General features: G+C 70.5%; 219 protein-coding genes and 1 tRNA gene (1 of these 220 cut by a window edge). 96 read left to right on the top strand and 124 right to left on the bottom strand.

What is annotated here, in order from left to right; genetic code table 11:
- On the top strand, window positions 1-527 hold the 3' portion of the coding sequence (locus AC2SGK_RS01100; protein WP_488321756.1) for a hypothetical protein. 124 nt of this gene lie to the left of the window's left edge; the window shows 527 of its 651 coding nt (coding positions 125-651); its start codon lies off the left edge, out of view; it ends in the stop codon at window positions 525-527.
- A gap of 38 nt (window positions 528-565) precedes the next feature.
- Window positions 566-1,807: a threonine ammonia-lyase IlvA gene (ilvA, locus tag AC2SGK_RS01095; RefSeq protein ID WP_488321755.1), complete on the top strand. Its 1,242-nt coding sequence runs from the start codon at window positions 566-568 to the stop codon at window positions 1,805-1,807.
- Here ilvA and AC2SGK_RS01090 read toward each other — a convergent pair whose 3' ends face one another.
- Window positions 1,808-2,200, bottom strand: coding sequence for a hypothetical protein (locus tag AC2SGK_RS01090; RefSeq protein WP_488321754.1), 393 nt, complete (start codon window positions 2,198-2,200; stop codon window positions 1,808-1,810). It lies immediately after the preceding gene.
- 111 nt (window positions 2,201-2,311) lie between these two features.
- On the opposite strand from AC2SGK_RS01090, the gene AC2SGK_RS01085 reads away from it, so the two are divergent.
- Entirely contained in the window at window positions 2,312-3,598 is a 1,287-nt protein-coding gene (locus AC2SGK_RS01085) for a PP2C family protein-serine/threonine phosphatase (RefSeq protein ID WP_488321753.1), read from the top strand.
- Here the strand turns inward: AC2SGK_RS01085 and AC2SGK_RS01080 are convergent.
- A complete protein-coding gene (locus tag AC2SGK_RS01080) occupies window positions 3,573-4,043 on the bottom strand; it encodes an NUDIX domain-containing protein (protein ID WP_488321752.1) in 471 nt (156 codons plus the stop codon). The genes AC2SGK_RS01085 and AC2SGK_RS01080 overlap by 26 nt on opposite strands.
- A 155-nt stretch (window positions 4,044-4,198) precedes the next feature.
- On the opposite strand from AC2SGK_RS01080, the gene hslO reads away from it, so the two are divergent.
- The 6 genes from hslO to AC2SGK_RS01050 all read left to right on the top strand — a co-directional run bounded on the left by hslO (window position 4,199) and on the right by AC2SGK_RS01050 (window position 10,602).
- Window positions 4,199-5,233 (top strand): Hsp33 family molecular chaperone HslO, encoded by a 1,035-nt coding sequence (gene hslO / locus AC2SGK_RS01075; protein WP_488321751.1) that lies wholly within the window; start codon window positions 4,199-4,201, stop codon window positions 5,231-5,233.
- Window positions 5,230-5,814, top strand: a complete 585-nt coding sequence (locus AC2SGK_RS01070) for an NUDIX hydrolase (protein ID WP_488321750.1) — start codon at window positions 5,230-5,232, stop codon at window positions 5,812-5,814. The genes hslO and AC2SGK_RS01070 overlap by 4 nt, the downstream gene beginning before the upstream one ends.
- Entirely contained in the window at window positions 5,811-6,956 is a 1,146-nt protein-coding gene (locus AC2SGK_RS01065; protein WP_488321749.1) for a CCA tRNA nucleotidyltransferase, read from the top strand. The genes AC2SGK_RS01070 and AC2SGK_RS01065 overlap by 4 nt, the downstream gene beginning before the upstream one ends.
- Window positions 6,953-8,797 (top strand): ABC transporter ATP-binding protein, encoded by a 1,845-nt coding sequence (locus AC2SGK_RS01060; protein ID WP_488321748.1) that lies wholly within the window; start codon window positions 6,953-6,955, stop codon window positions 8,795-8,797. The genes AC2SGK_RS01065 and AC2SGK_RS01060 overlap by 4 nt, the downstream gene beginning before the upstream one ends.
- Window positions 8,794-10,017, top strand: coding sequence for a class I SAM-dependent RNA methyltransferase (locus AC2SGK_RS01055; protein ID WP_488321747.1), 1,224 nt, complete (start codon window positions 8,794-8,796; stop codon window positions 10,015-10,017). Before AC2SGK_RS01060 ends, AC2SGK_RS01055 begins: the two co-directional genes overlap by 4 nt.
- 63 nt (window positions 10,018-10,080) lie before the next feature.
- A complete protein-coding gene (locus tag AC2SGK_RS01050) occupies window positions 10,081-10,602 on the top strand; it encodes a L,D-transpeptidase family protein (protein ID WP_488321746.1) in 522 nt (173 codons plus the stop codon).
- Between the two features lie 62 nt (window positions 10,603-10,664).
- Here the strand turns inward: AC2SGK_RS01050 and dalA are convergent, their stop codons facing one another.
- Window positions 10,665-11,180 (bottom strand): divisome-associated lipoprotein DalA, encoded by a 516-nt coding sequence (dalA, locus tag AC2SGK_RS01045; protein ID WP_488321745.1) that lies wholly within the window; start codon window positions 11,178-11,180, stop codon window positions 10,665-10,667.
- Window positions 11,181-11,409: 229 nt separating this feature from the next.
- On the opposite strand from dalA, the gene AC2SGK_RS01040 reads away from it, so the two are divergent.
- On the top strand, window positions 11,410-12,027 hold the full coding sequence (locus AC2SGK_RS01040) for a L,D-transpeptidase (RefSeq protein WP_488321744.1): 618 nt from the start codon (window positions 11,410-11,412) through the stop codon (window positions 12,025-12,027).
- A 54-nt stretch (window positions 12,028-12,081) separates the two neighbouring features.
- Here the strand turns inward: AC2SGK_RS01040 and hemH are convergent, their stop codons facing one another.
- The gene (hemH, locus tag AC2SGK_RS01035; protein ID WP_488321743.1) at window positions 12,082-13,122 is read right to left on the bottom strand and encodes a ferrochelatase; all 1,041 of its coding nucleotides are present in this window, start codon (window positions 13,120-13,122) and stop codon (window positions 12,082-12,084) included.
- Window positions 13,119-13,973, bottom strand: a complete 855-nt coding sequence (locus tag AC2SGK_RS01030; protein WP_488321742.1) for a class I SAM-dependent methyltransferase — start codon at window positions 13,971-13,973, stop codon at window positions 13,119-13,121. The genes hemH and AC2SGK_RS01030 overlap by 4 nt, the downstream gene beginning before the upstream one ends.
- A gap of 31 nt (window positions 13,974-14,004) precedes the next feature.
- Between AC2SGK_RS01030 and AC2SGK_RS01025 the strand changes: the two genes are divergently transcribed.
- From AC2SGK_RS01025 to AC2SGK_RS01010, 4 genes are read left to right on the top strand one after another with little or no spacing between them, the layout of a single operon-like run.
- Entirely contained in the window at window positions 14,005-14,739 is a 735-nt protein-coding gene (locus AC2SGK_RS01025) for a ComF family protein (protein WP_488321741.1), read from the top strand.
- A gap of 27 nt (window positions 14,740-14,766) precedes the next feature.
- Window positions 14,767-15,030 carry a glutaredoxin 3 gene (grxC, locus tag AC2SGK_RS01020; protein WP_488321890.1) on the top strand — a complete coding sequence of 88 codons (264 nt, stop codon included), beginning with the start codon at window positions 14,767-14,769 and terminating at the stop codon, window positions 15,028-15,030.
- Between the two features lie 8 nt (window positions 15,031-15,038).
- Entirely contained in the window at window positions 15,039-15,908 is an 870-nt protein-coding gene (locus AC2SGK_RS01015) for a carbon-nitrogen hydrolase family protein (RefSeq protein ID WP_488321889.1), read from the top strand.
- Window positions 15,883-16,374 (top strand): MarR family winged helix-turn-helix transcriptional regulator, encoded by a 492-nt coding sequence (locus tag AC2SGK_RS01010; RefSeq protein ID WP_488321740.1) that lies wholly within the window; start codon window positions 15,883-15,885, stop codon window positions 16,372-16,374. Before AC2SGK_RS01015 ends, AC2SGK_RS01010 begins: the two co-directional genes overlap by 26 nt.
- A gap of 3 nt (window positions 16,375-16,377) precedes the next feature.
- Here the strand turns inward: AC2SGK_RS01010 and ubiG are convergent, their stop codons facing one another.
- On the bottom strand, window positions 16,378-17,118 hold the full coding sequence (ubiG, locus tag AC2SGK_RS01005; protein ID WP_488321739.1) for a bifunctional 2-polyprenyl-6-hydroxyphenol methylase/3-demethylubiquinol 3-O-methyltransferase UbiG: 741 nt from the start codon (window positions 17,116-17,118) through the stop codon (window positions 16,378-16,380).
- Between the two features lie 49 nt (window positions 17,119-17,167).
- On the opposite strand from ubiG, the gene pip reads away from it, so the two are divergent.
- From pip to infB, 6 genes are all read left to right on the top strand, one after another.
- Window positions 17,168-18,160: a prolyl aminopeptidase gene (pip, locus tag AC2SGK_RS01000; protein WP_488321888.1), complete on the top strand. Its 993-nt coding sequence runs from the start codon at window positions 17,168-17,170 to the stop codon at window positions 18,158-18,160.
- Window positions 18,157-18,612 carry a tryptophan-rich sensory protein TspO gene (gene tspO, locus AC2SGK_RS00995; RefSeq protein ID WP_488321738.1) on the top strand — a complete coding sequence of 152 codons (456 nt, stop codon included), beginning with the start codon at window positions 18,157-18,159 and terminating at the stop codon, window positions 18,610-18,612. Before pip ends, tspO begins: the two co-directional genes overlap by 4 nt.
- A 146-nt stretch (window positions 18,613-18,758) precedes the next feature.
- Window positions 18,759-19,436 (top strand): ribosome maturation factor RimP, encoded by a 678-nt coding sequence (gene rimP, locus AC2SGK_RS00990; protein ID WP_488321737.1) that lies wholly within the window; start codon window positions 18,759-18,761, stop codon window positions 19,434-19,436.
- A 3-nt stretch (window positions 19,437-19,439) separates the two neighbouring features.
- Window positions 19,440-21,125, top strand: a complete 1,686-nt coding sequence (nusA, locus tag AC2SGK_RS00985; protein ID WP_488321736.1) for a transcription termination factor NusA — start codon at window positions 19,440-19,442, stop codon at window positions 21,123-21,125.
- Window positions 21,126-21,148: 23 nt separating this feature from the next.
- The gene (locus tag AC2SGK_RS00980; protein ID WP_488321735.1) at window positions 21,149-21,772 is read left to right on the top strand and encodes an RNA-binding protein; all 624 of its coding nucleotides are present in this window, start codon (window positions 21,149-21,151) and stop codon (window positions 21,770-21,772) included.
- An 8-nt stretch (window positions 21,773-21,780) separates the two neighbouring features.
- Window positions 21,781-24,339 carry a translation initiation factor IF-2 gene (gene infB / locus AC2SGK_RS00975; RefSeq protein ID WP_488321734.1) on the top strand — a complete coding sequence of 853 codons (2,559 nt, stop codon included), beginning with the start codon at window positions 21,781-21,783 and terminating at the stop codon, window positions 24,337-24,339.
- Between the two features lie 177 nt (window positions 24,340-24,516).
- On the opposite strand, the gene AC2SGK_RS00970 is transcribed toward infB, so the two are convergent.
- The 4 genes from AC2SGK_RS00970 to AC2SGK_RS00955 all read right to left on the bottom strand — a co-directional run bounded on the left by AC2SGK_RS00970 (window position 24,517) and on the right by AC2SGK_RS00955 (window position 27,242).
- Complete coding sequence (locus tag AC2SGK_RS00970; RefSeq protein ID WP_411838421.1) at window positions 24,517-24,645, bottom strand: hypothetical protein; 129 nt, start codon at window positions 24,643-24,645, stop codon at window positions 24,517-24,519.
- 121 nt (window positions 24,646-24,766) lie between these two features.
- On the bottom strand, window positions 24,767-25,165 hold the full coding sequence (gene mutT, locus AC2SGK_RS00965) for an 8-oxo-dGTP diphosphatase MutT (RefSeq protein ID WP_488321733.1): 399 nt from the start codon (window positions 25,163-25,165) through the stop codon (window positions 24,767-24,769).
- On the bottom strand, window positions 25,162-26,406 hold the full coding sequence (argJ, locus tag AC2SGK_RS00960; protein WP_488321732.1) for a bifunctional glutamate N-acetyltransferase/amino-acid acetyltransferase ArgJ: 1,245 nt from the start codon (window positions 26,404-26,406) through the stop codon (window positions 25,162-25,164). Before argJ ends, mutT begins: the two co-directional genes overlap by 4 nt.
- The gene (locus AC2SGK_RS00955; protein ID WP_488321731.1) at window positions 26,406-27,242 is read right to left on the bottom strand and encodes a peptidylprolyl isomerase; all 837 of its coding nucleotides are present in this window, start codon (window positions 27,240-27,242) and stop codon (window positions 26,406-26,408) included. The genes argJ and AC2SGK_RS00955 overlap by 1 nt, the downstream gene beginning before the upstream one ends.
- Window positions 27,243-27,447: 205 nt before the next feature.
- On the opposite strand from AC2SGK_RS00955, the gene secA reads away from it, so the two are divergent.
- Window positions 27,448-30,150: a preprotein translocase subunit SecA gene (gene secA / locus AC2SGK_RS00950; RefSeq protein ID WP_488321730.1), complete on the top strand. Its 2,703-nt coding sequence runs from the start codon at window positions 27,448-27,450 to the stop codon at window positions 30,148-30,150.
- 50 nt (window positions 30,151-30,200) lie between these two features.
- Here the strand turns inward: secA and fmt are convergent, their stop codons facing one another.
- From fmt to AC2SGK_RS00910, 8 genes are all read right to left on the bottom strand, one after another.
- Complete coding sequence (gene fmt / locus AC2SGK_RS00945) at window positions 30,201-31,094, bottom strand: methionyl-tRNA formyltransferase (RefSeq protein WP_488321729.1); 894 nt, start codon at window positions 31,092-31,094, stop codon at window positions 30,201-30,203.
- A 53-nt stretch (window positions 31,095-31,147) separates the two neighbouring features.
- Entirely contained in the window at window positions 31,148-32,548 is a 1,401-nt protein-coding gene (locus AC2SGK_RS00940) for a flagellar biosynthesis protein FlgA (RefSeq protein ID WP_488321728.1), read from the bottom strand.
- A complete protein-coding gene (locus tag AC2SGK_RS00935) occupies window positions 32,545-34,053 on the bottom strand; it encodes a tripartite tricarboxylate transporter permease (protein WP_488321727.1) in 1,509 nt (502 codons plus the stop codon). Before AC2SGK_RS00935 ends, AC2SGK_RS00940 begins: the two co-directional genes overlap by 4 nt.
- A 13-nt stretch (window positions 34,054-34,066) precedes the next feature.
- The gene (locus AC2SGK_RS00930; protein WP_488321726.1) at window positions 34,067-34,576 is read right to left on the bottom strand and encodes a tripartite tricarboxylate transporter TctB family protein; all 510 of its coding nucleotides are present in this window, start codon (window positions 34,574-34,576) and stop codon (window positions 34,067-34,069) included.
- A gap of 64 nt (window positions 34,577-34,640) precedes the next feature.
- Window positions 34,641-35,642 carry a tripartite tricarboxylate transporter substrate binding protein gene (locus tag AC2SGK_RS00925; RefSeq protein ID WP_488321725.1) on the bottom strand — a complete coding sequence of 334 codons (1,002 nt, stop codon included), beginning with the start codon at window positions 35,640-35,642 and terminating at the stop codon, window positions 34,641-34,643.
- Window positions 35,643-35,701: 59 nt separating this feature from the next.
- Complete coding sequence (locus tag AC2SGK_RS00920; protein WP_488321724.1) at window positions 35,702-36,760, bottom strand: 4-hydroxythreonine-4-phosphate dehydrogenase PdxA; 1,059 nt, start codon at window positions 36,758-36,760, stop codon at window positions 35,702-35,704.
- Complete coding sequence (locus tag AC2SGK_RS00915; RefSeq protein WP_488321723.1) at window positions 36,760-38,499, bottom strand: dihydroxyacetone kinase family protein; 1,740 nt, start codon at window positions 38,497-38,499, stop codon at window positions 36,760-36,762. Before AC2SGK_RS00915 ends, AC2SGK_RS00920 begins: the two co-directional genes overlap by 1 nt.
- Window positions 38,496-39,455, bottom strand: coding sequence for a sugar phosphate isomerase/epimerase family protein (locus tag AC2SGK_RS00910; RefSeq protein WP_488321722.1), 960 nt, complete (start codon window positions 39,453-39,455; stop codon window positions 38,496-38,498). The genes AC2SGK_RS00915 and AC2SGK_RS00910 overlap by 4 nt, the downstream gene beginning before the upstream one ends.
- Before the next feature lie 141 nt (window positions 39,456-39,596).
- Between AC2SGK_RS00910 and AC2SGK_RS00905 the strand changes: the two genes are divergently transcribed.
- On the top strand, window positions 39,597-40,271 hold the full coding sequence (locus AC2SGK_RS00905) for a GntR family transcriptional regulator (RefSeq protein ID WP_488321721.1): 675 nt from the start codon (window positions 39,597-39,599) through the stop codon (window positions 40,269-40,271).
- Window positions 40,272-40,286: 15 nt separating this feature from the next.
- On the opposite strand, the gene AC2SGK_RS00900 is transcribed toward AC2SGK_RS00905, so the two are convergent.
- The 4 genes from AC2SGK_RS00900 to def (AC2SGK_RS00885) all read right to left on the bottom strand — a co-directional run bounded on the left by AC2SGK_RS00900 (window position 40,287) and on the right by def (AC2SGK_RS00885) (window position 42,729).
- Entirely contained in the window at window positions 40,287-41,024 is a 738-nt protein-coding gene (locus tag AC2SGK_RS00900) for a calcium-binding protein (protein ID WP_488321720.1), read from the bottom strand.
- A gap of 173 nt (window positions 41,025-41,197) precedes the next feature.
- Window positions 41,198-41,698, bottom strand: a complete 501-nt coding sequence (gene def / locus AC2SGK_RS00895; protein ID WP_488321719.1) for a peptide deformylase — start codon at window positions 41,696-41,698, stop codon at window positions 41,198-41,200.
- Between the two features lies 1 nt (window position 41,699).
- A complete protein-coding gene (gene def / locus AC2SGK_RS00890) occupies window positions 41,700-42,215 on the bottom strand; it encodes a peptide deformylase (protein WP_488321718.1) in 516 nt (171 codons plus the stop codon).
- Window positions 42,208-42,729 (bottom strand): peptide deformylase, encoded by a 522-nt coding sequence (def, locus tag AC2SGK_RS00885; protein ID WP_488321717.1) that lies wholly within the window; start codon window positions 42,727-42,729, stop codon window positions 42,208-42,210. Before def (AC2SGK_RS00885) ends, def (AC2SGK_RS00890) begins: the two co-directional genes overlap by 8 nt.
- 78 nt (window positions 42,730-42,807) lie before the next feature.
- Here def (AC2SGK_RS00885) and AC2SGK_RS00880 point away from each other — a divergent pair, with 78 nt between their 5' ends.
- The 3 genes from AC2SGK_RS00880 to AC2SGK_RS00870 all read left to right on the top strand — a co-directional run bounded on the left by AC2SGK_RS00880 (window position 42,808) and on the right by AC2SGK_RS00870 (window position 45,616).
- Window positions 42,808-43,992: a MalY/PatB family protein gene (locus AC2SGK_RS00880; protein WP_488321887.1), complete on the top strand. Its 1,185-nt coding sequence runs from the start codon at window positions 42,808-42,810 to the stop codon at window positions 43,990-43,992.
- Between the two features lie 74 nt (window positions 43,993-44,066).
- Window positions 44,067-45,029: an acetyl-CoA carboxylase carboxyltransferase subunit alpha gene (locus tag AC2SGK_RS00875; protein ID WP_488321716.1), complete on the top strand. Its 963-nt coding sequence runs from the start codon at window positions 44,067-44,069 to the stop codon at window positions 45,027-45,029.
- A 356-nt stretch (window positions 45,030-45,385) separates the two neighbouring features.
- Window positions 45,386-45,616 carry a hypothetical protein gene (locus AC2SGK_RS00870; RefSeq protein WP_488321715.1) on the top strand — a complete coding sequence of 77 codons (231 nt, stop codon included), beginning with the start codon at window positions 45,386-45,388 and terminating at the stop codon, window positions 45,614-45,616.
- Here AC2SGK_RS00870 and AC2SGK_RS00865 read toward each other — a convergent pair.
- From AC2SGK_RS00865 to AC2SGK_RS00855, 3 genes are read right to left on the bottom strand one after another with little or no spacing between them, the layout of a single operon-like run.
- Window positions 45,601-46,410: a lysophospholipid acyltransferase family protein gene (locus AC2SGK_RS00865; protein WP_488321714.1), complete on the bottom strand. Its 810-nt coding sequence runs from the start codon at window positions 46,408-46,410 to the stop codon at window positions 45,601-45,603. The two genes, AC2SGK_RS00870 and AC2SGK_RS00865, sit on opposite strands and share 16 nt — an antisense overlap.
- Window positions 46,407-47,309, bottom strand: coding sequence for a cell division protein FtsX (locus tag AC2SGK_RS00860; RefSeq protein ID WP_488321713.1), 903 nt, complete (start codon window positions 47,307-47,309; stop codon window positions 46,407-46,409). The genes AC2SGK_RS00865 and AC2SGK_RS00860 overlap by 4 nt, the downstream gene beginning before the upstream one ends.
- A 26-nt stretch (window positions 47,310-47,335) precedes the next feature.
- Entirely contained in the window at window positions 47,336-48,010 is a 675-nt protein-coding gene (locus AC2SGK_RS00855; RefSeq protein WP_411838399.1) for a cell division ATP-binding protein FtsE, read from the bottom strand.
- Window positions 48,011-48,122: 112 nt separating this feature from the next.
- Between AC2SGK_RS00855 and AC2SGK_RS00850 the strand changes: the two genes are divergently transcribed.
- The gene (locus tag AC2SGK_RS00850; RefSeq protein WP_488321712.1) at window positions 48,123-48,875 is read left to right on the top strand and encodes a zinc-ribbon domain-containing protein; all 753 of its coding nucleotides are present in this window, start codon (window positions 48,123-48,125) and stop codon (window positions 48,873-48,875) included.
- On the opposite strand, the gene AC2SGK_RS00845 is transcribed toward AC2SGK_RS00850, so the two are convergent.
- The 4 genes from AC2SGK_RS00845 to argH are packed head-to-tail and all read right to left on the bottom strand — an operon-like array spanning window position 48,872 to window position 54,275.
- Window positions 48,872-51,454, bottom strand: coding sequence for a DUF4175 domain-containing protein (locus AC2SGK_RS00845; RefSeq protein WP_488321711.1), 2,583 nt, complete (start codon window positions 51,452-51,454; stop codon window positions 48,872-48,874). The genes AC2SGK_RS00850 and AC2SGK_RS00845 overlap by 4 nt on opposite strands.
- Window positions 51,445-52,710, bottom strand: coding sequence for a diaminopimelate decarboxylase (gene lysA, locus AC2SGK_RS00840; protein WP_488321710.1), 1,266 nt, complete (start codon window positions 52,708-52,710; stop codon window positions 51,445-51,447). The genes AC2SGK_RS00845 and lysA overlap by 10 nt, the downstream gene beginning before the upstream one ends.
- On the bottom strand, window positions 52,711-52,878 hold the full coding sequence (locus AC2SGK_RS00835; protein ID WP_488321709.1) for a hypothetical protein: 168 nt from the start codon (window positions 52,876-52,878) through the stop codon (window positions 52,711-52,713).
- Complete coding sequence (gene argH, locus AC2SGK_RS00830) at window positions 52,875-54,275, bottom strand: argininosuccinate lyase (protein ID WP_488321708.1); 1,401 nt, start codon at window positions 54,273-54,275, stop codon at window positions 52,875-52,877. The genes AC2SGK_RS00835 and argH overlap by 4 nt, the downstream gene beginning before the upstream one ends.
- A gap of 21 nt (window positions 54,276-54,296) precedes the next feature.
- Between argH and AC2SGK_RS00825 the strand changes: the two genes are divergently transcribed.
- Window positions 54,297-54,845: a TlpA disulfide reductase family protein gene (locus AC2SGK_RS00825; RefSeq protein ID WP_488321707.1), complete on the top strand. Its 549-nt coding sequence runs from the start codon at window positions 54,297-54,299 to the stop codon at window positions 54,843-54,845.
- Here AC2SGK_RS00825 and AC2SGK_RS00820 read toward each other — a convergent pair.
- Window positions 54,823-55,398, bottom strand: coding sequence for a DNA-3-methyladenine glycosylase I (locus AC2SGK_RS00820; protein ID WP_488321706.1), 576 nt, complete (start codon window positions 55,396-55,398; stop codon window positions 54,823-54,825). The genes AC2SGK_RS00825 and AC2SGK_RS00820 overlap by 23 nt on opposite strands.
- Before the next feature lie 112 nt (window positions 55,399-55,510).
- On the opposite strand from AC2SGK_RS00820, the gene AC2SGK_RS00815 reads away from it, so the two are divergent.
- From AC2SGK_RS00815 to phbB, 3 genes are all read left to right on the top strand, one after another.
- Window positions 55,511-56,311: an EAL domain-containing protein gene (locus AC2SGK_RS00815; protein WP_488321886.1), complete on the top strand. Its 801-nt coding sequence runs from the start codon at window positions 55,511-55,513 to the stop codon at window positions 56,309-56,311.
- A 104-nt stretch (window positions 56,312-56,415) separates the two neighbouring features.
- On the top strand, window positions 56,416-57,588 hold the full coding sequence (locus tag AC2SGK_RS00810) for an acetyl-CoA C-acetyltransferase (RefSeq protein ID WP_488321705.1): 1,173 nt from the start codon (window positions 56,416-56,418) through the stop codon (window positions 57,586-57,588).
- Between the two features lie 82 nt (window positions 57,589-57,670).
- On the top strand, window positions 57,671-58,396 hold the full coding sequence (phbB, locus tag AC2SGK_RS00805; protein WP_488321704.1) for an acetoacetyl-CoA reductase: 726 nt from the start codon (window positions 57,671-57,673) through the stop codon (window positions 58,394-58,396).
- A 72-nt stretch (window positions 58,397-58,468) separates the two neighbouring features.
- On the opposite strand, the gene AC2SGK_RS00800 is transcribed toward phbB, so the two are convergent.
- From AC2SGK_RS00800 to AC2SGK_RS00790, 3 genes are read right to left on the bottom strand one after another with little or no spacing between them, the layout of a single operon-like run.
- Window positions 58,469-58,633, bottom strand: a complete 165-nt coding sequence (locus tag AC2SGK_RS00800) for a YdcH family protein (RefSeq protein WP_488321703.1) — start codon at window positions 58,631-58,633, stop codon at window positions 58,469-58,471.
- 58 nt (window positions 58,634-58,691) lie between these two features.
- Complete coding sequence (locus AC2SGK_RS00795; RefSeq protein ID WP_488321702.1) at window positions 58,692-59,441, bottom strand: tRNA1(Val) (adenine(37)-N6)-methyltransferase; 750 nt, start codon at window positions 59,439-59,441, stop codon at window positions 58,692-58,694.
- Window positions 59,434-59,607, bottom strand: coding sequence for a putative signal transducing protein (locus AC2SGK_RS00790; RefSeq protein WP_488321701.1), 174 nt, complete (start codon window positions 59,605-59,607; stop codon window positions 59,434-59,436). The genes AC2SGK_RS00795 and AC2SGK_RS00790 overlap by 8 nt, the downstream gene beginning before the upstream one ends.
- Window positions 59,608-59,718: 111 nt before the next feature.
- Between AC2SGK_RS00790 and AC2SGK_RS00785 the strand changes: the two genes are divergently transcribed.
- From AC2SGK_RS00785 to AC2SGK_RS00775, 3 genes are all read left to right on the top strand, one after another.
- Window positions 59,719-60,720: a polyprenyl synthetase family protein gene (locus tag AC2SGK_RS00785; protein ID WP_488321700.1), complete on the top strand. Its 1,002-nt coding sequence runs from the start codon at window positions 59,719-59,721 to the stop codon at window positions 60,718-60,720.
- A gap of 264 nt (window positions 60,721-60,984) precedes the next feature.
- Complete coding sequence (locus AC2SGK_RS00780; protein WP_488321699.1) at window positions 60,985-62,391, top strand: ammonium transporter; 1,407 nt, start codon at window positions 60,985-60,987, stop codon at window positions 62,389-62,391.
- 190 nt (window positions 62,392-62,581) lie between these two features.
- Window positions 62,582-64,864, top strand: coding sequence for a transglycosylase domain-containing protein (locus AC2SGK_RS00775; RefSeq protein WP_488321698.1), 2,283 nt, complete (start codon window positions 62,582-62,584; stop codon window positions 64,862-64,864).
- 77 nt (window positions 64,865-64,941) lie between these two features.
- Here AC2SGK_RS00775 and AC2SGK_RS00770 read toward each other — a convergent pair whose 3' ends face one another.
- Window positions 64,942-65,544, bottom strand: a complete 603-nt coding sequence (locus tag AC2SGK_RS00770) for an MlaC/ttg2D family ABC transporter substrate-binding protein (protein ID WP_488321697.1) — start codon at window positions 65,542-65,544, stop codon at window positions 64,942-64,944.
- Entirely contained in the window at window positions 65,534-66,319 is a 786-nt protein-coding gene (locus AC2SGK_RS00765; protein ID WP_488321696.1) for an MlaA family lipoprotein, read from the bottom strand. The genes AC2SGK_RS00770 and AC2SGK_RS00765 overlap by 11 nt, the downstream gene beginning before the upstream one ends.
- A gap of 122 nt (window positions 66,320-66,441) precedes the next feature.
- On the opposite strand from AC2SGK_RS00765, the gene AC2SGK_RS00760 reads away from it, so the two are divergent.
- Together AC2SGK_RS00760 and AC2SGK_RS00755 are read left to right on the top strand one after the other, a co-directional pair.
- Window positions 66,442-68,193: a type I secretion system permease/ATPase gene (locus AC2SGK_RS00760; RefSeq protein WP_488321695.1), complete on the top strand. Its 1,752-nt coding sequence runs from the start codon at window positions 66,442-66,444 to the stop codon at window positions 68,191-68,193.
- Complete coding sequence (locus AC2SGK_RS00755; protein ID WP_488321694.1) at window positions 68,190-69,506, top strand: HlyD family type I secretion periplasmic adaptor subunit; 1,317 nt, start codon at window positions 68,190-68,192, stop codon at window positions 69,504-69,506. Before AC2SGK_RS00760 ends, AC2SGK_RS00755 begins: the two co-directional genes overlap by 4 nt.
- 89 nt (window positions 69,507-69,595) lie before the next feature.
- On the opposite strand, the gene rnr is transcribed toward AC2SGK_RS00755, so the two are convergent.
- Genes rnr through AC2SGK_RS00735 form a run of 4 tightly spaced genes read right to left on the bottom strand, consistent with a single transcriptional unit; the run spans window position 69,596 to window position 74,155 of the window.
- Window positions 69,596-71,836, bottom strand: a complete 2,241-nt coding sequence (gene rnr / locus AC2SGK_RS00750) for a ribonuclease R (protein ID WP_488321693.1) — start codon at window positions 71,834-71,836, stop codon at window positions 69,596-69,598.
- Window positions 71,833-72,252 carry a GNAT family N-acetyltransferase gene (locus AC2SGK_RS00745; RefSeq protein WP_488321692.1) on the bottom strand — a complete coding sequence of 140 codons (420 nt, stop codon included), beginning with the start codon at window positions 72,250-72,252 and terminating at the stop codon, window positions 71,833-71,835. The genes rnr and AC2SGK_RS00745 overlap by 4 nt, the downstream gene beginning before the upstream one ends.
- Window positions 72,249-73,388: a succinyl-diaminopimelate desuccinylase gene (gene dapE / locus AC2SGK_RS00740; RefSeq protein WP_488321691.1), complete on the bottom strand. Its 1,140-nt coding sequence runs from the start codon at window positions 73,386-73,388 to the stop codon at window positions 72,249-72,251. Before dapE ends, AC2SGK_RS00745 begins: the two co-directional genes overlap by 4 nt.
- A complete protein-coding gene (locus tag AC2SGK_RS00735; protein WP_488321690.1) occupies window positions 73,388-74,155 on the bottom strand; it encodes a sulfite exporter TauE/SafE family protein in 768 nt (255 codons plus the stop codon). Before AC2SGK_RS00735 ends, dapE begins: the two co-directional genes overlap by 1 nt.
- A gap of 160 nt (window positions 74,156-74,315) precedes the next feature.
- Between AC2SGK_RS00735 and AC2SGK_RS00730 the strand changes: the two genes are divergently transcribed.
- Together AC2SGK_RS00730 and AC2SGK_RS00725 are read left to right on the top strand one after the other, a co-directional pair.
- Window positions 74,316-75,923, top strand: coding sequence for an acyl-CoA dehydrogenase family protein (locus tag AC2SGK_RS00730; protein WP_488321689.1), 1,608 nt, complete (start codon window positions 74,316-74,318; stop codon window positions 75,921-75,923).
- A gap of 83 nt (window positions 75,924-76,006) precedes the next feature.
- Window positions 76,007-76,462 (top strand): META domain-containing protein, encoded by a 456-nt coding sequence (locus AC2SGK_RS00725; RefSeq protein WP_488321688.1) that lies wholly within the window; start codon window positions 76,007-76,009, stop codon window positions 76,460-76,462.
- 4 nt (window positions 76,463-76,466) lie between these two features.
- Here the strand turns inward: AC2SGK_RS00725 and recO are convergent, their stop codons facing one another.
- From recO to AC2SGK_RS00665, 12 genes are all read right to left on the bottom strand, one after another.
- Window positions 76,467-77,183: a DNA repair protein RecO gene (recO, locus tag AC2SGK_RS00720; RefSeq protein WP_488321885.1), complete on the bottom strand. Its 717-nt coding sequence runs from the start codon at window positions 77,181-77,183 to the stop codon at window positions 76,467-76,469.
- Window positions 77,183-77,617, bottom strand: coding sequence for a VOC family protein (locus AC2SGK_RS00715; RefSeq protein WP_488321884.1), 435 nt, complete (start codon window positions 77,615-77,617; stop codon window positions 77,183-77,185). Before AC2SGK_RS00715 ends, recO begins: the two co-directional genes overlap by 1 nt.
- 76 nt (window positions 77,618-77,693) lie before the next feature.
- Window positions 77,694-78,623 (bottom strand): EamA family transporter RarD, encoded by a 930-nt coding sequence (gene rarD, locus AC2SGK_RS00710; RefSeq protein WP_488321687.1) that lies wholly within the window; start codon window positions 78,621-78,623, stop codon window positions 77,694-77,696.
- A 40-nt stretch (window positions 78,624-78,663) separates the two neighbouring features.
- Entirely contained in the window at window positions 78,664-78,999 is a 336-nt protein-coding gene (locus AC2SGK_RS00705) for a DUF1491 family protein (RefSeq protein ID WP_488321686.1), read from the bottom strand.
- A complete protein-coding gene (era, locus tag AC2SGK_RS00700) occupies window positions 78,992-79,939 on the bottom strand; it encodes a GTPase Era (RefSeq protein WP_488321685.1) in 948 nt (315 codons plus the stop codon). Before era ends, AC2SGK_RS00705 begins: the two co-directional genes overlap by 8 nt.
- Entirely contained in the window at window positions 79,936-80,625 is a 690-nt protein-coding gene (gene rnc, locus AC2SGK_RS00695) for a ribonuclease III (RefSeq protein WP_488321684.1), read from the bottom strand. The genes era and rnc overlap by 4 nt, the downstream gene beginning before the upstream one ends.
- The gene (lepB, locus tag AC2SGK_RS00690; protein WP_488321683.1) at window positions 80,622-81,413 is read right to left on the bottom strand and encodes a signal peptidase I; all 792 of its coding nucleotides are present in this window, start codon (window positions 81,411-81,413) and stop codon (window positions 80,622-80,624) included. The genes rnc and lepB overlap by 4 nt, the downstream gene beginning before the upstream one ends.
- Before the next feature lie 73 nt (window positions 81,414-81,486).
- Complete coding sequence (gene acpS, locus AC2SGK_RS00685; protein WP_488321682.1) at window positions 81,487-81,897, bottom strand: holo-ACP synthase; 411 nt, start codon at window positions 81,895-81,897, stop codon at window positions 81,487-81,489.
- Window positions 81,894-82,628, bottom strand: coding sequence for a pyridoxine 5'-phosphate synthase (locus AC2SGK_RS00680; RefSeq protein WP_488321681.1), 735 nt, complete (start codon window positions 82,626-82,628; stop codon window positions 81,894-81,896). Before AC2SGK_RS00680 ends, acpS begins: the two co-directional genes overlap by 4 nt.
- Window positions 82,629-82,658: 30 nt before the next feature.
- Entirely contained in the window at window positions 82,659-83,480 is an 822-nt protein-coding gene (locus tag AC2SGK_RS00675; RefSeq protein WP_488321680.1) for a 4-(cytidine 5'-diphospho)-2-C-methyl-D-erythritol kinase, read from the bottom strand.
- A complete protein-coding gene (locus AC2SGK_RS00670; protein ID WP_488321679.1) occupies window positions 83,477-85,261 on the bottom strand; it encodes a tetratricopeptide repeat protein in 1,785 nt (594 codons plus the stop codon). Before AC2SGK_RS00670 ends, AC2SGK_RS00675 begins: the two co-directional genes overlap by 4 nt.
- Before the next feature lie 87 nt (window positions 85,262-85,348).
- Window positions 85,349-87,004 (bottom strand): electron transfer flavoprotein-ubiquinone oxidoreductase, encoded by a 1,656-nt coding sequence (locus tag AC2SGK_RS00665; RefSeq protein WP_488321678.1) that lies wholly within the window; start codon window positions 87,002-87,004, stop codon window positions 85,349-85,351.
- A 282-nt stretch (window positions 87,005-87,286) separates the two neighbouring features.
- On the opposite strand from AC2SGK_RS00665, the gene greA reads away from it, so the two are divergent.
- On the top strand, window positions 87,287-87,757 hold the full coding sequence (gene greA / locus AC2SGK_RS00660; protein ID WP_488321677.1) for a transcription elongation factor GreA: 471 nt from the start codon (window positions 87,287-87,289) through the stop codon (window positions 87,755-87,757).
- A gap of 4 nt (window positions 87,758-87,761) precedes the next feature.
- The gene (locus AC2SGK_RS00655; protein ID WP_488321676.1) at window positions 87,762-88,658 is read left to right on the top strand and encodes a hypothetical protein; all 897 of its coding nucleotides are present in this window, start codon (window positions 87,762-87,764) and stop codon (window positions 88,656-88,658) included.
- On the opposite strand, the gene AC2SGK_RS00650 is transcribed toward AC2SGK_RS00655, so the two are convergent.
- Window positions 88,655-89,131: a GNAT family N-acetyltransferase gene (locus tag AC2SGK_RS00650; RefSeq protein WP_488321675.1), complete on the bottom strand. Its 477-nt coding sequence runs from the start codon at window positions 89,129-89,131 to the stop codon at window positions 88,655-88,657. The two genes, AC2SGK_RS00655 and AC2SGK_RS00650, sit on opposite strands and share 4 nt — an antisense overlap.
- Before the next feature lie 175 nt (window positions 89,132-89,306).
- Between AC2SGK_RS00650 and AC2SGK_RS00645 the strand changes: the two genes are divergently transcribed.
- Together AC2SGK_RS00645 and AC2SGK_RS00640 are read left to right on the top strand one after the other, a co-directional pair.
- Window positions 89,307-89,999: an AzlC family ABC transporter permease gene (locus tag AC2SGK_RS00645; protein ID WP_488321883.1), complete on the top strand. Its 693-nt coding sequence runs from the start codon at window positions 89,307-89,309 to the stop codon at window positions 89,997-89,999.
- Window positions 89,980-90,306 carry an AzlD domain-containing protein gene (locus AC2SGK_RS00640; RefSeq protein ID WP_411838358.1) on the top strand — a complete coding sequence of 109 codons (327 nt, stop codon included), beginning with the start codon at window positions 89,980-89,982 and terminating at the stop codon, window positions 90,304-90,306. Before AC2SGK_RS00645 ends, AC2SGK_RS00640 begins: the two co-directional genes overlap by 20 nt.
- On the opposite strand, the gene AC2SGK_RS00635 is transcribed toward AC2SGK_RS00640, so the two are convergent.
- Genes AC2SGK_RS00635 through AC2SGK_RS00620 form a run of 4 tightly spaced genes read right to left on the bottom strand, consistent with a single transcriptional unit; the run spans window position 90,294 to window position 93,854 of the window.
- A complete protein-coding gene (locus tag AC2SGK_RS00635) occupies window positions 90,294-90,938 on the bottom strand; it encodes a hypothetical protein (RefSeq protein WP_488321674.1) in 645 nt (214 codons plus the stop codon). The genes AC2SGK_RS00640 and AC2SGK_RS00635 overlap by 13 nt on opposite strands.
- Complete coding sequence (locus tag AC2SGK_RS00630; protein WP_488321673.1) at window positions 90,935-91,087, bottom strand: aa3-type cytochrome c oxidase subunit IV; 153 nt, start codon at window positions 91,085-91,087, stop codon at window positions 90,935-90,937. Before AC2SGK_RS00630 ends, AC2SGK_RS00635 begins: the two co-directional genes overlap by 4 nt.
- A 53-nt stretch (window positions 91,088-91,140) precedes the next feature.
- Complete coding sequence (locus AC2SGK_RS00625) at window positions 91,141-92,160, bottom strand: MBL fold metallo-hydrolase (protein ID WP_488321672.1); 1,020 nt, start codon at window positions 92,158-92,160, stop codon at window positions 91,141-91,143.
- Window positions 92,157-93,854, bottom strand: a complete 1,698-nt coding sequence (locus AC2SGK_RS00620) for an acyl-CoA dehydrogenase family protein (protein ID WP_488321671.1) — start codon at window positions 93,852-93,854, stop codon at window positions 92,157-92,159. Before AC2SGK_RS00620 ends, AC2SGK_RS00625 begins: the two co-directional genes overlap by 4 nt.
- Before the next feature lie 111 nt (window positions 93,855-93,965).
- Between AC2SGK_RS00620 and AC2SGK_RS00615 the strand changes: the two genes are divergently transcribed.
- Entirely contained in the window at window positions 93,966-94,913 is a 948-nt protein-coding gene (locus AC2SGK_RS00615) for an L-threonylcarbamoyladenylate synthase (RefSeq protein ID WP_488321670.1), read from the top strand.
- Between the two features lie 60 nt (window positions 94,914-94,973).
- Here the strand turns inward: AC2SGK_RS00615 and AC2SGK_RS00610 are convergent, their stop codons facing one another.
- On the bottom strand, window positions 94,974-96,401 hold the full coding sequence (locus tag AC2SGK_RS00610; protein WP_411838352.1) for a Glu/Leu/Phe/Val family dehydrogenase: 1,428 nt from the start codon (window positions 96,399-96,401) through the stop codon (window positions 94,974-94,976).
- Window positions 96,402-96,626: 225 nt separating this feature from the next.
- On the opposite strand from AC2SGK_RS00610, the gene AC2SGK_RS00605 reads away from it, so the two are divergent.
- The 4 genes from AC2SGK_RS00605 (at window position 96,627) to AC2SGK_RS00590 (ending at window position 98,604) form a co-directional block, all read left to right on the top strand.
- Complete coding sequence (locus AC2SGK_RS00605) at window positions 96,627-97,268, top strand: TetR/AcrR family transcriptional regulator (RefSeq protein ID WP_488321669.1); 642 nt, start codon at window positions 96,627-96,629, stop codon at window positions 97,266-97,268.
- Between the two features lie 169 nt (window positions 97,269-97,437).
- On the top strand, window positions 97,438-97,932 hold the full coding sequence (locus AC2SGK_RS00600; RefSeq protein ID WP_488321668.1) for a hypothetical protein: 495 nt from the start codon (window positions 97,438-97,440) through the stop codon (window positions 97,930-97,932).
- A gap of 5 nt (window positions 97,933-97,937) precedes the next feature.
- Window positions 97,938-98,222, top strand: coding sequence for an I78 family peptidase inhibitor (locus AC2SGK_RS00595; protein WP_411838349.1), 285 nt, complete (start codon window positions 97,938-97,940; stop codon window positions 98,220-98,222).
- Between the two features lie 49 nt (window positions 98,223-98,271).
- Window positions 98,272-98,604 (top strand): DUF2794 domain-containing protein, encoded by a 333-nt coding sequence (locus AC2SGK_RS00590; RefSeq protein ID WP_411839445.1) that lies wholly within the window; start codon window positions 98,272-98,274, stop codon window positions 98,602-98,604.
- On the opposite strand, the gene hrpB is transcribed toward AC2SGK_RS00590, so the two are convergent.
- Window positions 98,601-101,048, bottom strand: coding sequence for an ATP-dependent helicase HrpB (gene hrpB / locus AC2SGK_RS00585; RefSeq protein WP_488321667.1), 2,448 nt, complete (start codon window positions 101,046-101,048; stop codon window positions 98,601-98,603). The genes AC2SGK_RS00590 and hrpB overlap by 4 nt on opposite strands.
- Window positions 101,049-101,168: 120 nt before the next feature.
- Here hrpB and AC2SGK_RS00580 point away from each other — a divergent pair, with 120 nt between their 5' ends.
- Window positions 101,169-102,536, top strand: a complete 1,368-nt coding sequence (locus AC2SGK_RS00580; RefSeq protein ID WP_488321666.1) for a YcjX family GTP-binding protein — start codon at window positions 101,169-101,171, stop codon at window positions 102,534-102,536.
- A complete protein-coding gene (locus AC2SGK_RS00575; RefSeq protein ID WP_488321665.1) occupies window positions 102,533-103,600 on the top strand; it encodes a YcjF family protein in 1,068 nt (355 codons plus the stop codon). The genes AC2SGK_RS00580 and AC2SGK_RS00575 overlap by 4 nt, the downstream gene beginning before the upstream one ends.
- A 6-nt stretch (window positions 103,601-103,606) precedes the next feature.
- Here AC2SGK_RS00575 and AC2SGK_RS00570 read toward each other — a convergent pair whose 3' ends face one another.
- On the bottom strand, window positions 103,607-105,043 hold the full coding sequence (locus AC2SGK_RS00570) for an MORN repeat-containing protein (protein WP_488321664.1): 1,437 nt from the start codon (window positions 105,041-105,043) through the stop codon (window positions 103,607-103,609).
- A gap of 122 nt (window positions 105,044-105,165) precedes the next feature.
- On the opposite strand from AC2SGK_RS00570, the gene AC2SGK_RS00565 reads away from it, so the two are divergent.
- Window positions 105,166-106,824 carry an NAD+ synthase gene (locus AC2SGK_RS00565; protein ID WP_488321663.1) on the top strand — a complete coding sequence of 553 codons (1,659 nt, stop codon included), beginning with the start codon at window positions 105,166-105,168 and terminating at the stop codon, window positions 106,822-106,824.
- Window positions 106,825-106,829: 5 nt separating this feature from the next.
- On the opposite strand, the gene AC2SGK_RS00560 is transcribed toward AC2SGK_RS00565, so the two are convergent.
- The 5 genes from AC2SGK_RS00560 to AC2SGK_RS00540 all read right to left on the bottom strand — a co-directional run bounded on the left by AC2SGK_RS00560 (window position 106,830) and on the right by AC2SGK_RS00540 (window position 111,243).
- Window positions 106,830-107,228: a hypothetical protein gene (locus tag AC2SGK_RS00560; protein WP_488321662.1), complete on the bottom strand. Its 399-nt coding sequence runs from the start codon at window positions 107,226-107,228 to the stop codon at window positions 106,830-106,832.
- Window positions 107,229-107,457: 229 nt separating this feature from the next.
- Entirely contained in the window at window positions 107,458-108,033 is a 576-nt protein-coding gene (locus AC2SGK_RS00555) for a YceI family protein (protein WP_488321882.1), read from the bottom strand.
- 107 nt (window positions 108,034-108,140) lie between these two features.
- Entirely contained in the window at window positions 108,141-109,295 is a 1,155-nt protein-coding gene (locus AC2SGK_RS00550; RefSeq protein WP_488321661.1) for a cytochrome b/b6 domain-containing protein, read from the bottom strand.
- 91 nt (window positions 109,296-109,386) lie between these two features.
- Window positions 109,387-110,493, bottom strand: a complete 1,107-nt coding sequence (locus AC2SGK_RS00545; protein WP_488321660.1) for a Gfo/Idh/MocA family protein — start codon at window positions 110,491-110,493, stop codon at window positions 109,387-109,389.
- A gap of 9 nt (window positions 110,494-110,502) precedes the next feature.
- Complete coding sequence (locus tag AC2SGK_RS00540; protein ID WP_488321881.1) at window positions 110,503-111,243, bottom strand: GntR family transcriptional regulator; 741 nt, start codon at window positions 111,241-111,243, stop codon at window positions 110,503-110,505.
- 88 nt (window positions 111,244-111,331) lie between these two features.
- Between AC2SGK_RS00540 and AC2SGK_RS00535 the strand changes: the two genes are divergently transcribed.
- The 5 genes from AC2SGK_RS00535 to AC2SGK_RS00515 are packed head-to-tail and all read left to right on the top strand — an operon-like array spanning window position 111,332 to window position 115,471.
- Window positions 111,332-112,486 (top strand): LLM class flavin-dependent oxidoreductase, encoded by a 1,155-nt coding sequence (locus AC2SGK_RS00535; RefSeq protein WP_488321659.1) that lies wholly within the window; start codon window positions 111,332-111,334, stop codon window positions 112,484-112,486.
- Between the two features lie 5 nt (window positions 112,487-112,491).
- Entirely contained in the window at window positions 112,492-113,382 is an 891-nt protein-coding gene (locus tag AC2SGK_RS00530) for an aldo/keto reductase (protein WP_488321880.1), read from the top strand.
- A complete protein-coding gene (locus AC2SGK_RS00525) occupies window positions 113,379-113,885 on the top strand; it encodes a flavin reductase family protein (RefSeq protein ID WP_488321658.1) in 507 nt (168 codons plus the stop codon). The genes AC2SGK_RS00530 and AC2SGK_RS00525 overlap by 4 nt, the downstream gene beginning before the upstream one ends.
- 36 nt (window positions 113,886-113,921) lie before the next feature.
- Window positions 113,922-114,932 (top strand): YeiH family protein, encoded by a 1,011-nt coding sequence (locus AC2SGK_RS00520; protein ID WP_488321657.1) that lies wholly within the window; start codon window positions 113,922-113,924, stop codon window positions 114,930-114,932.
- 53 nt (window positions 114,933-114,985) lie between these two features.
- Window positions 114,986-115,471 carry a MarR family winged helix-turn-helix transcriptional regulator gene (locus AC2SGK_RS00515; protein WP_488321656.1) on the top strand — a complete coding sequence of 162 codons (486 nt, stop codon included), beginning with the start codon at window positions 114,986-114,988 and terminating at the stop codon, window positions 115,469-115,471.
- A 10-nt stretch (window positions 115,472-115,481) separates the two neighbouring features.
- Here the strand turns inward: AC2SGK_RS00515 and AC2SGK_RS00510 are convergent, their stop codons facing one another.
- A complete protein-coding gene (locus AC2SGK_RS00510; RefSeq protein WP_488321655.1) occupies window positions 115,482-116,099 on the bottom strand; it encodes a hypothetical protein in 618 nt (205 codons plus the stop codon).
- Window positions 116,100-116,443: 344 nt separating this feature from the next.
- Between AC2SGK_RS00510 and AC2SGK_RS00505 the strand changes: the two genes are divergently transcribed.
- Entirely contained in the window at window positions 116,444-116,875 is a 432-nt protein-coding gene (locus AC2SGK_RS00505; RefSeq protein WP_488321654.1) for a pore-forming ESAT-6 family protein, read from the top strand.
- A gap of 6 nt (window positions 116,876-116,881) precedes the next feature.
- Here AC2SGK_RS00505 and AC2SGK_RS00500 read toward each other — a convergent pair whose 3' ends face one another.
- From AC2SGK_RS00500 to cls, 7 genes are all read right to left on the bottom strand, one after another.
- The gene (locus tag AC2SGK_RS00500) at window positions 116,882-118,069 is read right to left on the bottom strand and encodes an AI-2E family transporter (protein WP_488321653.1); all 1,188 of its coding nucleotides are present in this window, start codon (window positions 118,067-118,069) and stop codon (window positions 116,882-116,884) included.
- A gap of 245 nt (window positions 118,070-118,314) precedes the next feature.
- Window positions 118,315-119,541 (bottom strand): saccharopine dehydrogenase family protein, encoded by a 1,227-nt coding sequence (locus AC2SGK_RS00495; protein ID WP_488321652.1) that lies wholly within the window; start codon window positions 119,539-119,541, stop codon window positions 118,315-118,317.
- Window positions 119,542-119,576: 35 nt separating this feature from the next.
- Window positions 119,577-120,671, bottom strand: a complete 1,095-nt coding sequence (locus AC2SGK_RS00490) for a carboxynorspermidine decarboxylase (RefSeq protein ID WP_488321879.1) — start codon at window positions 120,669-120,671, stop codon at window positions 119,577-119,579.
- A gap of 122 nt (window positions 120,672-120,793) precedes the next feature.
- Window positions 120,794-121,189 carry a hypothetical protein gene (locus tag AC2SGK_RS00485; protein ID WP_488321651.1) on the bottom strand — a complete coding sequence of 132 codons (396 nt, stop codon included), beginning with the start codon at window positions 121,187-121,189 and terminating at the stop codon, window positions 120,794-120,796.
- 10 nt (window positions 121,190-121,199) lie between these two features.
- Window positions 121,200-121,985: a DUF6478 family protein gene (locus AC2SGK_RS00480; protein WP_488321650.1), complete on the bottom strand. Its 786-nt coding sequence runs from the start codon at window positions 121,983-121,985 to the stop codon at window positions 121,200-121,202.
- A 132-nt stretch (window positions 121,986-122,117) separates the two neighbouring features.
- Complete coding sequence (locus tag AC2SGK_RS00475; protein ID WP_488321649.1) at window positions 122,118-122,396, bottom strand: 4a-hydroxytetrahydrobiopterin dehydratase; 279 nt, start codon at window positions 122,394-122,396, stop codon at window positions 122,118-122,120.
- Window positions 122,397-122,424: 28 nt separating this feature from the next.
- Entirely contained in the window at window positions 122,425-123,852 is a 1,428-nt protein-coding gene (gene cls / locus AC2SGK_RS00470) for a cardiolipin synthase (protein ID WP_488321648.1), read from the bottom strand.
- Between the two features lie 88 nt (window positions 123,853-123,940).
- Here cls and accD point away from each other — a divergent pair, with 88 nt between their 5' ends.
- Together accD and AC2SGK_RS00460 are read left to right on the top strand one after the other, a co-directional pair.
- Complete coding sequence (accD, locus tag AC2SGK_RS00465) at window positions 123,941-124,912, top strand: acetyl-CoA carboxylase, carboxyltransferase subunit beta (RefSeq protein WP_488321647.1); 972 nt, start codon at window positions 123,941-123,943, stop codon at window positions 124,910-124,912.
- A gap of 58 nt (window positions 124,913-124,970) precedes the next feature.
- The gene (locus AC2SGK_RS00460; RefSeq protein ID WP_488321646.1) at window positions 124,971-126,239 is read left to right on the top strand and encodes a bifunctional folylpolyglutamate synthase/dihydrofolate synthase; all 1,269 of its coding nucleotides are present in this window, start codon (window positions 124,971-124,973) and stop codon (window positions 126,237-126,239) included.
- Window positions 126,240-126,251: 12 nt separating this feature from the next.
- Here the strand turns inward: AC2SGK_RS00460 and AC2SGK_RS00455 are convergent, their stop codons facing one another.
- Window positions 126,252-128,135: an acyl-CoA synthetase gene (locus AC2SGK_RS00455; RefSeq protein WP_488321645.1), complete on the bottom strand. Its 1,884-nt coding sequence runs from the start codon at window positions 128,133-128,135 to the stop codon at window positions 126,252-126,254.
- A gap of 156 nt (window positions 128,136-128,291) precedes the next feature.
- The gene (gene lysM / locus AC2SGK_RS00450; RefSeq protein WP_488321644.1) at window positions 128,292-128,783 is read right to left on the bottom strand and encodes a peptidoglycan-binding protein LysM; all 492 of its coding nucleotides are present in this window, start codon (window positions 128,781-128,783) and stop codon (window positions 128,292-128,294) included.
- Window positions 128,784-128,960: 177 nt separating this feature from the next.
- On the opposite strand from lysM, the gene AC2SGK_RS00445 reads away from it, so the two are divergent.
- Window positions 128,961-129,473: a CAP domain-containing protein gene (locus tag AC2SGK_RS00445; protein WP_488321643.1), complete on the top strand. Its 513-nt coding sequence runs from the start codon at window positions 128,961-128,963 to the stop codon at window positions 129,471-129,473.
- 82 nt (window positions 129,474-129,555) lie between these two features.
- Window positions 129,556-130,032 (top strand): CAP domain-containing protein, encoded by a 477-nt coding sequence (locus tag AC2SGK_RS00440; protein ID WP_488321642.1) that lies wholly within the window; start codon window positions 129,556-129,558, stop codon window positions 130,030-130,032.
- Window positions 130,033-130,035: 3 nt separating this feature from the next.
- On the opposite strand, the gene AC2SGK_RS00435 is transcribed toward AC2SGK_RS00440, so the two are convergent.
- Both AC2SGK_RS00435 and AC2SGK_RS00430 read right to left on the bottom strand, forming a co-directional pair.
- Window positions 130,036-131,835, bottom strand: coding sequence for an ABC transporter transmembrane domain-containing protein (locus tag AC2SGK_RS00435; RefSeq protein ID WP_488321641.1), 1,800 nt, complete (start codon window positions 131,833-131,835; stop codon window positions 130,036-130,038).
- 70 nt (window positions 131,836-131,905) lie between these two features.
- Window positions 131,906-132,526: a 5'-methylthioadenosine/S-adenosylhomocysteine nucleosidase gene (locus AC2SGK_RS00430; RefSeq protein ID WP_488321640.1), complete on the bottom strand. Its 621-nt coding sequence runs from the start codon at window positions 132,524-132,526 to the stop codon at window positions 131,906-131,908.
- A 105-nt stretch (window positions 132,527-132,631) separates the two neighbouring features.
- Here AC2SGK_RS00430 and zapE point away from each other — a divergent pair, with 105 nt between their 5' ends.
- A complete protein-coding gene (zapE, locus tag AC2SGK_RS00425) occupies window positions 132,632-133,759 on the top strand; it encodes a cell division protein ZapE (RefSeq protein ID WP_488321639.1) in 1,128 nt (375 codons plus the stop codon).
- A 12-nt stretch (window positions 133,760-133,771) separates the two neighbouring features.
- Here zapE and AC2SGK_RS00420 read toward each other — a convergent pair whose 3' ends face one another.
- Window positions 133,772-134,398: a DsbA family protein gene (locus AC2SGK_RS00420; RefSeq protein ID WP_488321638.1), complete on the bottom strand. Its 627-nt coding sequence runs from the start codon at window positions 134,396-134,398 to the stop codon at window positions 133,772-133,774.
- A 59-nt stretch (window positions 134,399-134,457) separates the two neighbouring features.
- On the opposite strand from AC2SGK_RS00420, the gene AC2SGK_RS00415 reads away from it, so the two are divergent.
- The 3 genes from AC2SGK_RS00415 to AC2SGK_RS00405 all read left to right on the top strand — a co-directional run bounded on the left by AC2SGK_RS00415 (window position 134,458) and on the right by AC2SGK_RS00405 (window position 135,864).
- Entirely contained in the window at window positions 134,458-134,772 is a 315-nt protein-coding gene (locus AC2SGK_RS00415) for an HNH endonuclease family protein (RefSeq protein ID WP_488321637.1), read from the top strand.
- A gap of 70 nt (window positions 134,773-134,842) precedes the next feature.
- Window positions 134,843-135,013, top strand: a complete 171-nt coding sequence (locus AC2SGK_RS00410) for a hypothetical protein (RefSeq protein ID WP_488321636.1) — start codon at window positions 134,843-134,845, stop codon at window positions 135,011-135,013.
- Window positions 135,014-135,282: 269 nt separating this feature from the next.
- Window positions 135,283-135,864 carry an outer membrane protein gene (locus tag AC2SGK_RS00405; protein ID WP_488321635.1) on the top strand — a complete coding sequence of 194 codons (582 nt, stop codon included), beginning with the start codon at window positions 135,283-135,285 and terminating at the stop codon, window positions 135,862-135,864.
- A 156-nt stretch (window positions 135,865-136,020) separates the two neighbouring features.
- On the opposite strand, the gene AC2SGK_RS00400 is transcribed toward AC2SGK_RS00405, so the two are convergent.
- The 4 genes from AC2SGK_RS00400 to rimO all read right to left on the bottom strand — a co-directional run bounded on the left by AC2SGK_RS00400 (window position 136,021) and on the right by rimO (window position 140,865).
- A complete protein-coding gene (locus AC2SGK_RS00400; RefSeq protein ID WP_488321634.1) occupies window positions 136,021-136,875 on the bottom strand; it encodes a GIY-YIG nuclease family protein in 855 nt (284 codons plus the stop codon).
- Window positions 136,875-138,530, bottom strand: a complete 1,656-nt coding sequence (gene ettA / locus AC2SGK_RS00395; RefSeq protein ID WP_488321633.1) for an energy-dependent translational throttle protein EttA — start codon at window positions 138,528-138,530, stop codon at window positions 136,875-136,877. The genes AC2SGK_RS00400 and ettA overlap by 1 nt, the downstream gene beginning before the upstream one ends.
- Window positions 138,531-138,602: 72 nt before the next feature.
- Complete coding sequence (locus AC2SGK_RS00390) at window positions 138,603-139,523, bottom strand: sulfotransferase family protein (protein WP_488321632.1); 921 nt, start codon at window positions 139,521-139,523, stop codon at window positions 138,603-138,605.
- Entirely contained in the window at window positions 139,495-140,865 is a 1,371-nt protein-coding gene (rimO, locus tag AC2SGK_RS00385; protein ID WP_488321631.1) for a 30S ribosomal protein S12 methylthiotransferase RimO, read from the bottom strand. Before rimO ends, AC2SGK_RS00390 begins: the two co-directional genes overlap by 29 nt.
- A 154-nt stretch (window positions 140,866-141,019) precedes the next feature.
- On the opposite strand from rimO, the gene AC2SGK_RS00380 reads away from it, so the two are divergent.
- Window positions 141,020-141,490, top strand: a complete 471-nt coding sequence (locus tag AC2SGK_RS00380; RefSeq protein ID WP_488321630.1) for a hypothetical protein — start codon at window positions 141,020-141,022, stop codon at window positions 141,488-141,490.
- On the opposite strand, the gene AC2SGK_RS00375 is transcribed toward AC2SGK_RS00380, so the two are convergent.
- The 3 genes from AC2SGK_RS00375 to mnmC2 form a co-directional block, all read right to left on the bottom strand.
- Window positions 141,487-142,248 carry an ABC transporter permease gene (locus tag AC2SGK_RS00375; protein ID WP_411839441.1) on the bottom strand — a complete coding sequence of 254 codons (762 nt, stop codon included), beginning with the start codon at window positions 142,246-142,248 and terminating at the stop codon, window positions 141,487-141,489. The genes AC2SGK_RS00380 and AC2SGK_RS00375 overlap by 4 nt on opposite strands.
- A gap of 2 nt (window positions 142,249-142,250) precedes the next feature.
- Complete coding sequence (locus AC2SGK_RS00370; protein ID WP_488321629.1) at window positions 142,251-143,180, bottom strand: ABC transporter ATP-binding protein; 930 nt, start codon at window positions 143,178-143,180, stop codon at window positions 142,251-142,253.
- Between the two features lie 175 nt (window positions 143,181-143,355).
- Complete coding sequence (gene mnmC2 / locus AC2SGK_RS00365; RefSeq protein ID WP_488321628.1) at window positions 143,356-144,030, bottom strand: tRNA (5-methylaminomethyl-2-thiouridine)(34)-methyltransferase MnmC2; 675 nt, start codon at window positions 144,028-144,030, stop codon at window positions 143,356-143,358.
- A 29-nt stretch (window positions 144,031-144,059) separates the two neighbouring features.
- Here mnmC2 and AC2SGK_RS00360 point away from each other — a divergent pair, with 29 nt between their 5' ends.
- From AC2SGK_RS00360 to AC2SGK_RS00310, 11 genes are all read left to right on the top strand, one after another.
- On the top strand, window positions 144,060-145,082 hold the full coding sequence (locus AC2SGK_RS00360; protein ID WP_488321627.1) for an NAD(P)/FAD-dependent oxidoreductase: 1,023 nt from the start codon (window positions 144,060-144,062) through the stop codon (window positions 145,080-145,082).
- Between the two features lie 121 nt (window positions 145,083-145,203).
- Window positions 145,204-146,472 (top strand): DUF4202 family protein, encoded by a 1,269-nt coding sequence (locus tag AC2SGK_RS00355; protein WP_488321626.1) that lies wholly within the window; start codon window positions 145,204-145,206, stop codon window positions 146,470-146,472.
- Window positions 146,473-146,514: 42 nt separating this feature from the next.
- A complete protein-coding gene (locus AC2SGK_RS00350) occupies window positions 146,515-148,794 on the top strand; it encodes a bifunctional salicylyl-CoA 5-hydroxylase/oxidoreductase (protein ID WP_488321625.1) in 2,280 nt (759 codons plus the stop codon).
- Window positions 148,791-149,516, top strand: coding sequence for an SDR family NAD(P)-dependent oxidoreductase (locus tag AC2SGK_RS00345; protein ID WP_488321624.1), 726 nt, complete (start codon window positions 148,791-148,793; stop codon window positions 149,514-149,516). Before AC2SGK_RS00350 ends, AC2SGK_RS00345 begins: the two co-directional genes overlap by 4 nt.
- Window positions 149,513-149,947 carry a MarR family winged helix-turn-helix transcriptional regulator gene (locus AC2SGK_RS00340; RefSeq protein WP_488321623.1) on the top strand — a complete coding sequence of 145 codons (435 nt, stop codon included), beginning with the start codon at window positions 149,513-149,515 and terminating at the stop codon, window positions 149,945-149,947. Before AC2SGK_RS00345 ends, AC2SGK_RS00340 begins: the two co-directional genes overlap by 4 nt.
- Window positions 149,944-150,756, top strand: coding sequence for an enoyl-CoA hydratase family protein (locus AC2SGK_RS00335; RefSeq protein WP_488321622.1), 813 nt, complete (start codon window positions 149,944-149,946; stop codon window positions 150,754-150,756). Before AC2SGK_RS00340 ends, AC2SGK_RS00335 begins: the two co-directional genes overlap by 4 nt.
- A 50-nt stretch (window positions 150,757-150,806) precedes the next feature.
- On the top strand, window positions 150,807-151,937 hold the full coding sequence (locus AC2SGK_RS00330) for an acyl-CoA dehydrogenase family protein (protein WP_488321878.1): 1,131 nt from the start codon (window positions 150,807-150,809) through the stop codon (window positions 151,935-151,937).
- Window positions 151,934-152,323 (top strand): acyl-CoA thioesterase, encoded by a 390-nt coding sequence (locus AC2SGK_RS00325; RefSeq protein WP_488321621.1) that lies wholly within the window; start codon window positions 151,934-151,936, stop codon window positions 152,321-152,323. Before AC2SGK_RS00330 ends, AC2SGK_RS00325 begins: the two co-directional genes overlap by 4 nt.
- Window positions 152,316-152,711, top strand: a complete 396-nt coding sequence (locus AC2SGK_RS00320) for a RidA family protein (RefSeq protein ID WP_488321620.1) — start codon at window positions 152,316-152,318, stop codon at window positions 152,709-152,711. Before AC2SGK_RS00325 ends, AC2SGK_RS00320 begins: the two co-directional genes overlap by 8 nt.
- Window positions 152,712-152,721: 10 nt before the next feature.
- On the top strand, window positions 152,722-154,335 hold the full coding sequence (locus AC2SGK_RS00315; RefSeq protein WP_488321619.1) for an AMP-binding protein: 1,614 nt from the start codon (window positions 152,722-152,724) through the stop codon (window positions 154,333-154,335).
- Window positions 154,332-155,153 (top strand): tryptophan 2,3-dioxygenase, encoded by an 822-nt coding sequence (locus AC2SGK_RS00310; RefSeq protein ID WP_488321618.1) that lies wholly within the window; start codon window positions 154,332-154,334, stop codon window positions 155,151-155,153. The genes AC2SGK_RS00315 and AC2SGK_RS00310 overlap by 4 nt, the downstream gene beginning before the upstream one ends.
- 100 nt (window positions 155,154-155,253) lie before the next feature.
- On the opposite strand, the gene AC2SGK_RS00305 is transcribed toward AC2SGK_RS00310, so the two are convergent.
- Window positions 155,254-155,973: a GNAT family N-acetyltransferase gene (locus tag AC2SGK_RS00305; RefSeq protein ID WP_488321617.1), complete on the bottom strand. Its 720-nt coding sequence runs from the start codon at window positions 155,971-155,973 to the stop codon at window positions 155,254-155,256.
- Window positions 155,970-156,710, bottom strand: a complete 741-nt coding sequence (locus tag AC2SGK_RS00300) for a competence/damage-inducible protein A (RefSeq protein WP_488321616.1) — start codon at window positions 156,708-156,710, stop codon at window positions 155,970-155,972. Before AC2SGK_RS00300 ends, AC2SGK_RS00305 begins: the two co-directional genes overlap by 4 nt.
- Window positions 156,711-156,812: 102 nt before the next feature.
- Between AC2SGK_RS00300 and map the strand changes: the two genes are divergently transcribed.
- Complete coding sequence (gene map, locus AC2SGK_RS00295; RefSeq protein ID WP_488321615.1) at window positions 156,813-157,610, top strand: type I methionyl aminopeptidase; 798 nt, start codon at window positions 156,813-156,815, stop codon at window positions 157,608-157,610.
- An 82-nt stretch (window positions 157,611-157,692) separates the two neighbouring features.
- Here map and AC2SGK_RS00290 read toward each other — a convergent pair whose 3' ends face one another.
- Window positions 157,693-158,307 (bottom strand): YqgE/AlgH family protein, encoded by a 615-nt coding sequence (locus tag AC2SGK_RS00290; RefSeq protein WP_488321614.1) that lies wholly within the window; start codon window positions 158,305-158,307, stop codon window positions 157,693-157,695.
- 102 nt (window positions 158,308-158,409) lie between these two features.
- Here AC2SGK_RS00290 and AC2SGK_RS00285 point away from each other — a divergent pair, with 102 nt between their 5' ends.
- Window positions 158,410-159,240, top strand: coding sequence for a protein-disulfide reductase DsbD domain-containing protein (locus tag AC2SGK_RS00285; protein ID WP_488321613.1), 831 nt, complete (start codon window positions 158,410-158,412; stop codon window positions 159,238-159,240).
- Between the two features lie 4 nt (window positions 159,241-159,244).
- On the opposite strand, the gene AC2SGK_RS00280 is transcribed toward AC2SGK_RS00285, so the two are convergent.
- Genes AC2SGK_RS00280 through AC2SGK_RS00270 form a run of 3 tightly spaced genes read right to left on the bottom strand, consistent with a single transcriptional unit; the run spans window position 159,245 to window position 161,314 of the window.
- Window positions 159,245-160,054, bottom strand: coding sequence for a uracil-DNA glycosylase (locus AC2SGK_RS00280; protein WP_488321612.1), 810 nt, complete (start codon window positions 160,052-160,054; stop codon window positions 159,245-159,247).
- A 29-nt stretch (window positions 160,055-160,083) separates the two neighbouring features.
- Window positions 160,084-160,788: a response regulator gene (locus tag AC2SGK_RS00275; protein ID WP_488321611.1), complete on the bottom strand. Its 705-nt coding sequence runs from the start codon at window positions 160,786-160,788 to the stop codon at window positions 160,084-160,086.
- Window positions 160,789-160,795: 7 nt separating this feature from the next.
- Window positions 160,796-161,314, bottom strand: coding sequence for a MarR family winged helix-turn-helix transcriptional regulator (locus tag AC2SGK_RS00270; protein WP_488321877.1), 519 nt, complete (start codon window positions 161,312-161,314; stop codon window positions 160,796-160,798).
- Between the two features lie 155 nt (window positions 161,315-161,469).
- Between AC2SGK_RS00270 and AC2SGK_RS00265 the strand changes: the two genes are divergently transcribed.
- Window positions 161,470-162,336, top strand: a complete 867-nt coding sequence (locus tag AC2SGK_RS00265; protein WP_369799449.1) for a branched-chain amino acid aminotransferase — start codon at window positions 161,470-161,472, stop codon at window positions 162,334-162,336.
- 99 nt (window positions 162,337-162,435) lie between these two features.
- On the opposite strand, the gene AC2SGK_RS00260 is transcribed toward AC2SGK_RS00265, so the two are convergent.
- The 8 genes from AC2SGK_RS00260 to AC2SGK_RS00225 form a co-directional block, all read right to left on the bottom strand.
- A complete protein-coding gene (locus AC2SGK_RS00260) occupies window positions 162,436-162,900 on the bottom strand; it encodes a PTS sugar transporter subunit IIA (protein WP_411838288.1) in 465 nt (154 codons plus the stop codon).
- Between the two features lie 94 nt (window positions 162,901-162,994).
- Window positions 162,995-163,570 (bottom strand): ribosome hibernation-promoting factor, HPF/YfiA family, encoded by a 576-nt coding sequence (gene hpf / locus AC2SGK_RS00255; protein ID WP_411839436.1) that lies wholly within the window; start codon window positions 163,568-163,570, stop codon window positions 162,995-162,997.
- Window positions 163,571-163,736: 166 nt separating this feature from the next.
- The gene (gene lptB / locus AC2SGK_RS00250; RefSeq protein WP_411838287.1) at window positions 163,737-164,471 is read right to left on the bottom strand and encodes an LPS export ABC transporter ATP-binding protein; all 735 of its coding nucleotides are present in this window, start codon (window positions 164,469-164,471) and stop codon (window positions 163,737-163,739) included.
- A complete protein-coding gene (lptA, locus tag AC2SGK_RS00245) occupies window positions 164,471-164,956 on the bottom strand; it encodes a lipopolysaccharide transport periplasmic protein LptA (RefSeq protein WP_488321610.1) in 486 nt (161 codons plus the stop codon). Before lptA ends, lptB begins: the two co-directional genes overlap by 1 nt.
- Window positions 164,957-164,973: 17 nt before the next feature.
- Window positions 164,974-165,564, bottom strand: a complete 591-nt coding sequence (locus AC2SGK_RS00240; RefSeq protein WP_488321609.1) for a hypothetical protein — start codon at window positions 165,562-165,564, stop codon at window positions 164,974-164,976.
- 3 nt (window positions 165,565-165,567) lie between these two features.
- Window positions 165,568-166,512, bottom strand: coding sequence for a KpsF/GutQ family sugar-phosphate isomerase (locus AC2SGK_RS00235; RefSeq protein ID WP_488321608.1), 945 nt, complete (start codon window positions 166,510-166,512; stop codon window positions 165,568-165,570).
- Between the two features lie 29 nt (window positions 166,513-166,541).
- The gene (locus tag AC2SGK_RS00230) at window positions 166,542-167,156 is read right to left on the bottom strand and encodes a ribonuclease D (RefSeq protein WP_488321607.1); all 615 of its coding nucleotides are present in this window, start codon (window positions 167,154-167,156) and stop codon (window positions 166,542-166,544) included.
- A gap of 109 nt (window positions 167,157-167,265) precedes the next feature.
- On the bottom strand, window positions 167,266-167,553 hold the full coding sequence (locus AC2SGK_RS00225) for a DUF2218 domain-containing protein (RefSeq protein ID WP_488321606.1): 288 nt from the start codon (window positions 167,551-167,553) through the stop codon (window positions 167,266-167,268).
- A gap of 182 nt (window positions 167,554-167,735) precedes the next feature.
- Here AC2SGK_RS00225 and AC2SGK_RS00220 point away from each other — a divergent pair, with 182 nt between their 5' ends.
- Genes AC2SGK_RS00220 through AC2SGK_RS00205 form a run of 4 tightly spaced genes read left to right on the top strand, consistent with a single transcriptional unit; the run spans window position 167,736 to window position 171,307 of the window.
- Window positions 167,736-168,635, top strand: a complete 900-nt coding sequence (locus tag AC2SGK_RS00220; RefSeq protein ID WP_488321605.1) for a siderophore ABC transporter substrate-binding protein — start codon at window positions 167,736-167,738, stop codon at window positions 168,633-168,635.
- Complete coding sequence (locus AC2SGK_RS00215) at window positions 168,635-169,603, top strand: ABC transporter permease (RefSeq protein ID WP_488321604.1); 969 nt, start codon at window positions 168,635-168,637, stop codon at window positions 169,601-169,603. Before AC2SGK_RS00220 ends, AC2SGK_RS00215 begins: the two co-directional genes overlap by 1 nt.
- Window positions 169,596-170,552, top strand: a complete 957-nt coding sequence (locus tag AC2SGK_RS00210; RefSeq protein WP_488321603.1) for an iron chelate uptake ABC transporter family permease subunit — start codon at window positions 169,596-169,598, stop codon at window positions 170,550-170,552. Before AC2SGK_RS00215 ends, AC2SGK_RS00210 begins: the two co-directional genes overlap by 8 nt.
- The gene (locus tag AC2SGK_RS00205) at window positions 170,549-171,307 is read left to right on the top strand and encodes an iron ABC transporter ATP-binding protein (protein WP_488321602.1); all 759 of its coding nucleotides are present in this window, start codon (window positions 170,549-170,551) and stop codon (window positions 171,305-171,307) included. Before AC2SGK_RS00210 ends, AC2SGK_RS00205 begins: the two co-directional genes overlap by 4 nt.
- Window positions 171,308-171,478: 171 nt before the next feature.
- Here AC2SGK_RS00205 and AC2SGK_RS00200 read toward each other — a convergent pair whose 3' ends face one another.
- The 3 genes from AC2SGK_RS00200 to exbB are packed head-to-tail and all read right to left on the bottom strand — an operon-like array spanning window position 171,479 to window position 173,757.
- Window positions 171,479-172,351, bottom strand: coding sequence for an energy transducer TonB family protein (locus AC2SGK_RS00200; protein WP_488321601.1), 873 nt, complete (start codon window positions 172,349-172,351; stop codon window positions 171,479-171,481).
- On the bottom strand, window positions 172,348-172,797 hold the full coding sequence (exbD, locus tag AC2SGK_RS00195; RefSeq protein WP_488321600.1) for a TonB system transport protein ExbD: 450 nt from the start codon (window positions 172,795-172,797) through the stop codon (window positions 172,348-172,350). Before exbD ends, AC2SGK_RS00200 begins: the two co-directional genes overlap by 4 nt.
- A 3-nt stretch (window positions 172,798-172,800) precedes the next feature.
- The gene (exbB, locus tag AC2SGK_RS00190; RefSeq protein ID WP_488321599.1) at window positions 172,801-173,757 is read right to left on the bottom strand and encodes a tonB-system energizer ExbB; all 957 of its coding nucleotides are present in this window, start codon (window positions 173,755-173,757) and stop codon (window positions 172,801-172,803) included.
- A 159-nt stretch (window positions 173,758-173,916) separates the two neighbouring features.
- On the opposite strand from exbB, the gene mobA reads away from it, so the two are divergent.
- Window positions 173,917-174,552, top strand: coding sequence for a molybdenum cofactor guanylyltransferase MobA (gene mobA / locus AC2SGK_RS00185; protein WP_488321598.1), 636 nt, complete (start codon window positions 173,917-173,919; stop codon window positions 174,550-174,552).
- Window positions 174,539-175,384, top strand: a complete 846-nt coding sequence (locus AC2SGK_RS00180) for a hypothetical protein (protein ID WP_488321597.1) — start codon at window positions 174,539-174,541, stop codon at window positions 175,382-175,384. The genes mobA and AC2SGK_RS00180 overlap by 14 nt, the downstream gene beginning before the upstream one ends.
- Here AC2SGK_RS00180 and AC2SGK_RS00175 read toward each other — a convergent pair.
- A complete protein-coding gene (locus AC2SGK_RS00175; protein WP_488321596.1) occupies window positions 175,381-176,415 on the bottom strand; it encodes a LacI family DNA-binding transcriptional regulator in 1,035 nt (344 codons plus the stop codon). The genes AC2SGK_RS00180 and AC2SGK_RS00175 overlap by 4 nt on opposite strands.
- A 168-nt stretch (window positions 176,416-176,583) precedes the next feature.
- On the opposite strand from AC2SGK_RS00175, the gene AC2SGK_RS00170 reads away from it, so the two are divergent.
- Together AC2SGK_RS00170 and AC2SGK_RS00165 are read left to right on the top strand one after the other, a co-directional pair.
- Window positions 176,584-177,294, top strand: coding sequence for a tryptophan-rich sensory protein (locus AC2SGK_RS00170; protein WP_488321595.1), 711 nt, complete (start codon window positions 176,584-176,586; stop codon window positions 177,292-177,294).
- 27 nt (window positions 177,295-177,321) lie between these two features.
- Window positions 177,322-177,858 carry a glutathione peroxidase gene (locus AC2SGK_RS00165; RefSeq protein WP_488321594.1) on the top strand — a complete coding sequence of 179 codons (537 nt, stop codon included), beginning with the start codon at window positions 177,322-177,324 and terminating at the stop codon, window positions 177,856-177,858.
- Here the strand turns inward: AC2SGK_RS00165 and AC2SGK_RS00160 are convergent, their stop codons facing one another.
- Both AC2SGK_RS00160 and AC2SGK_RS00155 read right to left on the bottom strand, forming a co-directional pair.
- Window positions 177,859-178,527, bottom strand: a complete 669-nt coding sequence (locus AC2SGK_RS00160; protein ID WP_488321593.1) for an SDR family NAD(P)-dependent oxidoreductase — start codon at window positions 178,525-178,527, stop codon at window positions 177,859-177,861. It abuts the gene before it with no gap.
- Complete coding sequence (locus tag AC2SGK_RS00155) at window positions 178,527-179,900, bottom strand: cryptochrome/photolyase family protein (protein WP_488321592.1); 1,374 nt, start codon at window positions 179,898-179,900, stop codon at window positions 178,527-178,529. Before AC2SGK_RS00155 ends, AC2SGK_RS00160 begins: the two co-directional genes overlap by 1 nt.
- A 157-nt stretch (window positions 179,901-180,057) precedes the next feature.
- Here AC2SGK_RS00155 and cobA point away from each other — a divergent pair, with 157 nt between their 5' ends.
- Entirely contained in the window at window positions 180,058-180,804 is a 747-nt protein-coding gene (gene cobA / locus AC2SGK_RS00150) for a uroporphyrinogen-III C-methyltransferase (RefSeq protein WP_488321591.1), read from the top strand.
- A gap of 163 nt (window positions 180,805-180,967) precedes the next feature.
- A complete protein-coding gene (locus tag AC2SGK_RS00145; RefSeq protein ID WP_488321590.1) occupies window positions 180,968-184,489 on the top strand; it encodes a calcium-binding protein in 3,522 nt (1,173 codons plus the stop codon).
- Here AC2SGK_RS00145 and queG read toward each other — a convergent pair.
- The 3 genes from queG to mtgA all read right to left on the bottom strand — a co-directional run bounded on the left by queG (window position 184,486) and on the right by mtgA (window position 187,009).
- A complete protein-coding gene (gene queG, locus AC2SGK_RS00140; protein WP_488321589.1) occupies window positions 184,486-185,517 on the bottom strand; it encodes a tRNA epoxyqueuosine(34) reductase QueG in 1,032 nt (343 codons plus the stop codon). The genes AC2SGK_RS00145 and queG overlap by 4 nt on opposite strands.
- Window positions 185,518-185,572: 55 nt before the next feature.
- A complete protein-coding gene (gene fzlA / locus AC2SGK_RS00135) occupies window positions 185,573-186,259 on the bottom strand; it encodes an FtsZ-binding protein FzlA (protein WP_488321588.1) in 687 nt (228 codons plus the stop codon).
- A gap of 69 nt (window positions 186,260-186,328) precedes the next feature.
- Window positions 186,329-187,009 carry a monofunctional biosynthetic peptidoglycan transglycosylase gene (gene mtgA / locus AC2SGK_RS00130; protein ID WP_488321587.1) on the bottom strand — a complete coding sequence of 227 codons (681 nt, stop codon included), beginning with the start codon at window positions 187,007-187,009 and terminating at the stop codon, window positions 186,329-186,331.
- Between the two features lie 142 nt (window positions 187,010-187,151).
- On the opposite strand from mtgA, the gene AC2SGK_RS00125 reads away from it, so the two are divergent.
- Complete coding sequence (locus AC2SGK_RS00125) at window positions 187,152-187,487, top strand: MliC family protein (protein WP_488321586.1); 336 nt, start codon at window positions 187,152-187,154, stop codon at window positions 187,485-187,487.
- Here AC2SGK_RS00125 and AC2SGK_RS00120 read toward each other — a convergent pair.
- The 6 genes from AC2SGK_RS00120 to AC2SGK_RS00095 all read right to left on the bottom strand — a co-directional run bounded on the left by AC2SGK_RS00120 (window position 187,478) and on the right by AC2SGK_RS00095 (window position 196,755).
- Complete coding sequence (locus AC2SGK_RS00120) at window positions 187,478-187,969, bottom strand: hypothetical protein (RefSeq protein ID WP_488321585.1); 492 nt, start codon at window positions 187,967-187,969, stop codon at window positions 187,478-187,480. The two genes, AC2SGK_RS00125 and AC2SGK_RS00120, sit on opposite strands and share 10 nt — an antisense overlap.
- A gap of 49 nt (window positions 187,970-188,018) precedes the next feature.
- Window positions 188,019-192,551 carry a glutamate synthase large subunit gene (gene gltB / locus AC2SGK_RS00115; protein ID WP_488321876.1) on the bottom strand — a complete coding sequence of 1,511 codons (4,533 nt, stop codon included), beginning with the start codon at window positions 192,549-192,551 and terminating at the stop codon, window positions 188,019-188,021.
- Between the two features lie 2 nt (window positions 192,552-192,553).
- Complete coding sequence (locus AC2SGK_RS00110; RefSeq protein WP_488321584.1) at window positions 192,554-193,324, bottom strand: hypothetical protein; 771 nt, start codon at window positions 193,322-193,324, stop codon at window positions 192,554-192,556.
- A gap of 11 nt (window positions 193,325-193,335) precedes the next feature.
- The gene (locus AC2SGK_RS00105; protein WP_488321583.1) at window positions 193,336-194,820 is read right to left on the bottom strand and encodes an NAD(P)-dependent oxidoreductase; all 1,485 of its coding nucleotides are present in this window, start codon (window positions 194,818-194,820) and stop codon (window positions 193,336-193,338) included.
- Window positions 194,821-194,968: 148 nt separating this feature from the next.
- Entirely contained in the window at window positions 194,969-195,772 is an 804-nt protein-coding gene (locus tag AC2SGK_RS00100; RefSeq protein WP_488321582.1) for an undecaprenyl-diphosphate phosphatase, read from the bottom strand.
- Complete coding sequence (locus tag AC2SGK_RS00095) at window positions 195,772-196,755, bottom strand: complex I NDUFA9 subunit family protein (protein WP_488321581.1); 984 nt, start codon at window positions 196,753-196,755, stop codon at window positions 195,772-195,774. Before AC2SGK_RS00095 ends, AC2SGK_RS00100 begins: the two co-directional genes overlap by 1 nt.
- A gap of 239 nt (window positions 196,756-196,994) precedes the next feature.
- On the opposite strand from AC2SGK_RS00095, the gene AC2SGK_RS00090 reads away from it, so the two are divergent.
- From AC2SGK_RS00090 to AC2SGK_RS00070, 5 genes are all read left to right on the top strand, one after another.
- Window positions 196,995-197,079, top strand: a tRNA-Leu gene (locus tag AC2SGK_RS00090).
- Window positions 197,080-197,194: 115 nt separating this feature from the next.
- A complete protein-coding gene (locus tag AC2SGK_RS00085; RefSeq protein WP_488321580.1) occupies window positions 197,195-198,028 on the top strand; it encodes a glucosamine kinase nucleotide-binding domain-containing protein in 834 nt (277 codons plus the stop codon).
- Window positions 198,025-199,143 (top strand): N-acetylglucosamine-6-phosphate deacetylase, encoded by a 1,119-nt coding sequence (gene nagA / locus AC2SGK_RS00080; RefSeq protein WP_488321579.1) that lies wholly within the window; start codon window positions 198,025-198,027, stop codon window positions 199,141-199,143. Before AC2SGK_RS00085 ends, nagA begins: the two co-directional genes overlap by 4 nt.
- 95 nt (window positions 199,144-199,238) lie before the next feature.
- Window positions 199,239-201,173 (top strand): TonB-dependent receptor domain-containing protein, encoded by a 1,935-nt coding sequence (locus tag AC2SGK_RS00075; protein ID WP_488321578.1) that lies wholly within the window; start codon window positions 199,239-199,241, stop codon window positions 201,171-201,173.
- A gap of 142 nt (window positions 201,174-201,315) precedes the next feature.
- A complete protein-coding gene (locus tag AC2SGK_RS00070; protein WP_488321577.1) occupies window positions 201,316-205,935 on the top strand; it encodes a DUF3320 domain-containing protein in 4,620 nt (1,539 codons plus the stop codon).
- A 15-nt stretch (window positions 205,936-205,950) separates the two neighbouring features.
- Here the strand turns inward: AC2SGK_RS00070 and AC2SGK_RS00065 are convergent, their stop codons facing one another.
- The 7 genes from AC2SGK_RS00065 to AC2SGK_RS00035 form a co-directional block, all read right to left on the bottom strand.
- Complete coding sequence (locus AC2SGK_RS00065; RefSeq protein WP_488321576.1) at window positions 205,951-206,679, bottom strand: transcriptional regulator NanR; 729 nt, start codon at window positions 206,677-206,679, stop codon at window positions 205,951-205,953.
- Window positions 206,676-208,406 carry a D-apionate lactonase family protein gene (locus tag AC2SGK_RS00060; protein ID WP_488321575.1) on the bottom strand — a complete coding sequence of 577 codons (1,731 nt, stop codon included), beginning with the start codon at window positions 208,404-208,406 and terminating at the stop codon, window positions 206,676-206,678. Before AC2SGK_RS00060 ends, AC2SGK_RS00065 begins: the two co-directional genes overlap by 4 nt.
- Window positions 208,403-209,413: a Gfo/Idh/MocA family protein gene (locus tag AC2SGK_RS00055; RefSeq protein WP_488321574.1), complete on the bottom strand. Its 1,011-nt coding sequence runs from the start codon at window positions 209,411-209,413 to the stop codon at window positions 208,403-208,405. The genes AC2SGK_RS00060 and AC2SGK_RS00055 overlap by 4 nt, the downstream gene beginning before the upstream one ends.
- Window positions 209,410-210,687 carry a TRAP transporter large permease gene (locus AC2SGK_RS00050; protein WP_488321573.1) on the bottom strand — a complete coding sequence of 426 codons (1,278 nt, stop codon included), beginning with the start codon at window positions 210,685-210,687 and terminating at the stop codon, window positions 209,410-209,412. The genes AC2SGK_RS00055 and AC2SGK_RS00050 overlap by 4 nt, the downstream gene beginning before the upstream one ends.
- Entirely contained in the window at window positions 210,684-211,160 is a 477-nt protein-coding gene (locus AC2SGK_RS00045) for a TRAP transporter small permease (protein ID WP_488321572.1), read from the bottom strand. Before AC2SGK_RS00045 ends, AC2SGK_RS00050 begins: the two co-directional genes overlap by 4 nt.
- Before the next feature lie 51 nt (window positions 211,161-211,211).
- A complete protein-coding gene (locus tag AC2SGK_RS00040; RefSeq protein ID WP_488321571.1) occupies window positions 211,212-212,189 on the bottom strand; it encodes a TRAP transporter substrate-binding protein in 978 nt (325 codons plus the stop codon).
- 61 nt (window positions 212,190-212,250) lie between these two features.
- Window positions 212,251-213,081, bottom strand: coding sequence for a phosphogluconate dehydrogenase C-terminal domain-containing protein (locus AC2SGK_RS00035; RefSeq protein ID WP_488321570.1), 831 nt, complete (start codon window positions 213,079-213,081; stop codon window positions 212,251-212,253).
- An 86-nt stretch (window positions 213,082-213,167) separates the two neighbouring features.
- Between AC2SGK_RS00035 and AC2SGK_RS00030 the strand changes: the two genes are divergently transcribed.
- Both AC2SGK_RS00030 and oiaX read left to right on the top strand, forming a co-directional pair.
- Complete coding sequence (locus AC2SGK_RS00030; RefSeq protein WP_488321569.1) at window positions 213,168-214,535, top strand: four-carbon acid sugar kinase family protein; 1,368 nt, start codon at window positions 213,168-213,170, stop codon at window positions 214,533-214,535.
- Window positions 214,532-215,767 carry a 3-oxo-isoapionate-4-phosphate decarboxylase OiaX gene (oiaX, locus tag AC2SGK_RS00025; protein ID WP_488321568.1) on the top strand — a complete coding sequence of 412 codons (1,236 nt, stop codon included), beginning with the start codon at window positions 214,532-214,534 and terminating at the stop codon, window positions 215,765-215,767. The genes AC2SGK_RS00030 and oiaX overlap by 4 nt, the downstream gene beginning before the upstream one ends.
- 15 nt (window positions 215,768-215,782) lie before the next feature.
- Here the strand turns inward: oiaX and minE are convergent, their stop codons facing one another.
- From minE to AC2SGK_RS00005, 4 genes are all read right to left on the bottom strand, one after another.
- Window positions 215,783-216,058, bottom strand: a complete 276-nt coding sequence (minE, locus tag AC2SGK_RS00020; protein WP_411838244.1) for a cell division topological specificity factor MinE — start codon at window positions 216,056-216,058, stop codon at window positions 215,783-215,785.
- Window positions 216,055-216,903: a septum site-determining protein MinD gene (gene minD, locus AC2SGK_RS00015; protein WP_488321567.1), complete on the bottom strand. Its 849-nt coding sequence runs from the start codon at window positions 216,901-216,903 to the stop codon at window positions 216,055-216,057. Before minD ends, minE begins: the two co-directional genes overlap by 4 nt.
- Window positions 216,900-217,595: a septum site-determining protein MinC gene (gene minC, locus AC2SGK_RS00010; RefSeq protein WP_488321566.1), complete on the bottom strand. Its 696-nt coding sequence runs from the start codon at window positions 217,593-217,595 to the stop codon at window positions 216,900-216,902. Before minC ends, minD begins: the two co-directional genes overlap by 4 nt.
- Before the next feature lie 241 nt (window positions 217,596-217,836).
- Window positions 217,837-218,868 carry a peptidoglycan-binding domain-containing protein gene (locus AC2SGK_RS00005; protein WP_488321565.1) on the bottom strand — a complete coding sequence of 344 codons (1,032 nt, stop codon included), beginning with the start codon at window positions 218,866-218,868 and terminating at the stop codon, window positions 217,837-217,839.
- Window positions 218,869-219,202: the final 334 nt, after the last annotated feature.

Raw genomic sequence — 219,202 nt, 5'->3', positions numbered from 1 at the left:
CGCTGGCCTTCGTCACCCTGGCCGCACCCTGGCATCGGTTCGTCCTCCTGAACGAGCGTCCCCGCGTTTTGCGCCCGATAGGAAGGCCGGAGCTGCGTTACGTCGGGGCCTCCATCCGGATCTTCCTGATCATGCTTCTGGTGGGCATCCCGGTCGTGCTGCTCAGCTCGGCGCTCATCATCGCCTTGGATGGGAACCTCGGGGCCATGCTGGTCATCAATCTGCTGATCGGTTTTGCCCTGGCCGTTCTGGGCCTGCGCCTGGGAACCGGCTTGGCCGGTGCGGCCACCGGGGCTGCGCGACCGTTGACGACCGGTTGGCGGGCGACGGCCGATGCCTTTGGAACGCTGGCGGTGCTGTCGCTGCTCACCCAGGTGCTGGGACTGGTGCTGAACCTGGTCGCGGGCCTGCCGGGGGCCGCGGGAATCGTCGCGGCGCTTCTGGTCACATGGTTCAGTGCCCTGCTGTCGCTGTCGATCATCACCACGCTCTGGGGTCACTTCGTCGAGGGGCGCGCGCTGCGCTGACCCTTGCCAACAGGCCCGTTTCGCGGCATGGGCGGGGCATGGAAAACTTTGTCGCCGCCGTCCGTCTGGCCGAGGCCGCGCTTCGCGACCTGTTCGAGCCCACGCCCCTGCAACGCAACGACCATCTCTCGGCGAAACACGGCGCCGAGATCTGGCTCAAGCGCGAGGATCTGACGCCCGTGCGCAGCTACAAGCTGCGCGGCGCCTTCAACGCCATGCGCAAGCTGGCCCGGCCCGGCGGCGGCGGCCATTTCGTCTGCGCCAGCGCCGGCAACCATGCCCAGGGCGTGGCCTATGCCTGCCGCCATTTCGGCGCGCGCGGCACGATCTTCATGCCGGTCACCACGCCCAAGCAGAAGATCGACAAGACCCAGATCTTCGGCGGCGACGCGGTCGAGATCGTGCTGACCGGCGACTATTTCGACCAGACCCTGGCCGCGGCCCAGGCCTTCTGCGCCGAGCAGGGCGCGCAGTTCCTGTCGCCCTTCGACGCGCCCGACATCATCGAGGGCCAGGCGACCGTGGGCCTCGAGATGCTCGCCCAGCTGGGCCGCGCGCCCGATCTGGTGGTGCTGCCGGTGGGCGGGGGCGGCCTGTCGGCGGGGGTCACGAAATATCTGACCACCGAGGCGCCCGACACCCGCTTCGCCTTTGCCGAACCGCTTGGCGGGGCCAGCCTGCAGGCGGCGCTGCGCGCAGGCGCGCCCGTCGCGCTGCCCGCTGTGGACAGCTTCGTCGACGGTGCGGCGGTCGCGCGCATCGGCGCCCTGCCCTTCGAGGCGCTGGCGCGGTTCAGCGAGCATGACGTGCATCTGGCCCCCGAGGACCGCATCTGCCGCACCATGCTGGAGATGCTGAACACCGAGGGCGTGGTGCTGGAGCCTGCGGGCGCGCTGGCCTTGGACGTGCTGGGCGATCTGGGCGACCTGACGGGCAAGACCGTGGTCGCGGTCTGTTCGGGCGGCAATTTCGACTTCGAGCGCCTGCCCGAGGTCAAAGAGCGGGCGCAGCGCTTTGCCGGGCTGAAGAAGTATTTCGTGCTGCGCATGCCGCAGCGCCCCGGCGCGCTGCGCGATTTCCTTGAGCTTCTGGGTCCTCAGGACGACATCGCCCGGTTCGAGTACCTGAAGAAATCGGCCCGCAACTTCGGTTCGGTGCTGATCGGGATCGAGACCAGCGACCCGGCCAACCTGACCGCGCTGATGGGCCGGCTGGACCGGTCGGGCTTCGCCTATCGCGACATCACCAACGACGGCATCCTGGCCGAGCTGCTGGTCTGATCACGACGCCCGCGCGCGGTCCCCGGCCGCGTCGTCCGGCCCGGGCGGCAGGCCCGGCTCGGGCGGAGGGCCGTCGATGACATGCGGCAGGTCGCGCAGCAGCATCTGCTTGCTGTGACCGAAGCTGGCCCGCAGGGTCGCGATGGACAGGGCCGACCGCTCTCCCTGCGCCAGCTGCTGGACGGCTCGGTCGCAGCGGGCGGCAAAGTCCCGAAACCCGATCTGCACGGCCAGCGTCCCCAGCAGGGGCAGATCCTGCGTCAGGGTCGGGCCGTCCTCGGGCAGGGCGGACAGATGCGCCTCGATCTCGGTCAGGATCATGCCGATCATCGGCGCGGCGGTCTGCCCACCCGCCCGGTCGCGCAGCGCGATCACCCTCGACCAGTCGATCATCGCATCCCTCATCGAATCGCCTGTACGGTCCCGGTCTAGCCCATCCGCCTTGCCACCACGTTAACGGTCCGGTTTACCCGACGTTTACGGCTGCAGCGTATGCAAGATGGCATGACAGCCGCGAATCGCCCCCCCCTGCCGATCGACCAGGCCCCGCCCAGACCGGGCCGGCTGATCCTGCTGGTCGATGCCAGCGCGGCGCAGCGGCGGGTCGTGGCGCGGATGCTGCGCCGGGGCGGCTATGAGGTGATCGAGGCCGAGGGCGCCCGACAGGCGCTGCAGCTGTGCGAGAGCCGCCCGCCGGACCTGGTGCTGGCGGACTGGAGCATGCCCGACATGACCGGCCCCGAGTTCTGCGCCGCGTTCCGGCGGCTGCCGCGCTCGAACTACGGCTATGTGGTGCTGCTGACCTCGGGGGCGGATGCGCGCACCATCACCGAGGGGATCGAGGCGGGCGCGGACGACTTCCTGACCAAGCCCGTCGCCCCGCAGGAGCTGCTGGCGCGCATGGCCGCGGGCGAGCGCATCCTGCGCATCGAGGAGGAGCTGCGCGCCAGCAACACCCAGCTGCGCCAGGCTCTGGCCCAGCTGTCGGAGACGCAGGCCGCGATGGAACGCGACCTGCGCGAGGCACGCAAGCTGCAGCAGGGCCTGGTCCGCGCCCGGTCCGGCCGGTTCGGCGGCCTGGAGATCAGCCTGCTGCTGCGTCCCGCGGGCCATATCGGCGGCGATCTGGTGGGCTTCTTCCCGGTCGGAGAGGACCGGGTGGGCCTCTATGCGCTGGATGTGTCGGGCCACGGGGTGACGGCCGCGCTGCTGACCGCGCAGCTGTCGGTGCATCTGTCCGGCTCCTCGGACCAGAACATCGCCCTGCGCGGCGCCCTGGGCCCCGAGGATGCCGGTCCCGCCGCGCTGGCCTGCTTCTTCAACACGATGATGCTGGAGGAGATGAACACCGACACCTATTTCACGATGATCTATGCCGAGCTGAACCATGCGACGGGCCATGTGCGGATGGTGCAGGCGGGCCATCCCCACCCGGCGCTGCAGCGCGCCGACGGGACCGTGACCCATCTGGGCCAGGGCGGCATGCCCATCGGCGTCTTCGAGCGGCCGATCTTTGACGAGATCGACGTGACCCTCGCGCCCGGCGACCGGCTGCTGATCGCCTCCGACGGCATCACCGAGGCCACCACCCCCAACGGCCGGCAGCTGGGCAATGACGGGCTGGAGGCGGTGATGCGCACCAACGCCTTCCTGACCGGCCACTCCTTCCTGGAATCGATGGCCTGGTCCGTGTCGGAATACTGCCGCGGAGAGCGTCAGGACGACATGTCGGCCGTGCTGGTCGAATATCGGGGCACCGGGCAGGTCATCCGCCTGGACGACGACCGCTAGCGCCGCCGAGGCGCATCCAGCGCGTCAGGGCGGCCCGCGATCCGGGATCGACCAGATGCGCCATCGCCTCGGCCGGGGTCATCCAATAGGCGCCGTGCCCCGGCTCGGTCGGGTCGGAGAGGCGCAGGATCGGGCGCGCCACCCAGATCTGGCAGCGCTTCTCGGCATGCATGTCGTAATCGGGCATGAAGCAGAACCGCCGATAGGCCCACAGGAAGCGCGCGTCGCCGATGGTCCAGCCGGTCTCCTCCGCGACCTCGCGATGCAGCGCGGCCAGGGGATGCTCTCCGGGGTCGATGCCCCCGCCCGGCAGCTGGAACTCGGGCACCGGCGCCTGCTGATGGGTCAGCAGCAGCCGCCCGTCGCGCCACAGGATCGCATAGGCCCCCGGACGGCGGCGATAGGGGCGCGCGGGATGGGGCGGTTCTCCGAAACGCGGGGTCATCGGTCCTCTCGGCGGATGGGTCATGCGGTCATAGCGCAGGGCGGCGCGGTCGGAAAGCGTCGCGGCGGCCCCCCTTGGGATCGGCGGGAAATGCCTTATATTGGGCGCAACCCGGCGCGCATCCGTCGCAGCCATCGCCACTTCAAGGATCACAGATGAGCAAGATCAACCAGATAGCCTGGGATGACACCGTCCTGCCCTTTCAGCTGGACCGCAGTTCCATCCGCGGCCGCGTCGTGCGGCTGGACGGGGTTCTGGACCACATCCTGTCGCGCCACGACTATCCGCCCGCCGTCAGCGCGATGGTGGCCGAGATCGCGCTACTGACCGCGCTGATCGGCCCGACCGTCAAGCTGCGCTGGAAGCTGAGCCTGCAGGTGCGCGGCACCGGCGCGATCCGCACGCTGGCGGCCGACTATTACGCGCCCGAAGGCGAGGGCAAGCCCGCCCGCATCCGGGCCTGGGCCAGCTTCGATGCCGAGCGCCTGGACGCACGCCCGCCCTTCGAGCAGATCGGCGAGGGCTATTTCGCCGTGCTGATCGACCAAGGGCCGGGCAGCACCCCCTATCAGGGCATCACGCCCTTGGCCGGCGGGTCGCTGTCGGCCTGCGCGCAGACCTATTTCGCGCAGTCCGAACAGCTGCCGACGCGGTTCCAGCTGGCCTCCGGCCAGTCGCGCCTGTCGGGCCAGGCCGCCCAGTGGCGGGCGGGCGGCATGATGCTGCAGACCCTGCCCGGCAACCCGGCGCAGCCGACCGAGGGCGGCAGCGGCGAGGGCGGGCTGATCGAGGCCGCCGACATCCTGCAGGGCAGCGAATCCGAGGACTGGAACCGCGCCAACATCCTGCTGGACACGGTCGAGACGCTGGAGCTGATCGGCCCTTCCGTCGGGCCGACGGACCTGCTGCTGCGCCTGTTCCATGAGGAGACGCCCCGCGTCTTCGACGCCCACAAGGTCGAGTTCGGCTGTTCGTGCAGCGCGGACCGGGTGCGCGGCACGCTGTCGATCTATTCGGCCAAGGACATCGCCCACATGACCACGCCCCAGGGGATCGTGACGGCCGACTGCCAGTTCTGCGGCGCGCATTACGAGTTCGACCCGGCCAGCCTGGGCTTCGAGGCGACCGTCGATGCCGAGGGCAACCCGCTGCCCGAAGGCGGGTCGGCCAGCGACAAGGCGGCCGAGTGACGGCTTGGTCCGAGGCGCGCCTGCACGCGGCCCTGACGCGTGCGGCAGAGCCCAGTTCGGATTACGACCTGAACCCCGAGGCCACCCCGTCCGGCACGCCCCTGCGTCCGGCCGGGGTGCTGGCGGCGTTCCACGCCGATGACGGACGGCTGGTCCTGACCAAGCGCGCCTCGGGGCTGCGCCATCATCCGGGCCAGATCGCCCTGCCCGGCGGCAAGGTCGATCCCGGCGATGCCGACGCCACCGCCACCGCGCTGCGCGAGGCGCATGAGGAGATCGGCCTGCGCGCCGACGGCCTGCGCGTCCTGGGCAGCCTGCCGCCGCACCGCACCGTCACCGGCTTTTCGGTGACCCCGGTTCTGGCCGTCATCGACGGCGCCTTCGACCCGGTCGCCGAGGCCGGGGAGGTCGACGAGGTCTTCACCCTGCCCTTCGCCCATGTCGCCGACCCCACCCGCTACCGGATCGAGCGGCGGCGCTGGCGCGGCGGCTGGCGCAGCTATCACGCGGCGCCCTTCGGACCCTATTACCTGTGGGGGGCGACGGCGCGCATCCTGCTGGGGCTGGCGCAGCGGCTGTGACGCGGCTGCCCGGCCATATCCTGTCCGATCCGGCGCTGATCCGGGTTCTGGACGCGCTGGAGGCTGAGGGCGACCGCGCCTTCCTGGTCGGCGGCGCGGTGCGCAACGCTCTGCTGGGACAGCCGGTCGACGATATCGACATCGCCACGGATGCCACCCCCGACCGGGTCACGGCGCTGGCCGAGGCGGCCGGGCTGCGCGCGGTGCCCACGGGGATCGACCACGGCACCGTCACCGTGGTGGCCGACGGGACGGGCTTCGAGGTGACCACGTTCCGGCGGGATGTGGAGACCGACGGGCGCCATGCCACCGTGGCCTTCACCACCGATCTGGCCCAGGACGCGGCGCGGCGCGACTTCACGATCAACGCGCTTTACGCCGGGCGCGACGGGGGGGTGATCGACCCCGTGGGCGGCCTGCCCGACCTGGCGGCCCGCCGCCTGCGCTTCGTGGGCGACCCGGACGCGCGCATCACCGAGGATTACCTGCGCATCCTGCGCTTCTTCCGCTTCCTCGCCCGCCATGGTCGTGAGGCCGACCCGGAGGCCGTCGCCGCCTGCGCGCGCCACCGCGACGGGCTGGCGCGCATCGCCCGCGAACGCATCGGCGCCGAGATGAGGAAGCTGCTGGACGCCCCCGACCCCGGCCCGGCGATGGCGCTGATGGCGCGGACCGGCGTGCTGGAGCGGCTGCTGCCCGGCGCCGATCCGCTGCGGCTTCAGGCGCTGCTGGAGCGCGAACCCGCGCCGGGAGGCTGGCTGCGGCGGCTGGCGGCGCTTGGGCCCGCCGATCCCGACCTGCGCCTGTCGCGCGGCGAGGCGCGGGCGCTGGCGCAGCTGCACCGCGCGCGCGGCTGGTCGCTGGACCGCGCGGCCTGGCACCTGGGGGCCGGGGCCGCGACGGATCATGCGGCGCTGATGGCCGCGGACGGCCAGCCCCTGCCCCCCGACTGGCAGGACCGGATCGCCCGCGCCACCGACGCGCCCCTGCCGGTGTCGGCGGCCGATCTGGCGCCGCTGCAGGGCGCGGCACTGGGGCGCGGCCTGAAGGCGGCCGAGGAGGCGTGGATCGCATCCGGCTTCACCCTGCCCCCGCCCGCCCTTATCGACGCGGCCCATCTGGCCGGGAAGGACGACGCATGACGCTCCACACCCTGTTCGGCCGCATGGTCGATGCCTTCCGCCCGGCCGAGGGCGCGCCGCCGCGCACACTGATGGCGTTCTTCCGCTGGTGCCTGTCGGGGGCCTGGCCGGGCCTGGGCTTCGCCGCGGTGGCCTCCGCCCTGGGCGGAGTGGCGGACGTGGTCTCGGCGCTGCTCCTGGGCATGGTGGTCGATGCGGTGGCGACCGGCCAGGCCGGCACGTTCTGGGCGCAGAACGGCGGGCTGGTGGCGCTGTTTGCCGGGTTCTTCCTGGTGATCCGGCCGGCGATCTACGACCTCTCCACGGCCAGTTCGAACGTCATCATCGGGCCGAACATCCTGCCCCTGGTGCTGTCGCGCCTGCACCGCTGGACCATGGGCCATGCGGTCACCTTCTTCGACAACGACTTTGCCGGGCGGCTGGCGCAGAAGCAGATGCAGACCGCGCGCGCCGTCACCGACGTCGCATCGGAGATGGTGAACGTGGTGGCCTTCGCGCTGGCCTCGGTCATCGGATCGGCGGCCTTCCTGCTGGCGGTGGATGGCTGGGGGGCGGTGGCGCTGCTGGTCTGGCTGGCGGCCTATTTCGCGCTGATCCGCTTCTTCCTGCCGCGCATCCGGGCCAAGTCGGGCGCACGCGCCTCGGCCCGCGCCAATGTCACCGGGCAGGTCGTCGACACGATCACCAACATCAAGACGGTCAAGCTCTTCGCCCATGCCGAGCATGAGGATCAGGCCGCCCTGGGTGCGATGGCGGGGTTCCGCGAACGGGCGCTGGATTTCGGGGTGGTCTCGACCTGGTTCCGCCTGTCGCTGATGATCGTCGCGGGCATCCTTCCGGTGATCCTGGTGGGCGGGGCGAACCTGCTCTGGCGCGACGGCGCGGCCACGGTGGGCGATGTCGCGGCCTCGGGCGCCATCGCCATGCCGCTGTCGCAGATGACGGGCTGGGTCAGCATGGCGCTGATGGGCATGTGGGGCAGCATCGGCGAGGTCGAGGACGGCATGAGGACCCTGTCGCCCCCCCATGCCCTGACCGATGCGCCGGGCGCCGTGACGCTGGACTGCGTCGCCGGCAGGATCGATTTCGAGGACGTCGATTTCGCCTATGGCCGCGACGAGGGCGGCATCCGCGGCCTGACTCTGTCCATCGCGCCGGGAGAGAAGATCGGCATCGTCGGCGCCTCGGGCGCGGGCAAGTCCACGCTGGTGGCGCTGCTCCTGCGCCTTTACGACGTGGAGCGCGGCGTGATCCGCATCGACGGCCACGATCTGCGCGACGGCACGCAGGAGAGCCTGCGCCGCCAGATCGCCATGGTCACGCAGGAGACGGCGATGTTCAACCGCTCGGCCCGCGACAACATCCTGTATGGCCGCCCGGACGCGACACAGGATGATGTCGTGGCGGCCGCGAAGGCGGCGGAGGCGCGTGAGTTCATCCTGGGGCTGGAGGATTTCGCGGGCCGCACCGGATACGACGCGCATCTGGGCGAGCGGGGCGTCAAGCTGTCGGGCGGCCAGCGCCAGCGGATCGCCCTGGCCCGCGCCTTCCTCAAGGATGCGCCGATCCTGGTCCTGGACGAGGCGACCAGCGCGCTGGACAGCGAGGTCGAGGCCCAGGTGCAGGAGGCGTTGTCGCGGGCCATGCGCGGCAAGACCGTGCTGGCCATCGCGCACCGCCTGTCCACCATCGCCGAGCTGGACCGCATCCTGGTCTTCGAGGACGGGCGCATCGTCGAACAGGGCGGGCATGACGAACTGCTGGCGCGCGGCGGCCGCTATGCCCGCTACTGGAACCGCCAGTCGGGCGGCTTCCTGGGAACCGAGGAGGCGGCCCAGTGACGCAATGGACGATCGAGCGGCTTGGCCGCAGGGGCGACGGCGTCGCCCTGTCGGAGGACGGGCGCGCGCTGGCCCCCCTGACCCTGCCCGGCGAGGTGATCGAGGGCGAGGCCCAGGACGGCCGCATCGCCGCGCCGCGCATCCTGACGCCCTCGCCGGACCGGGTCCGGCCGATCTGCGGCCATTACCGCGCCTGCGGCGGCTGTTCGCTGATGCATGCGACCGACGCCTTCACCACCGCCTGGAAGGTGCAGGTGGTGCGGACCGCGCTGGCCGCGCAGGGCGTCGACGCGCCCGAACCGCAGGTCCATGTCTCGCCGCCGAACAGCCGCAGGCGGGCGGTCCTGTCGGGCCGGCGCACCAAGAAGGGCGCACTGCTGGGCTTTCACGCCCGCGCGTCGGACGTCATCGTCGATCTGGCCGAATGCCATGTGCTGCGCCCGCGGATCGTGGCGGCGCTGCCGCCGCTGCGGCGGATCGTGGTGGCGGGCGCTTCGCGCGCGGCCGAGCTGTCGCTGACGGTGATCGACGGGCCCGCGGGGCTGGATGTCGCGGTCCGCGGCGGCAAGCCGATGGAGCCGGACCTGTTCCGGGCCTTGGCCGCCTTGGCGGACGAGGGCGATCTGGCGCGGCTGGACTGGGACGGGCAGGCGATCACCCGCCGCCCGCCCGTGCTGCCCATGGGCCGGGCGCGGGTCGTGCCGCCGCCGGGCGCCTTCCTGCAGGCCACCGCCGAGGGGCAGGCCGCGCTGCTGGCCGCGGTCCGTGCCACGGTGGGCGGGGCCGCGCGCATCGCGGACCTGTTCGCGGGCTGCGGGACCTTCACCCTGCCCCTGGCCGAAGGCGCCGCGATCCACGCGGTCGAGGGGCTGTCCGCACCCCTGGAGGCGCTTGATTCGGCCTGGCGCGCCGCATCGGGGCTGAACCGGGTCACGACCGAGGTCCGCGACCTGGCGCGCAGGCCGCTGCTGCCGGATGAATTGCGTGCACATGACGCGATCGTGATCGACCCGCCGCGCGCGGGGGCCGAGGCCCAGATGCGGCAGATCGCCGCGTCCGGCGTGCCGGTCGTTGCGGCCGTCGCCTGCGACCCGGTCGGATTTTCCCGCGATGCGCGGATTTTGGCCGATGCGGGCTATCGTCTGGAGCGACTCTGGGTGGTCGATCAGTTCCGCTTTTCACCGCATGTCGAAATGGTCGCGGCGTTAACGCTCCGCTAGGCAGCGCCGGCTATTCCGTGGTATTGCCGGACCATAAAAATCAAAAATGCTTCAGAGGCAGTGATGCGCTTGACAACCCGTCGGACCTTCTCGATTTCGATGCTGGCCTTGCTGGCTGCCTGTGGACGACCGCAGCAGACGACCAAGTTCCAGCGCTATTCCGGCCCCCCGATCACCCAGGTCCAGATCAACAAGGGTCAGCGCCGGATGCATCTGTTCAGCGGATCGACGGTCATCCGATCCTATGACATCAGCCTGGGCAACCAGCCGATCGGGCACAAGCAGTTCTCGGGCGACGGCAAGACGCCGGAGGGGGTCTATCACATCGATCGCTTCAACCCGCGCAGCGCCTATCATCTGTCGGTGGGCATCAGCTATCCCAACGAACGCGACCGCGCATTCGCCGAGTCGTACGGCATGGACCCGGGCGGGGACATCTTCATCCACGGCCGCGGACCGCAGGGCAATAACCTCTTTCCCCAGCAGCGCGACTGGACCGCGGGCTGCATCGCCGTCACCGACGAGGAGATCGAGGAGATCTATGCGATGCTGCAGCCTGGCGCGCCGGTGGTGATCTATCCCTGATCCGGCATCGCTGACTGCACGCCCGGCCCCGCCCTTCGGACGGGGCCTTTTTCGTTCCGGGCTCAGCGTCCGGTCAGCAGCGTCCACCAGACCTTGCCCGACGGCTCCTTGAACCAGGCAAAGCCAAGCTGCGTCGCGGTCGGGTCCATGATGACGTCGCGCGTGTCGCGGGTCGACATCCAGGCGGACAGGGTCTGGATCTCGGTCTCGTAGGACTCGGAGATGTTCTCGCCGACAATGGTCCCGGCATAGCCCTGCCGCCGCGCCCGATCCAGCGGCGAGGAGCCGTCTGACCCCCAGTGCCACGCCCGATTCTGCGCCGACATGTCGCGCGAATGGGCCAGCGCCGCCGCCTCCAGCTGCGGGCTGGGCGTCAGGGCCGCGGCCCCGATGTTTCCGCGCAGGGTGTTGATCTGCTGCAACACGCGCCCGGCAATCGCCGCGCTGTCATCGACCGGCGGTGCCACCGCCAGCGTCGGATCCATGGGCGGCGCCATGCCTGCGGGGGCCAGGTTGCGCGGCCCGCAGGCCCCCAGGACCACCATCGCCAGAATCGCAAATGCGTTGATTTTCTTCATCTTCCGGTCGCTCCCTGGCGCAGATGGTCCAGTCCTATCGAATGACCCGCACGGGATCAAACGCAACTTGGCGTGATCGCCGCAGCCGCCCTGCGGGGCCGCCCTGCGACGGGCGAACGAATTGCCGGCAGGCGGTCGCGGCGCTATATTTTCCCCACGCCGCGACAGGCGGCCCCCGACATCACCCCGCCCGACAGAAGCGGGGATCGCAGCCCGAGGACCCGAGCCGATGAGCCCTTCGCCTTTCGTCAACCGCCGCGCCTTTCTGGGGTCGGCCGCAGCCCTCGGGGCGGCGGCGATCGCCCTGCCCGCCCTGGGCCAGCAATACGACCCGGCGACCGGAATGCCCGTTCCCGCCGCTCCGGCACCCGCCAATACCGGACCGCAGCACAACATCTCCAGCTTCCGCGGTCAGGACTGGCGGCCGCATTTCCAGAACCTGACCAATGGCGCGGTGCTGTGCGACCTGACCTCGCGCGCCGTGCATTTCTGGTCCGAGGACGGCAACACCTATCGCGTCTATCCCAGCTCGATCCCGGTCAGCTCGGAGCTGACGCGCACCGGCCGGACCGAGATCATCAAGAAGGTCGAGGGTCCCACCTGGACCCCGACCCCCGAGATGAAGCAGCGCAACCCCGACTGGCCCGACTTCATGCCCGCCGGCCCCGACAACCCGATGGGCACGCATGCGCTGTGGCTGACCTGGCAGTACTATCGCATCCACGGCACGCATGACACGCGCAAGATCGGGCGCCGGTCGTCGAACGGCTGCATCGGGCTTTACAATGAGCACATCGCCGAACTCTTCAGCCTGACCAAGGTCGGCACGCAGGTGCTGGTCCTCTGACTCGGCACGGGCAAAGGGCCCCCGGCGAGGCCCTTTGCCTTGATGCGGCGGGCGTCAGGCGCGGGGTTCGACCCAGCCCTGGATGTTGTCGCGCACGATCTCCAGCATGACGCGGATATGGGCGGGATCGTCGTTCAGGCAGGGGATGTACTGGAAGTGATGGCCGCCGGCCTCCTCGAAGGCCTCGCGGATCTCTCCGTTGATCTCCTCCAGCGTCTCGATGCAGTCCGAGGAGAAGGCCGGAGAGATCACCGCGATGTCGGTATGGCCCTGACGCGCCAGCTCGGCCACATGCTCGACCGTGTAGGGGCGCAGCCATTCCTCGCGGCCGAAGACCGACTGGAAGGTCGTGTCGATGATCCCCTCGGGCCAGCCCAGCTCCTCGCGCAGCAGCCGCGAGGTCTTCTGGCACTGGCAGTGATAGGGGTCGCCCTGCATCAGATAGCGCTTCGGCATGCCGTGATAGCTGGCGACCAGCTTGCCCGGCACCTTGCCGTCCAGCGCCCGGCGCACGCTGTCGGCCAGCGCCTTGATGTAGTCGGGGCGGTTCACATAGGGGTCCACGGTCCGCACCGAGGGCTGCCAGGTCTGCTTCATCAGCGCCCGGAACAGCTGGTCGTTGGCCGTGGCCGAGGTCGGCCCCGCATATTGCGGATAGAGCGGCAGGAACACGATGCGCCGGCAGCCCGCCTGCACCATCCGCTCCAGCACGTCCTGCGTCGAGGGATTGCCGTAGCGCATGCAGAAGTCGACCATCACCTGATCGCCCCATTCGGCATGGGCCAGTTCGGCCAGCGCGCGGGTCTGCGACTTGGTGATGGTCATCAGCGGGCTCTCATTCGCCTCGTGATTCCAGATCGACTTGTAGTTCGCGCCCGAGGTGAAGGGCCGCTTGGTCAGGATCACCCCCTGCAGCAGCGGCTGCCAGATCAGGCGGTTGATGTCGATGACCCGGCGGTCCGACAGGAACTCGTTCAGATAGCGCCGCATGGACCAGTAGTCATAGCCGTCCGGCGTGCCCAGATTCGCGATCAGGATGCCGGTCTTGGCCGGCTTGACCGCGGGGTGGTCGGCGGGGGCGTGGGTGGGTCTCATGGGGTCTGCTTCCTCGGGGTGTCTTTGCTGAGTTCGGCCAGGGCATCGGCCAGCGACTTCTGGGCCGATCCGGGGCGCAGCGGGCGGGGCTGGCTGTCGGACGGCGCCCAGCCCGTCAGAAAAACCAGATCGAAGCTGACGGCGACACGGGACGGATCGTCGCGGTCGGGGCTGTCCTGGGCCAGGATCGCCGCGGCGCGCGCCAGGACGGCGCGGCGGGTCGGATGGCGCAGCCGGGCGGCCAGGGCATTGCCCTCGCCCATCGCGCGCAGGTCGCGGCCCAGATGGATCAGGTCGCGATAGCTGGCCCGCTGCGGCAGCAGGTCCGCGACCGGCAGGGCCAGCCCCGCGCGCGACAGAAGCCCGCCCAGATCGCGGATCTCGGCCATGGGCAGGATGCGCGGCGACAGGCCGCCGGTGATCTGGGCCTCGGCGCGGGCCAAGGCGGCGCGCGGTTCGGCCAGGGTCTGGCCGCCGAACATCACGCCGATGAACAGCCCGTCGGGGCGCAGCGCGCGGGCCGACTGGACCAGCTGCCCCACCGGATCGTCCGCCCAGTGCAGCGACAGCGCATGGATCACCAGATCATGCGCGCCCGGCGCGAGGTCCAGCACCGGCTCGTCCGCCACCACCCGCGCGCCCGGAAACCGCGGCCCCCAGAGATCAGGAAAACCGGTGACGACGGCCGGGTCCGTAAAGGTTCTGTTAACCTCGGCCAGCCTATCCTGGATCTCGTCGGCGGCGATCTGGTGGAACAGGTCGGCCAGGCCCGCGCGCCGGGCGCGGTCGCGCTGGCGGATCAGGGCGGTGCGGTCCGTCAGGGCCGGACGGGGGGATGCGGGATCGGTCATGATCGGGGAACATAGGATGCTTTCGGGGGCGATGAAAGCCGCGCTGCGGCTGTTCTATCCGCCCCAATGCCTGTCCTGCGGGGCGGGGGTCGCGGATGGCGGCGCGGGGGCGGTGCATCTCTGCGCCGACTGCTGGCCCGAGGCCGCGTTCATCGAAGGCGCCTGCTGCGACTGCTGCGGGGCGCCGCTGCCCGATGACGGCACTGGCGCGGCGCAGGTGCTGGTCTGCGACGACTGCCTGGCGGCGGTGCGGCCGTGGTCGCGGGGGCGGGCGGCGATGGTCTATGCCGGCACCGCGCGGCGGCTGATCCTGGCGCTGAAGCATGGCGACCGGCTGGACCTGGCGCCGCCGATGGCCGACTGGCTGGCGCAGGCGGCGCGGCCGCTGGTCGTGCCCGGCATGATCGTGGCGCCGATCCCGCTGCATTTGCGGCGGCTGGCGCGGCGCAAGTACAACCAGTCGGCGCAGATCTCGGGCCGCATGGCGCGCGGGCTGGGGCTGGAGCATCGCGCCGACCTGCTGCTCCGCCGCCGCCACACGCCCATGCAGGAGCATCGCGGCATGGCCGAGCGCTACGCCAATCAGCAGGACGCGCTGGCCGTGCATCCGCGCCATGTGGCGGCGGTGGCGGGGCGGCCGGTCCTGCTGGTCGATGACGTGATGGCCTCGGGGGCGACGATCCACGCGGCGGCGCTGGCGCTTCTGGCGGCGGGGTCGGGGCCGGTCTCGGTCGCGGTTCTGGCACGCGCGGTCAAGGATGACTAGATAGGGGCCGGACGACCTGAAAGGACGATCATGAGCATCGAGATCTACACCACCCGCACCTGCCCCTTCTGCATCCGCGCCAAGCAGCTCCTGGACAGCAAGGGCGTCGCCTACAAGGATATCGACGTGGGCGCCGAGCCGTCGCTGCGCGACGCGATGACCCGCCGCGCGAACGGCAAGCGCACCGTGCCGCAGATCTTCGTGGGCAGCACCCATGTCGGCGGCTGCGACGACCTCTACGCGCTGGAGCGTGCGGGCAAGCTGGACCCGCTGCTGAAGGGCGCGGCATGACGGCCACGCTGACCGTCGGGCTGGTGCAGCTGACGGTCGGCGACGATCCGGCGGCCCATCTGGGCCGGACGCTGGACCTGATCCGGCAGGCCGCCGCCCAGGGCGCGCGGTGGGTGCTGACGCCCGAGGCCACGAACCTGCTGTCGCCCGACCGCGCGCGGCAGGCCCTGATCCTGCGGCCCGAGGATCAGGACAGCACCCTGGCCGCGCTGCGGGCCGAGGCGCGGGCCCTGGGCATCTGGGTCCTGGCGGGGTCGCTGGCCCTGGCCACGGAGGATGCCGACGGCCGCTTTGCCAATCGCAGCCTGCTGATCGCGCCCGACGGCGGCATCGCCGCGCGCTATGACAAGCTGCACATGTTCGACGTCGATCTGGGCGGTGGCCAGTCCTTCCGCGAAAGCGCCGCCTATCGCCCCGGCGACCGGACGGTGCTGGCGCAGGTGGACGGGGTGCCGGTCGGGATGACGGTCTGCTATGACCTGCGCTTTCCGCAGCTCTACCGGGCGCTGGCGCAGGCGGGGGCGCGGGTGCTGACGGTGCCGTCGGCCTTCCATCCGGTGACCGGCGCCGCCCATTGGGAGGTGCTGCTGCGCGCCCGCGCGATCGAGACCGGCTGCTTTGTCCTGGCGCCCGCGCAATGCGGGACCCATCCCGCACCCCACGCCCCCGACCGGCCGCCGCGGGTCAGTTACGGCCGGTCGCTGGTGGTGGACCCCTGGGGGCGGGTGCTGGCCGATGGCGGCGTGACGCCGGGTCTCAGCATTGCTTCCCTTGACCTTTCGGCGGTGGATGAGGCACGGTCCCGCATCCCCTCGCTCACCCATGACCGGCCCTTCGCGGCCCCGGAAGGCCATGACACGACCCGCGACCGACCCTGACAAGACCGCCCCCGACCCCCGGTCGACGGACCGGCTGGCCGCAAGCCTGTTCGCCGAGGTGCTGATCGCCGAACAGCTGTCGCGCAACCTGATCGGACGCGCGCTGCCGCGCGGCATGCAGATCTCGCATTTCTCGGTCCTGAACCTCTTGGCCCATGTGAACGAGGAACGCACCCCCGCCCAGCTGGCCGCGGCCTTCCACGTCACGCGGGGGGCGATGACGAACACGCTGGCGCGGCTGGAATGGGCGGGCCATGTCCATATCCGCCCCGATTGGGACGATGCGCGGCGCAAGTTCGTGTCGATCAGCACCGCCGGGCGCGCGGCGCGCGATCAGGCCATCGCGGCCTTCATGCCGCTGATCGCGGGCGTCGTGCGCGACATCGGGGACAAACGCGTGCGCGGCGCCCTGCCCGTCCTGCGTGAGCTGCGCCGCCGCCTCGAGGTCGATCCGCCGCGCAGCTGAGCGTCACGCCCGCCGCGTCACCATCGCATAGTTCACGGCCAGGTCGCGATCCGACAGCGACCAGCCGCCGGTCAGCGGGTTGAAGACCATGCCGCGGCGGTCGGCCTCGGTCAGCCCGGCGGCGCGGGCGTGGGCGGCCAGCTCCTCCGGGGTGATGAAGCGGCGCCAGTCATGCGTGCCGCGCGGCAGCCAGCGCAGCACCCATTCCGCGCCGACGATGGCGGCGGCGAAGCTGCGCCCCGTGCGGTTCAGCGTGGTCAGGATCAGCAGGCCTCCCGGCTTCAGCAGCTCGCGGCAGGTCGCCACGAAGGAGGCTGGGTCGGCCACATGCTCCACGATCTCCAGTGCCAGAACCACGTCGAAGCGCGCATCGGTGGCCAGCAGCGCCTCGGCCGTGGTCGCGCGATAGTCGATCTCCAGCCCCTGCTGCGCGGCATGGGCGCGGGCCACGGCGATGTTGACCTCGGTCGCGTCCGCCCCGGTGACAGTCGCGCCAAGACGCGCCATCGGCTCGCTGGCCAGCCCGCCGCCGCAGCCGATGTCCAGCACCTCCAGCCCCGCGAAGGGGCGCAGCGACCGCCGGTCGCGCCCGAACTCGGCCGCGATCTGGTCGGCGATGTAGTCCAGCCGCAGCGGGTTCATCCGGTGCAGGGGCCGGAACTTGCCGTTCGGGTCCCACCATTCGGCGGCCATCGCCTCGAACTTGGCGATCTCGGCCTGGTCGATGCTGCTGGGGGTGATCATGGGGGCGGTCCTTCTGGCGGGCGGCGTCGTCTGTGCTTATAGTGACAGGATGGACCGATTGGCAGGACAAATCTCCGCGTCACATGGCCGCCTGCACCCGGCGGTCGAACCCCATGCGCGCCACATGCTGGAGGTCGGCGCGGGCCATGTCCTCTATGTCGAGGAATGCGGCAACCCGCAGGGCCGCCCGGTCCTGGTGCTGCATGGCGGCCCCGGCGGCGGGTGCAGCCCCTACATGCGGCGCTTCTTCGATCCCGACCATTACCGCATCGTGCTGTTCGACCAGCGCGGCTGCGGACGCTCGCGCCCGACCGCCTCGGTCGAGGCGAACACCACCGCCGACCTGATCGCCGACATCGCCCTGATCCGCGCGCATCTGGGCATCGACCGCTGGCTGCTGTTCGGGGGCAGCTGGGGCGCGACGCTGGCTTTGGCCTATGCCGAGGCGCATCCCGACCATGTCACCGGGCTGGTCCTGCGCGGGGTCTTCCTGGGCATGCGCGAGGAGCTGGACTGGTTCTACGGCGGCGGCGCGGCGCGGTTCTTCCCCGACCTCTGGGCGCGCTTTCAGGAGCCGATCCCGCCATCCGAACGCCACGACATGATCGCCGCCTATCACGCGCGGCTGTTCGATGCCGACATCGACCGCCAGACCCGCTATGCGCAGCCCTGGCTGATGTGGGAGAACGCGCTGGCCGGGCTGCAGTCTGGCCCCGGCGGGCACGCCCCGGCCGATTACGCCCGCGCCTTCGCCCGGCTTGAGAATCACTATTTCCGCCACGGCTGCTTCCTCGAGGAGGGTCAGCTGCTGCGCGAACGCGCGCGGATCGAGCATCTGCCCGCGATCATCGTGCAGGGCCGCTATGACATGGTCTGCCCGCCCGACAGCGCCTGGCGGCTGGCGCAGGGCTGGGAGAAGGCCGATCTGCGGCTGGTCCCGGCCTCGGGGCATGCCCTGTCGGAACCGCGCATCACCGCCGAACTGGCCGCCGTCATGGATTCGATCCGCGACGAGGACCGCAGCCGAAAGACCGACCGATGACCCTGGGCCTGTTCCCGATCTTCCTGCTGGCCAGCGTCGCGGCGGCGGCGACCGGCATGATCTTTCGCCCCGGCGCCTGGTATGCGGGACTGCGCAAGCCCGGCTTCACGCCGCCGAACTGGGCCTTTCCGGTGGCCTGGACGGTGATCTACCTGCTGTCGGCGCTGGCCGCCGCGCGCGTCGCGGTCCTGCCCGGCGCGGGGATGGCGCTGGCGCTGTGGTCGGCGCAGATCGCGCTGAACACGCTGTGGACGCCGGTCTTCTTCGGGGCGCGGCGCATGGGCCTGGCCATGGTCGTGATGGCCGCGCTGCTGGTCACGGTGGCGGCGATGGCCTGGGCCTTCGCGTCGCTGGACGGATGGGCGGGGCTGATGCTGCTGCCCTATCTGGCCTGGCTGGGGGTGGCCTCCGCGCTGAACTGGCGGATCTGGCGCGACAACCGGGCGGGCTGAGGGCGGGCGCGGCGCGAAAGGCTTGCATTCGCGGCCGCCCCGCTCTATATCGCCACTCAACAGCGGTGCAGGCGTCCAAACCCTGCCCACCGGAACTTCCGCATGGGGCCCGCTGACGGCCCCTTTTTCATGTCCGAGAGGATCTCATGTCCAGCGACCTGCCCGACGACCGGCCCGCCGACCGGGACCACGACCGCGCCCTGCCGGCCTCGAACGACCTGATCGCCAAGACCGCGATCGACCGCCGCCTGGCCGAGATCATCGCCCCGGTGATCGAGGATCTGGGCTTCGAACTGGTCCGCATCCGCCTGCAGGGCGGCAAGACCGCGACGCTGCAGATCATGGCCGACCGCCCCGAGGGCGGCATCAACGTGGACGACTGCGCCGACATCTCGACTGCGGTCAGTGCCACGCTGGATGTCGAGGACCCGATCGAGGACAACTATCACCTGGAGGTCTCCAGCCCCGGCATCGACCGCCCCCTGACCCGGCTGAAGGACTTCGCGACCTTCGAGGGCTACGAGGCGCGCCTGGACCTGAACCAGCCCATCGACGGGCGCAAGCGGTTCAAGGGCACCCTGGCCGGGGTCGAGGGGGCCGAGGTCCTGATCAACATCGAGGATCAGGGCCAGACCCACACGATCGGCCTGGAGTTCGACCTTCTGGCCGATGCCAAGCTGGTCCTGACCGACGAGCTGATCCGCGAGATGCTGCGCCAGAAGAAGGATGCCGGGGTCGAGATCGACAACCTGGACGAATCCGCCTTCGACGCGATCGAAACCGACGACACCACGGCCGCCGACGGCGCCGAACCCAAGGAGTGAGTGATGGCGATCACCTCTGCCAACCAGCTGGAACTGCTGCAGACGGCCGAAGCCGTCGCCCGCGAGAAGATGATCGAGCCCGAGTTGGTCATCGAGGCGATGGAGGACAGCCTGGCCCGCGCCGCCAAGTCGCGCTACGGCGCCGAGATGGACATCCGGGTCCGGATCGACCGCAAGACCGGCAACGCCACCTTCACCCGCGTCCGCACCGTCGTCGCCGATGACGCGGTCGAGAACTATCAGGCCGAGTTCACCGCCGAACAGGCCCGCCCCTATTTCGAGCGCCAGAAGGACCCGGCCAACGCCTGGATCCGCGACGGCCAGCGCATCGAGGACTTTGCCGCCCGCCCGCAGGTCGGCGACACGTTCCACGAACAGGTGCCGCCGGTCGAGCTGGGCCGGATCGCCGCGCAATCGGCCAAGCAGGTCATCCTGCAGCGCGTCCGCGAGGCCGAGCGCGACCGCCAGTACGAGGAGTTCAAGGACCGCGCCGGCACCATCATCAACGGCGTCGTCAAGCGCGAGGAATACGGCAACATCATCGTGGACGTGGGCCGCGGCGAGGCCATCCTGCGCCGCAACGAGAAGATCGGCCGCGAGAGCTATCGCCCCAACGACCGCATCCGCGCCTATGTCAAGGACGTGCGCCGCGAGACGCGCGGGCCCCAGATCTTCCTGTCGCGCACCGACCCGCAGTTCATGGCCGAGCTGTTCAAGATGGAGGTCCCCGAGATCTATGACGGCGTGATCGAGATCAAGGCCGTGGCCCGCGACCCCGGTTCGCGCGCCAAGATCGCGGTCATCAGCAACGACGGCAGCATCGACCCGGTCGGCGCCTGCGTCGGCATGCGCGGCAGCCGCGTCCAGGCCGTCGTGGGCGAGCTGCAGGGCGAGAAGATCGACATCATCCCGTGGAACGAGGACCAGGCCACCTTCCTGGTCAACGCGCTGCAGCCCGCCGAGGTCAGCAAGGTCGTCTTCGACGAGGAGGCCAACAAGATCGAGGTCGTCGTCCCCGACGAGCAGCTGTCGCTGGCCATCGGCCGTCGCGGCCAGAACGTGCGCCTGGCCAGCCAGCTGACGGGCCTCGACATCGACATCCTGACCGACGAGGAGGAATCCAAGCGTCGTCAGGCCGAGTTCAACACCCGCACCGCGCTGTTCATGGAGGCGCTGGACCTGGACGAGTTCTTCGCCCAGCTGCTGGTGGCCGAAGGGTTCACCAACCTGGAGGAGGTCGCCTATGTCGACCAGGACGAGCTGCTGAGCATCGACGGCGTGGACGAGGGCACCGCGGCCGAGCTGCAGGCCCGCGCCCGCGACGTGCTGGAGGCCAAGAACCGCGAGGCCCTGGAGGCCGCGCGTGCGCTTGGCGCCGAGGACAGCCTCATTGAATTCGAGGGTCTCACTCCCCAGATGGTGGAGGCGCTGGCCAAGGATGGCGTGAAGACGCTGGAAGATTTCGCGACCTGCGCGGATTGGGAACTGGCCGGTGGCTGGACCAGCGTGAACGGACAGCGCGTCAAGGACGAGGGCCTGCTGGAGCCGCATGGCGTCAGCCTCGAGGACGCGCAGACCATGGTCATGACCGCGCGCGTGCTGCTGGGCTGGGTCGATCCGACCGAGCTGGACGGCGCGGATGCGGAAGACGGTCTGGACGAGGACGACAACGAGGAGGCCGGGGCCTGATCGCCCCGGATGGGTACAACAGCTTGAGCCGCGGTGGACGTGACAAGGACCGGGACGACGACCCGGAACGCCGGTGCATCGCCACCGGCGAGGTGCAACCAAAGCGCGGGCTGATCCGCTTCGTGATCGGCCCCGACGGTCAGGTCGTCCCCGACCTGGCCGAGAAGCTGCCGGGCCGCGGCATCTGGGTGGCGGCCGACCGGGCCGCGCTGCAGAAGGCGGTGGCCCGCAACCTGTTCAGCCGCGCGGCCCGACAGCCCGTCCAGGTCGACCCTGATCTGGCCGCGTTGGTCGAGGCGGGCGTGGCGCGCCGGCTGGTGGACCTGATCTCGCTGACGCGGAAGTCGGGTGGCGCGGTGGCCGGCTTCGAGAAGGTCAAGGGCTGGCTGGCCGAGGGCCGCGCCAAGGTGCTGCTGCAGGCCTCGGACGGCTCGGAACGCGGCAAGGGCAAGCTGTGGACGCCCACGGGCGGACGCTGGTTCGGCTGCCTGACCGCATCAGAATTGGGTTTGTCCTTTGGGCGCGATCATGTCATACACGGCGCGCTTGCGAAGGGTGGCCTGACGGACAAGGTGATCTTGGAAGCCGGCAGACTGACGGGTCTGCGCGGGCATGACGACGGCAATACGGCTGTCGGGAAGGAATGAAGACGCACATGAGCGACAAAGACGGAAAAACCCCCCTGGGTCTTGGCGGCGCTGGCCGTTCAGGCCAGGTCAAGCAAAGCTTCAGCCACGGCCGCACCAAAAGCGTCGTCGTCGAAACCAAACGCAAGCGCGTCGTGGTGCCCAAGCCGGGCGCCACGCAGATGACCGATGCACAGAAAGAGAAGAACCCGCTGACCGCACGCATGGCTGGCGATCCGTCCAAGCGCCCGGCCGGCATCTCGGATGCCGAGATGGAGCGCCGCCTGAAGGCGCTGGCCGCCGCCAAGGCGCGCGAGGCCGACGACATCGCCCGCCGCGCCGCCGAGGAGAAGGCCCGCGAGGAGGAGCGTGAGCGCCGCCGTGCCGAGATCGAGGCCAAGGCCCGCGAGGAGCGCGAGCGCGAGGAGGCCCTGAAGGCCAAGGCGATTGCCGAGGCGAACGCCATCCAGGACGCCGCCGACGAGGCCCGCCGCAAGGCCGAGCCGCGCCAGGAGCGTCCGAAGCCTTCGGCCGGCGCCGCCAAGCCCGCCGCACCCGATCAGGCCGCGATCGAGGCCGCCGCCGCGCGCGCCGAGACCAAGGGCGTGTCGACCGGGGTCGCGCGCAAGCCCGACCGCGCCGCCGACCGTCCCGACCGCGACAAGGCGGCCAAGGCCAAGACCGACGACAACCGCCGCGGCGGCAAGCTGTCGCTGAACCAGGCGCTGAACGGCGAAGGCGGCCGCCAGCGCAGCATGGCCGCGATGAAGCGCAAGCAGGAGCGGACCCGCCAGAAGGCCATGGGCCAGTCGGTCCGCGCCGAGAAGCAGGTCCGCGAGGTTCGCCTGCCCGAGACCATCGTCGTCCAAGAGCTGGCCAACCGCATGGCCGAGCGCGCCGCCGACGTGGTCAAGACGCTGATGAAGATGGGCATGATGGTCACCGCCAACCAGCCCATCGACGCCGACACCGCCGAGCTGGTGATCGAGGAATTCGGCCACAAGGTCCTGCGCGTCAGCGACAGCGACGTCGAGCAGGTGATCGACTCCGTCGATGACCGCGACGAGGACATGCAGTCGCGCCCGCCGATCATCACGATCATGGGCCATGTGGACCACGGCAAGACCTCGCTTCTGGACGCGATCCGCAACGCCAATGTGGTGTCGGGCGAGGCCGGGGGCATCACCCAGCACATCGGCGCCTATCAGGTGACGACCGAAAGCGGCGCAGTCCTGTCCTTCCTGGACACGCCGGGGCACGCGGCCTTCACCTCGATGCGCGCCCGCGGCGCCCAGGTCACCGACATCGTCGTGCTGGTCGTGGCCGCCGATGACGCCGTGATGCCGCAGACCGTCGAGGCGATCAACCACGCCAAGGCCGCCAACGTCCCGATGATCGTGGCGATCAACAAGATCGACAAGCCCGCCGCCGACGTGAACAAGGTCCGCACCTCGCTGCTGCAGCACGAGGTCGTGGTCGAGGCCATGTCCGGCGACGTGCAGGATGTCGAGGTCTCGGCCAAGACCGGCCAGGGCTTGGACAACCTGCTTGAGGCCATCGCCCTGCAGGCCGAGATTCTGGAGCTGAAGGCGAACCCGAACCGGGCCGCCCAAGGCGCCGTGATCGAGGCGCAGCTGGATGTCGGACGCGGCCCCGTGGCCACCGTCCTGGTCCAGCACGGCACCCTGCGCCGCGGCGACATCTTCGTCGTGGGCGAGCAGTGGGGCAAGGTCCGTGCGCTGATCAACGACAAGGGCGAGCGCGTCGAGGAGGCCGGTCCCTCGGTCCCCGTCGAGGTGCTGGGCCTGAACGGCACGCCCGAGGCCGGTGACGTGCTGAACGTGGTCGAGACCGAGGCCCAGGCCCGCGAGATCGCCGAGTTCCGCATCGCCCAGGCCAAGGACAAGCGCGCCGCAGCCGGTGCCGCGACGACGCTGGAGCAGCTGATGGCCAAGGCCAAGGCCGACGTGAACGTGGCCGAGCTGCCCGTGGTCGTGAAGGCCGACGTGCAGGGTTCGGCCGAGGCGATCGTGCAGGCGCTGGAGAAGGTCGGCAACGACGAGGTCCGCGTGCGCGTGCTGCACTATGGCGTCGGCGCGATCACCGAATCCGACATCGGCCTGGCCGAGGCGTCGAACGCGCCGGTCATCGGCTTCAACGTCCGCGCCAACGCCCCGGCCCGCAATGCCGCCAACCAGAAGGGGGTCGAGATCCGCTACTACTCGATCATCTACGACCTGGTGGACGACATCAAGGCGGCGGCCTCGGGCCTGCTCTCGGCAGAGGTGCGCGAGAACTTCATCGGCTATGCCACGATCAAGGAGGTCTTCAAGGTCACCGGGATCGGCAAGGTCGCCGGCTGTCTGGTCACCGAGGGCGTCGCCCGCCGGTCCGCCGGCGTCCGCCTGCTGCGCGACAACGTGGTGATCCACGAGGGCACGCTGAAGACGCTCAAGCGCTTCAAGGACGAGGTCAAGGAAGTCCAGTCCGGCCAAGAGTGCGGCATGGCCTTCGAGAACTACGACGATGTTCGCCCCGGCGACGTCATCGAGATCTTCGAGCGCGAGGAGGTCGAGCGCACGCTCTGACCCCCTCTCGACCGGAACGACCGGCCGGGCGGTGCCACGCGCATCGTCCGGCCTTTTCATGCCCGGGGGCGCAGGGTGTAGAGTGATACGAAAAAGGGGTGGCCCCGAGGCCACCCCTTTTCCCGAAACGATCATGACGGTCCGACGCGGCGTGGATGTGCGCCGCGTCTTCTCCGCTCAGCGGCCGACCGGCTTGCCCTCGAAGGTGCGGTTGCCCACGCGGACAAGGATGTTGCCATCCGTGGTCGCGCCTTCGAACAGTCCCTGGATTGAGATGTAGCTTCCGATGGAAATCGTGCGAATCATGTCAAGCCCTCCTCTGTGCCCGATACAAAGTAAGTCATGAAATGGTTAAAAAATCGTTCGCAACATAATCTACATGGAACTTTTTGCGCAGTTTTGCAACGACGCATCGCCCGTCGCGACATCAAAGCCACATCTGCAGGGCCGGAATCAGCGGAATATCGGCGGCCGGCATGGGGTAATCGCGCAAATCGCGCGCCCGGACCCAGGCCAAGGCCTGCCCCTCGCGCGGCTGGACGATTCCCTCCCACCGCCGACAGGCAAAGACCGGCATCAGCAGGTGGAATGTGTCATAGCTGTGACTGGCGAAGGTCAGGGGCGCAAGGCAGCTGTTCCAGGTGCGGATGCCAAGTTCCTCCTCAAGCTCGCGGATCAGCGCAGCCTCGGGGGTCTCGCCGGGTTCGACCTTGCCGCCGGGAAACTCCCACAGCCCGGCCATCGACTTGCCCTCCGGGCGCTGTGCCAGAAGCACGCGCCCGTCGGGATCGATCAGCGCCACGGCCGAGACGAGGATCGTCTTCACGACCGGTAATCCGCGTTGATGTCGATGTAGCCATGCGTCAGATCGCAGGTCCACACCGTCCGCGCGCCCTGCCCCAGCCCCAGATCGACGCCGATCCGCAGCTCCTGGTTCTTCATGTAGGCGCTGGCGGCGGCTTCGTCGTAATCCGGGTCGCGCCAGCCGTCGCGCGCCAGGACCATGTCGCCGAAGGCGATGCGCAGCCGGTCGCGGTCGGCCTGGGCGCCCGACTTGCCCACGGCCGCGACGATGCGGCCCCAATTGGCGTCCTCTCCGGCGATGGCGGTCTTGACCAGCGGCGAATTGGCGATGGCCATGGCCACGCGATGCGCGTCGACCTCATCGGCGGCACCGGTCACGGCGATCTCGACGAACTTGGTCGCGCCCTCGCCGTCGCGGACGACCTGATGGGCCAGGTCGCGCATCACGCCATGCAGCGCGGTCACGAAGGCGCGGCCCGCATCGCCCTCCAGATCCGTGATCGGCGCGCCCGCGCCCTGCCCGGTCGCGGCCAGGATCAGCGCGTCCGAGGTCGAGGTGTCGCTGTCCACCGTGATCGCGTTGAAGGTCGCGTCCAGCCCCGAGGACAGGGCCTGCTGCAGCACGCCCGCCGGGACGGCCGCGTCGGTGAACAGATAGACCAGCATCGTCGCCATGTCGGGCGCGATCATCCCCGACCCCTTGGCGATGCCCGCGATGCGGGTGCCGTCGGGCAGGGTCGCGAAGGCGCCCTTGGGGAAGGTGTCGGTGGTCATGATCGCGCGGGCCGCGTCGGCGATGCCGCCCGCGTCCAGGCCGCGGGCCAGGTCGTCCACGATGGCCACGATCCGCTCATGCGGCAGCGGCTCTCCGATGACGCCGGTCGAGGAGGTGAAGACCCGCCCCTGCGGCAGGTCCAGCGCGCCGGCCACGGCGGCGCAGACGGCATCGACCGACTGCTGGCCCCGCGCGCCGGTGAAGGCGTTGGCATTGCCGGAATTGATCAGGATCGCCGCGCCCTGGGGCGCGTCGCCCCCCTGCGCCAGCTTGGCCTGGTTGTCCAGCACGCAGGCCGCGCGGGTCGAGGAGCGGGTGAAGGCCCCGGCCACGGTGCTGCGCGGCGCGATGCGGATCAGCGTGACGTCGGTGCGGCCCTGATACTTGATCCCGGCGGCGGCGCTGGCGAAATCGACGCCCGCGATTACGGGCAGGTCGGGAAAGCGCGCGGGCGCCAGGGGCGAGACGGGAAGCCCGGCCTTGCCCATCACTCGGCCTCCAGCAGGGCGGCGTCGTTCAGCCGTGCGGGGTCCAGCCCTTCGGTCTTCTGCACGTCGGCTTCCTCGACCAGGCGGGCGATCTCGGCCTCGACCTTCTCGCGCAGGACCATCTGGCTGATCTGGTCGCGGACCTCGGCCAGCGGGGGCGCCTCGCGCAGGCGGGTCTCGTTCAGCTTGATGACGTGCCAGCCGAACTCGGTCTCGACCGGGTCGCTGATCTGGCCCGGCTCCAGCTCGGCCACGGCCTCGGCGAAGGGCGGCACCATCTGGTCGGCGGCGAACCAGCCCAGATCGCCGCGGTTCGGACCCGAGGGACCGGTCGAGTTCGCCTCGGCCACGTCGCCGAAATCGGCGCCGCCCTCGACCTCGGCCTTCAGCTCGGCGGCCTTCTCTTGGCTGTCGACCAGGATATGGGCGGCGTTGTACTCGGTGACGCTGCCCGCGTCCTGGAACAGCCGGTCATAGGTCGCCTGCAGCTCGGCATCGGTCGGGTCGGTCGCGGCGATCTGCGAGACGGCGGCGCTGGCCAGCGTGTTGCGGCGCTGCAGTTCCAGCTGGGCGCGCACGCCGGCATCCTCGGTCGCCGAGGCCGCGACGGCGGTCTGGCGGATCAGCTGGTCCAGCATCAGGTCCCACAGCGCCTGGTCGGGCATCTCGGCCATGGCCGGGTCCTGGATCGACTGCTTCATGACGATCATCTGGCCTAGGGTGATCTCCTGCCCGTCCACGGTGGCGACGACCTGGTCGGCGTCCTGGGCAAGGGCGGGCGCGGCGGCCATCGGCGCCCCGATCAGGGCGGCGGCCAGCAGGATCGATCGGGTCATGGAGGGTCCTTTGCATGGGGCGGCGCGCCCGCTGCCGGGCCGGGCCAACATTGACAGTCAGGCGGGCGGGGCCTACATCCAAGCCAACTCCGTGGAAGGCGCCGCCGCCGCGTTCGTTCAGGCCCCTGATACGGCAATGCGGCCGGTGCGGGCAAGTGGGCCGCAGCGAACGTGCCTTTCCCAACAACGTGATGGCGAAGGTAACATGATCGGTAATCTGGCAAAGATGGTCTTTGGGACGCCCAATGACCGCAAGGTCAAGGGGACCCGCCCCCTGGTCGCACGCATCAACGCCCTGGAGGAGCAGTTCCGGGCGCTGTCCGACGAGGGGCTGATCGAGAAGACCCGCGAGTTCCAGACCCGCGTGGCGGGCGGCGAGGCGCTGGACGACATCCTTCCCGAGGCCTTCGCCAACTGCCGCGAGGGCGCGCGCCGCGCCTTGGGCCTCAGGGCCTTCGACACGCAACTGATGGGCGGGATCTTCCTGCATCAGGGCAACATCGCCGAGATGAAGACCGGCGAGGGCAAGACCTTGGTCGCGACCTTCCCGGCCTATCTGAACGCGCTGTCGGGCAAGGGCGTGCATGTCGTCACCGTGAACGACTATCTGGCCAAGCGCGACGCGGAATGGATGTCCAAGGTCTATGCCGCCCTGGGCATGAGCTGCGGCGTCGTGGTGCCCTTCCAGCCCGAGGGCGAGAAGCGCGAGGCCTATGCCTGCGACGTCACCTATGCGACCAACAACGAGCTGGGCTTCGACTATCTGCGCGACAACATGAAGGGCAGCGTGGCCGAGATGGTCCAGCGCGGCCACAACTATGCGATCGTCGACGAGGTCGATTCGATCCTGATCGACGAGGCGCGCACGCCGCTGATCATCTCGGGGCCCAGCCAGGACCGCAGCGAGCTGTACAAGGTGCTGAACGCCTATGTGCCGCTCTTGACCGACGAGCATTACAAGCTGGACGAGAAGGCCCGCAACGCGACCTTCACCGAGGAAGGCAACGAGTTCCTGGAGCGCCGCCTGCAGGCCGATGGCGTGCTGCCCGAGGATCAGACGCTGTACGATCCGGAATCGACCACCATCGTCCATCACGCGAGCCAAGCCCTGCGCGCCCACAAGCTGTTCCTGAAGGACCAGCACTATATGGTGCGCGACGGCGAGGTGATGCTGATCGACGAGTTCACCGGCCGCATGATGAAGGGCCGCCGCCTGTCGGACGGCCTGCATCAGGCGATCGAGGCCAAGGAGGGCGTGGACATCCAGCCCGAGAACGTCACCCTGGCCAGCGTCACCTTCCAGAACTACTTCCGTCTCTACGAGAAGCTGTCGGGCATGACCGGCACCGCGTCCACCGAGGCCGAGGAATTCGCCGAGATCTACAAGCTGGGCGTGGTCGAGGTGCCGACGAACCGCGGCATCGCCCGCATCGACGAGCATGACCGCGTCTATCGCACCGCCGCCGAGAAATACGCGGCCGTGGTCGAGGCCATCAAGGAGGCCCATGCCAAGGGCCAGCCCACCCTGGTCGGCACCACCAGCATCGAAAAGTCCGAGATGCTGTCCGAGATGCTCAAGCGCGAGGGCGTGCCGCACAACGTCCTGAACGCCCGCCAGCACGAGGCCGAGGCGCAAATCGTCGCCGATGCCGGCAAGCTGGGCGCGGTGACCATCGCCACCAACATGGCCGGCCGCGGCACCGACATCCAGCTGGGCGGCAATGTCGAGATGAAGGTGATGGAGGCGCTGAAGGCCGACCCCGAGGCCGATCCCGACGCGCTGCGCGGCCGCATCGAGGCAGAGCATGCCGACGAGAAGGCCCGCGTCCTGGAGGCGGGCGGCCTGTTCGTCCTGGGCACCGAGCGCCACGAGAGCCGCCGCATCGACAACCAGCTGCGCGGCCGGTCGGGCCGTCAGGGCGACCCCGGCCGCTCGCTGTTCTTCCTGTCTCTGGACGACGACCTGATGCGGATCTTCGGGTCCGAGCGTCTGGACAAGGTGCTGTCCACCCTGGGCATGAAGGAAGGCGAGGCGATCGTACACCCTTGGGTGAACAAGTCGCTGGAGCGCGCCCAGGCCAAGGTCGAGGGGCGCAACTTCGACACGCGCAAGCAATTGCTGAAGTTCGACGACGTGATGAACGACCAGCGCAAGGCGATCTTCGGCCAGCGCCGCGAGATCATGGACAGCGACGAGGTCGGAGAGATCACCGCCGACATGCGCCACCAGGTCATCGACGACCTGATCGACAGCTATCTGCCGCCGCGCAGCTATGCCGAGCAGTGGGATGTCGAGGGGCTGAAGACCGCGATCCGCGAGCGTCTGAACCTGAACCTGCCGGTGGCGGACTGGGCGGCCGAGGACGGCGTGGACCATGACGTGATGCGCGAGCGGATCACCGAGGCCAGCGATGCCTACATGGCCGACAAGGCTACCGCCTTTGGTCCCGAGACCATGGTCCAGATCGAGAAGCAGGTCCTGCTGCAGCAGATCGACCAGAAGTGGCGCGAGCACCTGCTGACGCTGGACCATCTGCGATCGGTCGTGGGCTTTCGCGGCTATGCGCAGCGCGATCCGCTGGCGGAGTACAAGACCGAGGGGTTCCAGCTGTTCGAGACGCTGCTGGACGGCCTGCGCTTTGACGTGACGCAGCGGCTGGCGCAGATCCGCCCGCTGACCCAGGCCGAGCGCGACGAGATGACCGCCCAGATCGCCCGTCAGCAGCAGCAGGCCCGCGCCGAGATGGAGGCTGCCGACGCGGCGCAGCCTGCCGTGGAGGAGGCCCCCGCGGCACCGCGTCCCGGCTTTGACGAGGCCGACCCCGCGACTTGGGGCAACCCGGCGCGCAACGACCTGTGCCCCTGCGGTTCGGGCCGGAAGTTCAAGCACTGCCACGGGGCGATCTGACCGCCGGCCGGGGTGCGGATTGCGTCCCGCGACGGGGCGCTGACGCGCCCCTAGCCCAACCGCGAGGGCAGCGACCAGCCGCGCAGCATCTCGTCCGGGGTCATCGGCCGCTTGCCCGCGCGTTGCGCCAGCGTGATGCGCACCGCGCCGCTGCCGCAGGCGATGGTGAAGTCCGGCAGGACCGTTCCCGGTGCCGCCTGACCTTCGGCCACACTGCTGGCCAGGAGCTTCACGCGTTCGTCGCCAATCATGCACCACGCCCCCGGGAACGGGGACAGACCGCGGATCTGGCGGTCCACCTGATCGGCTGGCAGGGTCCAGTCGATACGCGCTTCTGCCTTGTCGATCTTGGCGGCATAGGTCACGCCCTCCTCTGGCTGCGGCACGGCGGGCAGCGGCAGGCGGTCCAGTACGTCGCAGATCAGGTCCGCCCCCATCGCCGACAGGCGGTCGTGCAGGCTGGCGGTGGTGTCATCCGCGGCGATGGGCGTGCGCGTCAGGGCCAGCACCGGGCCGGTATCCAGCCCCGCCTCCATCTGCATGATCGCGACGCCGGTTTCCGCATCGCCCGCCAGGATCGCGCGGTGGATGGGCGCCGCCCCGCGCCAGCGCGGCAGGATCGAGGCGTGGATATTCAGGCAGCCGAGGCCCGGCGCGTCCAGAACCGGCTGCGGCAGGATCAGGCCATAGGCCACGACCACCGCCACATCCGCGTTCAGCGCCGCAAAGTCGGCCTGGTCCTGCGGGTCGCGCAGGCGGGCGGGGGTGCGGACCGGGATGCCAAGCTCCTGCGCCGCCAGCGCCACCGGAGAGGGGCGCGGCTTCTGCCCGCGTCCGCCGGCGCGGGGCGGTTGGGAATAGACCGCCACGACCTCATGGCGCGCGGCGATGGCCCGCAGGGCGGGGACCGAGAAGTCGGGCGTTCCCATGAAGATCACGCGCATCGGGCAGGCCTCCGGTTGGTGCCTGCCCTCAATGCCCGCGCGGCGGGCGGGCTTCAAGCCCCGCTGCCCGCGCCCCAATCGGTGACGGCGTCCTGCATCCGGCGCAGGCGCAGGAGCGCCGAGCCTTCGTCCAGCGCCACGTCGGCACAGAGGATCGGTCGCCCCGCCGCCACGTCGCGGCAGAGCACCCGCCCGGCGGCCAGGTAATAGGGCACCGGCGCATCCTCCGCGACCGCCCGTGCGGGCGTCATGCGGCCCGAGACATGCGCGATGCTGTGGTGATGCCCCTCGGCCCGCAGGACGGTGCCGGCGGGCAGGTCGGCATCGGCGAAGGCGGTCAGGTCCACGACCGGACGCGGCGCGCGCGCGCCCGAGGAGACGCCGTGCAGCGCCGCCTCGAACACCGTCGTCGCGGCCTCGAGGCCCAGCAGGTGGCGCGGCAGGCCGATCATCGCCGTGCGCCCGTCGCGGGAGACCACATGACCCTTGTCGCGCAGCATGTCCCAGGTTTCCGCATCGTCGCAGGCGACGGTGACGAAGACCCCGCCCGCGAAGCTGACCTCTCCGGCCAGGCGCAGGCAGTGGAACACGTCCAGCCGCCCCTGCCCCGACAGAAGCCCGCCGTGGTCGGTCATCAGGTCCGCGACCTCGGGGATGCGGGCGACGGGACAGTGCAGGTCGGCACGGTCGGGCACCAGCCCCAGGGCATTGGCGACCAGCGTCATCTCGCACAGATCCGGCACGGCGCGCTGCGGCAGCGCGTCAAGCGCCTGCGCCCGACCCGCCGCCACCTCGGCCCAGGGACGGCCCGCCGGGTCCAGCCACTGCGCCAGGTCCGGCGCGGCGACCGCCCGGCCATTGCTGACCACCTGCCCCGTGGCGGGATCGAAGACGAAGTCGTATTCGCTGGACTTGCCCGCCGCGATGATCCGCAGGCCCAGCACCTGCGCCCAGCTGGCCAGCCCGATCAGCAGGCTGGGCTGATCGCCGTCCACCGGCGTCACCACCACGCCCCGCTCGCGCGCCAGGCGTGACAGGATGGGGCCCACGACGCTGTCGGTCTCCTTCGTGACCATCACGACGTGATGGCCTGAGTCGATGGCGATGCGCGCGTGGCGGGCGCCGGCCTCGGGGTCGCCGGTGGCCTCCAGCACCACGTCCAGCGGCAGCTCCGCCACCACGGCCAGATCGCCCGCGGCGATCCAGTGACCCGCATCCCAGGCCGCCCGCGCGGCCGCCGCATCAGCGCAGGGCGCGATCCGCGCCGGGTCCACCCCGACCGAGGCCAGCGCCGCCGCAGCCGTCGCGGCATCGCGGTCCACCGCCACCCGGCAGGCCAGCCCGCCGACCCGGCGCACCTGCGCCAGATAGCTGCGCCCGAAGCCGCCCGTGCCGATGATGGCGGTCTGGACGGCGCGCCCCTCGCGCCCGGCGAAATGCCCGATCAGGTTCATGCCGCCACCTTGCGGTTGCGCCGCATCCCCAGGACAAGGCCGAGCGTCTTGGGCAGGATCAGCAGGGCCAGCGCGACCAGCATGATCCCGGTGACCAGCGGATTGGCGAAGAAGATCCCCAACGATCCGTCCGACAGGACCATCGACTGATGGAAGGCGTTCTCGGCCTTGTGGCCCAGCACCATCGCCAGGATCATCGGCGCCAGCGGATAGTCCAGCTTGGTGAACATGAAGCCCACCATGCCGAAGACCAGCACCAGCCACAGGTCGAAGGTCGCGCTGCCGACCGTGTAGGCGCCGACGAAGCAGATCGCCACGATCATCGGCCCGATGATGGTGAAGGGGATGCGCAGCAGCGCCGCGAACATCGGCACGGTGGCCAGCACCAGGATCACGCCCAGCAGGTTCGAGACGTACATGCTGGCGATCAGGCCCCAGACGAAGTCGGGCTGGGTCGCGAACAGCATCGGCCCCGGCGTCAGGCCCCAGATCATCAGCCCGCCCATCATCACCGCCGCGGTGGCCGATGAGGGCACGCCGAGGGCCAGCATGGGCAGCATCGCGCAGGTGCCGGCGCTGTGGTCGGCGGTCTCGGGGGCGACGATGCCCTCGGGGCGGCCGGTGCCGAAGGCCGCGCCCTTGCGCGAGGCCTGGCGGGCGACGCCATAGGACATGAAGCTGGCCGCGGTCGGGCCGCCCGGCGTGATGCCCATCCAGATGCCGATCAGCCCCGAGCGGAGCGTGGTCGCCCAGTAGCGGGGCAGTTCGGCGATGGTGCGCAGCACGTCGCGCAGGTCGATCCTGGAGGAGACCCCGCGGAAGCGCAGCCCCTCCTGCACGGTCGAGAGCAGTTCCCCGATGCCGAAGAGGCCGATCACCACCACGAGGAAGCTGACCCCGCCCAGCAGGTCGGAGAAGCCGTAGGTCAGCCGCACCGTCCCGGTCACGCTGTCCGTGCCGACCGAGGCCAGCACCAGACCCGCCGTCAGCGAGACCAGCGTCTTGCCCGGCGCGGCGCTGCCCATGCCGATGAAGGCGGCGAAGGCCAGGAAATAGACCGCGAAGTATTCGGGTGCCCCGAACTTCAGCGCGAATTGCGACGCCCATCCGGCCAGCAGCGTGATGACCAGGATGCCCATCATGGCGCCCACGCCCGAGGACACGAAGGCCAGCGTCAGCGCGCGGGTCGACTGTCCGTTGCGCGCCATCGGATAGCCGTCGAAGGTCGTGGCGACCGATGAGGGCTCTCCGGGGATGTTGAACAGGATCGAGGTCGTCGATCCCCCGAACAGCGCGCCCCAGTACATCGATGACAGCAGGATGATGGCCGAGGTGGGGTCCAGCGCGAAGGTCAGCGGGATCAGCAGCGACACCCCGTTCGGCGCGCCCAGTCCCGGCAGAACGCCCACGACCAGACCCATCAGCACGCCCGCCACCATCAGCATCAGGTGCATCGGCGTGACGGCGACGGAGAAGCCGTGCAGCAGCAGATCGAAATTGCCCATGGTCCCCGCCCCCTCAGTAGATGCCCAGAAGCGGCTCGATCGGCCCCTTCAGCAGCGGAATCTGGAAGATCACCTCGAAGATGAGATAGAGCGACAGCGCGAAACCCGCCCCCACCGCCAGCCCGAAGGCCAGCCGGAAGCCGCCCTGCTTCCACGCGTTCCACGCGACATAGAGCACCGTCGCGACGTAGAAGCCCAGCAGCAGCATGCCCACGACGAAGGCCGCCATCGCGCCCAGAAAGACCGCGATGCGGCGCAAGTGGTCGCGCGGCAGGAACGGGTCCTGCGGATCGTCCAGCGGATCGGGCGCGCGCTCGGCCCGCGCCGCGATCACCGCGCGGCCCAGGTTCCACAGGCTGGCGCCGATCAGCACCACCGAGACCCAGAACGGGAAATAGCCCGCCTCGGGGCCGTGATCGGTCCAGCCATGGCCCAGCTGCACGGCGCCGACGATGGCCGCGACCCCCAAGGCGCCGGTGACTAGGGCCGTTCCGATCTCGGCCTGGTATCGTTTGACAATCATCTCCCATTCCCCCCGTTGATGTCGCCTGTCGGATCGGGGGCGGCGCGGGCCGCCCCCGCCGCGCTTACTGCGCCGCGGCCTGGACCCAGCCCTCGGCCTCGAAGACCGACACGGTCGCGGCCTCGTTCTCGGCGATGAAGCTGGTCAGCTCCTCTCCGGTCAGCACCGCTGCGGTCTGCGAGGTCTTGGCGAGATAGTCCTGCCATTCCGGGGTCTCGGCCACGCGGGTCAGCACGTCCTGGTAATAGGCCACGACCTCGGGATCGGTGCCCGCCGGCAGCCAGACCGTGCGCGGCATCTGATAGCGCTCGATCGCCAAGCCCTGCTCGGCGCAGGTCGGGATGTCGTGCCAGCCCATGTCGCCGCTGACCGGCTCGGATTCGGCCATCCGCGCGGGCGAGAAAACGCAGAGCGGACGGATCGCCCCGGCCTGCCACTGGCCGATTTTCTCGTTGGGGTTGTTCACGTTGGCCGCCACATGCCCGCCCGCCAGCTGGACCGAGGCCTCGCCGCCGCCGTTGAAGGGGACGTACTTGAAGTCGGCGCCGGTGGTCTGCTCGATCAGCGCGACCAGCGTCTCGTCGGTGTCCTTGGACTGGCTGCCGCCGAAGACGATGGTTCCCGGCTCGGCCTTGGCGGCCTCGACCAGTTCCATCGCGGTCTGCCAGGGCGCATCGGCCTTGACCCAGATCAGGAACTCGTCCAGCGCCAGCGCCGCGACGGGCTGCATGTCGGCGGGCGTATAGGCCAGCTGCGCCACATGCGGCAGCAGATAGACGTTGTTGGTGCCGAAGATCAGCTTGTGCGGGTCGCCCGCGTTCTGCTTGGCATAGAGGAACGCCTCGGCCCCCGAACCGCCGCCCTTGTTCAGAACGATCATGTTGCGGTCGACCAGGTCGTTGCGGCTCAGCGCGGCCTGGATGGTGCGGGCAAAGTTGTCCGTGCCGCCACCCGCGCCCGAGGCCACGACGAATTCGACCGGGCGCGTCGGCGCCCATTCGGCCAGGGCGGGCATGGCGGCGGCCAGCATGGCGGTGCCGGCGATCAGGACGGTCTTGATGGACATTTCGGTTCTCCTCCCGTTTGACGATGGTTCCCGGCGGACCGGGGGTGAAGCCCGGCCGCCTATTCGGCGACCAGAAGGGTCTCGGCGACCTCTCCGCGTGCCCAATCGGCGGGCAGCGGGCGCGGCGCGCGGTCGGGGTTCAGCGCCGCCAGGTCGCGCCCGAGGCGCGCGGCCATCAGCGTGGCGCCCAGATCGGCGCGGCCCTGCCCCGCGATGTCGAAGGCGGTGCCATGGGCGGGCGTCACGATGGGAAAGCCGTATCCCGCGATCAGCGTCACGCCGCGGTCGAAGCCCATCAGCTTCATCGCGATCTGGCCCTGGTCGTGATACATGGTCAGCACCGCGTCGAACTCGCCCCGCACCGCGCGCACGAAGACGGTGTCCGACGGGATCGGGCCGGTCGCGTCGATCCCCTCGGCGCGGGCGGCGGCGACGGCGGGGGCCAGAATCTCGTCGTCCTCATGGCCGAAATTGCCGCCATCGCCCGCATGGGGGTTCAGCGCCGCGACGCCGATCCGCGCACCGGGCTTGCCCGCGCCCGCCATCACCTCGGCCGTCAGGCGCAGGCTGGACAGGATGCGGTCGGTGCTCAGCGCGTCGGCCACGGCCCGCAGCGGGATGTGGCTGGTGACACGGGCGTTCCAGACCTCCTCTAGCACGTTGAACTCGCGTCCGCTGCGCGCGGCGCCGATGGCCGCGTCGATGAAGCCGATCTCGTCGACATAGCTGGGGCGCGCCAGGCGCATCGAATGCTTGTTGAAGGGCGTGAACATCGCCGCATCCGCCAGACCCGCATGGGCCAGGTGCAGCACCGCGGCAAAGTTCTGCAGGCAGGCCGCGCCCGCATCGTCGCCCGACCGGCCCAGGGGCCGCCCCTCGACCGGGCAGTTCGCCAGATCGACCAGCACATGCCCCGCCGGCATCCCGGCGCCGACCTGGTCGGGGCGGATCACCGGCAGGTCCAGCGTGACCCCGGCATGGGCCGCGCCCATGGCCAGGACGCGCGCGTCGCCCACCACGGTGACGTCCAGCGCCCGGATCTCCTCATGGGCCAGCAGCTTGGCGGCCAGTTCGGGGCCGACGCCCCCGGCATCCCCCAGGGCCAAAGCGATACGCATCAGCGATTCTCCATCTGAAATTGGTCTTGAAAGGTCGGGGACATGGCCTCGCCCGCCACCCGCGCGCAGATCGCCAGCGATATGGCCCCGGCATCGGGATGGCCCATGCTGCGCTCGGCCAGGGGCCGGGCGCGGCCCAGCCTCGGCACCAGCGACGCGGTGCCCTGCGCCGCGCGCTCGGCCTCGGCCGCGGCATGCGCCCAGGCCCGGTCCAGCCGCGCGCCGGAGGCGACCTCGGCCGCCAGCGCCTGCACGAAGGGGACCAGCGCATCGACCAGCGTCTTGTCACCGGGCCGCGCGCCGCCCAAGCGCGTCACCGCGTCCAGCGCCGCCTCGGCCCCCCGCGCCGCGGCCTGCGCATCGACAGCCGCCGCGTCGCCCAGGGTCTGACCCCAGCCCCGCAGCAGCACGCCCCAGATCGCGCCCGAGGTGCCACCCGCCCGATCGGCCCAAGCATCGCCGGCCCGCGCCAGCACCGTGCCGGCCCCCGCGCCCGCGGCGGCGGCGGCCTCGGCGGCGCGGGCGGCGGCGGCCGATCCGCGCGCCATGCCCTGCCCGTGATCGCCGTCGCCCGCCACCGCGTCGATGCGGCCCAGCTCGGCCTCGGCCTCGGCCATGGCGGCGGCGATGCGGGCGATCAGGCCCGCGACGCAGCCCGCCTGCGCGCGGCTTTCGGGCGCGCCCTGCGCGATCGCGGCCTCGGCGCGGGCGGCGCGGGCCTCGCGGCGCGGACCGGTCGCGGCGATCTGGCCGCGGCGGAAGGCGGGCGCATCGGCGGGCGCGCTCCACAGCGGGGCCAGCTGGTCGTCCAGCCACAGGATCGACAGCGAACAGCCCGCCATGTCCAGGCTGGTGACGAATTCGCCCACCTCCGGCCCGACCGGCGTCAGCCCCGCATCCTGCATCAGGCCCGAGAGATGGTGCCAGAGGACGAACAGCTCCTCGTACTTCGTGCGGCCCAGCCCGTTCAGAACCACGGCCACGCGGCCGTCATGACCCTCGGGACGCTCGGCCAGCAGCGGCTCGAGAAGCATCCGCGCCAGATCGGCGGCAGGCGCCAGGGCCTCGCTGCGGATGCCCGGCTCTCCGTGGATGCCCAGGCCCAGGGCCACCTGACCCTCGGGCACGGTGAACAGCGGCGCGTCCTGCCCCGGCAGGGTGCAGCCGTCAAAGGCCAGCCCGAAGGACACCGCGCGGCGGTTCGCCCGTTCGGCCAGCGCCATGACCGCGTCCAGGTCCATCCCGGCCTCGGCCGCGGCGCCCGCAATCTTGAAGACCAAGAGGTCGCCCGCCACGCCGCGCCGCCGGGCCGCGTCGCCCTGGGGCGCGCTGGCCACGTCGTCGGTGACGGCCAGGATGCGCGCGTCGATCCCCTCGGCGCGCAGACGCTCGGCCGCGGCGCCGAAGTTCAGCACGTCGCCCGCATAGTTGCCAAAGCCCAGGATCACCCCGCCGCCCTGATCGGCGGCCCGCGCCACCCCGGCCACCGCGCTGGTCGAGGGCGAGGCGAAGACGTCGCCCGCCACCGCCGCATCGGCCAGCCCCGCGCCGACATAGCCCAGGAAGGCCGGATAGTGCCCGGACCCGCCGCCCACGACCAGCGCCACCTTGCCCACGGCACCGGCCTGCGCGCGCAGCGCGCCATGGGGCAGCGGGACGACCCGGTCGGCATGGGCGGCACAGAACCCGGCCAGCGCGGTGCGGGCGAAATCCTCGGGGCGGTCCAGGACCTTGGTCATGCGGAAATCCTCCGGTCGGTCGGTTGGGTGCGGGGGTTCAGGACTGGGCTCTGCGCCAGGATCGCGCGCAGATAGTCGCGGTTCATGGCGCAGACGCCCAGTCCGTCGCCGCCGTAATGCTCCACCAGGAACGGGCTGGCGAAGCCGTGGGACAGCGCGGTGTTGACCGCCGCGCGCCAGTCGATCGTCCCGCCCAGCAGCGGCGCGGGATGGGTCATGGTGACGCCGGACGGGTCCTCCATCCGGACATAGTTCTTGACGTGCCAGTAGCCCGCATGCGGCGCGCAGAGGCGGATCATCTCCGCCCAGGGGCGGACGGGGCGGTGCAGGCGGATCAGGTTGCCGATGTCCACGTTCAGCCGCACGGCGGGGCAGTCGACATCGTTCAGGAAGGCGACCGCATCGGCGGCGCTGCCCAGATAGGTGTCCTCGTACATCTCCAGCGCGACCTGGATGCCCAGATCCTGCGCATGGCGGCCCAGTGCGCGGATGCGGGACAGGGCCAGGTCGCGGATCTCGGGGTCGGCGGGGTTGGTGACGCCGGGCGCGGTCCAGAACCACAGCGCGGCGCGCTGCGCCTCGGTCAGCGGGCCGAACAGACCGAAGCTGACATGGCCGACCCCCATCCGCGCCGCGCAGTCGATGACCCGGAGGCCATAGTCCAGATGCGCCGCGCCGTGCACCGGGTCGATGACGCTGCGCCGCGAGGTCGAGATGGCCGGCACCGCCAGCCCCAGATCGCGGCAGATCGCGGAGAACTCGGCCAAGGCCGCGGGCGGCAGGTCGGCCACGCGCAGCCAGCTGTCGGTCGGATCGACCGCGTCGAAGCCCGCGCCGGCCACCTGCGCCAGATCGCGCGCCCAAGCGGCGGGATCGTCCTGCGCGACGGTGCCGAACGGGATCATCGCGCAGGCGATGGGCCAGGTCGCGGCCGTCCATGGCGGTGAATTGGTCATCGGCCCTCCCCTTCCGAATCATCCCTGATCCGGTCGTAGCACGGGCCTAATGGCGTATCAATAATTCTGTATACAGCACACAGAAGGCAGCATTGACTTGCGCCCTGCCCCCGTCTAGCGATGATCCTCAAGGAGATCGCCATGACCGACCTGCCCGACACCGATGCCCGGATCGAGCGCCAGCCCCTGCTGGACGCGATCCTGACCCGGCTGCGCGACATGATCATCGAGGGCGCCCTGCCGCCCGGCACCCGCCTGAACGAGGGCCAGATCGGCCAGCAGTTGGGCGTGTCCCGCACGCCGCTGCGCGAGGCGATCAAGTACCTGGCCTCCGAGGGGCTGGTCGAGCTGGTCCCGGCGCGCGGCGCGGTGGTCAAGCAGTTCGGCGCCCGCGAGGTGCGCGACATGCTGGAGGTCATCCGCATGCTGGAGCAGCAGGCCGGCATGATCGCCTGCGCCCAGGCCAGCGACGCCGGGATCGCGCAGGTGCGGGCGCTGCATGACCGGATGCTGGACTGCTATCAGCGCCGCGACCGGCTGGCCTATTACAAGCTGAACCAGGCCATCCACAGCGCCATCGTGGCCCTGGCCGACAACGGCGCCCTGTCCGAGGTCCATTCCCGCCTGCAGACGCGCCTGAAGCGCATCCGCTTCATCGGCCACGAGGGACCCGAGCGGTGGGCCCATGCCGTGGCCGAACACGAAGCCATCATCGCGGCCCTGGAGGCGCGCGACGCCGACGGGCTGTCGGCCATCCTGGGGCGCCACCTGACGCAGGCCTGGGAACGGGTCCGCCACGACCTGCCCCAGACCTGACCGCCGGGCGGGCCGTCACCACAGGAAGTCGTCGCCGTCCATCTGGTTCAGGCGGAAGTCCTCGATCACCAGACGGTCGGCGCCGAAGGTCAGCATCACGTCGGCGCCGTTCTGGCTGGCCGCGCCGCGCAGCTCGGCAAAGCTGTCCAGCCCCGCGACGCCGCGCAGGTCGATCCGGTCGTCGCCGTTCTCGAAATCGGTAATGCGGTCCAGACCCTTGGCAAAGACGAAGCGGTCCGCGCCCTCGCCGCCGGTCATGGTGTCGTTGCCCAGGCCGCCGTCCAGCACGTCGTTGCCCTCGCCGCCGGTCAGGCGGTCGGCCCCTGCGGCGGCGGCCATCACGTCGTCGCCCTCGCCGCCCGCCAGGATGTCGTTGCCCCCGCCCGAGGCGATGCGGTCGTTGCCGTCATCGCCGCTGATCGTGTCGCGGCCGCCGCCGGAGGTGATGACGTCGTCGCCCTCGCCGCCCGTCACGCGGTTGTTGCCCGCCCCGGCCGAGACCGTGTCGTTGCCCTCGCCGGCCAGGATCACGTCGCTGCCCGCGCCCGCCCAGATGCGGTCGTTGCCCTCGCCGCCGAAGACGCGGTTGGCGCCCTCTCCGGCCCAGATGCTGTCATTGCCCTCGCCACCGTCGATCGTGTCGTTGCCGCCCAGCCCGTACAGGCGGTCGTCCCCGGACCGGCCATAGATCAGGTCGGCCACACCGGTGCCGGTCAGGCGGTTGTCGTCGTCATTGCCAAACAGTCGTGCCATGGAAGGATTCCCTTGATCGGGCGTGTCCGGGCGCGGATCGGAGGGACGCCCCGCCCCCCGTCGCGGACCGCCCACCCCTGCGGCCGGTCGCCGTCATAACGGCGCCGGGTGACATTCATTCCATCGCGGACGATCTTTTTTCACGCCTGCGGCATCCGCGCGCAGGCCGGGCCTCAGCGGCGCGCCAGCTTGGCCGAACGGGCGACCAGCATCTTGCGGCGCAGCGGCGTCAGGTGGTCGACATAGACGCGCCCCGCCAAATGGTCGATCTGGTGCTGCACGCTGGTGGCCCAGAGGCCCACGAAGTCGCGCTCCTCGATCGCGCCCTGGTCGTTCAGGAAGCGCACCGTCACCGCGCGGGGCCGCGTGACGGGGGCCGAGACGCCGGGCAGGTTGGGGCTGGCTTCCTCATGGACGCGCATCTGGCCGCTCGCGTGCAGGACCTGGGGGTTGGCCATGCGCACCGCCTGGCCGCGCGCGGTCGAGGCGTCCACCACCGCCAGCGCCATCATGATGCCGATCTGGGGCGCGGCCAGGCCGACGCCCGGCATGGCCTCCATCGTGTCGATCATGTCGTCCCAGATCATGCGGACGGCGTCGGTCACGGCCTCGACCGGGGCTGCGGGGCGGTGCAGGCGCGGGTCGGCATAGGGCAGGAAGGGTCGGGTGGGCATGTCAGTCCTTCACGATCAGCATGCCGTCCAGATGGTCGGCCTCGTGCTGCGCGATGCGCGCGGCCACGCCCTCCATGTCGCGCAGATGATAGCGCCCGTCCAGACCGTACCAGCCGATGCCGATGCGCAGGGCCCGCGTGACCGCGACCGGGCGGCCGGGGATCGACAGGCACTGCTCCTCCGCGGTAGCGGTCTCGGGGGAGCGCACCAGGATCTCGGGGTCGCAGAGGACCAGCGGCTCGGGCGCGCCGTCCTTCCAGCCCGCATCCATCACGAAGATGCGCCGCGCGACCCCGATCTGCGGCGCGGCCAGACCGCGCCCGCCCGCCTGGTACATCGTCGCCAGCATGTCGGCCGCCAGCGCGTGCAGCGCCCGGCCGTTCAGGAACCCCGCCGGTTCGCAGCGCACCCGCAGGCGCGGGTCGGGCCATGTCAGGATCGCGCGCGCGGTGCCGCCGGCCAGATCGCCCGTCAGTTCGGGACGCGTCCAACCGCCGGCACCCGCGCGCTCAGGCACGGGCCATGTCCCGTTTCAACTTGACCATCTTGCGCGTGATCATCTGGCGGCGGATGGCCGAGAGGTGGTCGATGAACAGAACCCCGTCCAGATGGTCCAGCTCGTGCTGCGCGCAGGTCGCCCAGAGCGCGTCGAACTCGCGTTCATGGGTGGCGCCGTCCAGCCCCAGCCAGCGCATGCGGATCTCCGCCGGGCGGGTGACCTCGCCATACTGCTCGGGGATCGACAGGCAGCCTTCCTCATAGGTGTTCAGCGCCTCGGATTCCCAGACCACCTCGGGGTTCACCAGGACCAGGGGCGCGCGTTCGGCCTCGGGGTCGCGGGTGGCGTCCATGACGAAGACGCGCAGGCCCACGCCGATCTGCGGCGCGGCCAGGCCGATGCCGGGCGCGTCATACATCGTGGCCAGCATGTCGGCGGCCAGGGTCTCGATCTCGGGCGTGATGCGGGCGACGGGCTGGGCCACCTTCTTCAGGCGCGGGTCGGGATGGATCAGGATGGGTCTCAGGCTCATGTCCCGGATTTAGGGCAAGCCTTCACCATAAGCAACAACCCCGCTATGCAGGGCATGTCGCACCCGCAGGAGGCCGCCATGACCCATCCCGACTTCGACCGCATCATCGACCGGCGCGGCACGCATTGCAGCAAATGGGACGACATGCAGGCGGCCTATGGCGTGGCCCCCGATGACGGGCTGGCCATGTGGGTGGCCGACATGGATTTCGCGCCCCCTGCCTGCGTGCAGGCCGTGGTGGACCGCGCCGCCGCGCATGGGGTCTATGGCTATCCCGGCGCGAACGCGCCCTATCTGGCCGCGATCGGCTGGTGGATGGAGCACCGCCACGGCTGGCCGATCCGGCCCGAATGGGTGCTGACCTGCGCGGGACTGGTCAATGCGGTCGCGATGGCGCTGCAGGCCTACACGCAGCCCGGCGACGGGGTGGTGGTGATGGCGCCGGTCTATCACGCCTTCGGCCGGGTGATCCGCGCCGGCGGGCGCGACCTGGTCGAACTGCCCTTGGCCGAACGGGACGGCCAATACGCGATGGACTGGGACGCATGGGAGGGGATGCTGACCGGGCGCGAGCGCCTGCTGATCCTGTGTTCGCCGCACAATCCCGGCGGCCGCGTCTGGTCCGAACAGGAGCTGCGCGAGGTCGCCGATTTCTGCGACCGCCACGACCTGATCCTGATCTCGGACGACATCCATGCCGATCTGGTCCTGCCGGGCAGCCCGCGCCACCGGATGATCGCGACCGCGGCGCCCGACATCCTGCCGCGGCTGGTGACGCTGACGGCCGCGACCAAGACCTTCAACATCGCGGGCGCCCATATCGGCAACGCGATCATCCCCGACCCCGACCTGCGCGCACGGTTCCAGGGCGCGCTGGCCGCGGCCGGGGTGTCGCCCGCGATGCTGGGCCAGGACATGGTCGCCGCCGCCTATTCGCCCGAAGGCGCGGCCTGGGTCGACGCGCTGGTCGCGTATCTGGACGGCAACCGCCGCATCTTCGACGAGGCGGTGAACGCCATTCCGGGGCTGCGCTCCATGCCCCTGCAGGCGACCTACCTGTCCTGGGTCGATTTCCGCGGCACCGGCATGACCGAGGCCGAGATCACCCGCCGCATCCAGGACGACGCCCGCATCGCCGCCAATCACGGCGCGACCTTCGGGCGGGGCGGCGCGGGGTTCATGCGCTTCAACATCGCCACGCCGCGGGCGCGGGTGATCGAGGCGGCCGACCGCCTGCGCGCGGCCTTCGCCGACCTGCAGTGAGCCGGCCGCCCGCGTTGCAACCCGGGGCGGCCCGACCTATATAGCGCCAAACCCGAACCCCAAAGGCATGCCGCATGGTCTATCTGGATTTCGAAAAACCGCTCGCCGACATCGAGGGCAAGGCCGAGGAACTTCGCGCCATGGCCCGCAAGGGCGACGGCACCCTCGATGTCGAGAAGGAGGCCGCGGCGCTGGACCGCAAGTCCGCAGACCTGCTGCGCGATCTCTACAAGACGCTGGACCCGTGGCGGAAGACCCAGGTGGCCCGCCATCCCGACCGCCCGCATTGCAGCGACTACATCAAGGCGCTGTTCACGGAATACACGCCGCTGGCGGGCGACCGCGCCTTCGGCGACGACCATGCGGTGATGGGGGGCCTTGCGCGCTTCAAAGACGCGCCCTGCGTGGTGATCGGCCATGAGAAGGGCAACGACACCAAGTCGCGCATCCACCACAATTTCGGCATGGCCCGCCCCGAAGGGTACCGCAAGGCGATCCGCCTGATGGACATGGCGCACCGCTTCGGCCTGCCGGTCATCACGCTGGTGGACACGCCCGGCGCCTATCCCGGCAAGGGCGCCGAGGAGCGTGGGCAAAGTGAGGCCATCGCCCGCTGCACCATGAAATGCCTGGAGATCGGCGTGCCGCTGGTCAGCGTCATCATCGGCGAGGGCGGATCGGGCGGGGCCGTGGCCTTCGCCACCGCGAACCGCATCGCCATGCTGGAGCATTCGATCTATTCGGTGATCTCTCCGGAAGGCTGCGCGTCGATCCTGTGGAAGGACGCCGAGAAGATGCGCGACGCGGCCGAGGCGCTGCGCCTGACCGCGCAGGACCTGAAGAAGCTGGCCGTGATCGACCGCATCATCGCCGAACCCCTGGGCGGGGCGCAGCGCGCGCCCGATGAGGCCATCGCCGCCGTGGGCGGCGAGATCACCGCCATCCTGGCCGACCTGTCGGAGATGAAGCCGGCCCAGCTGATCCAGGACCGCCGCGCCAAGTTCCTGGCAATGGGCTCCAAGGGACTGGCGGCCTGAGGCACAGGCCCCTGTGTCCGACCTGCAACAGCCGTCCCGATTTGGGACGGCTTTCGCGTTTTGCCATCTTGCGCGACATGCAAGGCTGGGCCAGCCTGCACTCCTGCCCGCAACCCATGCGCGAAAGGAGGGGCTGATGACATCATTTGCAAACGCCCCAACCCTGAACCGCTTCGGTTCGGTCCGCCGCCCGTCGCTGCGACAGGCCGCCTGACCGCCTCAGGGCAGACCCCGCCGACATCATGACCTGACCGGCGCCGCGTTCCGCGGCCCCGTCCGCATGGCGTCCCTTCATCCCTGAACCAGACCGACCGCGCAGGCATCGCCCTGTCCGGTCACGACCATGGAGACCAAGAATGATCGCCGATCTTCACCCGCACAGCGCCCGCCTGCGTCCCGCCATGCACCGCCTGATCGCCCGTCACGGCGCGACGGCGGTCCTCTGGGCCGCGATCCGCGCCAGCCTGCTGCCCAGACGCAGGCGGCCCAGGCCGCCCGACCCGTATCTCATGTCCGCCCATCTGCGGCGCGACATCGGCCTGCCCCCGCCGGGGCCGCATGTGCCGCGTTACTACGAGCTGAGGTGAGAGCGGTTCCGGGCGGCGTCATCGGCGTCGCCCGGAGCCGGCAGGGCCAGTCCGGCCTCGGCCATCAGCCGGTCCGAGGCGGTCTCGATCTCGGCCTCCAGCCGGGGCAGGAACCCCTCCTGCGGGACCGAGGGACCCATGGCGGGCAGGAACTCGACCACGGCGCGGCCGGGGCGGATGCCCCACCCGCTGCGCGGCCAGAACATGCCGGTATTAACCGCGACCGGCACCACCGGCAGCCCGGTCGCGGCGCGGATCGTGGCCACGCCCTGCTTGTAGGACCTGCGCTGGCCCGGCAGGGTGCGCGTGCCCTCGGGATAGATGATCAGCTGGCCCAGCCCCTCGCCCGACAGGCGCTGGTTGATGGTGCTGCTGATCGCGGCCATGGCGTCGCGCCCGCGCGACCGGTCGATGGGGATGCAGCCGGTCTTCCAGGCATACCAGCCCATGACGGGCACGCGCATCACCTCGCGCTTCATGATGAAGGCGCGGCGGGGGACGGCATGGGCGATGACCATGATGTCCCAGAAGGACTGATGCTTGGCCGCGACGATGCAGTCGTGGGTCGGCGGCGTGCCGCGGATCTCGCAGGTCAGCCGCAGATGCACGCGCGCGGCCCAGATCATGTAGGCGATCCAGCGCGTGGCGACCCGGTTCGCCCCGGCCCGCCCGTGGCGCAGCGCGGGCAGGCCCAGCAGGCCGATCACCAGCGTGCCGACCGCGACGTTCAGATAGAACAGGACGTTCTGCACATACTGCCACGGCGTCAGCGCGCCCGGACGCGGATCGGTCATCGCACGGCCTCCAGCATCTTCAGCGCGGCCCAGCGGGTGGCCACGAAGCCCACAACCGACGCGACGACGGGGATGGTCAGCGGCAGCAGCCAGCCCCAGCCCTGAAAGCCCAGCCCGGTCAGGAAGCCGCCGGCGGCATTGGTCTGCGGCAGCATGGCGACGCAGGCCATCCCGGCCAGCGTGCCCGCCGCCGATCCGATCGCCGCGCGGCGGGTGAAACGGCGCACGAAGGCGGTGGCGATGGTCAGGTCGCGCGCCCCGATCAGCCGCAGCACGCGGATCACCTGACCGTTGGCGGCCAGCGCGGCCTTGGCCGCCAGCGTGATCATGGCCGCCGACGCGGCCCCGATCAGCAGGAGCGACACCACGCCCAGCAGGCGCAGCCGTTCGGCGGCCGAGACCAGCGGCCGGCGCCATTCGGTATGGTCGTCCAGCACCGCGTCGGGCACCTCGGCCTCCAGCCTGAGGCGCAGCCCATCGGCGTCGAAATCGCCGTCGACCGGCAGGTCGATCAGCGCGGGCACCGGCAGCGCGTCGACCGGCATGTCGGGGCCGAACCACGGCTCCAGCAGCTGCGCCAGCTCCTCCTGCGGCAGCAGGCGCGGCGTGCCGGTCGCGGGCGTCGCCTGCAGGATGCTCAGCGTCTGCTGGATGCGGGCCTCCTGATCGGCGGCCGGGGCGCTGACGCGGATGGTGACGCTGCCCGCGAGCTCGGCCGACCAGCGGTCGGCCAGCCGCCCCGTCGCCAGCGCCAGCGCCAGCGCGAAGACCGCCAGGAACGCCATCGCCCCGGCCGAGAACAGCGTCAGCTGCGCCGTGATGCCGGTCGGCGGCACGATCCGGTCGCCGGGCCCGTCCCGGTCGCCCACCAGCCCCTGCCACAGCGATCCGATGTTCATGCCCCGCCCTTTCAAAGATCGGCCTTTCACAGATCGGCCCCCGCCAGATGCAGCTGCCCGCCGGTGATGCGCAGCACGCGCGCCGTCACCTGCGCCTTGGTCGCGCGGATCAGGTTCAGGTCATGGGTCGCCACCAGCACGGTCTTGCCCGACTTGTTCAATTCGATCAGCAGCTGCATCAGCCGCATGGACATGTCCCAGTCCAGGTTGCCCGTCGGCTCGTCCGCCAGCACCAGATCGGGCGACAGGATCACCGCGCGGGCCAGGGCGGCGCGCTGACGCTCTCCGCCCGACAGCGAGGGCGGCAGGGCGCGGGCGTGCTGCGACAGCTGGACCCAGCCCAGCAGGTCGCGCAGCGCGTCCATGTCGACCTCCTCGCCGGCCACGGTCAGCGGCAGGGCGATGTTCTCGGCCAGGGGCAGGTGGTCCAGGAACTGCGGGTCCTGATGGACGACGCCCACCCGGCGGCGCAGGTCGGCGATGCCGTCGCGGTCCAGCGCGCGCATGTCCTGGCCGAAGGCGGTCATCTGCCCCGCATTCGGCAGCAGGTCGGCAAAGCACAGCCGCAGCAGCGTCGTCTTGCCCGAGCCGGACGGGCCGGTGAGGAAATGGAACATCCCCTGCTGCAGCGTCAGCGTCATGCCCGACAGCAGCTGGTCCTGGCCGTGATAGCCGAAACCCGCATCCCGCATCTCGATCAAGCGCCACCTCATTTCCCTGCGGCCCGTCTGGTGCGGACCCTGCGCGCCCGGCGCGACTTGGAAGCCGGACCTGCGCTTGATAGAACAGCCGACAGATGAATACGAGGGTGGCATGGCTGAATTCAAGTTGATCTGTCCCGGATGCGGCGCGGAATACGCCCTGCCGCCCGGCGCCATCCCCCCCACTGGCCGCGAGGTCGAGTGCAGCGACTGCGGCCATGTCTGGCAGGCCCGACCGGCCGCGCCGGAAGGCCGGCTGGATCTGGGCGGTTTCGCCCGCAGCGATGCGGGCGGCACGGGCGAGGACGCCCCCCGTCCGCTGCCTCCCGCGGCCCGGCGTCTGCCCGCAGACGTGCTGGACATCCTGCGCGACGAGGTCGAGCATGAGCGCCGCCTGCGCGCGGCCGAGCAGCAGGCCGTCGTCCGCCCCCCCGAGACCCGGCCCGACGGGACCGAGATCGACTGGCCCGCCACCACCCTCACCCGCGAGGCCGAGCCGGAACCTCGCCCCGCCGCCCCGACCGTCATCCGCCACGCCCGCAACGTCTCCGACGCGCCGCCCGCGCAGGCCGCCCGGTCCGAAACCCCACCGCCTGCCGCGGCACCGACGCGTCGGCAGGACCCTACGCCCGTCGCCCCGGAACCCGCCCAGCCCGCGCCCCCGGCCCCGGCGGTGCGGGCGTCCCGGCGGGGGCGGCTCGGGTTCCTTCTGGGGCTGGGCGTGGCGGGTGCGGTGCTGGCCGTCTATCTGGCCGCGCCGCTGGTCCAGTCGCAGGGCGGGCCGCTGGCCGACCTTCTGGGCGAATGGCGGGCCGATCTGGACGCGCTGCGGCTGTGGCTCGCAGAGCGCATCGGTGCCGCCTAGAACCGGTCCAGCAATCGGCCCAGATAATCCCGCTCATCCTCGGGGCGGCCCTGCTCGCTGCTGCGGCGGCGGATCTCGTCCAGCAGGTCGCGGGCGCGCCGGGCCGGGTCTGCGCCCTCGGACAACGGATCGCCGTTGGTGATGACATTGCCGCCGCCCTGGCTCTCGCGGCCCAGGGGGTCCAGCCGGGGCTGGCCCTGATAGGGTTGGCCGGGGGCGCCCTGGGCCGACTGGCCCGGCTGCTGGCCGGGCTGCTCTCCGTCGCCGCCCTGCTGGCCTTCCTGGCCCTCCTGCCCCTGCTGGGCCAGCATGTCGCCCAAAGCGCGCATCCCTTCGCGCATGGACTGGATCGCGTCGGCCTGACGCTCCATCGCGCCCGCCATGTCGCCGTCGCGCAGCGCGCGCTCGGCCTCCTCCATCGCGCGGCCGGCCTGATCCAGCTGGCGTCGCGCCGCATCTCCCTCGGGCGAGCCCTGCCCCGGCATCAGCCCCCGCTGCTGCTCCAGCTCCTCGCGCAGGGCGCGCTGACGGTCCGCCAGGCTCTGCCCATCCTGGCCCTCGGCCCCGCCCTGGCCCTGGCCCGGCTGACCCTGGCCCGGTTGGCGCTGCATGTCGCGGAAGGCCTCGTCCGACAGCTCCTGCTGCTGGCGCAGCGTGTCGGCCAGGCGGTTCATCGGTTGGCTGCCCGGACCGCCCTCGCCCTGTCCCTGCCCCTCGCCCTGCTGAACCTGAAGGTTCTCCATCATGCGGTTGAACTGCTCCAGCAGCGCCTCGGCCTCGGCCATGCGGCCCTCGTTCATCAGGCGCTGGATCTCGTCCATCATCTCCTGGATCTGGTCGCCGGTGATGGTCTGGCGCTGATCCTCGCCGCGATCCGGGCTGTCGGTGCGGTCCTGAGACTCGGCCTGCTCGGCCAGCATCTGCGTATAGGCATCGGTCGCCTCGCGCAGCTCGTCCATCAGGCGCTGGACCTCGTCGGGGCTGGCGCCGTTGCGGATCGCCTCGGACATGCGCTCCTGCGCGGCGCGCATCCGCTCCAGCGCGTCCGACAGGCCGCCATCCTCCAGAAGCACCGCCGCCTCCCAGAGGGCCTCAGCCAGCCGGTCGCGATCGGCCGGGGCCAGCGCGCCGCCCTCCAAGAGACCCACCGCGCTGCGCAGTTCCGTGTACAGGTCGTCCTCGACAAAGCCCTCCGGCTGCCAGGTCACCGCCCGGATGATCTCGGCGCTGCGCCGCGCATTCTCGCGCGACCACAGCAGATCGCGCCGCAGCTCGATCAGCGTCGCCGCCAGCGGATCGAAGAAGCGCCGCCCCGGCAGGGGCAGGGATGCAGGCTCTGACCGGCCGACCTGCTCGATCCCGTCCACGGCGCGCAGGGTGACGGTCACCGGCAGGTTCGCCCAGGGGTGGCGGGACAGGTCCTCGGCCAGCTGGCCCGCGATCTCGCGGCGGTCGCCGCGCGGCAGGGCCAGGTCCAGCGCCACCGGGTCGCGCGGCTCGGGATCGACCAGCAGACCGAAGCGGCGGTCCACCGCCGCCAGGTCCAGCGCGATCACCGCCTGGCCCGAGACGACGCCGTGATCGTCCCCGGCCTGGAACTCCTGGATCATCCGCCCGTCGGCGCGGCGCGTGGGCGCGGCCCCGGCGCGGATGACCGGCGGCGCGTCTGGCTGCACGGTCACCGCAAAGCGGCGGTTGCCGATGCTGATGCTGCCCGACCGTTCGGCGCGAAAGACCGGCGCCGCCGGGTCGTCGCCGATCTGCGGGCCGATGTCCTGATCCGGCACGACGCCCTCGGCATAGAAACGGAAGGCGATCTGGCTGCCCTTGGGCAGGTCCAGGCCCTGACCCTCGGCCAGGGCGTTCAGATAAACGGTGGGGCGGCGCGTGTAGGCGGGGGGCTCGGCCCAGCCCTCCCAGACGGGGCCCTGCGGCAGGGCGGGACCGGTGGCGGGCGGGGTCACGGTGGCCGCGATGGCGGCGATTCCCTGCCCCATCTGCCCCGCGCCGCCGAAGATCACCGCCATGACCAGCGCGACCAGCCCGGCCAGCCGCAGCGCGAAGGGGTCGCGCCGCGCCAGGTCCGCATCGGGGGGCACCGGGCGCGCCGCCTCGGCCGCCTGCCGCATCTGCGCCTGATGCGCGCGCCACAGCGCGCCCTCTCCGCCGATCGCGGCCCGGTCGCCCAGGGCGCTCAGCGGGCGTCCGGGCAGGGTCCGGTCCAGCCGCTCCACCGCCTCGGCCAAGGGCACGCGCCGGAAGCGCCAGCCGCCCCAGCCCGCCGCCACGACCACCGCGGCCAACCAGGCCCCGCCGACCCATGGCAGCACCGGGTCAGGCATCGCCGCCACCGCGCCCAGGGCCAGCGCCGCCAGCCCGAAGAACAGAAGTGTCGCCAGCAGCCAGAACGATCGCGCGGCCCGTTCCCAGGCCATGCCCGCCCGCGTCAGCCGCAGGGCGCGGCCGATGCGGCCGTCCGGCATGGCAAGGGGTTCGGGGGCGGTGCCGGAACGCGGCGCATGGCGGGGGCGGTCGGCCCCCGGCCTGTCATTGTTGCGGTGGCGCCGGATCAAAGCCATGCGGGGATGCTATCCCGCGCCAGCATTTCCTCAAACGTCGGGCGTGCCCGGATGACGGCGAAGTGATCGCCCTGCACCAGGACCTCGGGCACCAGGGGACGGGAATTGTATTCCGACGCCATCACCGCGCCATAGGCCCCGGCCGACCGGAACGCGACCAGCCCCCCTGCCGCCATCTCGGGCAGATCAGCACCCTTCTGGAACGTGTCGCCCGATTCGCAGACCGGTCCCACCACGTCGTAGGGCCGGACCGGCGCGCCGACGCCCGGCTCGTTCAGCGGGACGATGTCGTGATGCGCACCGTACATGGCCGGGCGCAGCAGGTCGTTCATCGCCGCGTCCACGATCAGGAAGTCGCGATCCTCGCCGTTCTTGACATAGATCACGCGGCTCAGCAGGACGCCCGCATTGCCCACGATGTTGCGGCCCGGCTCGATCTCGATCTCGCAGCCCAGATCGCCCACGGTGTCGCGGATCACCTGCCCGTATTCGATGGGCAAGGGCGGTGCGCTGTTGTCGCGGCGATAGGGGATGCCCAGGCCGCCGCCCAGGTCCAGCCGCGTGATGTCGTGGCCTTCGGCGCGCAGCGCGCGGGTCAGCTCAGCCACCTTGCGATAGGCGTCGCGGAAGGGCGCCAGATCGGTCAGCTGACTGCCGATATGGACGTCCACGCCCACCACGCGCAGCCCCGGCAGGGACGCGGCCTCGGCATAGACCTCCATCGCGCGGCTGATCGGGATGCCGAACTTGTTCTCGGACTTGCCGGTGGCGATCTTCTCATGCGTCTTGGCGTCCACGTCGGGGTTCACGCGGATCGCGACCGGCACCGTGGCGCCCATGCTGACGCAGAGCGCCGACAGGGCGCGCATCTCGGGCTCGCTCTCGATGTTGAACTGGCGGATGCCGCCCTCGATCGCCATGCGCATCTCGGGGATGGTCTTGCCCACGCCCGAAAAGACGATCCGCTCGCCCGGCACGCCGGCGGCCTTGGCGCGCGCGTATTCGCCGCCCGAGACCACGTCCATGCCCGCGCCCAGATCGCCCATCAGCTTCAGCACGGCCAGGTTGCTGTTCGACTTGACCGCAAAGCAGACCAGGTGGTCGGTCCAGTCCAGCGCCTGCCGGAACAGGCCGAAATGACGCGTCAGCGTGGCCGCCGAATAGACATAGACCGGCGTGCCGACCTGGCTTGCGATGCAGGACAGGGGCACGTCCTCGGCGTGGAGTTCGCCGTTCTTGTACAGGAAGTGGTCCATTCAGAGATTGGCCGACACACCGATCCGCGCATCGCCGCTGACGGTCACGCCCATCTGCTGCTGCACGGGCTTCTCGACCGGGCGCTGCGGGGCGCCGTCCACGCCGCAGCCGGCCAGCACCGCGACCATGACGACCAGCACGACGACGATGATGGTGATGTTTCTCATGCCAGTTTCTCCTTCCAGCGGGCGATCTGCGCGCGCACCTGCGCGGGCGCGGTCCCGCCATAGCTCTGCCGCGATGCGACGGAATTGTGCACGCCCAGCACATTGAACACATCGGCGGTGATCTGACCATTCACCGATTGCATCTGCGCCAGCGTCAGGTCGGGCAGATCGACGCCGCCCTGCTCGGCCATGGCCACCAGCGACCCGGTGACGTGATGAGCGTCACGGAACGGCAGGCCCAGTTCGCGCACCAGCCAGTCGGCCAGATCCGTCGCGGTCGAGAACCCGGCCCCCGCCGCGGCCTCCAGCCGGTCGCGGTTGGCGGTTAGGTCCGACAGCATGCCGGTCATCGCGGCCAGGGCCAGCATCAGCGTGTCGGCCGCGTCAAAGACCTGTTCCTTGTCCTCCTGCATGTCCTTGGAATAGGCCAGCGGCAGGCCCTTCATCACCGTGAACAGCGCGACCGTCGCGCCCAGGATGCGGCCGATCTTGGCGCGGATCAGCTCGGCCGCATCGGGGTTGCGCTTCTGCGGCATGATCGAGGACCCGGTCGACCACTTGTCCGACATGGACACAAAGCGGAACTGGGCCGAGGACCAGATCACCATCTCCTCGGCCAGGCGCGACATGTGGACGGCGCAGATGCTGCTGGCCGACAGAAATTCCAGCGCGAAGTCCCGGTCGCTGACCGCATCGAGGCTGTTGGCCATGGGCCGGTCGAAATCCAGCGCGGCCGCGGTCATGTCGCGGTCGATCGGATAGCCGGTGCCCGCCAGTGCCGCCGCGCCCAAGGGCGATTCGTTCATGCGCCGACGCGCATCCTGAAACCGCGACAGATCGCGCCCGAACATCTCGACATAGGCCATCATGTGATGACCCCAGGTCACCGGCTGCGCGGTCTGCAGATGGGTGAATCCTGGCATGACCCAATCGGCGCCCCGTTCGGCCTGGCCCAGGGCCGCGCGGATCAGCGCGGTCAGCCCGTCGATGGCCGCGTCGCACTGATCGCGCACCCACAGGCGGAAATCGGTCGCCACCTGGTCGTTCCGGGACCGGCCCGTATGCAGGCGTCCCGCGGGTTCGCCGATGATCTCCTTCAGGCGGGCCTCCACGTTCATGTGGATGTCCTCCAGGTCGGTCCGGAAGGGAAAGTCGCCCGCCTCGATCTCTGACAAGACGGTGAGCAGGCCTTCCCCGATGGCCTCGGCATCGCTACCCTTGATGATGCCCGTGGCCGCCAGCATGGCGGCATGGGCGCGGCTGCCCCGGATGTCCTGTGCATAGAGGCGCCGGTCGAACCCGATCGAGGCGTTGATCGCCTCCATGATCGCGTCCGGCCCGGCGGCGAAACGCCCGCCCCACATGCTGTTGGCGGAGGTCCGGGGCCGGTCGGTCATGGCAATTCCTTCGGAGGTCACATGCTGCGTTCCGCCCTGCTTTATACGGCCCTTGTTTTCGGTGCAAACACCGCCTTCGCGGCAGAGCCCGACTGGCAGGCCGCGCGCGACGGGGGGCTGGACAAGCTGGTCGTGGCGGAAAGCCCCGTCCCGGTCGCCCGGACCGAATTCACCGACCGCGACGGGGCCGCGCAAACGCTGGCCGACCGGCAGGGCAAGGTCGTCCTGGTGAACTTCTGGGCCACCTGGTGCGCGCCCTGCCGCGAGGAGATGCCCGCCCTGGACCGCCTGCAGGCCGAACTGGGCGGCGACGACTTCGAGGTTGTGACCATCGCCACGGGCCGCAATTCGGTGGAGCGCATCGACGCCTTCTTCGAGGAGGTCGGCGTCGAGAACCTGCCGGTTCTGCTGGACCCGCGCCAGCAGGTCGCGCGCGAGATGGGCGTGGTCGGCCTGCCCGTCACGGTGCTGATCGACCGCGAGGGCCGCGAGGTGGCGCGCTATCTGGGCGATGCCGAATGGGGTTCGGAGGCCGCCAAGACCCTGATCACCCAGCTGACGGCGCCCTGAGCGCCGCGTGCCGGTGGCAGGTCACGACATGGTCGTTCACCATGCCCGTGGCCTGCATGAAGGCATAGGTGATCACCGGCCCGCAGAACCCGAAACCGCGCGCCTTCAGCGCCTTGGACATGGCCTGCGATTCGGGCGTGTCGGTCGGCACGTCGCGCGAATCGCGCCGCTCGGGCTGCATCGGGTCGCCGCCGGTGAAGGACCACAACCATGGCGCGAACCCCTCCTGCGCCTCGACCGCCAGGAAGGCACGGGCGCCGCGCACGGTGGCCTCGATCTTGCCGCGATGACGGATGATGCCGGGGTTGGACAGGGCGCGGTCGATGCGCGCCGCGTCCCAGGCCGCCACGCGTTCGGGGTCGAAGCCGTCGAACTCGGCCCGAAAGGCGTCGCGCTTGCGCAGGATGGTGATCCAGGACAGGCCCGCTTGGAACCCGTCCAGGACCAGCTTCTCCCACAAGGCGCGGGGGTCGCGTTCCGGCACGCCCCATTCTGTGTCGTGATAGGCCACATAGACCGGGTCGCTGCCGCACCACGCGCATCGGTTCAGCATCTGTTAACCCAAAGTTGAATTAGCGGTCACGATTCACCGCAGGTTAAGCCAATATGGGCAGACTGCAAGCAGACCCCGAGTCGTATGAGGCCACCCCGTGAGCGACAGAACCATGGACAACAGCTCGCCCCTGGAAGACGCGATCCGGCATCAGGATCGCATCACCCTCGCCGCCGTCGCGGCCGCGGTCGAGAAGGGCAGCGGCGTGCTGGCCTTCCAGCCCATCGTGCAGGCGCAGCGGACGAAGACGCCCGCCTTCTACGAAGGGCTGATCCGCATCATCGACGACAGCGGCCGCCTGGTGCCGCTGCGCGATTTCATGCCCCAGGCCGAGACGACCGAGCTTGGCCGCAAGATCGACTGCCTGTCGCTATCCCTGGGCCTGCAGACCCTGGCAGAGGATCCGGGCCTGCGCCTGTCGATCAACATGTCCGCGCGCTCGATCCTCTATCCCGACTGGATCGGCACGCTGCGCCGCGGGATCGCGGACCAGCCGACCCTGGGGGAACGGCTGATCCTGGAGATCACCGAGAGCAGCGCCATGGGCATGCCCGAGGAGGTGCAGACCTTCATGGCCGAGGTGCAGGGATACGGCATCAGCCTGGCCCTGGACGATTTCGGCGCGGGCTACACCTCGTTCCGCTATCTACGGGACTTCTGCTTCGACATGATCAAGATCGACGGCCAGTTCATCCGCGAGATCGCAGCCAAGCCCGACAATCAGGTGCTGACCCGCGCGCTGCAATCCATCGCGCATCATTTCGACATGTTCACCGTCGCGGAATCGGTCGAGACCGCCGAGGAGGCGGCCTTCCTGATCGATATCGGCATCGACTGCCTGCAGGGCTACTATTTCGGCGCGCCCACCATCGCCCCGCCCTGGAAGAAGCCGCCGTCGCTGGCCACGCGCTGAGCGGCGGGCGCGGCGCGGCGCAGCCTTCGGCTTGACGTTGCGTCGCCAAACGGCATCCTGACCGCAGGCCGGCTTGTCCGGCACAGCTGGGAAGGAGTCCTCACGTGACCAAAGCCGTTATCGTATCCGCCGCACGCACCCCGGTCGGAAGTTTCCTGGGCGCATTCGCCAACGTGCCCGCGCACGATCTGGGCGCGGCCGTGCTGGCCGAGGTCGTCCTCCGCGCGGGCATCGACGCGGCCGAGGTCGACGAGACGATCCTGGGCCAGGTCCTGACCGCCGCCCAGGGACAGAATCCCGCCCGCCAGGCGCATATCAAGGCGGGCCTGCCGCGCGAATCCTCGGCCTGGGGCATCAACCAGGTCTGCGGTTCGGGCCTGCGCGCCGTGGCGCTGGCCGCGCAACAGGTGATCCTGGGCGATGCCCGCGTGGTGCTGGCCGGCGGGCAGGAGAGCATGTCGCTGTCCGCGCATGCCGCCTATCTGCGCGCGGGCCAGAAGATGGGCGACATGCAGTTCATCGACACGATGATCCGCGACGGGCTGTGGGACGCGTTCAACAACTATCACATGGGCCAGACGGCCGAGAACGTCGCCAACCAGTGGCAGATCAGCCGCGACCAGCAGGACGAGTTCGCGCTGGCCTCGCAGCACAAGGCCGAGGCCGCCCAGAAGGACGGCCGCTTCGACGACGAGATCGTGGGCTTCACCGTCAAGACCCGCAAGGGCGACACGGTCGTCGACAAGGACGAATACATCCGCCACGGCGCGACCATCGAGGCCATGCAGAAGCTGCGCCCCGCCTTCACCAAGGACGGGTCCGTCACCGCGGCCAACGCCTCGGGCCTGAACGACGGCGCGGCCGCGGTCATGGTGATGTCCGAGGACGAGGCCGCCCGCCGCGGCCTGACGCCCCTGGCGCGGATCGCCAGCTATGCCACCGCCGGCCTGGACCCCGCGATCATGGGCACCGGCCCGATCCCGGCCAGCCGCCGCGCGCTGGAGAAGGCCGGCTGGTCCGTGGGCGATCTGGACCTGGTCGAGGCGAACGAGGCCTTTGCCGCCCAGGCCTGCGCGGTGAACAAGGACATGGGCTGGGACCCCTCCATCGTGAACGTGAACGGCGGCGCCATCGCTATCGGCCATCCGATCGGCGCCTCGGGCGCGCGCATCCTGAACACGCTGCTGTTCGAGATGCGCCGCCGTGACGCGAAGAAGGGCCTGGCCACGCTGTGCATCGGCGGCGGCATGGGCGTCGCCATGTGCCTGGAGCGCTGACACCACCGGGCGCGCAACGATCTTGCGCGCCTAGATTTCTTTGATTAGCAATATTTCAAGAACCTAGAACAGGAGGGGGACCATGTCGAAAGTCGCACTTGTTACCGGAGGATCGCGGGGCATCGGCGCCGCCATCTCCAAGGCGCTGAAGGAGGCGGGCTATACCGTCGCAGCCAATTATGCGGGCAATGACGACGCCGCGCGCGCCTTCACCGAGGAGACGGGCATCAAGACCTACAAATGGTCGGTCGCCGATTACGACGCCTGTGCCGAGGGCATCAGGCAGGTCGAGGCCGATCTGGGCCCCATCGCCGTGCTGGTCAACAACGCCGGCATCACCCGCGACGCCATGTTCCACAAGATGACGCCCCAACAGTGGAAGGAGGTCATCGACACCAACCTGACCGGGGTCTTCAACATGACCCATGGCGTCTGGAACGGCATGCGCAACGCCAAGTTCGGCCGCGTCATCACCATCAGCTCGATCAACGGGCAGAAGGGCCAGGCTGGTCAGGCGAACTATTCCGCGGCCAAGGCGGGCGATCTGGGCTTCACCAAGGCGCTGGCCCAGGAGGGCGCGCGGGCGGGCATCACGGTCAACGCGATCTGCCCCGGCTACATCGGCACCGAGATGGTGCGCGCCATCGACGAGAAGGTCCTGAACGAGCGCATCATCCCGCAGATCCCCGTCGGCCGCCTTGGCGAGCCCGAGGAGATCGCGCGCGCCGTGGTGTTCCTGGCCGCGGACGATGCGGGCTTCATCACCGGCTCGACCCTCAGCGCGAATGGCGGTCAGTTCTTCGTCTGAAGCACGACCCGCGACCGCAACAAGAAAGGCCCGCGCATCCCGCGCGGGCCTTTCCCGTAAGGCGGTGTCCGTTCAGTGACCCAATCGGGTGATCTGCTCCTTCAGGCGCAGCTTCTCGCGCTTCATGGCGGCGATTTCGTGGTCGCTGGTACTGGGGCTCCTTTGGGCCCGCTCCACTGCGACCGAAAGGTTCTGATGCTTCTTGCGAAGCTCCTCGACATGGGAAGCAACCGTCATCGCGTACTCCTCTTTGTTGTCTCGAACACCCTCAGTGCAGCACAGCATCGCGATTCTGTCACGCGACTTTCGCAATTCCCATGTCGATCGGCAGCCCGTCGCGCAGGATGCGGGCAGTGGCCGGGCTCAGCCCTCCGTCCTCACCCGCCGCGTCATGCGTCAGCAGCGGCGCCAGCAGCCGCAGCGGCGTCCGCGCCCCCTTGCGCGCGCAGACCAGCACCCGCCCGGCCTCCGCCCCCTGCCGCGCCGCGACGGGCCGGATCGCGATGCCGCCGGCCTGTCCCGCCAGCGCCGCGATCAGCCCGTCCAGCCGGTCGGCGCGCTGGATCGCCGTCAGCCAGCCACCGGGGCGCAGCCGCCGCAGCCCCGCCTCGACCCACAGCGCCAGCGGCGTCTCCTCGGACCGGGCCTGCGCGCGGCCCGCATCCGGCGCGGGCGTGCCGCCCAGGAAATAGGGCGGGTTCATGATCACCTGATCGAAGGCCATCGCCCGAAGCGCCCCGGGCATGGACAACAGATCGCCCGTCAGCACCCTGAGCGCGATGCCGTTCGCCGCCGCGTTGACGCGGGCCAGCGCCGCATAGTCCTCCTGCCGTTCCAGCCCGGTGATGGTCAGGTCCGCCACCCGCCAGCCCAGGCAGAGGCTGGCTACCCCCGCCCCGCAGCCCAGTTCCAGCACCGCCTGCCCCGGCCGCGCCGGACAGGCCGCGGCCAGCATCACCGCATCCGCCCCCGCGCGATAGCCGCGCGCGGGTTGGGCGATGCGCAGCCGCCCGTCCAGAAATCCGTCGATGCGGGTGTCAGTCATCCAGGCCGTTGTCGCGCAGGATGGCGCGGGCCATGAACTCGTCGCGGTCCGCGACCATCAGCCGCGCGGGCAGGATGCCGATGGAGCCTTCCAGCACGCTCATGTGCTGATCCATCGGAAAGGTGGCGATCCCCTCGGATTCCAGCAGGCTGGTCGCGGCGGACATGCGGACGGGATCGTTGCTGCGGAAAAGCTCTTTCATGGGCGCGACGTTAAGCGGCGGTTGCGCATTTGTCGATGCCGTGGCAATGCGTTGGGTGCAGACACGGGGTACGCTATGACTGTGCAGGAGAACGTCCGCAAACCGCTGGACCGGCTGAGCGAGGCCCTGACCGCCGAGATGGAGGCGGTCAACGCGCTGATCCGCGACCGCATGGCCAGCCGCCATGCCCCCCGCATCCCCGAAGTGACGGCCCATCTGATCGAGGCCGGCGGCAAGCGCCTGCGCCCGATGCTGACCCTGGCTACGGCCAAGCTGCTGGGCTATCCCGGGCCGTGGCACATCCATCTGGCCGCCACGGTCGAGTTCATCCACACCGCCACGCTGCTGCATGACGATGTCGTGGACGAAAGCCGCCAGCGGCGCGGGCGCCCGACGGCGAACCTTTTGTGGGATAACAAATCCAGCGTGCTGGTCGGCGACTATCTGTTCGCCCGCAGCTTTCAGCTGATGGTCGAACCCGGCAACCTGCGCACGCTGGAGATCCTGTCGAATGCCAGCGCCACCATCGCCGAGGGCGAGGTGCTGCAGCTGACCGCGGCGCAGGACCTGGCCACCGACGAATCCGTCTATCTTCAGGTGGTGCGCGGCAAGACGGCGGCGCTGTTCTCGGCCGCGACCGAGGTGGGCGGCGTCATCGCCGGCGCCCCCGACCGCCAGGTGCAGGCGCTGTTCGACTATGGCGACGCCCTGGGCGTCAGCTTCCAGATCGTGGACGACCTGCTGGATTACGGCGGCGCGACCGAGACCATCGGCAAGAACGTCGGCGACGATTTCCGCGAACGCAAGCTGACGCTGCCGGTCATCAAGGCCGTCGCCCGCGCCACCCCCGAGGAGCGCGCCTTCTGGTCGCGCACCATCGAGGCGGGCGACCAGCGCGAGGGCGACTTGGATCACGCCCTGTCGCTTCTGGCGCGGCACGGCGCGATGGAGGCCGCGCGCGCCGACGCGCTGGCCCATGCCGCCCGTGCGCGCCGCGCGCTGGAGCAGCTGCCCGACCATCCGATCCGCGACATGCTGGCCGATCTGGCCGATTTCGTCGTCAGCCGGGTCGCCTGACCCCCCAGCTCCGCCCCCACCGTCCCGTCGCCCGCGCCTGACCGCGGGCGGGCGCCCCACGGGCCGCGACGGCCCGGCCCCGCCCGGTCGGCATGCGCCGCAAATGCAGGCAGATCGCGCAAATCCGGCCCATAATTGCGGCAGTTCCCGTCTGACCATCCCGAATCCCTGCCCGCGCCCTGTGCAAGAGGCCGGATTGTGCCGATCCAAGGGGCGATGTTCGCCGCATTGCGGCCCGTGGGGTAAGTTGAGGATGAGAGAAGTATGAGAACGCTTTCCGCATATGGTCTTCTGGCGGCGACGCTGTCCGTCGTCCCGGCCTTCGCACAGGATGCTGCCGCCCCGGTGGTCGAGGCCGCGGCCCCGATCGCGGACAAGGGCGATGCGGCCTGGCTGATGATGTCGGCCATCCTGGTCATCATGATGACGCTGCCGGGGCTGGCGCTGTTCTATGGCGGCCTGGTGCGCGCCAAGAACATGCTGTCGGTGCTGATGCAGGTCCTGACCATCTTCAGCATCATCGCCATCCTGTGGATCGCCTTCGGCTATTCGCTGGCCTTCACCGGCGCCGGCAGCGCCGAGGATGCGGGCTTCCTGACGCCCTATATCGGCGGGCTGTCCAAGGCGTTCCTGTCGGGCGTGACCACGGCGTCGCTGGCCGAGACCTTCTCGACCGGCGTCTATGTGCCGGAACTGGCCTTCGTGATCTTCCAGATGGCCTTCGCCTGCATCGCCTCGGCGCTGATCGTGGGCGCCACGGCGGAGCGGCTGAAATTCTCGGCCATCCTGCTCTTCGTGGTGATCTGGTTCGTGTTCTCCTACATCCCCATGGCCCACATGGTCTGGTGGTGGGGCGGCCCGTCGGCCTATGACGCGCCCTCGGGGCTGCTGTTCGGGCATGGCGCGCTGGACTTTGCCGGCGGCACGGTCATCCACATCAACGCGGGCGTGGCGGGCCTGGTCGCGGCCATGGTCGCAGGCCCCCGCATCGGCTATCGCAAGGAGCTGCTGGCCCCGCACAACCTGACCTTCACGCTGGTCGGCGGCTGCATCCTGTGGGTCGGCTGGTTCGGCTTCAACGCGGGCTCGAACCTTGAGGCGAACGGGCTGACGGCGCTGGCGATGATCAACACGGCGGTGGCGACGGCGGCGGGCGTGCTGGCCTGGTCCTTCGGCGAATGGATCATGCGCGGCCATCCCAGCCTGCTGGGCGGCATCTCGGGCGCCATCGCGGGCCTGGTCGGCGTGACGCCCGCCGCGGGCTTCGTCGGACCGATGGGCGCCATCGCGATCGGCCTGGTCGCCGGCCTGGCCTGCATGTGGTTCGTGATCTCGTTCAAGGCGCGCATGGGCATCGACGACAGCCTGGACGTGTTCGGCATCCATGGCATCGGCGGCATCGTGGGCGCGGTGCTGACGGGCGTCTTCGCGGCCCCCTCGCTTGGCGGATCGGGCGTCTTCGACTACTCGACCGGAGCGGTCGGCGAATACGCGATGGGCGCGCAGGTCTGGAACCAGACCCTGGGCGTGATCATCGCGGTGATCTGGTCGGCGGTCGTGTCCTTCGTGGCCATCCACATCGTCAAGGCGCTGATCGGACTGCGCGTCAGCGACAGCGACGAGCGTCAGGGCCTGGACGTCACCACCCATGGCGAGAACGCCTACAACTGATCGCGCGACGGCGATCACGGTGGAAGGCCCGGCCCGCGACGGCCGGGCCTTTCGCATGCCGCGCGCCCGCGGCATCGGCGGGAAAAATCACGCTTCGGTCAGGCCAATTCCCCCCGTGGCAATCTTGCTGTAAGCTGCGTGTCAATCCGTCCGGGCCAACCGGCACCGCAGTCACGCAGGCATCCGATCCATGAAAAGACCCACCGGCACCCCGCCCCGCTCGGGCAAGAGCCCCGTTGCAGACAAGCGCAGCCAGCCCGCCCCCGAGGCCGCGCGCCCGTCGCGTCGGGTCAAGCGGCACCGCAAGCCGCGCCGCGGCGGCCTGTTCGGCTGGATCGCCGGGCTGGTCACGCTGGTCTGGCGCATCCTGTGGGGGTCGGTCTGGCGGCTGGCCATGACGGTGGCGCTGATCATCGGCGCGGCCAGCGCCTATTTCTACGTCAGCCTGCCCGAGGCCTCGGCCCTGTTCGACGGGCGCGCCCGCGGCAGCGTCACCATGCTGGACCGCGACGGGCGCGTCTTCGCCTGGCGCGGCGAGACCTATGGCGCGGTGACCAGCGACCAGATCCCCGAGGTCCTGCAGGAGGCGGTGATCTCCTCGGAGGACCGCCGCTTCTTCCGGCATTTCGGCGTCAGCCCGCGCGGCATCGCCAGCGCCATCCGCATCAACCTGGCCGAGGGCCGCGGCCCGCTGGAGGGCAACGGCGGTTCGACCATCACCCAGCAGGTCGCCAAGCTGCTGTGCCTGGGCGAGACCTTCGATCCAACCCGATTCGCCAACGAGGCCGAGTTCGAGGCCGAGTGCCGGTCGGGCGGCATCTGGCGCAAGATCAAGGAGATCCCCTATGCCTTCGCCATGGAGGCGAAGTACAGCAAGGAGGAGATCCTCTCGATCTACATGAACCGCTCCTATCTGGGCGGCGGCGCGCGGGGCTTCGAGGCGGCAAGCCAGGTCTATTTCAACAAGCGCGCGGCCGAGCTGAACGTCTCCGAGGCTGCGATGCTGGCGGGCCTCTTGCCGGCGCCCAGCCGCTATGCCCCGACCGCCAGCCTTGAGCGCGCCCAGGCCCGCGCCAGCGTCGTGCTGGGCCTGATGAACGAAGAGGGCTATCTGGACGACGAGCAGCTGGCCCAGGCCCGCGCCAACCCCGCCACCCTGTCCCAGGCCGCCACCGCGCGGGCGGGCGGCTATTTCGCAGACTGGCTGATGGAATCGGGTCCCGGCTTCCTGACCAGCGAGACGACCGAGGACGTGACAATCACCACGACCTTCGACCAGCGCATCCAGCGCGCCGCAGAACGCGCCCTGCAGCGGATCTTCGACGAGAAGGTCAAGGACGGCTCGACCGCCGAGGCGGCCGTGGTCGTGATGTCGGCCGACGGCGCGGTGCGCGCCATGATCGGCGGGCGCGACACGCGGGTGACCGGCGTCTTCAACCGCGCGACCCAGGCCAAGCGGCAGACCGGTTCCAGCTTCAAGCCCTTCGTCTATGCCGCCGCGCTGGAGGCGGGCTATTCGCCCTCCGACCGGATCGAGGACGGGCCGCTGACCATCCGCATTCCCGGCGGGCGCAACTGGTCGCCCCAGAACTATACCCGCAACTATCGCGGCATGGTCACGCTGACGCAATCGCTGGCGCAGTCGCTGAACACCTCGACCATCCGCCTGCAGGAGGTCGTGGGCCGCGACCAGGTGATCCGCGTGGCACGCGACTTCGGCATCGTCAGCAACCTGACCACCAGCCCCTCCCTGGGCCTGGGCGCGTCCGAGGCCACGCTGATGGAGCTGACCGGCGCCTATGCGGGCATCCGCAACGGCGGCACCTCGGTGGCGCCCTATGGCGTGGTCGAGGTCGCGATGCAGGGCGACGACCGCCCGCTGATGGGCCAGACCGGCGGCTTTGGCGAGCGTGTCATCAGCCAGCGCGCGGCGGGGCAGCTGATCTACATGATGCAGCAGGTGATCTCGAACGGCACCGGCGGGCGGGCGCAGCTGGGCTCGCGCCCGGTGGCGGGCAAGACCGGCACCACCAGCAGCTATCGCGACGCCTGGTTCGTGGGCTTCACCGAGCAGTACGTCACCGGCGTCTGGATGGGCAATGACGACAATACCCCCCTGACCGGGGTCACCGGCGGCGGCCTGCCGGCCGAGATCTGGCAGGCGGTGATGTCCGAGATCCATGACGGCCTGCCGGAGCTGCCCCTGTCCACCGTGTCCCCCGACGGCAGCGGCATCATCATGTCCAGCGGCGGCTCGACCCCGCAGGTGGTGACCAGCGGTTCAGCCGACGACCCGCTGGCCGCGGCCTTGGCCGGGGTGATGAACAGCGTCGAGGCGCAGAACAGCGGCCGCGTGCTTACCGCCCCCGGCGAGGTCCAGGGCGGCCCGCCCGCCACGCCGGGCAGCAGCGTGGGCGCGGAATCCGACGATGCCCTGTCCCGCGCGCTGAACGGCATCCTGGGCGGGAACTGACGGCCCTACGCACCCCGCATCAAGACGCCGCCCAATCGCAGGATCGGGCGGCGTTCTTCATTCCGGGGTGGCGCGGGTCAGCCCGCCTGGCGCAGATCGGCGGCCAGACCGGCCACGTCGCCCTGACGGCGGGCCAGCATCGCGGCGATCTCGGCGCGTTCGCTGGCCAGCATGTTCACGCCCTCGATGATGATGTTGAAATAGAGGTCCTGCCCCGACCGGTCTGAGACGTGCCACTCCACCTCCATCGGCGCCCGCCCGTTCAGATAGGCGACCGAGGTCACGGCAAAGAAGCTCTTCAGCGGCCGTGCGCCCGTCACCTCGATCCGCGAGCCAATGAACTCGCGGAACCGCGCACCATACTTGCGCCCGATATAGCCCTGGAAGGCCTGCCGGTAGTCCGCAAAGACGGCCGGGTCGGTCTGGCGCGCGGCGGGGCCCAAGGCCGAACGCGCGATCACGTCCACATCCGCATAGCGGGCAAAGATCGCCTCGAACTGCTGATACATCTGCGGGGCGGGCTGGCCCGAATTGATGACCTGATAGACCTCTCCCAAGGAGCGGTCGATCAGGGCGCGCGCGCCGTTCGCGTCCAGCGCGAAGGCCGCGCGTCCCGGCAGCACCACCGCGGTTCCGGCCATGGCCAGCATGCCCAGGAAACCGCGCCGGTCACTCCGCATAGGGGTCGATGATCGCATCATCGTCATAGGGGTCATAATCGTCACCGGTCTCTCCCAGATCAAAGCGGCGGTTCATCAGCCAGATCAGCCGTGTCTGGGCATAGCTATCCGCACTGCCCTGCAGGATGCCATCCACCGTATCCCCGAACTGCGCCCGATCACCGGCTTTTGAGGCGACGCGCAGCGCAAAGACCGTCGCCGCGTCGCGCCCGTCGAAGACGTGATAGAGCGGGTCGATCAGCAGGTCGACGACCATCCCCACCGCATCGCGCTGCGTGGAGGGGCCCAGCACGGGCAGTTCCAGATAGGCGCCCTCGGGCACGCCCCAGACCGCCAGCGTCTCGCCGAAATCGGTGTCGCGCTCGGTCACGCCGAAGCTGTCGGCGGCCGGGTCGAACAGCCCGCCCAGGCCCACCGTGGTGTTGACCGCGAACCGCGTCAGGTTGGTGCCCGCATCGGCGGGGCGGCCCTGCAGCAGGCCGTTCACGACCTTGACCGGCAGGGTGAGGTTGCGCCCGGCATTGCGCACCATCTGGACCGGCCCGATCGGCGCGTCGGGATCGCGCGGCGCCGCATCGTCATCGCCGCGCAGCCGATTGGCGACCGGGGCGATCACGCGCGCGTCCAGCGCCTTGTTGAAGGCATGGACGCGGCGGTTCTGCGCCTCGAACGGGTCGCTGACGGGGATGCCGTCGGTCTGGACGGGCGCGGTGGCGGCGCAGCCTGCACCCAGCAGCGATACCAGCAGCAGCGGAAGGACTCGGAACGGGGGCAAGGGAATCCTAACCTTTCTGTGGAAAGCAGGGCATCAGACTGGCAATGGCCATGCCCGGTGATATGGTCGCTGCAAGAACGTGGCAAGCCCCGGCGGGGCTGTGGACAGGCGGGACGGGACGGATGGCCAAGGGCGCGAACCTGCAGAACGGCGAACGCGAACTGCGGGCGGCCCGCGCGACGGGCTGGCGGCTGTTCCTGGCGGTGGGGATCTTCTCGGCGGTGGTCAACCTGCTGATGCTGACCGGGCCGCTGTTCATGCTGCAGGTCTATGACCGCGTCCTGGCCTCGCGCAGCGTCGAGACGCTGACCGCGCTGTTCGTCCTGGTCGTGTTCCTGTTCCTGCTGATGGGGGTGATCGACAGCATCCGCGGCAGGGTCATGGGCCGCATCGCCGCCCGGTTCCAGGACCGGATGGAGGGACGGGTCTTCAACGCCGCCCTACGCGAGGGCGCGCTGCGCGGAGACGAGGCCGCGGCGACCGCCGGCGGCATGCGCGACCTGGATTCGGTGCAGCGCCTGATTGCCTCGCCGGTGGCGCTGGCCTTCTTCGACCTGCCCTGGGCGCCGCTGTTCCTGGCGGCCGTCTACATCTTCCACCCCATCCTCGGGATCGTCGCGACGATCGGCGGCGCGATCCTGGTCGGGACCACGATCCTGAACCGGGTGCTGACCAAGGCGCCGCTGCAGGGATCGGCCCATGCCGGGGCGCAGGCGCAGCGCATGGCCGACCTCTATCGCGACGAGGGCGAGGTGATCGGCGCCCTGGGCATGCGCGGCGCGACCTTCGCGCGCTGGCGGATCGCCCGTGCCGAATCGCAGGACAATGCCGTGCGTGCGGGCGACCTTTCCTCCGGGTTCAGCGTCTTCTCGCGGACCTTCCGGCTGTTCCTGCAAAGCGCGATGCTGGCCGCGGGGGCCTGGCTGGTGCTGCGACAGGAGCTGACTCCCGGCGCGATGATCGCCAGCTCCATCGTGATGGGCCGCGCCCTGGCGCCGGTGGACCAGCTGGTCGGCGGCTGGCCCTCGGTCCAGGCCGCGCAGGATGGCTGGGCGCGCCTGGCCGGGCTGCTGTCGCGCCAGCCCGCCGACGTGCCGCGCACCCCCCTGCCCCGACCCGAAGGCCGCCTGGAGGTGCGCAACCTCTCGGTCGCCCCGCCGGGCGAGAGCCAGGCGACCCTGCGGGGCGTCAGCTTCGGCGTCGCGCCCGGAACCGCCCTGGGGGTCATCGGGCCGTCGGGGGCGGGAAAGTCGACGCTGGCCCGCGCCGTGATCGGCGCCTGGCCCGTGGGCGCGGGCAGCATCCGCCTTGGCGGGGCGACGCTGGATCAGTACGATCCCGACGTGCTGGGCGCGCTGATCGGCTACCTGCCCCAGCAGGTGACCCTGTTCGACGGCACCATCGCCGACAACATCGCCCGCCTCAGCGACCGGCCCGACCCCGACCGGGTCGTGCGCGCCGCGCAGGCCGCCGCCGCGCATCAGATGATCCTGGACCTGCCGCAGGGCTATGACACCCGCATCAGCCAAACGGCCGGGCGACTGTCGGGCGGGCAGATCCAGCGGATCGGCCTGGCCCGCGCGCTCTATCCCGATCCGGTGCTGCTGGTGCTGGACGAGCCGAACTCGAATCTGGACAACCAGGGCTCCGAGGCGCTGAACCAGGCCATCCGGCGGATCAAGGCGCAGGGCGGGGCGGTCATCATCATGGCCCACCGCCCGGCCGCCATCAACGAATGCGAAAATCTCCTGGTGCTGGAGAGCGGCGTCCGCCGCGCCTTCGGGCCGCGCGACAAGGTGCTGGAACAGATGGTGCAGAACTCGGCACAGATCCGGCAGGCGCAAAGCGCCGGCCAGGGCGGAGGTGTGGCATGACCCGGCAGAAGGGCGCGGAGCGCCGCAAATGGCCCGTCCGCGGGCCGATCATCGCCGGCTGCCTGGGCGTGGCGATCCTGATCGGCGGCTTCGTGGCCTGGGCCGTCTCGACCCAGATCTCGGGCGCGGTGGTCGCGACGGGCCAGGTCGAAGTCGAGCAGCAGCGTCAGATCGTCCAGCATCCCGACGGCGGCGTCGTGCAGGAGATCGCGGTCTCGGAAGGCGCATCGGTGGCGGCGGGCGACGTGCTGCTGTCGCTGGACGGCACGCTGCTGCGGACCGAGCACACCATCGTCGAAGGCCAGTATTTCGAGATATTGGCCCGCCGCGGCCGCCTGGAGGCGGAGCGCGCCGATGCCGCGGAGGTCACCTTCCCCGAGGAGCTGATGACCGCGGCCGAGACCGCGCCCGCGCTGCGCGATCTGGTCGAGGGGCAGTCCAGCCTGTTCGTCACCCGCCTGGACACGCTGCGCCAGTCGCTGGACCAGCTGTCCAAGCAGTCCGACCAGATCGATTCCGAGGTCGACGGCATTGACGCCCAGATCGCCGCCTTGGGCACGCAGCGCGAGCTGATCGGCCGCGAACTGCGCGACCAGCAGAGCCTTCTGGACCGGGGCCTGGCCCAGGCCAGCCGGGTCTTGGCGCTGGAGCGCGAGGCGGCGCGCATGGACGGCGAGCTGGGCTCGCTGCAGGCCAGCCGCGCGGCCGCCGCGATCCGCCAGACCGAGCTGGAGATCCAGCGCCTGCGCCTGGCCGCCGAACGCCGCGAACAGGCCGAGACCGAGCTGCGCGATCTGGGCTATCGCGAGCTGGAGCTGGCCGAGCGCCGCCGCAGCCTGACCGAACAGCTGGACCGCCTGGAGATTCGCACCCCGGTGTCGGGCGTGGTCTACAACATGCAGGTGACGACGCCGCGATCGGTGATCCGTCCGGCCGATCCGCTGCTCTACATCATCCCGCAGGACCGTCCGCTGGTGATCGGGGCGCGGGTCGCCACGATCAATGTGGACGAGATCCAGGTCGGCCAGCCGGTCGTGCTGCGTTTCTCGGCCTTCTCCTCGCGCACCACGCCCGAGATCGACGGCCGCCTGGACCGGATCTCGGCCGATGCGCTGATCGACGAGGCGACCCGCAGCCCCTACTACCGGGCCGAGGTCTCGATCCCGCCCGAGCAGCTGGACAAGCTGGGCGATCTGGCGCTGGTGCCGGGCATGCCGGTCGAGGTCTATATCCAGACCGGCGACCGCAGCCCGATGGCCTATCTGATGAAGCCGCTGACGGATTACTTCAACCGGGCGTTCCGAGAGAGCTGATCAGCGCGATCCTGTCAGGTGGTGCGGGCCGAGAGCGGCGGGGGGCCAGCCCCCCGCGCCCCCCGGGATATTTACATGAAGAAGAAGGGTCAGCGCTTGCGCCGCCGCTTGGTGGCGCGCTTGATCTCGGCCAGCCGTGCCTTGACGGCCATCCGCCCCGGACCGCCGCGCCGCCCCTTGACCGGGCCGCGCGGCAGCGTCGCGCCGTCCAACTCCAGAAGGTCCAGCGTCAGCCCGCCCGTCAGCGGCAGCGCCTCGGCCAGCCGCACCGTGACGCGCTGACCGATCCCGATCTCCAGCCCCGTGTCGCTGCCGATCAGCATCTGGCGGTCGGGGTCGAAGTGGAAATATTCCTGCCCGATGGCGCGGATCGGCAGCAGCCCGTCGGCGCCGGTCTCGTCCAGCTTGACGAAGGCGCCGAACTTCTGGATGCCGCTGATCCGGCCGGTCATCTCGGACCCCACCCGCTCGGCCAAAAAGGCTGCCAGATAGCGGTCGGTCGTGTCGCGTTCGGCGGCCATGCTGCGCCGCTCAGTCTCGCTGATATGGGTCGCGGTCTCGGGCAGGCGCTCGATCTGATCCTCGGTCAGCCCGTCCTTGCCCCAGCCATGCGCGCTGATCAGCGCCCGATGCACCACCAGGTCGGCATAGCGCCGGATGGGCGAGGTGAAATGCGCATAGCTTTTCAGCGACAGGCCGAAATGGCCGTAATTCTCGGGGTGGTAATAGGCCTGGGTCATGGATCGCAGCGTGCTGATGTTGATCAGCTCATCGAAGTCGCTGCCATCGGCCTGGGCCAGCAGGCGGTTGAGGTGGCTGGTATGCAGCACCTGCCCCTTGGCCAGCGTGAAGCCCGAGGCCTGGGCCACCTCGCGCAGCGCCTCCATCTTGTCCAGGCTGGGTTCCTCGTGGACGCGGAACAGCAGCGGACGCTGGCGGCGGATCAGCTCCTCGGCGGCGGCCACGTTGGCCAGGACCATGAACTCCTCGATCAGGCGATGCGCGTCCAGACGCTCGCGGAAGGCCACGGCCTTGACGCGCCCCTCGGGGCTCAGTTCGATCCGGCGTTCGGGCAGGTCCAGCTCCAGCGGCTGGCGGCGCTCGCGCGCGGCCTTGAGCAGGCCATAGGCATGCCACAGCGGACGGATCACGTCGTCCATCAGCGGCTCGGTCTGCGCATCGGGCGCGCCGTCCGCGCCCGCCTGCGCCTGTTCATAGGCCAGGCTTGCGCGGCTGTTTATCATGCCGCGGTGAAAGCGGTGGGCGGTCTTGTTGCCCTGCGCGTCCAGACGCATCTCGACCGCGATGACGGGGCGGTCCACGCCCTCGTGCAGCGAACAGAGGTCGGCCGACAGCGCCTCGGGCAGCATCGGCACCACGCGGTCGGGGAAGTAGGTCGAATTGCCCCGCGTCCAGGCCTCGCGGTCCAGCGCGGAGCCGGGGCGGACGTAATGGGCCACATCGGCGATGGCGACCCAGATGGTCGCGCCGCCATCCTCCTCGACGAAGGCCGCGACCGCATCGTCATGGTCGCGCGCATCCGAGGGGTCGATGGTGACCAGCGGCAGGCGGCGCAGATCGTCGCGGCCCTTGAGGGGCGCAGGCGTGGCGGCCTCGGCCTCGTCGATGGCCTTCTGGGGGAATTCGTCGGGAATGCCGTGCTGATGGATGGCGATCAGGCTGACGGCGCGCGGCGCAGACGGGTCGCCCAAGCGTTCGATGATGCGCGCCTGCGGCAGGCCCATGCGGGCCTTGGGGCCGATCTGCTCGGCCTGGACCAGTTCGCCGTTGGCCGCGTCCAGCGTGGCGTCGGCGCGCACGCGCCATTCCTTGTCCTGGCCCTTGTCGATGGGCAGGATGCGGCCGCCTTCGCTGTCCTTGCGGAAGATGCCGGTGATACGGTTCGCCTGCGCGGTGATGCGGCGGATCAGGCGGGCCTGATACTGATGGTCCTCGCCCACCACCGGGATCAGCCGGCCCAGGAAGCGGTCGCCGCGCCCCAGAGCCGGGTCGGATTTCAGCGCCGCATAGAGGATGCGCGGCATCGGCCCGGTCCCCGACCATTCCAGCGGCCGCGCGAACAGGTCGCCCGACCCATCGGGGGGCAGCAGCTCCAGCACGGTGACCGGCGGCAGGGTCTCGGCGTCCAGGTAGTGGCGGCGGCGGCGTTCCAGCTGGCCCTCGGCCTCCAGCTCCTTCAGCAGGCGCTTCAGCTCGATCCGCGCGGCGCCCTTGATGCCGAAGGCCTTGGCGATGTCGCGCTTGGAATTGGCCGAAGGATGTTCGGCCAGCCATTCCAGGATCTGCGCCTTGCCGGGGATCTGGGTCATGCGATCACCCGCACCATGTCGCGATGCGGGATGCCCGCATCGTCATAGACCGGGCCCTCGGCGACGAAGCCCAGCTTTTCATAAAAGCCCATCGCATGGACCTGCGATCCCAGATGCGCCTCGCGCACACCGCGCGCGATCAGCGCGTCGATGGCAGCCTGCATCAGCCGGGCGCCCATGCCCGTGCCGCGCTGATCGGCCAGCACGCAGACGCGGCCGATCTTGCCGATCTCGCCCTTGATCAGCAGGCGCGCGGTGGCGACGGGGCGGCCCGCATCGTCGCGGGCCAGCAGGTGGATGGCGCCCGCGTCCAGGTCGTCCATCTCGTCGGCCTCGGGGACGGACTGCTCCTCGATGAAGACGGTGCGGCGCAGAGCGTGGCAGGCGGCCAGATCGGTCGTTTCCTCGATCGTCATGCAAAGAACCTTTCCAAGACGCGCTGATAGATCACCTTTAGCTGGCGGACCTGCTGGGCGGGGACGCGTTCGTCCACCTGATGCATGTGGGCCCCGACCAGGCCGAATTCCACCACCGGGCAGTGATCCTTGACGAAACGCGCGTCCGACGTGCCGCCCGAGGTCGACAGGACCGGCTGGCGGTTGGTCTCCTGCGTGACCACGCCGCGCACCAGATCGACGAAGGGGCCGGGCGCGGTCAGGAAGGCCTCGCCCGAGATATAGGCCGCGACATCCAGCGCCACGCCCGTCTCGGCCGTGATGCGCGCGGCATGGTCGGACAGGCAGCGGTGCAGTCCGTCTCCCGTATGCAGATCGTTGAAGCGGATGTTGACCACCGCCACCGCCTTTTCCGGGATCACGTTCGACGCGGGGTTGCCGCAGTCGATCGTGGTGATCTGCAGGCCCGAGGGGTCGAAATGATCCGTCCCCTGATCCAGCGGCTCGGCGGTCAGTTCGGCCAGATAGCGGGTCAGGGCGTGCAGCGGGTTCAGCGCCTTGTGCGGATAGGCGGCATGGCCCTGCTTGCCCCGCGCGGTGATGGTATAGGTCGCTGATCCGCGGCGGCCGATCTTCATCATCTCGCCCATGACCTCGGGGTTCGACGGCTCGCCCACGATGCAGGCCTCCATCCGCTCGCCGGTCTCGGCCATCCAGTCCAGCAGCGCGATGGTCCCGTCGCGGGAGGTGCCCTCCTCGTCGCCGGTGATGGTCAGGATCACCGCGCCATCGGGCGGGGTCTCGCGCACGAAGTCGATGGCCGCGCAGGCAAAGGCCGCCACGCCCGACTTCATGTCGGTCGCGCCGCGCCCCCAGATCACGTCATCGGCGTCCCAATGCCCCGAGAACGGCGGATGCGTCCAAGAGGCCAGGTCGCCCGGCGGCACCACGTCGGTATGGCCGTTGAAGCCGATGGCCCGCGCCCCCTTGGCGCCCCATCGCGCAAACAGGTTCGGCGTGCCCGCCCGGTCGACGCGGTGGCATTCGAAGCCCGCCTCCTCCAGCACCTCCTGCAGCAGGACCAGCGCGCCGCCCTCCTCGGGGGTGACCGAGGGGCAGCGGATCAGGCGGGCGGTCAGGTCGGCGGCGTCAGGCATCACAGGCTCCAGAGTTCGATTGCACGGCGGACCAGGTTCAGCCCGGTCAGGATCAGAAGGATCAGCGTCCAGCGGCGGAACTGCGCGACATCCAGGCGGTCCTGCAGCGCGAACCCCGCCATCATGCCCGCAAAGGCCGGCACGCAGAGCAGCGCCGACAAGGGCAGCGTCTGCGCATTCAGAAGCCCCGAGGCCAGATGCGCGACGAACAGCACCACCGCCCCGATCAGGAAGACCACGCCCTGGACGCGGACCTGCTCCTTTTTCTCGGTACCGATGGACAGCAGATAGACGATCAGCGGCGGCCCCCAGATGCCCGAGATGCCGCCGTAAAGCCCGCCGATGACGCCCGACCAGCCTTCGGCCCGCCGCCTGTGGCGCAGGTTCAGGACCAGCGGGCGGCCCGACAGCTGCCACAGGGCGAAGAGCGTGATCGGCACGCCCAGCAGGCCATACATGATCCATTGCGGCATGATCGCGGCAAAGCCCGCCGAGACGCAGATGAAGAGGCAGACCATCGTGATGTGCAGGCGGAACTTCCGCGCCGATTCCAGCGCGGGGCCGCGCCCGTCGCGCACCGCCTGCTGCACGTTGGTGAACAGTGTCGGCAGGATCATCGCGGGCAGCGCCACGGCGGCGGGCATGATCGAGCCGAAGGCCGACATCATGATCATGGGCATGGCAAAGCCCAGGGCCCCCTTCACGAATCCTGCAAAGGCGGTGATCCCGAAGGCCGCCAGGAATTGCCAGGGCTCCAGTCCGAACATGGCCGCACGCTAACCGCGCCCGCGGGAAAGGAAAAGGCCGGTTTCACGCGCGGATCGGGTGCGACAGATTAGGTCGAATATGATCCGCGCAGCGCAAAATTGTTGCGCTGCGAATGCGAAGGCGCTAGTCATGCTGCAACGCCGCGAAAGGATGACCTGGATGAAAGACCTTCAGCATTGCTCGGATGCCGTCCTGTCGGAACTGGACGCCCTGCAGGACCGCGCCACCACCGCGCTGCGCGACCGCGTCACGCAAGGCGGGCGCGTCGATCCGGCGCTTCTGGACCGGCATCAGCACGCGGCCCATGCGCTGTCCTGGCTGGCCACCTATGTGCTGTCGCTGCGGCAGCTGCAGGCCTGGGCGGCGCGGGTCGAGGGTCCGATGGAGGCGCTGATCGCGCAGATCGGCATGGCGGAATACCTGACCCAGATCCTGGGCGGCATCCCGATGAGCCAGACCGAATTCGCGCGCCTGTCCGATCTGGGCGTCACCTGGGAGCCGTCGGAGGAGGCGCGCACCCTGATGGCCGGTAACAGCCCAGAGGCGCGGGCCGAACTGGCCGCTCTGATCGCGCAAAACGCGGGTGCCGCGACCTTCGGCGCGTCGGGCCTGGACGAGGATCTGGAGATGATCCGCGACCAGTTCCGCCGTTGGACAGATGACAAAGTCGTGCCCCATGCCCATGGCTGGCACATGAGGGACGAGCTGATCCCGATGGAGATCATCGAGGAGCTGGCGGGTCTGGGTGTCTTCGGCCTGACCATCCCCGAGGAGTTCGGCGGTCTGGGCATGCCCAAGGCGGCGATGGTCGTCGTGTCCGAGGAGCTGTCGCGCGGCTATATCGGCGTGGGCAGCCTTGGCACGCGCAGCGAGATCGCAGCCGAGCTGATCCTCTGCGGCGGCACCGACGACCAGAAGGCGCAGTGGTTGCCGCGCCTGGCCAGCGGAGAGACCCTGCCCACCGCCGTCTTCACCGAACCCAATACCGGCAGCGATCTGGGGTCGCTGCGGACGCGGGCGGTGCGCGACGGCGACGATTGGATCGTGACCGGCAACAAGACCTGGATCACCCATGCCGCGCGCACCCATGTGATGACCCTGCTGGCGCGCACCGACCCCGAGACGACCGACTATCGCGGCCTGTCGATGTTCCTGGCCGAAAAGACGCCCGGGACGGATGCCGACCCCTTCCCCACCCCCGGCATGACCGGCGGCGAGATCGAGGTCCTGGGTTATCGCGGCATGAAGGAATACGAGCTGGGCTTCGACGGCTTCCGCGTGGCGGGTGCGAACCTGTTGGGCGGAGAGACGGGCCAGGGCTTCAAGCAGCTGATGCAGACCTTCGAATCGGCCCGCATCCAGACCGCCGCTCGCGCCATCGGGGTTGCGCAGAATGCGCTGGAGCTGGGGTTGCGCTATGCGCTGGACCGGCGACAGTTCGGCAAGCCCCTGGCGGAATTCCCGCGCGTGGCCGACAAACTGGTGATGATGGCTGTCGAAATCATGATCGCGCGGCAGCTGACTTATTTCAGCGCGTGGGAAAAAGATCACGGTCGGCGCTGCGATCTGGAGGCCGGGATGGCCAAGCTGCTGGGCGCGCGCGTCGCCTGGTCGGCGGCGGACAATGCGCTGCAGATCCACGGTGGCAACGGTTTTGCGCTGGAATACCCGATCAGCCGGGTGCTGTGCGACGCCCGAATCCTGAACATCTTCGAGGGCGCGGCCGAGATTCAGGCCCAGGTGATCGCGCGGCGACTTTTGGGTTGACGCACGCATGCACTGGATCGATCGGCGGAATGACGCTAGACCACGTCAGTTCCGCTTGACCGTGCCTTTAGGAGCCGCGCCCCATGTCCCTGTCGACCCGCCCCGTTCTTGCCCTTGCCGCCCTGGCCACGCTGGCCCTGTCCGCCTGTTCGGAACCCGCCGGCGATCCGATGGGGGGCATCCCGGCCAATGACTACGTGCTGGTCGGCATCGGCAACGGCACCGTGCCGCTGCGCAACATCACCCTGACCACCCGCCCCGAGGGCGTGTCGGGCCGCGGCCCCTGCAACGGCTATGCCGCCAAGAACACCGTGCCCCTGCCCGCCGTGGCCTTCGAGCCGCTGCAGACCACCGGCGTCACGGGCTGCGCCGACGAGGCGGTGGAACAGCGCTTCTTCCAGGCGCTGCAGCAGGCGACCTCGATGGAGTATTACGGCGGCGTCCTGCGCATCAAGGGCCCGACCTGGCTGATCTTCGAAAGCGGCCGCCCGGCCGAGCAGGCCACCGACGCGCTGTCGGCCGCGCGCGGCAACCAGTAAGGCCTTAGGCCCGCAGCAGGCGGCGCATCAGCCGCCCGCGCGCCGCCGGCAGGGGCCGCCCGACCAGATCGGGCGCCAGCCGGTGTTCCAGGAAATGCCCTGTGATGGCCAGCCCCAGGGCCAGGCCGTCACCCTGGGCCGTGCCCCCCATCAGCGCCGGCAGCGGCAGCAGCCGGTCCGCCCATTCCCCCGCCCCCGCCCGGCTGACCGCGCGCCCGCTGCGCGGGCTGACGAAGGCCAGATCGACGGTATCGCCGGTGACCGCGCAGGCGCCCAGGTCCAGGCCGTAACCCATCTCCTCCAGCAGCAGCATCTCCCAGGCCAGATAGGCGGCGGACCAGTCGCCCCCGGCCTCGATCCGGTCCAGCAGGTCCTCGGTCCGCAGGGTCAGCTGCGGGTGCGGGTCGCGTTCGGGCAGCGCGAAGACCAGCAGCGCGCAGACCGCGTTCAGCGCCGCCAGCCCCGCCGCGTCGGCCATCAGTCCGCTGCGCAGCCGCAAGGGTTCGGCGGTGAAGCTGCCCAGCTGGTCGGCCTGCCGCGCCCGCCAGCGCAGGTCCAGATGCGCGCCGGGTTGCAGCATCGCCGCGCGACGCGACGAGGCGCCGCCGGGCACCACGCCGGAATGGCGGCCATGCTCGACGGTCAGCACGTCGATGATCAGCGCGGTCTCTCCGTGCGGGCGCCGTGCGAGGACGGTGCCCGGTGCCTGCCATTCCACGATCAGACCCCGTCGGGCAGGACCAGCGCGCCGTCGCCGGACAGGGGCCAGAACGGGTTGCAGGCGATCTCCCAGACATGCCCGTCCGGGTCGGCCAGATAGCCGGAATAGCCACCCCAGAAGACCGCCTCGGGGCGCTTCAGCGCGCGGGCACCCGCCGCCAGGGCCGCGTCAAAGACCGCATCGACCTCATCGCGGTCGGTGCAGTTCTGCGCCAGGGTGACGGCGCCGCTGCCGGGGGGCAGCGTCTCGCGGCCCTGGTCATGGGCCAGATCGGCCAGCGGAAACAGCGCCAGCGCTGAGCCGTTCATCTGATAGAACAGGATGCCCGGCTGCGACTGCGGATGCGGCAGCCAGCCCCAGGCCGCATAGAAGCGCTGCGCCCGCGCCAGGTCGGCGACGCCGAGCGTGATCAGCGTCACGCGCTGTCGGGGCAGGGTCCGGGGCGGTGTCGGGGCCATGGGCGATCCTTTCCGGTCAGGCTGACATGGCGGCGGCGGTCGGGCAAGCCCGCTATTGCGCGCGCCCGGCCGCCAGGTCGCGCCGGTCGCGCCGCCGCCGTCCGGCCTGGCGCAGCAGGGTCGCGGTATAGATCGCCAGCGCCGCCCAGATCATCGGGAAGGCCACCAGCCGCGCCCCGTCGAAGGGCTCTCCGAAGATCAGCACGGCGCAAAGGAAGATCATCGTCGGCGCGATGTATTGCAGGATGCCGATGGTCGACAGGCGGATCAGCTTGGCCCCGTTGGCATAGAACAGCAGCGGGATCGCGGTGATCGGTCCGCAGCCCAGCAGCAGCAGCGCCTGTCCCCAGCCCGCCGACAGGAAATGCGCCTGCCCCGCCGCGGCCTGCCAGATCAGGAAGGCCGCCGCGAAGGGCGTCAGCAGCAGCACCTCCAGCGTGAAGCCCTGGTTGGGACCAAGCGGCAGGCTCTTCTTGCAATAGGCATAGATACCCCAGGACAGCGTCAGCCCGATGGCCACCACGGGCAGCCGCCCGGCCTGCACCGTCAGCAGCACGACCGCCGCCGCCGCCAGCGCGATGGCCGCCCATTGCCCGCGCGTCAGCCGCTCCTTCAGCAGGGTCGCGCCCAGGAACACGCTGAACAGCGGGTTGATGTAATAGCCCAACGCCGCCTCCAGCGCCTGATCGTTGGCGATGGCCCAGACATAGATCAGCCAGTTGACCGAGATCAGCACCGCCGTCAGCGCCGCCATGGCCAAGAGCCGCGGCTGGCGCAGCGCCTGTCCCACGTCGCCCGCGCGCCCCTGCCACAGCAGCACCGCCGCCGCGATGGGCAGCGACCACAGGATGCGATGCGCGATGATCTCGGCCGCGGGCAGATGGGCCAGCGCCTTCATGTAGATGGGCAGGAACCCCCACAGCAGATAGGCTGTGACGGCATAGGCCAGGCCCTTGGGCGAATCGGTCTGCGGGATGCTCATGCCCGGATGCATATGCTGCAACGCGCGACCCCGCCAGAGGTCAGACAAGCCCGTCCTGATCCAGAAGCGTGCGCCCGTCGCGGGATTCGATCTCCAGCACCCAGAGGTCCGGGTCGCGGGCGCGCTGGCGGGCGATGGCGGCGTCGATCTCGGCTTCGGGGCCGGTCTGGACCGCGACCCAGGGGCGGGTGTCGCTGTCCATGTCCCATTCGCGCATCCACAGCGCGGCGCTGCCGTCCAGATGCGCGCATTTCACCGCGATGGCGCCCGCCGTGTCGTCGCCCCGCGCCGTCACATAGGCGGGGATGGCGGCCTGGGCCAGCCGCGCCCGATAGGCTGCGACCCAGAGGGACGCGGCCAGCCGCGCCTCAGCCATCGCCGTCGCGGAAGTTCAGGCCGATCTCGTCATAGCGTTCGGCCTCGTTCTCCCAGTTCTCGCGGACGCGGACCTGCAGGAACAGGTGGACGCGGCGGCCCATGAAGCCCTCCAGCTCGACCCGCGCGGCCTGGCCCACGGCCTTGATCGTCTCGCCGCCGCGGCCCAGCACGATGCCCTTGTGGCCGGGCCGGGCGACATAGACGACCTGCTCGACCCGCGCGCTGCCGTCGTCCTTCTCCTCCCAGGCCTCGGTCTCAACCGTCAGCTTATAGGGGATCTCCTCATGCAGGCGCAGGGTCAGCTTCTCTCGGGTGATCTCGGCCGCGATCATGCGCATGGGCAGGTCGGCGATCTGATCCTCAGGGTACAGCCACGGCCCCTTGGGCAGGCTGCGGGCGAGCCAGTCGCGCAGCTGCTGGCAGCCGTGCCCGCGCATGGCCGAGATCATGAAGGTCTCGCGGAAGGGATAGGCCTCGTTCAACCGCTTGGAGAGCGCCAGCAGGGCCTCGGCCTTGACGCGGTCGATCTTGTTGATGACCAGGGCCACGGGCGTCCCCTGCCCCAGGTTCGCCAGCTGCTCCAGGATGGCCTGCGCGCCGTCGGTCAGCCCGCGATGCGCCTCGATCAGGACCAGCACAACATCCGCATCCGACGCCCCGCCCCAGGCCGCCGCGACCATGCTGCGGTCCAGGCGGCGGCGCGGGCGGAAGATGCCCGGCGTGTCGACGAAGACGATCTGCGCGGGGCCGTGCATGGCGATGCCGCGGATGCGGGCGCGGGTCGTCTGGACCTTGTGGGTCACGATGCTGACCTTGGCGCCGACCATCTGGTTCAGCAGCGTGGACTTGCCCGCGTTCGGCTCTCCGATCAGGGCGACGAAGCCCGCGCGGGTGGGCTGATCGGGGGTGGCGTGGTCGGGGGTGGTTTCGTCGGTCATGTCGGGTTCTCCAACCGGTCCAGCAGCGCTGCGGCGGCGGCCTGTTCGATGCTGCGCTTGGTGCCCGTGCCGCGGGCCTGCGCGTGGCGGCCATCCTCCAGCCGGACGGTGATCAGGAAGACCGGCGCATGGTCGGGGCCGCTGCGGTCGGTCTGTTCATAGACGGGGGGCGGCATGCCCTGGGCCTGGGCCCATTCCTGCAGCGCGGTCTTGGCGTCGCGGCTGTCCTCGGCCACGCGCTCCAGGCGCGGGCCCCAGTGGCGCAGCACGATCCGGCGCGCGGCGTCGAACCCCGCATCCAGATAGACGGCGGCCAGCACGGCCTCCATCGCATCGGCCAGAAGCGCCTCCTTGCGGCGCCCGCCCGACAGCATCTCGGACCGGCCCAGCTTCAGCACCTCGCCCAAAGACAGCTCGCGCGCGACGGCGGCGCAGGTCTCTCCGCGCACCAGCGCGTTGTAGCGGGGCGCCAGCTGGCCCTCGCTGGCGGCGGTGTCGGCGGAAAACAGCGCCTCGGCCATGACCAGCCCCAGGACGCGGTCGCCCAGGAACTCCAGCCGCTGGTTGTCGGGCCGCGTCGCGCTGGCGATCGAGCCATGCGTCAGCGCGCGGATCAGCAGTTCGGGCCGCGCGAACTCATGCCCCAGACGGGCCATGAAGGCCCGGATGTCGGCCGAGGGCGTCACTCCACCGCCTTGAAGAAGCGGTCGGACCGCCAGGTCCAGAAGTAGAGCAGCGACCGCCCCGCGGAGGAGAACATGATCCGGTCGGCGCGCCCGATCAGGTATTCGGCCGGCACGAAGCCCAGGCCGCCGATCTCGGCGGAGAAGCGGCTGTCCTCGGAATTGTCGCGGTTGTCGCCCATGAAGAAGTACTGGCCCTCGGGGACGGTAAAGGTCGGCGTGTCGTCGGCCACCCAGCCATCGACGATGTTCAGGATGGAATGGCTGCGCCCGCCGGGCAGGGTCTCGGTCAGCCGCTCGCTGATGCAGTCGCCGCCGGGGGCGACCGGGTCGTTCACGCAGCGCGGGATCAGGCCCTGCGGGCCCTGCTGCTCCTTGACCTCGATGAACTCTCCGGCGGGGGCGACCTGCACCGGCTCTCCGTTGATCCACAGGCGGCCGCCGCGCATCTGCACCGTGTCGCCCGGCAGGCCGATCACCCGCTTGATGAAATCGACGTTGCGGGTGGGGTGGCGGAACACGGCCACGTCGCCGCGTTCGGGCGCACGCTCCAGGATGCGGCCGCTGATCGGGCACATCGAGAAGGGGCAGCTATGCGCGGAATAGCCGTAGGCCATCTTGTTCACGAACAGGAAGTCGCCGATCAGCAGCGTGTCCTTCATGCTGCCCGAGGGGATCCAGAAGGGCTGGAAGAACAGCGTGCGGAAGATGCCCGCGATCACCAGCGCCCAGAAGATCGTCTTGACGGTCTCCCAGATGCCGTCCTTTTTCTCGGGCGCTGCCGTTGCCATTCCGCGTGGTCCTTTTTGTCCGGGGGCCGCGCCCCTGCATCCGGGCGTTCATGGGCCGGGGATCGGGCAAAAGTCAAGCAGGCGCAGGGCCGGGACGGGCCTCGATCACCACGAAGGCCTGCGCCCAGGGGTGGTCGTCGGTCAGCGTGACATGCACGATGGCGTGATGGCCCGCAGGCGTCATCGCGGCCAGCCGGTCGGCGGCCCATCCGGTCAGCGCCATGACCGGCTGACCGGACGCGAGGTTCGTCAACGCCATGTCGCGCCAGCTGATCCCCATGGCCAAGCCGGTGCCAAGCGCCTTGGAGCAGGCCTCCTTGGCGGCCCACCGCTTGGCCAGCGTGCCCGCCTCGTCGGCGCGGCGCGCGGCGCGGGCCAGTTCCGTGTCGGTGAAGACGCGGGTGCGGAACCGGTCGCCGAAGCGGTCCAGCGTGCCTTGGATGCGGTCGATATTGGCCAGGTCCGTGCCGATGCCCAGGATCATGGGCGCGCGGCATCCATGCGGGCGCGCATCTCTCGGATCGCGCCGTCCAGACCGAGGAACACCGATTCCGAGATCAGGAAATGCCCGATGTTCAGCTCGGCGATCTGGGGGATGGCGGCGATGGGGCCGACCGTGTCGAAGGTCAGCCCGTGGCCCGCATGGACCTCCAGCCCCAGGTCGGCGGCCAGCGCCGCCCCCTCGCGCAAAGCGGCCAGTTCGGCGTCGCGCTCGGCGTGGCGGCCCTCGGTGTCCAGGTCGCAATAGGCGCCGGTATGCAGCTCGACCACCGCCGCGCCGATGCGGGCGGCGGCGCGAATCTGGGCCGCTTCATGGCCGATGAACAGCGACACCCGGCAGCCCGCCTCGCGCAGCGGCGCGATATAGGCGGCCAGCATCGCCTCGTTGCCCGCCACGTCCAGCCCGCCCTCGGTCGTGCGCTCCTCGCGCTTTTCGGGGACGATGCAGACCGCATGGGGGCGGTGGCGCAGGGCGATGGTCTGCATCTCCGCCGTGGCGGCCATCTCGAAGTTCAGCGGCCGGGTCAGGCGGGCCATCAGCGCGTCGATGTCGGCGTCGCCGATATGGCGGCGATCCTCGCGCAGATGCGCGGTGATGCCGTCCGCGCCCGCGGCCTCGGCCATCAGGGCGGCGCGCAGCGGGTCGGGCCAGGGCGTGCCGCGGGCGTTGCGGATGGTCGCGACGTGGTCGATGTTGACGCCAAGGCGCAGCATGGGGTCCTCCGGACTGGGTTGGGGCGCAGTCTAGACCCGTGCCGGGGCGGATGCCAGTTCGGTCGCGACCGCCCACCACCCGTTGCGCGCAAGGGCCGCAGCCGAGGCATGGGCGGATGCCGCGTCACCATGGATGCCGAAGCAGGTCGCCCCCGACCCCGACATCCGCGCCAGCCGCGCCCCCGTGGCCGACAACGCCGCCAGCACCTCGGCGATGACCGGAGCGGTGGCGATGGCGGGCGCCTCGAGGTCGTTGCGGACCGTCCGCAGCCAGCCGATCAGCGCCTCCGCGTCGCGAAAGGCCGGGATCGCCGGCAAGCCCGGATTGTCGCGCCGCGACAGCGCGGCAAAGATCGCGGGGGTCGGCACCGCGACGCGCGGATTGGCCAGCACCAGATGCAGCGCGGGCAGGTCCGGCAGCGGGGTCACGATCTCTCCAATGCCCTGCATCCGCGCGGGGCGGCTGGCCAGGCAGACCGGCACGTCGGCGCCAAGCCGCTCAGACCGGTCGGGCAGCGGATGGCCCATCCGCGCCAGCCCGCGCAGCACCGCCGCCGCATCCGCCGAGCCGCCGCCGATGCCCGAGGCGACCGGCAGCGCCTTGGTCAGCCGGATCGCCGCCTGCCCGCCCGCCAGCCGCGCCGCGCGCAGGCAGAGATTGTCGTCCCCGACCTCCAGCCCCGCGGCGAAGGGGCCGTCGATGCGCAGCGACAGGGGGCCGGGCGACAGCGTGACCGTATCGCCGACCGAGGCGAAGCAGACCAGCGAATCCAGCAGGTGATAGCCGTCGGCGCGGCGCCCGGTGACATGCAGCGCCAGGTTCAGCTTGGCCGGAGCCGCCTCGATGATCATTCGGCCGCGTCGGCCTCGGTCTGCGGGGATTGGGTGGGGTGGCTGGCCACGGGGCCGTCCTCCTCGGCCATCACCGCGTTCAGCCCGCGCTCCAGCTTGTCGCGGATGCGGTCGGCATCGACCTCGCCGCTGTCGCCGGGTTCCAGCGACAGGGCGCGCTGCCACTGGATCTGCGCCTCGCGGTGGCGGCCGACCATCCAGTAGATGTCGCCCAGATGGTCGTTGACCAGCGGGTCCGACGCCATCGTGGCGATCGACTGCTCCATCGGCGCCACGGCCTCCTGATAGCGGCCGAGCCGGAAATAGGCCCAGGCCAGGCTGTCCAGGATATAGCCGTCGCCGGGCGACAGCTTGACCGCCTTCTGGATCATCTCCAGCGCACGGTCCAGGTTCTCGCCCCGGTCGATCCAGGAATAACCCAGATAGTTCAGCAGGCTGGCCTGATCGGGCCGGATCTCCAGCGCGGCCAGCAGGTCGGCCTCGGCCCGGTCGAACTGGCCCGCGCGCTCCAGCGCGATGCCGCGGGCGTAGAGCGGGAACCAGCGCAGGTCCGCGGGCGCGTCGGCCAGCAGCTCCAGCGCCTTGTCATAGCTGGGCACGGACTGGGCGAACTTCTCCTGCTGGCGCAGCACGTCGCCCAGGGCGATCCAGGATTGCGGCAGGTTCGGATAGGCCGCGGTCAGCGCCAGCGCGGCCTTTTCGGCCTCGTCGGGTCGGCCCGCACGCGACAGGGCGTCGATGCGCGACAGCTCGGCCTGGGGGCGCATCTCGCCCATGCCGCGCACGGCGTCGAACTCGGCCTCGGCCAGGTCGAACTGCTGGCGCTCCTGCAGAAGCTGCGCCGCCATCAGCCGCGCCTCGGCGTTCTGCGGAGAGATCCAGGCGGCCAGGCGCGCATGGATCAGCGCCAGGGGCTCGGGGTCGGGGCTGCTGGCCAGGGCCGAGGCGAAGGACAACAGCAGATGCGCGATCCCGTCGCCCGGCCCGGCGATCACGTCGAAGGGCAGCACCTGCCCGTCGCGCAGCGCGTCGCGCATGGCCAGCAGCTGCGGCTCGGCCTCCAGTCCCTCGATCTGGTCCAGGATCGCCAGCGCCTCGTCGCCGCGGCCCAGCTGCGACAGGATCTGCACGCGCGCGGTCAGGCCCAGCACATGGCCGCCCGCCTCGGACTGGCCGATCAGGGTCTCGGCGGATTCGTAATCGCCCGCCAGCGCGCGGGCCAGCGCCAGGTGATAGTTCACGATGGGCGCCAGGCTTTCCGTCGCGGCCAGCGCCTCGAAGGCGGCCATGGCCTCGGTCGCGCGGCCCGCGCCCAGAAGCGCCCAGGCCCGGATCGTGCCGTCCATCAGGTCCTGCTCGGTCGGGATATCGCCTTCGGGGCGCGCGTCGATCAGGTCGATCACCCCCTGCCAATCGCCGGCCCGCACCAGCTGCGCCCGGCGCAGCAGGCCCGCCAGCTCGGTCGGGCGGTCCTCCTGGAACAGCCGCTCCGCCAGAAGCGCCGCGCGCTCGACCTCCCCGGCCGAGGCCAGCGCCACCAGCGCGCTGTCCACCAGATAGACGTCCTGCGGATCGCGGGACGAGGCCTCGCTGAAATAGCGGGCGGCGGCGCGGAAGTCGTTCTCGACCGTCGCCATGCGCGCGGCCAGATAGGGTCCGGCCAGGCCGCGGATCGGCGCGGGCTGGGGGGCGTCCTGCGCCAGCGCCGGCAGACCGGCGGCCGACAGGGCGGCCAGCAGCGCCAGCGTCAGCAGGGCGGGGCGGGGTCGGGTCTGGGTCACGGGCGGCACTTCCGGGTTCACATTCGCGTTGCCCGCAAGCCTAGCGGCCCGATGCCGGGCAGGCAACGCCCCCGCCCGGCGGATACATCACATGTTCGGGTAATTCGGCCCGTCGCCGCCCTGGGGCGTGGTCCAGACGATGTTCTGGCTGGGGTCCTTGATGTCGCAGGTCTTGCAGTGGACGCAGTTCTGGAAGTTGATGACGAAGCGCGGACCCGCCGCATCCTCGACCACCTCATAGACGCCGGCCGGGCAGTAGCGCTGCGCGGGTTCGGCATATTCCGGCAGGTTGACCGCGATGGGCACCGACGGGTCGCGCAGCTTAAGGTGGCAGGGCTGGCTCTCCTCGTGGTTGGTGAAGGAGAACGCGACATTGGTCAGCCGGTCGAAGGACAGCTTGCCGTCCGGGCGCGGATAGTCGATCGGCTTGTGGTCGCGCGCCTTGCCGGTGGCGGCGGCGTCGGACTTGCCGTGCTTCCAGGTGCCAAGCGGGTTCCAGCCGGTCAGGTTGGCGGTCCACATGTCCACCGCGCCCAGCATCAGGCTGGCCGAGAGACCCATGCGCGACCAGATCGGCTTGACGTTGCGGACCTTCTTCAGGTCCTGGCCGATGGTGCCGCCGCGCACCGCCGTGTCGTAGTCGCTCAGCCGGTCGCCCGCGCGGCCTGCCGCGATGGCGGCAGCGGCAGCATTCGCGGCCTCGATGCCCGAATGCATGGCGTTGTGGTTGCCCTTGATGCGCGGCACGTTGACCATGCCCGCCGAACAGCCCAGCAGCACGCCGCCGTCGAAGGACAACTGCGGCAGCGACTGCCAGCCGCCCTCGCTGATGGCGCGGGCGCCATAGGCCACGCGCTTGCCCCCCTCCAGCAGCTCGGCCACCATCGGATGGTGCTTGAAGCGCTGGAACTCCATGTAGGGATACAGATGCGGGTTCTCGTAGTTCAGGTGGACGACGAAGCCGACCAGGACCTGGTTGTTCTCAAGGTGATAGATGAAGCTACCGCCGCCCGCGTTCCTGCCCAGGGGCCAGCCCATCGTGTGCACGACGCGGCCCTTGTGGAACTTCTCGGGGGCGACCTCCCAGATCTCCTTCATGCCCAGGCCGAACTTCTGCGGGTCGTGGCCCTTGGACAGGTCCAGCCGGGCCATGATCTCCTTGGCCAGCGATCCGCGCACGCCCTCGGCGATGAAGACGTACTTGCCCAGTAGCTCCATGCCCGGCTCATAGCCGTCGCCGATGCTGCCGTCGGGGTTGCGGCCGAACTCGCCCGCGACGACCCCCGCGACGCGGCTGCCGTCCCACACGACCTGGCTGGCGGCCATGCCGGGAAAGATCTCGACGCCCAGGGCCTCGGCCTGTTCGGCCATCCAGCGGCAGACATTGCCCATGCTGACGATGTAGTTGCCGTGGTTCGACATCAGCGGCGGCATGGGCCAGTTCGGCACGCGCACCTGCCCCGCCTCGCCCAGCACATAGAAGTTGTCGTCGGTGACGGGCGTGTTCAGCGGCGCGCCCTTCTCGGCCCAATCGGGGATCAGGCGGGTCAGGCCCGACGGGTCCAGGACCGCGCCCGACAGGATATGCGCGCCGACCTCGGACCCCTTCTCCAGCACGACGACCGACAGGTCGGGATCGATCTGCTTCAGACGGATCGCCGCGGACAGGCCCGCAGGCCCCGCGCCCACGATGACCACATCGTATTCCATCGATTCGCGGGCGATCTGGGTCTCATCGGTCATGTGCTGCGGCCCCCTCCGTGGCAAACTGGCTGTCCGACAGATAGCGGCCCCGCCCCGCCGGGGCAATCGTGACGCGGCGAAGAAACGCAGCGCCCGCCTGCGGCGCCGGGCGCGCGCGCAATCCCGCCCGGCCGCGCGCGATCGTGCCATCCCGTCTTGCATTGCCGGCCGTTTTGGTGACCATGGGTCCCGATCAGCCCCGCGCCCCTGCCATTCCGCAATGGCAGGGGCGTTGGTTTGGCTGCTGACGCACGAACCCACCCCGGAAGGACCAGGGCAGCGATGGAAAAGATACCGATGACCCCCACCGGCGCGCAGGCGCTGGAACGCGAACTGGGCGAGCTGAAGTCCAAGGAGCGGCCCGCCATCATCCGCGCCATCGCCGAGGCGCGCGAGCATGGCGACCTGTCCGAGAACGCCGAGTATCACGCCGCGCGCGAGAAGCAGGGCTTCATCGAGGGCCGCATCAAGGAGCTGGAGAGCCTTCTGTCGCGCGCCGAGGTCATCGACCCGTCCAAGCTGTCGGGCAGCGTCAAGTTCGGCGCCCGCGTCACGCTGATCGACGAGGACACCGAGGAGAAGCGCGTCTATCAGATCGTGGGCGAGGCCGAGGCCGATATCGAGCGCGGGCTGCTGAACATCCGCTCTCCTCTAGCGCGCGCGCTGATCGGCAAGGACGAGGGCGACAGCGTCGAGGTCACCACCCCCGGCGGCCAGCGCAGCTACGAGATCGTCGAGATCCGGTACGGATGATCCCATGTCGCTGATCGCACGCATCGCCAGCCTCTCGAACCGCGACCGCATCACCACGATCGGCATGACGCTGACCGGGATCTGGCTGTTCCTGGTCGCCCTGTTCTGGGTGCTGGGCCCGTCGGACGCCGCATCCGGGGCGGGCGGGGTGTCGCGGCTGGTCTCGATCATGGGGACGGTGCTGCCGGTGGCGCTGGTCTGGCTGGGCGTGTCGCTGGCGCGCCAGCTGGCCCAGCTGCGCGCCGAGGCGGAGGAGCTGCGCGCGCATCTGGCGAATCTGCGCGGCGATGCCCCCGAACCGCGCCCCGCGCCCGCCGAACGGCCCCGGACCGAGGCGCGCGCCGCCATGCCCGCGCCCCCGCCCGCGCGCCCGCAGCCCGCGGCGCAGCCGGTCGAGATCCGCGACGCCGCCCTGCCCGACGCCGGCCCCGGCGTCGATGCCGGCACGCTGATCCGGGCGCTGAACTTTCCCGACGGTCCCGACGATGTCGAAGCGATCGACGCGCTGCGCCACGCGCTGCAGGACCCGGCCAACAGCCGCGTGCTGCGCGCCGCGCAGGATGTCGTGACGCTGATGGCCGGGCGCGACGTCTATATGGACGACCTGCCGCCCGACCCGGCGCGACCCGATGTCTGGCGCCGCTTCGCGGATGGCGCGCGGGGCAGCGCGGTGGGCGCCTTGGGCTGCATCCACAGCCCCGAGGCCCTGGAGGTCGCGGCACGGATGCTGCAGGAGGACGAGATCTTCCGCGACACGGCGCAGCATTTCCTGCGCCATTTCGACGGGCTGGCGGCGCGGTTGGTGCCGCAGCTGGACGACCTGCAGATCGCCGTGCTGGCCGACAGCCGTTCGGCGCGGGCCTTCATGCTGCTGGGCCGCGTGTCGGGGGTCTTCGGCTAGGCCGCCCGATGCAGCAGATGGACCTGCCCCCACCAGGGCAGGCCATAGCGCCCCCGCCCCTCATGGGCAAAGCCCACCGCCTCGTAGAAGGCCAGCGCGTCGCGGTTCCGGGCGCGGACCTCGGCCCTCAGGCCGGGGCGGCCCGCGGCCTCCGCGATCGACCCGCCCGCCGCGACCAGCGCCCGGCCCGTGCCGCCGCGCCGTCGCGCCACGGCCAGACCGTCGATCACCAGATCCGCCGTCGCGGGCGCCGCGCGGAACAGCCAGCCGGGCCAGCGCCCCGCCCCCTGGGCAAAGCCGCCGGTCGCGTCGCGCAGCCCCATGACCCCCTGCACCGTGCCCCGGCCGTCCACCGCGACGACCCCATGCGCCGCCGAGACCCGGCCCGGCCAGCCGCCATGCCCGAAATGCGCCCGCCACAGCGCCGCCGCGGCCGGCAGATGCGCCGGGGGAATGGGGTGCAGGATCTGCATCGGGCGGCCTTGTCTTGACTTGCGCGGCGTGCAAGCAAGGTGCCGCGAAACGCAGGAAGACGAAAGCGCCATGTCCCCCGCCCCCGAACCCCGCCCCTCGGCCCGGCGGATCGCCGCCGACGAGGCCGCCGCGCGCGCCCTGGCGCGCAGCCCGCGTGCCGCCTTTCGCCATGGCATGGTGCAGTCGCTGCCCTTCCTGGTGGTGATCGTGCCCTTCGCGGTGCTGTTCGGGGTGGTCGCGACCGAGGCGGGGCTGAACCTGGCGCAGGTCATGGGCTTCTCGGTCCTGGTGCTGGCGGGCGCGTCGCAGTTCACGGCCGTGCAGCTTCTGTCGGACCACGCCCCGGCGATCATCGTGATCCTGTCGGGCCTGGCGGTGAACCTGCGCATGGCAATGTATTCGGCCTCGCTGCTGCCCTGGCTGCGCGACGCCGCGCCGCGCCACAAGGCCTGGGTCGCCTATACGCTGATCGATCAGAGCTATGCCCTGTCGATCCAGCATTACGAACAGCATCCGCGCCTGTCGGTGGCGCAGCGGCTGGCCTATTTCGGCGGCACGGCGGTGGTGCTGTGCCTGCCCTGGATGGTGGCGACCTGGGCGGGGGCCACGGTCGGGCAGGCCATCCCGGAGGAGATCGCGCTGGACTTCGCCATGCCGATCACCTTCCTGGCCATGATCGCGCCCATGCTGCGCACGCCCGCGCATCTGGCCGCCTGCTTCGTGGCCATCGCGGCGGCGCTGCTGCTGGCCGGGCTGCCCTCGGGGCTGGGCCTGCTGATCGCGGCGCCGCTCGGCATGGCGACCGGCGCCCTAGTCGAATGGCGCAGCGAGACACGGGAGGCGCGCGATGCCCGCATCGGCCACTGAGATCTGGACCGTCATCCTGGTGCTGGGAATCGGCACCTACCTGATCCGCTGGTCCTTCCTGGGTGCCCTGGGCAGCCGGGACCTGCCGGGATGGGTCATGCGGATGCTGCGCTATACGCCCGTCGCGGTGCTGCCTGCGCTGGTCGCGCCGCTGGTCGTCTGGCCCGAGGCCACCGGCGGCAGCGCCGATCCGGCGCGGATGGCCGCCGCCGCCGCGACCGTCGCGGTGGGGGTGCTGACGCGCAACGTCATGCTGGCCATCCTGGCGGGCGGCGGCACGCTGGCCGCCTTGCTCTATCTTCTGTAGCCGCCGATCGTGCCGTCCTTCTGGCGCAGCAGCACGTCGTGGTTGTTGGCCGGATCGCCGTCATAGTGACGCTTGGAGATCACGCCGGGCTGGCGCAGGAACCATGCCCGCAGCTTCAGCGGAGAGAAGCCCCGCGGCACCGACTGGAACCCCGGCACGCCGGACAGGACGTTGCCCGATTCGATGGCGCAGAAGCTCTTGTTGGCGGGGCCGTTCGCCTCGGCGCGGCGGATCGCCAGATCGGCCACCTCGCGCGGCACCAGGATCGTGTCCTCGGCCACCCAGTAGGTCTCGCGCGCGTGATAGTCGATGTAGAAGTTCTTGAAGTTGTCAGTGATCCCGTAGAGCACGTCGCGCCGCTCGGGGATGTTGGGGTGGTTCCAGCTGCCGGCGGGGTCGTAGATGACGCGCTGGCTGCCGTTGAACATCAGGGCGGAATGGCCGCCCTCGCCGCGCGGGATGCCGATCACCGTGAACAGCGTGATCGACGGGGGCTCCGAGGAGACGAAGCGCGCGGCGCGCACCCGCTCGTCGCTGGCCCAGATGTTGTCGGCCCCGCAGGCCGCCAGGACGACCGGCAGGCCGGCCGCCAGAAAGACGCGTCGCTTCATCGCCCCTGCCCGTCCGCTCATGCGTTCGTCAGGGCCATGAACACCAGCACCGCCAGCGACAGGCCGATGACCCAGGTGGAGGCGCGGATGAAGCCGGCAAAGGTCTTCTTGTGCTCGGACACGTCCATCGTGCCCTGGGTGGCTTCGGGTTTGTTGTCGTAATCGGCCATGGCGTCCCCCTTCAATGCTGTCGGTCCTGCGATAGCGGATTGCGCGGGACCTGTCACGCCCCCCACAGCACCGCCCCTTCGGTTTCGCCCACGGGCCGCACCAGGCCCGCGCGGTGCAGATGGTTTACATGGGCCACCGCCTCGACCAGGGCCAGGCCGAACTCGCCCTCGCCGATGCGGCGGCGATAGAGGATGTCGAAACAGCCCACCGCCGTGCGCGGCGCGGCGCGCAGCGCCTCGGCCAGACGCTCCAGCCCGGCGCGGTGGTTCTGGATCAGCTGCTCCAGCCGGAAGGGCAGCCCGGTGAAGGGCAGCTTGTGGCCCGGCAGGACCAGCTGTTCCGCGCGCGCCAGCCCCGCCAGCCGGGTGCAGCTCTCCAGCCACTCGCCCACCGGATCGGCCTCGGGCTCGGTCGGATAGACCCCCAGGTTCGGAGAGATCGACGGCAGCAGCTGGTCGCCGCCGATGACCAGATCGCAGTCCTGCGACCACAGGGTGAGGTGGCAGGGCGCGTGGCCATGCCCCATCGCGACCCGCCAGCGCCGCCCGCCAAAGGCCACGGCATCGCCCTCGGCCAGCCGGGTGAAGCCCTGGGGCAGCGGATGGACCACGTCGGCAAAGTTGAACGGCCGCTCCTCCGCCCGGCGCGCCAGCAGGTCCGCGGGCATGCCCGCCCGCCGCCAGAAGGCCAGCGCCTGCGGCGTGGCCTGCGCCTGTTCGTCCAGGACCAGCATCCGCGCCGTCAGCCAGGCGGTCCGGCTGATCCACAGATCGGCGCCGCCCTGCATGAACCAGCCCGCCAGCCCGACATGGTCGGGATGGTGATGCGTGACGATGACCCGCACCACCGGCCGCCCCTGCAGCGGCCCGGCCAGCAGCCGCTCCCACAGGGCGCGGCCGCGGCCAGTGTCAAAGCCGGTATCGACGATGGTCCAGCCTTCCGGGTCGTCGAAGGCATAGACGTTCACATGGTCCAGCTTCATCGGCAGCGGCAGGCGCATCCACAGCACGCCGGGCGCGACGGTGACGGCCGCGCCCTCGGCCGGCGGGGTGTCGAACGGGGTGCGGATCACGCCGCGTAATCGCCCGCCAGGACCCCGTCCCCGATCGCCGTCAGATCGGCCTGCCCGGCCTGCACCTCGGCCAGATCGGCGGCGTAGCGGGGCAGGACGCGGGCCATGAACACAGCCGCCAGCGCGCGGTGCGCCTCCGTGCCCTTCAGGGCCGCGCGCAGGTGGTAATGCCCGCCCAGGACCCGTGCGAAGGCGGTCAGATAAGGCACCGCGCCCGCGAAACGGTCGGCCATGTCGCGCTCCAGCAGGCCTTGGGTCGCCTCGCGCAGCGTTTCGGCCGCCTGCCACAGCTGATGGGCCAGATCGGGATGGGCTGCCTGCGCGGCCTTGGCCCCGTCCAGCACCTCGTCCAAGAGGCGCATCGCGGCCTCGCCCCCGTCCGACAGCTTGCGCCCGACCAGGTCCATCGCCTGGATGCCGTTCGTGCCCTCATAGATCGAGGTGATGCGCACGTCGCGCAGATATTGCGCCGCGCCCGTCTCCTCCACATAGCCCATGCCGCCATGCACCTGCACGCCCATGTCGGCCACGCGGATGCCGACATCGGTGCCATAGGCCTTGGCGATGGGCGTCAGGAAGGCCGCGCGGGCGGCATGATCGGCGTCGCCCGTGGCGCGCTCCATGTCGATGGCGGTGGCGCAGGCCAGGCCGATGGCGCGGGCGGCGAAGACCTCGGCCCGCGCGGTGGCCAGCATGCGGCGCACGTCGGGATGCCGGATGATCGGCCCCATCTGGTTGCGGTCATGGGCATAGGCCACGGCCTTCTGCAGCGCGGCCTCGGCCACGCCCACGCCCTGCATGCCGACGCCAAGGCGGGCGCAGTTCATCATGGTGAACATGGCGGCCATGCCCTTGTTCTCCTCGCCCACCAACCAGCCGGTGGCGCCCTCATAGGACATCACGCAGGTCGGGCTGCCGTGGATGCCCAGCTTCTCCTCCAGGCTAACGACCTTCAGACTGTTGGCCAGGCCCGGATTGCCCTGATCGTCGGGGATCAGCTTCGGGACCATGAACAGGCTGATGCCGCGCGTGCCCTTGGGCGCGCCCGGCAGGCGGGCCAGCACCAGATGGCAGACGTTCGAAGTCACGTCGCTGTCGCCCCAGGTGATGTAGATCTTCTGCCCGCTGATCCGATAGGTGCCGTCGCCCGCACCCTCGGCCCGGGTGGTCAGCGCGCCCACGTCGCTGCCCGCGCCGGGTTCGGTCAGGTTCATCGTGCCCGACCATTCGCCGCTGATCAGCTTGGGCAGATAGCGCGCCTTGAGATCGTCCGACGCGTGATGCTCCAGCGCCTCGATCTGGCCCTGCGTCAGCAGCGGGTTCAGTTGCAGCGACAGGCAGGCCCCCGACATCATCTCGGCCACGGCCATGTTCAGCGCCTGCGGCAGGCCCATGCCGCCGTATTCCGGATCGGCCGACACGCCGACCCAGCCCCCCTCAGCGATGGCCCGGAACCCTTCGGCAAAGCCGGGCGAGGACCGCACCACCCCGTTCTCCAGCCGCGCCGGCGTCCGGTCGCTGCCCCAGTTCAGCGGCGCCAGCACGTTCTGGGCCAGCTTGCCGGCCTCGTCCAGGATGGCGCTGGCGGTCTCGGCCGTGGCCTCGGCAAAGCGGGAGGTTCCCGCCAGATCGCCAAAGGGCACGACATGGGTCAGGATGAAGTCGATTTGCGCTGTCGGGGCCTTGAAGCTCATCGGGGTCTCCTCCTGGCGCCTTGGCTTCGCGGGCCGGCGCGTCTATCTGTGGGCTTTGGCGGCATCTTGGGCCGCGTTCCGCTCCGGCTCAACCGAAACCCCGCGTCACGAATGCAGACCCTGCGACTGTTCCCCGACGGCCCCGGACTGGCCCAGGCAGCACACCTGCTGGCGCAGGGCGCCTGCGTGGCCATCCCGACCGAGACCGTCTACGGCCTCGCGGCCGACGCGCGCGACGGCGCGGCGGTCGCGCGCATCTACCAGGCCAAGGGGCGGCCCAGCTTCAACCCGCTGATCGTGCATGTCGCCGACCTGGCCGCGGCGCAGGCCATCGCCGATCTGCCCCCGCAGGCGCTGACACTGGCGCGGACCTTCTGGCCCGGCGCGCTGACGCTCGTCGTGCCGCTGCGCGCGGATGCGGGCATCGCGGGACTGGTGACGGCGGGGCTGGACACGATCGGCCTGCGCGTGCCCGCCCATCCGGTCGCGCAGGCGCTGCTGCGCAGCTCCGGGGCGCCCTTGGCCGCGCCCTCGGCCAATGCCTCGGGCCGGATCAGCCCGACCAGCGCCGATCACGTGCTGGACCCGGACGGGGGGCTGGACGGCCGAATCGCGGCGGTGCTGGACGGCGGTGCCTGCCCGGTGGGCGTCGAGTCGACCATCGTGGGCTGGCCCGGCGGGCGCGCGACCCTGCTGCGCCCCGGCGGCATCCCGGCCGAGGTGATCGCCACAGCCTTGGGCACGGACCTGGCCCTGCATCAGGGCGATCCGTCCGCCCCAAGCGCGCCCGGCCAGCTCTCCAGCCACTACGCCCCGCGCGCGGCCCTGCGCCTGAACGCCGATCCCGTGCCCGGAGAGACGCATCTGTCCTTCGGCGCGCCCGGCCCGTTCAGCCTTTCGGACACGGGCGACCTGACCCAGGCCGCCGCGCGCCTCTTCGACCTTCTCCGACGCGCCGACGCCCTGGGCCGCCCGATCTCGGTCGCGCCGATCCCGGACCACGGGCTTGGCCAGGCGATCAACGACCGCCTGCGTCGCGCCGCCGCCCCCCGCCCCTGACCCTTCTTCTTCAGAAAAATATCCCGGGGGGAGGCCGCAGGCCGGGGGGCAGCGCCCCCCTTACAGCCCCAGCGAATTGTAGACGTTGGAGATCCGCCGGATCGCCACGACATAGGCGGCGGTGCGCATGTCCTCGACCTTGGGGTTGTTCACCCAGACCTCCTTCATCTTCTTGAAGCTCTCGCGCATCGTGTCGTCCAGACCCGATCGCACCAGCTCCAGCTCGTCCGCGCCGGTCAGGAAGCTTTCCTTGAACCCTTTGGACAGGGTCCAGTTCAGCCCGGTATCGGCCGACAGCCGCTCCAACTCCTCGACCAGCATGCGCGCGCGGGCCTCCTCATGGCGTCGCTCCAGCCGGCCCAGGCTGATCTGCGACAGGTTCTTGACCCATTCGAAATAGGACACGGTCACGCCGCCCGCGTTGGCATACATGTCGGGGATGATGACAATGCCCCGGCGGCGCAGGATCGCGTCGGCATCGGCGGTCACCGGACCGTTCGCGGCCTCGATGATCAGCTTGCAGCGGATGCGCTCGGCGTTCTCGGCATGGATGACGCTCTCGACCGCGGCCGGGATCAGGATGTCGCACTCCTGCTCCAGCATCGCCAGGCCGTTCTCGTGGTACTCGCCGCCCGCGAATCCGCGCACGCCGCCGGTCGCGCGGATATGGCCGCGCAGGGCGTCGATGTTGATGCCCTGCGGGTTGCTGACCGCGCCGTCACGCTCGATCACGCAGGTGACCAGGCACTTGTCCTCCAGGGACAGGAACTGCGCTGCATGATAGCCCACGTTGCCCAGGCCCTGCACGATCACCCGCTTGCCGCCCAAGCCCCCCTCCAGGCCCGCCTTCTTCATCACGTCGTCATGGCGGAAGAACTCGCGCAGCGCGTATTGCACGCCCCGGCCCGTCGCCTCGACGCGCCCGTCGATGCCGCCCGCGGTGCGCGGCTTGCCGGTGACGCAGGCCTTGGCGTTGATGTCGTCCGGGTGCAGCCGCTTGTAGGCGTCGGCCATCCAGGCCATCTCGCGCTCTCCGGTGCCCATGTCGGGGGCGGGCACGTTCTGCGACGGAGAGATCAGGTTCCTGCGCGACAGCTCGTAGGTGAAGCGGCGGGTGATGCGCTCCAGCTCGTCCTCGTTCCAGGCGCGCGGGTCGATGCACAGGCCCCCCTTCGATCCGCCGAAGGGCACCTCGACCAGCGCGCATTTGTAGGTCATCAGGGCGGCCAGCGCCTCGACCTCGTCCTGGTTCACGTCCAGCGAATAGCGGATGCCGCCCTTCACGGGCTCCATATGCTCGGAATGGACCGACCGATAGCCCGTGAAGGTGTGGATCTGCCCCCGCAGCCGCACGCCGAAGCGCACCGTATAGGTCGAGTTGCAGACCCGGATCTTCTCCTCGAGGCCCGGAGCCAGATCCATCAGCCCGGCCGCATGGGTGAACATGCGGTCGACGGAATCCCGGAACGAGGTGGTGTTGACGGACATTGCTGCTTTCCTCCTGGTATCGGCGCAAGGTCGGGTGCCGCGGAGGCTAGGCGAAATTCCCCCGTCCCGCCAGCCGGAATTGGCGCGAAAACAGGCAGCTACGACAACCCGTCGGCATGCTGCAAACATGCATATTTTGTACGACTTTATTTCCTGCGCGATATTTTATACGACGATTGAACCTTGCGCGCCCACATGGGTTCTAAGGAAAATGAGGACGAGACGATGATGAAACCGACCGACACCCGGACGCCGGGTGCCATCACGCGTGGCCGCAAGTTCGATCAGGTGCGCGACGGCGCCAGCGCGATCTTTCTTCGCGACGGCTATGCCGCAGCCAGCGTGGATGACATCGCGCGGTCAGCGCGCGTGTCCAAGGCCACGCTCTACAGCTATTTCCCCGACAAGTCGCTGATGTTCCGCGAGGTGCTGCGCGCCACCTTGGCCAGCGCCTTCCGCGACGCCCCGTTCGAGACCGTGCCGGCGGGCGAGGACATGCAGCGGGACCTGTCCGTCATGCTGCGCGACATGGCGGTCTGGAGCCTGGCCGAGCCGCGCCTGTCAATGCTGCGCGTCATCACCGCCGAGGCCACGCGCTTTCCCGACCAGGCGCGGGCCTATGACCAGGCGATGGAGGATGCGGTAGTCCAGCCGCTTGCGGACAGCATCGACGGCTGGATCGCGGTGCGGATGCTTCAGCCTCATGACAGCCTGCGCAGCGCCCGCCAGATGGTCGCCCTGATCAACGGTCAGGTGCAGCACCCGGCCCTGCTGAACCGCATCGCCCTCGACGAGGCGCAGATCGACGCGATCGCGCGCGACGCGGCGGCCATGTTCGTGGCCTCGCACGGAGTGCGCGCCGCCTGAGGCGGCTGTCCGAGACCGGCCACCTGAAAGCGGTTCGCCCCTAGACCGGGCGCTGTGACATTCCTGCGCTGATCGAAACGTGATTGCCGGGCCGCCTTCTCAAGCCGCCCCGCCCCGCCTATGCTGTCCGCAACAAGGCCCGAGAACAGGGCCGGCAGGGGTGACAGGCATGATCCGCAGGCAATGGGTGTTTCGGGCGGCGCTGGCCGCGCTGGCGATGGGTGCGGTGCAGGGCTGCGCCTCGGGCCTGACCCGCATGCCCCCCGCGACCTATGCGCCGATGGCCCCCGCCGCACCGATGGTGCCGACGGTCGCGCCCGCGCCTTACGCCCCCGCTCCCTATGCGCCCGCCCCCTATCAGCCCGCCGCGCCCTATCCGGCCACCGCGGGCTATCCAAGCCCCGTTCCCACGCCCGCCGTGGCCGACCTGCCGCCGCCCGCGACCGGCATCACCGGCCTGACCGAACGCGAGCCCGACCTGTGCAAGGGCAGCAGCTATGCCTCCAGCATCGGCCAGCCCAGCAGCGTGATCCCTAACTTGGGCATCACCAAGGTCTATCGCGTGGTCGAGTATCGCGGGATCGAACCGCAGGACTACGACCCGAACCGGATCGTCTTCCGCCTGGACGCGGCAGGCACCATCACCAACATCGATTGCGGATGACCCCCATGACCAAGACCGCCCTCGCCCTGATCCTCGCCGTGACCGCCCTGGCCGCCTGCGAGCCCGCCTATGTCGAACCCGTGACCCCGCCCGCCCCCGCCGACGAATGCGGCGCGGCCGGCTATCAGGGGCTGATCGGCCAGCCGCGCACGGCCCTTTCCGCGATGAACTTCCCCCTGGGCACCCGCGTCATCGGCCCCGAGGACATGGTCACCGCCGATTTCCGCCCCGACCGGCTGAACATCGAATACGGCGCCAACGGCCGCATCACCAAGGTCAGCTGCTTCTGATCCGTTTCGCGTTGCGCAGGCGGCGGCGCGGTGTCACCATTCCGACATGATGAACGCCGCGCCGCCGTTCCCGCCCGACCCCGACCGCGTGGTCTTCGACCGCAAGGAGCTGTCGCTGATCCTGTCGACCTATGGCCGCTTCGTGGCGGCGGGCGAATGGCGCGACTACGGCATGTCCTTTCTGAAGGACGCGGCGGTCTTCAGCGTCTTCCGCCGCGCCGCCGAACACCCCCTCTACCGGATCGAGAAACGCCCCCGACTGCGCGCGGCCCAGGGCGCCTATGCGGTCATCGCGATGGACGGGCGCATCCTGAAACGCGGCCATGACCTGGCGCAGGTGCTGCGCGTGCTGGACGCCAAGCTGATCCGCCCCGTCGACTAGGTGCCGCGCGGCTTGGCGCGGGTGGTGGGATCGGCGGCGGTCGGATCCTCGGGCCAGGGGTGGCGCGGATAGCGGCCGCGCATGTCCTTCCTGACATCGGCATAGGAGCTGGCCCAGAAGCCCGGCAGATCCATCGTCACCTGCACGGGCCTGCCCCCCGGCGACAGCAGCGTGATCCGCAGCGGCCGCCCGCCCACGACCGGGTGGCGGGTGACGCCGAACAGCTCCTGCAGGCGCAGCTCGATCGACGGCTCCGCGCCGCCATAGTCGATGGGCACCCGGCGGCCCAGGGGGGTGGTGAACTGCCCCGGCACCTCCTGGTCTAGCCGCTGCTGCCCGGCCCAGCCCAACCGCGCCTTCAGCGCCTCGGTCAGGTCCAGCCCGCGCAGGTCGGCCAGCGTCCGCGCCCGGCCCAGCCAAGGCAGCAGCCAGTCGCCCTCCTGCAGCAGGGCCGCATCGGTGACCGGCCCCAGATCGGGCAGCAGCGCGATCCGCGCCCGCAGACGGGCGGCGCCGGGAGTCCAAGGCAGCCCGTCCTGGCGCAACCCCTCCAGCGCGGCGGCGGCCAGCGCCTCGGGCGGGGCGTCGGGCCAGGGCTGGTCCGACAGGACCAGCGCGCCCAACCGCTCCTGCCGCCGGGCGACCACCCGCCCCTCGCGGCGCGACCAGTCGCAGACGGCCTCCTGGCGGATGCGCTCGCCATGCAGCGCGCGCAGCTCGCCCTCGTCCAGCCGCGCGGCCAGGCGGATGCGCGCCTCGCGCTGATCCCCGTCCAGGTCCAGCGCCACGATCAGCCGCTCATTGGCCAGCGCCTCCTCGCGGGGCAAAACCGCACCCTTCCCTCCCGACAGCACGAAGCGCGGCTCGTCGCCCTTGCGCCGCAGCCCGATCCGGTCCGGATAGGCCAGCGAGGCCATGCCCCCCGCCGACAGGGGCGCCAGGGGGGGTGCGGGGGGGACATCGTCCCCCCCGCCGTCGCGGGACGCAACCAGCCGCCGCAGCCGCTTGGCCTCCGCCCTGATCCGCTCGATGCCCTGCCGGTTCGCCTCGAACGCCGCCCGCGCGCCCTGACCCTGGATCGCCCGCAGCCGATGCTCCAGATCCGCCCCCGCCCCCCGCAGCGGATCGCGATCCGACAGCAGCGCCGCCAGATCCGCCGCCGCAGGCCCCGCCACGGCCAGCATATGCGCCAGACGCGGATGCAGCGGCAGCCGCGCCAGGCGCCGCCCATGCGCGGTGATGCGCCCCGCCTTATCCAGCGCGCCCAAATCGGCCAGCAGCGCCCGCGCCTCGGCCAGCGCGCCCTCGGGCGGCGGGGTCAGAAAGGCCAGATCGCCCGCCTCCGCCCCCCAGGCCGCCAAGTCCAGCGCCAGCCCGGCCAGATCGGCCACCGCGATCTCGGGCGGGGCAAAGGCGGGAATCGCCCCCTCCTCGGCCCGCGCCCACATCCGGTAGCAGAGGCCCGGCGCCACCCGCCCCGCGCGGCCGCGCCGCTGCTCGGCCTCGGCGCGGCTGACGCGCTCGGTCACCAGGCGCGACATGCCGCTGCCCGGGTCGAACCGCGCCCGGCGCGCGCGCCCCGCATCCACCACCACCCGCACGCCCGGGATCGTCAGCGAGGTCTCGGCGATCGCGGTGGCCAGCACGATCCGCCGCACCGCCCCCGGCGGGGCCAGCGCCGCCCGCTGCGCCGCGGCCGGCAGCGCGCCATAGAGGGGCAGCACCTCGCAGCCCGTCCCCGCCAGCGCCGCCATCACGCGGCGAATCTCTCCCTCGCCGGGCAGGAAGGCCAGGATGGTGCCCCCCGTCTCGCGCGTCTCGGCCTCGGCCCGCGCGATCAGCCGCGCCGCGTCATCGGCCAGCCGCCCGCCCGCAGGCAGGGGCCGCTCCAGCCAGCGCGTCTCGACCGGAAAGGCCCGCCCTTCGGACGTCACGACCGGCGCGCCGTCCAGCATCGCGGCCACAGGCTCCGCATCCAGCGTGGCCGACATGACCAGCACCGCCAGATCCTCGCGCAGCGCGCCCCGCGCCTCCCAGACCAGCGCGAGGCCCAGATCGGCGTTCAGGCTGCGCTCGTGGAACTCGTCGAAGATCACGCAGCCCACGCCCTCCAGCGCCGGGTCCGACTGGATCATCCGCGTCAGGATGCCCTCGGTCACCACCTCGATGCGGCTGCCCGCCACCGCGTCGCCGCGCATCCGGTATCCGACGCGCCCGCCCACCCCCTCGCCCAGGGACTGCGCCAGACGCTCGGCCGCGGCGCGCGCGGCCAGGCGGCGCGGCTCCAGCATCAGGATGCGCCCCGCGACCCGGTCCATCAGCGCCAGCGGCACCCGCGTGGTCTTGCCCGCGCCGGGCGGCGCCACCAGCACCGCGCGGCCATGGCGCTCCATCGCCTCCAGCAGGGCGGGCAGGGCATCGTCGATGGGCAGCGCGTCATTCATGCCCCGGGTCATAGCCCTAACCACAGCCGGGGCACAATCATCGCGCGGCTACACATCCGCGGGCCGCGAACCTATCTTCGGCCCAATGCGTTCAACCAGACAACGGACCAAAGGGCGACAATGGGCATCGGCAGCGACGTGATGGAGGGGCTGGGCCTGGGCGACCCGGTCGTGCGCATCGGGGTGACGGGCCTCAGCCGGGCGGGCAAGACGGTGTTCATCACCGCTCTGGTGGCGAACCTGCTGGAGCGTGGGCGCATGCAGGCCCTGCGCGCGGCAGCCGATGGGAGGCTGAAGGCCGTGTGGCTGCAACCCCAGCCCGACGACACGATCCCGCGTTTTGACTTCGAGCGCCATCTGGCGGCGCTGACCGGGCCTTCGCCGCATTGGCCCGACGGCACCCGCCATGTCAGCCAGCTGCGCCTGTCGCTGCGGCTGGAGGGCGGCGGGTTCCTGGGGCTGCGCGGCAGCCGGAACCTGCATCTGGACATCGTGGACTATCCCGGCGAATGGCTGCTGGACCTGCGCCTGATGGAGCGCGACTTTGCCCAATGGTCGGCCGAGGTGCTGGAACGCATCGCCGACCGTCCCGGCGCGGACCGCTTCCTGGCAGCGCTGGCGGGCCTGCCGCGAAACGACGCCTTCACCGAACCCATGGCCCAGGATCTGGCCGACATCTATACCGTTCATCTGAACGAGGCACGCGATGCGGGCTGGTCGGACTGCACCCCCGGCCGCTTCCTGATCCCCGGAGAGCTGGCCGGATCGCCCGCGCTGACCTTTGCCCCCCTGCCCCCCGACCTGCAGGCCACCCGTCTGGGGCGCGAGTTCCGCCGCCGCTTCGACGCCTACAAATCGCGCGTGGTGCGGCCCTTCTTCCGCGACCATTTCGCCCGGATCGACCGGCAGGTGGTGCTGGTCGACGTGCTGGGCGCGATCCATCAGGGCCCCCGCGCGGTCGAGGACATGCGCCGCGCCATGGCCGACATCCTGTCGGCCTTCCGCCCCGGTCGCGCGGGCTGGCTGGGCCAGCTCTTGGGCACGCGGCGGGTCGAGCGCATCCTGTTTGCCGCGACCAAGGCCGACCACCTGCACCACATCCAGCACAACCGCCTGACCGCGATCCTGTCCGCGATGCTGCGCGAGGCGCGCGACCGCGCCGATTTCCAGGGCGCCCGGACCGAGGCCATGGCCATCGCCGCCCTGCGCGCTACGACCGAGGACGTCATCGCCCAGCCCGACGGCGACCTGCCCGCCGTGCGCGGCCGGCTGATCGACGGGCGTCAGGCGGCCTTCTATCCCGGAGAGCTTCCGGCCGACCCCTCGGCGCTGCTGAATCCGGCGCGGCAGGGGGCGCATGCCTGGCTGGATGCGGATTACGCGATCATGAACTTTGCCCCCGCCCCCCTGACGACCCGGCCCGGCGACGGGCCGCCCCATATCCGGCTGGACCGCGCCGCCGAATTCCTGATCGGAGACCGCCTGTGACCGATGCCCCGAAGCGCCCGCGCGGCCCGATCCTGATGACGCTGGAGGACGGCCCCGCCGCTGCCCGCACCCGCCCGGCCCAGCACGAAGCGCGCCCCGACGCGGCCCCCAGCCCCGCCGACGCACCGGTGATCGACGCCGGCGAAGCCCCCCTGCCGCAGCCGCGCACCATGCAGATGGTCACGCGGCTGGTCGGGCGCCCGCCCTCGCGGCTGACGCGGCTTTTCGTCAATGCGGGGGCGGCTTTGTTCACCTTCCTCCTGGGCGTGGCGGCGCTGGATTTCATCAACGGGCTGCTGACGCGCTATCCGCTGCTGGGCTGGGTGGCGGTGGGGCTGTTCACGCTGTTCACGCTGGCGGCCTTGGGCATGGCGCTGCGCGAATGGCGGGCGTGGCGGCGCATGGCGCGCATCGACGCGCTGCAGCGGCAGGCCGGCGCCGCGCTGGCCGAGGAGGGGCTGGACCAGGCCCGCGCGGTCACCGACGGGCTGGTCGCGCTCTATGCGAAACGCCCCGAGATGGAATGGCAGCGCCAGCGCCTGGCCGACCGCCGGGCCGAGACCTTCGATCCCCGCGCCCTGCTGACCCTGGCCGAGGCCGAGCTGCTGGCCGGCCTGGACCAGCAGGCGCGGCGCGAGATCGAGGCCGCGGTGCGCACCGTCGCCGCGACCACCGCGCTGGTGCCGCTGGCCCTGGCCGATGTGGCGGCGGCGCTGGCCGCGAACCTGCGCATGATCCGCCGCATGGCGGAGATCTATGGCGGGCGCGCGGGCGCGGTCGGCGGCTGGCGGCTGGCGCGCACGGTGATGACGCATCTGATCGCCACGGGGGCGGTGGCGGCGGGCGACGATCTGGTCCAGACGATGGCCGGCGGCGGCATCCTGTCGAAACTGTCGCGCCGCTTTGGCGAGGGGCTGGTGAACGGCGCGCTGACCGCGCGGGTGGGCATCGCCGCGATGGAGGTCTGTCGCCCGCTGCCCTTCCTGGCGCAGCCGCGCCCCAAGGTCGGCAACCTGGTCAGCCGCGCGGTGACCGGCCTTTTCGGCAGCGACGACCGGCCCTGACGGGCCTCAGGGCGCCTCGGCGGGCAGGTCCGGGGTTTCCGTGGGGGTGTCCGGGGCGGCGGCATCGGCCTCGATCAGGCGGTTGTCCTGCCATTCGCCCGACGCGACCTGGCCCGTGGCATAGCGCATGACGCCCTGCCCCTGACGCTTGCCCGCCGCGAAGGTGCCCTCATAGCGGTCGCCATTGGCATAGGTCGCGACGCCCGTGCCGTCGATCTCTCCGGCCTTCCAGCCGCCCTCGTAGAGGAACCCGTCCGGCGTGGTCAGGCGGCCCTGCCCCTCGCGCAGCCCGTTGACGAAGCTGCCGGTATAGACCGTGCCGTCGGGATAGGTGGCCTGCCCGTCGCCATGGCGCTGCCCGTCCTTCCAGGCCCCGGAATAGACATAGCCGTCGGGATAGGACATCCGCCCCTGCCCGTGATTGCGGGCGTTGCGGAAGCCCCCCTCATAGACCATGCCATTGGCATAGGTGGCGCGGCCGTCGCCTTGGATGACGCCCTCGGACCACTGCCCCTCATAGGTCGATCCGTCGGCATAGGTGATCTTGCCGGTGCCGTCGGGGCGGTCGGCGCGCATCTGGCCCAGATAGACCGACCCGTCGGGATAGGTGATCTGGCCCCGGCCCTCCATGCGCCCCTGCGCCCATTCGCCGACATAGACATAGCCGTCCGCGCCGGTGAAGGTGCCCTGCCCGTGGCGGCGGTCATCGGCGAAGTCGCCGTCATAGACGTCGCCGTTGGCATAGGTCGCGACGCCCCTGCCCTGACGGCGCCCGGCCTCCAGCTGACCCTCGTAGCGGTCGCCCGTGGGCTGGACCAGGACGCCCGTGCCCGACATCTGGCCCGCCGCCCAGACCCCCTCGTAGGTCAGCCCGTCGGCCATCACCAGCTTGCCCTGACCGGCCCGCTGCCCGGCCAGCATCGCCCCCTCGTAGGTGGCGCCGTCGGGATAGGTGATCTTGCCCTGCCCCTCCTTGACGCCCGCGTTCCAGTCGCCCTCGTAGCGGTATCCGTTGGCCTGGGTCAGCACACCCCGCCCCTGGTGCAGGCCGCGCGCGAACTGCCCCTCATAGACCGATCCGTTGGCATAGCGGGCGACGCCCTCTCCGGTGATCTCGCCCTCGACCCAGGCCCCCTCGTAGGTGCCGCCATCGGCATAGGTGATCTTGCCCTGACCATGCGGCTTGCCGCGCGCGAACTGGCCCTCGTAGACCGAGCCGTTGGGAAACTCGGCCCGGCCCTGGCCCATGATCTGGCCTTCGACCCAGTCCCCCTCATAGCGATAGCCGTTGGGCAGGACATAGCTGCCCTGGCCGTGCTGCAGCCCGTTGCGGAAGGTGCCCTCGTAGACGCCGCCATCGTCGTACTGCTTGGTGACGACCTGCGCCGCCAGCGGGCCCGCCAGGATCGCCCATGCCAGAACCGTACCGATTGCCGCTTTCATCGCCTGTCGCCCCTTACGGTGTTTTGCCGCAGGTTTACCCCGGAAGGCCGCCCGGCGCAAAGCCCGACTTTTCCTCTCGGCCCCGATCCGCTATCCCGGTCGCACGCCACAGGAGAGCCAGCATGACCGACCGTTTCCGCCTGACCATCGGCCAGCTGAACGCCACCGTGGGCGATCTGGAGGGCAACGCCGCCCGCGCCCGCGATGCCTGGAACCAGGCCCGCGACGCCGGCGCCGACATGCTGGCTTTGCCCGAGATGTTCATCACCGGCTATCAGACACAGGACCTGGTCCTGAAGCCCGCCTTCACCGCCCAGGCCGAGGACGCGATCATGGCGCTTGGCACGTCGCTGACGGGCGGCCCGGCCATCGGCATCGGCGGGCCGTGGCGCGACGGCGGGCGGCTCTACAACGCGTGGTGGGTGTTCCGGGACGGGGCGCTGGTCGCGCGCGTGCTGAAGCACCACCTGCCCTACAAGCAGCTGTTCGACGAGTTGCGTCTTTTCGACAGCGGCCCGATCAGCGGCCCCTATCCGGTGGGCACGGCCCGCATCGGCAGCCCGATCTGCGAGGACAGCTGGTACCCGGACGTGGCCGAGACCCTGGCCGAGACCGGGGCCGAGATCTTGGTCGTGCCGAACGGCAGCCCCTATCACCGCGACAAGCTGGACCTGCGCATGGGCCACATGGTCGGCCGCGTGGTCGAGACGGGCCTGCCCCTGGTCTATGTGAACATGGTCGGCGGACAAGACGACCAGATCTATGACGGGGCCAGCTTCGTGCTGAACCCCGGCGGCCACAAGGTCGTGCAGCTGCCCGCCTTTCAGGAGGCGGTGGTGCATGTCGATTTCACCCGTGGCCCCGACGGCTGGCGCGCCGAACCGGGCCTGATGGCGCCGCAGCCCGACGCGTGGGAGCAGGATTACCACGCGATGATGCTGGGCCTGCGCGACTATCTGAGGAAGTCGGGCTTCCGCAAGGTTCTGCTGGGCATGTCGGGCGGCATCGACAGCGCGCTGGTCGCGACCATCGCCTGCGACGCGATCGGGGCGGAGAACGTGCGCTGCGTGATGCTGCCGTCGGAATATACCTCGCAGGCCAGCCTGGAGGACGCGGCCGATTGTGCGACGCGGCTTGGCGCGCGGCTGGACACCGTGCGCATCGACGGGGCGCGCGACGCGGTGGGGGATGCGCTGGCGCATCTGATGGAGGGCACCAGCCCCGACATCACCGAGGAGAACATCCAGTCCCGCCTGCGCGGCGTGATGCTGATGGCGCTGTCCAACAAGTTCAACGAGATGCTGCTGACCACCGGCAACAAGTCCGAGGTCGCGGTGGGCTACGCCACGATCTATGGCGACATGGCGGGCGGCTATAACCCGATCAAGGACCTCTACAAGACGCGGGTGTTCGAGACCTGCCGCTGGCGGAACGCCAACCATCGCGACTGGATGATGGGCGCGCCCGGAGAGGTGATCCCGCAGCGGATCATCACCAAGCCGCCCTCGGCCGAACTGCGCCCCGACCAGCGCGACGACGACCGCCTGCCGCCCTATGAGGTGCTGGACGCGATCCTGGACGGGCTGGTGGAACAGGACCTGTCGCTGGCCGATCTGGTCGCGCGGGGGTTCGACGCGGATACGGTGCGGCAGGTCGAACGGCTGCTCTATGTCAGCGAATGGAAGCGGTATCAGGCAGCGCCCGGGCCGCGCATCTCGACCCGCGCCTTCTGGCTGGACCGGCGCTATCCGCTGGTGAACCGCTGGCGCGACCGGCTGTAGGGGCCTCAGATCAGGCGGCAGGGCGGCGCGGGGCGGCTGGCCTGCAGCACGTCCAGCATTTCGGGGAAGCCCTCGGCCACCTCGGTCATGCCCGCCACCGCATAGGCGGTCTGGCCCAGCCCCGCGTAATGCACGATCGTGCCGCCATGCCGGGTCAGCCGGGCCTCGAAGAAGGCGCAGGAAATCAGGCAGTCGTCGCCGATGCGCCGCGATTCGGAGCGGGGTGCCCGCCCCCGCGCGGCGTCCATCAGGCGCAGCGTCAGCTGATCGGGACGCAGGGGCCGGTGCATGTAGCGCGCCAGCGTCGCGGCCAGGTGAAACTCAAGGTCTGGGGACAGCGCGATCCGGCTTTCGCGCATGCCCTCGACCACCAGGTCGCGTGCGGCAGAGAGATAGCTGTCCATCGTGAACGTTCCGACAACTCGGACCGAACCGCCGGTCCGATGGATCAAGTCTGCCTCAGTCCCGCCACGGGTCAAGTCCCCGCATCGGGCCGATCCCCCTGAAAGCGGGGGATTTCCCCTCAAGTTTTTCCGATCGGCAGGTCCGGCCTGCCTCTGCCCGAAACCGGGCAGAACATGAAAAAGGCCCGCGACGGATCGCGGACCTGACGGGTCGCCGTGCGGCGCGGCCTTATTCGGCGGGCATCGCCTCGACCGAGATGCGGACCTCGACCTCGTCCGACACGGCGGGGGCGAACATGCCGGCGTTGAAGTCGCTGCGCAGCAGGGTCGTGGTCGCGTCGAAGCCCAGCCAGGGCTTGTTCTCCATCGGGTGGGTGCCCTGCTGGTTCAGCGTGGTGTCCAGCACGACCTCCTTGGTGACGCCGTTCAGGGTCAGATCGCCCGTGATCAGCGCGGTGGTGTCGCCGGTGACCTCGATGCCGGTGGACTTGAAGGTCACCTCGGGGGCGGCACCCTCGGCGCCGAAGAAGTCGGGCGACAGGAAATGCTCGTCACGGCCCGCAAAGCCGGTCATCAGCGACGCGACGGGGAAGCTCGCCTCGACCGAGGATGCGGCCGGGTCCTCGGCGTCGAACATGATCGTGCCGGTGATGTCGCCGAACATGCCAGTCGTGGTCGAGAAGCCCAGGTGGCTGTAGTCGAACACGATCTGGCTGTGCGAGGTGTCCAGGCTGTAGGCCTGCGGCTCGGCAAGGGCGGCTCCGGCGACCAGGGCGAAGGCGGCGGTCAGGGCGGTGGTCTTCAGCATCGGGAAACTCCGTTGGGTATGGCCGCACCATCCTTGGAAGCGGTCCCTGAGGCAACTGGCGATGGGCGAACAGGACCTGTCATCCTGTGCACATCTGCGTGGGATCAGCGTGTGGCGGTCAGCGCCACGGTCAGGTCCACCTGAAAGCCGACCGTGCTTTCGTCGGCATAATCGGCCCCGACCTGCCAGTCGCGGCGATCCATCACCGCCTGGCCCTGCATCTGCGCCACGCCGTCGGCGATGGTCAGCTGGAACGGCAGGGTCACGGGCATCGTCTGGTCGCGCAGGCGCAGCGGGCCTTCGGCGACATAGCCCTCGCCCTCGGGGCGGATCGTCCCCTCGAAGACGGCGGTCGGGTGGGCCGCCACGTCGAAGAAGGCCGCGCCCTTGGCCTGGTCGGTGACGGTGCCGATGGTGACGCTGTCCATGTTGATGGTGACCGTGACCGCGCCCGCGCCGGTCTCGGGGTCGAAATCGATGGCCGCGGTCCAGTCCGAGAAGCCGCCCTCCACGGTCGATCCCATCTGGCGCACCGCAAAGCCCAGATCGCCCTCGGTCACCCGCCATTCGGAGGCCGCCTGCTCCAGCACCGCCGCGGGCGCCGTCTCGCGCGGGGCGGTGGCCAGCGCATAGGCCGCGCCCGCCCCGAAGACCGCCACCGCCACCAGCGCCGGCAGCGCGTGGCGCGCGACGATGCCGCGCCCGGCGGGCAGGCCCCGCGTCATGCGCCCCAGAACGCCGTCGCGGTCGATCACCGCATGCTTGATGGCGCCCGCGACATGCAGGACCACCGACCCGATCAGCAGGAAGGCGAAGACGTGATGCACCTCGGCCATGACCATGGCCAGGACGGGCGATTTCGGGACCAGCGGCAGCCCCTGGCCCAGGGGCCACAGGATCGGCGCGAAACCGTCGGTCGCGGCATGTTCGATCCAGCCCGTCACCGGGACCAGCACCATCGACCCGTAGAGCGTCCAGTGCACGGCCTCGGCCAGCAGGGTCTCCAGCCGGCGTTCGGGATGGACGGGCGCGGGGCGGGTCTGGCTCAGCGCCCATGCGATGCGCGCCAGCGCCACGACCAGCGCCGCGACGCCAAGCGTCTTGTGCAGCGAGAAGACCTGCACCTTGAGCGCCATCTGCTCCAGCGGGATGCGCTCGGCCCAGAGGCCCAGGGCGATGTTGGACAGGATGATCAGGGCGGTCAGCCAGTGCAGGCCGCGCGCGACGCTGCCATAGCTGGTGGTGGTGTTGGTTCGCATGGGACGGGCCTTCGCTGCGGTTTCCCGTCCCTGATAGCGCGGATTGCGGCGGCGCGGCACTGGTCTGGCCGCACAACGCCTGTGCGGGCGGTCACAATTCGACGACGCGGCCCTCGGTCATGGCCTGCTGCGCGGCCAGGCCCATGCGCACGGCCCAGATGCCGTCCTGGACGCTGACCTCGGGGCTGGTGCTGCCCGCGCGGACCATCTCCAGGAACCGGCGGTGCTGATAGAAGGTCGAGCCGTTGTGGTCGCCCGCCTCCAGCAGGGTCGGATCGACGGGGATCTCCTCCACGCGCGGCCCCTTGGGATCGCGCGGCGAGACGACGACCTGCGCCACCGGCGGCGCGCCCAGATGATCGGGCCAGAAGCGGGTCGGGCCGGGCACGAAGGCCTCGATCTTGCCCTGCGGCCCCATGGCGGCGATCTCCTCCTGCCAGCGGGCGCCCTCGGCGAACATGCACAGCTCCAGCATGGCGCGCACGCCGTTCGCGAACTCGACCGCGACATAGCCGTGATCGAAGATGTCGGGCACGCGGCCCTCGTGGCGCTCGTCCAGGTGGTTCACGGCCTGGCCGCCCGTGGCCATGACGCGCACCGGATCGGCCCCGACGGCCAGCCGCATCAGGTCGAAGAAATGGCAGCATTTCTCGACGAAGGTGCCGCCGGTCTGGTCGTTGAAGCGGTTCCAGTGACCGACTTTGGACAGGAACGGATAGCGGTGCTCGCGGATGCTCAGCATGCGGATGCCGCCGGTCGCGGCCTGGACGTGGCGCAGCCAATGCGCCACCGGCGGCATGTAGCGGTATTCCATCGCCACCCAGATCGGCGCCCCGTGGCGCGCGGCCAGATCGGCCACCGCGGCCGCGTCGCGCGGATCGGTGAACAGCGGCTTCTCGACCAGCACCGGCAGCGGGCGGGACGCCGACACGGCCTGAAGCTGGTCCACATGGCGGTGATTCGGGCTGGCGATCAGCAGGCAGTCCAGGTCGGTCCGCGCCAGAAGCGCCGCGACGCTGTCGACCATCTGCGCGCCGGGCGCCAGTTCTGCCGCGCGCGCGCGCATCCGCGCGTCGGGTTCGAAGATGGCGCCGATGGCGGTGCCGGGCAGCAGCGCGATGTTGCGCAGATGCTCCTGCCCCATCATCCCGCACCCGATCACGCCATAGGTGATCGTCCGGTTGTCCTGAATGGTCATGATCTCTCCTCAGACAAGGCGCTGCACATAGAGCGCGCGGTCGCTGTCGTACCAGGTGCGCGAGAACTCGACAGCGCCCGGGGCCTGCGCCCAGGACAGCCGCCGGATGAAGGAGGTGACGCTGCCCGGAGGCGGCGCGAATTCGGGCGGCGCCCAATCGGGGACGCGGCCCAGGCCCACGCGGTCCTCGGCCCGGGTGATCCACAGCTTCAGCGCGCGCTTGTAGGTCAGATAGAGCGAATCCTGCACCATCTGCGGCGGGATCTCTCCGGCGCCGCCGTCCAGCCAGATCTCCTCGACCGCGATGGGGGTGTCGTCCAGATAGCGCAGGCGGCGGAACCGCGTCGCCCGGCGCGAGGTGCCGTAGGCGGGCTGGTCGGCATCCTTGTCCAGCGTCTCGACCGACAGCAGCTGCGCCCGCGGCAGCCCGCCGCCGCCCTGCGCATGCTCCAGCCGGAACATCGAATAGACCGCCCGCGTCGGCGCGCCCGCGCGGATGTAGTTGCCCGAGCCCTGCCGACGCTCCAGCAGGCCCTGGGCCTCCAGCTCGGCCAGGGCCTTGCGCAGGGTGCGCACGGTGGTGCCATGATCGGCGGCCATCCGGCGTTCGGGCGGCAGGCGCTGGCCGTCGGCCAGACGCCCCGCGCCGATCTCGCGGATCATCATCTCGCTGATCTGCAGATGGACGGGCAGCGCGTCGCTGCGCTGTCCGGCTTGCGCGTCCGCGCGGTCATCCCCTGCCCCGACCATGGTGACACCCCAGAATTGATGCACCATTGATCTACAACATGGGCTGCGTTATGCAAGGTCAAATCCGCCGTCGTCCTGGGAGGGAAGCATGACCGTCGTCCCCGTCACATCCGCCGATCTGGACGCCGTGGAGGTCGCGTGGTTCGCGGCGCTCTGTTCGGACGACTATCGCCATCTGGGCGTGCCGGACGGCGCGCTGCGATCGTCCTGGGCGCATTGCAGCGACATCGTGCGCACCGCCGAACGTCAGGGATTCGGCAACATCCTGTGCCCGTCCAGCTACCAGGTCGGGCAGGACACGCTGTCCTTCGTGGCGGGCTGCGCGCCCATCACCGAGCGCATCAACATGCTGGCCGCGATCCGCTGCGGAGAGATGCAGCCCATCATGCTGGCGCGCACCGTGGCGACGCTGGACCACATGCTGGAGGGCCGGCTGACGCTGAACGTGATCAGCAGCGACTTTCCCGGCCAGCAGGAGCCGAGCCCCTACCGCTATCAGCGGTCCCGCGAGGTGGTCGAGATCCTGAAGCAGGCCTGGACCCGGGACGAGATCAACTATCAGGGTCAGGTCTACGATTTCAGCGGACTGACCACCGACCCGGCGCGCCCCTATCAGCAGGGCGGGCCGATGCTCTACTTCGGCGGCTACAGCCCCGACGCGCTGGACCTCTGCGGGCAGCATTGCGACGTCTATCTGATGTGGCCCGAAAAGACCGAGGACATCGCCGAGCGGATGCGCGCCGCCCATGCCGCGGCCGAACGGCACGGGCGCACGCTGGATTACGGCTTCCGCGCCCATGTGATCGTGCGCGACACCGAGGCCGAGGCCCGCGAATATGCCCGCGAGCTGGTCAGCCGGCTGGACGACGAACAGGGCCGCGCGATCCGCGAGCGGGCGCTGGACGCGGGTTCGCTCGGCGTCAGCCACCAGGCCCGCAACCGCGAGCTGGCCGACCTGGAGGGCTATATCGAGCCGGACCTGTGGACCGGCATCGGCCGGGCGCGGTCGGGATGCGGCGCGGCCATCGTCGGATCGACCGACCAGGTCCTCAGCAAGCTGGAGACATTGCGCCGCATGGGCATCCGGGCCTTCATCCTGTCGGGATATCCGCATATCGAGGAGGCCGACCACTTCGGCAGCCGCGTGCTGCCCCAGATGAACACCTGCCAGCTGAACCGGGTCTGGGGCCGCGTGCCCGACCAGCCCCCGGCGACCCCGCTGGCCGCAGGCGAAAGGCGCTGAGGATGATGGAACGCGTGACACTGGCGGGGGATGTGACCCTGTCGCGGCTGGTCTATGGCATGTGGCGGATCGGCGACGACGCCGACACCACCCCCGCCCATGTGCAGGCCAAGATCGAGGCCTGCCTGGAGCAGGGCATCACCACGATGGACCAGGCCGACATCTATGGCGCCTATACCGCCGAGGCCATCCTGGGGGACGCGCTGCGCGCCGCCCCCGGCCTACGCGACCGCATCGAGATCGTCACCAAATGCGACATCGTGGCGCCCATCGGCAAATACGCGGACGCGCCCTGCAAGCATTACGACACCTCGCCCGAACATATCCGCGCCTCGGTCGACAACTCGCTGCGCGATCTGGGCACCGACCGGATCGACCTGCTGCTGATCCACCGCCCCGACCCGCTGATGGACCCGGATGCGACGGGTGCGGCGCTGGACGCGCTGGTCGCCTCGGGCAAGGTGCGCGCGGTGGGCGTGTCGAACTTCCGTCCCTGGGACATGGAGCTGCTGCAGGACCGCATGACCACGCGCCTGGCCACCAACCAGATCGAGATCTCGCTGGCGGCGCTGTCCTCCTTCACCGACGGCGACCTGGCCTTCCACCTGCGCCGACGCGACCCGGTCATGGCCTGGTCGCCCCTGGGCGGCGGCAGCCTGATGACCGGCGACGGGCCGGTGGCGGCGGTGCTGGACCGGCTGGCCGAGCAGCACGACACCGACCGCGCGGCGGTGGCGGTGGCCTTCCTGCTGCGCCATCCCGCGACGATCCTGCCGGTGCTGGGCACCAACGCGCTGTCGCGCATCGCCCGCATCGGCGATGCCTGCCGCGTGGAGCTGAGCCGGGTCGAGTGGTTCCAGCTCTACGAGGCGGCGCTCGGGCGCGAGGTCGCATGACCCCGGCCGGGCCGCAGGGCTTCGTCCCCGACGCGCAGAACGGGCGGCTGCTGCGCGACGCGTTCGGCCGCTTCGCGACCGGGGTGACGCTGGTCACCGCGGCCGGGCCCGAGGGCTGCACCGCCATCACCGCCAACAGCTTCTCCTCCATCTCGATGGAGCCGCCGCTGATCATGTGGGCGCCCGCGCGCGCCAGCGCCCGTTTCGCCACCTTCGCGGCGGCGGCGCATTTCGCGGTCCATGTGCTGGCCCGCGACCAGGCCGACCTGGCCTGGGCGGTGGCGCGCAACCGCGACGCGCTGGACCATCACCCGCTGCAGCGCAACGATCAGGGCGTGCCGGTGCTGGACCGCTGCCTGGCAAGGTTCGACTGCGCCACCCATGCCCTGCACGAGGCGGGCGACCACATGATCGTGCTGGGCCGCGTGCTGCGCGCCCAGCTCTCGGACGGCGACCCGCTGGCCTTCTTCGGCGGCCAGATCGCCGGCATCACCCGCGGCTGAGCGCCGCGCCGCAGACCCGTCAAGGAGGGGCCGCCCGTGGCCGTGCCGACTTTCCCGCCCCTGGCCCCGCGCGTCCGCGCGCTGGCGCCCGGCCTGATGCTGGCGGTGACCGTCGCCATGGCCGCGCAGTTCCTGTCGGGCCATTACGGCGCCCCGGTCATGCTGATGGCGATCCTGCTGGGCATGCCGCTGCATTTCCTGACCGAGGACGACCGCGCCGCCCCCGGCATCGACTTTGCCGCGCGCGGCCTGCTGCGCACCGGGGTGGCTCTCTTGGGGCTGCGGGTGTCGCTGGACATGGTCGCCGCGATCGGCTGGCCCTTCGTGGCGCTGGTCGCGGGATCGGTGGCGACGGTGATCCTGGGCTCGGTCGCGCTGGCGCGCAGGCTGGGCCAGGACCGCGCCTTCGCCCTGCTGACCGGGGGGTCGGTGGCGATCTGCGGCGCCTCGGCCGCCATGGCCATCGCCTCGGTCCTGCCCGCCCGCGCGCAGGCCGAGCGCGACCTGTCCTTCACCGTCATAACCGTCACGGTGATGTCCACCGTGGCGATGATCGCCTATCCGATGCTGGCCGCGGGGCTGGGCCTCGATGCGCATCAGACGGGGCTGTTCCTGGGCGCGACCATCCATGACGTGGCCCAGGTCGTGGGCGCGGGCTATTCCGTCTCCGAGGATACCGGCGACGTGGCCACGGTGGTCAAGCTGATCCGCGTGACGCTCCTGGCGCCCGTGGTGCTGATCGCGGCGCTGGCCCTGCGCCGCGCCAGCCCCGCCGGAGAGGCCCGCCCGCCCCTGCTGCCGGGCTTCGTGGTGGCCTTCCTGGTGCTGGCGGCGCTGAATTCGGCGCATCTGGTGCCGCAGGCGGTGGGCGAGGCGGCGTCCGTGCTGTCGCGGGCGCTGCTGGTCGCGGCGGTGGCGGCGGTCGGCATGAAGACCGCGCTGGCCCGCATGGCGCAGGTCGGCGCCGCGGCCATCGGCATGCTTCTGGTGCAGACGGCCACGCTGGCGGTGCTGATCGCGGTGCCGCTGCTGTGGGGCCTGGTCTAGGGGCGTTGTCCCCGGCCCCGCTTTCGGGCCATCTGGTCCGGCAAGGAGGGACGATGGCCTTTCATCTGGACGAATTCCTGCCCTATCGACTGACGGTCGCGGCCCAGCAGGTCAGCCGCAGGCTGGCGCGGCTCTATGCCGACGAAGGGCTCAGCGTGCCGGAATGGCGCGTTCTGGCGCATCTGAACCATTCGGGCGCGGTCAGCGTGCGCGACATCCACGACCGCGTCAGCCTGGACAAGTCGGTCGTCAGCCGCGCCGCCACCCGGCTGGACCGGGCGGGCCTGCTGCGCAAGTCGGTCGATGCGGGCGACCGCCGCCTGGTCGCGCTGGAACTGACGCCCGAGGGGCGCGCGCTGATGGACCGCCTGACGGTGCTGGCCGAGGCGTTCCAGGCGCGGCTGATGGCCGAACTGGGCCCCGATGCCGCCACGACCCTGGCCGCGCTGGACCGGCTGTCGCGCGATCCCGAGGCGGCCGATCAGGGGGCAGGCAACGAAACGGGGCCGGACACATGGCCCAGCCCCGCTGATCGGTGATCCCTGAGGATCAGCCCTCGCCGTCGGTCTCGGCGCCGCCATCGGCGCTCTGGCCGGCCTCGCCGCCCTCGGGCGCGGGGATCGCGGCCTCGGCGGGGATGGTCTCGTTCACCGGGTCGACGTCATCGCCCTCGACCGATGCGGTCGGCGTGTCCAGCGGAGCCTGGTCCTGACCGCTGAAGTCGCTGGAGGCGGGCGTCTCGCTCGGCGGCTCGTCGCCGTCGGTCGCGGGAACCGCGTCGGTGGTGGCAGCGGTGTCGGTGGTCGCGGCATCCGCCGTGCCCATGCCGGTCGTGGCCGGGGCGGCCGGCTCCACGCCATCGACCAGCACCAGCGTGCCGTCGGCGGCGTTGAAGACCATCTCGGTCGGCAGGCCGCCACGCTCGCCGGTGACGACCAGCGTGTCGTCGGCGCGGGTCACGACGACGTTCTCATAGCCCTGCTCCGTCAGGGCGGTGATCACCTGCTCGTCGGTGTCGGTTCCCTGCAGCGTCGGGAACTGGACCTCGTCCATGGTGGTCAGTTCGGCGGGCGGGGTCGCGGTCTGGGCGTAGGCCGTGCCCGCCATCAGGGCGGCCAGCACGGCGGCCTTGCCACCCATCTTCAGCGCATTGATCGGGTTGGTCATCGGAAGCTCCTGTTCGGTTACGTCGTCTGTCCTCGGTCATCGTGCGGTTCTGCCCGCCATCTGGGGGATCAACCGGGCCGGGATCGGACGGTTCAATCACGACGCCGTCATGACCGCCGCCCCGCCGGTCAAGCGAACGTGCGCGCCGAACCTGGGCGCGGGCGACGCCGGGGCGGAACCCGCGCCTTCGCGCCGATCACGGCACGCCGTTCCGGCAACAGCTTGCCGGAAAGCCGCGTGACCGCGCGCAAGGTCGGGCCATCCGGGCCGCGCCACCCTAATGTCATCGGCGACGCGTCCCGGTCATCGGGCCGGGCTGCGCGACAGACGTGAAAGGAAAAGACATGATCCGCACCCTGACCATGGCCGCCGGCCTGGGCCTTCTGCCCCTCGCGACGCTCGCCCAGGACGCGCCCGCCCCGGCTGCGGCACCCGCCGCCCCCGAGGCTCCGGCCGCGACCGCCCCTGCCGATCCGGCCGCGACCTACGAGGCCGCCCGCAATCAGCTGGGCATCCTGCAATACTGTCAGGAGCAGGGCTTCAGCGGCCCCGAGGCGGTCGAGGCGCAAGGCCGGCTGGTCGCGCTGCTGCCCGAGGGCGACGCCGCAACCGGCGACGCGGCCGAGGCGAAGGGCGCCGAAGGGACCGTGTCGATCGGCGGCACCGAGGTGACCCTGTCCGAGGCCGTCGAGACCCGCGGCAGCACCGTCGAGGCCACCTGCCAGCAGATCGAGGCCGCCGTGAACGAGATCGCCCCGACCCTGCCCGTAGGCTGATCCGCGCTAGGGCCGCTCCTGCGGCCCCGGCTCATCCGCGACCAGCGGCGCGGTCACCAGCCGCGCCGTTTCGTTGTCTTCGGCCTGCGCGCCGGTCTCGACCAGTTCGCGGGCCTCGTCCTCGTCCTCATCTGTCAGGGCGGGGGGCGTGTCGCCCGCCAGGAAGTTGCCGAACTTTTCCCATCCCGGAACGTGGTCGCACAGCACCCGCACCACGACCAGGACCGGCACCGCGATGATCATTCCGATCACCGACCAGAGCCACGCCCACAATGCCACGCCCAGAAACACCACCACGGTGTTCATCTGCAACCGGCGCGACACGAAATAGGGCGTGATGATCTGCCCCTCCAGCGAGGTCAACGCCAGATAGGACCCCGACACCATCGCGGGCCAGAAAACGCCGGGCATCACCACCAGCGCCACGATGGCCGACATGGTCACGCCCAGGATCGCGCCCAGATAGGGGATGAAGTTCAGCAGGAACGCCCCGATCCCGAACAGAAGCGGCCCCGGCATGCCCCAGGCCCACATGGTCAGCCCGACCGCCAGGCCCAGCCCCGCATTGATGATGGTGATGGCGCCCAGATAGTTGCCAAGCGAATCCTCGATCTGGCGCAGCGCCAGATAGGCGCCGCGCTTGTCGCGCATGCGGTCAAAGCTCTGCACGATCTTCAGGTACAGAAGGTCCCCCGACGCGATCAGGAAGAACAGCAGGATCAGCGTGAACAGCACCTGCCCGATCAGCAGGGGCGCCATCTGCACCACCATGCCGAGGGTGGTCTGGCCCTGCGGCTCGACGCGGATCGCGGGACGTGCGCCCTCCTCGGGCTCGGCACTCTGGACCTCATCGATCTGGCGGGCCGCGTCGCGCAGGTCACTGAGACTGTCGCGAACATTGTCGAACTTCTGCTCTAGCTGCGCGCTGATGATGGGCATGTTGCCCATCGCCCGGCTCAGCGGACCGCTGGCGGCGTAGCCGATTACCGCCACGACCAGCAGGATCGACAGCGTGATCCCCGCCGCGGTGGCCGCATCCGGAACGCCGCGCCGTTCCGCCAGCCGCCGCAACGGCGTGAAGACGAAGAACAGCAGCATCGCCATGGTTACGGGCATCAGGAAGTTGCGACCCGCCGCGATGGCCGAAAAGGACACGATCAAGAAAATCCCGATCACCGCCCAGTTCGCCAGCACCGGAACCTTGCTGTTCTCCTTCTAGGCAAAGCGTGGAAACATATGCCCCTGCGAACCCGGCATGCCCCATATCCCCCGACTGATCCGTCCTGATCGACGCTGCTCCCCGGCATGCGCCCGGCCATGGCGCGTCCTGCGACGCGACGATGCCCATTCGGCGTGCAAACGCGAACGGCGGCCCGGATGTTCCGGGCCGCCGTCGCGGGAACGCCCGAAATCGGACGTATCGGTTCAGCGCGGACGGGTCATATCGGGTTGTCGCCGCGCGCGTCGATGACGCGGGTGGGCAGGCCCATCTCTCCCAGCAGCTCCAGGAAGGGGCGCGCGGGCAGGTCCTCGACGTTGGCCATGGCCTTCACGTCCCACGGACCGCGCGCGATCAGGATCGCCGCCGCGACCGGGGGCACGCCCGCGGTATAGCTGATGCCCTGGCTGCCGACCTCCTCGAAGGCCTCCTTGTGGTCGGCGACGTTGTAGATGAAGACCTCGGCCGGCCTGCCGTCGCAGGTGCCGCGGACCAGATCGCCGATGCAGGTCTTGCCCTCATAGTCGGGGGCGAGGCTGGCCGGGTCGGGCAGCACGGCCTTGACCACCTTCAGCGGCACGACGTCGGTGCCGTCGGCCAGCGTCACCGGCTGCTCCGACAGCAGGCCCAGCTTCTGCAGGACGGTGAAGACGTTGATGTAATGCTCTCCGAACCCCATCCAGAACCGCACGTCCGCATCGGGATAGCGGGCCGACAGGCTGTGGACCTCGTCATGGCCCGAAAGATAGGCGGTGCGCTTGCCCACGACGGGCAGGTCCCATTCGCGGCCGACCTCGAACATGCGGTTCTCCTGCCAGGCGCCCTGCTGCCAGGAATAGACCGTGCCGGTGAACTCGCGGAAATTGATCTCGGGGTCGAAATTCGTGGCGAACCAGCGGCCGTGCGATCCTGCGTTGATGTCCACGATGTCGATGCTGTCGATCTTGTCGAAATACTCGTCCTCGGCCAGGCGCGCATAGGCGTTGACCACGCCCGGATCGAAGCCCGCGCCCAGGACGGCGGTGATGCCGGCCTTCGCCACGTCCTCGCGGCGCTTCCATTCGTAGTTGCCGTACCAGGGCGGCGTCTCGCAGATCTTGGCCGGGTCCTCGTGGATGGCCGTGTCGATATAGGCCGCGCCCGCGCGGATGCAGCCCTCAAGGACGGTCATGTTGATGAAGGCCGTGCCCACATTGATGACGATGCCCGCATCCACCTGCCGGATCAGCGCCTCGACCGCGTCCGCGTCCATCGCGTCCAGCGCGTGGCTGGTCCAGGCCATGTCATGGCCCTTCTCGCGCAGGCTCTCGATGATCGCGTCGGCCTTGGCCTGGGTGCGGTTCGCGATGTGCAGGTCGCCGAACTCGGCCGCCCATTGCGCGACCTTGTGGGCCGTGACCTGGGCCACGCCGCCCGCACCGATGATGAGCACGTTCTTCTTCGCCAATTCTGTCTCCTTCAGGTGGCAGAGGATGGGTGGCCTCAGGACAGGCTGCCTTTGTATTCGTCGTAACCGAAGCTGCGGACGGTGCGGATCGTTCCGTCCTCCTCGCGGCGCGCGATGGCGGGCATGGCGACGCCGTTGAACCAGTTCTTCTTGACCATCGTGTATCCGGCCGCATCCTGGATGCTGACCCGATCGCCGATCCGCAGGGGCCTCTCGAAGCCCGCCTCTCCGAAGATGTCGCCCGCCAGACAGGTCTTGCCCGCGATCTGGTAGCGGTGATCGCCCTCCTGCGGCAGGCGGGCGTCCTGGCGATAGATCAGCAGGTCCAGCATATGCGCCTCGGTCGAGCTGTCCACGATCGCCACGGGCTTGCCGGTGTCGATGATGTCCAGGACGCTGACCTCCAGCGTGGTGGTGTTCGTGATGCTGGCCTCTCCGGGCTCCAGATAGGCCTGCACGCCGAAGCGGTCCTGGAAGGCCTTCAGCCGGTCGGCCAGCCGGTCCAGCGGATAGCCCTCGCCGGTGAAGTGGATGCCGCCGCCCAGGGACACCCAATCCAGGCGCTTCAGGATGGCGCCGAACTCGGTCTCGATGCGGGTCAGCTGGCGGTCGAACAGGTCGAAATCGCCGTTCTCGCAGTTGTAGTGGATCATCACGCCGCTGATGCGGTCCAGCGCGGATTCCAGCCGCTCCACGTCGCCTTCGCCCAGGCGGGAAAACGGCCGCGCCGGGTCGGCCAGATCGAAGCCGCTGGTCGAAAAGCGCGGGTTCAGCCGCAGGCCGGTCGCGATGCCCGCGGCCTTGGCCCCGAAACGGTCCAGCTGCGACAGGCTGTTGAAGATGATCTTGTCGGCGTAACCCACCGCCTCGTCGATCTCGTGATCGGCCCAGGCCACGGAATAGGCGTGGGTTTCCTTGCCGAAGGTCTCATGCCCCAGGCGCAGCTCATAGAGCGACGATGACGTGGTCCCGTCCATATAGTCACGCATCAGGTCGAAGACCGACCAAGTGGCAAAGCATTTCAGCGCCAGCAGCGCCTTGGCCCCCGATGCCTCGCGCAGCCGGGCCACCTTATCCATGTTGGCGCGCAGGCGGGCCATGTCGATCAGGTAATGCGGCGTCTGCGGCAGGGTCATGGTCAACCTTACGTCAAGGAACACGGGAGGGGCGGGCGGTCGCGAAGCCGCGATATAGCCACGCCCCCCGGTTTTCGCAAGGAAACATGACGCGCCGGTGACGGCAGCCGGAACCGTCAGGCGCCGCGCAGATCGGCCGCCAGGCGGCGCAGCTCGCGCTTGACCAGCTCCAGCTCAGCGCGCAGGGCCGCGACCTCGGCGGCCATGTCCTCGTCCAGGGGACGGCCCGCCATCAGGGACAGCCGCGCCAGCGTAAGGCCCGCATCGGTCGCGTCGCCTTCGACCGCCTCGGGGACCGCCTTCAGCAGCAGCGTCTGCACCCCGTCGGACAGGACCGATCCGGGCAGCGCGACCTCGACCCGCCAGGCACGCTCGCCGTCGGGGGTCAGCCGGGCTTCGGCCAGGACCTCGCCATGTTGGATCAGCAGGACGCGGGCGGGTGGCTGGTCCGGGCCGGTCAGCCGGCCGCGCCAGACGCCCCCCTTCAGACCGTGGCTGTCGAATGTCGGCATCGCGGATTCCTCAGATCTGGGCGCGGGGATGGCGCGACAGGATCACGTCGCGCAGCACGACCGCGTTCATGTAGGGCGCCTCGAACATCAGGTCCAGCCAGGCCTTGTCCACCGTCCGCTGCGACAGCTCGGCATAGCCCAGGTCGAATTCCACCACCCGGTCGCAGTTCCGCCCGGCAATCGGGTCGCCCATCTGGCGCAGGATGGTCTCGGTGTTCGGGCCCTGCTGGATGTTCAGCCGGGCATAGACGACGATCGGGCGTTCCGCCTGCAGGGTCGATGCCAGCCGGACGATGTAATGCGTCCCCAGCTCCTCCAGCATCTCGGGGGGCAGGGTCAGCGAAAAGGACAGGAAGCTGCCCGAGAACCCCATCATCTCCAGCGCCAGGCCGTAATCGGTCAGGTCCGTCGCGCGGCGGTTGCGCGACTGGCGCAGGATCACGGCGCGTTCGGGGCAGTCGTGGAACAGCGCGACCTCGTCGGACAGCCAGCGGCCGTTGTCGGGGGCGACCAGGGCGGCGGAGGCGATCGGCACCGTCATGACCTGCGGCCGCCAGCGCCGGTCCGTGCCCCCGGGCAGGTCCAAGCGCTGCAGCGAATCGCGCGGGCCCAGGGACCGCGCATCCGCCAGGCGGATCACCTGCGACAGGTCGCGATGCAGGGCGTCGGCCTCGTCCCTCAGGGACTGAGGCAGCGGCCCGGGCTGCTGGCGCGTGCGGCGCAGGATCCGCGCCCATTGCCGGGCGGCACTGGCGCGGATGCGGCGCGCCAGCCAGCCGCGATCAGGCCGCGCCATGATGCCCGGCCTGGATGGATGCGCGCCGCGGCACGGTCTTCTTCGGGACAAGGCGACGATTCGTGATTCGGTTCAGCCCGTTGGGTTCGTTTCATGGATAGACCGCAGGTCCGCGTCGGACAAGCCTGCCGATCAGGCCGTCAGCGCGTCCAGCCGCGCGGCGCAGCGGAAATCGGCCTCCGTCAGCCCGGCCGCGTCATGGGTACTGAAGCTCACCGCGCAATAGCCCCAGCCGAAGGCGATGTCGGGATGGTGCCCCTCGCGGTTGCCCAGCCAGGCGGCCAGGTTGGCCATCTCGACCGCGCCGGCAAAGCCCTTGAAGGCAAAGCGGCGGGTGATGGCGCGCCCATCCTCCGACAGGGTCCAGCCGGTCAGGGCGTCCAGATGGCGGGCGATCTCGTCCTCGGTCATGGGGGTGGCTCCTTTCATGGATGTCACGTCACAGCAGGGGAGAGGCCAGCGCGCAGGCGTTGTTGCGGATGCGCCGCAGCGCCGACCAGGCGCGCACCTCCTCCAGGCTCAGCGCACGCGCCCGCTCGACATAGCTGGCCTGCCGCGCGTCCAGCGCCGCCACGAATTCGGGGTCGAAGACGGCCATGTTGACCTCGTAGTTCAGCTCGAAGCTGCGCCGGTCCAGGTTCGCGCTGCCGATCATGGCCATGCGCCCGTCCACGGTCAGTATCTTGGAATGCAGCAGCCCCCCCTGGAACAGCACCAGCCGCACCCCCGCGGCCAGGAGGCCATAGTAGAACCCCTCGCTGGTCGCGCCGACGATCAGGCTGTCGTTGCGCGCGGGCAGGATCATCGTCACCTGCACCCCGCGCCGCGCCGCCGCCCGGATCGCCGCGTCCAGCGCATCGTCGGGCACATAGTAAGGCGTGGTGATGACCACCCGGTCGCGCGCGGCATGCAGCATCGCCGACAGGCAGTCGCTGACGCTGCCCGCGCGCAGGTCGGGGCCGGTCGCCACCACCTGCGCCACGATCCCCGGATCGGCCTGGGGCGCGACCGGCTGCAGCATCGGGCCCAGGTCGCGGCCGGTATAGCTCATCCAGTCGGCGAGGAAGACCGCCTGCAGCTGGCGCACCGCCGGGCCGCGCACCGAGACGAGGATGTCCACCCAGGGCGCGAAGCGCGCCTTGATGCGGAACGCCATGTCGGCGCAGTTGCGGCTGCCGGTGAAGGCCAGCCGGTTGTCGATCACCAGGATCTTGCGGTGGTTGCGCAGGTCCAGCCGCTGGAACAGCACGCTGATGAAGGGCAGGCCCCAGGGAAAGGCCGTCACGCATTCCACCCCCGCCTGCGCCATGCGGTCCCACAGCGCCGAGCGCACCAGGAGCCGCGAGCCGAGCGCGTCGACGATCACCCGGCACTGCACGCCGCGATCCTCGGCGCGCATCAGCGCCTCGGCGATCTTGGTGCCGCTGGCATCGGGCAGCCAGATGTAGAACAGCACGTGGACGTGACCCTGCGCCCCGTCGATGGCCGCGACCAGATCGTCGATGGCCCCGTCGCTCTCCTCCAGCAGGCTCAGCACGTTGCCCGCCCGGGCCTCCATGCCGCCGACCGAGGCGTTGGCCGCGATCACCGGCCCGGCCGGATCGTCGCGGTCGGGCCGCACCATCGGCAGGCCCGGGTCGCGCCCGGTTAGGCGGTCGCGTACGTCGGCCATGCGCTGCACCTCGGCTTGGCTCATGCGGACCTCGCCGAACAGCAGATAGGCCAGGATCCCCAGCAGCGGCACCGCCTCGACCACCATGATCCAGGCCAGCCGGACCGAGGGTTCGATGCGCGGACGCATCAGCACGCGGGCGATGATCACCAGCGACAGCGTCGTATGCGTCAGGAAGAACAGCGTGGCCCACATGGCCCGCATCATCCGCGCGCCCCCCGGCAATTGCAATTCCCCCCGTCGCGGCCTATCTGGGGGCCTGAAACAGCCAAGGCCATTCGCGATGAACTGGATCACGAACTATGTCCGCCCGCGCATCAATTCGCTCTTCTCGCGGCGCGAGGTCCCCGAGAACCTGTGGACCAAATGCCCGGAATGCGGGACGATGCTGTTCCATCGCGAACTGTCGGACAACCTGAACGTCTGCACGACCTGCGACCACCACATGGCGATCACGCCGCGCGACCGCTTTGCCGCGCTGTTCGACGGCGGCGCCTTCGTCGAGGTGAAGGTTCCCGATCCCATCGCCGACCCGCTGCAGTTCCGCGACCAGAAGAAGTATCCCGACCGGATGAAGGCCGCGCAGAAATCCACCGGCGAGAAGGAGGCCATGCTGGTCGCCGAGGGCGAGATCGGCCGCACCCCCATCGTCGCCGCCGCCCAGGACTTCAGCTTCATGGGCGGGTCGATGGGCATGTATGTGGGCAACGCCATCGTAGCGGCCGCCGAACGCGCGGTCCAGTCGGGCAAGCCGCTGGTCCTGTTCTCCGCCGCGGGGGGGGCACGCATGCAGGAGGGCATCCTGTCGCTGATGCAGATGCCCCGCACCACCGTCGCGGTGGAGATGCTGCGCGAGGCGCGCCTGCCCTACATCGTCGTGCTGACCCATCCGACCACCGGCGGCGTCACGGCCAGCTATGCTATGCTGGGCGACATCCAGATCGCCGAGCCGAACGCGCTGATCTGCTTTGCCGGTCCCCGCGTGATCGAGCAGACCATCCGCGAGAAGCTGCCCGAGGGCTTCCAGCGGGCCGAATACCTGCTGGAGCACGGCATGCTGGACCGGGTGACCCACCGCAAGGCGCTGCGCGACGAGCTGATCGGCGTGCTGCGCATGCTGGGCGGCCTGCCGACCGCGACGCGCGCGGACCTGCCCGCGCCCGCGGCCCCCGCCCCGGCGCCCGCGGCCCCCGCCCCGGCGGCCGCGACCCCGCTGGCGGCGCCCAAGGCCGCCACGCCGACCCCGGCGGAATAAGCCCCTCCTGACCCGCGTCGGCGCTCCGGGGGTCCGGGGGCCGGCCCCCTGGTGCGCCATGACGACCTCCGACACGATCCTGTCACGCCTGATGGCGCTGCACCCCAAGGTCATCGACCTGTCGCTGGACCGGATGCACCGGCTGCTGGCGGCGCTCGGCCATCCGGAGCGCGCCGTCCCGCCGGTCATCCACGTCGCCGGCACGAACGGCAAGGGCAGCACCCAGGCCATGATCCGCGCGGGGCTGGAGGCCGGGGGCGCGCGGGTCCATGCCTATACCTCGCCGCATCTGGCCGAGTTCCGCGAGCGCATCCGCCTGGCCGGCACGCTGATCGAGGACGCGGCCCTGGCCGATCTTCTGGCCGAGGTCGAGGCCGCCAATGACGGCCAGCCCATCACCTTCTTCGAGATCACCACCGCCGCGGCCTTCCTGGCCTTCGCGCGCACGCCCGCGGACTTCACCCTGCTGGAGGTGGGCCTGGGCGGACGGCTGGACGCGACCAACGTGATCGCAGCGCCGCGGCTGACGGTGATCACCCCGGTCTCGATCGACCATCAGCAGTATCTGGGCGACACGCTGCCGCTGATCGCCGCCGAAAAGGCCGGGATCATCAAGCCGCGCGTGCCGGTCGTGATCGCCGCGCAGGAGGGTGACGCGATGCGCGTGATCGAGGCCCGCGCCATGGGCCTCTCGGCCCCGATCCTGGCGCATGGGCAGCACTGGACGGTCGCGGCCGAACCGGGCGGGATGGTGTTTCAGGACGATCACGGGCTGTGGGACCTGCCCCGCCCGGTGCTGATGGGCGCGCATCAGGTCCAGAACGCGGGCACCGCGCTGGCCGCGCTGCGCGCCCTGGGCGCGACCGAGGCGCAGGCCCGCGCCGCCGTCACCCGCGCCGAATGGCCCGCCCGCATGCAGCGCCTGCGCCGCGGCCCGCTGGTCGATCTGGCCGGGGGGGCGGAGCTGTGGCTGGACGGCGGCCACAACCCGGCGGGGGGCGAGGCGCTGGCCGCGACGCTGGTCGCCATGCCCGCGCGGCCCACGCATCTGATCTGCGGGATGCTGAACACCAAGGACATCGCGGGCTATCTGCGCCCGCTGGCGCGCGAGGCCGCCAGCCTGACCGCCATCGACATCCCCGGAGAGCCGAACACCCTGCCCGCCCGCGCCACCGCCGAGGCCGCGCGCAGCGTGGGCCTGCCCGCCACCGAGGCCGAGGATGCCGCCCGGGCCGTCGCCGCCATCACCGCGCGCGATCCGGGCGCGCGCATCCTGATCTGCGGCTCGCTGTACCTGGCCGGGCGCGTCCTGCGCGAGAACGGCTGACGCCGTTCTCCCTCAGGCCCAGTCCCAAGGGGTCGTGAACTGACCCAGACGCGCCTGGACCTGCGCCTCGTCCACCCCGCCCTCGCGCGACAGCCGGGCGACCAGGCCGCGCTTCTTGTCCTCGCGCACGTCCAGCACGCGGGTGCCCGTCCCCTCCAGCGCGGCGTCATAGACGCGGGTGATGGCCAGCTTGCGCAGGTCGGGCTTGAAGATCTTGCCGACGGCGGTCTTGGGCAGCTCGGGCAGGATCTCGATATGCTTGGGGATGGCCGCGCGTTCGTGGATGTGGTCGCGCGCATGCGAGACCAGTTCGTCCACGGTGACGCTCGCCCCGCCGACCAGCTCGACATAGACGCAGGGCAGCTCTCCGGCAAAGCTGTCGGGCTGGCCGATGGCGCCGGCAAAGGCCACGGCCGGATGGGACAGCATCCCCTCCTCGATCTCGGCGGGGTCGATGTTGTGGCCGCCGCGGATGATCAGGTCCTTGGCGCGGCCGGTGATCCACAGATAGCCGTCCGCGTCGATGCGCCCCAGATCGCCCGTGCGCAGATAGATGTCGTCGGCGAACAGCTTATGGTTCTTGTCCACCTCGGTATAGGTCGAGCCGGGGAAGACGCCCGGATTGGCCACGCAGATCTCTCCGACGACGTCGGTCGGGCATTCATGCACGCGGCCCGCATCGTCGTGGTTCAGGATGCGCACATGCGTGTAGGGCAGCGGGATGCCGACCGAGCCCACCTTCTTCAGCCCGTCCACCGGGTTGCAGCTGACCAGGCAGGTCGCCTCGGTCAGGCCGTAGCCTTCGGCGATCTCGACCCCGGTCGCGGCCTTGAAGCGGTTGTAGAGTTCGATCGGCAGCGGCGCGGACCCGGAAATCGCGGTCTTCAGGCTGCTGACATCGGCATTGACCGGGCGCTGCATGAGGGCCGCGATGGCGGTCGGCACGGTGATCAGGAAGGTCGCCTGCCAGCGTTCGATCAGCTTCCAGAAATTGTCGAAGACCCCGTCGCCCCGGTATCCGGCGGGCGTAGGCATGACCACATGCGCGCCCGACGCGATGCAGGACATCAGCACCGGATAGGCCGCGAAGACGTGGAACATCGGCAGCGGGCACATCAGCACGTCGGTCTCGTCGAAGAGCAGCGTGCCCCCCAGCCAGCCGTTGTAGATCATGCCGCTGTACTTGTGCTGTGCGACCTTGGGCGTGCCGGTGGTGCCGCCGGTGTGGAAATAGGCTGCGACCCGGTCCTGCCGCGGGTCGTCAAACTCCAGCGCGGTGTGCTTCCTTGCGCTGGTCGCGGCCTCGAAATCCAGGACCTTGGCCTTGTGCGCGACCTTCACCTTGGGCCGGATCAGCGGCACGATGAAGCGCTTCAGCCCGCGCAGGTGGCGGTTCAGGTCGATCTCGATCACATGGGTGACGCCGGGGGCTTGGGCGACGGCCTCCGCCGCCTTCTGCGCCACGTCGGTCTTGGGGAAGGCCTTCAGCGTCACCAGCACCTTGGCCCGCGTCTCGCGCAGGATGCCGGCGATCTGGGTCGCGTCCAGCAGCGGGTTGATGGGGTTCACGATGCCTGCGGTCGCACCCGCCAGCAGGACGACCGGGGTCTCGATCGTGTTGGGCAGCAGATAGGCCACCGTGTCGGTCGGCCCCACGCCCAGGCTGCGGAACAGGTTGGCGGTCTCGGTCACCCGCTCCAGCAGCTCCTGCCAGGTCAGGGTGACGGAGGGGTCCTTGGGGCCGGACAGCAACTGGAACGACAGCGCCGGGCGCTGCGGGAACCGGGCGGCGGTGCGCGACAGGAATTCGTGGATGGTCACCGGCAGGTCGCGCGCGTCATAGGCGCTTTCGTCCTCGACGCTGTTGCGGTCGTCATAGCTGCTGAACTTGCCCATCGGTTCCCCCATGCATTCCGGCACCGCACGGATGCGGCCCCTCCCTGCGGGCAGGATGGGACGATATGGCCGAACGGGGCAAGTGCCTGGCGGCGCGGGCCGCGCGAAAACGCCGCGTCAACCGAGGGTCGGACGCGGCGTCACATGGCGACGGCCTTACGCGGCGGGAATGCGCAGCACCTGCCCGGGATAGATCTTGTCCGGGTCACTCAGCATCGGGCGGTTCGCCTCGAAGATCGCGTTGTAGCGGTTCGCATCGCCCAGATGCGCCTTGGCGATGGCCGACAGGGTCTCGCCCTTCTTGACGGTGTGTAAGACGGGCTGGGGACTGTCCGCGGGCAGGTCGGCCTCGACCTTGGCGATCCCCTCGATGTTGCCGACGGCCAGGATCAGCTTCTCCAGCGTCTCGCGATCGGCGCCCTTGGATTCGACGACCACCGTGTCGCCGCGAAGGCGCAGATGCACGTCGTCGCTGTCCAGGTTCAGCGCGCGCAGCTCGGCCTTCAGGGCTGCGACCTTGCGCTGCGTGTCGGCGTCATGGGCCGGGGCTGCGGCGGATGCGGGTGCGGGCGCTGCGGCGGGCGTGGCGGCCTCGGCCTTGCCGAAGACCGATTTCCCAGCGTCCTTGACGAAATCCCAGATGGGCATGGCGGCTGTCCTCCTGCTGCTGTGCATCCGAACGATGCAGGGATCGGCAGGGTTCCGCCCGCCCTGCGACCGATGAGCGCCGGAGGCGTCAACCTCTTGTTCACACTTGTCTGTTAGACCATTCCCACCGGACTGACGACGACCAGGAATGCCCCGATGCCTCACCGACCCGGCCCCTTGGCCGCCCTTCTGCTGGCCTGCGCCGCCTGCGCCCCCGCCACCCAACGCCCGACGGGCACCGACCCCTATGCGGTCCAGGTGGCCCAGCCGGGCGAGGCGACCTGCCTCGCCACCGCCGCGGCCCATAACGCCCAGGCCGCCGCCGCCACCAACCACGCCCGCGCCCGCGCGGGCCTGCCGCCGGTCCAGCCCGACCCGCACCTGGCTCGCGTCGCGGCGCGCCACTCCTGCGACATGGCACTTCGCGGACGCATGACCCATCTGGGCAGCACAACGACCGGGCCGTCGATGCGGCTGCGACAGGCGGGCTATGCCCCCACCATCTCGGCCGAGAACATCGCGGCCGGTCCCTATTCCCTGCCCCGCGTCCTGAACGAATGGGCGACCTCTCCGGGCCATCTGGACAACATCCTGCTGCCGCAGGTGCGCGACTTCGGCGTGGGCCGGGCCGTGGCCGCGGATGGGCGGACCGTGTACTGGACCGCGGTCTATGCCGCGCCCCGTCCCTGAACCCGACCGAACTGAACCATTGCGTTCACCTCGGGAACCGGCCTAGGCTGTGCCCTCCACAGCAATCTCGGGAGGGGCCGCCATGCGTCCTGCACTGTCCTGCGCCGCACTTCTGGCCGTGATCCTGTCCGGCGGGGGCGCGCTGGCCGCGCCCGCCTGCGAGCCGCCCTCCATGCCCGACAGCCAGGCCATGGCCGATGCGGTGAACCGGCTGCGCGCGCAGGCGGGCGCGCCTGCCCTGCAGGCGCACCCGGCGCTGGCCCGCGCCGCCGCCGACCAGGCCTGCGCCATGGCGCAGAACGGCCGGCTCAGCCATGCCGGCGGGGGCGGCGTCAAGGCGCGGACCCGCGCGGCCGGATATGGCGCGGCGGGCATCGCGGCCGAGAACATCGCCGCCGGTCAGCCCGATGCGGGGGCCGCGCTGTCCAGCTGGGCGGCATCGGGCGGGCACCGGGCGAACCTGCTGAACCCGCGGCTCAGGCATCTGGGCATCGGGCGTGCGGTGGCCGCGGACGGGCGGACGCCCTTCTGGTCGCTGGTCCTGGCCGCCCCGCGCTGACGCTCAGACCGCCTCGGCGGGAAGGCGCGGCCCGTCGGTGAACTGCATCCGCGCCAGGCGCGCATAGAGCCCGTCCTGCGCGACCAGCTGATCATGGCTGCCCTGGGCCGCGATGCGGCCCTGATCCAGCACCACGATGCGGTCGGCCTGCTTCACCGTCGCCAGGCGGTGGGCCACGACGATGGTGGTGCGCCCCTGGGCCAGCCGTCCGACGGCGGCCTGCACCAGCGCCTCGGATTCGGCGTCCAGCGCGCTGGTCGCCTCGTCCAGCAGCAGGATCGGCGCGTCGCGCAGCATGGCGCGCGCGATGGCGATGCGCTGACGCTGGCCCCCCGACAGCATGACGCCCCGTTCGCCCAGGGCGGTGTCATAGCCCTGCGGCAGGGCCGCGATGAAGTCATGCGCGTGGGCGGCGCGGGCGGCGGCCTGGACCTCGGCGTCGCTGGCCTCGGGACGGCCGAGGCGGATGTTCTCGGCGGCGGATGCGGCAAAGATCACCGGGTCCTGCGGCACCAGCGCGATGCGGCTGCGCAGGTCCACCCGCGCCAGATCGCGCAGATCGACACCGTCCAGCGTCACCCGCCCCGCCTGCGGGTCCCAGAACCGCTGGATCAGCTGGATCACGGTGGTCTTGCCCGCGCCCGACGGGCCGACCAGGGCCACCGTCTCGCCGGGGCGGATGGTCAGGTCGATTCCGTCCAGCGCCGCGATGTCGGGGCGCGAGGGGAAGTTGAAGCGCAGCCCGCTCAGCGCGATCTCGCCGCGCAGCGGGCTGGGCAGGGGCACGGGGCGCGCCGGATCGGTCAGCGTGTCCTCGGCCGACAGCAGCTCGGCCAGACGCTCGGTCGCGCCGGCGGCGCGCTGCAGCTCTCCCCAGATCTCGGACAGGGCGCCCGCGCCGCCCGCGACCAGGATCGCGTAGATCACGAACTGCACCAGCTGGCCCGCGGTCATCACGCCGGCCTGCACGTCGCGCGCGCCGACCCACAGCACGCCGATGACGCCCGCGAAGATCAGGAAGATCACGATGGCGGTCATCACCGCCCGCGTGCCGATGCGCGTGCGCGCCACCTGATAGGACTGTTCGGTGACCGCGTCGAAGCGGTCGATGCTGCGCGCCTCGGCGGTGTAGGCCTGCACGGTCTGCGCGGCCAGCAGCGTCTCGGACGCGGTGCCGGACGATGCCGCGATCCAGTCCTGGTTCTGGCGCGACAGCGCGCGCAGGCGGCGGCCCAGCACGATGATCGGCACCAGGATCGCCGGCACGATCAGCAGGACCAGCCCCATCAGCTTCAGCGAGGTCAGCGCCAGCATGGCCAGCCCGCCCGTCAACACCAGCAGGTTGCGCAGCGCGATGGACAGCGACGATCCGACGACCGATTGGATCAGCGTGGTGTCGGTGGTGATGCGCGACAGGATCTCTCCGGTCATCACCCGCTCGAAGAAGGCGGGCGACAAGGTGATGACGCGGGCATAGACCGCCTTGCGGATGTCGGCCACGACCCGCTCGCCCAGGCGCGTGACGAAGAAGTAGCGCGCCGCCGTCCCCAAGGCCAGCAGCGCCACGATCATGAGCGCCGCGCCGAAATACTTGTCCAGAAGGCCCGCGCCGTCGTCGAAATTGTCGACGACCCGGCGGGCGGCCAAAGGCAGGATCAGGCTGATCGCGGAGGTCACCACCAGCGCCACCAGCGCCAGCACCATCTGCCCGCGATAGGGCCGCATGAAGGGCCACAGCGCGCCCAGCGCCCCGACCCGGCGGCTGGTCGGCCGGTCTTCCACAAGTCTTGCGCCGCGTGCCATGCCCGTCCGCCTGTCCCAGTTGCCGCCCCGGTCTAAGGGGCCGGGGGCGCAAGGACAAGCGCGCGGCCTGTCACAGCACGATCCGTCCCTGCCGCAGCGCGTCCTCCAGCAGGTCGACGGCCTGCGCCAGCCGCCCGTCGATCAGCTCCAGATAGCGCGTCCAGTCGTCAATGCCGCCCAGATCGGCCGCCCCGTCGGAGATCCCGCGCAGCCCGATCAGCGGCAGGCCGAAATGCTGCGCCGCGCGCAGATGGGCAAAGGTCTCCATGTCGACCATGTCCTCGGCGACGGCGCCATAGGCCGCGCCGCTGACGATGTCGCCGCCGGTGGACAGGCTGGCCACGGGCAGGCCCGGGATGCGGTGCGGCAGGTCGATCACCCGCGGCAGGTCCAGAAGCGGCGTGCGCCCGCGCTCGAACCCCAGGGCGCTGGCATCCATGTCGCGCCAGGCGACGGCGCCCACCTGATAGACCTGCGTCTGCGCCAGCCGCGCCGACCCGGCCGACCCTAGGGACACGATCAGCCGCGGGCGGGCGGTCATCTGGGCCAGGGCGGCGGTCAGCTGGACCGCGGCCTCGATCGGGCCGATCCCGGTCATCAGGGGGGTGATGCGCGCGCGCAGGGCGGGGCCGTATTCGGGCTGGGCCGCCATCACGAACAGGACGGGCAGGCCGGCGATCAGGTCGGTCATGGGCACCTCGGGGCGGGGGAAACGGTCCTGCCGGGGTCGCATGCGCGCCGGGCCGCGGTCAAGCGGGGGCCTTGCGGGTCCGGTCCGGGTCGTGGCAGGGGTGCGATGACGGACAACACAGGCGGGACGGGCATGGGCCGGGTCAGCGATCTCTATCGGCAGCGCATCGCGGCGGGCGTGCTGCGCCCGGACCCCGCTCAGGCGGCGATCCTGCCGCTCATGGACCGCGTGCTGGAGGAGATGGAGGCCGCCCCGGCCGCAGCGCCGCGCCGGTCGGCCTGGCGGGCGTTCCTGGGCGTGGGCAGCCCCGAGGTGGCCGTGCCGGTGCGCGGCCTTTATCTGTGGGGCGGGGTCGGGCGCGGCAAGTCGATGCTGATGGACCTGATGGCCGAGGCCGCAGGCCCCATCCCCTGCCGCCGCGTGCATTTCCACGAATTCATGCAGGAGATCCAGGCCGGGCTGAACGCCGCCCGCAGCCGCGGCGAACAGGACACCGTCCGCCCCGTGGCCGAGGCCGTCGCCCGCGAGACCCGCCTGCTGTGCTTCGACGAGATGCAGATCACCGACATCGCCGATGCGATGATCGTGGGGCGGCTGTTCCAGGTGCTGTTCGACCAGGGCGTGACGGTGGTCACCACCTCGAACCGGGTGCCCGAGGACCTCTACAAGCACGGGCTGAACCGGCAGCTGTTCCTGCCCTTCATCGCGCTGATCCGCGAGCGGATGGAGGTCGTCTGCCTGGACAGCCAGACCGACTACCGCCAGAACCGCCATGGCGGGCCGGTCTGGTTCGCGCCCGCCGACGCGGCGGCGCGGGCGGCGCTGGACGCGGCGTGGCGGGACCTGACGGGCGGCGCGGAGCCCACGCCCTTGGTCCTGCCGGTGCAGGGTCGCGCGGTGACGCTGCCCGCCCATGTCGGGCGCGCGGCGCGCTCCAGCTTCTGGGACCTGTGCGGCAAGCCCCTGGGGCCCGCCGATTACCTGGCGGTCGCCAAGGCGGTGGACGTGCTGCTGATCGACGGGGTGCCGCGGCTCTCGGCCTCGAACTACAACGAGGCCAAGCGCTTCGTGACGCTGATCGACGCCCTCTATGAGGCGCGGGTGCGGCTGATCGCCAGCGCCGCGGACGAACCCGAACAGCTCTACAACGAGGGCGAGGGCAGCTTCGAGTTCGAACGCACCGCCTCGCGCCTGCGCGAGATGCAGGATGCCGATTGGGGGCGGCGCGACTAGGCCCGCGTCCGGTCAGACCCCCATGGTGCGGCGGCCCCGCGCCACCAGGTCGCGCAGCTCCTGCGCTGTGACGGCGCCGAACACGGCCTCGTCGCCGCAGATGAAGGTCGGCGTGCCCATCAGCCCCATGTGATCGGCCAGCAGGAAGCTGGTCGAGATGTGCCGCTCGACCGGGTCGCTGGCCATGCCCTCGCGCAGCGCGGCCTCGTCCAGGCCCAGTTCGCGCACGGTGCGCATCACGGTCGCCTCCTCGGCGCGGCCGCGCATCGATAGAAGCGCCGCGTGCAGCCGCCAGTAGTTGCCGCCGGGCAGCGCCGCCAGCGACACCCGCGCGGCAAAGTCCGACCCCGCACCGAAGACCGGCCATTCGCGATAGACCACCCGCAGCGCCGGATCGGACCGAACCAGGTCCGAGATCAGCGGCAGCATCGTGCGGCAATGCGGACAGTTGTAGTCGAAGAACTCGGTCAGGGTGATGTCGCCCTGCGGATTGCCCAGCACCGGCGCGGTCGGGTCGCGCTCCAGCGCGGCACGCAGCTCTTCGGGCATGGGATTAGCGCGGTCCTGCGCCAGCACGGGCAGCGCTGGAAGCAGCGACAGGGCGGCGGCCTGGGCCAGAAGGTCGCGGCGGTTGGGCATGACTTGTCCTTTCGGCGGCGGCAGGGTCTGATGATCCGGCGTAACCCGAAGGCCCAGTGATGCGTAAGCCGCGACAGGACCCCGCCCCGGTCACGATGCCGTCAGACCCCGTCTGTCCGCTTTGCCTGCGGCCGATCCCGCCCGACGTCCCGCAAAGCCGCCATCACCTGATCCCCAAGCTGAAGGGCGGCAAGGGCGGCCCGACCGTCCTTTTGCACCACATCTGCCACAAGACCATCCACAAGACCCTGCGAGAGGCCGATCTGGCGCGCCATTTCAACACGGTCGAGGCCCTGCGCGCGCATCCTGACCTGGCCCGGTTCTGGGCCTGGGTCGCCCGCCGCCCGCCGGGATTTCTGGGCCGCGCGCGCTGAGGCGGATTGGCTGTTTGCGCAACGGCGATTCGGGCGCATGCTTGCGGGACAGCCCTATCGGAGATCCGCCATGCGCCTGCCCCTCCTTGCCCTGCTGTCGGTCCTCGCCGCACCCGCGGCCCTGGCCCAGACCCGGCCCGAACCCGAACCCACCCCCCAGGCCGAGACGCCCCCAATGCCGCAGATGCCCGCCGGGACCGGCGGATCGCGCTGCGGCGCGGGGCGTCCGGTCCTGTCCTAAGGTCGAGCCCCGGGTCCGGCCCGGCAAGAGGTGCCGTGCAGAAACCCGCGCGCGCCTGCTGCCCCCGCAGCCCCGGCGGGCGCCGACCGTGAACGAATGGGTTCGCCCCGCGCCCGCTCCGCGGTGGATGGCGGGGCACCCCTCACGGAGGCTCACGATCCTGTGGTTGCATCCGGGTCACGCCGCGCGCGGCGGCGCGGGGCGCGGCCCTGTCGCCCGGACGCCTTCGGGTCTAGGTCCGCAAGCCTGATACCAATCGGAGAAGACCCATGAAATTTGCATCCACCGCCATCGCCGCCGTCCTGTTCGCCGGCGCCGCCCATGCCGGCGGCATCGTCGCACCGGTCGTCGAATCCGCGCCGGTGGTCGTCGCCACCCCGGTCGTCGCCCCCGTGTCCGACTGGTCGGGCTTCTATGCCGGTCTGCAGTACGGCCAGGGCGATGCCGACGTGTCCTTCAAGGGCGACTCGGTCTCCGAGGACTTCGACGCCTACGGCCTGTTCGGCGGCTACAACCGCGACTTCGGCAAGTTCGTCCTGGGCGGCGAACTGGACTACAACCGCGTCGATTTGGACAATGGCGGCGATGCCGACCTGGCCCGCCTGCGCGGCCGCGCCGGCTATGACCTGGGCCGCTTCATGCCCTACGTCACGCTTGGCGCCGCGTACCTGGACGGCGACGACTTCTCCGAGACCGGCCTGACCTACGGCATCGGCGCCGACTTCAAGGTGACCGAGCGCTTCCTGGTCGGTGCGGAATACACCCGCCAGGACTTCAGCGACGTGGCCGACGTGGACGGCGCCGATCTGGACGCCGACATGGTGCAGCTGCGCGCCACCATGCGCTTCTGATCCCTGCCGGATCACCGACCGCACGGAAAGGGCGGCCCCGAGGGGCCGCCTTTTTCAGATCGGCACGACTCCGTCCAGCAGTGCGGTCTTGTAATCCGCATAGGTCTGGCCTGTGCCCTGAACCAGCCAATCGGTGCGGCCGTTGCGGCTGGTGCCTTACAGCAAGGCCGCCGCGGCGCTCGGGCTGCCGACCGCCAGATCCTGCACCAGGCGAAACCTGCCTCCCGGCGCGGTCACGGCCCGACCGGATTCCAGCGCCTGGTCGCGCAGCACCCGCAGGGTCTTGCGCAGCGATGGCGCGGTGTTCAGGTCTCCGGTCGCACCCGCCAGGATCACGAACTCACCCTCCGTCTCCACGGCGACCGCGTGGATGCCCTTCGCGGCATGGGTCAGCACGAAAATCGGGCGCCCTGTCGAGGGCAGGGAAGCATGGCCATCGGTGCCCTGTCTGTCGGCGGACAGGGTCGTCGTCGAGGTCTCCTGAATGACGGTCCTCGGATGCGGTCGCCGCAGCTGATCGACACCGATCACCGGCAGCACGAGGCGGATTTCATCGAGAAAGGTTTCCATGTCGGCCACGTCGGCCTCCGGCAGACGCTCGAACCCCGGATCCGTCCGGTTCATGACGACGCTCTTGCGGGCATCCTTGAGCAGGATGATGAGCCGCGATTCGAGATATCGGACATGGGCCTTGGTCAGGTTCATGTCCTTGCTGGTGATCGCCACGACACGATCCCAGTAATCCTTGTCGTCGTCGCGGGCATGAATCCGGATTCTCTCTCCGATCGAATCCCCCTCGCCGACATAGAACGCGGGCAGCTCGCTTTCCGCAACGGAGCCGATTAGCAGGTAGACTCCCGTTCTGAGCATCTCAGGACGGCGGAGCCCATCCTCCAGCCGGATCCGAGGCACCGCAAGGACATGCCCCGTCCAGTTGATGATCTCCGCCGTCAGAATGCCGGTAGCCGAGCCTTCGGCCAAAAAGAGCCTGACCGAACGCCCCTTGCTCATCAGCGGGTGAACTTCTTGTACTTCACGCGCTTCGGTTCGACCGAATCCGGACCCAGGCGGCGGATCTTGTCCTCCTCATAGGCCTGGAAGTTGCCTTCGAACCATTCGACATGCGCGTCGCCCTCGAAGGCCAGGATATGCGTGCACAGCCGGTCCAGGAAGAAGCGGTCGTGGCTGATGATCACCGCGCAGCCGGCGAAATCCTCCAGCGCCGCCTCCAGCGCCTGAAGCGTCTCGACGTCCAGGTCGTTGGTCGGTTCGTCCAGCAGCAGAACGTTGCCGCCCGACTTCAGCAGCTTGGCCATGTGCACGCGGTTGCGTTCGCCGCCCGACAGCTGGCCGACCTTCTTCTGCTGGTCGCCGCCCTTGAAGTTGAAGGCGCTGCAATAGGCGCGGCTGTTCATCGACGCATCGCCCAGCACAATCTGCTCGGCGCCGCCGCTGATCTCCTCCCAGACCGTCTTTCCGGGGTCCAGCGCGTCGCGCGACTGGTCCACATAGGACAGCTGCACCGTGTCGCCCAGGGTGATGGTGCCCTGGTCGGGCTGCTCGTTGCCGGTCAGCATGCGGAACAGCGTGGACTTGCCCGCGCCGTTCGGGCCGATCACGCCGACGATGCCGCCGGGCGGCAGGGCAAAGTCCAGCCCTTCGATCAGCAGCTTGTCGCCCATGGCCTTCTTCAGGCCCTCGACCTCGATCACCTTGCCGCCCAGACGCTCGCCGTTGGGGATGATGATCTGCGCGCGGGCCAGCTTGTCGCGCTCGGACTGGCTGGCCAGTTCGTTGTAGGCGTTGATGCGGGCCTTGGACTTGGCCTGGCGCGCCTTGGCGCCGGCGCGGATCCATTCCAGCTCGCGCTCCAGCACCTTCTGCTTGGACTTGTCCTCGCGGGCCTCCTGCTCCAGCCGCTTGGCCTTCTGCTCCAGCCAGGCCGAATAGTTGCCCTCGTAGGGGATGCCGCGGCCGCGATCCAGCTCCAGGATCCAGCTGGTGATGTCGTCCAGGAAATAGCGGTCGTGGGTCACGGTCAGGATCGTGCCCTTGTACTCGATCAGGTGCTTCTGCAGCCAGGCGATGGTCTCGGCGTCGAGGTGGTTGGTCGGTTCGTCCAGGAGCAGCATGTCCGGCGCCTCAAGCAGCAGCTTGCACAGCGCGACGCGGCGCTTCTCGCCGCCCGACAGGGTGGTCACGTCCGCATCGTCGGGCGGGCAGCGCAGGGCCTCCATCGCCACGTCGATCTGGCTGTCCAGATCCCACAGGTTCTCGGCGTCGATCTGGTCCTGCAGGGCGGCCATCTCCTCGGCGGTCTCGTCCGAGTAGTTCATGGCCAGCTCGTTGTAGCGGTCCAGGATCGCCTTCTTGGCGGCCACGCCCAGCATCACGTTGCCGCGCACGTCCAGCGATTCGTCCAGCTGCGGCTCCTGCGGCAGATAGCCGACGGTCGCGCCCTTGGCGGCCCAGGCCTCGCCGGTGAAGTCCTTGTCCCAGCCCGCCATGACGCGCAGCAGGGTGGACTTGCCGGCGCCGTTGACGCCCACGACGCCGATCTTGACGCCGGGCAGGAAGTTCAGGCGGATGTTCTCGAACACCTTCTTGCCGCCGGGATAGGTCTTGGACACGCCGTCCATGTGATAGACGAACTGATAGGCCGCCATGGGGAATTCTCCTGCGAATGCTTTGTCCCCATGTAGGCGAAAGCGCGCCGGGAAGAAAGGGAGGCGCTCGGCTCAGCGCAGTTCGGCGACGAATTCCGGTCCCAGGTGGTCGCGCAGGAAATCGACCTGCGGGGCCAGGCGCGCCTCCAGCGCGGCGATGGCCTCGGGCGGGGGCATGAGGCCGGGGGCGTTGGCAAAGACCTTCCGGTCCAGATCGGTGTAGAAGCCCGGCCCGATGCCCAGATGCGCCTCGACCGCGTCCATGACCTCGTGCGGGGCGCGCGCGATGCGTCCGAAGGGCAGGACCAGCATGTCGGGGTAATGCGCCTGCCAGCGCGGCAGATAGGCGGCATAGTCGCCGCGCTCGTCCAGGACGGGGTTCGCCACCTCGGCCAGCCAGTCGGCGATGGTGGCGGGGGCGCGCTTCTCGCGGCGCAGGTTCATGCGCAGCTGCGACACGGCGCGGTCCACCGGATGGCGGATCAGGTAGATCACCCGCGCCTTGGGCAGGAAGGCCCTGACCGCAGCCACGCCCGCCTCGGGCAGGGCGGAATATTCGGGGGTGAAGTCCACCGGCGTCGCATGGGTCGGCGCGGGTGCGAAGACGCGCTTGTACCACTGGTTGTGGAACATCTTGCCCGACGTCACCGCATCCAGATAGGCGTCCAGCGCGGGCTCCAGCGGCACCTGCCGCATCCGGTGCCGCTCGCGGATCTCCTGGGGCTTGTTGCGATAGTGCCAGGCGATCCAGCGGCGATGTTCGGGGATGTGCAGGTGGTTGAAGTACTGGACCTCCTTGAAGGGCGGGATCCAGACCTGCGGATGCTGGCCCAGCATCTGCGCCAGCCAGCTGGTCCCGGCCTTCTGCGCGCCGATGCACAGCGCGCCGGGCTTGCGCGGCTGTCCTTCGGGGTCGAAGGCCGGGCTGATGGCCAGCGTGGTCACCAGCCGCGCCAGCGCGTCCTCAGTCGTCGCGTCGTCCCCAGAGGTCATACTCGCCCGCCTCATCCACCGTCACGGTCAGCATATCGCCGGGCTTCAGCCCGTCAAACCCCTGATCGATGAACAGGTTGCCGTCGATCTCGGGGGCGTCGGCCATGGTGCGGCAGGTGGCGCCGCCCTCGTCGACCTCGTCCACGATCACCTGCTGGCGGGTGCCGACCTTGGCCTCGAGTTTCGCGGCGCTGATGGCCTGGGCCTTCTCCATGAACCGGTCATAGCGGTCCTGCTTGACCTCGGGCGCGACATGGTCGGGCAGGTCGTTGGCGCGCGCGCCCTTGACGTTCTCGTACTGGAAGGCGCCGACGCGATCCAGCTGCGCCTCGTCCAGCCAGTCCAGCAGGGTCTGGAACTCGGCTTCGGTCTCTCCGGGATAGCCCACGATGAAGGTCGAGCGCAGGGTGATCTCCGGGCAGACCGCGCGCCAGGCGGCGATCTCGTCCAGAGTCTTCGCCGCCGCCGCCGGGCGCGCCATGCGGCGCAGGACGTCGGGATGCGCGTGCTGGAACGGAATGTCCAGATAGGGCAGCACCAGGCCCTCCGCCATCAGCGGAATCAGGTCGCGCACATGCGGATAGGGATAGACGTAATGCAGCCGCACCCAGGCCCCGAGCGATCCCAGATCGCGCGCCAGATCGGTGATGTGCGCGCGATGCCCCCGGTCGGTTGCGTGCTTCAGGTCCAGCCCATAGGCGCTGGTGTCCTGGCTGATCACCAGCAGCTCCTTGACGCCTGCCTCGACCAGACGCTCGGCCTCGCGGATCACGGCATGGGCCGGACGGCTGACCAGACGGCCGCGCATGTCAGGGATGATGCAGAACTTGCACTTGTGATTGCAGCCTTCCGAAATCTTCAGATAGCTGTAATGGCGCGGCGTCAGGCTGACGCCCGAGGCGGGCAGCAGGTCGATGAACGGATCGGGCCGGGGCGGCACGGCGGCATGGACCGCATCCAGCACCTGTTCGTACTGATGCGGGCCGGTCACGGCCAAGACCTTGGGATGCGCGCCGGTGATATAGTCGGGTTCCGCCCCCAAGCAGCCGGTCACGATCACGCGGCCGTTCTCGCGCAGCGCTTCGCCGATGGCGTCCAGGCTCTCGGCCTTGGCGCTGTCCAGGAATCCGCAGGTGTTCACCACCACCGCATCCGCGCCATGATAGTCGGCGCTGATCGCATAGCCCTCGGCCCTGAGGCGGGTCAGGATGCGTTCGCTGTCCACCAGCGCCTTGGGACATCCCAAGGACACCATGCCGATGGTCGGCTGACCGTCGCGGCGGTCATCCGGGACGCGCGCACGCGCGAGGTCGGGGCGAAGTTCGGGCGGGTTCTGCTGCATCCGCCGCAGATAAGCGATTCGCGGCCTTGGGGGAAGCCCGATCCGTGCGACGGCCAGCGGGTCGGGGAACGCGGGCCGGGGAACGCGGGCGCCGCGGGCGGGTTTCGCCGTAACGTGATTTCCGTTCCGCGCCGTCCTTGCCGAAAGTAGCCCCATGACACGCATCCGCCTTGCCCTGATCCTGGCCGCAGCCCTGACCGCCGCCGCCCCCGCCACCGCGCAGGAGGGCATCCGCCGCGCGGGCGAGTTCATCGACGTCTGGAACAACCGCGGCGGCAACGTGCTGCAGATGGTCCAGACCCGGCAGGAATTGGCATCCTCGGGGCGGACGGTGCGCATCCGCGGATACTGCCGCTCGGCCTGCACGATCCTGACGACCATGCCCAATGCCTGCCTGGGTCCGGGCGCGCGGATCGGCTTTCACGCGCCGCGCATCCAGGGGACGCAGATCATCCCGCCCTATGTCGACCAGATCATGGGCAACTTCTATCGCGGCGGGATCCGCGACCGGTGGTTCGGCGGCTGGAACCGGTCGATGGAGATGCAGGTCATCACCGCCCGCGACTATGTCCGCATGGATCCGCAGGCGCGCATCTGCGGCAGCCTGACCCGCCGGCGCCGCTAGTCGCGCAGGCGCCAGCCGGTGGCAAAGATCCAGCGGATCACCGCCAGGCAGATCACGACCATGATCGCCACCGCCACCAGCGACACCCCCACCGGCACGTCGGCCAGCCCGAAGAACGACCAGCGGAACCCCGAGATCAGGTAGAGGACCGGGTTCAGTTTCGCGACCCCCTCCCAGAAGGGCGGCAGCATGCTGGCCGAGTAGAAGGCCCCGCCCAGGAAGACCAGCGGCATGATGACCATCATCGGCACGATCTGCAGCTGCTCGAACGACTTGGCCCAGAGCCCGATGATGAAGCCCAGCAGGCTGAAGCCGATCGAGGACAGGATCAGGAATCCGATCATCCAGAACGGATGCAGGATGTGGACGCCGACAAAGGCGAAGCTGGTCAGCAGGATCACCAGGGCGATCAGGATGGCCTTGGCGGCGGCGGCGCCGACGAAGCCCATCGTCACCTCGATCCAGCCGACCGGAGAGACCAGGTATTCGAAGATCGTGCCGCTGAACTTGGGGAAGTAGATGCCGAAGCTGGCGTTGCTGACGGCCTGCTGCAGCACGGTCAGCATCATCAGGCCGGGCACGATGAAGGCGCCGTACTCGACCCCCTCGACCGACTGGATGCGCCCGCCGATGGCCGCGCCGAAGACCACGAAATAGAGGATGGTGGACAGGACCGGCGAGGCCAGCGACTGCCAGATGGTGCGGAAGAAGCGCATCATCTCGTGATGGAAGATGGCCCAGACGCCATGCCAGTTGATGCTCATGCCGCGTCCTCGGAAACCAGGGAAAGAAAGACGTCCTCCAGGCTGGACTGCCGGGTGGACACGTCGCGCACGGTGATGCCCTGGGCGGCCAGATCGCCCAGAAGACGCGCGATGCCGGTGCGTTCGGCCCGCGTGTCATAGTCGAAGGCCAGCCGGCGGCCGTCCTCGGACAGGGTCAGGCCCCGGCCCTCCAGAGCCGCGGGAATGGCGGCCAGGGGCTGGTCCAGGTCGATGGACAGGGTCTTCCTGCCAAACTCGCCCATCAGCTCAGACGTGGGCTTGACCAGCAGCAGGCGGCCCTTGGCGATGACGCCGATGCGGTCGGCCATCTCCTCGGCCTCCTCCAGGTAATGGGTGGTCAGGATGATGGTGACCCCCTCGCGGCGCAGATCGGCCACGACCTCCCACATCTCGCGGCGGAGCGCCACGTCGACCCCGGCGGTGGGTTCGTCCAGGAACAGCACCTTGGGCTGGTGCGACAGCGCCTTGGCGATGAGCACGCGGCGCTTCATGCCGCCCGACAGCTCGCGCGTGGCGGCATGGCGCTTGTCCCACAGCGCCAGCGCACGCAGGATGCGTTCGACATAGGCCTCGTCCGGGGGCATGCCGTAGAGGCCGCGTGTGAAGCGGACGCAGTTGATGACCTTTTCGAACGGCTCCAGCGCGATCTCCTGCGGGACCAGGCCGATCAGCTTTCGCGCGGCGCGCCAGTCGGTGCGGATGTCGTGCCCGCCCACACGGACCGTGCCGCCGGTGGGCGTCACCAGCCCGCAGATGATGGAGATGAGCGTGGTCTTGCCCGCGCCGTTGGGACCCAGAAGGGCGATGATCTCGCCCTCGTCGATGGACAGGCTGACGTCGTCGAGCGCCTTGGTCCCGCTGTCGTAGGCCTTGGACAGATGGTCGATGTCGATGATCGCGGCCATGCGCCTCTCCTGAATGTTGGATGCAGGGGGCGTGAGGCGGGGCCGCACGCGTCCGATCCTGCCAGATAGGCACGGCCCGCGGGCTTTGCCACCCCCGAGCGCGAAATCGCGGGGCAGATGCGGGCGCGCGCCCCCATCGAGGGGGCCCGCGCCCGCCGGGGCCTTGCGGCCCCGATCACCCCTCCCGCCGGCCGATGCTCATGTGCCGCTTGCCCGCGAAGCCCGGGCAGCGCTGGACCGCAAAGCCCGCCGCCTGAAGCGCCCGGCGCACATGGCCCGCGGCGGTATAGGTGGCGAAAGTGCCCCCCGGCGCGGTGTGGCGGCCGACCTCGGCCATCAGGCCCGCGTCCCACATCTCGGGGTTCTTGGCCGGAGAGAAGCCGTCCAGAAACCACGCATCCGCCACCCCGTCCCATGACGGCAGGCGCTGGCGCACGTCGCCCGTCACTACGCTCAACGTGACCTGTCCCACCCGGATCTCGGCCGCGCCCCAGCCCGCGCGCAGCTGGCGCGCCAGATCGGCCAGCTCGGGGAAGGCCGCATGGGCCTGCTCCAGCTGCGCCTCGGTCATGGGATAAGCCTCGAAGCTGGTCATGCCCACGGGCACGGCGGCCACCTGCGCCAAGGCCAGCGCGTTCAGCCCGGTGCCGAAGCCCGTCTCGGCCACGTGAAAGCCGGGGCGCAGCCGCACGGGCAGGTCGTTGCCCGCCAGAAAAACGTGGCGCGTCTCCTCCAGCCCGCCGGCCAGGCTGAAATAGGGGTCGTCGAACTGGCGCGACACGGGCACGCCGCCGGGGCGCCAGTCCAACGCAGGCTCGTCATTCGGGGGGGGATCGGGTAGGACGCTCATCGGATCGGTTGTCGGGAAAGGACGCGGCTTTGGCAAGGGTCATCCATGTGGCGGGGGCGGGCATCTTCGGCCTGTCCGCGGCCTGGGCGCTGGCGCGGCGCGGCGCGGCGGTGCGCGTCTTCGAGGCCCGCCACATCGGCGCGGGGTCGTCGGGCGGGCATGTCGGCGCGCTGGCCCCGCACGCGCCCGACGGCTGGAACCCCAAGAAGCAGCTGCAGCTGGACAGCCTCCTCTCCGCCCCCGACTTCTGGGCCGAGGTCGAGGCCGCCTCCGGCCTCTCCAGCGGCTACGGCCGCACCGGGCGGCTGCAGCCCGTCACCGACCCGGCCGCCCCGCAGGCCCGCATCGAGGGCGCCGCGCGGCACTGGCCGCGGGGCCTGGGAATGGCGCTGACGCACACCCCCCGGGCCGCGCTGATCCCCGACAGCCCCACGGGCGTCTGGCTGCTGGACGGGCTGACGGCACGCCTGAACCCGCGCGCGGCGCTTGCGGCCCTGGCGCAGGCCCTGCGCGCCGCCGGGGTCGAGATCCTGGAGGGCACCCCCGCCCCCGAGGATCACGCGCCCACGCTCTGGGCCACCGGCACGCCGGGCCTCATGGCGCTGAACACGGCGCTGGACCGCAGGATCGGCCAGGGGGTCAAGGGTCAGTCGCTGCTCCTGGCCCATGCCGCCCCGGACAGCCCGCAGGTCTTCGCCGACGGGCTGCACATCGTGCCCCATGCGGACGGCACCACGGCCATCGGCTCGACCTCGGAAAACACCTGGGACCACCCCGATCCCGACCATCAGGCCCGGAACCTGCTGGCCCGCGCCGTCGCGATCTGCCCGACGCTCGCGGACGCGCCGGTCCTCGACATCTGGGCGGGCCTGCGCCCCCGCGCCCGCTCGCGCGCACCAATCCTCGCGCCTTGGCCCGGCCGCCCCGGCCACCTGATCGCGAATGGCGGCTTCAAGATCGGCTTCGGCATGGCCCCCCTGATCGCCGACCTCGCGACGAATATCCTGCTCGACGACCGCACCGACATCCCCGACCTCTTCGCCCTCCCCTGACCCCTTCTTCTTCACGAAAATATCCCGGGGGGAGTCCGCAGGACGGGGGGCAGCGCCCCCCTGCCCGCTTGCCAACCGGGCGCCCTCCGCGCACACTCGACCCGAACCACCGGAGCCCGCCATGACCCGCCTCGACCATGCCTTCACCGCCATCGACGCCGCCAATGCGCAGGACCCGAACCTGGACGGAGACACCCCGGCGAACCTCCTCTATGGCCAGCGCATGACGGCCGAACAGCAGCGCCTGTTCCCCGACGCCGACGACGTTCTGCGCATCGCCTGCCGGGGCCAGCATGTCGAACGCTGGCTGCTGCCGCGGAGCGACTATCCGATGAACCGCCCCGGCTATCTGGCTTGGCGCCAGGAACAGGGCCGCCGTCACGCCGACCGCATCGCGGGCATCATGGCCGATGCGGGCTACGGCACCAGTGACATCGATCGCGCGCGGAAGATGCTGACGAAACAGGGCCTCAAGCGCGACCCGCAGGTGCAGGCGCTGGAGGATGTGATCTGCTTCACCTTCATCCGCTGGTATCTGGGCGATTTCATGGCCGAACAGCCCGACCACAAGATCCCCCGCATCATCGAGAAGACCGCCCGCAAGATGTCCGCCGAGGCCCGCGTCCGCGCCCTAGCCGAATTCCCCATGCCCGAGGCGCTCGCGCAGTATTTCCACGACGCCGACCAGCCGCAGACCCTGTCGCGCGCCGTCATCGTCTCGCATGGCCAGCCCGGCGACCCCGCCCCCCAGCAGGCCGCCATCGAGGCGCTGGCCGCCCAGGTCGCGGGCCACGCGCCGGGCGTCGAGGTGCTGGGCGCGACGCTCGCCGACCCCGAGGCCCTGCCCCGCACCTGCCGCAGCGACTCCATCATCTATCCGATGTTCATGGCCGAGGGCTGGTTTACCGGGATCGAACTTCCCCGCCGTCTGACCCAGGCCGGCGCGCCGGGCGCGCATATCATGCGCCCCTTCGGCACCGATCCCGGCCTCGACGCGCTGGTCGTCGAAAAGGCGCGACAGGCGGCGGAGGCCCAAGGCTGGGCGCTGTCCGACACGACGCTGCTGCTGTCGGCGCACGGATCGCAGCGCGGGCAGGCCAGCCATGACATCACCATGGCGCTGGCCGCCCGCATCGCGCCGCATTTCGCCCGCGTGGTCGCGGGCTTCGTCGAACAGGAGCCCTTCATCGCCGACGCCGCCCGCGGCCTCGACCGCGCCATCAGCCTGCCGCTTTTCGCGCTCAGGGCCGAACATGTGCTGGACGACCTGCCGCAGGCGCTGGATCAGGCGGGCTTCACCGGCCCGCGCCTGGACCCGGTGGGCCTCGCGCCCGAAGTGCCCGCGATGATCGCAGCCTCCATCGCCAAAGAAGTTTCAAGCTTGAAATGATTTCGGACCCGTGCCAGCCTGCATCGCAGGAGGTGGCACGGGATGAAGATTCTCTGTCTGGGCGGCGGGCCTGCGGGCCTTTACTTCGCGATCTCTATGAAGCTGCGCGATCCGTCGCATGACGTCACCGTGCTGGAGCGCAACGGCGCGGGCGACACCTTCGGATGGGGCGTGGTGCTCTCCGACGACGCCCTGTCGCGGCTGAAACGCAACGACCCGTCCTCGGCCCAGGCGATCCGCGACCACTTCATCTATTGGGACGATATCGCGGTCATCCGCGACGGCCACCGGCAGGTCTCGGGCGGGCACGGATTTGCGGGGATCGGGCGGCGGCAGCTGCTGATCCTGCTGCAGGAGCGCGCGCGGGAGCTGGGCGTGGACCTGCAATTCCGGACCGAGTTCCAGACCGCCGAACAGTATCGCCGCAATTACGACCTGGTCGTCGCCTGCGACGGGCTGAACAGCAAGGTCCGCACGGAGTATGCGGACGTGTTCCGCCCCGATATCGACATGCGCCGCTGCAAGTTCGTCTGGCTGGGCACCAAACAGAAATTCGACGACGCCTTCACCTTCATCTTCGAAAAGACGCCCCAGGGCTGGCTCTGGGCGCATGTCTATTCCTTCGACGCCGACACCGCGACCTTCATCGTGGAATGCGCGCAGGAGACCTGGGACGCGATGGGCTTCGAGGCCATGTCCAAGGAGCAGATCGTCGAGACCTGCCGCGCGGTCTTCGCGGACCATCTGGGCGGTCATGACCTGATGTCGAACGCGGCGCATCTGCGCGGTTCGGCCGTCTGGATGAACTTTCCCCGCGTCATCTGCGACCGCTGGTATCATGAGAACGTGGTGCTGATGGGCGATGCGGCGGCGACGGGGCATTTCTCGATCGGGTCCGGCACGCGGCTGGCCTTGGACAGCGCCATCGCGCTGGCGGACTATCTGCATTCCGAACCCGACCTGCCCCGCGCCTTCGAACGCTATCAGGAGGAACGGCGCATCGAGGTGCTGCGCTTGCAATCGGCGGCCCGCAACAGCCTGGAATGGTTCGAGGAGGTCGAGCGTTACCTGGACCTGGACCCGATCCAATTCACCTATTCCCTGCTGACCCGCAGCCAGCGCATCGGGCATGAGAACCTACGCCTGCGCGACCCCGATTGGGTGCGCGAGGCCGAGGACTGGTTCCAGCGGCAGGCCGGCGGCCAGCCGGGCCGTGCGCCGATCTTCGCCCCCTTCCGCCTGCGCGACATGGCGCTGAAGAACCGCATCGTCGTCTCGCCCATGGCGCAGTACAAGGCGCAGGACGGCTGCCCGACCGACTGGCATCTGGTCCATTACGGCGAACGCGCCAAGGGCGGCGCGGGTTTGGTCTTTACCGAGATGACCTGCGTTTCCGCAGAGGGTCGCATAACGCCGGGCTGTCCGGGCCTCTATGCGCCCGAGCACCAGGCGGCCTGGCGACGGATCACCGATTTTGTCCATGCCGAGACGGATGCGAAGATCTGCTGCCAGATCGGCCATTCGGGTCGCAAGGGCTCCACCCGCATCGGATGGGAGGGGATGGACCGGCCGCTGGCGGAGGGCAACTGGCCGATCATGGCGGCCTCCGCCCTGCCCTGGTCCGACGGCAATGCCGTCCCGCAGGAGATGACCCGCGCCGACATGGAGGCGGTGACCGAACAGTTCGTGGCCGCCACCCGCATGGCCGATGCGGCGGGCTTCGACATGATCGAGCTGCATGCGGCGCATGGCTATCTGCTGTCGGGCTTCCTGTCGCCGGTGTCGAACCGGCGGACGGATGACTATGGCGGCAGCCTGGAGAAGCGCCTGCGCTGGCCGCTGGAGGTCTTCACCGCCATGCGCGCCGTATGGCCGGACGACAAGCCGATGTCGGTACGCATCTCGGCCACGGACTGGACCGAGGACGGCGTGACGCCCGAGGAGTCGGTCGCCATTGCGCGGGCGTTCCATGCGGCGGGGGCGGATATCATCGACGTCTCGGCAGGTCAGACGACGCCCGAGGCGCGACCCGTCTATGGGCGGATGTTCCAGACGCCCTTCTCGGACCGCATCCGCAACCAGGCGGGGCTGGCCACGATGGCGGTGGGCAACATCACCGATGCGGATCAGGCCAATGGCATCCTGATGGCCGGGCGCGCCGATCTGGTGGCCATCGGACGGCCGCATCTGGCCGATCCCTATTGGACGCTGCATGCGGCGACGGCGCTTGGCGACGGGGCGGACTGGCCCCTGCCCTATCACGCGGGCCGCGATCAGGCGCGGCGACTGGCCCAGAAGCAGGCCGAGGAGATCCGCGCATGACCCGTGTCCTGATCACCGGCGGGGGCAGCGGCACGGGCGCCGACATGGCCCGCGCCTTTGCGGCCCAAGGCCATGAAGTCGTCATCACCGGGCGCGACGCCGCCAGGCTGGAGGCGGTGGCGGGCGGCCTGATCCGCGCCGTGCCGGGCGATGTCAGCGACGAGGATCAGGTGCGCGCCGTATTCGACGCCGCTGGTCCCTGCCAGGTGGTCATCGCCAATGCCGGCATCGCCGAGGCCGCGCCCTTTGCCCGCACCACGCTGGACCAGTTCAACCGCATCATGGCGGTCAACCTGACGGGGGTCTTCCTGACCTTTCGGCAGGCGCTGTCGCAGATGGGACCGGGCGGGCGGCTGATCGCGGTGTCCTCGGCGGCGGGGCTGCGGGGGGCGGCCTATGCCTCGGCCTATGCGGCCAGCAAGCACGGGGTGATGGGGCTGGTGCGGTCGATCGCGCTGGAGGTGGCGTCGAAGCGGATCACCGCCAACGCCATCTGCCCCAGCTATCTGGACACAGAGATGACCGGCCGCACGCTGGACGGGATCATGGCCAAGACCGGGCGCGACCGCGACGCGGCGCTGGCCGCGCTGACCGCGCGCAATCCGCAGGGCCGCCTGATCGCGCCCGCTGAGGTGACCGGCGCGGCGCTGTGGCTGGCCTCGGACGCGGCGGCGGGGGTGAACGGCCAGGCCATCGTCCTCGACGGGGGCGAGAGCGCATGACCGACCTGTCCAAGCGGCGGCTGAAGACTTGGATCCGCCTTCTGGGCGTCACGCGGGGGGCCGAGAACCACCTGCGCGACTATCTGCGCCGCGCGCATGGCACAACCCTGCCCCGCTTCGACGTGATGGCGGCGCTGTGGCGCAAACGCGAGGGCGTGACCATGTCCGAGCTGTCGCGCCTGCTGCTGGTGTCGAACGGCAATGCCACGGCGGTCGTCGACCGACTGGAGGCCGACGGCATGGCCCGGCGCGAGGCCGAGGACGGCGACCGCCGCCGCATCCGCGTGCGCCTGACGCCAGAGGGGCTGGAGGCGTTCGAGATCATGGCCTTGGGCCATGAGGCCGAGGTCGACGCGATCCTGGGCCGTCTGTCCGAAACCGATCTGGAGGCGCTGCGCGACATCCTGTCCCGCGCCGGGAGGCCCGAATGAAACCCGTCCCCATGGCCGATCTGGCGCCCGAACATTTCCTGTGGGAGGTCACGGACCGCATCGCGGTGATCCGCCTGAACCGCCCCGAACGCAAGAACCCCCTGACCTTCGACAGCTATGCCGAACTGGGGGCGTGTTTCCGCATGCTGGCCCATGCGTCGGATGTGGATGTGGTGGTGCTCGCCTCTAATGGCGGGAATTTCTGTTCGGGCGGCGACGTGCACGAGATCATCGGCCCGCTGGTCGGGATGGAGATGCCGCAGCTTCTGGCCTTCACCCGCATGACCGGAGAGCTGGTCCGCGCGATGATCCATTGCGGCAAGCCGGTGATCGCCGCGGTCGAGGGGATCTGCGTCGGCGCGGGCGCGATCATGGCCATGGCCAGCGACCTGCGGCTGGCCGCGCCCTCGGCCAAGGCCGCGTTCCTGTTTACCAAGGTGGGGCTTGCGGGCTGCGACATGGGCGCCTGCGCGATGCTGCCCCGCATCGTGGGACAGGGGCGGGCGACGGAGCTGCTTTACACCGGCCGCGTGCTGCGCGCCGAGGAGGGCGAGCGGTGGGGGTTCTGGAACAGCCTGCATGACGACGTCTTTGCCGCGGCGATGGATCTGGCGCGGGCGATCGCGGCGGGGCCCACCTGGGCGCATGGGATCACCAAGACGCAGCTGTTGCAGGAATGGACCATGGGTCTGGACCAGGCGATCGAGGCCGAGGCGCAGGCCCAGGCCATCTGCATGACCACGCGCGATTTCGAGCGGGCCTATCGGGCCTTCGTCGCCAAGGAGACGCCGGCCTTCGAGGGCAACTGAGGGAACCGGGGCTCTGCCCCGGACCCCGGGATATTTGGGTGAAGAAGAAGATGGATCGCAGCTTTCTGGACTGGCCGTTCTTCGAGGACAGGCATCGCGCGCTGGCCCAGGGGCTGGAGGATTGGGCCGCAGGCGCGCTGCCGGTGGATCACGGCGATGTGGATGGGGCCTGCCGGGGGCTGGTGCGGGCGCTTGGCGATGGCGGCTGGCTGGCGCATTCGGGGGGCGAGGCGCTGGACGTGCGCGCGCTGTGCCTGATCCGCGAGACGCTGGCGCGCCATGACGGGTTGGCGGATTTCGCCTTCGCCATGCAGGGCCTGGGCATGGGGGCGGTGACGCTGTTCGGCAGCGGGCCTCAGCGGGCATGGCTGGAGCGGACGCGGGCGGGCCGGGCGATTTCGGGCTTTGCGCTGACCGAGCCTGCCTCGGGGTCGGACGTGGCGCGGCTGGCGACCACGGCGCGGCGGGATGGCGACGGGTGGGTGCTGGACGGGGAAAAGACCTATATCTCGAACGGCGGGATCGCGGATGTCTATGTGATCGTGGCGCGGACCGGAGAGGCGCCGGGCGCGCGGGGACTGTCGGCCTTCCTGCTGCCTGCGGACACGCCGGGGCTGGAGGTGGTCGGTCGCATCGACGTGATGGCACCTCATCCATTGGCGCATCTGCGGCTGACCGGGGTGCGGCTGCCGGGGGGGGCGCTGATCGGGCAGTCGGGACAGGGTTTCCGCATCGCCATGACGGTGCTGGATCATTTCCGCCCCACGGTCGGGGCTGCGGCCCTGGGCTTTGCGCGTCGCGCGCTGGACGAGGCGCTGGCGCGGGTGCGGTCGCGCCAGATCCAGGGCGCGCCGATGGCCGAGCTGCAGATGGTCCAGGGGCATCTGGCCGACATGGCGCTGAAGATCGACGCCGCCGCCCTGCTGATCTATCGCGCGGCCTGGGCCAAGGACCAGGGCGCGCCCCGCATCACGCGCGAGGCGGCGATGGCCAAGCTGTACGCGACCGAGATCGCGCAGGAGGTCATCGACCAGGCCGTCCAGCTGCATGGCGGCGACGGCGTGCGGACGGGCAGCACGGTCGAGAGCCTCTACCGCGAGATCCGCGCCCTGCGCATCTATGAGGGGGCCAGCGACGTGCAGCGCGTCGTCATCGCCCGCAGCATCCTGGAGGGCGCATGACCTATACCCGCACCATCCCCATCGAGTTCTGCCACTGCGACCCGGCGGGGATCGTCTTCTATCCCCGCTATGCGGAGATGGTGAACCACATGGTGGAGAACTTCTTCCTGGAGGTCGTGGGGCATGGGTTCGGGCCGATGATGGCGGCGGGCCAGGGCATGCCCACTGTCGCGCTAGAGATGGCGTTCCGCAAGCCCGCGCGGCTTGGCGACCGGCTGGACTGGACGCTGGTGGTCGAGCATCTGGGCCGGTCCAGCGCGCGCTTTCTGGTGCGCGGCGAGGACCGGGTCGAGGCGCGGACCACGGTGGTCTGGATGGAGCGCGACTTCACCCCCTCGCCCTGGCCCGACGCCATGCGACAGACCCTGGAGGCGCATCATGCATGAACCCCTGCATCCGGCGACGTGGAAGCGCGCCTCGGGCTATGCCAACGGCATCATGGCGCGGGGGCGGATGATCTTCACCGGCGGGTTGGTAGGCTGGGACGCGGATCAGGTCTTTCAGACCGACGATTTCGCGGGCCAGGTCCGGCAGGTGCTGGAGAACATCGTGGCGGTCCTGGCGGAAGGCGGCGCGGGGCCGGAGCATCTGGTGCGGCTGACCTGGTATGTCACCGACAAGCACGAATATCTGGGCGCGCTGCGCGCGGTGGGGGCGGCCTATCGCGACGTGATCGGGCGGCATTACCCGGCCATGGCGCTGGTGCAGGTCGTGGCGCTGGTCGAGGACCGCGCCAAGGTCGAGATCGAGGCCACGGCCGTGGTGCCGGAATAGGGGGACGATCATGCTGGGACCAAGCGGGCACGAGGACAGCTTCACGCGCGACAACCTGCCCCCGCCGGAGGCCTGGCCGCGGATCGACCTGTCCGGATACGACTATCCCGACTGGCTGAACGCGGGGGCGGAGCTGACCGACCGCATGGTCGATCGCGGCTTCGGGGACCGGGTGGCGCTGGTCGGCAACGGGCGGGCGCGGACCTACAAGGAGCTGTCGGACTGGACCAACCGGCTGGCCCATGCGCTGGTCGCGGATTACGGGCTGCGGCCGGGCAACCGGGTGCTGATCCGGTCGGCCAACAACCCCGCGATGGTCGCCTGCTGGCTGGCCGCGACCAAGGCGGGGGCGGTGGTGGTGAACACCATGCCCATGCTTCGCGCCAAGGAGCTGTCCCAGATCATCGACAAGGCGCAGGTGACGCATGCGCTGTGCGACACGCGCCTGATGGATGAGCTGGTGGCGGCGGCCAAGGGGTCGGCCACGCTGACCACGGTGGTGGGGTTCGACGGAACCGCGAACCACGACGCGGAGCTGGACCGGGCGGCGCTGACGAAACCGGTGCGCTTCGAGGCGGTGCGGACCGGGCGGGATGACGTGGCGCTGCTGGGCATGACCTCGGGGTCGACGGGCGAGCCCAAGGCCACGATGCATTTCCACCGCGACCTGTTGATCATCGCCGACGGCTATGCGCGCGAGGTGCTGGGGGTGACGCCGGACGACGTCTTCGTGGGGTCGCCGCCGCTGGCCTTCACCTTCGGGCTGGGCGGGCTGGCGGTGTTCCCGCTGCGCTTCGGGGCCAGCGCGGTGCTGCTGGAGAACGCCTCGCCGCCGAACATGATCGAGATCATCGAACACCACCGCGCCACGATCTGCGTGACCGCGCCCACGGCGTACCGGGTGATGCTGCGCGCGATGGACCAAGGGGCGGACCTGTCCAGCCTGCGCGTGGCGATCAGCGCCGGAGAGACCCTGCCTGCGCCCATCTGGCAGGATTGGCACGACCGCACCGGCAAGCCGATGCTGGACGGGATCGGCGCGACCGAGATGCTGCACATCTTCCTGACCAACCGGCTGGACGACAGCCATCCGGGCTGCACCGGGCGGCCCGTGCAGGGATATCGCGCGCGGATCGTGGACGATGCGGGACAGGAGGTGCCGCGCGGAGAGATGGGGCGGCTGGCGGTGATCGGGCCGACCGGCTGCCGCTATCTGAACGATGCGCGGCAGGCGGAGTATGTGCAGGGCGGCTGGAACCTGACCGGCGACACTTTCTGGCAGGACGAGGACGGGCGGTTCCATTTCGCGGCGCGCTGCGACGACATCATCGTGTCGTCGGGCTACAACATCGCGGGGCCGGATGTGGAGGCGGCGCTGCTGGCGCATGCGGACGTGCTGGAATGCGCGGTGATCGGCGCGCCGGACCTGGAGCGCGGCCAGATCGTCGAGGCGCATGTGGTTCTGGCGCCGGGCGTCGCCCCCGACACCGCGACGGCGGAGCGGTTGCAGCGGCATGTGAAGGATGCGATCGCGCCCTTCAAATATCCCCGCCGGGTGGTCTTTTGCGACGCCCTGCCCAAGACCCAGACCGGCAAGATCCAGAGGTTCAGACTGAAGCAATGACCATCGACCCTGCACAGGAAGGCGCGCGCATGTCCTTCGACGGGCGCATGTCCTATGGCGATTATCTGGGGCTGGACCGGCTGCTGACGGCGCAAGCGCCGCTGTCGGATGCGCATGACGAGATGCTGTTCATCATCCAGCACCAGACGTCCGAATTGTGGATGAAGCTGGCCCTGCTGGAGATGGGGGCGGCGCGGGAACGGATCGCTGCGGGCGACCTGCGCCCCGCGTTCAAGATGCTGACCCGCGTGGCGCGGATCATGGAGCAGCTGAATTCGGCCTGGGACGTTTTGCGCACCATGACGCCATCGGAATATTCGACCTTCCGCCCGGCGCTGGCCGAGAGCAGCGGGTTCCAGTCGCATCAGTACCGGATGATCGAATTCGTCGCGGGCAACCGCAACATGGCGATGATCGCGCCCCATGCGCATCGCCCCGACCTGGCTGATGCGCTGCGGGCGGAGGCCGCGCGGCCGTCGCTCTACGATGAGGTTCTGGGGCGGCTGCGGGCGGCGGGGTTCGACGTGGCGGCGCGCACGGCGCTGGACGCGCCCCATGCGCCGGATGCGGCGGCGCGGACGGCCTGGGCCGAGGTCTATCGCAACCCGGGCCGCTATTGGGAGCTGTATGAGCTGGCCGAGAAGCTGGTCGATTTCGAGGATTACTTCCGCCGCTGGCGGTTCAACCATGTGACGACGGTGGAGCGGATCATCGGCTTCAAGCGCGGATCGGGGGGCACGTCGGGGGTGACCTATCTGCGGCGGATGCTGGACGTGGTGCTGTTCCCGGACCTGTGGGAGCTGCGGACCGAGCTGTGAGGCAGGGGCGGACGGCCGCGCCTGACCGGCCCTGACGGGCCGGGGTCGCGGCCGTCGGTGGCGCCCGGACCTGCGGTCCGGGCGCGGTCGGTCCGGTGGCTCAGGCGGCGGGGCCGTAATAGGCGTAGCTGCCTTGGACCGTGAAGCCGAGGCTGGCATAGGTAACTTGGGCTGCGGTGTTCGCACGGCTGACGGCCAGGCCGATGCGCGTGGCGCCGAGATCCTGCGCCCATTGGGCTGCCTGGCGCATCATCCATCCGGCAATGCCTTGGCGGCGGAAGGCAGGCAGGACCTCCACCGCATGGACCATGGCGGTGCGGTCATGCAGCGCGACGAAGCCTGCGCCGGCGGCGCGGTCCCGGATGCGGCCCAGGAGGGCGGCCTTGGGCAGGGGCAAGCGGTCGATCACGGCCTGTCTTGCGGGGGTGATATTGCCCGCGCCCCAGATCTGACGCTGGATCGCAAGAGGAGGCCAGATGGCGAAGGCGGTGACGGGCGGGATCGGCCGGTCGGTCAGCGCGGCGATGGGCGCGGCCATGACCAGGGTCGGGATATGCGCGCCCATGCTCCGGGCAGTCAGGGCGGCGATCAGGTCCGTGTCGTCATCCCAAGCCCGGAACAGCGGCGGCTGGTCCCATGCGGCATGCCGCGCACAGGCGGCGTCGATATCGGCCTCCGCCCACGGACCGACCGCGACGGCCGAGCTGACCCGCCCGCCCGCGCCTGCGCCCCGCCCGACCAGGAAGCCGCCGCAGCGGACGGTCTCGAACGCGGGCCAGGTCGCCTCGAAGGCGGCGGCCAGATCGGGGTCGGGCCTCACAGACCGATGCGTCCGCGCAGCGCGGCCATGGCCTGATCGACGCGGGCGGCATCCAGGCCCCGCACGACCAGGTTCGTCCCCCAGCCCGTGTCGTCGCGGAACGGATAGGACCCCAGGGACAGGTCGGCATATTCGGCTGCGACGGCCTTGAGGTCCTCGGCCACCTCGCTCTCGCCGCGGCGGACCTCGACGGTCAGGGATTGCACCGGGCGGCCCACGGGCAGCTGCGGGATCAGCCAGGCGACCATGGCGCGGAAGACCTCGGGGACACCCGCCATCACATGGGTCGCACCGATGGAGAAGCCGGGCGCGGCCGAGACGGCATTGTCGATCAGCGTCGCGCCCACGGGGATGCGGGCCATGCGCAGGCGGTTCTCGTTCAATTCGACCCCCATGCGGTCGCAGCGCTCCTGCAGCAGGGCGCGGGCGGTGGGGTTGACCTCGACCGTGGTGCCATGGGCGGCGGCCACGGCATCGGCGGTGATGTCGTCATGCGTGGGCCCGATGCCGCCGGAGGTGAAGAGCAGGTCGTAGGCCCCGCCCAGGGTCCCGTCCAGCGCGCGGATCGCGTCGACGATGCGGTCGGTGTCGTCGGCCACGACGCGGATCTCCTGCAGGTCGATGCCGGTCGCGGTCAGCACCTGGGCCAGGTGATGGGCGTTCCCTTCGCGTGTGCGGCCGGACAGGATCTCGTCGCCGATGACCAGGATGGCGGCTGTGGGGTTGTCGGACTGCATCAGGCTCTCCCTTGGGTGTCGCGCCCCATCTATGCCCGCAGCCGGGGCTGGAACAAGTGGGCGCGCGCCTCTATCTAGGGCGGCAGACAGAAAGGATCAGCGATGGACGAAGGCCGTATCACGAGGGAAGGCATCCGCCTGCACATGCCCGGGGATTTCGCAGGCATGCGGGCGGCGGGCGCCTTGGCCGCGCGGATCCTGGACGAGGTGGGGCCGATGGTCGCACCGGGCGTCACCACCGCCGCGCTGGACGATTTCATCCGGGGCCGGGTGGCGGAGCTGGGCGCGACCTCGGCCACGATCGGCTATCGCGGCTATCAGCATGCCAGCTGCATCAGCGTGAACCACGTGGTCTGTCACGGCATTCCGGGCGACAAGAGCCTCAAGGACGGCGACATCCTGAACATCGACGTGACGGTGATCCTGGACGGATGGTTCGGCGACACCAGCCGGATGTATGTGGCGGGCAAGCCGTCGCTCAAGGCGCAGCGGCTGCTGCAGGTCACGCATGACGCGCTGATGAAGGGCATCGAGGCTGTGCGCCCCGGCGCGACCTTCGGCGACATCGGCGCGGCGATCCAGACCTATGCCGAGGAACGGCGGATGTCGGTGGTGCGCGACTTCTGCGGCCACGGGATCGGGCGGGTGTTCCATGCGCCGCCGAACGTGCTGCATTTTGGACGCGCGGGCAAAGGCCCGGTGCTGGAGGAGGGCATGTTCTTCACCATCGAGCCGATGATCAACCTGGGCCGCCCGGAGACGAAGGTCCTGGCCGACGACTGGACCGCGGTGACGCGGGACAAGTCGCTGTCCGCGCAGTTCGAACACTCGATCGGAGTGACGGCCGACGGGTGCGAAATCTTCACCCCCTCTGACCGGTTCTTCCCGCAGTTCGACTGAACCGCACCCGGCCCGCTTGGCGTCCTCCGCCCCGGGGGGTCCGGGGGGTGGGGCCCCCCGGGCCGGCGCGGGACGCAGGCGCTCAGGCGTGTCCTGCCGCCGCCGACAGCAGCGACGGATCGATCCCCTGCGCCCTGAGCGCGCGCTGCCACTTGTCGTCATGCGTGGCGTCGAAGATCAGGTCCTCCGCCCCCTCGCCCGTCAGCCAGCCATTGGCCAGCATCTCGCTCTCCAGCTGGCCCGGTCCCCATCCGGCATAGCCCAGGGACAGGACCGCCTGCGCCGGGCCGTCGCCATGGGCCAAGTCCATCAGGATGTCGCGCGTCGTCGTCATCGCCAGCCCCTGCCCGATGCGCAGCCGCCCCTCCGGGTCGTCGTCATGCTCGGCCACCTTGTGCAGCACGAAGCCGCGCCCCGGCTCGACAGGGCCGCCGAAGCGCACCTCGATGCGGCGCATGTTGTCGTCGGCGGTGATGCCCAGCTGCGCCAGCAGCTCGTCAAAGCCGATCTCGGGCAGCGGCCGGTTCAGGACCAGCCCCATCGCCCCGTCCTCGGAATGGGCGCAGACCAGCACGACGGACCGCTCGAATCGCGGGTCGCTCATGCTGGGCATGGCGATCAGGATCTTGCCGGTCAGGTTCGCGTCGGACGCCTCGCCGTCACGGCCGGAGGCAGGGATGTCGGATATGCGGCGCATCATGTCTCCTTTTGATGACAAATCGGCACGGCCGCAAAGGGTTGCAAGACCCGCGCGGATTTGTGACTTTCCGCGGCCCCGCGCCAGACGCTAGGACGGGGCATGATCCGCATCATCACCCTGACCGCGCTTGCCTGCCTGGCCGCCGCCCTGCCGGCCGCGTCCGATCCCGCCCTGCCGCGATCGCTGCCGGTCGCGGCACCCGCCGCCGATCCGCTGCCGCCGGGGCTGCGGGCCGCGCGTCTGCTGCCCGGCTGGACCGATGCCGCGGGCGATCGCGTCCTGGCGCTGGAGCTGCTCTTGGAGCCGGGATGGAAGACCTATTGGCGCAGCCCCGGCGACACCGGCCTGCCGCCGCATCTGGACTGGAGCGGCTCGGAGAACCTAGCCGGGATGACCCCGCACTGGCCCGCGCCCGAGCCGATCCGTTCGGGCGAGGTGCTGGAGATGGGCTATCACGACCGGCTGGTCCTGCCGCTGACCGCGCGCCCCGCCGACCCGGCACGCCCCGTGACCGTCCGCGGCCTGATCGAGATCGGGCTCTGCCAGGACATCTGCGTTCCCGCCAGCCTGTCGCTGGAGGCGCCGCCGCCCGGCCCGGACCCCGATCCCGCCATCACCGACGCCCTGGCGCAGGAGCCCGAGCGCCTGGAGACCCGGCCCGCCTGCCGGGTCACGCCCATTCCCGACGGGCTGCGCGTGGCGGTGGACCTGCCCGGCGGCGCGGCGCGCCTGGCCGCGGTCGAGCTGACCGACCGGCCCGAGATCTGGGTCTCGGCCGCCGATATCGGGCCCGGCCCCGCGGGCGCCGAGGCGGTGGTCAAGATGGTCGCCCCCACCGGCCAGCCCTTCGTTCTGGACCCCGAGGCGCTGCGCCTGACCGTGCTGCCCGAGGACGGCCCCGCCATCGAGACGCTCGGCTGCGCCGACTGACGGATCAGCCCTCCAGCCGCGCCTGCAGCGCCAGGAGGTCCGCCCAGGCATCGCGCTTGGCCGCGGGGTTGCGCAGCAGATAGGCCGGATGCGTCATCGGCAGGGCCGGACGGCCGAAGGCCTCCACCCACCCGCCGCGCAGGCGCAGGATGCCGCGCTGCCCAATCGCGGCCTGACAGGCGATGTTGCCCATCAGAACGATCAGGTCGGGCGCGGCCAGTTCGACATGGCGGCGCACGAAGGGCAGGCTCAGCGCGATCTCCTCGGGGCTGGGATCGCGGTTGCCGGGCGGCCGCCAGGCCAGGACGTTTGTGACATAGAAGGCGCGTTCGGCATCCACCGCGTCGCGCGCGAGGCCGATGGCGCCGAACATGCGGTCCAGCAGCTGCCCCGCCCGCCCGACGAACGGACGGCCCTGCCGGTCCTCCTCGTCGCCCGGCGCCTCGCCCAGGATCAGCAGGCGCGCGCGCGGATCGCCGTCGGCGAAGCAGAACCGCCGCGCGCCGCGCTTCAGCTCGATCCCGTCGAAGCCTTCCTGCGCCTCGGCCAGGGCGGCCAGGCTCTGCGCCCCGGCGGCCAGCGCCTCGGCCTCGGCCAGGCGGGCGGCCGTCGCGTCAGCCGCGTCATCGGGGCGGGCGGCCGGCGGGGGGGCCGCCGCCGCAGGCGCCATGGGCGCCACGCGGGCGGGCAGCTCGAACCGGTCCACGGGGGTGTCCAGCACCGGCAGGTCGGCCCCCATCTCGCGCTGCCAGTCCAGCAGCGCCAGCGCCGTCTCGGCGTCCAGATCGAATCCCTGATAGCGCGGCTGGTCCATGGGCGGCGACGCTAGGCGCTCGGGGCGGCCTAGTCCACCACCAGCATGTAGCCCGTGCCCCGCACCGTCTGCAGGAAACGCGGCTCGCGCGGGTCGGGCTCGATCTTGCGGCGCAGGCGGGTGATCTGCACGTCGATGGCGCGCTCTCCGCCCTCGGCCTCGTCGCCCGTTCCGCGGCCCAGATCCTCGATCAGCTCGGTCCGGCTGACCGGCTGGCCGCGGCTGGCGGCCAGCCGGCGCAGCAGCGCGGTCTCGGTCCCGGTCAGGCGCAACGGCGCGTCGCCGTTCCACAGCTCGCCCTTGTCGGTGTCATAGCGCAGCGCGCCAAGTGTCAGGAACTTGGGCTGGGCGACCTCCACCACCGGCACGCGGCGCAGGATGGCGGCGATGCGCAGCAGCAGCTCGCGCGGCTCGAAGGGCTTGGGCAGATAGTCGTCGGCCCCGCTCTCCAGCCCGCTGATGCGGTCCTCGGTCTCGCCCTTGGCGGTCAGCAGCAGGATCGGCGTGTCGATGCGCGTGCGCAGATCGCGGGTCAGCGACAGCCCGTCCTCTCCGGGCATCATCACGTCCATCACGATCAGGTCGAACTCCAGCCCCGCCAGCAGCCGGCGGGCCTGCGCCGCATCGCGCGCCATGCTGACCAGAAAGCCGTTCCTGCGCAGGAACCGCCCCAGCAGCGCGCGGATGCGTTCGTCGTCATCGACGATCAGCAGGTGGCAGTCGGGTTGCGTCATGGCGGCCTCAGCGGTCTTCGGGAAGGTCCTTCAACGCCTGATACTGCGCCCGCGTCTCGGGGTCCATCATCGCTTCCAGCACCTGCCGGAAACCGGCGACCGCCTGCGGCCCCGCGCGGCGATAGGCGGCGCGCATCCGCGCCCGCTGCGCCTCCGACAGGCGCCGTTCCAGCGCGGTCCCGGCGGCAGTCAGGTGCAGCAGGCGCTCGCGCCGGTCGCGCCGCCCGACCCGGCTCTCGACCAAGCCGTCGTCGATCAGCGTGCGCAGGACGCGGTTCAGCGACTGTTTCGTCACGCCCAGCACCGCCAGCAGCGCCGTGACCGTCAGGCCCGGATCGCGATGGATGAAATGCAGCGCGCGGTGATGGGCGCGGCCGTAATCCAGCTCGGCCAGAATCATGTCCGGATCGGCGGTGAAGGCGCGATAGGCGAAGAACATCGCCTCGATCCCGCGGCGCAGCTGGTCGTCGGTCAGGAACAGCAGATCCTCGCCCACCATCGCCTGAACGCGCGCCTTGTCCTGCATCATGTCCCCGTCTTGTCCCTGTCGTCCGATATGGCAGCGTTGTTGACTTTCTAATCCGCGATTGCTAGCCGTCAAGCATCTTGCGAAACAAACATGCCAAATCCGCCCTGACAGGCGCAAGAATCGAAAAATCGGGCGGCGGATGGAGACATATGATGCTGGCTTACGACGATCGCGACGGCAAGATCTGGATGGACGGGGACCTGGTGGACTGGCGCGATGCCAAGGTGCACATCCTGACCCATGCGATGCATTATGCCAGCTCGGTCTTCGAGGGTGAGCGGTGCTATGACGGCAAGATCTTCAAGGGCCACGAACATTCGCTGCGCCTGATCGAATCGGGCCGCCTGCTGGACATGCCGATCCCCTATTCCGCGGAGGAGATCGACGCCGCCAAGGAGGCCGTGCTGAAGGCCAACGGCTTCGAGAACGCCTATGTGCGCGTCGTCGCATGGCGCGGGTCGGGCCTGGACATGGGCGTGTCGGCGGCGCGCAACCCGGTCCGCATGGCCGTCGCGGCCTGGGAATGGGGCAGCTATTACGGCGACGCGAAATGGCAGGGCGCGAAGCTGGACGTCGCCAAGTGGAAGCGTCCCAGCCCCGAGACCATCCCCACCGCCGCCAAGGCCGCGGGCCTCTACATGATCTGCACCATGTCCAAGCACGCGGCCGAGGCCAAGGGCTGTTCGGACGCGCTGTTCATGGACTGGGAGGGCTATGTCGCCGAGGCGACCGGCGCGAACATCTTCTTCGTCAAGGACGGAGAGGTCCACACGCCCCTGGCCGACCGGTTCCTGAACGGCATCACCCGCCAGACCATCGTGCAGATGCTGAAGGACAAGGGCTATACCGTCCACGAGCGCCGCATCACCCCCGATGAGCTGGAGGGCTTCCAGGAATGCTGGCTGACCGGCACCGCGGCCGAGGTGACGCCGGTGGGGCAGATCGGCGACTGGCACTTCCAGGTCGGCCAGATCACCCGCGACGTGGCCGAAAGCTACGAGGCGCTGGTCCGCGCCTGAGGGACCTTGCGGGGATCGTCACGGCGGTCCCCGCAGACTTGCGGGTCGCCCCGGTCGGCGGGGCCGACCGTCCGGCACCGCGGATGCGTGATTCGGGCGTCAGGCCGCCTTGATGCCGCTGGCGGCCGACAAGACGGCGTGCAGCGCGACCGGGTCGTCATTGGCGCGCAGCTTGGTGCGCAGGTCCTGGTCGCGCAGCGTCCGCGACACCAGCGCCAAGGCCTTCAGGTGGTCCACGCCGCTGCTCTCCGGGGCCAGCAGCGCAAAGACCAGATCGACCGGCTGACGGTCCACCGCGTCGAAATCCAGGGGCTTGTCCAGGCGCAGGAACAGACCCACGACCCGGTCCAGCCCGTGCAGCCGCGCATGCGGCAGCGCCACGCCCTGTCCCACGCCGGTGGGGCCGAGGCTCTCGCGCTCCTGCAGGGCGTCCAGCACCTCCGAGGCGTTCAGCCCGTATTCGGCATGGGCCAGCTCCGCCAGCTCCTGGAACAGGCGCTTCTTGGAGGTGACCTGCCCCAGCGAGCGGACCGCCTTGGGCTTCAGGATTTCAGCAAGTTGCATCGCGTCGTGTCTTTCCCAAGCTGACCGCCCCCGGACGCGCGGTCTGGGGGCGGCGTGCTGTCAGGCGTCCCGTCGGGACCGGGCGGCGTGGCGGTCAGCCATTGCCGCGTGGATCGATCCAGCCCACATTGCCGTCGTCGCGGCGGTGGACGACGTTGACGCCCCCATGTTTCTCGTTGCGGAACACCAGAAGCGGCGTGCCCGACAGTTCCATCTGCATCACCGCATCGCCCACCGACAGGGTGGGCACGCGGCTTTCCATCTCGGCGATGATGATGGGCTCCAGGCTGCCATCCTGCGATTCCCACTCATCCTCGTCGGCGGCCAGCACATAGCTGCCGGCCTCGCCGAAGACAACCGGCTCCGACCGGTCCTTGTGGTGGTCCTTCAGGCGGCGCTTGTAGCGGCGCAGCTGCTTGTCCATCTTTTCGCGGCAGGCCTCGAAGGCGGCATAGATGTCGGTGGCGGTGCCGCGCGCGGCGACGTTCAGCCCGGTGGACAGATGGACCACCGCATCGCACAGGAACTGGTGCGCGTCCTTGGAAAAGGTGACCGCGGCATCGGTGGGACGCTGAGAATACTTCTCGATCGTCTCGCCCAGCTCGGTCTTCACATGCGTGCTCAGCGCATCTCCGACGTCGATCTGCTTTCCGCTGATGGTATAGCGCATCATCACTCCTCTCCGGTTGCCCGTCGTCGCTGCGCCTGCCCGCTCTTGGTGCCGGCAAGGGCGGAAACGGGTGTCACGGGGCGGCATCTCCGCACCCGCATGAAACGATTTGGTGACAGTGCGGCCCGTCTGTCAACGCCCCACACGGGGCCGTGACCCGGATTCGTCAGGACAGGGTGAAGCTGTCGCCCAGATAGACCTCGCGCACGCGGGGGTCCGCGACGATGACATCGGTGGTCCCCGACATCAGCACATGGCCGTCATGCAGGATATAGGCGCGGTCCACGATACCCAGGGTCTCGCGCACGTTGTGATCGGTGATCAGCACGCCGATTCCGCGCGACTTCAGCGCGTGGACCAGGCCGCGGATCTCGCCCACGGCGATGGGGTCGACGCCTGCGAAGGGCTCGTCCAGCAGCAGAAAGCCCGGATCGGAGGCCAGGCAGCGCGCGATCTCGGCCCGGCGCCGCTCGCCGCCCGACAGGGCCAGGGCGGGCGCGCCACGCAGATGGGTGATCGAGAAGTCGCCCAGCAGCTCCTCCAGCCGGTCCCGCCGGTGGCGCGGATCGTCCAGCGCGACCTCGAGGACGGCCATGATGTTCTGCTCGACCGTCAGGCCGCGAAAGATCGACATCTCCTGCGGCAGATAGCCGATGCCCATGCGCGCGCGGCGGAACATCGGCAGGCGGGTGACGTCGCGCCCGTCGATGCTGACCTGACCCGCATCCGGCGTGACCAGCCCCGCGATGCAGTAGAAGCAGGTCGTCTTGCCCGACCCGTTCGGACCCAGCAGGGCCACGACCTCGCCACGCTCCAGCCGCATCGACACGTCGCGGATGACCGGACGGTTGCGATAGGACTTGCGCAGGCCGCGCACGTCGAGGCCCCGGTCGGCACCCATCACTGCGACCCCGGCTGCAGGACCGACCGCACCCGGCCCTGCACCTGCGCGGCCCCGGTGGCCAGATCGACGCTCATCCGCTCGCCCGACAGGACGTTGCCGCCCTGGCTCAGCAGCACGTCGCCCGACAGGTCCACCCGGCCCGCCTCGACGTCATAGACGGCCTCGGCCGCCTCGGCCGCATCGGGGCCGGACACCAGCGTGACGTTGCCGCTGGCGGTCAGGCTGCTGATGCGCTCCTGCCCGCCCTGGGCGTATTGCACGGTGACGCGGTCGGCCGAGAGGCGCATCTCGCCCTGGCCGATGACCACGTTGCCGGTGAACAGCGCGCTGCCGTCGGCCTGGTTGACCTCCAGGTTGTCGGCCGCGACCTCGACCGGGGCCGAGATGTCGGCGCGCATGCCGCCGAAGGTGGTCTGCGCCGGCGCCGCGGACGGCAGGGTCAGGGCCAGGAGGCCGGCGATCAGCAGGGGGCGACGGGTCATCGGGTCCTCGGGTCTGGTCAGGGCCGGGTCTGGGGCGCGGCGGCGGCGGGTTCGTACATCAGACGCACAGCGCCCGAGAAATTCAAGACCGACGCATCGCCATCCGGCGCCAGCCGCATCCGGTCGGCGGTGATCCGTCCAAAGGGGGCCTCGGCCGCGACGCCCTCATTGGCCTCGATCAGCGACGAATCGGTGCGCGCCTCGACCGAGGGGGCGTCCAGCCGCCAGCCGCTGGAGGTGGTCATGCGCACCCCCCCCTCCAGCCGGACCAGCCCGTCCTGCACCCCGCCCTGCGGCGCGGTCAGATCGGCGCTCAGCCCGTCGGGCCGCCGCCAGTCCAGCGCCAGCGCACCGGCGCGGCCGCCCGATCCGTCGGGGGCGACGCTGTCGGCGCGCAGGCTCAGCTCGGCCCCGTCGCCGGTCACACCGCTGTATTCGGGCGCCACGATCCGGTTGCCGCGCGCGGCCTCCTGCGCGTCGACCTCGGCATAGGGGATGCGCGATTCGACATCCGATCCGCGGCTGAACAGGAACATCGTCGACAGCATGACCAGCGCCATAAGCGGCAGAAGGACCCTCAGCCAGCGGACGATGCGGGTGCGCGACATGGCCTAGACCAGCCCCGCGCGCAGGCAGTCGTGGATGTGCAGGATGCCGCGCGGCAGGCCGTCCTCGACCACGAACAGGCAGGTGATCTTGCGCTCCTGCATCTGCGCCAGGGCGGCCTCGGCCAAGGCGCCCGGCGCGATGGTGCGCGGCGCGGGCGTCATCACGGCCGCCGCGTCCAGGTCCAGCAGGCCCTGCATGTGGCGGCGCAGGTCGCCATCGGTGATGATCCCCGTCAGCGCGCCCGACCCGTCGGTGACGCCGGTCACGCCGTAACCCTTCTGGCTGATGACCAAGAGCGCCTCGGACATGGGCGCGTCCTGCGGGACCAGCGGCAGGTCGGTGTGCATCAGGTCGCCCACCTTGGCCAGCCGCGCGCCCAGCTTGCCGCCGGGATGGAAGGTGCGGAAATGATCGGCGGTGAAGCAGCGATGCTCCATCAGCGCGACGGCCAGCGCGTCGCCCAGGGCCAGCGTCATGGTGGTCGAGGTCGTGGGCACGATGCCGTTGCCGCAGGCCTCGGGTGCCGCGGGCAGCACCAGGCCCAGGTCGGCCTGCCGCATCAGCGTCGATTGCGGCCGCGCCGCCACCCCGATCAGCGGGATGGAGAAGCGCCGCGTATGCGCGATCAGGTCGGCCAGTTCCGGCGTCTCGCCGCTGTTGGACAGGACCAGCGCCAGGTCGGCCTCGGTCACCATGCCCAGATCGCCATGGCTGGCCTCGGCCGGATGCACGAATTGCGCGGGCGTCCCGGTCGAGGCGAAGGTCGCCGCGATCTTGCGCCCGACATGGCCCGACTTGCCCATGCCCGACACGATCACCCGGCCGCGCACGGCCAGGATCATCTCGACCGCGCGCGAGAACTCGTCGCCAAGACCCGCCGACAGGGCCTCGAGCCCCGCGACCTCGACCCCGATCACCCGCCGCGCCGTCTCGATGTAATCCGCCACCTGCCGCCCCTTTCCGTCATGCCTGCGATTCAGTGACGAAAGATGTCGCCCTCGTCGCCCCAGCCCAGCAGGTCCAGATGGGCACGCGCCGGCAGAAAGTCAAAGCACGCCTGCGCCAGACCCAGCCGGTTCTCGCGCTTCAGCCGCTCCTCCAGGGCATCCTTCAGCTTGTGCAGGTGCAGCACGTCGGAGGCCGCATATTCCAGCTGCGCGTCCGACAGATCGGCCGCGCCCCAGTCGCTGGTCTGCTGCTGCTTGCTGACATCGAAGCCCACCAGCTCGTTCAGCAGGTATTTCAGCCCGTGCCGGTCGGTGAAGGTCCGCACCAGCCTGGATGCGATCTTGGTGCACCAGACCGGCGACGTGACCACGCCGAAGGCGTTCTCCAGCGCCGCGATGTCGAAGCGGCCGAAATGGAACAGCTTCAGCACCTTGGGGTCGGTCAGCAGCTTGGTCAGGTTCGGCGCCTCGGTCTGGCCGCGATCGATCTGGACCAGATGCGCCTCGCCGTCGCCGCCCGACAGCTGGACCAGGCACAGCCGGTCGCGGCGCGGGTCCAGTCCCATCGTCTCGGTGTCGATGGCCACGATCGGGCCCAGCTCCAGGTCGTCGGGAAGATCGTTGGGGTACAGATGGATGCTCATGACCGGTCCTGCCTCGTTCGGGGCCGGATGCCGGGCATCGGCCGCTTCGGCCCCTTCCACCAGAAACCGGCGGCCCGATCCAGTGAAAATCGCGTGCGGGACCGCCGCGTCAGGCGGCCGGGGACCAGGTCAGGGCCGCCGGGTCGTCGCGATGGGCAAAGCGCAGCAGATGACGCTCGACCACGTCGCGCAGCGATTCCATCGCCTCCGCGTCATCGGCCTCCAGCGCCAGATGCAGCGCGCCCTCCCCGGGGGTCAGCCGCGCCGCACCCATCGGAAAGGTCAGGACCGCGCCGGCATCATCCTGCGCGACGGGGATCTTGTGGCCGAAATGCTTGGCCATGGTGCCGATCAACGGCAGGGCGCTGTCGGTGGGGTGGGAGGCGGTCATGCGCATGGGCGGTCCTTTCCTTGTCTCGGCCCGGCCTAGAATACCCAATTGCTTTAGTCAACAATTCGCCGCAATATCCCGACAAAAAGACATGGCCATTCTTGCGCTCCGGTCGCGGCGGCGCTAAGCCCGCCGGGCGTGCAGCCACGGACCCAGCCACCACGCGCAAACCCGATGAAAGGATCGCCATGCGCCGCTTCGCATTGCCCGCCCTGATGGCCACCGCCCTCATGACCGCACCGGTCGCGGCCCTGGCCCAGGTCACCATCGACACCGCCCAGGGCCCCGTGACCCTGCCCGACACGCCGGACAGCGTCGCGGTCTATGACATGGCCGCGCTGGACACGATCACCGCCCTAGGCGTCACGCCCACGGGCACCGTCGGCAACATCATGGTCCCGGCGCTGCGCGACGCGGCGGCGGATGCCAGCCCGGTCGGCACCCTGTTCGAGCCCGATCTGGAGGCGCTGGCCGGTCTGGCGCCCGATCTGGTCATCGTCGGCGGACGCTCGGCGGCGCAGCTGGCGGCGGTGTCGCAGGTGGCGCCGGCCATCGACATGACCTTCGGCCCGGACCTGCTGGCCGATGCCCGCGCCCGCATCGAGACCTATGGCGCGCTGTTCGGGAAGGCCGCCGAGGCCGAGGCCCTGACCCAGGCGCTGGACGGCAGGCTGGCCGCGCTGCGCGAGGGCGCCGAGGATCGCGGCACCGCGCTGATCGTCATGACCAACGGCCCCAAGATGTCGGCCTATGGCGCCGGATCGCGCTTCGGCTGGATCTTCCAGGCGACGGGGCTGAAGGAGGCCGTGCCGGGCCTGGACGACGCCACCCACGGCCAGGCGATCAGCCATGAGTTCATCGCCCAGGCCGATCCGGACTGGCTGCTGGTCGTCGATCGCGGCGCCGCCATCGGCGAGGACGGCCAGGGCGCGATGGAGACGCTGCGATCCGACCTGGTGGCGGGCACCACCGCCTGGCAGCAGGATCAGGTGATCCGGCTGGACCCGGCGGCGACCTACATCTCGGCCGGGGGCTACGGCTCGACCATGGCGGTGCTGGACCAGCTGGCGCAGGCCTTCGCGGACTGATGCGCCCCCTGCCCGCCCTGACATCGGCGCTGGTCGCGCTGATGCTGGCCAGCCTGACGGTCGGCGCCGCCGACATCCGCGTGACGGACGCCTTCCGCGATCCGCAGGCCCTGCTGGTCCTGCTGGAATCGCGGCTGCCGCGCACGCTGTCGGTGGTGCTGACGGGGGCCGCGCTGTCGGTGGCGGGGGTGCTGATCCAGGCGCTGGTCCGCAACCGCTTCGTCGGCCCCGACACGTCAGGGACGGCCGAGGGCGCGGCGCTTGGCCTTCTGGCCATCACCATCCTCTGGCCCGCCAGCCCCCTGTGGCTGCGAATGATCGCGGCCAGCCTGTCGGCCATGGTCACGACCGCGCTGTTCCTGGCCGTGATCCGGCGCCTGCCCGTGCGCGAGGTGATGCTGGTCCCCATCGCGGGCCTGGTCCTGTCGGGGGTGCTCGGCTCGGTCGTGACCTTCGTGGGCTGGCAGACCGACCTGATGCAATATGTCGGCACCTGGCTGATGAGTGGCGAATTCTCGGGCGTGATCTCGGGGCGCTATGAGCTGCTGTGGATCGCGGGGGCGGCGGCGGGGCTGGCCTGGTTCTCGGCCGACCGTTTCGCGATCTTGGGCCTGGGCGATCAGGTGGCGACGGGGCTGGGCCTGTCCACGGCCCCGGTGATGCGGTTGGGCCTGGCGGTGGTGTCGGTCGTGACGGCGATGGTGGTGACCACGGTGGGTATGATCCCCTTCGTGGGGCTGGTCGTGCCGAACCTCGTGGCGCGGATCATGGGCGACAACCTGCGCGCCTCCCTGCCCGTGGTGGCGCTGGCCGGGGCGGTGCTGGTCCTGGGCTGCGATCTGGCCGGTCGGCTGGTCATCCACCCCTATGAGGTGCCCGCCGGCACCATTCTGGGCGTGCTGGGTGCGCTCCTGTTCCTCTGGCTGCTGCATCGCCGGCCCCCTCGGTCGAAGCCCGCCCATGGATAGGCGCGCGCGGATCATGCTGGGCGGGATGGCGCTGCTGCTGGCGTCGCTTTCGGCGGTCTGGATGCTGCAGGGTCTGGGCGGCGGCAATCGCGGCTTCATCCTGGGCCTGCGCGGAACCAAGCTGGCGGCGCTGGTCACGGTCGCGACCGCCATCGGGGTCGCCACGATCCTGTTCCAGACGGTCGCCGCGAACCGGGTGCTGACACCGTCGATCATGGGGTTCGACGCGCTGTACGTGCTGCTGCAGACGGCGCTGGTCGTGGCCCTGGGGGGCGCGGGCCTGACCGGCCTGCCCGCGGGCCCGAAGTTCCTGGCCGAGATCGCGGCGATGACCGCGCTGGCCGCCGTGCTGTTCGGCACGCTGCTGCTGCGCGGCGCGCGCGACCTGCCGCGGATGATCCTGACCGGGGTGATCCTGGGCGTCCTGTTCCGGTCGCTGTCGGGGTTTCTGGGCCGCATCCTGGACCCGAACGAATTCGCGGTGGTGCAATCGGTCAGCTTTGCCAGCTTCAACCGGGTCGATGCCACGCTGCTGCCTTGGGCCGCGGCGATCACGGGGGCGGCGGTGCTGGTCGCCTGGCGGCTATCGGCGCGGCTGGACGTGCTGGCGCTTGGGCGCGACCCGGCGGTGTCCCTGGGGCTGGCGCATCGCGCCATGGTGCTGGGCGTGCTGGCGCTGGTCGCGGTGCTGGTCTCGGTCTCGACCGCGCTGGTCGGGCCGGTGGCCTTCTTCGGGCTGATCGTGGCGGGGCTGGCGCATGGGCTGATGCGCAGCGCGCGGCACGCGGCGCTTCTGCCCGCGGCGGCGCTGTCTGCGGCGATCCTGCTGGTGGGGGGACAGTGGCTGTTCGAGCGCCAGCTGGGTCAGGCCGCCACCCTGTCGGTCGTCGTGGAATTCGCGGGCGGCCTGTTCTTCCTGTATCTGCTGCTGAAGGGGCGCATCCGATGATCCAGATCGAAGGGGTCTGCCACGCGATCGGCGGCACGCCGATCCTGCATGACATCACCACGACCCTGCCCCAGGGGCGGCTGACGGCGCTGATCGGCCCGAACGGGGCGGGAAAGTCGACGCTGCTGCGCCTGGTCGGGCGGCTGGAGCCGCTGCAGCAGGGTCGGGTCAGCGTGGCCGGCCATGACGTGACCACAACGCCCACGGACCGGCTGGCGCAGGTCATGGCGATCCTGGGCCAGCAGACCGCCATCGCCAGCCGCCTGCGCCTGTCCGAGGTGGTGGCCTTCGGCCGCTGGCCGCATCACAAGGGCCGCCCGGGTCCGCAGGACCACGCGCTGGTCTGGCTGGCGCTGAAGACCTTCGCCCTGACCGATCTGGCCGACCGGTTCCTGGACGAGGTGTCGGGCGGGCAGGCGCAGCGCGCGCATATCGCGATGGCCTGGGCGCAGGACACGGACTGGCTGCTGCTGGACGAGCCGCTGAACAACCTGGACATGGCCCATGCCCGCGCCCTGATGGGCCGGCTGCGCGGGCTGGTCGATCAGGGCGGGCGCAGCGTGGCGATGGTGGTGCACGAGATCAACTATGCCGCGGCCTGGGCCGATCACGTGATCGCCATGAAGCACGGCCGCGTGGTCGCCGAAGGGGCGCCGGACGAGGTGCTGACCGAGGACGTGCTGTCGAATCTCTACGACGCGCCCATCCGCGTGGGCGCGCATCAGGGCCGCCCGCTGGTCCTGCACCACGTCTGACGCGCCGCTGCCGGGCCTTCGGCCCGGCGGAGCCCCGGGGGGCTGCACCCCCCGGACCCCCCGCACCCGCCAAGGCATCCAATGGCATTGCCCGTCCGGGGCCGTGCCGCGGGGGCGCAGCCTCCGGCGCAAGACGCCCCTTCGATGGGGGCGGCTTGCGCAACCCTGCGATCAGCGGACGTCCAGGCGGATCGGCAGCGTGAAGGAGTAGACCGTCTCGGTCAGTGCGGCCGGGGCTGCAGGACAGCGACCGGCACGCTGCGCGGCGGTCAGCGCCGCCTGATCCACGTCCGGATTTCCAGACGATCCGGCGATCCCCACGCCCTGGATCGCGCCGCTGCGCGACACCGTCAGCGCCAAGTTGACCCGCCCTCCCTGACGGACATTCCGAGGCAGCGCCGCCCTGCGCTGGATGCACGCCCCGACCTGAGCGCCCCAGAGCGCCGTGGCGTCGGCCGTTGCCTGCCGGGAGGCTCCGCCACCCTGCGCATCGCCCGACGCCCGCCGGGTCTGGGCCTCGCCGCCCTGGCCCTGCGCCTGCGCGGCCTGGGAGGCCTGCCGGGGCTGCGGTTCGGGCTGGCGCGCGGGCGCCGGTTCGGGCTCGCGGCGCGGGGCGGGTTCGTCGCGCGGCTCGGGGCGGCGCTGCGGCCGGGAGGAGCTGTCCAGCGCCAGCGCGGTCCGCACCGGGATGTCCGGCGGGGTGAACTGCCGGAACTCGGGCAGATCCAGCGTTTCGGGGTCGATCGGCTCGGCCACCTGTTCGGGTTCCGGCTCCGGCGTGGGCTGATCGGGGATGTCCTCGGCCTCGACCTCCTGGCGCGCCTCGCCCCCGGCCAGTGCCTCGGGTCCTTCGGGCGCGGCGGGGGCGGGAGGCAGCGCGGGGGCCAGGTCGACAAAGACCGCATCGGGCAGGCCCGGCGGCGCGCCCGCGTCAGTGCGGCCCATGACCCACAGGCCCGCGCCGACATGCGCCGCCAGCACCAGCGCCGAGGCGCCGGTCCACAGGGCGCCCTCGCCCAGGACGCGCAGCGCCCGCCCGCTCACGGGGCGCCGCCCTCGGCGGGCACCGGAGCGGCCTGCACCGCGTCCAGCCCGACCAGCGCGATCTTCAGATAGCCCGCATCGCGCAGCGCGTTCATCACCCCCATCAGCTCGCCATAGGCCACCGCCGCATCGGCGCGCAGGAAGATCCGCTGCTCTCGGTCGCCGCTCGTCGCGGCCTCCAGCGCCGCGGCCAGACCGCCGGGGGCGATGTCGTCATTGCCCAGGGCCAGCGTCAGGTCGGGGCGCACGGTCACATAGACCGGCTGCTCGGGGCGCTCGGCCTGGCTGGCGTTCGACACCGGCAGATCGACGTTCACGTCCACCGTGGCCAAGGGCGCCGCCACCATGAAGATGATCAGCAGCACCAGCATCACGTCGATGAAGGGCGTGACGTTGATCTCATGGTTGTCGGCCAGATCGTCGGTGTCGCGGATGCCTCCGGCCATGGCCTAGACCCCCGCCGCGCTGCGGCCGCGGAAATCCAGATCGCGGCTCAGCGTCTGCCGGACCTGGGCCGCGGCGTGACCCAGACGCATCCGGTACCCGGTCACGGCCCGCGCGAAGACGTTGTAGATCACCACCGCCGGGATCGCCGCGACCAGGCCGATCGCGGTGGCCAGCAGCGCCTCGGCGATGCCCGGCGCCACCACGGCCAGGTTGGTCGTCTGCGATTCGGAAATGCCGATGAAGCTGTTCATGATCCCCCAGACCGTCCCGAACAGCCCCACGAAGGGCGCGGTCGAGCCGATCGTGGCCAAGACGCCCGTGCCCCGCGCCATGCGACGCCCGGCGGCAAGCTCGATGCGCTCCAGCTGCGATTCGACGCGTTCCTTGACGCCGTGATCGCCCGCCTCCTCCAGCGCGGGGGCCGAGCGGCGGTATTCCGCATCGGCGCTGCGGATCATGCGCGAGACCGGGTCAGCACGCGTCCCGGTCGCCGCCGCGGCCTGGGCCAGCGACGGGGCCGCGGCGATGCGGCGCGCCGCCCCCGCGGCCCGGCGCGAGGCGGCCCACAGCTCGATCATCTTGGCCAGAAGGATCGTCCAGGTGATGACCGAGGCCACGGCCAGCCCGATCATCACCCCCTTCACCACCCAGTCCGCCGCCAGGAACATCCCCATCGGCGACAGGTCGTGCGGCAGCGCGGGGTCGCGCGCCTCGGGCGCAGGGGCAATGGGCGCCTCGGCCACCGGCACGCCGGCTGCAGGAGCTTGTGTCGCAGGCGCCTCCGCCACGGGGGCTTCGGTCGCCGGGACTGCCGCCGGATCGGCGGGGGCGGCGGGCGTCCCGGCCACGGGCGCGTCGGGGCGCGGGGCCTCCTGCGCCGTCGCCGCACCGGCCAGCGTCATCCCGACCAGAAGCGCGGCCATCCCCGCGCGAATCGTCTGTCCTGGCAAATGGGTCATGGCGGTCCTTGCTTGCAGAGGTCATGGCCGCAGGACTGCGGCCATGCGGCGCGCCTGCGGCGGTTCGGCGCCTTATTGACCCGGAAAGTAAAACTGTCAACTATTACCCGCAACCCCCGTCGGCTTGCGGCGGATCGCGCGGCGCGCCACAGTCCCGCCATGACAAAGACCCTTTCCCGCACCGACCCGCCCCCGCCCGCCGTGATCCTGGCCGGAGGGCTGGCGCGGCGCATGGGCGGCGGGGACAAGCCGCTGCTGCCCCTGGGCGGGCGGCCAGTGCTGGCGCATGTGCTGGACCGGCTGCGTCCGCAGGCCGGGGCGGTCGCGCTGAACGCCAACGGCGATCCGGCGCGGCTGGCGGGCTTCGGCCTGTCGGTGTTGGCCGACAGCCTGCCCGACCGGCCCGGCCCGCTGGCCGGAGTGCTGGTCGCGATGGACTGGGCGGCGGCCCAGGGCGCGGCGCATGTGCTGACCGTGCCGGGCGATTCGCCCTTTCTGCCGGAGGATCTGGCGCAGCGCCTGATGGCGGCCCGCGGACCCCAGGGGCTGGCGCTGGCCGCAACGCGCGAGGCGGACGGCACGCTGCGCGACCATCCGGTCTGCGCGCTGTGGCCGGTTGCGCTGCGCTGCGCGCTGGCCGCGGCGCTGGCGCGCGACGAACGCCGGGTGCGCGCCTTCACCGAGGCGCATGCGCCGGGCCGGGCGGTCTGGGAGGCGGGCCGGGCCGACCCCTTCGCGAACCTGAACACGCCCGAGGACCTGGCCCGGGTCGAGGCGCGCCTTGCCGCGCTTTGACCGGATCGTGGTGGTGGACTGGTCCGCCGCCGGTCGTCCGGTGCGGGGCGCGGACAGCATCTGGATCGGCACCGACAGCGATCCGCCCGAAAACCCGCCCACCCGCGCCGCGGCGGCCGACCGGATCGACCGCATCCTGGCCCGCGCCGCCGACCGGCAGGAGCGGCTGCTGATCGGGGTCGACTTCGCCTTCGGCCATCCGGCGGGCCTGGCGCGCGCGATCACCGGGCGCGACGATGCGCTGGCGCTGTGGGATCATCTGGCGGACGCGCATCGCGACAATGCGACGAATGACACCAACTATCGCGCGGTGGCGGCGGCGATGAACCGGACCCTGCGCCATCCGGTCTTCTGGGGCGACGGGCGGCGCGAGGCCACGCCCGACCTGCCCCGCCTGCGCCCGCCCCCGCACCCGACCATCGCCGCGCATCGCGCGACCGAGGCCCCGCGCCCCGGCGGGCCGCGCCCGAAATCGCCCTTTCAGCTGGCCGGGGCGGGGGCGGTCGGCGCGCAGAGCCTGACCGGCATCCCCCGGCTGAACCGCCTGCGCCGCGCCCTTGGGGACCGGGTCGCGGTCTGGCCCTTCCAGCCGTGGCGCGACGCGCCGGTGGTTCTGGCCGAGGTCTATCCGTCGATGCTAGGCGATCTGCGCGGCCATCCCGGATACGCCTGCCGCGATGCGGCGCAGGTGGCGCTGCTGGCGGGCAGGCTCGGGGCGCTGGACGATGCGGGGGCGCTGACGGCGATGTTCACCCCCGATCCGCGCATCCGCGATCTGGCGTCCGAGGGCCAGATTCTGGGGCTGGGCCATGAGGCCTGGCTGGCGCTCTAGCCTTCCGGAGGCGGCGCGGTGGAGCGGCCGAGGACCAGCTCGGCCTCCAGCAGCTCCTGCACCGGGTCGTGGCGCAGTCCGGTGATGCGGTCGATCAGCAGCGCCGCGCAGCGCGCCCCCGCGACGCGCACCGACGAGCGCATGGCGCTGAAGACAGGCACCGCCGCGCGGTTGGCGTAATAGGACAGGTCGTCGTCGAAGGTCAGCACCGACAGGTCGCGCCCGAGTACCAGCCCCGCCTCCTCGACGGCCTGGGCCACGCCGGTCGCGATCATCGTCGCCGCGCACAGGATGGCGGTGGGCCGCTGGCCCGCGGGCCGCGCCAGAAGCCGACGCGTGTGCGCATATCCGAAGGCCACGGTCATCTCGCCCTCGGCCATCAGGGCGGGGTCTGCCTCCAGCCCGGCCTCGTCCATTCCCGCCAGATAGCCCGCGCGCCGCCGGTCGGCAAAGTCCAGCCGCTCGTCCCCGTTCAGAAGGGCGATGCGCCGGTGGCCCAACTGCGCCAGAAACCCCGTCCCACGATGGAAGGCGCGCCGGTTGTTCACGTCCACCCAGGTATAGGGCGCGTCATGGCCGGTCACCCGCCCATGCACCACGAAGGGCATCCCGATCCGGTCCAGCAGCGCCGGGCGCGGGTCGTCATGGCGCGGGAACTGCACGATCACGCCGCCGATCAACCCCTTCGACGACAGCGCCCGATAGGCGTCGGGCTGATCCTGGTCCGCCACCACGGTCAGGTTGATCTCAAAGCGGCGGCGGGCGCATTCCTCGCCCACCCCGGCCAGGAAGTCGGCATAGATCGGGTTCACGATCTCGTTGCGCCCGCCGATGGGAATGACGCAGCCGATGGTGCTGGCATGGCCCGTGGCCAGGAACCGGGCATGGGCGTTGGGCTGATAGCCGTGATGACGCGCGGCGGCGATCAGCCGGGCGCGGGTGACCTCGTTCACCTCGGGATGCCCGTTCAGCGCGCGGCTCACGGTGGTGGGCGACATGCCGACCAGCTTGGCGAATTCCTTGAGCGTCATCGTCTGAACGGACCATCGGCGTGCGGCGCGACGTCGCGCCGGGACAGGGGGTGCCTATCCATGCCGCGAACCGCGCCCGGTGGCAACCGCCGCGCGACCGGACGCGTTGACAAACGCCTGCAGGCGGTGACCCTTGCGGGCGGGACGCCCAAAGCGAAGGACCCCCGCATGTCGAACCGAACCCTGGCCATCCTGGTGCTTGTCGCGGCGCTGGCCTTCGCGGCATCGCCGCTGATCTTTCCGGGCTTTGCGGGCTATGATCCCGACCGCTTTCCCATTCCCCAGCAGGACCCGCCAGTGCAGCCCGCGGGCTGGGCCTTCTCCATCTGGGGGGTGATCTATCTGTGGCTGATCGCGGGCGCGGCTTTCGGCCTGTGGCGCCGGGCCGAGGACGAGGAATGGCGCCTGATGCGCACCGCCCTGCTGGCCAGCCTGACCATCGGCTTCTTCTGGCTGCCGGTGGCGCAGCGCCTGCCGGGGCTGGCCACGCTGATGATCCTGGCGATGCTGGTCACCGCCGTCACCGCGATGATTTGGGCCGGACGCCGCGACCGCTGGCTGGAGGGGCGGCCCGTCGCGCTCTATGCGGGCTGGCTGACGGCGGCCTCGGGGGCGTCCGCGGGCATCTGGCTGGGCGGGCACGGCTGGCTCTCAGCGCAGGTGGCCGCGATCGTCTGCCTGATCGCGGTGGGCCTTCTGGCCTTGGGCGTGCAGGCGCTGCATCCGCGCGAATGGGCCTATCCGGCGGCGGTCATCTGGGCGCTGGCCGGGGTCATTGCCGCGAACTGGGGCGCGGGCAACTGGCCCGTCATCGCCATCGCGGTCCTGGCCGCGGCCCTGCTGGCGCTGCGCGCCGTGACCGGCTCACGGGCATCCTGACATCACCACCGCAAAGGGGAGACGACCATGAAACGCCGCCTGTTCCTGTCCCTCGCCACCGCCCTGCCCGCCCTGGGCCTGGGGCGCGCCCGCGCGCAGGACGCGCCCAGCTTCACCTTTCCGTCGGTGGACGGGGGCGAATACGACACCGCGGACTGGCGCGGCCGGCCGGTGCTGGTGGTCAACACCGCCTCGCTCTGCGGGTTCGCGGGACAGTTGGCCGACATGCAGGCGGTCCACGACACCTATGGCCCGCGCGGGCTGGTGGTGCTGGCCGTGCCCTCGGACGACTTCAACCAGGAGCTGGCCAGCGGCGCCGAGGCCAAGGACTATTGCGAACTGCAATACGGCATGACCCTGCCCATGACCGACATCCTGCATGTCGCCCAAGGCGAGGTTCACCCCTTCTACGCCTGGCTGCGCGAACAGACGGGCTTCGTTCCGCAATGGAACTTCAACAAGGTCCTGCTGGACCCGCAGGGCCGCGTGCTGGGCACTTGGGGGTCCTTCGTCAAGCCGGGCGGGCGCCAGATCATCGGCGCGGCCCAGCCCTATCTGTCCTGATCACCAGGGGACGCGCGCGCCCTTCCAGTCCCAGAAGCTGCCGGTATCCTCGGGCGTCAGGCGGTCGATGACCGCCATCAGCGCCTCGGCGCTGCGTTCGGGGGTGATGGTGGGGTGGCGCGCCGCGTATTTCGCGGTCAGCGGCGTGGCCACCGTGCCGGGATGCAGCGCGACCAGAATCGACTGGCGGTTGCGGCGGCGGTATTCGATGGCGGCGGTCCGGATGATCTGGTTCTGCGCCGCCTTGGCCGCGCGATAGGCGACCCACCCGCCCAGGTCGTTGTCCCCGATCGACCCCACCCGCGCGGACAGCGACCCCAGCACCGCCCGCCGGTCCCGCGCCAGAAGCGGCCCGAAATGCCGGATCGCCAGCGCGACGCCGGTGGCGTTCAGCGCGAACTGCGCGGCCATTGCGTCCGCATCGACGGCGTCCATGGTCTTTTCCGGCTGATGCCCGTCGATGACCAGCGCGCCGGTGGTGTTCACGATCAGATCGAAGCTGCGCCCGGCCAGCCGCGCGGCATGGTCCGCGACCGTGTCGGCCCGCGTCAGGTCCAGCCCGTCGCGCGACCGCGACAGGCCGGTGACGGCCCAGCCCTGCCCCTCCAGCCGGGCAGCCAGCGCCGCGCCGATGCCGCCCGACGTCCCCAGGATCAGTGCATCCGCCATCACTTCATCTCCTCATAGGCGCTGAGCGCGCGGGCCCGGCCCTCGGGCAGCGAGATCCGCGGCAGGGCGCGTTTCGTCAGATCGATGTCCCAGGATCGCGGAATGGCCGCGCCGAACTCCTGCGCGCCGGGGGCGTCGGGACGCATCCAGTGGTCGCGATAGCGGGACTTGGCGTCGAACTTCTCGGCCTGGGTCTCGGGGTTGAAGATGCGGAAGAAGGGCGAGGCATCCGGTCCGCAACCCGCCACCCATTGCCAGTTCATCGCGTTCGAGGCCGCGTCCCAATCCGTCAGGCAGCGCGCGAACCAGTCCAGCCCCACCCGCCAGTCGGTCAGCAGATGCTTGGTCAGATAGCTGCCGGCGATCATCCGCACCCGGTTGTGCATCCGGCCCGTGGCATACAGCTCGCGCATGCCCGCATCGACGATGGGCACGCCGGTGCGGCCGCGCCGCCAGGCCTCGGCATCGTCATTGTCCCGGCGCCACGGAAAGTTGGCCCATTCCTTGCGCCAAGGCGACCGGCCCAGGTCAGGGGCCTCGGCCATCAGCTCGCGCGCGAACTCGCGCCAGCACAGCTCCGACAGGAACGGCTCGATGCCAGGGATGCCCTGCTCGAAATCGCCCCGGCAGCGCGCCCAGATTCGCCGGGCGCTGATCTCGCCGACGGCCAGCGCGTCGGACAGGCCCGATGTCGCGCGCGGCTTCCACGGCAGGTCGCGATCCGGCTTGTAGCCGGCGATATCGCCCGACAGAAACGCCTCCAGCCGGTCATGGGCGGCATCCTCTCCGGCATCGACATGCCCGGCCATCACGTCCCAGCCCCGGTCCATTGCGGCGCGCGCCTCGGGCCAGTCGGTGCCGTCGCTGTCGGGCCAAGCCTCGGGCAGGCGCAGCGACGGGACGGGCAGCGGGTCCGCGATCGCGGTCTGGCGCAGCGCCTTCCAGAAAGGCGTGAAGACCTTGTAGACGCCCCCCGACCCGGTCCGGACCGACCCGCGCGGCACCAGATCGGCCGTGGGATGCAGATGCAGCGCCGCGCCGCCCCGCTCCGCCGCGGCCTTGAGCCCGTGATCGGACGCGAAGGGAAACCCCTCGGTCGCGTGGATCTCGGCCGCGCCGGTCTCGCGCGCCAGCGCCTCCAGAACGGCGGCCGGATCGCCGCGCCGCACGATCAGGCGGCTGCGATGGCGCCGCAGCGCCGCCTCCAGCGCGGGCAGAGCCATGGCCTGACGCTGCGCGCTGGCCGGGTGGTCGCGGGCCTCGGCCGGGTCCAGGATGACCAGCGGGATCACCGCGCCCGCGCGGGCCGCCGCGACCAGCGCCGGATGGTCGTCCAGCCGCAGAACCCGCCTGAACCAGCAGATGACCGTCATCGCATTCTCCCTGTCCGTCCGATGATCCCGTGCGGGGATCACGCGCGGGGGCCGAAATGGTTTCATCGCAACGCGGCCGGGCAAAGAAAACGCGCGGCATTGTCACACCGGCTGCGGGTGCTATAGCTGGGCGCGATCCCTGTTCAGGCCCAACCCCATGTCCGACCCCGACTTTCCCCCCGGCTTCGTCTCTCTGGTCTCGGCCGGGCCGGGCGATCCGGAGCTGCTGACGCTGAAGGCCGCGCGGCGGCTGGCGGCGGCCGACGTGGTGCTGTTCGACGACCTGGCCTCGGGGCCGGTGCTGGATCATGCGGGGCCGGGGGCCGAGCTGATCGCCGTGGGCAAGCGCGCGGGCCGCCCCTCGGCGAAACAGGATGCGGTGAACGCGCTGATCGTCGATCACGCCCGCGCCGGTCGGCGGGTGGTGCGGCTGAAATCCGGCGACAGCGGCATCTTCGGCCGCCTGGAGGAGGAGCTGACCGCCCTGACCGCCGCCGGCATCCCCTGGGAGATCGTGCCCGGCGTCACCTCGGCCAGCGCGGCGGCGGCGGCCATCGGCATGCCGCTGACGCGCAGGCTGACCGCGCGGCGGCTGCAGTTCGTGACCGGCGCCGACATCACCGGCGATCTGCCGCGGGACATCAACTGGGCGGCGCTAGCCGATCCCATGACCACGACCGTGATCTTCATGGGCCAGCGCAGCTTTCCGCGCCTGGCCCGCGACCTGATCGCCCACGGCCTGCCCGCCGGGACCCCGGCCCTGCTGGCCGAGGCCGTGGGCCACCCCCATCAGCGCCTGCGTCCGGGCACCGTCGCCTCCATCGCCGCGCTGCTGGAGCAGGAGGGGCCCGCGCCCCATCCGGGCCTGATCCTCTATGGTCCGCTGGCCCTGCCCGAGAGTTGAGCGCGCCGCCGGGGTTCCCCGCGGATCGGGCGGCCTTTGCCTAAAATGCCCGGCAAGCAGAACTGGCACGGGACGCCGGTCAAGACCATCTTAAGACCAGCCCGAGTCAGCCGCCCCCCTGGGCGCCGAACCCCGCAGAATCGCCATGATCGTGTATCGCCACGTGACCACCTTCGGTGTCACGCAACAACGCTGGCTGTCGCGCGTCACCGATCTCGACATCGTCGAGACGGCGGCGGGACCGGTGCTGGTCGCGGCGAACAACCTGGGCGGCGGCATCAGCAGCTATGCGATGGGCGCGGCCCTGACCCCCATCACCGCCCTGCGCACCCGCGCCTGGACCGAGGGCATGACCTATCAGGCCCCGCCCCGCCTGACCCATGTCAGCATCGGCGGCCAGGACCTGATCCACGCGACCGGCCTGTCGGGGGCGGGCAACCTGGCCAGCGGCCTGCGCGGCGACAACGGCGCGCTGGCGGGCTTCGGGCGCCTGTTCGGCACCAGCCTGGGCAACGACATCGCGACGATGACCCAGGTGAGCACGGGCCAGGCGCAGGTGATCGTCGCGACCAGCGGCGACGGGCTGGTCCTGACCACCCACCGCATCGTGGCCGAGGGCGCGCTGGTCGCCGCGGGCCGCATCGCCCTGCCGGTTCCGGCGGGCACGACCGACGCCACGCTGGACAAGGTCCTGGCGCTGCGCGTGGACGGCCAGCAGGTCCTGGTCGCGATATCGGGCAACGGCAACTTTCTCTCGACCCACCTGATGTCCGAGACCGGCGGCCTGGGGCCGGGGATGGTGCATCAGGCGGGCCGCCAGACGGGCTATGACTTGCCCTCCGACATCGCCGCGGTGCAGGTCGGCGGGCAAAGCTTCGTGATCCTGGCCTCGGCCGGGTCCAACTCGCTCACCGTGTTCCGGCTGTCGGCCACGGGACGGCTGACCACCGTCGATCACGTCATCGACGAGGGCGGCACCCGGTTCCAGTCGGCCACCGCGCTGGAGACGGTGGTGATGAACGGCCGCGCCTTCGTCTTCGCGGGCGGGGCCGATGACGGGATCACGGTCTTCACGCTCATGCCCGACGGGCGGCTGCTGCATCTGGCCACGATCGAGGATACCGACGCCATGACCCTGGCCGATGTCAGCGACATCGAGGCCCGCGTCGTGGGCGGACGGATCGTGCTGTTCGTCTCCTCCTCGACCGAGACCGGGATCACGCAGCTGGTCTTCGAACCCGGCGCCATCGGGGCCACGGGCGTGTCAGGCCTTGCGGTCGCGCGCGGCGGCGCGGCGGCGGACCTGCTGGTCGCGGGCGCGGCCACCGCCCGGATCGAGGGCGGCGCGGGCAACGACATCCTGGTGGCGGGCGCGCGGCCGGTGACGCTGGTGGGCGGAGCGGGGGCCGATGTCTTCGTGCCGTCGCGGGTCGCGGGACGCATCAGCATCCTGGACTACGACCCGGCCGAAGACCGGCTGGACCTGTCCCTGCTGGGCGGCATCCGCAGCATCTGGCAACTGCGCTTCATCCCCACCGCCTCGGGGATGCTGATCGTCTACGACCAGACGGTGCTGGACATCACCACCCGCGACGGGCGCGGCCTGAGCATCGGCCATTTCACCAACGCCATGTTCCCCATCGCCCATTACCTGCCGGTCGAGATCGACCCCGTCGTGGTCCCCCCCGCCCCGCCCCCCTCGACCGAGCCCGCATGGCTGTTCGGCACGGCGGGGGCCGACCGGCTGATGGGCACCGCGCGCCCCGAGATGATCATGGCCGGGGCAGGCCACGACACGGTCTCGGGCGGGGGCGGCCATGACACGCTGCAGGGCGAGGCGGGCAACGACGTGCTGCGCGGCGGCGACGGCAACGACCGGCTGTTCGGCGGGCCTGGCCGCGACACGCTGTTCGGCGATACCGCCGACGATCTGCTGGACGGGGGGCTGGATGACGACCTGCTCTATGGCGGGGACGGCCATGACACGCTGCTGGGGGGCTTGGGCAACGACCTCCTCTATGGCGGGACGGGCAACGACCGGCTGGACGGGGGCCAGGGCAACGACACCCTGTCGGGTGAGGGCGGCAACGACTGGCTGGAGGATCTGTTCGGCAACAACCGCCTGCTGGGCGGCATGGGCAACGACACGCTGATCGCGGGGGTGGGCAACGACATCCTGGACGGCGGAGAGGGCCACGACCACCTGCAGGGCGGCGCCGGGCGCGACCTGCTGGTCGGCGGCGGCGGCAACGACAGCCTGGAGGGAGGAGACGGCTACGACACGCTCTACGGCGGGACCGGCGACGACACCCTGGACGGAGGTGCGGGCAACGACATCCTGCGCGGCGAGGACGGGCGCAACCTGCTGCGCGGCGGGGTGGGCAACGACATGCTGATCGGCGGCCCGCAGGACGACCGCCTGTTCGGAGAGGATGGCGACGACACCCTTCAGGGCGGGCTGGGCAACGACATCCTGCACGGGGGTGCGGGGCGCGACCGCCTGGCGGGTCACGCCGGCAACGACATGCTGATCGGCGGCGAGGATGCCGACAGCCTGTTCGGCGGGACCGGGCACGACACGCTCTATGGCGACGGGGGCAACGATCGGCTGCAGGGGGATGCGGGCAACGACCTGATCTTCGGCGGGGCGGGCAACGACATCCTGATCGGCGGCCCCGGCAATGACCGCCTGTACGGCGAGGACGGCAACGACCGGCTGATCGACTATTCCGGCGCGAACCTGCTGGATGGCGGGGCGGGCAACGACAACCTGATCGCGGGCAGCGGGCGCGACCGGCTGTTCGGGGGCCTGGGCAACGACCAGCTGCGCGGCGGCGGCGGCCATGACACGCTGGACGGCGGCCCGGGCAACGACCGCCTGTACGGAGAGGTCGGCAACGATCGCCTGCTGGGCGGGCCGGGGCGCGACAGCCTCTGTGGCGGGGCGGGCAACGACCGGCTGGACGGGGGATGGGATGCGGACTTCCTGAACGGCGGCGACGGCAACGACACGCTGCTGGGGGGCCTGGGGTTCGACCGGCTGCTGGGCGGCAGGGGGAACGACCGGCTGTTCGGCGGGCCGGGGAACGACGTGCTGGATGGCGGTCCGGGGCACGACTATCTGGACGGCGGGACCGGCAACGACCGCCTTCTGGGCGGGGTCGGCAACGACCGGCTGGTGGGCGGGGCAGGACGCGACACGCTGGCCGGTGGGGCGGGGAACGACCGGCTGGACGGGGGCGTGGGCAACGACCTGCTGGACGGGGGGGCGGGCCGCGACCGGCTGATGGGCGGGATCGGCAACGACACGCTGCGCGGCGGCGCGGGGGCGGACACGCTCTTGGGGGGCGCGGGCAACGACCTGCTGCTGGGCGGGGCGGGGGCCGATCTGCTGACGGGCGGCGCGGGGCGGGACACGTTCCGCTTCGTCTCGCGCCTGGACAGCGCGATGGCGCAGGCCGACCGCATCACCGACTTTCGCCCCGGCCAGGACAGGCTGGACCTGTCGGCCTTCGATCTGAACTTCGTCGGAGAGGCGCGCTTTTCCGGGGGCCGCTCGGTCCGGTGGGACCATGCGGGCCAGCAGACGCATGTCCTGATCGACCTGAACGGCGATGCGCGCGCCGACATGCTGATCCGGCTGGACGGGCGCCTGTCGCTGGATGGCGACGACTTCCTGCTCTAGACCGCAAGCCGCGCCACGGCCCAAGCCGCGGCCTCGGCCACGGCCGGATCGGCGTCGCCCGTCAGGCCCCGCGCCACCGGGATCAGCGCCGCATCGCCGGAGTTGCCGATGGCGTACAGCACGTTGCGCACGAAGCGGTCGCGCCCGATCCGCTTGATCGGCGAGCCCGAGAACCGCGCCCGGAACCCCGCATCGTCCAACCCCGCCAGCTCCGCCAAGGGCGGCGCGTCGATGATCCCGCGATAGCGCATCTCGGAACCCGCCTGCGCGAACTTGTTCCACGGACAGGCCGCTAGGCAGTCGTCGCAGCCATAGATCCGGTTGCCCATCAGCGCGCGCAGCTCCGGGTCCACCGGCCCCTTGTGCTCGATCGTCAGATAGGAGATGCAGCGCCGCGCATCCAGCTGATAGGGCGCGGGAAAGGCCTGCGTGGGGCAGATGTCCAGACAGGCCCGGCAGGACCCGCAATGACTGACCTCTGGCGCATCCGGCGGCAGCGGCATGGTGGTAAAGATCGCGCCCAGAAAGAACCAGCTGCCCAGATCGCGCGACAGAAGGTTCGTGTGCTTGCCCTGCCAACCCAGCCCCGCGGCCTGGGCCAGCGGCTTCTCCATAACCGGGGCGGTATCGACAAAGACCTTGATCTGATGCCCCGGCTCGGGCGCGGTCTCCAGCAGCCAGCGCCCGAGCCGCTTCAGCCGCTTCTTGACTAGGTCGTGATAGTCGCGCCCCTGGGCATAGACGCTGACCGCGGCTTGGTCGCGCCGCTCCAGCACGGCCAGCGGATCGCCCTCGGGCGTGTACAGCTCCGCCAGCATGATCACCGACCGCGCCTCGGGCCACAGGGCCGAGGGATCGCCCCGCCAGCCCATCCGCTCGGCCATCCAGCCCATCTGCCCGTGATGCCCCTGCTCCACGAACGCCGCCAGCCGCCCGGCCAGCTCGGGCACCCCTTCCGGCCGCATGACGCCCATGGCGGCGAATCCCACCGCGCGGGCCTCTGCCTCGGCCTCGGCCTTCTTCTTCACCCAAATATCCCGGGGGGAATCGCCGTCAGGCGATGGGGGGCTGGCCCCCCCTCCGTCAGCCGAAGTCAAGCTCAGCATAATGCGGGGCGGGATGGATGCCCGGCACTTGGTCGGCCAGGACCGACCGGAAGGCCGGGCGCGACTTGATCGTCGCATACCAGTCGCGCAGCGCCTCGGACCGGTCCCAGTCCACGTCCGAGATGTAGTCCAGGCACGAGAAATGCGCGGCGGCGGTGAAATCCGCCAGGCTCAGCGTGTTGCCCGCCAGCCAGCGCCGCGTCTCCAGCAGGGATGACAGATAGTCGATGTGATCCTTGATCGCGCGCAGCCCGTCCTTGACCACCCGGCTGTCCGGATATCCGGTGCGGGTGATCTTCTTCCAGACGCGCTCGTTCAGGATGGGGCGCGTGACCTCGGCATGGAACTTGTCGTCGAACCAGGCGCACAGCCGGCGCACCTCGTGGCGCTCCAGCGGCTGCTGGGGCATCAGCGCGGGGGCGGGCACCGCCTCGTCCAGATACTCGACGATGGCCTGGCTCTCGGCCAGCATGTTGCCGCGGAAGCGCAGCACCGGCAGCTTGCCGGCCGGGTTGCGGCGCATGAGGTCGGGCGGGCCCTCCCAGTACCGCTCCTCGACCAGCTCGACCTCGATCCGCTTCTCGGCCAGGACCAGCCGGACCTTGCGGCAGAACGGCGACAGCGTGCTGTGATAGAGGCGCGTGGTCTGTGGAGAGGTGTTCATGCCCGGACCCTTCTTCGTTGTCTCGACGCGCCTTGATACGCCGCGCCCCGCCCGTGTTCAACCGCAGCGCTAGAGGAAGCAGGCCGCCCGCCCGTCGCGCGCGATGGTGCGCGCCCCGTCCAGGATCGACCGGGACCGGGCGCTGGCCACCTGCGGGCTGCGGGTGCGCGGGCTGGGCAGGACGGCGGCCAGACGCGCGGCCTGCACTTCGGTCAGCCGGTCGGGGGTGGTGCCGAAATGCTCGCGCGCGGCGGCCTCGATGCCGAAGATGCCCGGCCCGAACTCGGCCAGGTTCAGATAGACCTCCAGGATGCGGCCCTTGGACCATAGCGCCTCGATCTGCGGCGTCAGCAGCGTCTCGGCGGCCTTGCGCGGCCAGCTGCGCGTCTGCCACAGAAAGGCGTTCTTGGCCGTCTGCTGGGTGATGGTCGATGCCCCGCGCGACGATCCCTGCGCCACGACCTTGCGGATCTCGACCATGTCGAACCCCCAATGGGTGCAGAAATTCGCATCCTCCGCCGCGACCGCGGCCAGCCGCATCGCGGGCGCGATCTCGGCCAGTGGCACCCAGCCCCGCGCCACCAGCGGCTGCTGGCGCGCCGCCCCGGCCATGGTCCAGGTGTAGGGCGGGTTCACCACCCCATAGATCGCGACCGATCCCAGCATGACCAGCACCGCCCGCAGCGCCGCGAAACGCAGCCAGAACAGCACCCTGGCCGACAGCCGCCGCCGCGCCGCGGGGACGGGCATGTCATCAGGGGGGGAAGGGGGCGAACGGCGGGTGAACATGGGCGCATGTCTCACGGGCGGGCCGCGCCGGTCAAGCGCCCCACTTGCCCCCGGCGGCGCGGCGCGCCACCATGGTGGCACCCCTCATGCCCGGAGCCCCGCCATGCGCCCTGCCTTCGCCCTGATCCTTCTGGCCGCCACGCCCGCCACGGCGCAGCCGATGCTGTCCTGGCCGCTTGGCCCCGACCTGCAGGCGACCTCGGTCACGATGACCTGCGACGACGGGCGCACCATCCCGGTCACCTACCTGAACGGCGCCCGCGATTCGCTGGCGCTGCTGGACATGCCCGACGGCCCGACCATCTTCGCGGGCGTCGTCTCGGCCTCCGGGGCGCGCTATGCGGCAGGGGCGCGCGAATGGTGGGTCAAGGGCGACAGCGCCACCCTGTCGGACAGCATGGCCGAAGGCGATCCGGTGACCTGCAGCGTTCAGGACTGACCCATCAGCGCGACGCGCAGCCGCGCCTCGTCCTCGGCCGACAGCGCGCTCTGCCGGATCTGGCCGCGCAGCCCGGCCTCGGCGAAGGCCTCGGCCAGCGGCCGCGCATGCAGATGCGCGACCGACAGGATCAGCGCGGCGTGGTTGTCATGCAGGTCCGCCCCGACCTGGTGCATCCAGCCGTCATCCTGCCGCTCGCGCAGGTCATCGTCCACCTCCGCCAGCGGCGCCCGCGTGCCGGTCCAGCACCCGGCGAGCTGTCCCGTCGCGCGCGACAGCGCCAGCCAGACATCAACCACCCCGCCCCATCGCATCGACATGCCCGGCGGTTCGGTGAACATCTGCACCCGCCCGCCGGTCTTCTTCATCTGCACCACGCGGCCCTCTCCGATCACGCCGCGCCGCTGCAAGGTCAGGGCCAGCATCTGCGCCCGCGTCGCCATGGCCGGTTCATGAAAGGTCAGGATCGGCAGGTCGGCCATGCACCCCCCCGAAATGCGACGCGGCCCCGCAGGGGGGCCGCATCCGGTGTCATTCGGCGGGAACCGCGCTCGGTTCCTCGACGGCGGCGATGGGGTGGGACAGGTGCTGCAGCATCTCCCGCGGGCAGACCTGCAGGAAGTTGCCCTTCTCCTCCTCCCAGGCCGAGAGGATCTCCTCGGCGCGGCGCGATCCGGTCTCCTTCAGGTGCCGCTCGATCAGGCCCTTCAGCTGGCCCTCCCAATGGTCCTGCGTCACCGGGCACATCACCAGCGTCTCGGCGTTGATGTAGTCGCGCGCCAGCCCCTCGGGGTCGTACAGGTAAGCCATCCCCCCGGTCATGCCCGCGCCGAAGTTGGCGCCAATGCGACCCAAGATCACGGCCACGCCGCCTGTCATGTATTCGCAGCCGTTCGACCCGCAGCCCTCGATCACCACCGACGCGCCGCTGTTCCGAACCGCGAACCGCTCGCCCGCCCGGCCCGCCGCGAACAGGAAGCCGTTCGTGGCGCCATAGAGGACCGTGTTGCCGATGATCGTGTTGTCATGCGCGACCAGCGGGCTGGACATGGCGGGGCGCACCACGATGGTGCCGCCCGACAGGCCCTTGCCGACATAGTCGTTGGCATCGCCCGACACCTCGATCTTCAGGCCCGGCGCGGCGAAGGCGCCCAGAGACTGCCCGGCGCTGCCGGTCAGGCGGATCGTCAGGTGGTCGGGCTGCAGCGAATTGCGCATCCCGAACTTCTGCACGATCAGCGACGAGGTCCGCGTGCCGATGGTGCGGTGGGTGTTCCGCACGGCATAGGACAGCTGCATCTTCTCGCCATCCTCGAAGAAGCGGGCGGCGTCCTTGACGATCTCGGCGTCCAGCGTGTCCAGCACCGCGTTGCGCGGCTTGGAGCGGTCATAGACGATCTTCTCGGCGCCATCGACGGTGATCAACAGCGGGTTCAGGTCCAGATCGTCCAGGTTCGCCGCACCCCGGCTGACCTGGGTCAGGAGGTCCGCCCGCCCGATGATCTCGTCAATCGACCGCGCGCCGATGCTGGCCAGGATCTCGCGCACCTCCTGGGCATAGAAGGTGATCAGGTTCACCACCTTGTCCGCCGATCCGGTGAACATGGCGCGCAGCTTCTCGTCCTGGGTGCAGACGCCCACCGGGCAGGTGTTCGACTGGCACTGGCGGACCATGATGCAGCCCATGGCGATCAGCGCGGCGGTGCCGATGCCGTATTCCTCGGCGCCCATCATCGCAGCCATGACGATGTCGCGGCCCGTGCGCAGACCGCCATCGGTACGCAGCGTCACCCGCTCGCGCAGGCGGTTCATGGCCAGGACCTGATGCGCCTCGGTCAGGCCCATCTCCCACGGCAGGCCCGCGAACTTGATGGACGTGGCGGGCGAGGCGCCCGTGCCGCCGTTATGGCCGCTGATCAGGATCACGTCGGCCTTGGCCTTGGCCACGCCCGCCGCGATGGTCCCCACGCCGCTGGAGGCCACCAGTTTCACGGTGATCTTGGCGCGCGGGTTGATCTGCTTCAGGTCATAGATCAGCTGCGCCAGATCCTCGATCGAATAGATGTCGTGATGCGGCGGCGGGCTGATCAGCGTCACGCCCGGCGTCGAGTGACGCAGCCGCGCGATCAGCTTGGTGACCTTCATTCCGGGCAGCTGGCCGCCCTCGCCGGGTTTCGCACCTTGGGCGACCTTGATCTCCAGCTCCTCGCAGGCGTTCAGGTATTCGGCGGTGACGCCGAAGCGGCCCGAGGCGACCTGCTTGATCTTGGCGCAGGGGTTGTCGCCATTGGGCAGCGGATGGCTGTGCGCCGGGTCCTCTCCGCCCTCGCCCGAATCGGACTTCGCGCCGATCCGGTTCATCGCGATGTTCAGCGTCATATGCGCCTCGGGGCTCAGCGCCCCGAGCGACATGCCCGGCGTCACGAAGCGCTTGCGGATCGAGGTGATCGATTCGACCTCCTCGATGGGCACCGGCTTGCCGAACGGCTTGATGTCCAGCAGGTCGCGGATGTGGATCGGCGGGTTGGCCCGCATCGTGGCGCTGAATTGCTTCCAGATGTCATAGGAGGCCTTTTCGCAGGCCACCTGCAGCAGCTTCATCGTGTTGGCTTCCCAGGCGTGCTTCTCGCCCGAGCGGCGCAGCTTGTAGAAGCCGCCCACCGGCAGCAGATCGACGTTCTCGGTGCGGAAGGCCAGCTGGTGCAGACGCTCCAGCTTGGCCTGCAGCCCGTGCAGGCCGATGCCCGAGATGCGCGACTGCATGCCGGGGAAATACTCCGCGACCATGGCGCGCGACAGGCCCACCGCCTCGAAGTTCAGGCCGCCGCGATAGGAGGAGAGGACCGAGATCCCCATCTTGGCCATGATCTTCAGAAGGCCCGCATCCACCGCGTCGCGGTAACGGCGCATGTTCTCGATCAGCGTGCCGGTCAGCAGCCCGCGCCCGATGCGGTCCGCGATGCTGTCCTGCGCCAGATAGGGGTTCACCGTGGTCGCGCCGCAGCCGATCAGCACCGCGAAGTAATGCGGGTCGATGCATTCGGCCGAGCGCACGTTCACCGAACAGAAGGTCCGCAGCCCCTTGCGGGTCAGCCACGAATGCACCGCGCTGGTCGCCAGGATCATCGGCATCGCGACCCGGCCCGGCCCCTGCGCGTCATCCGACAGGACCAGATGGCCCGCGCCCGAGCGCACGGCATCCTCGGCCTCGGCGCGGATGCGCGCCAGGCCCTCGCCCAGGGCGTCCGGCCCCGCACCTTCGGCGAAGGTGCAGTCGATCACCGTCACGGTGTCGCCGAACATCTTCACCATCTCGTCATATTCGCCATTGGCGATGAAGGGGCTCTCCAGCACGACGATCTCGGTCTGGCTGCTCGACTCGTCCAGCACGTTCTTGAGGTTGCCGAAGCGCGTCTTGAGGCTCATCACCCGCGTCTCGCGCAGGCTGTCGATGGGCGGGTTCGTCACCTGGCTGAAGTTCTGGCGGAAGAAATGGCTCATCGGGCGGTACTGGTTCGACAGGACCGCAGGCGGCGTGTCGTCGCCCATCGAGGCGATGGCCTCCTTGGCGTCCTCGGCCATGGGGGCCAGGACATGCTCCAGATCCTCATGCGTATAGCCCGCGGCGGTCTGGCGGCGGCGCAGCGCGTCGCCCTCGAACCGCACGACCTCGGGCAGGTCGCGCATGATGTCGTTCAGCTCGGTGACCTTCTCGATCCACTCGCCGAAGGGCTGGCTGGAGGACAGCCGGTCCTTGATCTGCGCGTCGTGATAGAGCTTCCCCTCCCACATGTCGACCGCGATCATCTGGCCCGGCCCCAGCGCGCCCTTCTCGCGGACGTTCATCTCGTCGACCGGCACCATGCCGACCTCGGATCCCGCAATGACCAGGTTGTCGCCCGTCACCACATAACGCATCGGCCGCAGCCCGTTGCGGTCCAGACCGCCGCAGACCCAGCGCCCGTCGGTCATGGCCAGCGCCGCGGGGCCGTCCCACGGCTCCATCACTGCGTTGCAATAGGCATACATGTCCGCCCAGGCCTTGGGCATGTCCGTCGTGGCCTTGGACCAGCTTTCCGGGACCAGCATCGTCTTGGTCATCGGCGCCGACCGCCCCGACCGCACCAGAACCTCGAACACCGCATCCAGCGCCGCCGAATCCGACGACCCGGCCGGCACGATCGGCTTGATGTCCTCGGCCGCGTCGCCGAAGGCCGACGACGCCATGCGGATCTCATGGCTTTTCAGCCAGTTCAGGTTGCCCTTCAGCGTGTTGATCTCGCCGTTATGGGCCAGCATGCGAAAGGGCTGGGCCAGCCACCATTGCGGGAAGGTGTTGGTCGAATAGCGCTGGTGATAGATCGCGAAGGCCGATTCAAACCGCTCGTCCTTCAGGTCGGGATAGAACTCGGCCACCTGCTCGGCCAGCATCATGCCCTTGTAGATGATTGACCGGCAGGACAGCGAACAGAAATACAGCTCGCGCACCTGCGCGGCGATGGCCGCCTTCTCGATGCGGCGGCGGATGATGTAGAGCTCGCGCTCGAAGCGGACCTGGTCGATGTCCTTCTCGCAGCGGATCAGGATCTGCTCGATCTCGGGGCGGGTGGCATTGGCCTTCTCGCCCAGCACGGCGGTGTTCACCGGCACATGGCGCCAGCCATAGATATAGTGGCCCATCCGCAGGACCTCGGACTCCACGATGGTCCGGCAGGCCTCCTGGGCGGCGAAGTTGGTGCGGGGCAGGAAGACCTGGCCGACCGCGATCAGCTTGGACTGATCGGGCTCATGGCCGGTGCGGCGCACCTGGTCATAGAAGAAGGGCACCGGGATCTGGACATGGATACCCGCCCCGTCGCCGGTCTTGCCGTCCGCATCCACCGCGCCGCGATGCCAGATGGCCTTCAGCGCGTCGATGCCGTTCTGCACGACCTTGCGGGACGGCTTGCCGTCCAGATCGACGACGAAGCCCACGCCGCAGGAGGAATGCTCGTCCTCCTCGCGGTACAGGCTGTGCTTGTCCATCCACGCGCGGCGGGCTTCTTCCTGTGCTTGCCAATCCATGGTCATGATGCGGCCCTTTCCTGCGGGATCTGCGTCAGCAACTGATCGCAGTCGAATTGTGGGGTGGTGGAACCGAACCCGGCCTCGCCGGGAAAGGTGAACAGCACGGGGCTGTCATTGGTCTGGGTCTGGGCGCCGGTCCAGTCGCTGCCGGTCTCGACCCCGCCGTAGAAGCGGCCGAAATCGCGGCTGATGAACTGCTGCCCCTCGCGGGTGATCAGCACCTCGCCCGATTCGCTGCGGGTGGTCAGCTGGAACTCGGTCCGCTCCAGGGTCTGGCCGTCGATCTCGACCGTCTCTCCGGTCAGGATGTCATGACCCTGGTGGTGCAGGCGCTGCCCGTCGCTGGCCTCGGTCCAGAAGTCGAAATCGTCGCGCCCGCTCTGCAGCAATCCGCTGAAGCTGGCATGATCCGCGGCCTTCTCGACCAGCCGCTCGACCAGGCCCGAGCTCATGCTCTGGCTTTCGATCCAGCGCGTCTCGGCGTCGATGGTGGACAGGTGGTAAAGCCCGTCACGCCCGAAATGCGCGCTGCGCTGATACCCCTTCGGGTCGGCGCTGCAGGTATAGTACTGGCTGACGGTGCAGCTGCGGTTCTGCACGGTGACGTTCAGCGTGCAGCCCGCGGGCGGGGTGAAGCTGGCCGCGCCCGCCTGCCCCGCCGCCAGCACTCCGCCGGCCAGGACCAGCAGCGTCAGCAGCCCCGCGCCGACGCGCGGGGGGGTGGCGGCCTGCGCACGCGCCGCCTGCCCTGTGACCGGGTGATGCGCCATCGGCCCGCCCCCTATTCGGCGGCCACGCGGGCATCGCCCGTCAGGAAGGTCGCGATCGAATCGGCCGCCTCGCGCCCGTCGCGGATCGCCCAGACGACCAGGCTTGCGCCGCGCACGATGTCGCCCACCGCGAAGACGCCGGGGATCGAGGTCTGATGCGTCTGGAAGCTGGCCTTGATCGTGCCCCAGCGGGTGACCTCCAGGCCCTCGACGCCCCACAGCCGGGGCAGCTCCTCGGGCTCGAAGCCCAAGGCCTTGATGACCAGGTCGGCGGGTTCGTCGTAATCGGCGCCCTCGATCAGCTCGGGGGACTGGCGGCCCGACACATCGGGCTGGCCCAGCCGCATCTTCTGGATGCGCACCGAGGCGATCTGCGGCAGGCCGTCCACGTCACGCTCCTGCGCCTCGGCGGCGGGGCCGGTGACATGGCCTGCGAAAGCACCCGGCGCGGACAGCCAGACGAATTCGACGCCCTCCTCCTCGGCGTTCTGCACCTCGCGCTGCGATCCCGGCATGTTGGCCCGGTCGCGCCGATAGAGGCATTTCACCGATTGCGCGCCCTGCCGGATGGCCGTGCGCACGCAATCCATCGCCGTGTCGCCGCCGCCGATGACCACGACGCGCTTGCCGCGGGCGTTCAGCTCTCCATCCTCGAAATCGGGGACCTCGTCGCCGAACTCGACCTTGTTCGAGGCGGTCAGATAGTCGATGGCGCGCACGACCCCGCCGTGATCGGCATTGTCGATGTCCAGATCGCGGGTCTTGTAGACGCCCGTGGCGATCAGCACCGCGTCATGCTTGCCGCGGATCGCGTCAAAGCTGATGTCCTCGCCCACGTTGCAGTTCAGGACGAACTCGACGCCCCCATCGGCCAGCAGCTTGTTGCGACGCAGCACCACGTCCTTCTCCAGCTTGAAGCCGGGGATGCCATAGGTCAGCAGCCCGCCCGCGCGGTCGTGGCGGTCGTAGACGGTGACCTGAAAACCCTGCCGGCGCAGCATGTCCGCCGCGGCCAGGCCGCCCGGACCCGCGCCGATGATGCCGACCGATTCGGCGCGCTCCTGCGCGGGGGCGGGGGCCTCGACCCAGCCGTTCTCCCAAGCGGTGTCGGTGATGTATTTCTCGACCGCGCCGATGGTGACGGTGCCGTGGCCCGACTGCTCGATCACGCAGTTGCCCTCGCACAGGCGGTCCTGGGGGCAGATGCGGCCGCAGATCTCGGGGAAGGTGTTGGTGGCCTGGCTGACGCGATAGGCCTCCTCGAGGCGGCCCTCGGCGGTCAGGCGCAGCCAGTCGGGGATGTTGTTGTGCAGCGGGCAATGCGACTGGCAATAGGGCACGCCGCACTGGCTGCAGCGCCCGGCCTGCTCGGCCGCCTTGGCGGCGGCGAACTCGCGATAGATCTCGTGGAAATCCTCGCTCCGCTCGGCGGCCGCGCGTTTCTCGGGCATCTCGCGCGGGGTCGAGACGAACTTGAGCATCTTTTGCGTGGCCATGGCTGCGCACCTCCCAGAAAGGACTTCGGCGACAGCAATAAACCAAGGCTTCCGTGATGAAAAGTCAGTGATGCTGACCTAAATCGCAGATTTTCACCCCGCAGGCCAAACTTTTCCCGCGGCACCCGCAAAATTAGGTCATCATTGCTTACATACCCGCCGCAAGCGCCAGCAATGCAAGGCTTCCCACGATGATGCGCCACCAGGCGAACAGCCCGTATCCGCGGCGCGACACATAGCCCAGCAGCCAGCGCACCACGAAGACCGCCGCCACGAAGGCGGTGACGAAGCCGACGACGATGCTGTTCAGCGCCGCCGCGTCCAGCACGTCGCGGTTCTGCCACAGGTCATAGGTGAAGGCGCCCAGCATGGTGGGCATCGCCAGAAAGAACGAGAACTCAGCGGCCGAGCGCTTGTCCGCGCCCATCAGCAGCGCGCCGACGATGGTCGCTCCCGACCGCGACACGCCGGGAATCATCGCGATGCACTGGAACAGGCCGATCCGCAGCGCCATCGACAGCGGAAACTCCTCGACCCGGTGAAAGCGCGGCGCGACGGTCCGGCGGTCGACCCAGAGCAGCACAAAGCCGCCCAGGATCAGCATGACCGCGATCAGCATCGGCGTCTCGAACAGCACGGCCTTGATGAAGCCATGCGCCAGCACGCCGATCACCACCGCCGGCGCGAAGGCCAGCAGCACCGCGCCGATGAAGCGCCGCGCGCCCGGATCGCGTGGCGCGTCGCGCAGGATCTGCAGGATGCGGCCCGCATAGAGGCCCAGGATCGCCAGAAGCGCGCCCAGCTGGATCAGCACCTCGAACGAGCGACCGGGCGAATCGAAGCCCAGGAAATGCCCCGCCAGCAGCAGGTGCCCGGTCGACGAGACGGGAATGAATTCGGTCAGGCCCTCGAGAACCCCGAGGGCGGCGGCGACGATCGTGTTGTGGTCCATCAGGAGCTGCGCAGGTTCTTGGCCGAGCGCTTGATCGCCTCATACTGCCCCGAGGGGCGGAAGCGCCACAGATAGTCGTCCAGCACGGCGGCCATGGCCGTGGGCGCGATGCCCAGATCGGCGAAGCCGCGCGCGCCCTCCGACACGACATTGTCGCGCCGCAGCAGCGCCAGCTGATCCTTGCTCAGCGGGTTGGAGACCAGCCCGCCGGTCAGCATCTGCACCACGCCCATGGCGGTGGAGGCAAGCCCCGCGATGCCGAAGGGCAGGTTCACCACCAGGCGGCGGCGGCTGGCCGCCTCCAGGACCTGATCGACGATCTCGCGCGTGGTCAGCACCTCCGGGCCGCCCAGCTCATAGATGCCGGGCTGGGCCGCGCCGGTCGCGCCCAGCACGGCGGCGCGGGCCACGTCCTCGACATGGACGGGCTGCATGCGGGTGGGGCCGCCGACGATCGGCATGACCAGACCCATCCGCGACATGCCCGCGAAGCGATTGGTCAGGTTGTCGTCCGCCCCGAAGATCACCGACGGGCGCAGCACCACCGCATCGGGGCGATGCGACAGCACCGCCGCCTCGCCGCGCGACTTGGACGCGATGTACTTGCTGTCCGAATCGACGTCGATGCCCAGGCCCGACAGGTGCACCAGGCGCGCCACGCCCATCTCCGCCGACAGGCGGGCGATGTTCTCGGCGCCGGTCTCGAACACGGTCTTGAAGGTGCTCTTGCCTTGGGCGCTCAGGATGTTGACGCAGTTGACGGCCGCATCGGCGCCCGACAGGGCGGCGCGGACCGAGGCCTCGTCGCGGATGTTGCACAGGACGGGAACGACCTGCCCCACCGCGCCATAGGTGCGGGTGAACAGCGCCTCGTCGGGGCGGCGGACGGCCACGCGGACGCGCCAGCCCTCCTTGGCCATCAGCCGGGCCACCTGCCGGCCGACAAAGCCCGATCCGCCGAAGATCGTGACCAGTTTCGCCATGGGCCTTCGCCTCCATATCCTGTGCCGATGTCGCGCGATCCTTACCCAAGCGGCGCGGCCCGGGCAAGGCTGCGCACTGTCGCGCCCCGCCATTGCCGCGCCGCGGCAGGGTTTTCGCCGCGTTTGCGCACCCGTCGCGGGCCCCCACGATAAACCCGGCGAAAAAACTGTCGAAAAACTTGCACGACCCCCATTGACGCCCCCCCGCACTGTCTTTAATCACCCCCTCACACCAGTTGGCCCAGATGGCGGAATTGGTAGACGCGCACGGTTCAGGTCCGTGTGCCGCAAGGCGTGGAGGTTCGAGTCCTCTTCTGGGCACCAAACAAAGCCCCCGGAAACCTAGTGTTTCCGGGGGCTTTGCTTATGCGCCATCCGTGCCCGCGGGGGGTTTTCATTTCCGCGCCATTCGCGTTCCCTGCCCCGGAAAGGAGCCATGATGACGCTGTATCTGGGACTTGACGGGGGCGGCACGGGCTGCCGGGCGGCCATCGCGGATGCCGGGGGGCGCATCCTGGGCGAAGGCCAGGGCGGACCGGCCAACATCAATTCCGACCCCCATGGCGCGATGGCCAGCATCCTGGCGGCGGCGACGGCGGCGATGGTGGGCGCGGGCGCGCGGCCCGGCGATCTGGTGGCGGTGCTGGGCGTGGCGGGGGGCGGCATGACCGACGCCGCCCGCGCGACCGAGGCGCGGCTGCCCTTCGCCCGCGCGCGGGTCGTCAACGACGCGGTCACCGCGGCGCGGGGCGCGCTTGGCGATGCGGACGGCATCCTGCTGGCGGTGGGCACCGGGTCGGTCTTGGCGCGGCAACGCGGGGGCGCGCTGCATCAGATCGGCGGGCGCGGCTTCCTGATGGGCGACGAGGGCAGCGGCGCGGTCCTGGGCCGCACGCTTCTGGCGCGGGCGATGCGCGCGGCGGACGGGCTGGAGGCCGACACGCCCCTGCTGACCGAACTGCGCACGGAGTTCGGCGGCATCGAGGGCATCATCGCCTTCGGCACCGCCGCCACGCCCGCGCAATTCGCCGCGCTGGCCCCGCGCCTGGTCGGATCGGACGACCCCGCCGCCCGCGCCATCATGCAGGCCGCTACGGCTCAGATCGACGCGGCCATCGCCGTCCTGCAGCAGGGGGCCGCGCTGCCGGTGACCTGCATCGGCGGCCTGGGCGCCACCTATGCGCAGGCGCTGGCGCCGCGCTGGACGATCCGCCCCGCCCAGGGTAGCGCGGTCGACGGCGCGCTGGCCATGGCCCGGGAGCTTGCGCCGTGAGCCGCCAGGTCCTGACCGCGGCGCAGGTCTTCGACGGCACGGCGCTGCATGACGACATGGCAGTGGTCGTCCAGGACGGCCGCATCCTGGACCTGATTCCCCGGCCTGCGGGACCCGACCCCGATGCGGGCATCCTGATGCCGGGCTTCGTCGATCTTCAGGCGAACGGCGGCGCGGGGCTGATGGTGGGCGCGCAGACCGACGCCGCGGCGCTGGCGCGGATCTGCGCCGCGCATGCCGGCCTTGGCTGCGCGGGCATCCTGCCCACGCTGATTACCGACCGCCCCGAGGTCACCGCCCGCGTGCTGGAGGCCGGCATCGAGGCCGCGCAGAACGGTGTGCCGGGCTTACTGGGCCTGCATCTGGAGGGGCCGCACCTCGCTCCGTCGCGCGCGGGCGCCCATGATCCGGCGCTGATCCGGCCCATGGACGACCGCGATCTGGCACAGCTGATCACGGCGCGGGCGGCGCTTCCGGCGCTGATGGTCACCGTGGCCCCCGAGGCGGTCCGTCCCGATCAGATCGCCGCCATGGCGGAGGCGGGCATCACCGTCAGCCTGGGCCACAGCGATGCGACTTTGGCGATGGCGCGGGCGTCCATGGCGGCGGGGGCGCGGGCGGTCACGCATCTGTTCAACGCCATGAGCCCCCTGGGCCACCGTCAGCCCGGCCTGGTCGGCGCGACCCTGGCCGGAGAGGTCGCGGCCGGGCTGATCGCGGACGGCATCCATGTCGATCCGGCGGCGCTGCGCATCGCGCTGCGGGCGCGTCCGACGGGGCTGTTCCTCGTCAGCGACTGCATGGCCGTCGCCGGGACCGCAGAGGACGCGATGATGCTGCAGGGGCGGCGGGTCCTGCGGCGGGACGGGCGGCTGACGCTGGCCGACGGGACGCTGGCGGGGGCCGACCTGCGGCTGGACCGCGCGATCCGCACCGTAGTCGCTGCGGGCGCGTCCCTGTCCCGCGCGCTGGCCATGGCGACGTCCATCCCGGCCGCGCTGATCGGCGCACCCCTGGGGCATATCCGGCCCGGCGCCCCGGCGCGGCTGATCCGGCTGGATGCGGACCTGTCCCTGGTCGAGGCCACAGGCAGCAGCGGCCAATCAGGGTCTTAACAAACGCGTGACGCACCGCTAAGGAGGGGCGCAGCCAGCCACGCGCCCTTCCCTCGGCCATCGCCAGCCCATCCCCTTCCTGATGGAGCTTTCCGATGTCGCGCCCCTCCCTGGCCGCCCTGCTGATGGGCACCGCCCTTTTCCCCCTCTCCGCCGCCGCCCAGCCCATCCTGCTGGACGAGATCACCCTGACCGCCACCGCCGACCGCGCCGGTCAGATTGCCCCCAGCCCCGAGCAGATCGAGGATGCCCGCACCGGCAGCCTGGAGGATGTCTTTCGCGCCGAACCCAGCGTCAGCGTCAGCAGCGGCATCGCCATCGCGGAACGGGTCTTCGTCAACGGCATCGACGAACAGCAGCTGTCCGTGACCGTGGACGGCGCGGCGCAGAACAACCGCATGTTCCACCACACCGGCACCAACATGATCGATCCGGCCCTGCTGAAGGCTGCGCGCGTCGATCCGGGCGTGGCGCCCGCCGATGCGGGTTTCGCGGCCCTGGGCGGCAGCATCGCCTATGAGACCAAATCCGCGCTGGACCTGCTGGAGGACGGCCGCGACATGGGCGGCCGCGTGACCTTGGGCTATGGCGACAACGGCGGCACCGCGACCGGCGCGGTCACGCTGTTCGGGCGGCGCGGTCCGGTCGATGCGATGATCTATGCCAAGCGCGCGACCGGCGACGCCTATGAGGACGGTAACGGCCGCACCGTGCCCTTCACGGGCGCCGACCTGACCAGCCAGGCGCTGAAGCTGGGCGCGACCTTCGGCGGCTGGCGGGCCGAGCTGGGCGCGATCCGGTTCCAGGACGATGCGCTGCGCCCCTATCGCGCGAATTTCGGCGGCACGATCGGCGGGCGCCCGGTGCCCGAATCGCGCCGCTATGCGCTGGATCAGTCGACCCAGACCCTGACCATCCGCCGCACGGTGGCCGACGGCCTGCTGGACCCCGAGATCCGCATCGCCCGCAGCCGCAGCGAACTGGACACGACCGACCTGCCGACCCCCGGCACCGTCCAGCCCGACTTCAACAACGGCGATGCCGACACGGTCAGCGTCGTGGTGCAGAACCGCATGCAGGTTTCGGGCTTCGAGGTCACGGCGGGCGTCGACAACTATCGCACCGCCGCGCGCTATGAGGGGCAATTCCGCGGTACCGCGGCCGCCTTCCGCGAGGATCGCACGACCACCGGCGTCTTTGCGCAGGCGCGCGGCGCGGTGGGCGATCTGGATGTCGGCGCGGGCCTGCGCCACGACTTCAGCCGCTTCACCGGCGCGGGCGGGCAGGAGATCGACACCGACGGCACCAGCGCCAATGTCGATGTCAGCTGGGCCGCGACGCCCGAGCTGACCTTCAATGGCGGCCTGTCCTCGGTCTTCGGCGGCACGCAGCTGGCCTCGGTCTATGAGCTGGAGAGCCCCTTCCAGGACCCGAGAGCCTATGACGCACTGGAGACCACGCGGGCCCACAATGCGGTCCTGGGCGCCGAATGGCGGCGCGGCGGCACGACTCTCGGGGCCGAACTGTTCCGCACGCGCATCGACGACATCCGCAAGGGCCTCGTGTCGCGCGACCTGGAGAGCGAGGGCTTTCGTCTGTCGGCGCGCCAGGACTGGCAGGGCGGCTTTGCGGCGCTGCGCTACAGCGACACGGACGTGACGCTGGACGGCGAACCCGCCTCCAGCTTTGATCTTCGCGAACTGGGCACCGTGCCGGGCGGCATGCTGACGCTGGAGGCGCGGCACGAGGTCATGGCCGGGCTGTCGCTTGGCGGCATCGTGCAGCACGCGATCGAGGAGGACGGCGCCGGCGCGGAGGTGGACAGCGACTGGCCGGGCTATACCGTGGTCGACATCTTTGCCGAATACGAACCGGCCGGCCTGCGCAACGTGACCCTGCGGGCCGAGGTCAACAACCTGTTCGACCGCGCCTATGCCGACCGCGCGACCTATGGGGCGGATTTCACCTCGGTCGTGCAGCAGCGGGAGCCCGGTCGCAGCATCGCGCTGACCGCCGATCTGCGCTTCTGACCGGCGGACGGGAACGGATGGCGCGGCCCCGCGCCATCCGACCGCGAAAACACGGTGGGAATCTCTCGTCATTCCGGAAAGTTGCGGCTACGTTCCTGTTCCGCCCCCATGGCGGTCCGCTGCAACGACGAAGACCCCCAAGATGACCCAAGCCCTGACCCGCATTCTGGACGCCGCCCGCCGCAAGCTGCTGGAGACGGGGACCCGCAACCGGCTGATCCATGTCGATCGCGACGCTCGCCGCGCGAATGCGCTGAACATCATCCACGAGCAGAGCGACGAGGTCTGGCGCCTGCTGCGCCTGCAGGGCAGGCGGATGCGGTTCCGCGCCATGGGCACCGACCGCCCCGGCACGGAGGGTGTGCTGCTGCTGGCCGCGCCCGGCGCGCACGGCCCCTCCGACAGCCAGTTGGAGACGCCGCTCGGCCCCGAGGCGCTGGCCCGGCGGCTGCTGCGCCTTGCCCATGACGCGCGCACCGCCGAGGAGGAGCAGGGGCTGAACGTGCTCTATCTGGCGATGGGGTTCCTGCGCTGGCGCGAGGCCCCCGGATCGCAGGTCCTGCGCGAGGCGCCGCTGATCCTGCTGCCGGTGCAGCTGGTTCGCAACGACCGCAGCTCGACCTTCGAGCTGATGGCGCGCGAGGACGACATCGCCGCCAACCTGCCCCTGCAGGAGCGCCTGCGCCAAGATTTCGGCATCGCTCTGCCCGAGATCGACGAGGACGAACACTGGACCCCCGGCGACTATCTGGCCCGCGTGGCCGAGGCCGTGTCGGGCCAGGCCGACTGGCAGGTGGACCGCGACGGGATGCAGCTGGGCTTCTTCTCCTTCGCCAAGCTGCTGATGCACCGCGACCTGGACCCGGCCAGCTGGCCCGAGGGCGCATTCGAGGGGCATCCGCTGCTGGAGGGGCTGCTGTCGCAGGGATTCGCAGCCGACGCGCCGCTGTTCGGCGACCGCGACCGGCTGGACGACCGGCTGGACCCGGCGCAGATCATCCAGGTGATCGACGCCGACGCCTCGCAGACCCGCGTCATCGAGGAGGTGCGCGCCGGCGCCAGCCTGGTCGTGCAGGGCCCGCCCGGCACCGGCAAGTCGCAGACCATCACCAACATCATCGCCGCCGCCGCCCATGACGGAAAGACGGTGCTGTTCGTGGCCGAGAAGATGGCCGCGCTGAAGGTCGTCCACGACCGCCTGGCCCGCGCGGGCCTGCGCGACATCTGCCTGGAGCTGCATTCGCGCAGCGCCAACAAGAAGGCCCTGGCGCAGGAGCTGGGCCGCACGCTGATGGCGGGCGCGCAGCCGCTGCCCGCCGCGGCCGATCCCGCCCGCCTGCGCGAGACGCGCGACCGGCTGAACGCGGTCACGGCGCTGCTGCACGACCCGCTGCCCCCGTCCGGCGAGGCGCCCTTCGCCGCGCTTTCCACCATCATCGGGCTGATCGGCCAGGGTGCCCGACCGCCCGCGATCGCGCTGGACGGGCTGGAGGCCTTGGGCGCCGCCGACCGCGCCCGCGCGGCCGAGGCCGTGGCGCGGCTGGTCGCGGCGCGCGACCGCACCGGCCCGCCCGAGGACCATCCCTTCGCGGGCAGCCGCGCGCTGGACCTGCAGCCGACCGACCTGGCGCGGCTGGCGGACGACCTGCGCGCGGCGCAGGCGGCGCTGGCGGCGCTGCGCGACCGGCTGCACCCGGCCGTGGGCGCGCCCGCCACAACGCTGGATCAGGCGCAGGCACGGGCCGCGCTGCTGCGCCATCTGGCCGCGGCGCCGCCGCGGGCCGCCGATTGGGCGGCGCTGCTGTTCGACCCCGCCCGCGATCCGCGCCTGACCGAGGCGCTGGCGGCGGGCGCGGACTGGTCGCGCGCGCAGGCCGAGGCGCAGGCCCTGTTCCGGCCTGCCGCCTTCGAGACCGACCCCACGCCCCTGCGCGAGGAATTGGCGGCTGGCCTGGGCGGATTCATGGGGCGGCTGTTCGGCCCCTATCGCGCGGCCTCGGCGCGGCTGGCCAGCCTGCTTGCGGGCGCGCTGCCCGGCGATGCGGCGGGCCGGGTGGCGCTGGCCGACCGGCTGATCGCGCTGCGCCATGCACGCCAGCGACTGGCCCGCGACGAGGCCTGGCTGGCCGCGAACCTGGGTGCGGCCTTCCGCCATGAGGCCACGGACTTCGCGGCCATGGCCGATGTCGCCCGCTGGCTGGGCGGGCTGCAGGCGACGGGCGCCCTGCCCGACGGCGCGGCGGTCGCGGCGGCGCTGGCCACGGTCCCCGATCCCGCCCCCCGCGCCGCGGCGCTGGAGGACGCGCTGGCCGCCGCGCGGGCCGCGCTGGCCCCCATCCGCACGCGCCTGGCACTGGAGGAGCGGGCCGATCCCGAGGATCTGGCCGCCCTCCAGGCGCGGCTGGCGCGCATGGCAGCGGGGCTGGCGCACTATGCCGAATGGGCCGATCTGGCCCGCGCGGCGCAGGTCGCGCGCGATCTGGGCGCGGGGGCGGTCGTGGACGCGCTGGCGGCCGGCACGCTGGATCCGGCCGATGCCGCCCGCGAGTTCGCCTATGCCTGCGCCGAGGCGCGCTGGAACGCCGCCCGCCGCGCCCGGCCCGCCCTGAACGAACTGCCGCATCTGGACCGGCACGACCTGGTGGGCCTGTTCCGCCAGCTGGAGACTGAGCGGATCGAGACCACCAAGACGCTGATCCTGTCGCGCCATTTTGATCAGCTGCCCCGCGGCACCCAGGGAGAGATGGGCCTGATCCGCGGAGAGATCGCGCGGCGCCGCGCGCACCGCCCCATGCGCTGGCTGATGCGCAATGCCGGGCCGATGGTCCAGCGGATCAAGCCGGTGATGCTGATGAGCCCGCTCTCGGTCGCGCAGTTCCTGCCGCCGGGCAGCGTGACATTCGACCTGCTGGTGATCGACGAGGCCTCGCAGATCCGCCCCGAGGACGCCTTGGGCGTGATCGCCCGCGCGCGCCAGATCGTGGTGGTGGGCGATCAGAAGCAGCTGCCGCCGACCTCGTTCTTCGACCGGCTGGTCGATGACGCCGAGGATCAGGACGAGGCCGAGGAGGCCCCGCAGGGCGCCAATGTCGCCGACATGGAGAGCATCCTGTCGCTGTGCGAGGCGCGGGGCATGCGCTCGCGGATGCTGGAATGGCATTACCGGTCGCGCGATCCGTCGCTGATCCGGGTGTCGAACGCCGAATTCTATGGCGACCGGCTGGTGCTGCCGCCCTCGCCCCTGCAGCTGGACCCCGATTACGGGCTGAAGTTCCGCCCCGTGGCGGGGGCCTATGCCGCGCGCGGCAGCGGGCAGGGCCGCGCGGGCACCAACCGCATCGAGGCCGAGGCCGTGGTCGCCGCCATGGCCGACCATGCGCGCCGCTGGCCGGACCTGTCCCTGGGCGTGGTGGCCTTCTCCAAAGCGCAGGCCGACATGCTGACCGAGATCGCCGACGCCGCCCGCCGCCGCGACCCCGCGCTGGACGCGCTGCTGCGCGAGGGCCGGGCCGAGGACGTCTTCGTCAAGAACATCGAGAACGTGCAGGGCGACGAGCGCGACGTGATCCTGATCTCGGTCGGCTATGGCCCGTCCCAACCCGGCGGGCGGCTGGAGCGGATGCAGTTCGGCCCCGTCAACGGCGAAGGCGGAGAGCGGCGGCTGAACGTGCTGTTCTCGCGCGCGCGGATCCGCTGCGAGGTCTTCGCCTCGTTCGATCCGGCCGACATCGACCCCGCGCGCAGCACGCGCGAGGGGCCGCGGGTGCTGAAGCGGTTCCTGGACTTCGCCAAGTCGGGCGTGATCGACGCGCCCGCCCCCACCGGCCTTGCCCCCGACAGCCCGTTCGAGGAGGACGTGGCCCGCGTCATCCGCGATCTGGGCTATCTGGCCGATCCGCAGGTCGGAAGCCGCGGTTTCCGCATCGATCTGGGCGTGCGCCATCCCGACCGTCCGGGGCAGTATCTGGCCGCGGTCGAATGCGACGGGGCGACCTATCACGCCGCACTCTGGGCGCGCGAACGCGACCGGCTGCGCCAGGACATCCTGGAGACCCTGGGCTGGCGGTTCCACCGCATCTGGAGCACCGACTGGTTCCATCGCCGCGAGGCGGAGATCGCGCGCCTGTCTCGCGCCCTGGAGGCGGCCCGCGACGCGGCGCAGGGCGGCATCCGCCCGCGCGGCGCGAACGGCGCGCCCCCGGAACCCGACCTGCCCCCCGCGCCACAGGAGGAGGCCCCGGACCTGGCGCATCTGTCGCTGCGGGCCGAGCCCTATCGCCGCGCCGACCTGCCCCCGCAGGACGGATCCGAGCCGCATGAGCGGCCCGTGGCGCAGTTGGCCGATCTGGTCGCCGCCGTCATCGCCGTCGAAGGGCCGGTGCATCTGGACGAGGTCGCCCGCCGGATCGCCGCCGCCCATGGCAAGACCCGCACCGGCAGCCGCATCGCGGAGGCCGTGGCGCGCGCGGCGGATGTGGCCGTCGGCCGCGGCGGGGTCATCCGTCAGGGCGCCTTCCTGATGACCGGGGATCAGGCCGCCGACCCGCCGCTGCGCGACCGCAGCCAGGAGACGGGCAGCCTGCTGAAGGCCGCCTGCCTGCCGCCGGCAGAGATCCTGGCCGCCGCGCGGCGCATCCGCGCCGAAAGCGGCACCGTCCCCCCCGAGGAGATGACCCGCGCCATCGCCCGGCTGCTGGGCTTTCAGCGCGTCGGCCCCGATCTGGCCGAGGTCCTGACGGCGGCGGTGCTGGAACCCGGCTGATCGCCGGGCGCGGGCCTAGCCCTGCGCGTTCCCGTGGGCGTAAAGATCGACCGATCGGTCCAGATGCGCCTGCATCGCGGCCACGGCGCCCTCCGCGTCGCGGGCGGCGATCAGGTCGGTGATGGCCGCGTGCTCGCGCAGGGTGACCTGTTCGTTGCCCGACCAGTGCAGCAGCACGCCGTGATACTGAAACAGCCAGCGCAGCATCGCCTGGCTGGTCGCGACCAGGATCGGGTTGCCCGAAATCGCCGCGATGCGGGCGTGAAACGCCATGTCCTGGGTGACGAAGCGCGGCGCGTCGCCCAGACAGTCGCGCTGCGCCGCGATCAGGGCGCGCAGCTCGGCCACGTCCGCATCCGTCGCGGTCTGGGCGGCCATGCGCACCAGCCCGCATTCGAACATCCGCCGCGCCTGCTTCAGGTGGTCCAGCTGGTCGGGTTCCGACGACAGCAGCATCCGCGCCACGTCGTCCACCCGGCTGAGGACGCTGTCCGCGCTCAGCGCGTTCACCCGGCTGCGTTCGCCATGGCTGATGGTGATCAGGCCCATGGTGTGCAGGTGCTGCAGCGCCTCGCGCACGGCGGGGCGGCCGGTGCCGAAACGCTCCATCAGGTCGCGTTCCGAAGGCAGCGGCGCGCCGGGCGGCATCTCTCCGCTGGCGATCATGTCGCGCAGGCGATCGAACACCTGGTCGGACAGCTTGCGCCGGACGATTCGGTCGGAAGGGTCGGTCGGTTGCATCATGCCCATGATGTAGGACGCCCCGCGCCCGCCTGCAAATCCGGCGCGTCGCCCTGATCCCAGCCCCAGGGGGTCAGCCCCGCCTGCGCATGGGGCGTCAGGTTCGCGCGCAGGACGCGCCCGCCCAGATGCAGCCGCACCAGATCGCCCCCCTGCGCATCATGGACCGGCGCGCCGGCCAGCGCCGCCAGCGCGGCGACGACGCCGGCCACCGGGCGCGGACGGCCATCGGGCGCAAACAGGCCGCGCGGGCCCAGCACCTCGGCCGGGGTCCAGACCGACAGGCCCGCCGGCGCGATGGCCGCGGCCAGCCCGCAGGCCCAGGCCGCCGCAAAGCCCGTGTCCTGGCGCGGATCGTCATCGGTCATGCAGAGGCGCGCGCGCCCCGGATTGGGGATGGTGCGGCTGCCATAGGGGTTGTGGCGCATGGCGATGGTCGACGGCCCCAGCCAATAGTCCGCATCCCCCGCCAGGGCGCGCCCCGAGGTCAGGATATGCGGCACCGCCTCCAGCACCTCGACCACCGACAGGTCGTCGGCGGCATGCACGATGGGACAGAGCCCATGCGTCACGACCGCCAGCCCCGGCGGCGGCGGCTTGCGGTTCAGTTCGGGAAAGAAGCCGGCCACGCCACCGCCCACCGGATGCCCGGCAAAGGCCGTGCGCGCCGCCGCATGGACCTGCGCCAGGGGCGCGCAAGGCGGCCAGTCCGAGCCCGGCGGCGTCGATTGCCAATCGGGCCGGGCATGGACCAGCACCGTGGCCGCGCCGAGGCCCGATGCCGCCAGCGCCGCGGCATGGCGGGCGAACTCCTCCTGCGGGTCGACCCCGGGGTCGCACAGCGCCAGCAGCTCCAGATCATAGGCCGGGCCGGGCAGCGCCGCCTGCAGCGCGGCGAAACCCGCCAGGTCGCGCGCGATGTCACCCGCCGCGTTTAGATGGCACAGCAGACGCTGCGCCCCGATCGCGGCCAGGTCCTGCGGCGCGCGGGCCAGATGCGCCGCATCCGCCCCGGTCAGGGCCAGCGCCATCTGCGGAAAGCGCGGGTTCGCGACGCGGGCATCCGGGCCGGGGACCGGGGCCATGGGCGCGGCCGGGGTCCAGCGGATGGTGACGGTCTGGGTGGTCTCGCCCTCCAGGCGATAGGGCCAGGGCCGCGCCAGGGGACGGTTGTAGGTCTTGAAGGACGCATCACCCCATTGGCGCTGATCCTCCATCTCGAAGATGTCGCCGTCGAAGCGGCAATGGACGCGCCAGCCGCCCGCCTGATGGGTCAGGCCGGTGATGTCCATGAAGGGCTGCCACGGCGCGATCAGCGTGGGAAAGCGCGCCTGCTCCGAAGGGCCGTCCGCGTGATCGACCGTGACCGGCGCCCCCGCGACCCCGGTGATCGGATGCAGCAGCGTGAAGCCGGTGCGGTTCGTCAAGACCTGCCCCTCGGCCCCGATCACCGCCCGCGCGGTCAAACCGTCGGGCGTCAGATCGACCGTCAGCGCGGCGTGGACCGCGCCCGTGCCCATGTCATGCCGCGCCGTCCAGGCGATGCGCGACCCGTCCGGCCCGTCGGTCACGTGCAGGTCGTCGATACAGGGCACTACGGTGCCCCAGTCGCGGTCGCGAACCAGGAAGGACAGGCCGCGGATCGCCTCGACCCCGTCCAGATGCAGGTGGCGCAGGCGGTCGCCCTCCAGCACCAGCCGCGCGGGCCCGCAGGAGAGCGTGCGCGTCACGGCCGGACCCGGCTGCCGTCGCGGGCCGAGGCATAGGCGGCCTCGACCAGGGTCAGCGTGGCCAGGTTGTCGCGCCCCGAGGTCTCGGGCACCCGGCCCTCGCGCAGGCAGGCCACGAAGTCCTGCTGGATCAGCGCGACGCTTTCCTGGATGTTGTGCCAGGGCCGTTCGGCCCAGGGCAGCAGCGGGGGCGCGACGTCGCGGACCTGCCGGTCGCCGCCGCGGTCGATGACCAGCCGGTATCCGGCCTCCAGCCGCAGCGTGCCCTCGGTGCCGTCGATCTCGATGAGGGTCTGGGGGAAGGTCTCGTCCCGCCGCGTCGCATAGGAACAGTCCACGAGCGAGGTCACCCCGCCTGCGTGATCCATCAGGATCGTCGCCACGTCCTCGCCGCGGATCGCGGGGTTGATGCGCGCGGTGCTGGCCGACAGGCGGTCCACCTCTCCAAAGAGGGCGCGGGCGATGTCCAGGATGTGGATGCCCAGATCCTGGATGATGAAGCGGGGATCGGTTGCCAGATAGGGCTGCCCCGAGAAGACGTCATAGCCCGACCGGAAGCTGACCCGCCCGAAGAAGGGCCGCCCCACCGCGCCCTCGCGCAGCGCGGCTAGCACGGCGCGGACGGGCGACTGCCAGCGGAAGTTCTCGTGCACCATCAGGATGCGACCCGCGCGATCCATCGCGGCGACCATGGCGCGGGCATCCTCCAGCGTCTCGGCAAAGGGCTTCTGGCAGATGGCGTGCAGCCCGGCCTCGGCCGCCGCCATCACCAGCGGGCGGTGCGAGGGGACGGTCGTGGCGATGTCGACCACGTCCAGATCCGCCTCGCGCATCATCCGCGCCGCGTCGTCAAAGCGCTGCGCGATGCCGAAGCGCGCGCCCATCGCGGCCAGCCGGTCCGGGTCGCGGTCGCAGATCGCGGTGACGCAGGCCCCTTCGGCATCGGCCCAGCCCTGCATCTCGTTCACCGCAAAGAAGCCGCAGCCGATCAGTCCGACCTTGATCATGGCATCATCCACCAGCCCAGCCCCAAGGAGATGGCGGGAACATAGGTGATCGCCGCCAGCATCACCAGAACCGTGGCGATGGGCCAGACCAGCGACCGGAACAGCGCCTGCACCGGAACCTTCGCCACGGCGGCCGCGGCAAAAAGGTTCACCCCCAAAGGCGGCGTGATCATGCCCAAGGCCAGGTTCACCACGATGACGATGCCGAAATGCACCGGGTCGATGCCGAAGCTGATCGCCACCGGCGTCAGGATCGGGGCCAGCACCAGGATCGCGGCGCTGGTCTCGATGAACATGCCCACGACCAGCAGCAGCAGGTTGACGCCCAGAAGGAAGGTCAGCGCGCTGCCGAAATTCTCCTGGGCCCAGGTGCCGACGGCGCCGGGCAGGCCCGACAGGCTGATCAGGAAGCTGAACAGCGCCGCCGCCGAGATGATCAGCATGACCGCCCCGGACGACACCGCCGCCGCGCGGAAGATGCCCGGCAGGTCCGACCAGGACAGCTCGCGATAGACGAAGATCGACAGGATCAGCGCATAGATGACCGACACGGCGGCGGCCTCGGTGGGCGTGAAGACGCCGCCATAGATGCCGCCCACGATGATGATCGGCATCATCAGCGCCCCGAAGGCGCGGCGCGCGGCGGGCAGGATGGCCTGGCGTCCCTCGCCGTCCCGCTTGCCGTGGCCCTTCACGCGGCACCAGATCTGGACCATCACGACCAGCGCGGCGGCGATCATCAGCCCCGGCACCATGCCCGCCAGGAACAGCCGGGTGATCGAGGTCTCGGTCGAGACCGCATAGAGGATCATCGGCACCGAGGGCGGGATGATCACGCCCAGCTCGGCGGAGGATGCCTGGATCGCGCCCGCCATGCCCACGGGATAGCCGTGGCGCAGCATCGCCGGGATCAGGATGGAGCCGACCGCGAAGGTCGTGGCCACCGACGAGCCCGAGATGGCCGCGAACAGCATGCAGGTCAGCACGCAGCTGCTGGCCAGCCCGCCCTGGATGTTGCCGACCATGGATTTCACCAGATCGACCAGCCGGGCCGAGATGCCGCCCTGGGTCATGATCGCGCCCGCCAAGATGAAGAACGGCACCGCCATCAGCGGAAAGCTGTCCAGCCCGGTGAACATCTTCTGCGGCACGACCAGCAGCGGCAGGTTGGAAAAGAAGTGGATCGCGATGATCGAGGCCAGCGCGATGGACACCGCCACCGGCACGGACAGCGCGAAGAGGCCCACCAGGCCTGCGGCAAGAGCGGTGTTCACGGGCGTTCCCTTTCCTGTTCGACATGGCGCAGCAGCACGCCCGGAATGGCCATCAGCGCGCCCAAGGGGATCGCCGCATAGAACCAGCTCATCGAGGTGCCCAGCATCGCCACCCGCTGCGCCTGCACCCGCAGCGTCATGGACCAGCCCTGCCAGACCAGCACCGCCAGCAGGATCAGCGTCAGCAGCGTGACCAGCCGGATCACCCAGATCTGCGCGGGGCCGGGCAGCAGCCCGCGGATGAAGTCGATGGGGATCATCGCGCCAAGGCGAAAGCCCGCCGCCGCGACCAGGAGCGTGGACCAGATGATCAGCCCGCGGGCCAGGATCTCGGACCAGCCCGCGGCATGGCCCAGGCCGAAGCGCGTGACGACCTGGAAGAAGACCAGCCCCGTCGCCACCGCCAGCAGCAGCGCGGCCAGGTTGTGGGTCAGCCGGACGACGCCCTCGGCCAAGGCTTCGACATGTCTCATGATGGTGTCCCCGTTCGCGGGACGGGGCCGCGGACGGCCCCGCCGGACGCGCTATTCCTGCGCCGCGCGGATGCGCGCGATCAGCTCGGGCGCATAGCGGTCGGCGAACTCGTCATAGGCGGGCTGGACCGCGGCGGCGAAGGCGGCCTTGTCGATGCCGTCGATCACCTCCATCCCGTTCTCGCGCATCAGGGCGATGCCCGATTCCTCGTTCGCGGCGACGGTCTGGCGCGATGCGGCGGCGGCGGCCTGGGCGGCCTCCACGAACCAGCCCTGCTGCTCCTCAGTCAGGCCGTCCCAGTGGATGGCGGACATGGCCACCACGGCGGGCGAATAGACATGGCCCGTCAGGGTGATGTTGTCCTGGATCTCCCACATGTTGTTGGCGGTCACGATGGGAATGGGGTTCTCCTGCCCGTCGATGGTGCCCTGCTGCAGCGAGGTCAGCACCTCGGTCCAGCTCATCGGCGTGGGGGCGGCCCCGGCGGCGCGGAAGGCGGCGATATGGACCTCGTTCTCCATCGTGCGCAGCTTCAGCCCGGCCAGGTCGGCCGGCTCGCGGATCGGACGGACCGAGTTGGTGATGTGGCGGAACCCGTTCTCGGCCCAGGCCAGGCCCACGATGCCGTGCGGCTGGAAGCTGGCCAGCAGCTCCTGTCCGATCTCTCCGTCCAGGACCGCGTGGGCGCTGGCGTAGTCGTCGAACAGGAACGGGAAATCCAGCGCATAGACCTCGGGGACGAAGTTGCCGATGGGTCCGGTCGAGGAGATCGTCAGCTCGACCGTGCCGATCTGCATCCCCTCGATCACGTCCCGTTCGCCGCCCAAGGCGCCCGCCGGGCGCAGCGCGATCTCGAAGGCACCGCCCGAGCGTTCCGCGATGGTCTCGGCAAAGGCGCGGGCTGCGTCGCCGTAATGGCTGTCGGCGGGCGGGGTGAAGGCCAGGTTCATCACCTTTGCCTGGGCCAGCGCCGGTCCCGCGCCCAGCAGCATGGCCAGCATCGACGCGGCGGTCATCATCTTGGTCATCGAAGGTCTCCTCCCTTGTGTTGGTGATCGCGGCGGACGCTCCCCCGTCCGCCGCGCGATGTCAGGTGATGCGGTGGATGCTGGCCTCGACCTCGTCCCAGTCGAAGACCCGCTTCCAGTCGTCGCGCATCAGCATCGGCTTGCCGAACTCGATCGCCTTGTTGCAGGCGTCCGAGAACGCGCCCTCGCGTTCGTTGAACAGCACCGCGCCCAGGATGTTCATGTGGCCCAGCAGGAAGTCGCGGGCGCAGTCGTGGCTGACGCCGCTGCGCGCCACGCATTCGTCCAGCGCCTCGCGCATCACCGCCAGCAGCGAGGCGCAGACCGTCTCGGACAGGCCCGGCTCCAGCATGGCCATCTGCCTGACGGTCACCTCATAGGTGCGGGCGACGGGGGCATAGATCGCGCGGGCGATGCTGTCGCCCAGGGCATAGTGCTCGCGCGGGCCCTGCATCAGCGCGTTGACCACGCCCTGCTTGGCGGCGACGCCGCCGAAATGGTCGGCCCGGCCCTCGGGCGTGTCCTCGTCGTTCCAGATCGGCGGATGGCAGGGATGGGTCACGAAATAGGTGATGTCGGCCCGCTCGGGCAGATGGCCCGCAAAGGGCGCAGCCGCGTCCAGCACCACGACCATCGTGCCCGGCGCCAGCTGCGGCACGACCGCGCCGGCAACCGTGCCGATCACCGTGTCCGGCACCGCCAGGATCACCACCTCGGCGCCCGGCAGCGCTGCCTCCTGCGGGACGCAGTCCAGCCCCGTCTCGGCCTTCAGCCGGGCCTGTCCGGCGGGGCTGACCTCGACATGGGCCACCTCGAAATCGGTCCGGGCCAGGTTCGTCGCCAGACGCACCCCCATCTTACCGCCCGCCCCCAGCAGCGCCACCTTGGTCATCTCGGTCTCCTCCGGCCTTCGGGAATCACTTGCCTAACTGGTATGATGAGGTGATAATTATTCCGTTACGTCAAGTGGGGATGCGAATGACCGATCTGCGGCTGGCCTGGCTGGGCGACGACTTCACCGGCGCCGCCGCGGTGATGGAGGTGCTGACCTTCGCGGGCCTGCCATCGGTCCTGTTCACCGAACCGCCCACCGCGGCGCTCATGGCGCGCTTCGCGGATTGCGCGGCGGTGGGGCTGGCCACGACCGCCCGCTCGCAGGGTCCGGCCTGGATGGCCGAACACCTGCCGCCGCTGTTCGCCGCGCTGGAGGCGCTGCGGCCCGCCATCCTTCATTACAAGATCTGCTCGACCTTCGATTCGGCGCCGCATCTGGGCTCGATCGGCGCGGCCATCGCAGCGGGCCTGTCGGTGCGCCCGTCCCGGGCCGTGCCCCTGCTGACCGCCGCCCCCGCAATGCGCCGCTATCAGGCCTTCGGGAATCTTTTCGCGGGCAGCCCGCAGGGGGTGTTCCGGCTGGACCGGCACCCGGTCATGGCGCACCACCCCGCGACGCCCATGGCCGAAGCCGACCTTCTGGCCCATCTGTCGGCGCAGACCGACCTGCCCGGCGCGCTGATCGACCTGGAGGCGCTGGCAGCCAACCCGCAGGCCCGGATGGAGGAGGCACTGGCCCAGGGCGCGCGCATCCTCTCCATCGACAGCATGGACCCGGCATCCGAGGCCGCGGCGGGCGCGCTGATCTGGCGGAACCGCGCGCGGATGGGCTTCGTCGCGGGCAGCCAGGGGGTTGAATATGCGCTGGTGCGGCACTGGCGGCAGACGGGGGAGCTGCTCGCGCCGCCGCCGCCCGCCTCGGCCGGGCGCGTCGCGCGGATCGCGGCGGTGTCGGGGTCGGTCTCGCCGGTGACGGCGGCGCAGCTGGACTGGGCCGGGCGGCACGGCTTTGCGCGGCTGTCCTTCGACGCGCGCGCCGCCTGCGGGTCCGAGGGCGATCTGGCGGCCGAGGTCGCGCGGCTGACCACCGCCGCCTTGCGCGCCGCAAGTGACGGCGCCAGCCCGCTGATCCATTCAGCGGCGGGCCATGACGGCGCGCAGGTCGGCGCGTTCCGCAGCGCGCTGTCGGCCTCGGGCATGGCGCCCGAGACCGCCGCCCGGCGCATCGGAGAGGGGCTGGGCCGCATCCTGGACGGGGTGCTGCGCGGGTCCGGCATCCGCCGCGCGGTGATCTCGGGGGGCGACACCTCGGGCCACGCGATGCGGCAGCTGGGCCTGACGGCCCTGACCGCGCTGGCCCCCACCATCCCCGGCGCGGCCCTGTGCCGGGCGCATGGGGAAGGCCCGCATGACGGGCTGGAGATCGCGTTGAAGGGCGGGCAGATGGGCTCGACCGACTATTTCGGCTGGATCCGCGACGGCGGCGGCCCCCGACATCAGGAGCAGCCATGATCCGCGTCACCTATCTGCTGGAGACCCCGGGCGACCCGCGCGCCATGGCCGAGAAGATCGCGGCCGACCAGTCCACCGGCACCTTCACCGACCTGCCCGGAGAGACCGACGCCCTGCGCGCCCGCCACGCAGCCCGGGTCGAGGAGGTGACGATGCTGGAGCCCATGCCCCATCCGTCCCTGCCCGAAGGGGCGGGGCCGGTGCGGCGCGCCCGTGCGACCATCGCCTTTTCGCCCGACAGCATCGGCGGCGACATCGCGGCGCTGCTGACGGTGACGACGGGGGGCCTCTTCGCGGCGCGGGGCCTGACCGGGATGCGTGTGCTGGATTTCGACCTGACACCCGATTTCTCCGCCCATCCGGGGCCGCAATTCGGCATCGAAGGGTCCCGCCGCCTGACCGGGGTCGCAGAGGGGCCGATCATCGCGTCGATCATCAAGCCCTCGCTTGGCCTGACCCCCGACCAGACGGCCGAGGTCGTGCGGACGCTGTGCGAGGCCGGGGTCGATTTCATCAAGGACGACGAAAAGATGATGTCGCCCGCCTATTCCCCCTTCGAGGCGCGGGTCGATGCCGTCATGGCGGTGATCCGCGATCACGAACAGCGGACGGGCAAGCCGGTGATGTATGCCTTCGGCCTGTCATCGGCGGACCCGGACGTGATGATGCGCCGCCACGATCACGTCGTGGCACGGGGCGGCAATGCAGCGGTGGTGAACATCAATTCGATCGGGCCGGGAGCGATGGCCTTCCTGCGGCGGCGGTCGGCGCTGTGCCTGCACGCGCATCGCAACGGGTGGGACCTGCTGACGCGCCATCCGGGCCTGGGCTTTGACTTTCGCGCCTGGCAGAAGATCTGGCGCCTGCTGGGCGTCGATCAGTTCCAGATCAACGGCATCGGCGCGAAATACTGGGAGGGCGACGACAGCTTCGTGCGATCGTTCGCGGACGTCACGACGCCGATCTTCTCGGAGGCGGACCGGGCGCTGCCGGTGGTCTGTTCGGGACAATGGGGCGGCCAGGCCTTCGACACCTGGGCGCGCACGGGCGGCACGCTGGACCTGATGTATCTGGGCGGCGGCGGCATCCACGGCCATCCGAACGGGCCGGCCGCGGGCGTGCGTGCCATCCGCCATGCCTGGGCCGCGGCCGCCGCGGGCCTGACGCCGGCCCAGGCCATGGCCGAATGTCCCGACCTGGCGGCCAGCTTTGCCCGATGGGGCACGGGCTGAGCGCCCGCGCCGCGCTCAGCGGCCCTTGGCGGGCGTGCCGGGCAGGTCGATGTTGATCTCCAGGCTGGACATCTTGTCGCCGCGCTCCATGCGGACATCGACGTCGTCATCGCCGATGGGAACGTACTTGCGGATCGCGGCGACGATGTCGCGCTGCAGCATCGGCAGATAGTCGGCCTCGGCCGAGCCTCCGCCGCTGCGCTCATGCGCCAGCAGGATCTGCAGCCGGTCCTTGGCGGTCTGCGCGCTCTTGGGCGGGGCCTTGCGGCGGACGAAATCGAACAGGCTCATGACGCGCGACCGAACAGACGCTTCAGGATGCCCGGACGCGGCTCTCCGGGGATGCGCATCTCGACCGTCTCGCCGGTCAGGCGCGCGACCGCGTCCTCATAGGCGCTGGCCGCCGCGGACGGGCCGTCCAGCGTCACCGGCGTGCCCACGTTCGACGCCTTGAGGATCGCCTTGCTCTCGGGGACGACGCCCAGCAGCGGCACGGCCAGGATCTCCAGCACGTCCTCCACGGTCATCATCTCGCCCTTCTCGACGCGCTCCTGGTCGAAGCGGGTGATCAGGACCTGCGCCTTGATCGGCTCGGCGCCGGGGGTCTCGGCGCGCTTGGTCTGGCTGCTCAGCAGGCCCAGCACCCGGTCGCTGTCGCGCACGGACGACACTTCGGGGTTGGTCACGACCACGGCCTCGTCGGCGAAATGCATCGCCATCTGGGCGCCGTGCTCGATGCCCGCGGGACTGTCGCAGATGATGTAGTCGAACTCGGTCTTCAGCTCGGTCAGGACCGTCTCGACGCCCGCCTTGGTCAGGGCGTCCTTGTCGCGGGTCTGCGAGGTCGGCAGGATCGACAGCGTCTCGACCCGCTTGTCCTTGATCAGCGCCTGCTTCAGCCGGGCGTCGCCCTGGATGACGTTGATGAAGTCGAACACCACCCGGCGCTCGCAGCCCATGGTCATGTCCAGGTTGCGCAGGCCCACGTCGAAATCGATGACCACGGTGCGGAAGCCCTTCTTGGCCAGCGCGGCAGAGATCGCCGCCGAGGAGGTCGTCTTGCCCACGCCGCCCTTGCCGGACGTGATCACGATGACCCGTCCCAAGGGGGGATTGGTCTTGGCTTCGGTCGTCATGCGATCACCTCCATGCAGAGTTTTTCATCTTTGAGATAGATATGCGCCGCCCGGTCCAGCGCAGCCGGGTCCAGCGTCTCGCTGGTCTGATAGAGACCCGCGATGGCCACCAACTCGGCGCTGAGCGTCTGGCAGAAGATGCGCGCCGTCTCGTCGCCGTGACAGCCCGCCAGCGCCCGGCCGCGCAGCGTGCCATAGACGTGGATGCTGCCCGCAGCGACCAGTTCGGCCCCAGAGGCGACCGATCCGATGATCGTCAGGTCCCCTTGCTCGGCCACGACGCGCTGGCCCGAGCGCACGGGCGCTTGGACGATCCGGTTCTGCGGCGGGGGCGCGACGTCGGCGGGCTGGGCGGCCGGGGCGCGCGCGGGGTCTGCGGGCCGCGGCAGCGGCGCGTCGCGGCCGGTGGTGACCGGGATGAGACCCAAGCCCTGCAGCAGCGCCTCGTCCATGTCGCCGGCATTCTGGACGCCGAAAACCCGCAGGTCGCGCCGGCGCAGGTCCTCGACCAGGCCCGACAGCGCCTGCACGTCGCGCAGGGCCGGAGCCTGGGCCAAGTCCAGCACCATCGGCGCGCCCGAAAAGAATTGCGGCGTGCGGCGCAGCTGGTCGTCCAGCTGGGCGTGGAACGTCTCTCCGATCCCGTCGATGTCGATGCGCAGGACCAGGGCGGTCAGGAAACGGCCCCGCACCTGAAAGGCGGCCGTGGCGGCCGGCGCAGGATCGCGCCGGTTCCGGGCGTATCGGTCTGACACCTCGCGACTGTGCTCCTGCTCTCGAGGGGGTCGCGATTCGATGCCGCGCCGCCGCTGTTGTTCCCTTCCCTCTGTCACGAACGCGCGTCCAAGGGAAGAAACAGCGTGATAGGCCAGCGCGAACCTGCCGGCAAGGCGGACCCGCCCCCATCTGCGGGGCGGGTCCGCGCCGGTTGGGTCAGAGCCGCGACTGCTGCTGCAGGGTGCGGACCTGTTCGGCGGTCAGATAGCGACTTTCGGTCAGTCCGTTGTCGCCCTGCCAGCGCGCGATGGCGCTGCGCGTGGCGGCACCGAAGACGCCGTCGGCGCTGCCGCGCAGATAGCCCAGGTTGATCAGGCGGCGCTGGACGGCCACGCGCTCGTCCCGGGTCAGGCCCAGCAGCGCCTCGTCCAGCTCGGCGGCACGGTTCTGGGTGGGCGCGGGCGTGCGGTCGCCGCCGGCATTGCGCAGCGTGCGGACCTGCGCTTCGGTGACATAGCCGGTGACGCGCGCGCCGCTGTCGCGCTGCCAGCTGCGGATCGCCTCGCGCGTGCCGCTGCCGAACAGCCCGTCCGCGCCCCGCGGATCATAGCCGAGGGCGATCAGGTCGCGCTGGATCTGCACCCGCTGGCTGCGGGTCAGACGCAGGTTCAGCTCCGCCTGCGCGGCCGAGGTCGCGCCGTCGCTCGTGGCCGGGGTGGTCGCGGGGGTATCGGCGCTGGTCAGCAGCTGCCGGACCTGGTTCGCGTTCAGATAGCCGCGTCCCGGCAGGTCGCGGGCGTCCTGCCACGCGGCGATGGCGCTGCGCGTGCCCGACCCGAAATCGCCGTCGATCCCCGAGCGGTAGAAGCCCAGGGAGGCCAGCCGCCGCTGGATCGCCATGCGGTCGCTGCGCGACAGGCCCAGCTGCGCCTCGGCCCGCGCGGCCGCGCTGTCGGCCACGACGGGGGCCGTCCCCTGGTTACCCTGGCCCGCCTGCCCGTTCAGGCGCTGGCGCGCCTCGCGGGCGAATTGCCCGTTCGGATAGGCATCCAGATACTGGCGATAGGCCGCGGCCGAGCCGTTCTCGACGACCCCCTGCCACAGCGAGGTCTCCTGCGCGGCCTGCTGCTGTTCCAGCAGCGTCCGCGCGATGGTCCCGACCACATCCCCCAGTTCGGAATTGGCCATCGCCGGTCCGGTCAGGGCCATCGTGCCCGCGACCATCGTCGAAATGCAAAAGCGTCGCATCGTTCTGTCCTTTCTGCGCGTGACGGATCGTCCTGCTTGGCATCCGGGCATTCATGCCCGACAGAACGTCCCGTCGGACGATACGATCCAGGGTGTTAGCCAAAATTCCGCCCGAGGTCCCGAGGAACCGTGCGGATAAAGCAGATGTGTGAGTTGGGTCGTTCTTCCGTTTGCAAGAGATCCGCTGACGTTTCCCCACCTTTCATCCGGCATGAGCGCGCCTGCGGGTTTGAGTTTGGGCGGGTTGGGCAACGGGGTGTGGCGCGGAGCTTTGCGGGTTGGGCAGCGTCAGGCCCCGGTACGGGGTGAAGGTCCGGACGAACGCGGCAGGCGT

This window comes from Paracoccus sp. NIOT.M2S5SZ12 (assembly GCF_057748165.1).
Note: the sequence above shows the minus strand (reverse complement) of the source record. Positions and strands in the feature narration are given on the sequence as shown.

What these genes read in the sequence shown, in the direction of transcription:
- ilvA (WP_488321755.1), top strand. Translation starts at nt 566, where the DNA reads ATGGAAAACTTTGTCGCCGCCGTCCGTCTGGCCGAGGCCGCGCTTCGC.
- AC2SGK_RS01090 (WP_488321754.1), bottom strand. Translation starts at nt 2,200, where the DNA reads ATGATCGACTGGTCGAGGGTGATCGCGCTGCGCGACCGGGCGGGTGGG.
- AC2SGK_RS01085 (WP_488321753.1), top strand. Translation starts at nt 2,312, where the DNA reads ATGACAGCCGCGAATCGCCCCCCCCTGCCGATCGACCAGGCCCCGCCC.
- AC2SGK_RS01080 (WP_488321752.1), bottom strand. Translation starts at nt 4,043, where the DNA reads ATGACCCCGCGTTTCGGAGAACCGCCCCATCCCGCGCGCCCCTATCGC.
- hslO (WP_488321751.1), top strand. Translation starts at nt 4,199, where the DNA reads ATGAGCAAGATCAACCAGATAGCCTGGGATGACACCGTCCTGCCCTTT.
- AC2SGK_RS01060 (WP_488321748.1), top strand. Translation starts at nt 6,953, where the DNA reads ATGACGCTCCACACCCTGTTCGGCCGCATGGTCGATGCCTTCCGCCCG.
- AC2SGK_RS01050 (WP_488321746.1), top strand. Translation starts at nt 10,081, where the DNA reads ATGCGCTTGACAACCCGTCGGACCTTCTCGATTTCGATGCTGGCCTTG.
- dalA (WP_488321745.1), bottom strand. Translation starts at nt 11,180, where the DNA reads ATGAAGAAAATCAACGCATTTGCGATTCTGGCGATGGTGGTCCTGGGG.
- AC2SGK_RS01040 (WP_488321744.1), top strand. Translation starts at nt 11,410, where the DNA reads ATGAGCCCTTCGCCTTTCGTCAACCGCCGCGCCTTTCTGGGGTCGGCC.
- hemH (WP_488321743.1), bottom strand. Translation starts at nt 13,122, where the DNA reads ATGAGACCCACCCACGCCCCCGCCGACCACCCCGCGGTCAAGCCGGCC.
- AC2SGK_RS01030 (WP_488321742.1), bottom strand. Translation starts at nt 13,973, where the DNA reads ATGACCGATCCCGCATCCCCCCGTCCGGCCCTGACGGACCGCACCGCC.
- AC2SGK_RS01025 (WP_488321741.1), top strand. Translation starts at nt 14,005, where the DNA reads ATGAAAGCCGCGCTGCGGCTGTTCTATCCGCCCCAATGCCTGTCCTGC.
- AC2SGK_RS01010 (WP_488321740.1), top strand. Translation starts at nt 15,883, where the DNA reads ATGACACGACCCGCGACCGACCCTGACAAGACCGCCCCCGACCCCCGG.
- ubiG (WP_488321739.1), bottom strand. Translation starts at nt 17,118, where the DNA reads ATGATCACCCCCAGCAGCATCGACCAGGCCGAGATCGCCAAGTTCGAG.
- pip (WP_488321888.1), top strand. Translation starts at nt 17,168, where the DNA reads ATGGACCGATTGGCAGGACAAATCTCCGCGTCACATGGCCGCCTGCAC.
- tspO (WP_488321738.1), top strand. Translation starts at nt 18,157, where the DNA reads ATGACCCTGGGCCTGTTCCCGATCTTCCTGCTGGCCAGCGTCGCGGCG.
- rimP (WP_488321737.1), top strand. Translation starts at nt 18,759, where the DNA reads ATGTCCAGCGACCTGCCCGACGACCGGCCCGCCGACCGGGACCACGAC.
- nusA (WP_488321736.1), top strand. Translation starts at nt 19,440, where the DNA reads ATGGCGATCACCTCTGCCAACCAGCTGGAACTGCTGCAGACGGCCGAA.
- infB (WP_488321734.1), top strand. Translation starts at nt 21,781, where the DNA reads ATGAGCGACAAAGACGGAAAAACCCCCCTGGGTCTTGGCGGCGCTGGC.
- AC2SGK_RS00970 (WP_411838421.1), bottom strand. Translation starts at nt 24,645, where the DNA reads ATGATTCGCACGATTTCCATCGGAAGCTACATCTCAATCCAGGGACTG.
- argJ (WP_488321732.1), bottom strand. Translation starts at nt 26,406, where the DNA reads ATGGGCAAGGCCGGGCTTCCCGTCTCGCCCCTGGCGCCCGCGCGCTTT.
- AC2SGK_RS00955 (WP_488321731.1), bottom strand. Translation starts at nt 27,242, where the DNA reads ATGACCCGATCGATCCTGCTGGCCGCCGCCCTGATCGGGGCGCCGATG.
- secA (WP_488321730.1), top strand. Translation starts at nt 27,448, where the DNA reads ATGATCGGTAATCTGGCAAAGATGGTCTTTGGGACGCCCAATGACCGC.
- fmt (WP_488321729.1), bottom strand. Translation starts at nt 31,094, where the DNA reads ATGCGCGTGATCTTCATGGGAACGCCCGACTTCTCGGTCCCCGCCCTG.
- AC2SGK_RS00940 (WP_488321728.1), bottom strand. Translation starts at nt 32,548, where the DNA reads ATGAACCTGATCGGGCATTTCGCCGGGCGCGAGGGGCGCGCCGTCCAG.
- AC2SGK_RS00935 (WP_488321727.1), bottom strand. Translation starts at nt 34,053, where the DNA reads ATGGGCAATTTCGATCTGCTGCTGCACGGCTTCTCCGTCGCCGTCACG.
- AC2SGK_RS00930 (WP_488321726.1), bottom strand. Translation starts at nt 34,576, where the DNA reads ATGATTGTCAAACGATACCAGGCCGAGATCGGAACGGCCCTAGTCACC.
- AC2SGK_RS00925 (WP_488321725.1), bottom strand. Translation starts at nt 35,642, where the DNA reads ATGTCCATCAAGACCGTCCTGATCGCCGGCACCGCCATGCTGGCCGCC.
- AC2SGK_RS00920 (WP_488321724.1), bottom strand. Translation starts at nt 36,760, where the DNA reads ATGCGTATCGCTTTGGCCCTGGGGGATGCCGGGGGCGTCGGCCCCGAA.
- AC2SGK_RS00915 (WP_488321723.1), bottom strand. Translation starts at nt 38,499, where the DNA reads ATGACCAAGGTCCTGGACCGCCCCGAGGATTTCGCCCGCACCGCGCTG.
- AC2SGK_RS00910 (WP_488321722.1), bottom strand. Translation starts at nt 39,455, where the DNA reads ATGACCAATTCACCGCCATGGACGGCCGCGACCTGGCCCATCGCCTGC.
- AC2SGK_RS00905 (WP_488321721.1), top strand. Translation starts at nt 39,597, where the DNA reads ATGACCGACCTGCCCGACACCGATGCCCGGATCGAGCGCCAGCCCCTG.
- AC2SGK_RS00900 (WP_488321720.1), bottom strand. Translation starts at nt 41,024, where the DNA reads ATGGCACGACTGTTTGGCAATGACGACGACAACCGCCTGACCGGCACC.
- def (WP_488321719.1), bottom strand. Translation starts at nt 41,698, where the DNA reads ATGCCCACCCGACCCTTCCTGCCCTATGCCGACCCGCGCCTGCACCGC.
- def (WP_488321717.1), bottom strand. Translation starts at nt 42,729, where the DNA reads ATGAGCCTGAGACCCATCCTGATCCATCCCGACCCGCGCCTGAAGAAG.
- AC2SGK_RS00880 (WP_488321887.1), top strand. Translation starts at nt 42,808, where the DNA reads ATGACCCATCCCGACTTCGACCGCATCATCGACCGGCGCGGCACGCAT.
- AC2SGK_RS00875 (WP_488321716.1), top strand. Translation starts at nt 44,067, where the DNA reads ATGGTCTATCTGGATTTCGAAAAACCGCTCGCCGACATCGAGGGCAAG.
- AC2SGK_RS00870 (WP_488321715.1), top strand. Translation starts at nt 45,386, where the DNA reads ATGATCGCCGATCTTCACCCGCACAGCGCCCGCCTGCGTCCCGCCATG.
- AC2SGK_RS00865 (WP_488321714.1), bottom strand. Translation starts at nt 46,410, where the DNA reads ATGACCGATCCGCGTCCGGGCGCGCTGACGCCGTGGCAGTATGTGCAG.
- AC2SGK_RS00860 (WP_488321713.1), bottom strand. Translation starts at nt 47,309, where the DNA reads ATGAACATCGGATCGCTGTGGCAGGGGCTGGTGGGCGACCGGGACGGG.
- AC2SGK_RS00850 (WP_488321712.1), top strand. Translation starts at nt 48,123, where the DNA reads ATGGCTGAATTCAAGTTGATCTGTCCCGGATGCGGCGCGGAATACGCC.
- AC2SGK_RS00845 (WP_488321711.1), bottom strand. Translation starts at nt 51,454, where the DNA reads ATGGCTTTGATCCGGCGCCACCGCAACAATGACAGGCCGGGGGCCGAC.
- lysA (WP_488321710.1), bottom strand. Translation starts at nt 52,710, where the DNA reads ATGGACCACTTCCTGTACAAGAACGGCGAACTCCACGCCGAGGACGTG.
- AC2SGK_RS00835 (WP_488321709.1), bottom strand. Translation starts at nt 52,878, where the DNA reads ATGAGAAACATCACCATCATCGTCGTCGTGCTGGTCGTCATGGTCGCG.
- argH (WP_488321708.1), bottom strand. Translation starts at nt 54,275, where the DNA reads ATGACCGACCGGCCCCGGACCTCCGCCAACAGCATGTGGGGCGGGCGT.
- AC2SGK_RS00825 (WP_488321707.1), top strand. Translation starts at nt 54,297, where the DNA reads ATGCTGCGTTCCGCCCTGCTTTATACGGCCCTTGTTTTCGGTGCAAAC.
- AC2SGK_RS00820 (WP_488321706.1), bottom strand. Translation starts at nt 55,398, where the DNA reads ATGCTGAACCGATGCGCGTGGTGCGGCAGCGACCCGGTCTATGTGGCC.
- AC2SGK_RS00815 (WP_488321886.1), top strand. Translation starts at nt 55,511, where the DNA reads ATGGACAACAGCTCGCCCCTGGAAGACGCGATCCGGCATCAGGATCGC.
- phbB (WP_488321704.1), top strand. Translation starts at nt 57,671, where the DNA reads ATGTCGAAAGTCGCACTTGTTACCGGAGGATCGCGGGGCATCGGCGCC.
- AC2SGK_RS00800 (WP_488321703.1), bottom strand. Translation starts at nt 58,633, where the DNA reads ATGACGGTTGCTTCCCATGTCGAGGAGCTTCGCAAGAAGCATCAGAAC.
- AC2SGK_RS00795 (WP_488321702.1), bottom strand. Translation starts at nt 59,441, where the DNA reads ATGACTGACACCCGCATCGACGGATTTCTGGACGGGCGGCTGCGCATC.
- AC2SGK_RS00790 (WP_488321701.1), bottom strand. Translation starts at nt 59,607, where the DNA reads ATGTCCGCCGCGACCAGCCTGCTGGAATCCGAGGGGATCGCCACCTTT.
- AC2SGK_RS00785 (WP_488321700.1), top strand. Translation starts at nt 59,719, where the DNA reads ATGACTGTGCAGGAGAACGTCCGCAAACCGCTGGACCGGCTGAGCGAG.
- AC2SGK_RS00780 (WP_488321699.1), top strand. Translation starts at nt 60,985, where the DNA reads ATGAGAACGCTTTCCGCATATGGTCTTCTGGCGGCGACGCTGTCCGTC.
- AC2SGK_RS00775 (WP_488321698.1), top strand. Translation starts at nt 62,582, where the DNA reads ATGAAAAGACCCACCGGCACCCCGCCCCGCTCGGGCAAGAGCCCCGTT.
- AC2SGK_RS00770 (WP_488321697.1), bottom strand. Translation starts at nt 65,544, where the DNA reads ATGCGGAGTGACCGGCGCGGTTTCCTGGGCATGCTGGCCATGGCCGGA.
- AC2SGK_RS00760 (WP_488321695.1), top strand. Translation starts at nt 66,442, where the DNA reads ATGGCCAAGGGCGCGAACCTGCAGAACGGCGAACGCGAACTGCGGGCG.
- AC2SGK_RS00755 (WP_488321694.1), top strand. Translation starts at nt 68,190, where the DNA reads ATGACCCGGCAGAAGGGCGCGGAGCGCCGCAAATGGCCCGTCCGCGGG.
- rnr (WP_488321693.1), bottom strand. Translation starts at nt 71,836, where the DNA reads ATGACCCAGATCCCCGGCAAGGCGCAGATCCTGGAATGGCTGGCCGAA.
- AC2SGK_RS00745 (WP_488321692.1), bottom strand. Translation starts at nt 72,252, where the DNA reads ATGACGATCGAGGAAACGACCGATCTGGCCGCCTGCCACGCTCTGCGC.
- dapE (WP_488321691.1), bottom strand. Translation starts at nt 73,388, where the DNA reads ATGCCTGACGCCGCCGACCTGACCGCCCGCCTGATCCGCTGCCCCTCG.
- AC2SGK_RS00735 (WP_488321690.1), bottom strand. Translation starts at nt 74,155, where the DNA reads ATGTTCGGACTGGAGCCCTGGCAATTCCTGGCGGCCTTCGGGATCACC.
- AC2SGK_RS00730 (WP_488321689.1), top strand. Translation starts at nt 74,316, where the DNA reads ATGAAAGACCTTCAGCATTGCTCGGATGCCGTCCTGTCGGAACTGGAC.
- AC2SGK_RS00725 (WP_488321688.1), top strand. Translation starts at nt 76,007, where the DNA reads ATGTCCCTGTCGACCCGCCCCGTTCTTGCCCTTGCCGCCCTGGCCACG.
- rarD (WP_488321687.1), bottom strand. Translation starts at nt 78,623, where the DNA reads ATGAGCATCCCGCAGACCGATTCGCCCAAGGGCCTGGCCTATGCCGTC.
- AC2SGK_RS00705 (WP_488321686.1), bottom strand. Translation starts at nt 78,999, where the DNA reads ATGGCTGAGGCGCGGCTGGCCGCGTCCCTCTGGGTCGCAGCCTATCGG.
- era (WP_488321685.1), bottom strand. Translation starts at nt 79,939, where the DNA reads ATGACCGACGAAACCACCCCCGACCACGCCACCCCCGATCAGCCCACC.
- lepB (WP_488321683.1), bottom strand. Translation starts at nt 81,413, where the DNA reads ATGGCAACGGCAGCGCCCGAGAAAAAGGACGGCATCTGGGAGACCGTC.
- acpS (WP_488321682.1), bottom strand. Translation starts at nt 81,897, where the DNA reads ATGATCCTGGGCATCGGCACGGACCTGGCCAATATCGACCGCATCCAA.
- AC2SGK_RS00680 (WP_488321681.1), bottom strand. Translation starts at nt 82,628, where the DNA reads ATGCTGCGCCTTGGCGTCAACATCGACCACGTCGCGACCATCCGCAAC.
- AC2SGK_RS00675 (WP_488321680.1), bottom strand. Translation starts at nt 83,480, where the DNA reads ATGATCATCGAGGCGGCTCCGGCCAAGCTGAACCTGGCGCTGCATGTC.
- AC2SGK_RS00665 (WP_488321678.1), bottom strand. Translation starts at nt 87,004, where the DNA reads ATGACCGATGAGACCCAGATCGCCCGCGAATCGATGGAATACGATGTG.
- greA (WP_488321677.1), top strand. Translation starts at nt 87,287, where the DNA reads ATGGAAAAGATACCGATGACCCCCACCGGCGCGCAGGCGCTGGAACGC.
- AC2SGK_RS00655 (WP_488321676.1), top strand. Translation starts at nt 87,762, where the DNA reads ATGTCGCTGATCGCACGCATCGCCAGCCTCTCGAACCGCGACCGCATC.
- AC2SGK_RS00650 (WP_488321675.1), bottom strand. Translation starts at nt 89,131, where the DNA reads ATGCAGATCCTGCACCCCATTCCCCCGGCGCATCTGCCGGCCGCGGCG.
- AC2SGK_RS00645 (WP_488321883.1), top strand. Translation starts at nt 89,307, where the DNA reads ATGGTGCAGTCGCTGCCCTTCCTGGTGGTGATCGTGCCCTTCGCGGTG.
- AC2SGK_RS00640 (WP_411838358.1), top strand. Translation starts at nt 89,980, where the DNA reads ATGCCCGCATCGGCCACTGAGATCTGGACCGTCATCCTGGTGCTGGGA.
- AC2SGK_RS00635 (WP_488321674.1), bottom strand. Translation starts at nt 90,938, where the DNA reads ATGAGCGGACGGGCAGGGGCGATGAAGCGACGCGTCTTTCTGGCGGCC.
- AC2SGK_RS00630 (WP_488321673.1), bottom strand. Translation starts at nt 91,087, where the DNA reads ATGGCCGATTACGACAACAAACCCGAAGCCACCCAGGGCACGATGGAC.
- AC2SGK_RS00620 (WP_488321671.1), bottom strand. Translation starts at nt 93,854, where the DNA reads ATGAGCTTCAAGGCCCCGACAGCGCAAATCGACTTCATCCTGACCCAT.
- AC2SGK_RS00615 (WP_488321670.1), top strand. Translation starts at nt 93,966, where the DNA reads ATGCAGACCCTGCGACTGTTCCCCGACGGCCCCGGACTGGCCCAGGCA.
- AC2SGK_RS00610 (WP_411838352.1), bottom strand. Translation starts at nt 96,401, where the DNA reads ATGTCCGTCAACACCACCTCGTTCCGGGATTCCGTCGACCGCATGTTC.
- AC2SGK_RS00605 (WP_488321669.1), top strand. Translation starts at nt 96,627, where the DNA reads ATGATGAAACCGACCGACACCCGGACGCCGGGTGCCATCACGCGTGGC.
- AC2SGK_RS00600 (WP_488321668.1), top strand. Translation starts at nt 97,438, where the DNA reads ATGATCCGCAGGCAATGGGTGTTTCGGGCGGCGCTGGCCGCGCTGGCG.
- AC2SGK_RS00595 (WP_411838349.1), top strand. Translation starts at nt 97,938, where the DNA reads ATGACCAAGACCGCCCTCGCCCTGATCCTCGCCGTGACCGCCCTGGCC.
- AC2SGK_RS00590 (WP_411839445.1), top strand. Translation starts at nt 98,272, where the DNA reads ATGAACGCCGCGCCGCCGTTCCCGCCCGACCCCGACCGCGTGGTCTTC.
- hrpB (WP_488321667.1), bottom strand. Translation starts at nt 101,048, where the DNA reads ATGAATGACGCGCTGCCCATCGACGATGCCCTGCCCGCCCTGCTGGAG.
- AC2SGK_RS00580 (WP_488321666.1), top strand. Translation starts at nt 101,169, where the DNA reads ATGGGCATCGGCAGCGACGTGATGGAGGGGCTGGGCCTGGGCGACCCG.
- AC2SGK_RS00570 (WP_488321664.1), bottom strand. Translation starts at nt 105,043, where the DNA reads ATGAAAGCGGCAATCGGTACGGTTCTGGCATGGGCGATCCTGGCGGGC.
- AC2SGK_RS00565 (WP_488321663.1), top strand. Translation starts at nt 105,166, where the DNA reads ATGACCGACCGTTTCCGCCTGACCATCGGCCAGCTGAACGCCACCGTG.
- AC2SGK_RS00560 (WP_488321662.1), bottom strand. Translation starts at nt 107,228, where the DNA reads ATGGACAGCTATCTCTCTGCCGCACGCGACCTGGTGGTCGAGGGCATG.
- AC2SGK_RS00550 (WP_488321661.1), bottom strand. Translation starts at nt 109,295, where the DNA reads ATGCGAACCAACACCACCACCAGCTATGGCAGCGTCGCGCGCGGCCTG.
- AC2SGK_RS00545 (WP_488321660.1), bottom strand. Translation starts at nt 110,493, where the DNA reads ATGACCATTCAGGACAACCGGACGATCACCTATGGCGTGATCGGGTGC.
- AC2SGK_RS00540 (WP_488321881.1), bottom strand. Translation starts at nt 111,243, where the DNA reads ATGGTCGGGGCAGGGGATGACCGCGCGGACGCGCAAGCCGGACAGCGC.
- AC2SGK_RS00535 (WP_488321659.1), top strand. Translation starts at nt 111,332, where the DNA reads ATGACCGTCGTCCCCGTCACATCCGCCGATCTGGACGCCGTGGAGGTC.
- AC2SGK_RS00530 (WP_488321880.1), top strand. Translation starts at nt 112,492, where the DNA reads ATGGAACGCGTGACACTGGCGGGGGATGTGACCCTGTCGCGGCTGGTC.
- AC2SGK_RS00525 (WP_488321658.1), top strand. Translation starts at nt 113,379, where the DNA reads ATGACCCCGGCCGGGCCGCAGGGCTTCGTCCCCGACGCGCAGAACGGG.
- AC2SGK_RS00515 (WP_488321656.1), top strand. Translation starts at nt 114,986, where the DNA reads ATGGCCTTTCATCTGGACGAATTCCTGCCCTATCGACTGACGGTCGCG.
- AC2SGK_RS00510 (WP_488321655.1), bottom strand. Translation starts at nt 116,099, where the DNA reads ATGACCAACCCGATCAATGCGCTGAAGATGGGTGGCAAGGCCGCCGTG.
- AC2SGK_RS00505 (WP_488321654.1), top strand. Translation starts at nt 116,444, where the DNA reads ATGATCCGCACCCTGACCATGGCCGCCGGCCTGGGCCTTCTGCCCCTC.
- AC2SGK_RS00485 (WP_488321651.1), bottom strand. Translation starts at nt 121,189, where the DNA reads ATGCCGACATTCGACAGCCACGGTCTGAAGGGGGGCGTCTGGCGCGGC.
- AC2SGK_RS00480 (WP_488321650.1), bottom strand. Translation starts at nt 121,985, where the DNA reads ATGGCGCGGCCTGATCGCGGCTGGCTGGCGCGCCGCATCCGCGCCAGT.
- AC2SGK_RS00475 (WP_488321649.1), bottom strand. Translation starts at nt 122,396, where the DNA reads ATGACCGAGGACGAGATCGCCCGCCATCTGGACGCCCTGACCGGCTGG.
- cls (WP_488321648.1), bottom strand. Translation starts at nt 123,852, where the DNA reads ATGTGGGCCACGCTGTTCTTCCTGACGCATACGACGCTGTCGCTGGTG.
- accD (WP_488321647.1), top strand. Translation starts at nt 123,941, where the DNA reads ATGAACTGGATCACGAACTATGTCCGCCCGCGCATCAATTCGCTCTTC.
- AC2SGK_RS00460 (WP_488321646.1), top strand. Translation starts at nt 124,971, where the DNA reads ATGACGACCTCCGACACGATCCTGTCACGCCTGATGGCGCTGCACCCC.
- AC2SGK_RS00455 (WP_488321645.1), bottom strand. Translation starts at nt 128,135, where the DNA reads ATGGGCAAGTTCAGCAGCTATGACGACCGCAACAGCGTCGAGGACGAA.
- lysM (WP_488321644.1), bottom strand. Translation starts at nt 128,783, where the DNA reads ATGCCCATCTGGGATTTCGTCAAGGACGCTGGGAAATCGGTCTTCGGC.
- AC2SGK_RS00440 (WP_488321642.1), top strand. Translation starts at nt 129,556, where the DNA reads ATGCGTCCTGCACTGTCCTGCGCCGCACTTCTGGCCGTGATCCTGTCC.
- AC2SGK_RS00435 (WP_488321641.1), bottom strand. Translation starts at nt 131,835, where the DNA reads ATGGCACGCGGCGCAAGACTTGTGGAAGACCGGCCGACCAGCCGCCGG.
- AC2SGK_RS00430 (WP_488321640.1), bottom strand. Translation starts at nt 132,526, where the DNA reads ATGACCGACCTGATCGCCGGCCTGCCCGTCCTGTTCGTGATGGCGGCC.
- zapE (WP_488321639.1), top strand. Translation starts at nt 132,632, where the DNA reads ATGACGGACAACACAGGCGGGACGGGCATGGGCCGGGTCAGCGATCTC.
- AC2SGK_RS00420 (WP_488321638.1), bottom strand. Translation starts at nt 134,398, where the DNA reads ATGCCCAACCGCCGCGACCTTCTGGCCCAGGCCGCCGCCCTGTCGCTG.
- AC2SGK_RS00415 (WP_488321637.1), top strand. Translation starts at nt 134,458, where the DNA reads ATGCGTAAGCCGCGACAGGACCCCGCCCCGGTCACGATGCCGTCAGAC.
- AC2SGK_RS00410 (WP_488321636.1), top strand. Translation starts at nt 134,843, where the DNA reads ATGCGCCTGCCCCTCCTTGCCCTGCTGTCGGTCCTCGCCGCACCCGCG.
- AC2SGK_RS00405 (WP_488321635.1), top strand. Translation starts at nt 135,283, where the DNA reads ATGAAATTTGCATCCACCGCCATCGCCGCCGTCCTGTTCGCCGGCGCC.
- AC2SGK_RS00400 (WP_488321634.1), bottom strand. Translation starts at nt 136,875, where the DNA reads ATGAGCAAGGGGCGTTCGGTCAGGCTCTTTTTGGCCGAAGGCTCGGCT.
- ettA (WP_488321633.1), bottom strand. Translation starts at nt 138,530, where the DNA reads ATGGCGGCCTATCAGTTCGTCTATCACATGGACGGCGTGTCCAAGACC.
- AC2SGK_RS00390 (WP_488321632.1), bottom strand. Translation starts at nt 139,523, where the DNA reads ATGACCTCTGGGGACGACGCGACGACTGAGGACGCGCTGGCGCGGCTG.
- rimO (WP_488321631.1), bottom strand. Translation starts at nt 140,865, where the DNA reads ATGCAGCAGAACCCGCCCGAACTTCGCCCCGACCTCGCGCGTGCGCGC.
- AC2SGK_RS00380 (WP_488321630.1), top strand. Translation starts at nt 141,020, where the DNA reads ATGACACGCATCCGCCTTGCCCTGATCCTGGCCGCAGCCCTGACCGCC.
- AC2SGK_RS00370 (WP_488321629.1), bottom strand. Translation starts at nt 143,180, where the DNA reads ATGGCCGCGATCATCGACATCGACCATCTGTCCAAGGCCTACGACAGC.
- mnmC2 (WP_488321628.1), bottom strand. Translation starts at nt 144,030, where the DNA reads ATGAGCGTCCTACCCGATCCCCCCCCGAATGACGAGCCTGCGTTGGAC.
- AC2SGK_RS00355 (WP_488321626.1), top strand. Translation starts at nt 145,204, where the DNA reads ATGACCCGCCTCGACCATGCCTTCACCGCCATCGACGCCGCCAATGCG.
- AC2SGK_RS00350 (WP_488321625.1), top strand. Translation starts at nt 146,515, where the DNA reads ATGAAGATTCTCTGTCTGGGCGGCGGGCCTGCGGGCCTTTACTTCGCG.
- AC2SGK_RS00345 (WP_488321624.1), top strand. Translation starts at nt 148,791, where the DNA reads ATGACCCGTGTCCTGATCACCGGCGGGGGCAGCGGCACGGGCGCCGAC.
- AC2SGK_RS00340 (WP_488321623.1), top strand. Translation starts at nt 149,513, where the DNA reads ATGACCGACCTGTCCAAGCGGCGGCTGAAGACTTGGATCCGCCTTCTG.
- AC2SGK_RS00335 (WP_488321622.1), top strand. Translation starts at nt 149,944, where the DNA reads ATGAAACCCGTCCCCATGGCCGATCTGGCGCCCGAACATTTCCTGTGG.
- AC2SGK_RS00330 (WP_488321878.1), top strand. Translation starts at nt 150,807, where the DNA reads ATGGATCGCAGCTTTCTGGACTGGCCGTTCTTCGAGGACAGGCATCGC.
- AC2SGK_RS00325 (WP_488321621.1), top strand. Translation starts at nt 151,934, where the DNA reads ATGACCTATACCCGCACCATCCCCATCGAGTTCTGCCACTGCGACCCG.
- AC2SGK_RS00320 (WP_488321620.1), top strand. Translation starts at nt 152,316, where the DNA reads ATGCATGAACCCCTGCATCCGGCGACGTGGAAGCGCGCCTCGGGCTAT.
- AC2SGK_RS00315 (WP_488321619.1), top strand. Translation starts at nt 152,722, where the DNA reads ATGCTGGGACCAAGCGGGCACGAGGACAGCTTCACGCGCGACAACCTG.
- AC2SGK_RS00310 (WP_488321618.1), top strand. Translation starts at nt 154,332, where the DNA reads ATGACCATCGACCCTGCACAGGAAGGCGCGCGCATGTCCTTCGACGGG.
- AC2SGK_RS00300 (WP_488321616.1), bottom strand. Translation starts at nt 156,710, where the DNA reads ATGCAGTCCGACAACCCCACAGCCGCCATCCTGGTCATCGGCGACGAG.
- map (WP_488321615.1), top strand. Translation starts at nt 156,813, where the DNA reads ATGGACGAAGGCCGTATCACGAGGGAAGGCATCCGCCTGCACATGCCC.
- AC2SGK_RS00290 (WP_488321614.1), bottom strand. Translation starts at nt 158,307, where the DNA reads ATGCGCCGCATATCCGACATCCCTGCCTCCGGCCGTGACGGCGAGGCG.
- AC2SGK_RS00285 (WP_488321613.1), top strand. Translation starts at nt 158,410, where the DNA reads ATGATCCGCATCATCACCCTGACCGCGCTTGCCTGCCTGGCCGCCGCC.
- AC2SGK_RS00280 (WP_488321612.1), bottom strand. Translation starts at nt 160,054, where the DNA reads ATGGACCAGCCGCGCTATCAGGGATTCGATCTGGACGCCGAGACGGCG.
- AC2SGK_RS00275 (WP_488321611.1), bottom strand. Translation starts at nt 160,788, where the DNA reads ATGACGCAACCCGACTGCCACCTGCTGATCGTCGATGACGACGAACGC.
- AC2SGK_RS00270 (WP_488321877.1), bottom strand. Translation starts at nt 161,314, where the DNA reads ATGCAGGACAAGGCGCGCGTTCAGGCGATGGTGGGCGAGGATCTGCTG.
- AC2SGK_RS00265 (WP_369799449.1), top strand. Translation starts at nt 161,470, where the DNA reads ATGCTGGCTTACGACGATCGCGACGGCAAGATCTGGATGGACGGGGAC.
- AC2SGK_RS00260 (WP_411838288.1), bottom strand. Translation starts at nt 162,900, where the DNA reads ATGCAACTTGCTGAAATCCTGAAGCCCAAGGCGGTCCGCTCGCTGGGG.
- hpf (WP_411839436.1), bottom strand. Translation starts at nt 163,570, where the DNA reads ATGCGCTATACCATCAGCGGAAAGCAGATCGACGTCGGAGATGCGCTG.
- lptB (WP_411838287.1), bottom strand. Translation starts at nt 164,471, where the DNA reads ATGGGTGCCGACCGGGGCCTCGACGTGCGCGGCCTGCGCAAGTCCTAT.
- lptA (WP_488321610.1), bottom strand. Translation starts at nt 164,956, where the DNA reads ATGACCCGTCGCCCCCTGCTGATCGCCGGCCTCCTGGCCCTGACCCTG.
- AC2SGK_RS00240 (WP_488321609.1), bottom strand. Translation starts at nt 165,564, where the DNA reads ATGTCGCGCACCCGCATCGTCCGCTGGCTGAGGGTCCTTCTGCCGCTT.
- AC2SGK_RS00230 (WP_488321607.1), bottom strand. Translation starts at nt 167,156, where the DNA reads ATGAGCATCCATCTGTACCCCAACGATCTTCCCGACGACCTGGAGCTG.
- AC2SGK_RS00225 (WP_488321606.1), bottom strand. Translation starts at nt 167,553, where the DNA reads ATGCGCATGACCGCCTCCCACCCCACCGACAGCGCCCTGCCGTTGATC.
- AC2SGK_RS00220 (WP_488321605.1), top strand. Translation starts at nt 167,736, where the DNA reads ATGCGCCGCTTCGCATTGCCCGCCCTGATGGCCACCGCCCTCATGACC.
- AC2SGK_RS00215 (WP_488321604.1), top strand. Translation starts at nt 168,635, where the DNA reads ATGCGCCCCCTGCCCGCCCTGACATCGGCGCTGGTCGCGCTGATGCTG.
- AC2SGK_RS00210 (WP_488321603.1), top strand. Translation starts at nt 169,596, where the DNA reads ATGGATAGGCGCGCGCGGATCATGCTGGGCGGGATGGCGCTGCTGCTG.
- AC2SGK_RS00205 (WP_488321602.1), top strand. Translation starts at nt 170,549, where the DNA reads ATGATCCAGATCGAAGGGGTCTGCCACGCGATCGGCGGCACGCCGATC.
- exbD (WP_488321600.1), bottom strand. Translation starts at nt 172,797, where the DNA reads ATGGCCGGAGGCATCCGCGACACCGACGATCTGGCCGACAACCATGAG.
- exbB (WP_488321599.1), bottom strand. Translation starts at nt 173,757, where the DNA reads ATGACCCATTTGCCAGGACAGACGATTCGCGCGGGGATGGCCGCGCTT.
- mobA (WP_488321598.1), top strand. Translation starts at nt 173,917, where the DNA reads ATGACAAAGACCCTTTCCCGCACCGACCCGCCCCCGCCCGCCGTGATC.
- AC2SGK_RS00175 (WP_488321596.1), bottom strand. Translation starts at nt 176,415, where the DNA reads ATGACGCTCAAGGAATTCGCCAAGCTGGTCGGCATGTCGCCCACCACC.
- AC2SGK_RS00170 (WP_488321595.1), top strand. Translation starts at nt 176,584, where the DNA reads ATGTCGAACCGAACCCTGGCCATCCTGGTGCTTGTCGCGGCGCTGGCC.
- AC2SGK_RS00165 (WP_488321594.1), top strand. Translation starts at nt 177,322, where the DNA reads ATGAAACGCCGCCTGTTCCTGTCCCTCGCCACCGCCCTGCCCGCCCTG.
- AC2SGK_RS00160 (WP_488321593.1), bottom strand. Translation starts at nt 178,527, where the DNA reads ATGGCGGATGCACTGATCCTGGGGACGTCGGGCGGCATCGGCGCGGCG.
- AC2SGK_RS00155 (WP_488321592.1), bottom strand. Translation starts at nt 179,900, where the DNA reads ATGACGGTCATCTGCTGGTTCAGGCGGGTTCTGCGGCTGGACGACCAT.
- cobA (WP_488321591.1), top strand. Translation starts at nt 180,058, where the DNA reads ATGTCCGACCCCGACTTTCCCCCCGGCTTCGTCTCTCTGGTCTCGGCC.
- fzlA (WP_488321588.1), bottom strand. Translation starts at nt 186,259, where the DNA reads ATGAACACCTCTCCACAGACCACGCGCCTCTATCACAGCACGCTGTCG.
- mtgA (WP_488321587.1), bottom strand. Translation starts at nt 187,009, where the DNA reads ATGCCCGTCCCCGCGGCGCGGCGGCGGCTGTCGGCCAGGGTGCTGTTC.
- AC2SGK_RS00125 (WP_488321586.1), top strand. Translation starts at nt 187,152, where the DNA reads ATGCGCCCTGCCTTCGCCCTGATCCTTCTGGCCGCCACGCCCGCCACG.
- AC2SGK_RS00120 (WP_488321585.1), bottom strand. Translation starts at nt 187,969, where the DNA reads ATGGCCGACCTGCCGATCCTGACCTTTCATGAACCGGCCATGGCGACG.
- gltB (WP_488321876.1), bottom strand. Translation starts at nt 192,551, where the DNA reads ATGGATTGGCAAGCACAGGAAGAAGCCCGCCGCGCGTGGATGGACAAG.
- AC2SGK_RS00110 (WP_488321584.1), bottom strand. Translation starts at nt 193,324, where the DNA reads ATGGCGCATCACCCGGTCACAGGGCAGGCGGCGCGTGCGCAGGCCGCC.
- AC2SGK_RS00105 (WP_488321583.1), bottom strand. Translation starts at nt 194,820, where the DNA reads ATGGCCACGCAAAAGATGCTCAAGTTCGTCTCGACCCCGCGCGAGATG.
- AC2SGK_RS00100 (WP_488321582.1), bottom strand. Translation starts at nt 195,772, where the DNA reads ATGGACCACAACACGATCGTCGCCGCCGCCCTCGGGGTTCTCGAGGGC.
- AC2SGK_RS00095 (WP_488321581.1), bottom strand. Translation starts at nt 196,755, where the DNA reads ATGGCGAAACTGGTCACGATCTTCGGCGGATCGGGCTTTGTCGGCCGG.
- AC2SGK_RS00085 (WP_488321580.1), top strand. Translation starts at nt 197,195, where the DNA reads ATGACGCTGTATCTGGGACTTGACGGGGGCGGCACGGGCTGCCGGGCG.
- AC2SGK_RS00075 (WP_488321578.1), top strand. Translation starts at nt 199,239, where the DNA reads ATGTCGCGCCCCTCCCTGGCCGCCCTGCTGATGGGCACCGCCCTTTTC.
- AC2SGK_RS00070 (WP_488321577.1), top strand. Translation starts at nt 201,316, where the DNA reads ATGACCCAAGCCCTGACCCGCATTCTGGACGCCGCCCGCCGCAAGCTG.
- AC2SGK_RS00065 (WP_488321576.1), bottom strand. Translation starts at nt 206,679, where the DNA reads ATGATGCAACCGACCGACCCTTCCGACCGAATCGTCCGGCGCAAGCTG.
- AC2SGK_RS00055 (WP_488321574.1), bottom strand. Translation starts at nt 209,413, where the DNA reads ATGATCAAGGTCGGACTGATCGGCTGCGGCTTCTTTGCGGTGAACGAG.
- AC2SGK_RS00045 (WP_488321572.1), bottom strand. Translation starts at nt 211,160, where the DNA reads ATGAGACATGTCGAAGCCTTGGCCGAGGGCGTCGTCCGGCTGACCCAC.
- AC2SGK_RS00040 (WP_488321571.1), bottom strand. Translation starts at nt 212,189, where the DNA reads ATGACCAAGATGATGACCGCCGCGTCGATGCTGGCCATGCTGCTGGGC.
- AC2SGK_RS00035 (WP_488321570.1), bottom strand. Translation starts at nt 213,081, where the DNA reads ATGACCAAGGTGGCGCTGCTGGGGGCGGGCGGTAAGATGGGGGTGCGT.
- AC2SGK_RS00030 (WP_488321569.1), top strand. Translation starts at nt 213,168, where the DNA reads ATGACCGATCTGCGGCTGGCCTGGCTGGGCGACGACTTCACCGGCGCC.
- oiaX (WP_488321568.1), top strand. Translation starts at nt 214,532, where the DNA reads ATGATCCGCGTCACCTATCTGCTGGAGACCCCGGGCGACCCGCGCGCC.
- minE (WP_411838244.1), bottom strand. Translation starts at nt 216,058, where the DNA reads ATGAGCCTGTTCGATTTCGTCCGCCGCAAGGCCCCGCCCAAGAGCGCG.
- minD (WP_488321567.1), bottom strand. Translation starts at nt 216,903, where the DNA reads ATGACGACCGAAGCCAAGACCAATCCCCCCTTGGGACGGGTCATCGTG.
- AC2SGK_RS00005 (WP_488321565.1), bottom strand. Translation starts at nt 218,868, where the DNA reads ATGCGACGCTTTTGCATTTCGACGATGGTCGCGGGCACGATGGCCCTG.